At 46.1% G+C, this 230,686-nt stretch carries 222 protein-coding genes, 2 tRNA genes and 2 other annotated features (1 of these 226 cut by a window edge); of the genes, 41 read left to right on the top strand and 183 right to left on the bottom strand.

Annotation, left to right across the window (positions count from 1 at the left end; translation table 11 throughout):
* The first annotated feature begins 149 nt into the window (after positions 1-149).
* From AC0VYQ_RS05040 to AC0VYQ_RS05015, 6 genes are all read left to right on the top strand, one after another.
* Complete coding sequence (locus tag AC0VYQ_RS05040) at positions 150-1,031, top strand: DUF1002 domain-containing protein (RefSeq protein ID WP_475404365.1); 882 nt, start codon at positions 150-152, stop codon at positions 1,029-1,031.
* 281 nt (positions 1,032-1,312) lie between these two features.
* A complete protein-coding gene (gene abc-f, locus AC0VYQ_RS05035) occupies positions 1,313-3,169 on the top strand; it encodes a ribosomal protection-like ABC-F family protein (protein WP_475404364.1) in 1,857 nt (618 codons plus the stop codon).
* 225 nt (positions 3,170-3,394) lie between these two features.
* Positions 3,395-4,864 carry an alanine/glycine:cation symporter family protein gene (locus tag AC0VYQ_RS05030; RefSeq protein WP_029333096.1) on the top strand — a complete coding sequence of 490 codons (1,470 nt, stop codon included), beginning with the start codon at positions 3,395-3,397 and terminating at the stop codon, positions 4,862-4,864.
* Between the two features lie 128 nt (positions 4,865-4,992).
* On the top strand, positions 4,993-5,880 hold the full coding sequence (locus tag AC0VYQ_RS05025) for a diacylglycerol/lipid kinase family protein (RefSeq protein ID WP_475404363.1): 888 nt from the start codon (positions 4,993-4,995) through the stop codon (positions 5,878-5,880).
* 276 nt (positions 5,881-6,156) lie between these two features.
* Positions 6,157-6,879 (top strand): M23 family metallopeptidase, encoded by a 723-nt coding sequence (locus tag AC0VYQ_RS05020; protein ID WP_159172680.1) that lies wholly within the window; start codon positions 6,157-6,159, stop codon positions 6,877-6,879.
* 137 nt (positions 6,880-7,016) lie between these two features.
* Positions 7,017-9,008, top strand: coding sequence for a penicillin-binding transpeptidase domain-containing protein (locus tag AC0VYQ_RS05015; protein ID WP_475404362.1), 1,992 nt, complete (start codon positions 7,017-7,019; stop codon positions 9,006-9,008).
* A gap of 160 nt (positions 9,009-9,168) precedes the next feature.
* Here the strand turns inward: AC0VYQ_RS05015 and trpA are convergent, their stop codons facing one another.
* The 15 genes from trpA to AC0VYQ_RS04940 form a co-directional block, all read right to left on the bottom strand.
* Complete coding sequence (trpA, locus tag AC0VYQ_RS05010) at positions 9,169-9,948, bottom strand: tryptophan synthase subunit alpha (RefSeq protein WP_475404361.1); 780 nt, start codon at positions 9,946-9,948, stop codon at positions 9,169-9,171.
* The gene (gene trpB, locus AC0VYQ_RS05005; RefSeq protein WP_475404360.1) at positions 9,948-11,144 is read right to left on the bottom strand and encodes a tryptophan synthase subunit beta; all 1,197 of its coding nucleotides are present in this window, start codon (positions 11,142-11,144) and stop codon (positions 9,948-9,950) included. The genes trpA and trpB overlap by 1 nt, the downstream gene beginning before the upstream one ends.
* Before the next feature lie 5 nt (positions 11,145-11,149).
* Entirely contained in the window at positions 11,150-11,719 is a 570-nt protein-coding gene (locus AC0VYQ_RS05000; RefSeq protein ID WP_475404359.1) for a phosphoribosylanthranilate isomerase, read from the bottom strand.
* Positions 11,706-12,482, bottom strand: coding sequence for an indole-3-glycerol phosphate synthase TrpC (gene trpC / locus AC0VYQ_RS04995; RefSeq protein ID WP_475404358.1), 777 nt, complete (start codon positions 12,480-12,482; stop codon positions 11,706-11,708). Before trpC ends, AC0VYQ_RS05000 begins: the two co-directional genes overlap by 14 nt.
* Positions 12,479-13,498, bottom strand: coding sequence for an anthranilate phosphoribosyltransferase (gene trpD, locus AC0VYQ_RS04990; RefSeq protein WP_088836628.1), 1,020 nt, complete (start codon positions 13,496-13,498; stop codon positions 12,479-12,481). The genes trpC and trpD overlap by 4 nt, the downstream gene beginning before the upstream one ends.
* A 6-nt stretch (positions 13,499-13,504) precedes the next feature.
* The gene (locus AC0VYQ_RS04985) at positions 13,505-14,071 is read right to left on the bottom strand and encodes an anthranilate synthase component II (protein WP_475404357.1); all 567 of its coding nucleotides are present in this window, start codon (positions 14,069-14,071) and stop codon (positions 13,505-13,507) included.
* A complete protein-coding gene (gene trpE, locus AC0VYQ_RS04980) occupies positions 14,068-15,462 on the bottom strand; it encodes an anthranilate synthase component I (protein ID WP_475404356.1) in 1,395 nt (464 codons plus the stop codon). The genes AC0VYQ_RS04985 and trpE overlap by 4 nt, the downstream gene beginning before the upstream one ends.
* 51 nt (positions 15,463-15,513) lie before the next feature.
* Positions 15,514-15,760 (bottom strand) — a binding site (T-box leader).
* 51 nt (positions 15,761-15,811) lie between these two features.
* Positions 15,812-16,045 (bottom strand) — a binding site (T-box leader).
* Between the two features lie 50 nt (positions 16,046-16,095).
* Complete coding sequence (locus AC0VYQ_RS04975; RefSeq protein ID WP_475404355.1) at positions 16,096-17,370, bottom strand: dihydrolipoamide acetyltransferase family protein; 1,275 nt, start codon at positions 17,368-17,370, stop codon at positions 16,096-16,098.
* Between the two features lie 13 nt (positions 17,371-17,383).
* Positions 17,384-18,367: an alpha-ketoacid dehydrogenase subunit beta gene (locus AC0VYQ_RS04970; RefSeq protein WP_088836623.1), complete on the bottom strand. Its 984-nt coding sequence runs from the start codon at positions 18,365-18,367 to the stop codon at positions 17,384-17,386.
* Positions 18,364-19,377, bottom strand: coding sequence for a thiamine pyrophosphate-dependent dehydrogenase E1 component subunit alpha (locus tag AC0VYQ_RS04965; RefSeq protein WP_029333083.1), 1,014 nt, complete (start codon positions 19,375-19,377; stop codon positions 18,364-18,366). Before AC0VYQ_RS04965 ends, AC0VYQ_RS04970 begins: the two co-directional genes overlap by 4 nt.
* A 13-nt stretch (positions 19,378-19,390) precedes the next feature.
* Positions 19,391-20,812 (bottom strand): dihydrolipoyl dehydrogenase, encoded by a 1,422-nt coding sequence (gene lpdA, locus AC0VYQ_RS04960; protein WP_214801013.1) that lies wholly within the window; start codon positions 20,810-20,812, stop codon positions 19,391-19,393.
* Positions 20,782-21,885, bottom strand: coding sequence for a butyrate kinase (gene buk, locus AC0VYQ_RS04955; RefSeq protein ID WP_475404354.1), 1,104 nt, complete (start codon positions 21,883-21,885; stop codon positions 20,782-20,784). The genes lpdA and buk overlap by 31 nt, the downstream gene beginning before the upstream one ends.
* Before the next feature lie 13 nt (positions 21,886-21,898).
* Complete coding sequence (locus AC0VYQ_RS04950) at positions 21,899-23,023, bottom strand: Leu/Phe/Val dehydrogenase (protein WP_088836620.1); 1,125 nt, start codon at positions 23,021-23,023, stop codon at positions 21,899-21,901.
* Positions 23,024-23,036: 13 nt separating this feature from the next.
* A complete protein-coding gene (gene yqiS, locus AC0VYQ_RS04945; protein WP_475404353.1) occupies positions 23,037-23,957 on the bottom strand; it encodes a phosphate butyryltransferase in 921 nt (306 codons plus the stop codon).
* 145 nt (positions 23,958-24,102) lie between these two features.
* The gene (locus tag AC0VYQ_RS04940) at positions 24,103-25,758 is read right to left on the bottom strand and encodes a sigma-54 interaction domain-containing protein (RefSeq protein WP_088836618.1); all 1,656 of its coding nucleotides are present in this window, start codon (positions 25,756-25,758) and stop codon (positions 24,103-24,105) included.
* A 121-nt stretch (positions 25,759-25,879) separates the two neighbouring features.
* Between AC0VYQ_RS04940 and AC0VYQ_RS04935 the strand changes: the two genes are divergently transcribed.
* Entirely contained in the window at positions 25,880-26,134 is a 255-nt protein-coding gene (locus AC0VYQ_RS04935) for a DUF2627 family protein (RefSeq protein WP_029333078.1), read from the top strand.
* A gap of 781 nt (positions 26,135-26,915) precedes the next feature.
* Here AC0VYQ_RS04935 and spo0A read toward each other — a convergent pair.
* The 15 genes from spo0A to aroQ all read right to left on the bottom strand — a co-directional run bounded on the left by spo0A (position 26,916) and on the right by aroQ (position 40,690).
* Positions 26,916-27,629 carry a sporulation transcription factor Spo0A gene (gene spo0A, locus AC0VYQ_RS04930; protein WP_214893056.1) on the bottom strand — a complete coding sequence of 238 codons (714 nt, stop codon included), beginning with the start codon at positions 27,627-27,629 and terminating at the stop codon, positions 26,916-26,918.
* A gap of 3 nt (positions 27,630-27,632) precedes the next feature.
* Positions 27,633-29,339, bottom strand: a complete 1,707-nt coding sequence (recN, locus tag AC0VYQ_RS04925) for a DNA repair protein RecN (protein ID WP_214810742.1) — start codon at positions 29,337-29,339, stop codon at positions 27,633-27,635.
* A 12-nt stretch (positions 29,340-29,351) separates the two neighbouring features.
* Positions 29,352-29,801 carry a transcriptional regulator AhrC/ArgR gene (ahrC, locus tag AC0VYQ_RS04920; protein ID WP_088836615.1) on the bottom strand — a complete coding sequence of 150 codons (450 nt, stop codon included), beginning with the start codon at positions 29,799-29,801 and terminating at the stop codon, positions 29,352-29,354.
* Positions 29,802-29,943: 142 nt separating this feature from the next.
* Positions 29,944-30,750: a TlyA family RNA methyltransferase gene (locus tag AC0VYQ_RS04915; RefSeq protein WP_088836614.1), complete on the bottom strand. Its 807-nt coding sequence runs from the start codon at positions 30,748-30,750 to the stop codon at positions 29,944-29,946.
* A gap of 6 nt (positions 30,751-30,756) precedes the next feature.
* The gene (gene dxs, locus AC0VYQ_RS04910; protein WP_159172691.1) at positions 30,757-32,643 is read right to left on the bottom strand and encodes a 1-deoxy-D-xylulose-5-phosphate synthase; all 1,887 of its coding nucleotides are present in this window, start codon (positions 32,641-32,643) and stop codon (positions 30,757-30,759) included.
* Positions 32,644-32,762: 119 nt separating this feature from the next.
* Positions 32,763-33,632: a polyprenyl synthetase family protein gene (locus AC0VYQ_RS04905; RefSeq protein ID WP_475404352.1), complete on the bottom strand. Its 870-nt coding sequence runs from the start codon at positions 33,630-33,632 to the stop codon at positions 32,763-32,765.
* On the bottom strand, positions 33,629-33,850 hold the full coding sequence (locus AC0VYQ_RS04900) for an exodeoxyribonuclease VII small subunit (RefSeq protein WP_029333071.1): 222 nt from the start codon (positions 33,848-33,850) through the stop codon (positions 33,629-33,631). Before AC0VYQ_RS04900 ends, AC0VYQ_RS04905 begins: the two co-directional genes overlap by 4 nt.
* Before the next feature lies 1 nt (position 33,851).
* Positions 33,852-35,171 carry an exodeoxyribonuclease VII large subunit gene (xseA, locus tag AC0VYQ_RS04895; RefSeq protein WP_475404351.1) on the bottom strand — a complete coding sequence of 440 codons (1,320 nt, stop codon included), beginning with the start codon at positions 35,169-35,171 and terminating at the stop codon, positions 33,852-33,854.
* On the bottom strand, positions 35,168-36,001 hold the full coding sequence (folD, locus tag AC0VYQ_RS04890) for a bifunctional methylenetetrahydrofolate dehydrogenase/methenyltetrahydrofolate cyclohydrolase FolD (RefSeq protein WP_088836611.1): 834 nt from the start codon (positions 35,999-36,001) through the stop codon (positions 35,168-35,170). Before folD ends, xseA begins: the two co-directional genes overlap by 4 nt.
* Before the next feature lie 65 nt (positions 36,002-36,066).
* Positions 36,067-36,468, bottom strand: coding sequence for a transcription antitermination factor NusB (gene nusB, locus AC0VYQ_RS04885; protein WP_239456902.1), 402 nt, complete (start codon positions 36,466-36,468; stop codon positions 36,067-36,069).
* 121 nt (positions 36,469-36,589) lie between these two features.
* Positions 36,590-37,942 carry an acetyl-CoA carboxylase biotin carboxylase subunit gene (accC, locus tag AC0VYQ_RS04880; RefSeq protein WP_475404350.1) on the bottom strand — a complete coding sequence of 451 codons (1,353 nt, stop codon included), beginning with the start codon at positions 37,940-37,942 and terminating at the stop codon, positions 36,590-36,592.
* Positions 37,943-37,956: 14 nt separating this feature from the next.
* Positions 37,957-38,418, bottom strand: coding sequence for an acetyl-CoA carboxylase biotin carboxyl carrier protein (accB, locus tag AC0VYQ_RS04875; RefSeq protein ID WP_088836609.1), 462 nt, complete (start codon positions 38,416-38,418; stop codon positions 37,957-37,959).
* 167 nt (positions 38,419-38,585) lie between these two features.
* A complete protein-coding gene (efp, locus tag AC0VYQ_RS04870) occupies positions 38,586-39,152 on the bottom strand; it encodes an elongation factor P (protein WP_088836608.1) in 567 nt (188 codons plus the stop codon).
* 28 nt (positions 39,153-39,180) lie between these two features.
* Complete coding sequence (locus AC0VYQ_RS04865) at positions 39,181-40,245, bottom strand: M24 family metallopeptidase (protein WP_029333064.1); 1,065 nt, start codon at positions 40,243-40,245, stop codon at positions 39,181-39,183.
* A gap of 19 nt (positions 40,246-40,264) precedes the next feature.
* On the bottom strand, positions 40,265-40,690 hold the full coding sequence (aroQ, locus tag AC0VYQ_RS04860) for a type II 3-dehydroquinate dehydratase (RefSeq protein ID WP_088836607.1): 426 nt from the start codon (positions 40,688-40,690) through the stop codon (positions 40,265-40,267).
* Between the two features lie 156 nt (positions 40,691-40,846).
* Between aroQ and AC0VYQ_RS04855 the strand changes: the two genes are divergently transcribed.
* Both AC0VYQ_RS04855 and AC0VYQ_RS04850 read left to right on the top strand, forming a co-directional pair.
* Positions 40,847-41,779: a DUF1385 domain-containing protein gene (locus AC0VYQ_RS04855; RefSeq protein ID WP_088836606.1), complete on the top strand. Its 933-nt coding sequence runs from the start codon at positions 40,847-40,849 to the stop codon at positions 41,777-41,779.
* A gap of 20 nt (positions 41,780-41,799) precedes the next feature.
* Positions 41,800-42,207, top strand: a complete 408-nt coding sequence (locus AC0VYQ_RS04850; protein WP_088836605.1) for an SA1362 family protein — start codon at positions 41,800-41,802, stop codon at positions 42,205-42,207.
* Between the two features lie 79 nt (positions 42,208-42,286).
* Here AC0VYQ_RS04850 and hpt read toward each other — a convergent pair whose 3' ends face one another.
* From hpt to AC0VYQ_RS04835, 3 genes are all read right to left on the bottom strand, one after another.
* Positions 42,287-42,814, bottom strand: a complete 528-nt coding sequence (hpt, locus tag AC0VYQ_RS04845; protein ID WP_088838449.1) for a hypoxanthine phosphoribosyltransferase — start codon at positions 42,812-42,814, stop codon at positions 42,287-42,289.
* Positions 42,815-42,959: 145 nt separating this feature from the next.
* Positions 42,960-43,382 carry a transcriptional regulator MntR gene (mntR, locus tag AC0VYQ_RS04840; protein WP_029333059.1) on the bottom strand — a complete coding sequence of 141 codons (423 nt, stop codon included), beginning with the start codon at positions 43,380-43,382 and terminating at the stop codon, positions 42,960-42,962.
* 24 nt (positions 43,383-43,406) lie between these two features.
* Positions 43,407-44,237, bottom strand: a complete 831-nt coding sequence (locus AC0VYQ_RS04835) for a lipoate--protein ligase family protein (RefSeq protein WP_029333058.1) — start codon at positions 44,235-44,237, stop codon at positions 43,407-43,409.
* Between the two features lie 138 nt (positions 44,238-44,375).
* On the opposite strand from AC0VYQ_RS04835, the gene AC0VYQ_RS04830 reads away from it, so the two are divergent.
* Entirely contained in the window at positions 44,376-44,756 is a 381-nt protein-coding gene (locus AC0VYQ_RS04830) for a rhodanese-like domain-containing protein (RefSeq protein WP_029333057.1), read from the top strand.
* A 239-nt stretch (positions 44,757-44,995) separates the two neighbouring features.
* Here AC0VYQ_RS04830 and gcvPB read toward each other — a convergent pair whose 3' ends face one another.
* From gcvPB to AC0VYQ_RS04765, 13 genes are all read right to left on the bottom strand, one after another.
* Positions 44,996-46,474 carry an aminomethyl-transferring glycine dehydrogenase subunit GcvPB gene (gene gcvPB, locus AC0VYQ_RS04825; RefSeq protein ID WP_475404349.1) on the bottom strand — a complete coding sequence of 493 codons (1,479 nt, stop codon included), beginning with the start codon at positions 46,472-46,474 and terminating at the stop codon, positions 44,996-44,998.
* A complete protein-coding gene (gene gcvPA, locus AC0VYQ_RS04820; RefSeq protein ID WP_475404348.1) occupies positions 46,467-47,813 on the bottom strand; it encodes an aminomethyl-transferring glycine dehydrogenase subunit GcvPA in 1,347 nt (448 codons plus the stop codon). Before gcvPA ends, gcvPB begins: the two co-directional genes overlap by 8 nt.
* Before the next feature lie 13 nt (positions 47,814-47,826).
* Complete coding sequence (gene gcvT, locus AC0VYQ_RS04815) at positions 47,827-48,909, bottom strand: glycine cleavage system aminomethyltransferase GcvT (RefSeq protein WP_475404347.1); 1,083 nt, start codon at positions 48,907-48,909, stop codon at positions 47,827-47,829.
* Positions 48,910-49,091: 182 nt separating this feature from the next.
* The gene (locus AC0VYQ_RS04810) at positions 49,092-49,406 is read right to left on the bottom strand and encodes a hypothetical protein (RefSeq protein WP_214805183.1); all 315 of its coding nucleotides are present in this window, start codon (positions 49,404-49,406) and stop codon (positions 49,092-49,094) included.
* On the bottom strand, positions 49,403-49,888 hold the full coding sequence (locus AC0VYQ_RS04805) for a shikimate kinase (protein WP_088836600.1): 486 nt from the start codon (positions 49,886-49,888) through the stop codon (positions 49,403-49,405). The genes AC0VYQ_RS04810 and AC0VYQ_RS04805 overlap by 4 nt, the downstream gene beginning before the upstream one ends.
* Positions 49,881-50,114, bottom strand: a complete 234-nt coding sequence (locus tag AC0VYQ_RS04800; protein WP_239456854.1) for a hypothetical protein — start codon at positions 50,112-50,114, stop codon at positions 49,881-49,883. The genes AC0VYQ_RS04805 and AC0VYQ_RS04800 overlap by 8 nt, the downstream gene beginning before the upstream one ends.
* A 35-nt stretch (positions 50,115-50,149) precedes the next feature.
* On the bottom strand, positions 50,150-50,581 hold the full coding sequence (locus tag AC0VYQ_RS04795) for a hypothetical protein (protein ID WP_475404763.1): 432 nt from the start codon (positions 50,579-50,581) through the stop codon (positions 50,150-50,152).
* Positions 50,466-50,822: a prepilin-type N-terminal cleavage/methylation domain-containing protein gene (locus AC0VYQ_RS04790; protein WP_214765389.1), complete on the bottom strand. Its 357-nt coding sequence runs from the start codon at positions 50,820-50,822 to the stop codon at positions 50,466-50,468. The genes AC0VYQ_RS04795 and AC0VYQ_RS04790 overlap by 116 nt, the downstream gene beginning before the upstream one ends.
* A 6-nt stretch (positions 50,823-50,828) precedes the next feature.
* Positions 50,829-51,290: a prepilin-type cleavage/methylation domain-containing protein gene (locus tag AC0VYQ_RS04785; RefSeq protein WP_239456852.1), complete on the bottom strand. Its 462-nt coding sequence runs from the start codon at positions 51,288-51,290 to the stop codon at positions 50,829-50,831.
* Complete coding sequence (locus tag AC0VYQ_RS04780) at positions 51,259-51,570, bottom strand: competence type IV pilus major pilin ComGC (RefSeq protein WP_088836598.1); 312 nt, start codon at positions 51,568-51,570, stop codon at positions 51,259-51,261. Before AC0VYQ_RS04780 ends, AC0VYQ_RS04785 begins: the two co-directional genes overlap by 32 nt.
* Before the next feature lie 20 nt (positions 51,571-51,590).
* Positions 51,591-52,529, bottom strand: a complete 939-nt coding sequence (locus AC0VYQ_RS04775) for a type II secretion system F family protein (RefSeq protein WP_251132126.1) — start codon at positions 52,527-52,529, stop codon at positions 51,591-51,593.
* 17 nt (positions 52,530-52,546) lie between these two features.
* On the bottom strand, positions 52,547-53,392 hold the full coding sequence (locus AC0VYQ_RS04770; RefSeq protein WP_475404346.1) for an ATPase, T2SS/T4P/T4SS family: 846 nt from the start codon (positions 53,390-53,392) through the stop codon (positions 52,547-52,549).
* Positions 53,393-53,449: 57 nt separating this feature from the next.
* Entirely contained in the window at positions 53,450-53,836 is a 387-nt protein-coding gene (locus AC0VYQ_RS04765) for a Spx/MgsR family RNA polymerase-binding regulatory protein (RefSeq protein WP_029332995.1), read from the bottom strand.
* A gap of 225 nt (positions 53,837-54,061) precedes the next feature.
* Between AC0VYQ_RS04765 and AC0VYQ_RS04760 the strand changes: the two genes are divergently transcribed.
* Positions 54,062-54,325: a DUF2626 family protein gene (locus AC0VYQ_RS04760; protein WP_012369782.1), complete on the top strand. Its 264-nt coding sequence runs from the start codon at positions 54,062-54,064 to the stop codon at positions 54,323-54,325.
* Positions 54,326-54,378: 53 nt separating this feature from the next.
* Here AC0VYQ_RS04760 and AC0VYQ_RS04755 read toward each other — a convergent pair whose 3' ends face one another.
* Positions 54,379-54,996, bottom strand: coding sequence for an MBL fold metallo-hydrolase (locus AC0VYQ_RS04755; protein ID WP_088836596.1), 618 nt, complete (start codon positions 54,994-54,996; stop codon positions 54,379-54,381).
* 167 nt (positions 54,997-55,163) lie between these two features.
* On the opposite strand from AC0VYQ_RS04755, the gene AC0VYQ_RS04750 reads away from it, so the two are divergent.
* Positions 55,164-55,343, top strand: coding sequence for a DUF2759 domain-containing protein (locus AC0VYQ_RS04750; protein WP_029332993.1), 180 nt, complete (start codon positions 55,164-55,166; stop codon positions 55,341-55,343).
* 155 nt (positions 55,344-55,498) lie between these two features.
* Here AC0VYQ_RS04750 and AC0VYQ_RS04745 read toward each other — a convergent pair whose 3' ends face one another.
* The 24 genes from AC0VYQ_RS04745 to AC0VYQ_RS04630 all read right to left on the bottom strand — a co-directional run bounded on the left by AC0VYQ_RS04745 (position 55,499) and on the right by AC0VYQ_RS04630 (position 79,449).
* Entirely contained in the window at positions 55,499-57,424 is a 1,926-nt protein-coding gene (locus AC0VYQ_RS04745) for an LTA synthase family protein (RefSeq protein ID WP_475404345.1), read from the bottom strand.
* A gap of 216 nt (positions 57,425-57,640) precedes the next feature.
* Positions 57,641-58,597, bottom strand: coding sequence for an ROK family glucokinase (locus AC0VYQ_RS04740; RefSeq protein ID WP_475404344.1), 957 nt, complete (start codon positions 58,595-58,597; stop codon positions 57,641-57,643).
* An 84-nt stretch (positions 58,598-58,681) separates the two neighbouring features.
* Positions 58,682-58,879 carry a YqgQ family protein gene (locus AC0VYQ_RS04735; RefSeq protein ID WP_214765394.1) on the bottom strand — a complete coding sequence of 66 codons (198 nt, stop codon included), beginning with the start codon at positions 58,877-58,879 and terminating at the stop codon, positions 58,682-58,684.
* A complete protein-coding gene (locus AC0VYQ_RS04730; protein WP_475404343.1) occupies positions 58,863-59,900 on the bottom strand; it encodes a M42 family metallopeptidase in 1,038 nt (345 codons plus the stop codon). The genes AC0VYQ_RS04735 and AC0VYQ_RS04730 overlap by 17 nt, the downstream gene beginning before the upstream one ends.
* Positions 59,901-60,103: 203 nt before the next feature.
* Positions 60,104-60,613, bottom strand: a complete 510-nt coding sequence (locus AC0VYQ_RS04725; RefSeq protein ID WP_088836593.1) for a GNAT family N-acetyltransferase — start codon at positions 60,611-60,613, stop codon at positions 60,104-60,106.
* Between the two features lie 198 nt (positions 60,614-60,811).
* Positions 60,812-61,765, bottom strand: a complete 954-nt coding sequence (locus AC0VYQ_RS04720) for an L-lactate dehydrogenase (protein ID WP_029332987.1) — start codon at positions 61,763-61,765, stop codon at positions 60,812-60,814.
* A 163-nt stretch (positions 61,766-61,928) separates the two neighbouring features.
* On the bottom strand, positions 61,929-62,711 hold the full coding sequence (locus tag AC0VYQ_RS04715; RefSeq protein WP_088836591.1) for a DUF92 domain-containing protein: 783 nt from the start codon (positions 62,709-62,711) through the stop codon (positions 61,929-61,931).
* Positions 62,702-63,250, bottom strand: coding sequence for a 5-formyltetrahydrofolate cyclo-ligase (locus AC0VYQ_RS04710; protein ID WP_475404342.1), 549 nt, complete (start codon positions 63,248-63,250; stop codon positions 62,702-62,704). Before AC0VYQ_RS04710 ends, AC0VYQ_RS04715 begins: the two co-directional genes overlap by 10 nt.
* 58 nt (positions 63,251-63,308) lie before the next feature.
* Entirely contained in the window at positions 63,309-63,458 is a 150-nt protein-coding gene (rpmG, locus tag AC0VYQ_RS04705; protein WP_012369771.1) for a 50S ribosomal protein L33, read from the bottom strand.
* Positions 63,459-63,562: 104 nt separating this feature from the next.
* Positions 63,563-65,746, bottom strand: coding sequence for a glycoside hydrolase family 57 protein (locus AC0VYQ_RS04700; protein WP_475404341.1), 2,184 nt, complete (start codon positions 65,744-65,746; stop codon positions 63,563-63,565).
* A 35-nt stretch (positions 65,747-65,781) separates the two neighbouring features.
* A complete protein-coding gene (locus AC0VYQ_RS04695) occupies positions 65,782-66,504 on the bottom strand; it encodes a DUF4912 domain-containing protein (protein ID WP_475404340.1) in 723 nt (240 codons plus the stop codon).
* A 108-nt stretch (positions 66,505-66,612) separates the two neighbouring features.
* Entirely contained in the window at positions 66,613-67,275 is a 663-nt protein-coding gene (gene phoU, locus AC0VYQ_RS04690; protein ID WP_088836587.1) for a phosphate signaling complex protein PhoU, read from the bottom strand.
* 16 nt (positions 67,276-67,291) lie between these two features.
* Positions 67,292-68,068 (bottom strand): phosphate ABC transporter ATP-binding protein PstB, encoded by a 777-nt coding sequence (gene pstB, locus AC0VYQ_RS04685; RefSeq protein ID WP_239456901.1) that lies wholly within the window; start codon positions 68,066-68,068, stop codon positions 67,292-67,294.
* A gap of 94 nt (positions 68,069-68,162) precedes the next feature.
* Entirely contained in the window at positions 68,163-69,071 is a 909-nt protein-coding gene (pstA, locus tag AC0VYQ_RS04680; protein WP_088836585.1) for a phosphate ABC transporter permease PstA, read from the bottom strand.
* Between the two features lies 1 nt (position 69,072).
* Positions 69,073-70,014 carry a phosphate ABC transporter permease subunit PstC gene (gene pstC / locus AC0VYQ_RS04675; protein ID WP_475404339.1) on the bottom strand — a complete coding sequence of 314 codons (942 nt, stop codon included), beginning with the start codon at positions 70,012-70,014 and terminating at the stop codon, positions 69,073-69,075.
* 95 nt (positions 70,015-70,109) lie between these two features.
* Positions 70,110-71,054, bottom strand: a complete 945-nt coding sequence (locus AC0VYQ_RS04670; RefSeq protein WP_475404338.1) for a PstS family phosphate ABC transporter substrate-binding protein — start codon at positions 71,052-71,054, stop codon at positions 70,110-70,112.
* 223 nt (positions 71,055-71,277) lie between these two features.
* Positions 71,278-73,350, bottom strand: a complete 2,073-nt coding sequence (locus AC0VYQ_RS04665; RefSeq protein ID WP_214765401.1) for a peptidoglycan D,D-transpeptidase FtsI family protein — start codon at positions 73,348-73,350, stop codon at positions 71,278-71,280.
* Positions 73,351-73,559: 209 nt separating this feature from the next.
* Positions 73,560-74,651 carry an IS200/IS605 family element RNA-guided endonuclease TnpB gene (gene tnpB, locus AC0VYQ_RS04660; protein ID WP_475404337.1) on the bottom strand — a complete coding sequence of 364 codons (1,092 nt, stop codon included), beginning with the start codon at positions 74,649-74,651 and terminating at the stop codon, positions 73,560-73,562.
* A gap of 5 nt (positions 74,652-74,656) precedes the next feature.
* Positions 74,657-75,055 carry an IS200/IS605 family transposase gene (gene tnpA / locus AC0VYQ_RS04655; RefSeq protein WP_475404336.1) on the bottom strand — a complete coding sequence of 133 codons (399 nt, stop codon included), beginning with the start codon at positions 75,053-75,055 and terminating at the stop codon, positions 74,657-74,659.
* Between the two features lie 194 nt (positions 75,056-75,249).
* A complete protein-coding gene (locus AC0VYQ_RS04650; RefSeq protein WP_088836581.1) occupies positions 75,250-75,858 on the bottom strand; it encodes a superoxide dismutase in 609 nt (202 codons plus the stop codon).
* Positions 75,859-75,951: 93 nt separating this feature from the next.
* Positions 75,952-77,412, bottom strand: coding sequence for an alpha-amylase (locus AC0VYQ_RS04645; RefSeq protein ID WP_475404335.1), 1,461 nt, complete (start codon positions 77,410-77,412; stop codon positions 75,952-75,954).
* 115 nt (positions 77,413-77,527) lie between these two features.
* Positions 77,528-77,601 (bottom strand) — tRNA-Ile (locus AC0VYQ_RS04640).
* A 12-nt stretch (positions 77,602-77,613) separates the two neighbouring features.
* Positions 77,614-77,687: transfer RNA gene (locus AC0VYQ_RS04635), tRNA-Met, on the bottom strand.
* Between the two features lie 121 nt (positions 77,688-77,808).
* Positions 77,809-79,449: a Na/Pi cotransporter family protein gene (locus AC0VYQ_RS04630; RefSeq protein WP_475404334.1), complete on the bottom strand. Its 1,641-nt coding sequence runs from the start codon at positions 79,447-79,449 to the stop codon at positions 77,809-77,811.
* Between the two features lie 224 nt (positions 79,450-79,673).
* Between AC0VYQ_RS04630 and AC0VYQ_RS04625 the strand changes: the two genes are divergently transcribed.
* The 4 genes from AC0VYQ_RS04625 (at position 79,674) to AC0VYQ_RS04610 (ending at position 83,317) form a co-directional block, all read left to right on the top strand.
* Positions 79,674-80,147, top strand: coding sequence for a hypothetical protein (locus AC0VYQ_RS04625; protein WP_475404333.1), 474 nt, complete (start codon positions 79,674-79,676; stop codon positions 80,145-80,147).
* 185 nt (positions 80,148-80,332) lie between these two features.
* Positions 80,333-81,442, top strand: a complete 1,110-nt coding sequence (ispG, locus tag AC0VYQ_RS04620) for a flavodoxin-dependent (E)-4-hydroxy-3-methylbut-2-enyl-diphosphate synthase (protein WP_029332972.1) — start codon at positions 80,333-80,335, stop codon at positions 81,440-81,442.
* A 93-nt stretch (positions 81,443-81,535) separates the two neighbouring features.
* On the top strand, positions 81,536-82,114 hold the full coding sequence (locus tag AC0VYQ_RS04615) for a 5' nucleotidase, NT5C type (RefSeq protein WP_475404332.1): 579 nt from the start codon (positions 81,536-81,538) through the stop codon (positions 82,112-82,114).
* A 126-nt stretch (positions 82,115-82,240) separates the two neighbouring features.
* Positions 82,241-83,317 carry a GGDEF domain-containing protein gene (locus AC0VYQ_RS04610; RefSeq protein WP_475404331.1) on the top strand — a complete coding sequence of 359 codons (1,077 nt, stop codon included), beginning with the start codon at positions 82,241-82,243 and terminating at the stop codon, positions 83,315-83,317.
* Positions 83,318-83,329: 12 nt separating this feature from the next.
* Here the strand turns inward: AC0VYQ_RS04610 and AC0VYQ_RS04605 are convergent, their stop codons facing one another.
* The 5 genes from AC0VYQ_RS04605 to AC0VYQ_RS04585 form a co-directional block, all read right to left on the bottom strand.
* Positions 83,330-85,174, bottom strand: a complete 1,845-nt coding sequence (locus AC0VYQ_RS04605) for an EAL domain-containing protein (RefSeq protein WP_214893025.1) — start codon at positions 85,172-85,174, stop codon at positions 83,330-83,332.
* Between the two features lie 153 nt (positions 85,175-85,327).
* Positions 85,328-86,425, bottom strand: coding sequence for a hypothetical protein (locus AC0VYQ_RS04600; RefSeq protein WP_475404330.1), 1,098 nt, complete (start codon positions 86,423-86,425; stop codon positions 85,328-85,330).
* A gap of 12 nt (positions 86,426-86,437) precedes the next feature.
* Entirely contained in the window at positions 86,438-87,259 is an 822-nt protein-coding gene (locus AC0VYQ_RS04595; protein ID WP_475404329.1) for a hypothetical protein, read from the bottom strand.
* Positions 87,256-87,936 (bottom strand): ATP-binding cassette domain-containing protein, encoded by a 681-nt coding sequence (locus AC0VYQ_RS04590; RefSeq protein ID WP_475404328.1) that lies wholly within the window; start codon positions 87,934-87,936, stop codon positions 87,256-87,258. The genes AC0VYQ_RS04595 and AC0VYQ_RS04590 overlap by 4 nt, the downstream gene beginning before the upstream one ends.
* Complete coding sequence (locus AC0VYQ_RS04585; RefSeq protein ID WP_088836572.1) at positions 87,929-88,315, bottom strand: GntR family transcriptional regulator; 387 nt, start codon at positions 88,313-88,315, stop codon at positions 87,929-87,931. The genes AC0VYQ_RS04590 and AC0VYQ_RS04585 overlap by 8 nt, the downstream gene beginning before the upstream one ends.
* Positions 88,316-88,464: 149 nt before the next feature.
* On the opposite strand from AC0VYQ_RS04585, the gene AC0VYQ_RS04580 reads away from it, so the two are divergent.
* Positions 88,465-88,596, top strand: a complete 132-nt coding sequence (locus tag AC0VYQ_RS04580; RefSeq protein WP_475404327.1) for a hypothetical protein — start codon at positions 88,465-88,467, stop codon at positions 88,594-88,596.
* 162 nt (positions 88,597-88,758) lie between these two features.
* Here the strand turns inward: AC0VYQ_RS04580 and AC0VYQ_RS04575 are convergent, their stop codons facing one another.
* The 4 genes from AC0VYQ_RS04575 to AC0VYQ_RS04560 all read right to left on the bottom strand — a co-directional run bounded on the left by AC0VYQ_RS04575 (position 88,759) and on the right by AC0VYQ_RS04560 (position 92,411).
* Entirely contained in the window at positions 88,759-90,195 is a 1,437-nt protein-coding gene (locus AC0VYQ_RS04575) for an NAD(P)H-hydrate dehydratase (protein ID WP_475404736.1), read from the bottom strand.
* 185 nt (positions 90,196-90,380) lie between these two features.
* Complete coding sequence (locus AC0VYQ_RS04570; protein ID WP_029332963.1) at positions 90,381-90,806, bottom strand: Fur family transcriptional regulator; 426 nt, start codon at positions 90,804-90,806, stop codon at positions 90,381-90,383.
* Positions 90,778-91,647, bottom strand: a complete 870-nt coding sequence (locus AC0VYQ_RS04565; RefSeq protein WP_029332962.1) for a metal ABC transporter permease — start codon at positions 91,645-91,647, stop codon at positions 90,778-90,780. The genes AC0VYQ_RS04570 and AC0VYQ_RS04565 overlap by 29 nt, the downstream gene beginning before the upstream one ends.
* On the bottom strand, positions 91,644-92,411 hold the full coding sequence (locus AC0VYQ_RS04560; RefSeq protein ID WP_088836571.1) for a metal ABC transporter ATP-binding protein: 768 nt from the start codon (positions 92,409-92,411) through the stop codon (positions 91,644-91,646). The genes AC0VYQ_RS04565 and AC0VYQ_RS04560 overlap by 4 nt, the downstream gene beginning before the upstream one ends.
* Positions 92,412-92,628: 217 nt before the next feature.
* On the opposite strand from AC0VYQ_RS04560, the gene AC0VYQ_RS04555 reads away from it, so the two are divergent.
* The 3 genes from AC0VYQ_RS04555 to AC0VYQ_RS04545 all read left to right on the top strand — a co-directional run bounded on the left by AC0VYQ_RS04555 (position 92,629) and on the right by AC0VYQ_RS04545 (position 96,572).
* Positions 92,629-94,167, top strand: a complete 1,539-nt coding sequence (locus AC0VYQ_RS04555; RefSeq protein WP_214765414.1) for a Ppx/GppA phosphatase family protein — start codon at positions 92,629-92,631, stop codon at positions 94,165-94,167.
* Complete coding sequence (locus tag AC0VYQ_RS04550; protein ID WP_088836569.1) at positions 94,164-96,323, top strand: RNA degradosome polyphosphate kinase; 2,160 nt, start codon at positions 94,164-94,166, stop codon at positions 96,321-96,323. The genes AC0VYQ_RS04555 and AC0VYQ_RS04550 overlap by 4 nt, the downstream gene beginning before the upstream one ends.
* A 75-nt stretch (positions 96,324-96,398) precedes the next feature.
* Positions 96,399-96,572 carry a XapX domain-containing protein gene (locus AC0VYQ_RS04545; RefSeq protein ID WP_014969827.1) on the top strand — a complete coding sequence of 58 codons (174 nt, stop codon included), beginning with the start codon at positions 96,399-96,401 and terminating at the stop codon, positions 96,570-96,572.
* An 84-nt stretch (positions 96,573-96,656) separates the two neighbouring features.
* On the opposite strand, the gene AC0VYQ_RS04540 is transcribed toward AC0VYQ_RS04545, so the two are convergent.
* The 9 genes from AC0VYQ_RS04540 to AC0VYQ_RS04500 all read right to left on the bottom strand — a co-directional run bounded on the left by AC0VYQ_RS04540 (position 96,657) and on the right by AC0VYQ_RS04500 (position 106,444).
* A protein-coding gene (locus AC0VYQ_RS04540) for an IS3 family transposase (protein ID WP_475403613.1) occupies positions 96,657-97,984 on the bottom strand; the annotation gives its coding sequence in 2 pieces (ribosomal slippage) (positions 96,657-97,615 and positions 97,615-97,984; 1,329 coding nt in all).
* A gap of 133 nt (positions 97,985-98,117) precedes the next feature.
* Entirely contained in the window at positions 98,118-98,300 is a 183-nt protein-coding gene (locus tag AC0VYQ_RS04535) for a FeoB-associated Cys-rich membrane protein (RefSeq protein ID WP_088836568.1), read from the bottom strand.
* Positions 98,301-98,316: 16 nt separating this feature from the next.
* A complete protein-coding gene (feoB, locus tag AC0VYQ_RS04530; protein ID WP_475404326.1) occupies positions 98,317-100,293 on the bottom strand; it encodes a ferrous iron transport protein B in 1,977 nt (658 codons plus the stop codon).
* Positions 100,290-100,526, bottom strand: coding sequence for a FeoA family protein (locus tag AC0VYQ_RS04525; protein ID WP_029332956.1), 237 nt, complete (start codon positions 100,524-100,526; stop codon positions 100,290-100,292). Before AC0VYQ_RS04525 ends, feoB begins: the two co-directional genes overlap by 4 nt.
* A 128-nt stretch (positions 100,527-100,654) precedes the next feature.
* Positions 100,655-101,269 carry a hypothetical protein gene (locus AC0VYQ_RS04520; RefSeq protein ID WP_475404325.1) on the bottom strand — a complete coding sequence of 205 codons (615 nt, stop codon included), beginning with the start codon at positions 101,267-101,269 and terminating at the stop codon, positions 100,655-100,657.
* Positions 101,270-101,288: 19 nt separating this feature from the next.
* On the bottom strand, positions 101,289-102,188 hold the full coding sequence (locus tag AC0VYQ_RS04515) for a deoxyribonuclease IV (RefSeq protein ID WP_475404324.1): 900 nt from the start codon (positions 102,186-102,188) through the stop codon (positions 101,289-101,291).
* 104 nt (positions 102,189-102,292) lie between these two features.
* On the bottom strand, positions 102,293-103,645 hold the full coding sequence (locus AC0VYQ_RS04510) for a DEAD/DEAH box helicase (protein WP_034801484.1): 1,353 nt from the start codon (positions 103,643-103,645) through the stop codon (positions 102,293-102,295).
* A 68-nt stretch (positions 103,646-103,713) separates the two neighbouring features.
* Positions 103,714-104,667, bottom strand: coding sequence for a sugar ABC transporter substrate-binding protein (locus AC0VYQ_RS04505; protein WP_214807487.1), 954 nt, complete (start codon positions 104,665-104,667; stop codon positions 103,714-103,716).
* A complete protein-coding gene (locus AC0VYQ_RS04500; RefSeq protein WP_475404323.1) occupies positions 104,657-106,444 on the bottom strand; it encodes a two-component system sensor histidine kinase NtrB in 1,788 nt (595 codons plus the stop codon). Before AC0VYQ_RS04500 ends, AC0VYQ_RS04505 begins: the two co-directional genes overlap by 11 nt.
* A 147-nt stretch (positions 106,445-106,591) precedes the next feature.
* Here AC0VYQ_RS04500 and AC0VYQ_RS04495 point away from each other — a divergent pair, with 147 nt between their 5' ends.
* Positions 106,592-107,539, top strand: coding sequence for a 4-hydroxy-3-methylbut-2-enyl diphosphate reductase (locus AC0VYQ_RS04495; RefSeq protein ID WP_029332951.1), 948 nt, complete (start codon positions 106,592-106,594; stop codon positions 107,537-107,539).
* Between the two features lie 491 nt (positions 107,540-108,030).
* Here AC0VYQ_RS04495 and AC0VYQ_RS04490 read toward each other — a convergent pair whose 3' ends face one another.
* The 21 genes from AC0VYQ_RS04490 to rpsU form a co-directional block, all read right to left on the bottom strand.
* On the bottom strand, positions 108,031-109,146 hold the full coding sequence (locus tag AC0VYQ_RS04490; protein WP_475404322.1) for a Nif3-like dinuclear metal center hexameric protein: 1,116 nt from the start codon (positions 109,144-109,146) through the stop codon (positions 108,031-108,033).
* The gene (locus AC0VYQ_RS04485; RefSeq protein WP_475404321.1) at positions 109,146-109,862 is read right to left on the bottom strand and encodes a tRNA (adenine(22)-N(1))-methyltransferase; all 717 of its coding nucleotides are present in this window, start codon (positions 109,860-109,862) and stop codon (positions 109,146-109,148) included. Before AC0VYQ_RS04485 ends, AC0VYQ_RS04490 begins: the two co-directional genes overlap by 1 nt.
* A gap of 144 nt (positions 109,863-110,006) precedes the next feature.
* A complete protein-coding gene (gene cccA / locus AC0VYQ_RS04480; RefSeq protein WP_029332948.1) occupies positions 110,007-110,348 on the bottom strand; it encodes a cytochrome c550 in 342 nt (113 codons plus the stop codon).
* Between the two features lie 155 nt (positions 110,349-110,503).
* Positions 110,504-111,589 (bottom strand): RNA polymerase sigma factor RpoD, encoded by a 1,086-nt coding sequence (gene rpoD / locus AC0VYQ_RS04475; protein ID WP_012369736.1) that lies wholly within the window; start codon positions 111,587-111,589, stop codon positions 110,504-110,506.
* 34 nt (positions 111,590-111,623) lie between these two features.
* On the bottom strand, positions 111,624-113,411 hold the full coding sequence (gene dnaG / locus AC0VYQ_RS04470; RefSeq protein WP_159173848.1) for a DNA primase: 1,788 nt from the start codon (positions 113,409-113,411) through the stop codon (positions 111,624-111,626).
* A 136-nt stretch (positions 113,412-113,547) separates the two neighbouring features.
* On the bottom strand, positions 113,548-114,357 hold the full coding sequence (locus tag AC0VYQ_RS04465; RefSeq protein ID WP_029332946.1) for a pyruvate, water dikinase regulatory protein: 810 nt from the start codon (positions 114,355-114,357) through the stop codon (positions 113,548-113,550).
* A 14-nt stretch (positions 114,358-114,371) separates the two neighbouring features.
* Positions 114,372-115,001 carry a transcriptional regulator CcpN gene (gene ccpN, locus AC0VYQ_RS04460; protein ID WP_029332945.1) on the bottom strand — a complete coding sequence of 210 codons (630 nt, stop codon included), beginning with the start codon at positions 114,999-115,001 and terminating at the stop codon, positions 114,372-114,374.
* A gap of 19 nt (positions 115,002-115,020) precedes the next feature.
* Positions 115,021-117,081, bottom strand: coding sequence for a glycine--tRNA ligase subunit beta (gene glyS, locus AC0VYQ_RS04455; protein WP_214800967.1), 2,061 nt, complete (start codon positions 117,079-117,081; stop codon positions 115,021-115,023).
* Entirely contained in the window at positions 117,074-117,964 is an 891-nt protein-coding gene (gene glyQ, locus AC0VYQ_RS04450; protein ID WP_029332943.1) for a glycine--tRNA ligase subunit alpha, read from the bottom strand. The genes glyS and glyQ overlap by 8 nt, the downstream gene beginning before the upstream one ends.
* 285 nt (positions 117,965-118,249) lie before the next feature.
* Positions 118,250-118,999 carry a DNA repair protein RecO gene (recO, locus tag AC0VYQ_RS04445; protein ID WP_029332942.1) on the bottom strand — a complete coding sequence of 250 codons (750 nt, stop codon included), beginning with the start codon at positions 118,997-118,999 and terminating at the stop codon, positions 118,250-118,252.
* A 3-nt stretch (positions 119,000-119,002) separates the two neighbouring features.
* Positions 119,003-119,911: a GTPase Era gene (gene era, locus AC0VYQ_RS04440; RefSeq protein ID WP_214805155.1), complete on the bottom strand. Its 909-nt coding sequence runs from the start codon at positions 119,909-119,911 to the stop codon at positions 119,003-119,005.
* Positions 119,904-120,302, bottom strand: a complete 399-nt coding sequence (locus AC0VYQ_RS04435) for a cytidine deaminase (protein WP_029332940.1) — start codon at positions 120,300-120,302, stop codon at positions 119,904-119,906. Before AC0VYQ_RS04435 ends, era begins: the two co-directional genes overlap by 8 nt.
* Positions 120,303-120,351: 49 nt before the next feature.
* On the bottom strand, positions 120,352-120,702 hold the full coding sequence (locus tag AC0VYQ_RS04430) for a diacylglycerol kinase family protein (RefSeq protein WP_088836557.1): 351 nt from the start codon (positions 120,700-120,702) through the stop codon (positions 120,352-120,354).
* The gene (gene ybeY, locus AC0VYQ_RS04425; RefSeq protein ID WP_029332938.1) at positions 120,699-121,175 is read right to left on the bottom strand and encodes an rRNA maturation RNase YbeY; all 477 of its coding nucleotides are present in this window, start codon (positions 121,173-121,175) and stop codon (positions 120,699-120,701) included. Before ybeY ends, AC0VYQ_RS04430 begins: the two co-directional genes overlap by 4 nt.
* The gene (locus AC0VYQ_RS04420) at positions 121,172-123,229 is read right to left on the bottom strand and encodes an HD family phosphohydrolase (protein ID WP_214765424.1); all 2,058 of its coding nucleotides are present in this window, start codon (positions 123,227-123,229) and stop codon (positions 121,172-121,174) included. The genes ybeY and AC0VYQ_RS04420 overlap by 4 nt, the downstream gene beginning before the upstream one ends.
* Positions 123,230-123,266: 37 nt before the next feature.
* Positions 123,267-124,229: a PhoH family protein gene (locus tag AC0VYQ_RS04415; protein ID WP_214765426.1), complete on the bottom strand. Its 963-nt coding sequence runs from the start codon at positions 124,227-124,229 to the stop codon at positions 123,267-123,269.
* A gap of 160 nt (positions 124,230-124,389) precedes the next feature.
* The gene (locus tag AC0VYQ_RS04410; RefSeq protein ID WP_214769899.1) at positions 124,390-124,833 is read right to left on the bottom strand and encodes a hypothetical protein; all 444 of its coding nucleotides are present in this window, start codon (positions 124,831-124,833) and stop codon (positions 124,390-124,392) included.
* A gap of 13 nt (positions 124,834-124,846) precedes the next feature.
* Entirely contained in the window at positions 124,847-125,830 is a 984-nt protein-coding gene (gene floA, locus AC0VYQ_RS04405) for a flotillin-like protein FloA (protein ID WP_029332934.1), read from the bottom strand.
* Complete coding sequence (locus tag AC0VYQ_RS04400) at positions 125,827-126,336, bottom strand: NfeD family protein (protein ID WP_475404320.1); 510 nt, start codon at positions 126,334-126,336, stop codon at positions 125,827-125,829. The genes floA and AC0VYQ_RS04400 overlap by 4 nt, the downstream gene beginning before the upstream one ends.
* A gap of 192 nt (positions 126,337-126,528) precedes the next feature.
* A complete protein-coding gene (locus tag AC0VYQ_RS04395) occupies positions 126,529-126,975 on the bottom strand; it encodes a GatB/YqeY domain-containing protein (protein ID WP_029332932.1) in 447 nt (148 codons plus the stop codon).
* A gap of 21 nt (positions 126,976-126,996) precedes the next feature.
* Positions 126,997-127,170, bottom strand: a complete 174-nt coding sequence (rpsU, locus tag AC0VYQ_RS04390) for a 30S ribosomal protein S21 (RefSeq protein ID WP_012369719.1) — start codon at positions 127,168-127,170, stop codon at positions 126,997-126,999.
* A gap of 311 nt (positions 127,171-127,481) precedes the next feature.
* On the opposite strand from rpsU, the gene AC0VYQ_RS04385 reads away from it, so the two are divergent.
* Complete coding sequence (locus tag AC0VYQ_RS04385; RefSeq protein WP_214805153.1) at positions 127,482-128,735, top strand: dicarboxylate/amino acid:cation symporter; 1,254 nt, start codon at positions 127,482-127,484, stop codon at positions 128,733-128,735.
* A 73-nt stretch (positions 128,736-128,808) separates the two neighbouring features.
* Here AC0VYQ_RS04385 and pulA read toward each other — a convergent pair whose 3' ends face one another.
* From pulA to AC0VYQ_RS04320, 13 genes are all read right to left on the bottom strand, one after another.
* The gene (pulA, locus tag AC0VYQ_RS04380; protein ID WP_475404319.1) at positions 128,809-131,721 is read right to left on the bottom strand and encodes a type I pullulanase; all 2,913 of its coding nucleotides are present in this window, start codon (positions 131,719-131,721) and stop codon (positions 128,809-128,811) included.
* Between the two features lie 384 nt (positions 131,722-132,105).
* Positions 132,106-133,029 (bottom strand): LCP family protein, encoded by a 924-nt coding sequence (locus AC0VYQ_RS04375; protein WP_475404318.1) that lies wholly within the window; start codon positions 133,027-133,029, stop codon positions 132,106-132,108.
* A gap of 11 nt (positions 133,030-133,040) precedes the next feature.
* Positions 133,041-134,228, bottom strand: coding sequence for a DHHW family protein (locus AC0VYQ_RS04370; RefSeq protein ID WP_475404317.1), 1,188 nt, complete (start codon positions 134,226-134,228; stop codon positions 133,041-133,043).
* A 16-nt stretch (positions 134,229-134,244) separates the two neighbouring features.
* A complete protein-coding gene (locus tag AC0VYQ_RS04365) occupies positions 134,245-135,633 on the bottom strand; it encodes an MBOAT family O-acyltransferase (RefSeq protein ID WP_475404316.1) in 1,389 nt (462 codons plus the stop codon).
* The gene (locus tag AC0VYQ_RS04360; RefSeq protein WP_214892991.1) at positions 135,623-136,120 is read right to left on the bottom strand and encodes a hypothetical protein; all 498 of its coding nucleotides are present in this window, start codon (positions 136,118-136,120) and stop codon (positions 135,623-135,625) included. Before AC0VYQ_RS04360 ends, AC0VYQ_RS04365 begins: the two co-directional genes overlap by 11 nt.
* Positions 136,117-137,217 carry a non-hydrolyzing UDP-N-acetylglucosamine 2-epimerase gene (gene wecB / locus AC0VYQ_RS04355; RefSeq protein ID WP_475404315.1) on the bottom strand — a complete coding sequence of 367 codons (1,101 nt, stop codon included), beginning with the start codon at positions 137,215-137,217 and terminating at the stop codon, positions 136,117-136,119. The genes AC0VYQ_RS04360 and wecB overlap by 4 nt, the downstream gene beginning before the upstream one ends.
* Positions 137,218-137,240: 23 nt before the next feature.
* A complete protein-coding gene (locus tag AC0VYQ_RS04350; RefSeq protein WP_029332924.1) occupies positions 137,241-138,071 on the bottom strand; it encodes an ABC transporter ATP-binding protein in 831 nt (276 codons plus the stop codon).
* An 11-nt stretch (positions 138,072-138,082) separates the two neighbouring features.
* Positions 138,083-138,883 (bottom strand): ABC transporter permease, encoded by an 801-nt coding sequence (locus AC0VYQ_RS04345; RefSeq protein WP_088836545.1) that lies wholly within the window; start codon positions 138,881-138,883, stop codon positions 138,083-138,085.
* Complete coding sequence (locus AC0VYQ_RS04340; RefSeq protein WP_475404314.1) at positions 138,880-140,172, bottom strand: nucleotide sugar dehydrogenase; 1,293 nt, start codon at positions 140,170-140,172, stop codon at positions 138,880-138,882. The genes AC0VYQ_RS04345 and AC0VYQ_RS04340 overlap by 4 nt, the downstream gene beginning before the upstream one ends.
* Positions 140,173-140,448: 276 nt before the next feature.
* On the bottom strand, positions 140,449-141,708 hold the full coding sequence (locus tag AC0VYQ_RS04335) for a glycosyltransferase (protein ID WP_475404313.1): 1,260 nt from the start codon (positions 141,706-141,708) through the stop codon (positions 140,449-140,451).
* The gene (locus AC0VYQ_RS04330) at positions 141,705-142,910 is read right to left on the bottom strand and encodes a glycosyltransferase family 4 protein (protein ID WP_475404735.1); all 1,206 of its coding nucleotides are present in this window, start codon (positions 142,908-142,910) and stop codon (positions 141,705-141,707) included. The genes AC0VYQ_RS04335 and AC0VYQ_RS04330 overlap by 4 nt, the downstream gene beginning before the upstream one ends.
* Before the next feature lie 8 nt (positions 142,911-142,918).
* Positions 142,919-143,926: a class I SAM-dependent methyltransferase gene (locus AC0VYQ_RS04325; protein ID WP_475404312.1), complete on the bottom strand. Its 1,008-nt coding sequence runs from the start codon at positions 143,924-143,926 to the stop codon at positions 142,919-142,921.
* Entirely contained in the window at positions 143,923-146,568 is a 2,646-nt protein-coding gene (locus tag AC0VYQ_RS04320) for a glycosyltransferase (RefSeq protein WP_475404311.1), read from the bottom strand. Before AC0VYQ_RS04320 ends, AC0VYQ_RS04325 begins: the two co-directional genes overlap by 4 nt.
* 283 nt (positions 146,569-146,851) lie before the next feature.
* On the opposite strand from AC0VYQ_RS04320, the gene AC0VYQ_RS04315 reads away from it, so the two are divergent.
* Positions 146,852-147,013 carry a hypothetical protein gene (locus AC0VYQ_RS04315; RefSeq protein ID WP_167331095.1) on the top strand — a complete coding sequence of 54 codons (162 nt, stop codon included), beginning with the start codon at positions 146,852-146,854 and terminating at the stop codon, positions 147,011-147,013.
* Between the two features lie 102 nt (positions 147,014-147,115).
* Here AC0VYQ_RS04315 and AC0VYQ_RS04310 read toward each other — a convergent pair whose 3' ends face one another.
* Positions 147,116-148,108, bottom strand: coding sequence for an NADP-dependent oxidoreductase (locus tag AC0VYQ_RS04310; RefSeq protein WP_214892973.1), 993 nt, complete (start codon positions 148,106-148,108; stop codon positions 147,116-147,118).
* A 155-nt stretch (positions 148,109-148,263) separates the two neighbouring features.
* Here AC0VYQ_RS04310 and AC0VYQ_RS04305 point away from each other — a divergent pair, with 155 nt between their 5' ends.
* Positions 148,264-149,367, top strand: coding sequence for a PTS sugar transporter subunit IIC (locus AC0VYQ_RS04305; RefSeq protein WP_251137153.1), 1,104 nt, complete (start codon positions 148,264-148,266; stop codon positions 149,365-149,367).
* Positions 149,368-149,421: 54 nt separating this feature from the next.
* Here the strand turns inward: AC0VYQ_RS04305 and AC0VYQ_RS04300 are convergent, their stop codons facing one another.
* From AC0VYQ_RS04300 to AC0VYQ_RS04290, 3 genes are all read right to left on the bottom strand, one after another.
* Positions 149,422-150,048, bottom strand: coding sequence for an HAD family hydrolase (locus AC0VYQ_RS04300; RefSeq protein ID WP_214765444.1), 627 nt, complete (start codon positions 150,046-150,048; stop codon positions 149,422-149,424).
* A gap of 12 nt (positions 150,049-150,060) precedes the next feature.
* Positions 150,061-150,627 (bottom strand): DedA family protein, encoded by a 567-nt coding sequence (locus tag AC0VYQ_RS04295; RefSeq protein ID WP_475404310.1) that lies wholly within the window; start codon positions 150,625-150,627, stop codon positions 150,061-150,063.
* 139 nt (positions 150,628-150,766) lie between these two features.
* Positions 150,767-151,201 carry a YkvA family protein gene (locus tag AC0VYQ_RS04290; RefSeq protein ID WP_088836537.1) on the bottom strand — a complete coding sequence of 145 codons (435 nt, stop codon included), beginning with the start codon at positions 151,199-151,201 and terminating at the stop codon, positions 150,767-150,769.
* Between the two features lie 162 nt (positions 151,202-151,363).
* On the opposite strand from AC0VYQ_RS04290, the gene AC0VYQ_RS04285 reads away from it, so the two are divergent.
* Together AC0VYQ_RS04285 and AC0VYQ_RS04280 are read left to right on the top strand one after the other, a co-directional pair.
* On the top strand, positions 151,364-152,104 hold the full coding sequence (locus AC0VYQ_RS04285; RefSeq protein WP_088836536.1) for an SDR family NAD(P)-dependent oxidoreductase: 741 nt from the start codon (positions 151,364-151,366) through the stop codon (positions 152,102-152,104).
* A gap of 525 nt (positions 152,105-152,629) precedes the next feature.
* Positions 152,630-153,823 (top strand): murein hydrolase activator EnvC family protein, encoded by a 1,194-nt coding sequence (locus AC0VYQ_RS04280; RefSeq protein WP_239456840.1) that lies wholly within the window; start codon positions 152,630-152,632, stop codon positions 153,821-153,823.
* Positions 153,824-153,893: 70 nt separating this feature from the next.
* Here the strand turns inward: AC0VYQ_RS04280 and AC0VYQ_RS04275 are convergent, their stop codons facing one another.
* The 13 genes from AC0VYQ_RS04275 to hrcA all read right to left on the bottom strand — a co-directional run bounded on the left by AC0VYQ_RS04275 (position 153,894) and on the right by hrcA (position 168,198).
* A complete protein-coding gene (locus AC0VYQ_RS04275) occupies positions 153,894-155,543 on the bottom strand; it encodes a methyl-accepting chemotaxis protein (RefSeq protein WP_475404309.1) in 1,650 nt (549 codons plus the stop codon).
* Positions 155,540-156,517 carry a BMP family lipoprotein gene (locus AC0VYQ_RS04270; protein ID WP_088836533.1) on the bottom strand — a complete coding sequence of 326 codons (978 nt, stop codon included), beginning with the start codon at positions 156,515-156,517 and terminating at the stop codon, positions 155,540-155,542. The genes AC0VYQ_RS04275 and AC0VYQ_RS04270 overlap by 4 nt, the downstream gene beginning before the upstream one ends.
* A 151-nt stretch (positions 156,518-156,668) precedes the next feature.
* A complete protein-coding gene (gene deoC, locus AC0VYQ_RS04265; RefSeq protein ID WP_475404308.1) occupies positions 156,669-157,334 on the bottom strand; it encodes a deoxyribose-phosphate aldolase in 666 nt (221 codons plus the stop codon).
* A 77-nt stretch (positions 157,335-157,411) separates the two neighbouring features.
* Complete coding sequence (rarD, locus tag AC0VYQ_RS04260; RefSeq protein ID WP_088836531.1) at positions 157,412-158,296, bottom strand: EamA family transporter RarD; 885 nt, start codon at positions 158,294-158,296, stop codon at positions 157,412-157,414.
* Between the two features lie 22 nt (positions 158,297-158,318).
* Entirely contained in the window at positions 158,319-159,194 is an 876-nt protein-coding gene (gene rarD / locus AC0VYQ_RS04255) for an EamA family transporter RarD (protein ID WP_475404307.1), read from the bottom strand.
* Positions 159,195-159,249: 55 nt separating this feature from the next.
* Complete coding sequence (rluF, locus tag AC0VYQ_RS04250; RefSeq protein WP_088836530.1) at positions 159,250-159,945, bottom strand: 23S rRNA pseudouridine(2604) synthase RluF; 696 nt, start codon at positions 159,943-159,945, stop codon at positions 159,250-159,252.
* Positions 159,946-160,387: 442 nt separating this feature from the next.
* A complete protein-coding gene (gene mtaB, locus AC0VYQ_RS04245) occupies positions 160,388-161,722 on the bottom strand; it encodes a tRNA (N(6)-L-threonylcarbamoyladenosine(37)-C(2))-methylthiotransferase MtaB (RefSeq protein WP_088836529.1) in 1,335 nt (444 codons plus the stop codon).
* Positions 161,723-161,727: 5 nt separating this feature from the next.
* Positions 161,728-162,474 carry a 16S rRNA (uracil(1498)-N(3))-methyltransferase gene (locus tag AC0VYQ_RS04240; RefSeq protein WP_214892970.1) on the bottom strand — a complete coding sequence of 249 codons (747 nt, stop codon included), beginning with the start codon at positions 162,472-162,474 and terminating at the stop codon, positions 161,728-161,730.
* Between the two features lie 4 nt (positions 162,475-162,478).
* Positions 162,479-163,426, bottom strand: a complete 948-nt coding sequence (gene prmA, locus AC0VYQ_RS04235; RefSeq protein WP_029332902.1) for a 50S ribosomal protein L11 methyltransferase — start codon at positions 163,424-163,426, stop codon at positions 162,479-162,481.
* A 24-nt stretch (positions 163,427-163,450) separates the two neighbouring features.
* Positions 163,451-164,560 (bottom strand): molecular chaperone DnaJ, encoded by a 1,110-nt coding sequence (gene dnaJ / locus AC0VYQ_RS04230; protein WP_088836526.1) that lies wholly within the window; start codon positions 164,558-164,560, stop codon positions 163,451-163,453.
* Positions 164,561-164,695: 135 nt separating this feature from the next.
* On the bottom strand, positions 164,696-166,522 hold the full coding sequence (gene dnaK / locus AC0VYQ_RS04225; RefSeq protein WP_088836525.1) for a molecular chaperone DnaK: 1,827 nt from the start codon (positions 166,520-166,522) through the stop codon (positions 164,696-164,698).
* 53 nt (positions 166,523-166,575) lie between these two features.
* Positions 166,576-167,136: a nucleotide exchange factor GrpE gene (gene grpE / locus AC0VYQ_RS04220; RefSeq protein ID WP_029332899.1), complete on the bottom strand. Its 561-nt coding sequence runs from the start codon at positions 167,134-167,136 to the stop codon at positions 166,576-166,578.
* Between the two features lie 24 nt (positions 167,137-167,160).
* Positions 167,161-168,198: a heat-inducible transcriptional repressor HrcA gene (gene hrcA / locus AC0VYQ_RS04215; RefSeq protein ID WP_214847573.1), complete on the bottom strand. Its 1,038-nt coding sequence runs from the start codon at positions 168,196-168,198 to the stop codon at positions 167,161-167,163.
* Between the two features lie 77 nt (positions 168,199-168,275).
* Between hrcA and AC0VYQ_RS04210 the strand changes: the two genes are divergently transcribed.
* Entirely contained in the window at positions 168,276-168,455 is a 180-nt protein-coding gene (locus AC0VYQ_RS04210; protein ID WP_029332897.1) for a hypothetical protein, read from the top strand.
* Positions 168,456-168,568: 113 nt separating this feature from the next.
* Here AC0VYQ_RS04210 and hemW read toward each other — a convergent pair whose 3' ends face one another.
* Positions 168,569-169,714: a radical SAM family heme chaperone HemW gene (gene hemW, locus AC0VYQ_RS04205; protein WP_475404306.1), complete on the bottom strand. Its 1,146-nt coding sequence runs from the start codon at positions 169,712-169,714 to the stop codon at positions 168,569-168,571.
* A 60-nt stretch (positions 169,715-169,774) separates the two neighbouring features.
* Positions 169,775-171,598 (bottom strand): translation elongation factor 4, encoded by a 1,824-nt coding sequence (gene lepA / locus AC0VYQ_RS04200; protein WP_214892963.1) that lies wholly within the window; start codon positions 171,596-171,598, stop codon positions 169,775-169,777.
* A gap of 233 nt (positions 171,599-171,831) precedes the next feature.
* Between lepA and rpsT the strand changes: the two genes are divergently transcribed.
* Positions 171,832-172,092, top strand: coding sequence for a 30S ribosomal protein S20 (rpsT, locus tag AC0VYQ_RS04195; RefSeq protein ID WP_014969761.1), 261 nt, complete (start codon positions 171,832-171,834; stop codon positions 172,090-172,092).
* Positions 172,093-172,227: 135 nt separating this feature from the next.
* On the opposite strand, the gene AC0VYQ_RS04190 is transcribed toward rpsT, so the two are convergent.
* Complete coding sequence (locus AC0VYQ_RS04190; RefSeq protein ID WP_475404305.1) at positions 172,228-172,665, bottom strand: GNAT family N-acetyltransferase; 438 nt, start codon at positions 172,663-172,665, stop codon at positions 172,228-172,230.
* A gap of 15 nt (positions 172,666-172,680) precedes the next feature.
* A complete protein-coding gene (gene holA, locus AC0VYQ_RS04185) occupies positions 172,681-173,682 on the bottom strand; it encodes a DNA polymerase III subunit delta (protein ID WP_214765458.1) in 1,002 nt (333 codons plus the stop codon).
* 100 nt (positions 173,683-173,782) lie between these two features.
* Here holA and AC0VYQ_RS04180 point away from each other — a divergent pair, with 100 nt between their 5' ends.
* Positions 173,783-173,944, top strand: coding sequence for a YqzM family protein (locus AC0VYQ_RS04180; RefSeq protein WP_029332892.1), 162 nt, complete (start codon positions 173,783-173,785; stop codon positions 173,942-173,944).
* 35 nt (positions 173,945-173,979) lie between these two features.
* Here AC0VYQ_RS04180 and AC0VYQ_RS04175 read toward each other — a convergent pair whose 3' ends face one another.
* The 14 genes from AC0VYQ_RS04175 to AC0VYQ_RS04110 all read right to left on the bottom strand — a co-directional run bounded on the left by AC0VYQ_RS04175 (position 173,980) and on the right by AC0VYQ_RS04110 (position 184,896).
* Complete coding sequence (locus tag AC0VYQ_RS04175) at positions 173,980-176,142, bottom strand: DNA internalization-related competence protein ComEC/Rec2 (protein WP_475404304.1); 2,163 nt, start codon at positions 176,140-176,142, stop codon at positions 173,980-173,982.
* Positions 176,142-176,756 (bottom strand): helix-hairpin-helix domain-containing protein, encoded by a 615-nt coding sequence (locus AC0VYQ_RS04170; protein WP_475404303.1) that lies wholly within the window; start codon positions 176,754-176,756, stop codon positions 176,142-176,144. The genes AC0VYQ_RS04175 and AC0VYQ_RS04170 overlap by 1 nt, the downstream gene beginning before the upstream one ends.
* 203 nt (positions 176,757-176,959) lie before the next feature.
* The gene (locus AC0VYQ_RS04165; protein WP_214765464.1) at positions 176,960-177,688 is read right to left on the bottom strand and encodes a class I SAM-dependent DNA methyltransferase; all 729 of its coding nucleotides are present in this window, start codon (positions 177,686-177,688) and stop codon (positions 176,960-176,962) included.
* Positions 177,688-178,035: a ribosome silencing factor gene (gene rsfS / locus AC0VYQ_RS04160; RefSeq protein WP_029332888.1), complete on the bottom strand. Its 348-nt coding sequence runs from the start codon at positions 178,033-178,035 to the stop codon at positions 177,688-177,690. The genes AC0VYQ_RS04165 and rsfS overlap by 1 nt, the downstream gene beginning before the upstream one ends.
* Positions 178,032-178,607, bottom strand: a complete 576-nt coding sequence (gene yqeK / locus AC0VYQ_RS04155; RefSeq protein WP_475404302.1) for a bis(5'-nucleosyl)-tetraphosphatase (symmetrical) YqeK — start codon at positions 178,605-178,607, stop codon at positions 178,032-178,034. Before yqeK ends, rsfS begins: the two co-directional genes overlap by 4 nt.
* Positions 178,597-179,166: a nicotinate-nucleotide adenylyltransferase gene (locus AC0VYQ_RS04150; RefSeq protein WP_475404301.1), complete on the bottom strand. Its 570-nt coding sequence runs from the start codon at positions 179,164-179,166 to the stop codon at positions 178,597-178,599. Before AC0VYQ_RS04150 ends, yqeK begins: the two co-directional genes overlap by 11 nt.
* Complete coding sequence (gene yhbY / locus AC0VYQ_RS04145) at positions 179,163-179,456, bottom strand: ribosome assembly RNA-binding protein YhbY (protein WP_088836513.1); 294 nt, start codon at positions 179,454-179,456, stop codon at positions 179,163-179,165. Before yhbY ends, AC0VYQ_RS04150 begins: the two co-directional genes overlap by 4 nt.
* A 1-nt stretch (position 179,457) precedes the next feature.
* Positions 179,458-180,243: a shikimate dehydrogenase gene (aroE, locus tag AC0VYQ_RS04140; RefSeq protein ID WP_475404300.1), complete on the bottom strand. Its 786-nt coding sequence runs from the start codon at positions 180,241-180,243 to the stop codon at positions 179,458-179,460.
* Positions 180,243-181,352, bottom strand: a complete 1,110-nt coding sequence (gene yqeH / locus AC0VYQ_RS04135; protein ID WP_029332883.1) for a ribosome biogenesis GTPase YqeH — start codon at positions 181,350-181,352, stop codon at positions 180,243-180,245. The genes aroE and yqeH overlap by 1 nt, the downstream gene beginning before the upstream one ends.
* 141 nt (positions 181,353-181,493) lie before the next feature.
* Positions 181,494-182,078: a YqeG family HAD IIIA-type phosphatase gene (locus AC0VYQ_RS04130; protein ID WP_029332882.1), complete on the bottom strand. Its 585-nt coding sequence runs from the start codon at positions 182,076-182,078 to the stop codon at positions 181,494-181,496.
* Between the two features lie 143 nt (positions 182,079-182,221).
* The gene (locus AC0VYQ_RS04125) at positions 182,222-183,001 is read right to left on the bottom strand and encodes a phosphatidylserine decarboxylase (RefSeq protein WP_475404299.1); all 780 of its coding nucleotides are present in this window, start codon (positions 182,999-183,001) and stop codon (positions 182,222-182,224) included.
* Complete coding sequence (locus tag AC0VYQ_RS04120; protein WP_475404298.1) at positions 182,994-183,485, bottom strand: thioredoxin family protein; 492 nt, start codon at positions 183,483-183,485, stop codon at positions 182,994-182,996. The genes AC0VYQ_RS04125 and AC0VYQ_RS04120 overlap by 8 nt, the downstream gene beginning before the upstream one ends.
* 13 nt (positions 183,486-183,498) lie before the next feature.
* On the bottom strand, positions 183,499-184,632 hold the full coding sequence (iadA, locus tag AC0VYQ_RS04115) for a beta-aspartyl-peptidase (RefSeq protein WP_475404297.1): 1,134 nt from the start codon (positions 184,630-184,632) through the stop codon (positions 183,499-183,501).
* A 69-nt stretch (positions 184,633-184,701) separates the two neighbouring features.
* Positions 184,702-184,896 carry a YjzD family protein gene (locus tag AC0VYQ_RS04110; RefSeq protein WP_012369663.1) on the bottom strand — a complete coding sequence of 65 codons (195 nt, stop codon included), beginning with the start codon at positions 184,894-184,896 and terminating at the stop codon, positions 184,702-184,704.
* A gap of 196 nt (positions 184,897-185,092) precedes the next feature.
* Here AC0VYQ_RS04110 and AC0VYQ_RS04105 point away from each other — a divergent pair, with 196 nt between their 5' ends.
* A complete protein-coding gene (locus AC0VYQ_RS04105; protein ID WP_475404296.1) occupies positions 185,093-185,902 on the top strand; it encodes a Cof-type HAD-IIB family hydrolase in 810 nt (269 codons plus the stop codon).
* Between the two features lie 63 nt (positions 185,903-185,965).
* Here the strand turns inward: AC0VYQ_RS04105 and AC0VYQ_RS04100 are convergent, their stop codons facing one another.
* The 7 genes from AC0VYQ_RS04100 to AC0VYQ_RS04070 all read right to left on the bottom strand — a co-directional run bounded on the left by AC0VYQ_RS04100 (position 185,966) and on the right by AC0VYQ_RS04070 (position 195,797).
* Complete coding sequence (locus tag AC0VYQ_RS04100) at positions 185,966-186,817, bottom strand: YitT family protein (protein ID WP_029332877.1); 852 nt, start codon at positions 186,815-186,817, stop codon at positions 185,966-185,968.
* Between the two features lie 236 nt (positions 186,818-187,053).
* Positions 187,054-189,354: a glycoside hydrolase family 65 protein gene (locus AC0VYQ_RS04095; protein ID WP_475404295.1), complete on the bottom strand. Its 2,301-nt coding sequence runs from the start codon at positions 189,352-189,354 to the stop codon at positions 187,054-187,056.
* 253 nt (positions 189,355-189,607) lie between these two features.
* Positions 189,608-190,639: a LacI family DNA-binding transcriptional regulator gene (locus AC0VYQ_RS04090; RefSeq protein ID WP_029332875.1), complete on the bottom strand. Its 1,032-nt coding sequence runs from the start codon at positions 190,637-190,639 to the stop codon at positions 189,608-189,610.
* Between the two features lie 34 nt (positions 190,640-190,673).
* Positions 190,674-192,203 carry an alpha-amylase family glycosyl hydrolase gene (locus AC0VYQ_RS04085; RefSeq protein ID WP_475404294.1) on the bottom strand — a complete coding sequence of 510 codons (1,530 nt, stop codon included), beginning with the start codon at positions 192,201-192,203 and terminating at the stop codon, positions 190,674-190,676.
* A gap of 19 nt (positions 192,204-192,222) precedes the next feature.
* On the bottom strand, positions 192,223-193,056 hold the full coding sequence (locus tag AC0VYQ_RS04080) for a sugar ABC transporter permease (RefSeq protein WP_029332873.1): 834 nt from the start codon (positions 193,054-193,056) through the stop codon (positions 192,223-192,225).
* Positions 193,056-194,411 (bottom strand): carbohydrate ABC transporter permease, encoded by a 1,356-nt coding sequence (locus AC0VYQ_RS04075; protein ID WP_088836503.1) that lies wholly within the window; start codon positions 194,409-194,411, stop codon positions 193,056-193,058. The genes AC0VYQ_RS04080 and AC0VYQ_RS04075 overlap by 1 nt, the downstream gene beginning before the upstream one ends.
* Positions 194,412-194,537: 126 nt before the next feature.
* Entirely contained in the window at positions 194,538-195,797 is a 1,260-nt protein-coding gene (locus AC0VYQ_RS04070) for an extracellular solute-binding protein (protein ID WP_475404734.1), read from the bottom strand.
* A 455-nt stretch (positions 195,798-196,252) separates the two neighbouring features.
* Here AC0VYQ_RS04070 and AC0VYQ_RS04065 point away from each other — a divergent pair, with 455 nt between their 5' ends.
* Both AC0VYQ_RS04065 and AC0VYQ_RS04060 read left to right on the top strand, forming a co-directional pair.
* Entirely contained in the window at positions 196,253-198,040 is a 1,788-nt protein-coding gene (locus AC0VYQ_RS04065; RefSeq protein ID WP_475404293.1) for a glycoside hydrolase family 13 protein, read from the top strand.
* A gap of 303 nt (positions 198,041-198,343) precedes the next feature.
* Positions 198,344-199,495 carry a cation:proton antiporter gene (locus AC0VYQ_RS04060; RefSeq protein WP_088836500.1) on the top strand — a complete coding sequence of 384 codons (1,152 nt, stop codon included), beginning with the start codon at positions 198,344-198,346 and terminating at the stop codon, positions 199,493-199,495.
* Positions 199,496-199,566: 71 nt separating this feature from the next.
* On the opposite strand, the gene AC0VYQ_RS04055 is transcribed toward AC0VYQ_RS04060, so the two are convergent.
* Positions 199,567-200,340, bottom strand: a complete 774-nt coding sequence (locus AC0VYQ_RS04055) for an enoyl-CoA hydratase/isomerase family protein (protein WP_214765482.1) — start codon at positions 200,338-200,340, stop codon at positions 199,567-199,569.
* A 198-nt stretch (positions 200,341-200,538) separates the two neighbouring features.
* On the opposite strand from AC0VYQ_RS04055, the gene AC0VYQ_RS04050 reads away from it, so the two are divergent.
* The 7 genes from AC0VYQ_RS04050 (at position 200,539) to AC0VYQ_RS04020 (ending at position 207,220) form a co-directional block, all read left to right on the top strand.
* Positions 200,539-201,921: an MATE family efflux transporter gene (locus tag AC0VYQ_RS04050; RefSeq protein WP_088836498.1), complete on the top strand. Its 1,383-nt coding sequence runs from the start codon at positions 200,539-200,541 to the stop codon at positions 201,919-201,921.
* Positions 201,881-202,348, top strand: a complete 468-nt coding sequence (ybaK, locus tag AC0VYQ_RS04045) for a Cys-tRNA(Pro) deacylase (protein ID WP_475404292.1) — start codon at positions 201,881-201,883, stop codon at positions 202,346-202,348. The genes AC0VYQ_RS04050 and ybaK overlap by 41 nt, the downstream gene beginning before the upstream one ends.
* 20 nt (positions 202,349-202,368) lie before the next feature.
* On the top strand, positions 202,369-203,106 hold the full coding sequence (gene pssA / locus AC0VYQ_RS04040) for a CDP-diacylglycerol--serine O-phosphatidyltransferase (protein ID WP_200872399.1): 738 nt from the start codon (positions 202,369-202,371) through the stop codon (positions 203,104-203,106).
* Positions 203,107-203,235: 129 nt separating this feature from the next.
* Entirely contained in the window at positions 203,236-203,991 is a 756-nt protein-coding gene (locus tag AC0VYQ_RS04035) for a carotenoid biosynthesis protein (protein ID WP_029332864.1), read from the top strand.
* Complete coding sequence (locus AC0VYQ_RS04030; protein WP_214810697.1) at positions 203,960-204,658, top strand: lysophospholipid acyltransferase family protein; 699 nt, start codon at positions 203,960-203,962, stop codon at positions 204,656-204,658. The genes AC0VYQ_RS04035 and AC0VYQ_RS04030 overlap by 32 nt, the downstream gene beginning before the upstream one ends.
* Positions 204,655-205,731 (top strand): glycosyltransferase family 2 protein, encoded by a 1,077-nt coding sequence (locus AC0VYQ_RS04025; protein ID WP_475404291.1) that lies wholly within the window; start codon positions 204,655-204,657, stop codon positions 205,729-205,731. Before AC0VYQ_RS04030 ends, AC0VYQ_RS04025 begins: the two co-directional genes overlap by 4 nt.
* Before the next feature lie 16 nt (positions 205,732-205,747).
* On the top strand, positions 205,748-207,220 hold the full coding sequence (locus tag AC0VYQ_RS04020; RefSeq protein ID WP_214892935.1) for a phytoene desaturase family protein: 1,473 nt from the start codon (positions 205,748-205,750) through the stop codon (positions 207,218-207,220).
* Positions 207,221-207,653: 433 nt separating this feature from the next.
* Here the strand turns inward: AC0VYQ_RS04020 and AC0VYQ_RS04015 are convergent, their stop codons facing one another.
* The 9 genes from AC0VYQ_RS04015 to addB all read right to left on the bottom strand — a co-directional run bounded on the left by AC0VYQ_RS04015 (position 207,654) and on the right by addB (position 223,414).
* Positions 207,654-208,481 (bottom strand): phytoene/squalene synthase family protein, encoded by an 828-nt coding sequence (locus AC0VYQ_RS04015; RefSeq protein ID WP_088836492.1) that lies wholly within the window; start codon positions 208,479-208,481, stop codon positions 207,654-207,656.
* Positions 208,447-209,919, bottom strand: coding sequence for a phytoene desaturase family protein (locus AC0VYQ_RS04010; RefSeq protein ID WP_214892930.1), 1,473 nt, complete (start codon positions 209,917-209,919; stop codon positions 208,447-208,449). The genes AC0VYQ_RS04015 and AC0VYQ_RS04010 overlap by 35 nt, the downstream gene beginning before the upstream one ends.
* The gene (locus AC0VYQ_RS04005) at positions 209,916-211,406 is read right to left on the bottom strand and encodes a phytoene desaturase family protein (RefSeq protein WP_029332858.1); all 1,491 of its coding nucleotides are present in this window, start codon (positions 211,404-211,406) and stop codon (positions 209,916-209,918) included. The genes AC0VYQ_RS04010 and AC0VYQ_RS04005 overlap by 4 nt, the downstream gene beginning before the upstream one ends.
* A gap of 106 nt (positions 211,407-211,512) precedes the next feature.
* Positions 211,513-212,511: a class I SAM-dependent methyltransferase gene (locus AC0VYQ_RS04000; RefSeq protein WP_029332857.1), complete on the bottom strand. Its 999-nt coding sequence runs from the start codon at positions 212,509-212,511 to the stop codon at positions 211,513-211,515.
* Positions 212,512-212,742: 231 nt separating this feature from the next.
* Positions 212,743-213,123 (bottom strand): DUF1516 family protein, encoded by a 381-nt coding sequence (locus AC0VYQ_RS03995; protein ID WP_088836487.1) that lies wholly within the window; start codon positions 213,121-213,123, stop codon positions 212,743-212,745.
* Between the two features lie 88 nt (positions 213,124-213,211).
* Positions 213,212-215,752: a HAMP domain-containing sensor histidine kinase gene (locus tag AC0VYQ_RS03990; RefSeq protein WP_475404290.1), complete on the bottom strand. Its 2,541-nt coding sequence runs from the start codon at positions 215,750-215,752 to the stop codon at positions 213,212-213,214.
* Positions 215,733-216,110: a response regulator gene (locus AC0VYQ_RS03985; protein ID WP_029332854.1), complete on the bottom strand. Its 378-nt coding sequence runs from the start codon at positions 216,108-216,110 to the stop codon at positions 215,733-215,735. The genes AC0VYQ_RS03990 and AC0VYQ_RS03985 overlap by 20 nt, the downstream gene beginning before the upstream one ends.
* Positions 216,111-216,428: 318 nt before the next feature.
* Positions 216,429-219,980, bottom strand: a complete 3,552-nt coding sequence (addA, locus tag AC0VYQ_RS03980) for a helicase-exonuclease AddAB subunit AddA (protein ID WP_475404289.1) — start codon at positions 219,978-219,980, stop codon at positions 216,429-216,431.
* Positions 219,977-223,414, bottom strand: a complete 3,438-nt coding sequence (gene addB, locus AC0VYQ_RS03975) for a helicase-exonuclease AddAB subunit AddB (RefSeq protein WP_475404288.1) — start codon at positions 223,412-223,414, stop codon at positions 219,977-219,979. The genes addA and addB overlap by 4 nt, the downstream gene beginning before the upstream one ends.
* A 138-nt stretch (positions 223,415-223,552) precedes the next feature.
* On the opposite strand from addB, the gene AC0VYQ_RS03970 reads away from it, so the two are divergent.
* On the top strand, positions 223,553-223,933 hold the full coding sequence (locus tag AC0VYQ_RS03970) for a truncated hemoglobin (RefSeq protein WP_088836484.1): 381 nt from the start codon (positions 223,553-223,555) through the stop codon (positions 223,931-223,933).
* A gap of 59 nt (positions 223,934-223,992) precedes the next feature.
* A complete protein-coding gene (locus AC0VYQ_RS03965) occupies positions 223,993-224,331 on the top strand; it encodes a hypothetical protein (protein WP_029332850.1) in 339 nt (112 codons plus the stop codon).
* A 72-nt stretch (positions 224,332-224,403) separates the two neighbouring features.
* On the opposite strand, the gene AC0VYQ_RS03960 is transcribed toward AC0VYQ_RS03965, so the two are convergent.
* From AC0VYQ_RS03960 to AC0VYQ_RS03925, 8 genes are all read right to left on the bottom strand, one after another.
* On the bottom strand, positions 224,404-224,814 hold the full coding sequence (locus AC0VYQ_RS03960) for a hypothetical protein (protein WP_475404287.1): 411 nt from the start codon (positions 224,812-224,814) through the stop codon (positions 224,404-224,406).
* Between the two features lie 120 nt (positions 224,815-224,934).
* Positions 224,935-225,408, bottom strand: coding sequence for a competence protein ComK (locus tag AC0VYQ_RS03955; RefSeq protein ID WP_034801199.1), 474 nt, complete (start codon positions 225,406-225,408; stop codon positions 224,935-224,937).
* Between the two features lie 110 nt (positions 225,409-225,518).
* On the bottom strand, positions 225,519-226,886 hold the full coding sequence (locus AC0VYQ_RS03950) for a HAMP domain-containing sensor histidine kinase (protein WP_251137151.1): 1,368 nt from the start codon (positions 226,884-226,886) through the stop codon (positions 225,519-225,521).
* A gap of 11 nt (positions 226,887-226,897) precedes the next feature.
* On the bottom strand, positions 226,898-227,563 hold the full coding sequence (locus AC0VYQ_RS03945; protein ID WP_088836482.1) for a response regulator transcription factor: 666 nt from the start codon (positions 227,561-227,563) through the stop codon (positions 226,898-226,900).
* 131 nt (positions 227,564-227,694) lie between these two features.
* Positions 227,695-227,850 carry a hypothetical protein gene (locus tag AC0VYQ_RS03940; protein WP_167331094.1) on the bottom strand — a complete coding sequence of 52 codons (156 nt, stop codon included), beginning with the start codon at positions 227,848-227,850 and terminating at the stop codon, positions 227,695-227,697.
* 101 nt (positions 227,851-227,951) lie between these two features.
* On the bottom strand, positions 227,952-228,383 hold the full coding sequence (locus AC0VYQ_RS03935) for a methylglyoxal synthase (protein WP_088836481.1): 432 nt from the start codon (positions 228,381-228,383) through the stop codon (positions 227,952-227,954).
* Between the two features lie 121 nt (positions 228,384-228,504).
* Entirely contained in the window at positions 228,505-230,049 is a 1,545-nt protein-coding gene (locus tag AC0VYQ_RS03930) for a fatty acid--CoA ligase family protein (protein ID WP_214845846.1), read from the bottom strand.
* A gap of 125 nt (positions 230,050-230,174) precedes the next feature.
* Positions 230,175-230,686: the 3' portion of an SDR family oxidoreductase gene (locus AC0VYQ_RS03925; RefSeq protein ID WP_159172707.1), read on the bottom strand. Its footprint extends 376 nt past the window's final position; only the last 512 of its 888 coding nucleotides appear in the window; its start codon lies off the right edge, out of view; it ends in the stop codon at positions 230,175-230,177.

Below are 230,686 nucleotides of genomic sequence, written 5' to 3'. Positions count from 1 at the left end.
TGATCAGGATTTTAAATGAAATGTAGTATAGGATTAGGGACACGAGGTGGGCGGTTCATTCCGCCTCAAGACCGATTCCGTTCTGAAACCCGTCACTTACAATGAAATTAGCACCTGATACTATCTACTATACTCGGAGGATTTATACTATGAATAAAGCAACAAAAATCATGACAACGACGCTTTTAGCGACAAGTTTACTTCTACCGACTGCTGCTTCAGCAGAGCAAGTCGTCGATAAAACGATCATCACGCTTGGTGAATCGCTCGGGGCAAAGGATAAAGCCTGGGTACTCGCCCGATTGAATGCGCCGGAAGGCATTACGCCCGTCATCGCCACGACAGCAGATGAAGAAAAATATTTAGGTAAGAACGTTCCCCAGTCCCAGCTCGGCGGCAACATGTACTCTTCCGCAAAAATCGAACTCGCTGAAAAAGGCGACGGTTTATCTGTCGCGACCGAAAACATTACCTGGGTAACAAAAGACATGTACTTGAACGCGCTCGTCACTGCAGGCGTAACGGACGCCGACATCACAATCACTTCCCCTTATAAAGTCACCGGGACCTCTGCTTTGACGGGGATCATGAAAGCATACGATCAAACGTCGGCTGAGACCGGCATTAAATTGACGGATGAACGAAAAGATTTAGCCCAACAAGAGTTATCGGTCACTTCCGATGTCGGAAAAACGGTCGGGACGGACAAAGTCGCCGAACTGATGAATGAAATCAAAGCAGAGATCGCCAAACAAAAGCCGGAAACCAAAGTCGATATCGAGAATGTCATCATCCAAGTCATTCAAAATAACAACATCCAGTTGTCGGACGCCCAAATGGACCGGTTGACGTCATTGTTCAGTCAAATGGAGAAAGCTGACTTGAACTGGGGACAAATCGAGACCGGATTAAAGGGTGCCGGGCAAGATATCCACGCGTTCGCGACCTCCGAAGAAACGAAAGGATTTTTTGCAAAACTGTTTGACGGCTTAAGTAAGTTCTTTAACTCGATTTCCGGACTGTTCAAGTAACTGAAAACGATTTCATTTTCAGTTCAAAACATGGTAAACTAACTTTATCGAAACGAAAAGGTGGTGTAAAAGATGGGTTTTGCTGCGTGTAAGCATTGGTTGATGGAACAACTTTATCTGTTGCGCGCGATTTTTCATGAAATGGCGTTCTAAAGGACGAGTCTGCCCTTTTCTTAGGAACATCCATCTGAAAAATAAAGCAAAGCGCACCTTTTACGGTAAACGGAGAGCGCTATTTGCGTTCTCCGTTTTTTGATGCGCATGAAAGGAAGTTACTGATCATGATTTGCGACATCCAACACCTGACAAAACAATTTGGGGGAGCATCCGTCTTAACCGATGTCTCGCTCTATCTTAAACAAGCTGACCGCATCGGATTGATCGGTCGAAACGGAACCGGAAAAACAACGTTACTGCGTTTAATCGCGCAACTCGAAACACCGGACAGCGGAACCCTTTATCTCAAAAAAGGACTTTCCATCGGTTATTTGGCTCAAATTCCACAGTTCGCAGAAGAATTGACGGGCCTTGATGTTCTCTGGACCGCATTTGCCCAAATCGTCGCCTTACGGACGACGATGCATCAGCTTGAACAACAAATGGCAAGTGCTGACCACCTGGACGATGTGCTGAATGAGTATACGCGTGTGACCGAACAATTCGAACAACAGGACGGTTACCTGCTCGATTCGAAAATCCAGCGCATGATTAACGGACTCCATCTCGATGCCTTGCTGACACGTCCCTTTTCTCAATTAAGTGGTGGCGAACAAACCAAAATCTGTCTCGGTCGGATGCTGCTAACGGAACCCGACTTGTTGATTCTTGACGAGCCGACGAATCACCTCGACCTCGCAGCAATCGAATGGCTCGAACAATTTTTAAACAGCTATCCGGGCGCAGTCATCATCGTCTCACATGATCGCGTGTTCCTCGACGCGAGTGTCAATTTGATTGCTGAACTTGAAGATGGCGAATTGACGATGTACCCCGGGAATTACTCGGCGTACATCGTCGCGAAGGAACACCTGCTCCTCGAACAGTTCCACGCCTACACGGAACAACAAAAGAAAATCAAACAAATGAAGGATGCGATTCGGCGTTTGCGCCAATGGGCAAATGAAGCATCTCCTCCGAGCGAAAAACTGTTCCGAAAAGCAAAAGCGATGGAACGGGCACTCGAACGAATTGAGCGACTCAAACGGCCACTTCTGGAAAAAGCGGCTCCTGACATCAAATTTTCGTCGCAAGGGCAAATCAGTCAAGTCGTATACCGCCTGACGGATGTCGAGCTTTCCGTCGCCGGCCGGAAGTTGTTCGAGTCGCTCGATTTCGAAGCCGCGGCGCGTGACCGGATTGGTATCGTCGGTGCGAACGGGAGTGGGAAAACAACGTTATTACGTGTCTTACTCGGACAACTCGAGCCGACGAACGGACGTGTCACGCGTGGTCCGTCAAATCGTGTCGGATTTTTATCGCAACACGTCGATATGCCGGGTGAAGAGCGACTGATCGATTACTTCCGTTCACACGTTTCGACAGATGAAGGAACAGCCCGCTCCCTGTTAGCCCGTTTCCTCTTTTTCGGTCCACGTGTCTTCTTACCGATTGCTGCGTTAAGTGGTGGAGAAAAGATGCGCTTAATGCTCGCGATTCTTGTCCACTCGCCGCTCAATGTCCTGATTCTTGACGAACCGACGAATCACCTCGACATTGAATCCCGCGAGGCGCTTGAAGAAGCACTCGAGCACTTTGATGGAACGCTGATCGCCGTATCGCATGACCGCTATTTCTTGAACCGACTCTTTTCGAAAACCTATTGGCTAGATGACACGACAGAAATGTTTTCTGGCCCTTACCAATATGCTGCCGAAAAACGACATGCCCGGTCATCCGTCGAATCAACGATACCCACGCCCAGCGCTGCCCGGACGCCGGTAGCCGGGAAACATCCGGCTTTAAATGCAGGCGAACTCGAACAGCAGATTCAACAGCTAGAGGATGAGGTGACATTACTCGATACATCACTCGCGGCGACACATGATTATGAAGTCCTCACGACATTATTCTCAGAACGAGAACAGCTCGTCAGTCAAATTGATGACTTCTATGAAAAATTGTTGGCAGTCGATCACTAATCAAAAAACGCATCATTCCACCACCGCTCGCTTCATTAAGTGCGGTGGTTTTTTAAATTAAAAATGCTTTGATGACGATCTGTTTTTCTGAACCCGAAAAAATATATTTTAAACATTTTAAAAGAAAGTTTCGAAAAAAGGCTTGCAAGATGTCTGAAAATTCGTATAATTCAACTTATAGCTATTATCAGTTTTTAGCAAAAACACTTTGGGAGGAACTATCACATGGATGCATTTCAACAAGCTGTACAATCGGGCGTCGATTTCGCCAACAACATCTTATGGTCTTATATCTTAATCGCCGCTTTAATCGGAGTCGGGATCTACTTCACCATCAAAACGAAGTTCATCCAATTCCGTTACTTGAAAGAGATGTTCCGTGTCACACTCGATAAAAATGAAAAGACAACAGATGATGAAGGTCAGAGTATTACATCCCTTCAATCATTCTTCATCGGTGCCGCGACTCGAATCGGTACAGGGAACTTGGCCGGTGTTACGATCGCCGTTACACTTGGTGGACCCGGAGCGGTCTTCTGGATGTGGATGGTCGCCCTCCTCGGTGGAGCAACAGCCCTTATTGAAAGTACGCTTGCTCAAGTGTATAAAGTACGTGATACAGGCAATAACGCTTACCGCGGTGGTCCTGCTTACTACATCGCAAAAGGATTGAACAACCGCGTCCTTGGAATCATTTTTGCAATCTTAATCGCCGTCACATTTGGTCTTATTTTTAACTCGGTTCAATCGAACACGATTGCCGCTGCTTTTGACAACGCCTTTGGAATCGACAAAATGATCGTCGGTGGTATCTTAGTCGTTCTTACAGGTCTCGTCATCTTCGGTGGTGTCCACCGTGTCGCGAAAGTTTCAGCAATCGTTGTACCAATCATGGCGTCACTCTACTTGATTGCTGCCATCTTTGTTGTCATCACGAACATCACTGAACTTCCAGGGGTTTTCGCAATGATCTTCAAGAGCGCATTCGGTATCGACCAGGCTGTTGGTGGATCTGTCGGTGCTGCGATCTCGCTCGGTGTTAAACGTGGTCTCTTCTCGAACGAAGCCGGTATGGGTTCTGCTCCGAACGCTGCTGCTGCCGCTGAAGTTTCTCACCCAGCAAAACAAGGATTCTTACAAACACTTGGTGTTTTCCTCGATACGTTGATCGTCTGTACAGCAACAGCGACAATCATCTTACTCAGTGACAGCTACGCTGCCGGTAATGGTGAAGGTATCGCCATGTTACAAAATGCGCTTTCTGAGCAACTCGGTGCCGTCGCACCAGCCTTTATCGCAATCAGTGTCTTCTTGTTCGCTTTCAGTTCAATTGTCGGTAGCTACTACTACGGTGAAACGAACATTGAATTCATCAAGAAAAGTAAATCAACTGTCTTTGGCTTCCGAATTGCTACGATGGCATTCGTCTTCATCGGATCGCTCCTCAGCCTCGGAATGGTTTGGAGTTTCGCCGACCTCTTCATGGCCGGTATGACATTAATCAACTTAACAGCCATCTCGCTCTTAGGTGGAGTCGCAATCAAAGTCATCAATGACTACCAGAACCAACGTAAGCAAGGTCTTGATCCTGTCTTCTCTGCTAAAGCATTAGGTATCGAAAATACCGAATGTTGGGACGATGAAGAAGAAGCGCGTCCAGCTGCTGGTGAAGCACCACCTGTCGCACGACGTTAAACATTTCTTTTCTACTAAAAACTTTGGAGGCGCGTGTAATCGCCTCCAAGGTTTTTTTGCTGCGCTAGGATTATCTTGGTCGTGAGTTGGGAAAATAGGAACAGAGAGTCACTAAGGAGGAATTGAATGTGTCGAAGGCCATGTTAATTATTAATCCCTCATCCGGGAAAGAATTAGGTAAAAAATACGCAGAATTTGCAGAAGGTACACTCGCTCAGCGCTTTGCGACGGTCGATGTCCGGTTTACAGAAAAAGAACTCGACGCAACAGAATTTGCACGTACTGCTTCGACTGAGCAGTATGACGCCGTCATCGCGATGGGCGGAGACGGTACCGTGAATGAAGTCATCACGGGAATCGCAGAACAGGAACACCGTCCGACGCTCGGTATCGTTCCGTTCGGGACAGTGAATGATTTAGCACGTGCACTTCACATCCCGACTGATCCGCGTGATGCGATCAGCATCCTCGAGGATGCTCCGATTCGTCCTTTTGACATCGGTAAGTACGGCTCGCATTACTTCATGAACGTGATCGCTGTCGGTCTGATTGCCGATGCCGTCGAAGAAGTGAGTGTTGAACAGAAGACATCGCTCGGTTCTATCGCATATTTCATTGAAGGATTAAAAGCCTTCAAGGATCATAGTCCCTACCCGCTCCAGTTAACAGCCAAAGAAAAATCTTTCGACGGCGAAACACCGTTACTTATCGTTTCGTTGACGAATTCCGTCGGCGGTTTCGAATCATTTGCGCAAGAGGCGCGTGTCGATGACGGATTACTTCATGTTTTTCTTGTAAAACAACTTGGTATTTTAGACGCTTTACAAGCGCTACCTAAACTATTGAAAGGTGATTTATCTGAAGCAGATCAAGTCGAGTACTTTACAACGAAGGAAGTCAAAATTGAATCTTCGGAAACACTTCCGATTAATGCTGATGGCGATACGGCAGGCAAACTTCCGATTACGGTCCAAGTTCTTGGTCAGCACTTAAACGTCATCGCTCCCACGTCCTAAGTACTATACTTTATGAATATAAGCCCACCAAGCTGCATAGAATCGGTGGGCTTTTTAGTATGGACAAAATAAACCAAAAATGACCATTACAATATATGTTATAGAGTGATAACTTTGAAACAAAACTGAAATATTTCCCCTTTATTTCCGATGCTATAATCATTCTATCAAGAAAACATTTTCTACCTTAACTACATAGAACCTTCACCTTACAATATTGAAAGACTTAGTTTTACTGACGTCCGTCGCCTTTTCCCAATTAGGAGGAACTCACATATGAAGCGTATGTTAACAACAATGACAATGACAGCACTAATGGTTTCAGGCTTCGCTACGACAGGCATCGAAAAAGTCGAAGCAGCAACTACATATAAAGTAAAAGTAATGGCTGACGGTCTCCGTGTTCGAACGGGTCCTTCGACTGCCTATAAAGCAGTCGGAACCGTCAATAAAGGAAAAACATACAAGTACCTCGGTGTATCCGGATCATGGACGAAAATTTCATACTCAGGTTCTTCCCGTTATGTCGCTTCCAAGTATGTCAAAAAGTATAAAGTCACAACAACGACGGCAACAAAAGCATCGAGTAGCTTTTCGCGACCGACAAGTGGTCCAATCACACAAGGATACGGTGCAGCGAGCGGTGTTTACGGTTATACGTTCCATAACGGAATCGATATCGGCGCTGCAACAGGAACTCCCGTCTATGCTTCTGCTGCCGGTAAAGTCATCACGTCTCGTAATTACGGTGCTTATGGCAATTACGTTATGATGACGCACACAATCAATGGACTTGCTTACACGACGGTCTACGCTCACTTGAACAGTCGCTCGGTATATGCCGGTCAAACGATTGCAAAAGGAGCAAAAATCGGGACGGTCGGTGCAACCGGAAATGCCTTCGGCGCCCACCTTCACTTTGAACTACACCGTGGTTCATACGTCTACAGTGCGTCATCTGCTGCAAGCAGTATCAATCCATTAAACTACTTCAATTAACTCAACCACCACTGACTTAAATTCGTCAGTGGTTTTTTTGTGCCTTACGTTTCTCGTGCGTCAAGGATGTCTTAGATGAAAGTTAGACAAAACAATGGTACGGTGATTAAATAAATGCTTTTAAGGAGGGATTCACCTTGAAATCACGCTCACTTTTGTTTGCCGCAACAAGTGCTGCGAGCATCGGAATTCTTGTCGGGTGTCAAGATCAGCCGACAGCAGAAGAACGACTCGCTTCCTATTCAAAGCTTTGGGAAAAACAAGACTATGACAAGATGTATGCGGATTATGTCAGTCAAACGACACAAAAAGAGTACGGTGAAAGTCAGTTCATCGAACGAACGAAAAAATTGAACGATACGCTTGAAATCAAAAATATTTCCATTACTCCGGGAAAAGCACCCGACACAGATGATGAGAAGAAACAACTATTGCCTGTCACCGTCAAATTCGATACGGTCGCAGGACCTGTATCGTTCAAGAAAAAGGTCCCACTCGTCTACGAGACAAACAAAGATACAGACAATTGGTACGTCGACTGGGATCCTTCCTTCCTGTTCGAAGACTTTGAACAAGCGGATCAAATCAAATTGAACACGCTTACCGCAAAACGCGGTGATTTAATTGACCGGAATGAAAAATCGCTCGCGACGACCGGTCAAGGCTTTGAAGTCGGCGTGACGGCCGGTCAGCTTGATGCTGCTGCCAAGAAAAAACTTGCTACGCTCCTCGACCGGTCGACGGCTTCGATTGACGACGCCCTATCGGCATCTTGGGTCAAAGACGGTCAGTTCGTTCCGTTAAAAACATTTGATCCGTCTGACGAAGCAACCGTTAAGCGCTTGACGGCACTTAAAGGGGTCAGCGTCAAGGAAACAGAAGTGCGGACTTACCCATACGGTGAAGCGACGTCCCATTTAATCGGCTATGTTGGATCGGCGACCGCTGAAAACGTCGAACAATCGAACAATAAAATCCAAGCTGGTGAACAGGTTGGTAAACGCGGACTTGAACAGGTTTTCGATGATGAACTTCGTGGCCAGTCCGGAACGAGCATCGAAATCGTGAAGTCGAACCAGGACGAACCGGTAACCGTCGCCGAGACGAAGGTCAAAGACGGGAAAGACATTACGCTGACGATCGATGGTGCGCTCCAACAATCGACGTACGAGACGATGAACGGTGAACCGGGTGTCGCAACTGCACTTGACCCAAGGACCGGTGAAACACGGACCCTCGTGAGCTCACCCGGTTTTGATCCAAGTGAGTTCACACTCGGCATCTCGCAAGACCGACTCGATACATTGACGAATGATCAAGATCAACCGTTACTCAATCGTTTTACGAGTGCCTTTGCACCCGGATCCACACAAAAGCCGTTGACGGCTTCCATCGGTCTAAACGCCGGGAAGTTAAATCCGGATAAAGCCTATTCGATTGACGGCTTAAAGTGGAAAAAAGACGGTTTCAACGTCACCCGCATCCACGAGACACCTGATCCCGTCGATTTACACAATGCGTTAGTCTACTCGGATAATATTTATTTCGCGCAATCGACACTTGAAGTAGGTGCTGACACCTTTACGAATGGACTGGAGGCACTCGGTTACGGTGAAAAAATTCCGTTCGCCTATCCGATGCGGGCTTCACAGATTTCAAACGACGGGACCATTTCATCCGACGGTCAATTAATGGATACATCGTACGGACAAGGTCAGATGTTGACGAACATCGTCCACCTCGCTTCGATGTACGAAATCTTTTTGACGGACGGAATCATCTATCAGCCGACGTTACGGGCGGATGAAAAAACGAAACAGATCTGGAAACAGGATTTAATCTCTAAGAACGACGCCTCGATGATCCGGAAAGACTTGTATGATGTCGTCCATGCCGGATATGACTTACCTGCCGACATACAGGAAGTCGCCGTTGCCGGTAAGACAGGTACAGCTGAACTCAAGCAGGCGGGAGAAACGAAGGGGAAGGAAAATGGCTTTTTCGTCGGTTATGACAACGATGACCCGACGTTACTCGTCGCGATGATGATTGAATCGGTCGAGCAGGAAGACCGGGGCAGCCCCTATGTCTCCGGTCTCGTCGCCGAAGTCTTGAAAGAGGCCAAGTAAGACGATTGGTCAAGGGTGCGATTTCAGCTGATGTTTGCTGCAGGGTCGCCCGTCACCGCTTTTTACGAAGAAACGTAAAATGGCCGATGATTCCGTAAAAAGTGGAATCATCGGCCATTTGATTGATGTGGGTCTGACGGATGAGTCAGATCTTTTTTAGTCAGACGTGAAGATCGGGTAACCGGGCTGCCATCAATTGCTCAATCGCCGATCTATCTTCTTGTTGTAACAATTCAACGATTTTACTACCGACGATGACACCTGCGACCGAAGCGCCTAACTGTTTGACGTGTGCCGGCGTACTGATTCCAAAGCCGGCGAGGACCGGAACGGGACTTAGTTCCGCGACATTTGCGAGATGGGCTTCGAGCGACTCACCGAACGTCGTCTGTCCCCCTGTCGTCCCATTGACGGTGACAGCGTAAAGGAAGCCTTCACTTTGATTCGCGATTTTTTGAATCCGTTCGATCGGACTCGTCAATGAAACAAGTTGGACGAGGGCGATGTCTTGTTTATCATGCTTCGCAAAAAACTGCGCACTCTGTTCGAGTGGTAAGTCCGGAATGATTAAGCCGTCGACACCGACTTCGCGACATGTCGCAAGAAATACATCGATGCCGAAGCGGAAAATCGGATTCAAGTAGGTCATGACGACGATCGGGACCGTCGTTTCTTGACGTGCGACCCGAATCGCTTCGAGGACGTCGTGTAAGCTGACTTCGTGTGCCAGCGCCCGAAGACCGGCTTCTTGAATGACCGGACCATCCGCGACAGGGTCCGAGAACGGGACACCGACTTCGATCGCGGTCGCCCCACTCCGTTCGAGAAATGCCAAAATGTCTGGCAGACGGTCGATTCCACCGTCACCTCCCATGACATACGGAATAAATGCTTTTTCACCACGGTCATTGACTGTTCGGATTGCTTGTTCTAATCGCATCACGCTTCCCCCTTTAAGGCCGATCTGACCGTCATGACATCTTTATCACCGCGGCCGGATAAACAGATGACGAGAATCTCGTCTTCCGACATGTCTTTCGCAAGCTTCGTCGCATGGGCGACGGCATGTGCCGTTTCGAGCGCTGGAATGATGCCTTCTTTTTGGCATAACAACTGGAGCGCATCGAGTGCTTCTTGATCCGTGACGGCTTCATACTGGACACGGCCAATGTCTTTTAAGAGACTATGTTCCGGTCCGACGCCTGGATAATCGAGCCCTGCTGAAATCGAATGGGCTTCCGTGACTTGACCGTGCGCATCCTGTAGCAAGTACATCATCGACCCGTGTAAGACACCGACTTCCCCTTTCGTCATCGTCGCTGCGTGTTTGTCCGTCTCAATTCCGTCTCCCGCTGCTTCAATTCCGTACAGCGCAACCGTTTCATCATCGATGAACGGATGGAACATACCAATCGCGTTACTCCCGCCACCGACACAAGCGACGATCGCATGCGGCAACACACCTTCTTTTTCAAGGATTTGCGCCCGTGTCTCTTTCCCGATGACGGATTGGAAGTCACGGACAAGTTCCGGGAACGGATGTGGTCCGAGAACCGATCCCATCAAATAGTGTGTATCCTCAACATGTTTGACCCAGTAACGTAACGCTTCATTAACGGCATCCTTCAGGGTCCGACTGCCCTGTGTGACCGGGATGACCTTCGCCCCAAGCAGTTCCATCCGGAAGACGTTCAATTCTTGACGCCGGACATCCTCTTCCCCCATGAAGATGACACATTCTAAATCAAGTAAGGCACAGACGGTCGCCGTCGCAACACCGTGTTGTCCGGCACCGGTCTCGGCGACGATTTTTCGTTTTCCCATCCGCTCTGCGAGTAGAGCTTGTCCAATCGTATTATTGATTTTATGAGCGCCCGTATGGTTCAGGTCTTCCCGTTTCAAGTAAATCTTTGCGCCACCGATTTCCCGCGTCAAGTGTTCCGCGAAGTAGAGTGGCGTCTCACGCCCGACGTAATTTTTTAAGAGATCGTTCATCCGTTCATAAAACGCCGGATCCTCTTTGACTTCGGCATAGGCCTGTTCCAGTTCAAGGACGGCTTGCATCAATGTTTCCGGAATGTAGCGCCCACCATAAACCCCATACTGACCAAGTGCATCTGGTTGTGAATAACCCATCGTGCTCATCTCCCCTTTACGGCATGTGCGAATGCCAGCATTTTTTGTTGATCTTTTTGAAACTCCGTTTCGATTCCGCTCGAGACATCAACTGCGAACGGTTGATAGCGCGCGATCGCTGCTGCGACGTTCGATGGTGTCAAACCACCTGCGACGAACATCGGTCGTGTACTTGTTAAATCCGTCGACCAATCGAACGGTTGTCCGCTTCCAGCTTGTGGCGCGTCATAGAGAATGTAATCAGCCTCCGTATCGATTAAAGTGGCGCCCGCGACGAGTGCCTGAATGATCGGAACTTTCGTTTGTGTACGAATCGCTTCGTCCACCATACCGTGAATTTGAATCAAATCCAGTCCCACCGTTTCAATCGCCGCTTCGACTTCTTGTAAGGTCGGCGAGACGAACACACCGACGACTTGGACCGTTGCCGGAACCAATTGCCGCAATTCGGCGGCCTGTTCAAGCGTGACCTGACGTTTACTCGGCGCGAACACGAAACCGATGTAGTCGGCGAGTCGGCTCGCGACCACCACATCATCGGCGCGCCGTAACCCGCAAAATTTAATGCGTGTCATAGACCGGTCCGTTGACTGCTTGAATGAAGGCGGCGGGATCCTCTGCGCGCATCAGCGTTTCACCGACTAAAATGCCGTCTGCCCCGTCCTGATGAAGCTGACGTGCCTGCTCGACCGTCTGAATCCCGCTTTCACTGATATACCGGACACCCGGACGCTTCGCCTGCAACAGCCGTGTCGATGTCGCTAAGTCGACAGCGAACTTTTTTAAGTTCCGGTTGTTGATGCCGATGATCCGTGCACCGAGCTGTTCTGCTTGCTTCAGTTCCGCTTCATCATGGACTTCCACCAAAACTTCGAGACCGTTTGCGTAGGCATAGTGATACAAGTCTTCCAGTGTCGCTTCGTCAAGTGCCGCGACGATCAATAGGATTAAGCTCGCTCCATGCGCTTTCGCAAGGTCGATTTGAATCCGGTCAATCATAAAATCTTTACAGAGGATGGGCACATCGACCGCATTTGCGACCGCCTCAAGATCCGCCATGCTTCCTTTGAAATACGTCGTATCCGTCAAAACCGAGATGACCGTTGCCCCGCTCGCTGCATACCGTTTTGCTTGAGCGACAGGGTCGACGTCGAGCGAGATGTCACCTTTTGAAGGAGACGCCCGTTTGATTTCCGCGATGACCGACAAGTCGTCTTGGCCGAGTCGTTCGTGAATCGAACGGCGTAACGGTGACCGTTCGATCTGCTTGACTCCCGACACCTTGAGTTCAGCTACTTCACGTTTTTTCGTTTCAATGATGCGGTCTAAAATATTCATCCGATTGCCTCCTGTCGTTTCGTCTGTTGCAATTGTCGCAGTTTTTCTCGTGCTTGTCCGGAATCGATACTGACGATCGCACAATCGATTCCTTCCCGAATCGTTTTGACCCGTCCTTCCGCGAACAGGGCGATGCCGGCGTTGAGTAAGACCGTATCTCGGTAGGGTCCCGCTTCCCCGTCAAGGACACGTAGTAAGATGTCGGCATTTTCTTGTGCCGACCCGCCACGGATCGCTTCGAGTGGGGCGACGGTCAATCCGACTTCTTCCGGGTGAAGACTGAAGCGAATCAGTTCTCCGTCGTCGAGTAACACAAGTTGGTTCGTTCCCGCGAGAGACGCTTCATCCATTCCATTCGCTCCGTGTAAGACGATTGCCCGTTTGCGTCCGAGACGGTGTAACGTCAACGCCATCGTCTCGAGTAAATCTTCCCGGTAAATCCCGAGCAATTGTGTTTTTAAAGAGACCGGGTTCGTTAACGGACCAATCAAGTTGAAGATCGTCGGGATCCGTAAATCGCTCCGGACCTTCATGATTTGTTTGACACGCGGGTGCATCCGCTGAGCGAATAAGAACGCAATCCCGTTTTCTTCGAGTCGGTTTGCGAGTTGCTCGGGTGTTTCATCCAGTTTAACACCTAATGCCTCGAGGACATCGGCACTGCCCGTTTTACTCGAGATACTCCGGTTACCGTGCTTGGCGACTTTCGAGCCTGCACCTGCGAGAACGAAGGCGGCTGTCGTACTGATGTTGAATGACTGTGAGCCATCGCCACCCGTCCCGCAGTTGTCGATGAAGTCCGTTCCTGTGACCGGAATGTCGAGTGCGACTTCCCGCATGATTGAGGCAAGTCCCGCCAGTTCATCCGCTGTTTCTCCTTTTGCTTTTAAGGCGACGAGAAATGCTGCGATTTCGCTATCGGTCACGTTCGGTTCAAACAGTTGTCGTGCTGCTTGTTGCATCTCTTCGTATCGTAAATGCTTCGCAGCTGCTAGTTTCGTTAATATCTCTTTCATGTCTTGTCACTCCCCTGTCAGTTCAATGAATCGTTTGACGATTTGTTTTCCGTCGATCGTTCCGACCGACTCTGGGTGAAACTGAATCCCGTATGTCGGGTGTTCGATATGTTCAAATGCCATGATCGTCCCGTCTACTGTTTCCGCCGTAATGCGTAACACGTCGGGTGTCGTCTCGCGGTCAACGATCAGTGAATGATACCGCATGACTTCGAATTGTTCTGCGAGTCCCTTAAATAAGTTCCCGTTCTGTCGAATCATCGATGTCTTGCCGTGCATGATGTCCGTTGCCTGGACGACTTGTCCCCCGAAGGCTTGTCCGATTGCTTGGTGACCGAGACAGACGCCGAGGATTGGAATCGAACCGGACAGTTGTTTGATGACATCTAGACAAATCCCGGCATCATTCGGATTGCCCGGCCCCGGCGATAAAATGATTCCGTCCGGTTGCAAGTCTTGAATGCCTTCGATCGTCATCGCATCGTTACGGACGACTTGCACGGCGGTATGTTCCGCCGCATATTGATACAAGTTATAGGTAAAGGAATCATAGTTATCAATCAATAAAATCATTTCCAAACCTCCAGTAACGACTTCGCTTTATGCAATGTCTCTTCATATTCGAGCGTTGGGTCCGAGTCATAGACGATTCCGGCACCAGCTTGGACATATGCCGTACCGTCCTTGATGACCATCGTCCGAATTGCGAGTGCAAAATCAAGATTTCCACTGACATCGAAGTAACCGACGGCGCCCGCATACACTTCCCGCTTCAGCGTTTCATACTGTTCAATCAATTGCATCGCTCGAATTTTCGGTGCCCCGGAGACCGTTCCAGCGGGTAAACAAGAAATCAAGGCATCAGCTCCTGTCTGCCCGTTCGCTAACGTCCCTTCGACGACGGATACAAGATGCATCACGTTTTTGAAACGTTCGATTTCCATGTAGCGCGATACATTAATGCTTCCGACCTGACAGACCTTGCCGAGATCATTGCGTCCAAGATCGACGAGCATCCGATGTTCGGCCCGTTCCTTCTCGTCTGCAACGAGCTCAGCTGCCAACCGTTCGTCTTCTTGTTTCGTTTGTCCTCTGCGCCGTGTCCCAGCAATCGGATTCGTCGTCACGCGGCGTCCCTTGACCTGAACGAGACTTTCCGGCGATGCCCCAAGGACAATCAACTCGCCGAGGTCGATATAAAAGAGATACGGACTCGGGTTGTCTTGCCGTAACTTCCGATAAAAGTGGAACGGATCACCCGCGAAGGTCGCATCGAGTCGTTGCGATAACACCAGTTGGAAGACGTCTCCTTTTCGAATATGTTGTTTCGCTTGTTCCACGAGCTGGATAAAATCTTCCTTCTCCATCTGCGGCTGATATGAAATATTTTCAAGGGGACGTTCCAGTAAGGTTTGCTCCCCGGTCCGTTCGAGTTGTTGCTTTCTTTGCTCCAACCGCTCCATCATCTCACTGCGGTCCATCACACCACCGAGTGACGTATGGACTAAGTGGACGCGATGTTCAAGATGATCATATAAAATGATTTCATCATAGACGGCGAGTAACGCATCCGGTAGGTTCCGATCGACCTTTGGCATCACTCCGATGTTTTCATAGGCGCGAATCGTATCATAGCCGACGTAACCGATCGCCCCACTTAAAAAGGGTAAGTCCTGTTCACTTGTTGGTCGTGTGATGTAGTGTTGTAGTAAATGGACCGGATCGCCGATCGTCGTAACCGATTCGTCCGTCTTTAAATCATGCCGCGTGACTCGATTCCCCTCTGCCCGTAGCAGAGCGACCGGGTCGACCCCGATGATTGAGTAACGTGCATTCCCGGACTGGGTCGAACTTTCGAGTAAACATTTTCGTTCCCCATCAATCCGTCGAAAAATCGAAATCGGTGTCAGCTCGTCCCCGTTCATCTCAAGTCGTTCGATTACTAATTCTTCTGTCTGAATCATCCTGATTTCGCCTCCTAGTATAAAAAAAGTCCTCCATGTAGCAATTGCTACATGGAGGACGATTAACTCGCGGTGCCACCTCGATTGGAACGGTTGTTGCGTTCCCACTTTTCCGGTGCTTCCTCATTTCAAGGACACCGTAGCCTGCGATAACGGGGGCTTCCGTCATGACCTACTGTAAATTCAGCCATGCTCTCATGAGACCATTCATTAAACCTCCCTGTGCCGAAGTCCCACCCTTCTCCGGCTCTCTGAAACAGTGATGTGTTTAACTACTTAACTCATTCATCGATTTTTTTATGTTGTTGTATACGAAAAGGGTCTTCCTGTCCTTCATGTGATGATTCACATGAAGGACGGGAAAACCCGCGGTACCACCTTCGTTGACTATACAATAGTCCCCTCGAACGAACCGGCGCACCTGATTCGTCGTCCTCGATAACGGGAGGTCACCGTCAGAGCCTACTTCAAGTTCGGTCTGATGCTCAAAAGCCCATTCACCTGTTTCCCGATACTGATTCGCACCACCCATCAGCTCTCTTCAATCGTTTCACGGGCTACTCTTCTTCATCGTAGCGTTGTGTTGTTCAATTGTTTATTATATTACGTCGCTTCGACCGACCTGTCAACTATTTAGTATAAAGCGAGTTGATCCGGGTCGATCGATTCGAGCGCCTGCTTGACCGTCTGCAGGAATTGACCGGCCACTAACCCGTCAAGTACACGGTGATCGATCGACATACATAAGTTCACCATGTCACGTGCTGCGAACATCCCGTTGACCCAAACCGGGCGCTTGACGATTGATTCGACTGATAAAATCGCCGCTTGCGGGAAGTTCAAGATTGGTGCCGATTGAATCGAACCGAATGAACCTGTGTTATTGACGGTAAACGTACCACCTTGCATCTCGCTTGACGATAACTTGCCGGCCTGTGCTCGTTTACCGAAGTCATCGATCGCCCGAGCGAGTCCTTTAATACTCAATTCATCCGCATGTTTGACGACCGGGACAAATAACGCTTCTTGCGTCGCGACGGCGAGTGATAAGTTGATCGCCCGTTTTTGAATGATTTTATCGCCTGCCCACTGTGAGTTCATGATCGGGTGTTTCTTCAGTCCTTCGACTGTCGCTTTCATGAAGAACGGTAAGAACGTCAATTTGACGCCTTCTTGTTTGAAGAACTGATCTTTATGACGATTCCGTGCTTCGACCAAATTCGTCACGTCGACTTCAACCATCAACCAGGCGTGAGGTGCTTCCTGTTTCGAGCGCACCATGTTACTGGCGATCGCTTGACGGACACCCGCCGTCGGAATTTCAATATCGCCGTCTTCCGTCGTACTCATCGTCGGTTTTGGCGCAGACTTCGGTGCCGGTGCCTCGACTGCCGCTTTCGCCGGCGTCGGTACGGTCTCAATCGTCGGGGCCTCGACAACATCCGGCTGATTGACTTGACCGGATTCAACGAGCTTCAGCAAATCTTTGCGTGTAATCCGGCCGCCCGCTCCCGTCCCGTTGACGTGATCGAGATTAATGCCGTGTTCTGCTGATAACTTCAGCACAGCTGGTGAATAGCGTTTTTTCATCGACTGATCCGTTTCCGTCATCTGCTCTTTTACAGCCGGGATTTCTTCTTCAGTCGCTGCGACTTCCGTCGATCCACCACTGACTTGTAACGTGACGATTGCTTCCCCGACTTGGAGCGTGTCCCCTTCTTCAGCAAGCAGCTTGTCGATGACACCATCAAACGACGATGGTACTTCGGCTGTCACTTTATCGGTGATGACTTCAGCAATCGGATCATACTTTTTGACGGTATCTCCTGGTTTGACGAGCCATAACGAAATCGTTCCTTCCGTCACGCTCTCACCAAGTTGTGGCATCGTTAATGTTTCTGTCTTCATTGACGGGTCCCCCTCAGTACGCGTAGAGCGTCCGGATTTTATCTTCGATTTTTTCGCTTGAGATGTTGAAGAACTTCTCCATCGTCGGTGCGTATGGCATCGCCGGTACATCGGGGCCGCACAACCGTTCGACTGGTGCATCCAAATCGAACAAAGCTTCTTCCGCGATGATTGCCGAGACTTCACTCATGACACTGCCTTCTTTATTGTCTTCCGTCACGAGCAAGACTTTACCCGTTTTTTGTGCCGCTGCGACGACTGCCGCCCGGTCGATCGGATAGACGGTCCGAAGATCAAGGATATGGACGTCGATGCCGTCTTTTTCAAGACGTGCTGCTGCGTCAAGCGCCATTTGGACACAAAGTCCGTATGAGATGACGGTGACGTCTTCTCCGTCCCGTTTGACATCAGCTTTCCCGATTTCAACCGTGTAGTCTTCTTCCGGAACTTCACCTTTTAACAACCGATATCCCCGTTTATGTTCAAAGAACAGCACAGGATCATTCGAGCGAATCGCTGCCTTCAATAACCCTTTGGCATCGTATGGGTTTGACGGAATGACGATTTTTAGACCCGGCGTCGAATTGAACATCGCTTCGACTGATTGCGAATGGTACAACGCACCATGAATTCCGCCACCAAAGGGTGCGCGGATGACGATTGGACAAATCCAGTCGTTGTTCGAACGGTACCGGATTTTTGCCGCTTCACTGACGATTTGGTTGACGGCCGGCATGATGAAGTCGGCGAACTGCATCTCAGCAATCGGACGCATACCATACATGGCGGCTCCAATCCCGACACCCGCAATCGCACTCTCAGCAAGTGGTGCATCGATGACACGTTCTTCCCCGAACTGCTCGAGCAATCCTTGTGTCGCCCGGAATACTCCACCACGGACACCGACGTCTTCTCCTAAGATAAAGACAGAATCATCCCGTTCCATTTCTTCTTTAATCGCGCTATTGATGGCTTCAATTAAACTTAATGTCGTCATTTCGTTTCCTCCTCGTCGTACACGTAACGAAGTGCGTTTTCCGGTAAGTCATACGCCGCTGCTTCTGCATAAGCCGTCGCTTCTTCGACTTCACGTTCGAGCGTCGTCTCGATTTCTGTCGCTGACTCCTCCGTCAAGACACCCATATCAATCAATTTCGCCCGGAAAATCTTGATGCCGTCGCGTGTTTTCAGTTCTGCCAGTTCTTCTGCCGAACGATACGATTTATCATCATCGTCTGACGAGTGAGGGACAAGGCGTTCAACTTCGACTTCGATCAACGTCGGACCTTCCCCACGAATGCCACGGTCACGTGCTTCCTTGACTGCTTTATAGACGGCGAGTGGATCAATCCCGTCAATCGTCACACCCGGCATGCCATAGCCGATTGCGCGGTCTGCGACATGTTTCGCTGACAATTGTTTCGAGAGTGGTGTTGAAATCGCATATTTATTGTTCTCACAGAAGAGAATGACCGGTAATTTATGAATCCCGGCAAAGTTTGCCCCTTCATGGAAATCCCCTTGGTTCGATGATCCTTCACCAAACGAAACGTACGCGACAAGTGGTTCCTTACGCATCTTCGCAGCCAGGGCGATCCCGACCGCATGCGGGACTTGTGTCGTGACAGGGCTTGATCCCGTGACGATGTTTAAAGCACGTGAGCCGTAGTGTCCCGGCATTTGACGTCCACCTGAGTTCGGATCTTCCGCTTTCGCGAACGCAGACAACATGATGTCACGCGATGTTTGACCGAAATGAAGGACGACCCCTAAATCACGGTAGTACGGTAAAATATAATCCGTTCCTTTTTCGAGTGCGAATGCCGCCCCGACTTGCGCCGCCTCTTGCCCTTGGCAAGAAACGAGGAACGGAATCTTACCGGCCCGGTTCAATTTCCACATCCGCTCATCGATTTTTCGTGCCCGTACCATCGTCTCAAACATCTGGATTGCATCCTGCTCCGTCAGTCCGAGCTCAACGAGTTCTTTAAATTCTATTTTTTCCATCTGTTATTCCTCCTTATGCGTGAACCGCTAATCCGTCAACTGCTAATGCTGCTTCACCGAATGCTTCTGACAGGGCCGGGTGCGGGTGAACGAGCTGCCCGACTTCCCATGCCGTCGCATTCAAGACAAGCGCCAGCCCGCCTTCGCTAATCAGTTCCGTCGCTTTTGGTCCGACGATATGGACGCCGACTAAATCGTCCGTTTTGGCATCAGAGACCAGCTTGATGAATCCGGCGGCTTCGCCTTCGATGCGTGCCTTACCGAGTCCGTTAAACGAAAACATCCCCGTTTTGACGTCCATTCCGGCATTTTTTGCTTCAGCTTCCGTCAGCCCGACCGAAGCTGCTTCCGGTACACTGTAGATACAGCGCGGGACAAACGCGTAGTTGAGCGGCGTCGTCGATCCATTGACGATTGCTTCGACCGCTTTTGCGCCTTCAGCGGATGCAACGTGTGCCAGTTGCAGACGTCCGATGACATCGCCAATCGCATAGATATGATTGTCTTTCGTTCGGAAATCATCATCGACTTGAATAAACCCGTTTTCGACGACGATGTTCGTGTTCTCAAGCCCGATCCCTTCGACGTTCGCCATCCGTCCGATTGCGACAAGTAACTTGTCCGCCGCAAGCGTCGTGATGTCACCATTTCGATCGACGTCGATCGTCACACCGGACTCCGTCATCTTGAAGCTGTCACTTTGCGCAGCCGCGCTCGTCAAAATCTTGACCCCGCGTTTTTTCAACTGACGGGCGACTTCACGGCTGACCGCCTGATCTTCAGTTGGTAAAATCCGGTCGCTGAACTCGACGACCGTGACATTGACATCAAAGTCCGTCAACATTGAGGCCCACTCGATTCCGATGACCCCCCCGCCGATGATGACGATCGAGTCAGGTAACGCATTCATGTCGAGTGCTTCATCCGAACTGAGGACATATTCGGAATCAAACGACAGACCGGCTAGCGGACGCGGACGTGATCCTGTCGCGACAATCAATTGGCGCGGTAAAATCAATTCCCCTTCCCCTTCTTCCGGTTCGACACTGATTGTCCCCGGCATCGGTGAAAAGATGCTTGGTCCAAGAATCGATCCCCGACCATGGAAGACTTCGATTTTGCCTTTTTTCATCAAATGTTGAATCCCGGATTCCAGTCCATCGATGATGTCTTGTTTCCGTTGTTTGACCTGTTCGAATCGTAAAAACGACTCCGGTACGTCGACGCCATATGTAGCGGCGTGTTTGACTGTCTGATAGACCGCTGCTGATTTCAAGAGTGCCTTTGAAGGGATACAGCCACGGTGTAAACAGGTTCCCCCGAGTTTTCCTTGTTCTACGATTGCAACCGTCTTGCCGGCTTGTGCAGCGCGAATTGCTGCGACATAACCACCCGGTCCGCCACCTAAGACAACGACGTCGAATTCTCTAGCCATGTTGGTTCGCCTCCATATTCCTTAACTTCTTCTTCTCCACGTAAAACGCGTATTACACCTTCCGCAAGTGCACGTAACTCATCTTCACCCGGAATCCGGATCACTTGTCCGAGGTGTGCGATGCGTTCTTCGATTGCACTCGTCAACCGGTCACTGTATGCTAAGCCACCCGTTAAAATGATGGCATCGATTTGACCATATAAGACTGCACTTTGGGCAGCAATTTCTTTTGCAATCCGGTAAGCCATCGCGTCGTACAGTAAGGCAGCCTTCTCGTCCCCGGCATCGATTCGACGTTCAATTTCGATTGCGTCAAATGTCCCTAGGTGCGCGACAAGTCCGCCTGACCCTACGACCAGACGCTTCATTTCCTCGAGTTTATACTTGGTACTATAACATAGTTCTACTAGTTGACCAACAGGAAGGGACCCGCTTCGTTCCGGCGAAAATGACCCTTCCCCGTCAAGACCATTATTGACATCGATGACCCGTCCGTCGAGATGTGCACCGACGGTAATCCCGCCTCCCATGTGTGCGACGATCAGACGCATTTCCTCATACGGCATCTCCGCTTGTTTCGCATATCGTTTCGCGACTGCTTTTTGATTCAAGGCATGAAAAATGCTTTTGCGTTCAAGTTCAGGTAATCCCGTAAGTCGGGCAATCGGCTCAAGTTCGTCTACAACGACCGGGTCGACGATGAACGATGGGATGGATAATGTCCGGGCGATTTCGTCTGCTAATAGACCTCCAAGATTCGATGCATGGACGCCAAAAATACCACTCAACAAATCTTCACGCATTTCCTGGTTGACGGCATACGTCCCACTGACGAGCGGACGAAGCAGGCCACCGCGCCCGACAACCGCCGTAAGCGCTTTCAATTCAATCTTTTCTTGTGCCAATACATCCAACACCACTTGACGCCGTATTTCCAGCTGAACGTGAAGCGGTCCTCCGACCGCTTCAGCTGGGTGGCGTAACGTCTTCGCAAACAACTGCTCCGTTCCTTCGAAGATTCCAATCTTCGTCGAAGTCGAACCTGGATTGATCGTTAAAATACGTTCGCTCATCTGAATCCTCCTCTTATCCGCGTGACCCTAAGATATTTTTATCACGACGTAAGAATTGACTGCGTGCACTGCGCATCGTCGCAATCCGCTCTTCTGCCATTTTTTCAGCTGCACGATACGTCGGCAAGTGGTCACGTTTTGAAATCTCGATGACTTTTGCAACAGCGTCATACACAAGTTCAACTTTTTTCATTGCCCGGTCACGGTTGTATCCATCCAGTTCGTCCGCGACGTTGATGACACCACCTGCATTGATGACGAAGTCTGGTGCGTACAGAATACCGCGTTCTTCGAGCATGTCACCGTGGCGATCTTCTTTCAGCTGGTTGTTTGCCGCACCGGCGATGACTTTGACTTTCAGTTGAGGAATCGTTTCGTCGTTCAATGTTGCCCCAAGCGCACATGGTGCGAAGATATCGGCGTCAACGCTGTAAATTTCATCTGGTCCGACAATTAAAGCACCGAATGCTTCTTCCGCACGACGTAAGGCATCTTGATTGATGTCCGTGACGATTAATTTTGCACCTTCTTCATGGAGATGGCGGCAAAGATTGAATGCCACGTTCCCGACACCTTGGATGGCAATGGTTTTTCCGCCAAGCGAATCTGTTCCGTAGACTTCTTTGGCTGCCGCTTTCATCCCGCGGTAAACACCGTACGCTGTGACCGGTGACGGGTTTCCGCTTGAACCGAAGGCTGGACTGACACCTGTCACGAAATCTGTTTCCATATGAATATAATCCATGTCAGCAACGGTCGTATTGACGTCCTCTGCTGTGATGTAACGCCCGTTCAATGATTGAACATAACGGCCGAACGCACGGAATAATGCTTCTGATTTTTGAGTTTTTGCATCACCGATGATGACGGCTTTCCCGCCACCGAGGTTGAGGCCCGCTGCTGCATTTTTATACGTCATCCCTTTTGATAAACGAAGAGCATCAACTAATGCTTCTTCGTCAGATGCATAGTTCCACATACGAAGACCGCCAAGTGCAGGGCCGAGCGTCGTATCGTGGATGGCGATGATGGCTTTTAACCCCGAAACTTTATCATGACAGAACACGACTTGTTCATAATCTTCCATTTCCATTGTTTCAAAGATACTAAAGCGTGTTTCTACATTTGTTTCAACCATTTTAAGTTCCTCCTCAGATTGTTTGTTTGATTTTTTTCGTTTGTTGCGCATTAAGTAAAGCAAAGGCTAATGAATAGAGTTTCGCTTCTGCCGTATCTGCCCGACTTGTCAATACGACGGGTGCTTTCGCTCCAACTAAAATGGCTGCGACTGAAGCATGTGCAAAATACATCAGTGATTTATAAATGACGTTCCCGACTTCAATTTGTGGCACGACAAGAAGATCTGCTGCCCCCGCAACGTCACCTGTCAGTCCTTTTTGTTTGGCTGCGTCTAGATTGACGGCGTTATCAAGCGCGAGTGGTCCATCGACAAGGCAATCCTTGATTTGACCGCGGCGGTTCATCTGTGTCAATAAGGCGGCGTCGATCGTCGCCTGCATTGTCGGATTAACGACCTCGACTGCTGCGAGGACGGCTACTTTCGGAAGTGTATAGCCGATTGCGCGAAGTGCCGATACCCCGTTTTCAATGATGTGGACCTTATCTTCAAGCGTCGGTGCGATATGAATCGCGGCATCCGTCAAACCAATTGCCGATTCGCGACCTGGTACTTCAAACAATGCGACATGAGATAAGACGTTCCCCGAACGTAATCCCATCTCTTTGTTCAGAACGGCTTTCATGAACGTTGCTGTCGGAACAAGTCCTTTCATCAAGACGCTCGCATCCCCTTTACGTACAGCGTAAGCTGCACGTTCTGCTGCCTCTTGAGCAGTCGCAGTGTGTGTGATCACAAATTGCGACTCTGACAATCCACGCGCATGGATCATCTGTTGAATCCGGGTCGCATCCCCAAATAAATGAAAGCGAGCTAAATCATGTTCAATCGCAAGTGCGACGGCATCCATGACTTCTTCGTCATCCGCGGAAGCAATCGCAACGATTGAATCCTCAAGCTGAGCAGCTTGTTTTAGCATTTGATCAAACTTCACTTTGTTTCCCCCTAACCTGTCACTCAATAAATCTATTAGCAATTTTCATGCCAATATGAAAACGCTCTCTTTTTGGCATGAACCCCTTCTTAATTTTGCATTTAATTGCATTCAATGCAATATGTTGCACGCAAAAAATTGCAAATTATTGATAAATATTAAATCGCTCCACTTTATAATACAAAGCACGCAAGGAAATGCCGAGTTGTTTAGCGGCTTCTGTTTTATTGCCATCAAAAGCCTCGAGAGCTTCGCGAATCAAACGTTCCTCGACATAAGACATCTCGTCAGACAGATGCTTAATTTCTTTTTTAGGACGTTCAACTTGTTTTTTAGCGACCGGATGATCGAGCTGGAGGTGGCCTTTTCGTAAAACATCTTCCGTCTTGTCCGTAAAGATCAACGCACGACCGATGACATTCTCAAGCTCACGGACATTTCCTTTCCACTCCTGCTTTCGAATCACTTCCAGTGCATCTTCCGAAATCCGGGCGACGGACCGGCCATAACTTTGATTTAACTTCCGTAGCAAGTGCGTTGATAGCGGCAAAAGATCATCCGGGCGTTCACGCAAGGCTGGTATGTGAATCGGAAGGCGATTGATCCGGTAGTAAAGATCTTCGCGAAACTCACCGGTAATGATTTTTTGCTCCAGGTTCGCATTTGTCGCTGCAATGATTCTTACATCGACCGGTACCGATTTCGTCCCACCGACGCGAACGACTTCATTTTCTTGTAAGACCCGTAATAACTTCACTTGTACATCGAGCGGCAGTTCTCCAATTTCATCAAGAAAAAGTGATCCGCCATGCGCCTCTTCAAAATAACCACGCTTTCCACCACGGCGCGCTCCCGAGAACGCTCCTTCTTCATAACCAAACAGCTCACTCTCTAACAGACTAGGAGCGATTGCTGCACAGTTAACACGGACAAGCTGTTCGTATCGCCGCTCACTCGCAGCGTGAATCGCATGCGCAAACAATTCTTTGCCTGTTCCTGACTCTCCCCGAATCAAGACATTAACCGGCATCGTTGCAGCAAGCTTTGCTTGATCGACGACGAAACGCATCGCTTCACTTTCAGCGATGATATCGTCAAACGTATATTTCGCCTCGAGTGTCCGAATTTTTTGACGCGCCGCCTTCAATTCTTTCGCGAGCGCCTTCATTTCAGAAATATCACGAATGACACCAACCGACCCCCGAACTTGCCCATCCACGACGACCGGTTCCGCATTGACGATGATATCACGTCGATCGTGTCCAATCTTCATCCGCGCATCACGAACACTTTCACCCGTCTCAAGGACGCGCAGGTGAACCGATTCCTGCATCCCGATGTCAGCGCTTGCTGGTTTACCGATGACGTCCTGTCCACTGTACCCCGTCATTCGTGTATAGGCCGGATTGATTAACATCGTTTGACCGTCTTGATCGGCAACCGAAATTGCCTCACTTGTACAATGAATGATGGCTTCAAGCATTCGTTCTTTTTCCGTCAGCCGTTCAATCAGAACGCGTACGAATTCCCCCGGCAGAACGGCTGCTTCGGGAAAGAATTGAATCAACTGTTCGAATACGCCACGTTTTCCCGTCGCATCGATGATGAAGTCGACCGTCGTTCCTTCAAAGGCAGTCCAAGATGTCTCGACACGAATTTCTCCGCGTCTTGCCAGCTGAAGACCTGGTGCTTGTTCATTTGAATCAACGACTCCGATGACCGTCAAGAGCGGTGAACGTTGGAAGGCATGTAGCACTTCCGTCCCGCCTTGTCCGGCACCGACAATCAGAAGATGATGCATCGTTATTCCCCCTTTGAAACTGCTTACATCTTTATCCTACCTATAATAAAACAAGAGGGCAAACCCGATTCGCAGTCTTACCTGATTTTTGATACAATACGCTTGGAAAGGGGTCACTTCTATGCGAATCATCGGACTACTAACTTTATTGATTCCTGGCATCATTGGAGCCATCGGAATCAAACTTATGCGTGACAGTGTCTTTTTAATTGCCCAGTTCCCGTTTGCATACCTTGGGGACTCGGCCTATGTATATGTTTTACAGGGGGTTGTCGGACTCGCCTTAGCGATGGGTGGGATTGGTTTTGTCGCAGGGTATGTTTTTTATCGTGATAAGAAACGTGGAAAAGTCTCCGAACGGTATCAAAAAAAGTGAACACAGAAAAAGGTCCCCATCTCTTGAACTCATTTCAAGCGCGGGACCTTTTACTCATATAAAGTTGGATTCACGTACGGATGAACTCCTCTCATAGTAGAACTATTCGTGTACTTCAATACCATAGGTTGTCCTCTTAATGAAGAGGTTGAAAGAAATCAGATCTGGCTATCGAGCGATCGATAGAATGGTGATACTACTCCATTATCTGACTGTACTTGGACCTAGGTGAAGCTTAATGTCATCCGCTTCGAGCAGTAACACTTTCGGTTGCTAACAATCACTGCTAGACAACACTCCTTTTCACGAACTGTACTTGTATTTCGGACATTTACGTTACCTTCCACTTTCCCCTTGCTTTGAAATCATGGAAGTCCCTATCACTTCGAGATTCTCATCTAGAAATGATACGAAAGGTCTTGATAAAACATCTATCAAGAGAATGTTGTCCATCATTCTTGAGCTATTTACAGGTAGCGTCCTGAGATGAGGCTTGTGGAATGGGTTCTCCGGAAACCGATTCGACTCGACGTTCATCTGACGTCTTTCCAAATGATTTGGTACCTTTATTATAACAAACATTTCAGTTTATGCAATGTTTTTTTATTGAATATTCTAATAAATATAAATAATTTCTTTTATTACTTCGTCACTCGCGCCTCTCACATCTCCCCCTCTTCGTTCTCACGGACGAGCTATCAGCTTTACAAGGCACTTTCTAGCAAAAATCATTTTGATTCACAGTAAAGACCACTCGATCTCACGGATCGAGTGGTCAATTTCAAGACGGTTTCATATAATTTGAGACGTACGAGATGAACTCGGAATTTTTCGGACTCTTTTCTTGTTCAATCCGACCTGTGAACAGGGTATGTTCACTCATCCCTTCTTTCCAGGCCGATTTAATTGCATGACGCATCGCACGCTCGACACGAGATGACGTCGTCACGTGGTTGCGTGCAATCGTCGGATATAACTCTTTTGTGATTAATCCGAGCAGTTCTTCACGTTCTAAAACGAGTCCAACCGCATCTTTTAAGTAGGTGAATCCCTTAATATGCGGCGCAATCCCGACTTCTCGTAAAACGGTCGCTATTTTCGAATCCATCGTTTCCGGTTGAATCGTTGGATTATTGTTCGTCACGAGGCGAATTTTGTTGACTAACTGATTCATGCTGAACGGTTTCAGCAAGAAATAAGCAGCACCTAACGTCACTGCCTGTTGTGATACCTCATCTTTACCGAAGGCACTCAACATGATGACAGCCGGATTATTTTTTTGTTTCATCAATTCTTCGAGGACCCCTAATCCATCCAGGTGCGGCATGATGATGTCTAGCAACAACACATCGGTCTCGACTTCTTTTAATTTCTCAAGACACTTCTCCCCATCATATGCGACACATACGACTTCCATATCCTCTTGAGTAGCGAGATGCTGGCGAATCAATTCGACCATCTCTCGGTTGTCATCTGCGATCCCGACTCTAATCAATCCTTACACCCCATTTTTAAGCGATTCCTTCATACTCATTGCTTGGTCCATCAATTCTTCCGCATGACGAAGCGTCAAGTCCGTCATATGTGTTCCGGAAATCATCCGTCCAAGCTCATTTCCACGGTCTGCTTCCGTCAAGACGTTGACCTGTGTCGTCGTCCGGTCCGTCTCTTCGACTTTACGAATGTAGAGATGCTGATCCGCCATCGAGGCGACTTGCGGCAAGTGTGTAATACAGAGCACTTGTCCTTCAATCGATAGACGATAGATTTTCTCCGCCATTGCTTGCGCGACCCGTCCCGATACCCCCGTATCGACTTCATCAAAAATAATTGATGCGACGCCGAGCGAACGCGAGAAGATTGACTTGAGTCCGAGCATGATCCGCGATAGCTCCCCTCCGGAAGCGACTTTCCCGAGCGATTTAAACGGTTCACCCGCATTGGTCATGATATAAAATTCAATTTGATCGATTCCATTTTTTCGTAAGGCCGGCGTTTTTCCATCTTGCATGAACCGAATTTCGAACCGTGCTTTTTCCATGTAGAGTTCACGCAGTTCTAAATGAATCGCCTCGCCAAGCAACTGTGCCGCTTTTCGGCGTGCCTTCGATAGCTTATTGCCAATCTCAAACAGCTCACTTTCAAGCAACTCGACTTCTGCCTTTAGCTTTTCAATGCGTTCATCACGATTCGTCATCGTATCAAGCTCAATCCCAATTTTTTCACCATAGGCGATGACTTCCTCGATTGTCGCACCATATTTCCGCTTCAGCTGTTGGAAAACAGATAAGCGCTGTTCAATTTCGTCTAACCGGTTCGAATCGAACTCTAATGTCTCAAGTTGATCACGAATCGCGTACCCGACTTCTTCAAGACCGTAAAAAGCGCTCGCGATGGCATCACTTTGATTCGCGAACTGATCATCGATGCTCGATGCTTGTTGCAGCTCCCGCATCGCATCCCCAACTGAATCAATCCCGCGCATTTCATCATGAAGCGCATCGTAGGCGGCTTTTAACGAATCGTGCAACTTTTCGAAGTTCGCGAGTCGGTTCCGTTCACTCAACAGTTCATCTTCTTCTCCTTGACGAAGGTTCGCACTCGTGATTTCTTCTGTCTGAAATGATAATAAATCAATCCGTTGTGCAAGTTCCTGCTCACTCTGTGCCAGTGATTGTAATGCCATCCGTTTTTCCTCGTACAGCCCGAACTTTTTTTGATACTCGTGCAGACGCGAGGAAATCGTCTCATGACCAAAATCATCAAGAATCGATTGGTGGTACGTATTTTCCATCAAGTGTTGGTGTTCATGTTGACCATGAAGATCCACGAGCACACGACCGAACTCACGTAAAATCGTCAGCGTGACGAGCTTATTATTGACACGACAAACACTTTTACCAGAAGCAAATAAGTCTCGGCGTAAAATGATGGATCCATCTTCGACGTCGATGCCATATTCTTCAGCTAATGTGTAGACCATATGCCCGTCCTCAATCATGAACAGTCCTTCGAGTTCCGCCTTATCTTCGCCATAACGAACAAATTCAGCAGAACCCCGCCCGCCAATCAATAAACCGATTGCATCGAGGACGATGGATTTACCAGCACCCGTTTCTCCAGTCAAGACAGTCATTCCTTTTTTGAAATGAATCTGCAGCTGGTCAATGATCGCGAATTGTTTGATCGATAATTCAGCTAACATCTTGTCAACTCCTTAAAGCATCCCTAAAATTCGTTCCGTCACTTCTTTTGCTGTATCTTCACTTCGAGCAATCATTAAAATCGTATCATCGCCACAAACCGTCCCGAGCAGTTCCGACCAGCCTAAGTGATCGAGTAGGACACCGATTGCATTGGCGTTACCCGGTAAGACATGCATGACAATCAAATTTTGAGCAAAATCAATCGAAATAAAGCTATCACCTAGTAAACGGCGTAATTTCCCTAATGGATTAAAACGCTGATCGGCAGGCAAACTATACTTATAACGGCCATCGTTTAACGGCACCTTTACAAGATGTAGCTCCTTAATGTCTCGTGATACAGTCGCTTGCGTCACTTTGTATCCAGCATTCCGAAGTTCTTCGACCAATTCATCTTGAGTCTCGATTTCAGATTGCGTAATGATTTCCCGAATCTTAATCAACCGTTGCCCCTTTGTCATCCTTGCACCTCGCTATATTCTTCGCTGTTACTATTGTAATCCAATAAATCATGAAAAGTCCACGTTTGCCATTTTTCGTACAGGTCGAAAAAAGAAGCAGACTCCAACATGACGAAGTCTGCTTCCATGATAGTTTTATTTTTTACAACGCTTGATGTGCCAGACGAACCGTATCCGCTGGGTCAACGATTGTTTCCATGCCGGGTGTTGTCAGCTGCGCATGTAAGAGAAACTCGATATTTCCTTCACCACCTGTAATCGGTGAAAAATCAAGTTGCTTCACATGGAACCCTTCACGAATGAAGAATTCGACCATCTCCTCAAGAACGCGTCCGTGAACACGTTCATCCCGAACGATTCCTTTTTTCCCGACATCGTCCCGTCCCGCTTCAAACTGTGGTTTGACGAGGGCAATGACGTCGCCCTCCTCAGCTAAAATCGTTTTCAGTGGTGGAATGATGAGACGAAGTGAAATAAAGGAGACATCGATTGTCGCGAAACTTGGTTGAACAGGAAACATGTCTCGTGTCGCATGACGGAAATTCGTTTTCTCCATCGCCGTCACACGAGGATCTGACCGAAGTTTCCAATCGAGTTGATTTGATCCAACATCGAGGGCGTACATATGTGCCGCACCATTTTGAAGGGCACAGTCCGTAAAACCACCTGTTGATGAACCGATATCGAGCCCTGTCCGGTCCGTCACGTCGATGTCAAAGACCTCAAGTGCCTTCTCCATCTTAAAACCACCGCGCCCGACGTATGGCATCACTTGTCCTTTAACGGCCAAGTCGATGTCGGACTTCACTTTTTCTCCTGCCTTCTCTAATCGTTCCGTTCCACTGAAGACGAGCCCGGCCATGATCGTCCGCTTCGCTTTTTCACGTGTTTCGCATAAACCGCGCTCGACGAGTAACACGTCGAGGCGGATTTTTTTAACATTTTCCATTAATCGTTACACACTCTGTTTCTTTCCTTGATTGACAAAAGCACGTACTTCTTCCGCGATTTGTCCAGGTAATAATCCGATTTCTTCAAGTAGCTCATTGACGCCACCGTGCTCGATATACCAATCTGGAATACCGAATCGTTTGACGCGCGGGAACGCTTCCTGCTCATTCGCATGTTCAAGAACTGCAGAACCGAAGCCGCCTTTTAAGACTGCTTCCTCCAGCGTGACGAGTGGAATACCTTCCGCATACAGTGCCTCCAACATCTTTCCGTCGAGTGGCTTGATTGTCCGCGCATTGATGACACGAACAGACAGTTCTCCCTCGAGCAGATCTGCGATTTTCAACGCATCTTGGACTTGTGGTCCGAATGCCATGATTGCAACATCCGTTCCTTCACGTTCGACTTCCCATGTATCGAGCGAAATTTCGTGTAACGTCTCATCCATCGTTACACCGATTCCTTCCCCTCTTGGGAAACGGACAGCAATTGGTCCTTCATACTTCACAGCCGAATAAAGTAAATGTTGCAGTTCGTTCTCGTCTTTCGCCATGACGATCCGGATATTCGGAACGTGGCGCATGAACGCGATATCGAAGACGCCTTGGTGTGTTTCTCCGTCTGCTCCGACAAGACCTGACCGGTCAATCGTAAACGTCACGTCAAGATTTTGACGCGCGACATCGTGGACAAGTTGATCGTAAGCTCGCTGGAAGAAGGTCGAATAAATGGAAACGACGGGTTTCATCCCTTGCGTCGCTTGACCCGCCGCGAACGTGACGGCATGTTGTTCCGCAATCCCGACATCAAACATTCGGTTTGGGAACTCCTTCTCAAAGCAATCGAGTTTTGAACCGACGCTCATTGCCGGTGTAATCAATGTTAATTTTTCATCATCTCGTGCCATCTTCGTCAACGTATTCGCGACCGTGAATGAATAACTCGGCGCTTTCGATTTACCTTTGATGACTTCACCAGACTCCATCTTGTATGGTCCGAGACCGTGCCAGGTTCCAACTCCATCATATTCAGCTGGGCGATACCCTTTTCCTTTTTTCGTGATGACATGAAGCAGGACAGGACCTTGCTCTTTTTTGACGTAATTCAACTGTTCAATCAAATCCGTCAAGTCATGTCCATCGACTGGACCGTAGTAGTTAAAACCGAGTTCTTCAAAGAACATTCCTGGAACAAGTGCTCCTTTGACGGCTTCTTTTAGTTTTTCACTACCTTTTTCAAGACTTCCACCAATCAGCGGGATTTTCTTGATTAATGTCTCAAGTTCATCTTGCGCATAACGGACTTTACGTGAAGAACGAATACGACCTAACATCTGATGCATCGCACCGACGTTCGGTGCAATCGACATCTCGTTATCATTAAGGATGACGATGACATTTTGTTGTTCCGCACCGATGTGGTTTAAAGCTTCAAGTGCCATTCCACCAGTCAATGCACCATCTCCGATGATCGCAATCGCGCGGTCGTCATTTCCTTTTAACTCGTTTGAGACGGCAATACCCATCGCTGCCGACAACGAGGTCGAACTATGCCCAGTTTCCCAGACGTCATGAATGCTTTCATTTCGTTTCGGGAATCCGCATAATCCTTTGTGTTTGCGTAACGTATCAAACTGTCCCGCACGTCCCGTCAAGATTTTATGCACGTATGCCTGGTGACCGACATCCCAAACAAATTTATCGTTCGGACTATCAAATTCTCGGTGAAGTGCTAATGTCAATTCGACGACACCTAGATTCGGTGCTAAGTGACCACCCGTCGTAGCCAATTCTTCAATCAAAAAGCGTCGGATGTCGCCTGCGAACACATCGAGTTCTGAGACTGACATACGCTTTAAAAATGACGGATCCTGTATTTCTGTCAACTTCATACCTTACCGCCTCTTTTCCTTACATTCTTATATCGTTTGTACCCTACATTGTACTAGAACAATCTAACGAACGCCACATAACTGGCACATAAAAAAGACGACGCCAGGCGTCGTCGATCTCAATGGTCACGCTTGACGACGAAGTCGAGCAAGTCCTTAAGTGTCGTCGCTTCGACCGATAACGCATCAATCGCTTCCTCAGCAGCTTGTACTTGTGCCGCAAGAGCCGTCTTCGCACCCTCTAGACCAAGTAGTTTCGGATAGGTCGCTTTGTCGTTTCCTTCGTCACTCCCGACCGGCTTACCAATCTTTTCAGCATCTCCCGTTACATCTAAAATATCATCTTGAATTTGGAAGGCGATTCCAAGATGACGTCCGTAACGTTGTAAGTGGACTACATCATCTTCATTTGCTCCAGCAAGGATTCCTCCTGCCTCAACAGCAAACACGAGTAATGCCCCCGTCTTGCGCCGATGAATTGATTCAAGAGCCTCGACATCATCAATGCCACCACGTTCACCGAGCATATCGTCAAGCTGTCCACCGACCATCCCGGCCGCTCCAGCTGCCATGGCGAGACGCTCGAGCAACTGAACCTTGATGTCTGCCGACGCGTCCGTCTCGAGTAAACAGGTAAAGGCATTCGTCAACAACGCATCGCCTGCTAAAATCGCTGTTGCTTCGTCAAACTCGATATGGTTCGTCTTACGCCCACGACGCATGTCATCATCGTCCATTGCTGGTAAATCGTCATGGATTAAAGAATATGTATGAATCATCTCAAGCGCTGCTGCCGTCGCGTCCCCTGTTGTCCGCGAGACACCGTATGCATCAAGGACAGCATAAATCAACGCCGGGCGGACACGCTTTCCTCCAGCATCGAGTGAATAGCGCATCGAAGCACGTAATTGTTCTGGTGCATCGAGTCGGGTCATAAATGATTCGAGCGCACGCTCGACTTGAGTTTTCCATTCCATCAAGGCAATCATTGTGCTCCCCCTTTTTCACGTAACGTTCCATCTTGTTCCAAGATTAAATCGAGTTTCTTTTCAGCTGTCGATAGTTTCCCCTGGCAAAGAGCAGTCAGTTTTACACCTTCCTCATACAACGTCATCGCTTGCTCAAGTGGGGCTTCCCCTTCTTCAAGCAATTCGACGATTTCTTCTAAGCGTTCTAACGCCGCTTCAAATGATTGTTCAGTGTCCATCTCACTCATCCTCTCGTTTCGCTAGAATACTTCCGTCATGAAACTGAATCCGGAAGGCGTCATCCGTCACTTGTTTTACCGATCGAACGACCTCTCCGTTTTGTTCGACATACGTATAACCACGTAATAAGACACGGGTCGGACTAACCGAGTCAAGGCGTGCCACCATTTGGTGCAATCGCTCATGCTTCATCTTCATGTACAGGCGAATCCGTTCCAACTGTTTACGCATCCGCTCAACTTCACGCGACTGCTCTTCAAGACGCTCCCGAACCGGAATCCGTGCTAAACGGTTCGATAGGTTCAACACGCCTTGCTGTTTCGTTAAAATGAGTTGTTTTCCGATCCGATTCAAGTTCATATCGGCCCGGTCAAGGCGCTCCTGTTTTAATCCAAGCAAAACGCGGGGAGACTTTAATCCATAACTCATTGCAAGCCGGGTCACTTGTTCCCGTCGGCTCTTGACGAAATAGTCATAGTTTCGTGTCAAACGTCGCTTCAGTTCACCAACTCGTTTTTCCAGTTCGGCCGCCTCTGGTGTTACGAGTTCGGCTGCAGCAGTCGGTGTCGCTGCCCGGACATCCGCGACGAAATCACTGATGGTAAAGTCCGTTTCATGACCGACTGCAGAAACAATCGGGATCTGCGACTCATAAATCGCCGTCACGACGTTCATTTCATTGAACGCCCAAAGTTCTTCGATCGAGCCGCCACCGCGACCAATGATTAACACGTCACACGCCTGACGCGCATTCATCTGTTCGATGGCACGAGTAATTTGCGGTGCCGCCTCTTTCCCTTGAACGAGCACTGGGGCGAAGACGATTGCCGCTTGCGGATACCGTCTCCGTAGTGTCGTCGCGATATCGTGAAGTGCCGCACCTTTTGGTGATGTGATGATTCCGACACGTTGCGGAAATGCTGGGAGCACTTTTTTTAACGCTGGATCGAACCACCCACGTTCTTCGAGTTGTTCTTTCAAGCGGACGAAAGCTTCATACAGGGCGCCGACGCCATCTTCCGTCATCCGCTCGACGTAGAGTTGCATCTCACCGGAAGCGAGATACACGGATAACCGCGCCGTCATGACGACACGCATCCCGTCTTTGATCGGTGATTTCAGGCGACTTGCGTCACGTGCGAACATGACCGCCTTCATCCGTGACTGGTCGTCCTTCAACGTAAAATAAAGGTGACCGGAAGAGTGTCGTTTAAAGTTCGACACTTCTCCCACCACCTGCACTTGCTGTAACAGCGAATCACTTTCAAGTTCACGTTTCACATACCCAACGAGCTCGGAAACTTGAAGTGGGTCATTCATCGTGCTGCCTCGATTGTATTATGGAGCAACATCGTGATCGTCATCGGACCGACACCGCCAGGAACGGGTGTGATCATCGAGGCGACCTCTTTGACCGAATCAAATTCGACGTCCCCGACCAGTTTACCGTCAACACGGTTGACACCGACATCGATGACGACAGCATCCGGCTTGACCATATCTGCCGTAATCAATTTTGGAACACCAACAGCGACAATCAAGATATCCGCTTGACGCGTCATCTCAGAAAGGTTTGCCGTCTTCGAGTGGCAGTAGCTGACTGTCGCGGATTCATTTAAAAATAACATCCCGACCGGTTTGCCGACGATTTGACTCCGACCGACGACGACGACGTGGCTGCCTTGGATCGGAACATTCATTTCTTTGACGAGGTGCAGAATTCCATTTGGGGTACATGGTAAGAACGTTGGTTCACCAATCATCATTTTCCCGACTGAGACCGGATGGAACCCATCGACGTCTTTGTCCGGTGAAATAGCGAAGATGACTTTACTCTCGTCGATTTGTTCCGGCAGCGGCAGTTGAACGAGAATTCCGTGGACACTCGCGTCTGCGTTTAGTCGTTCAATCAACTGGAGTAACTCCGATTCTGATGTTTCTGCCGGTAAACGAATCAAATCCGACTCCATGCCAATTTCTTGTGCCGCTTTTTCTTTCCCGCGGACATACGATTGGCTTGCTGGGTCTTCACCGATTAATACAACGGTCAATTTCGGTTGAATACGTTGTTCTTTCAGACGTGCGACTTCTTCTTTCAGCTTCAAACGATACGATTTTGCGATTTCTTTCCCATCGATTACTACTGCCATGATTTGTCCACTCCCCCAAAAAATTCGTTTCACTCTGCACCTTGAAAAAGGTTATCTTTATCTACTTATGAATTTTCTTTGACTGCTTGTTGTGCGACCTTACCAAGCACACCATTGACGATTTTCGTTGCTTCTTCGTCTGCGAACGCTTTTGTTAATTCGATTGCTTCGTTGATTGTAACGCGGATTGGAATTTTCGGTTCGAACATCAATTCATAGACGGCAAGACGAAGAATCGTCCGTTCGATGTTACCAAGACGCTCAAATGACCAGTTGACGAGCGCTGCCCGTAAATGTTGATCAATCTCATCCTTGTTCGTCTCTACACCAACTACTAATTGCTCTACAAATGTATCATATTCTTTGCCTTCTACTGCGAATTCAATGGCCTCTTGTGCAGACAAGTCAGAAAGTTCCATTTGGAACAAAGATTGTACTGCGAGTTCGCGTGCCATGTGTCGTTTCATCATGATTTCACGTGCTCCTTTTTTTGTCGTTCTCAATCAATTAGTTTAGCACATTCCCCTTTTAAAAAACATAGTGAACGCCAAAAAGACGGGAGTAAAATCCATCGACTCCCGTCATCGTTCATTTTACGATTGCTGCTTTTAACTCACGTTCCGCAAACTTCGTCGTGAAGGTTCCCCGGCGGAATACAGGATGCTGTAAGACCTTTTGATGGAACGGAATTGTCGTTTTGACACCCTCAATCCAAAATTCAGCCAAAGCACGCTCCATTTTCGCACAAGCTTCCTCGCGCGTCTCTGCATGGACAATCAATTTCGCAACCATCGAGTCATAGTACGGAGGAATCATGTAACCTGGATAAACGGCACTATCGATTCGGACACCCATACCACCTGGCGCGACGTATTGTGTGACGCGACCCGCATGTGGTCGGAAATCGTGATCTGGATCTTCTGCGTTAATCCGGCACTCGATTGAATGCCCACGGAACTCGATATCCTCTTGTTGAACTGCTAACGGGTGGTCGAGCGCGACTTGAAGTTGTGCTTGAACAAGATCAAATCCTGTAATCATTTCTGTCACCGGATGCTCGACTTGAATCCGAGTATTCATTTCCATAAAGAAAAATTCTTCTGTTTCTTCGACAAAAATGAATTCGATTGTTCCGGCACCCGTATAGTTGATGGCTTTTGCCGCTTTGACAGCTGCTTCTCCCATTTTCAACCGTGTCGCTTCGCTGACGGCTGGCGAAGGAGCTTCTTCAATCAGCTTCTGCATCCGCCGTTGCACCGTACAATCTCGTTCTCCGAGGTGAATGACGTTCCCGTGTCGATCGGCAAGCACTTGGACTTCGACGTGACGGAATTCTTCGATGAAACGCTCTAAATAAACATCGCTGTTGCCAAATGCTTGTTTTGCCTCGCGACGTGTTTCTTCCAGTCCATCAATCAGTTCTTGTTTTGTCCGGGCAACACGAATCCCGCGCCCTCCGCCACCTGCCGTCGCTTTAATGATGACCGGATAACCGATTTCTTCAGCGAGACCAATTGCTTCTTGATCCGTCACCGTTCCGTCAGAGCCCGGCACGACCGGGACACCACATTCAATCATCGTTTTTTTCGCGACATCTTTAATGCCCATCTGGCGAATCGCTTGCGACGTCGGACCGACGAATTGAATACCACATGCTTCACACATCTCCGCGAAGTCAACGTTTTCAGCCAGGAATCCGTATCCCGGGTGAATCATCGTTACGTTTCGATTTGTCGCAACGGCGAGAATATTCGTCACATTCAAATAAGAAGACGTCGAACTGACATCGCCGATGCAATATGCTTCGTCTGCCATTCGGACATGAAGTGCTTCTCGATCCGCTGTCGAATAGACAGCAACCGTCTGGATCCCAAGTTCCTTAGCCGCACGAATAATCCGAACGGCGATTTCTCCACGGTTCGCGATTAGTAGTTTTTCCATTCCCATCACCCCGCTCAAGGACGAATCCGGAAGAGTGGCTGACCAAATTCAACAAGGTCTCCATCTGCGACGAGAATTTCGACGACAGTTCCGGCAATTTCCGAATTTAAGTTATTGAATAGTTTCATCGCTTCTAAAATGCAGACGACTTGACCCACTTCGATTTGATCGCCGACTTTGACGAAAGCAGGTTTTTCAGGATTTGCACGTGAATAAAACGTACCGACCATTAGCGCGTTAATTGTGACCGTATCATCCTTCTCTTCCATGACTTCAGGTACAACGGCCGGCTTTTGTGCCGTTTCCACTACTTTTTGCTGGACAGGTGCTGCCGCGACCGCGTCGTGCTGAGATACTACGACACCGTCCCCTTGTTTTTTAAGCTTTAATTTATACGTGTCTGTTTCTAGAGAAAGTTCATTTACGTTTGATTGATCAAGCATTTCTAACACTTGTTTCAACTGATCGATTTTCATCTTCTTTCCATCCCCCATCTAAACATTCATTCTTAATATTATACCAGGTGCTAATGCCTACTCAAATATTAAGTTTAACTGGTCATACCAGAGGATGCAAGTGCCGGCGAGTGAAAAAATACCCCTTGACTCGGAAACGAGTACGAAGGGGCATTGGCATATCTGTATTATCCGTTGTAGCGTCCTGTGAAATCACCTGTCCGCGTATCAACTGTTACTTTTTCTCCTGCTTCGATGAAAAGCGGCACATGGATGATGTGACCCGTCTCAACTGTCGCATTTTTCTTGACGTTAGAAGCTGTATCGCCTTTGACGCCTGGCTCTGCTTCAACAATCGTCATAACGATCGTGTTCGGAAGTTCGAGTCCGAGGATTTCGCCGTTGTAGACTGCGATTTGAACTTCCATGTTCTCAAGGAGATATGGAAGTGCTGCTTCAACTTGTGCTGTCGTCAATTCAAGCTGCTCATACGACTCCGTGTCCATGAAGACATACGTTTCACCCATTGGGTAGAGGTATTGCATTTTGTTACGCTCGATGTGGGCACGTTCGACGCGCTCGCCACCACGGAATGTCATCTCTTGGATGTTCCCGTTACGGATGTTACGCATTTTTGTCCGCACGAATGCTGCACCTTTACCAGGTTTTACGTGTTGGAACTCAAGGACTTGCCAAATCATTCCGTCTGAAGTTTTAATCGTCAAGCCTGTTTTTAAATCGTTTACTGATACCATACTGGTTCCTCCTAAATGTTCATCTTACTTAGAGTGTAATGAGTTCTTTCGATGAAGACGAAAGAATTTCGCGCCCTGATTCGGTAATCAAGACATCATCCTCAATTCGGCATCCACCAACTTGTGGCACATAGATTCCTGGTTCGACTGTCACGATCATCCCTGGTTCGAGCTTCGTTTCCGAACGGAACGAAAGTCCCGGTCCTTCATGCACCTCAAGACCAATGCCGTGACCAGTCGAGTGACCGAAGTATTCGCCATAACCAGCTTCTTTGATGATGTCACGTGTTAACGCGTCTGCTTCGATTCCAGTAATCCCTGGACGAAGTCCGTCTACACCCGCAAGTTGTGCTTGTAAGACCGTATCGTAGATTTTTTGTAACTCGGAATTAATTGGACCGACCGCAATCGTTCGCGTAATGTCAGAGACGTAACCGTTCAACAATGCACCAAAGTCGAGTGTTACGAGCTCACCCGTTTCAATCACTTTTTGGCTCGCGACACCATGCGGTAACGCTGAGCGGTAACCAGATGCGACAATCGTATCGAATGAAGACGACGTCGCTCCATGCTTACGCATGAAGAATTCGAGTTCGTTCGACACTTCGAGTTCTGTTTTCCCCGGCTGGATGTACGTCAAAATGTGTTCAAAGGTAGCGTCTGCTAGTTTTACCGCTTCCTTAACCATCTTAATCTCTGATGAATCCTTAATCAAGCGTAGGTTTTCGACGATTCCGGTCGTTGGAATCAGTTCGATTGCAGAAGCTTCATCATATGCTTCGAATAAACCAAGTGTCATCGTATCTTTTTCGACCCCAACCGCTCGCACGCGTGCGCCTGCGATGAGTTCACCCATCGTCGCCGGAATCGACCGATCGATTTGAACGATTTCCATTCCTTTGACTTGATCAGCAGCTTGCTCCGTATAGCGGAAATCCGTCACGAAATAAGCATGTTCTGCCGTAACGAGACACGCGCCACTTGAACCGGTGAATCCTGAAATGTAGCGAATATTTTCTGCCTTCGTCACGATAAGTCCTGGTAAGTCACGTTCTTTTAAAGCGGATTGTAATGCTTCAATACGATGTTGCATGTCTGTTTCCCCCTTTAAGTTATGTAGCGTCCGGATGAAGTAACGCTTCAGTAGCGAGTATATACCCCGTCATCCCAAGTCCACTGATGACACCACGACAGACCGGTGCGATGAGTGAGCGATGTCGAAACTCTTCTCGCGCATGAACATTCGATAGGTGCACTTCGATTGTCGGCACTTCAATCGCTGCGATCGCGTCACGTAAGGCGATACTCGTATGTGTGTATGCAGCTGCATTCAACACAATGCCATCATACCCCCGCGCTGCATGTAGAGAATCAATCAACGTTCCTTCATGGTTCGATTGTTCAAACGTAAACTCAACTTCCGGAAAACGTTCCATCATCAACGTTTCTAAATCATTCAACGTCTTTGCACCGTATGTTTCCGGCTCACGCGTTCCAAGTAAATTCAAATTCGGTCCATTTAAAACCAATACGCGCACATCATCACCTCCATTCGTCCTTCTGATTGTATCATAAGACGTTTTCCGTCTCCTAAAGATTCACCCGTCATCAAGCAGTCCCCCATAGTTTTTTTGAATAGAATCTAGTAAACTGACGATACACGATATTTTATTTGAGATAGGATGCGTTTAAATATGAAAACCGCAAAAGCTCCCGTCGGTGGACAAGCCATCGTCGAAGGCGTAATGTTCCAAAATGCGACACATGCTGTTTCTGCAATTCGTCGAAATGATGCGACGATTGAGACATTTGAACAGAAAAAGCCGATTCGTCCACGGATTGCGATTGGTAAACGAATCCCGCTTCTCCGCGGACTGTTCGCTCTTGTCGAATCATCTGCGAATGGAGCAAGCCACATGAACTTCGCAAGTGATCGTTACGGCGTTAATCCCGGAGAGGAAGAACCCGAAGAAACGAATCAAGGACAATTGACAAAATGGCTCGGCGTCGCTTTACTTGGTGTTTTATCATTCTTTTTCGGAAAGTTACTGTTTACGCTGTTGCCGGCATTCTTAGCCTCACTATTCAGTTCTTTCCCAGCATTATCCGGCCACTTCGTCCAAAACGTCATCGAGGCGTTGATTAAGCTGACCCTACTGTTTGGATATTTGTACTTGATTTCATTGACACCACTCGTCAAACGATTGTTTCAATACCACGGGGCGGAACATAAAGTCATCAATTGTGTCGAATCCGGTCATCCACTGACCGTCGAAAACGTCAGAAGAAGCAGCCGCCTCCATTATCGTTGCGGTTCAAGCTTCCTGATCTTCACAGTCATCGTCGGTTTCTTCGTTTATTTAATCGTCCCGACCGATCCATTATGGGTTCGACTCGCCTTCCGAATCGCTTTACTTCCCGTTGTCATCGGTCTGTCTTTTGAAGTTCTTCAATTAACAAATAAAGCCCAAAATATCAAGGGATTACGTGTCATCGCCTTGCCAGGCCTATGGTTACAGTACTTGACGACAAAAGAACCAGACGATTCACAGATTGAGGTTGCGATTTATGCGTTTGAAGCACTCGAAAAACAGGAAGATAACATACATGAGAATGCACTGGGTTAATCGATAACAGGGGTGATAATATGATTAGACAACGGATCGGCTCTACATTCGCACTTATCGTGTTACTGTTTGCTTTCGTCGGTTTTGGATATAAGCTTATCAATGATCCTGGCGGTCTGTTTTCACAATTACTGTTCGTTGCAGTTGTGGCGGGAATCATTTTCTTGATCTTTAAGTTCATGACGCGCAATAGCGGTGCTGCAAGCGGCGGAAACGCACAATATCGAAAATCAGTCGCGCAATCGAAAAAATTGCACGGTAAACGAGATCAAGGTCCGCGTCGAACAGACTTTAAGAAAAAACAAATCAAAACGGCGACGAAATCTTCGACTTCGAACAAAGTACGCCCACTTCGCGATCGGTCGAAAGGTCCTAATTTGACCGTCATCGAAGGTAAAAAAGGCAAAAAGAAAAAACGTGCTTTTTAATATTAAAAAGAGAGAGCTGCTAAAACGCAGCCCCCTTCTATCGTTCGACCGTCAGCGACTCGTGTCTGCTGACGGTTTTTTATTCTGTCTCGACCCAACCAATGTACGGCAAATTGCGATACTCTTCTGCACAATCAATGCCATAGCCGACGACGAAGTAATCCGGAATCTCAAATCCAACATAATCTGCCGTCAACTCGACTTCACGACGCGCAGGTTTATCAAGTAACGTACAAATCTTCAAAACACCGGGTTTATGCAATTTCATATGCTCGCACAAAAAGCTCAGTGTATGTCCCGTATCAATAATGTCCTCGACAACAACAACATACTTCCCTTCGACATCCAGGTCTAAATCTTTTTTCAATTGAACGCGTCCAGAAGAGACCGTCTTCGCACCATATGATGAACAGGCAACGGTATCGATTTGAACACTTCCTTTAATTTGCCGCATCAAGTCCGCTGCAAAAACCATCGACCCTTTCAACACGACGACAAGGACAATTTGACGCCCGGCCGCATCCCGTTCAATCTCGATTGCGAGTTCACTCACTTTTTTAGCTAAATCAGTTTCTGAAACCAATTTTTCTTTGATGACGATTTCCATAGTATCCGGGTGAATTTCCACCCGTCACCCCCTTCGGTCATTTTCATCGTCAGTATAGCATAATCCGTTCAACTCACGTACTTTTTTATTATTTTATAACCAAATGTTCGTTTATAAGGCGTTTAACGTAAAAAAACAAGCCCACTCAGTCTTCTGGGTGTGCTTGTTGATAATTATGAAGTTCTTCCTGTAAAGCTGGGCGTTCAGCGAAAAATTGAATCATCCCATTGATTTTATCAAGTGCTTCGATACTCAAGTGATGTTCAATTCCCTCGACATCTTTATAGATTAGTGACTCTTCTACGCCGACAAGGCGCAAGAAATCTTCTAACAGCGCATGCCGTTCGACAAGTCGTTTCCCAATCTTTCTACCTTTTGCAGTCAACATGAGACCGCGATACTTTTCGTAGACGAGGTACTCTTCACGGTCTAACTTTTGCACCATCTTCGTTACAGAAGAAGGGTGTACTCCTAATAGTTCTGCGATATCCGATACACGGGCATACCCTTTTTCTTCGATCAAGATATAAATTTGCTCTAAATAATCTTCCATACTCGGAGTCGGCACGACATCACCTTCCAATCTTTCGCTTTAACGTTTCCAGTTCCATTCATCACTACGATACTTCTCGGCTAACTGTTCAATTTCCTGCCATTGCCGCTCATTGAATTCAAGCGGAACGAATTCCAATTGAAGCGCATCCTCAAAACCACGTGTAAACGCATCACGAACTTCCTCGAATGACACTTTCCGGCCCGCGAGTTCATTTAAGGCAACCGCTTTCCCTGCAAAGCGTGACTTCATCCGTTGACGCATCGTTTCATCTTCATAAAGGAAGCAGTCAAACAATTCACCTTCATCAACCGATAGAGGCACTGATCCATGCTGAAGCACAACGCCTTGATGACGAACTTGAGCACTCCCCGCGACTTTCCGTTTTCCGACTGCCAATTCATAGTAAGAGGCTGCATCAAAACAAACGGCCGATTTCGGCTTTCGTAACTCTTCCTTTTCTTCTTCCGTCATCGGAACTGAAAATTCAACGGGAATACCGAGGTGATGATAGCCTTTCCGGATTCCTTCCGTCAACAGGCGATAACTTTCGATTACAGTTCGTGGTAGTCCTTCTGTCGCCTCTTGAATGACGACACTATATGTGAGTTCATCCGCATGTAAAACCGCTCGACCACCAGTCATCCGTCGAACGATTGGGATACCGAGTTCTTCAATTCGCTTTCGATCGATATCACGTGTCGCACGCTGGAAATGACCGACACTGAGTCCGCGTGGTTCCCATGAGTAAAAACGAAGCGTAGGCGCAATCTCTCCTCGCCCGACAAAAGCAATCAATGCTTCATCAATTGCCATGTTCATTGCCGGCTCTAATGCTTCGGTCGTCAATACTTGCCATTTCTTTACCAAGCGAACACCCCCAAAACGTTTCCGTATAAGTGTATCAGACCCTTTCTATCCTGCGCAACGACGAGTCGATTGCCGAAATCGATTTCGTTTACTATAATGATAGAGATGTTATATGAACGAAGGGGTTGGAAGTTGAATATGGAAACAGGCACAATCATCACAATCGTCTTATGGGTGGCATTGATTGCTTATGTCGTCTGGCGTTTCATGCCAGTCAAAGGCATCACAAAACTCTCGCAAGAGGAATTCCGCGCGAACTACCGTAAGGCACAAATCGTCGACGTCCGGGAAACACAAGAATTTAAAGGCGGTCATATCGTTGGCGCGCGTAACATTCCGGTTAGCCAAATGAAGATGCGTTCGAAAGAGCTTCGTAAAGATATGCCGATCTACTTGTATTGCCAAGGCAGCATGCGCTCTTCACAAGCAGCTAAAGTCTTGAAAAAAGCCGGCTACACGAACTTGTACCAGCTTAAAGGCGGTTTCAAACAGTGGACTGGAAAAGTCAAACGTAGCTAATTCACTATTCAAGCGAAAAACCCTTCCTACGCCTCAGGCTCAGGAAGGGTTTTTCGCTTGTCGACTCATTGACGAGACGCTCTGATTAAAGAGGTCGTGAACGACAAAAATAGGCATAGAAATGACCGATGATCCAGTAAAAATGGAATCATCGGTCATTTAATTAATGTCGACTGGAAACGTCCGTCATAGGAATCGATCTTAGTCTGACTTACGAGTCAGTTCGTTTTCAGTAACCGTTATGCATGGACTTCCTGTTTCGGCTCATAACGCAACACCGGTTTACGCGCTGCCAACGTCTCGTCCATCCGTTTGACGACCGTCGTATGCGGTGCGTTCAGGACGACATCTGGCGTTTCTTCGACTTCACGTGCTATTTGAAGCATCGCGTCACAGAACGCATCGAGTGTTTCTTTCGATTCCGTTTCCGTCGGCTCAATCATGATACACTCTTCGACATTCAACGGGAAATAGATTGTCGGTGGATGGTAACCGAAATCAAGCAGTCGTTTTGCGATATCAAGCGTCCGCACGCCAAGTGCCTTTTGGCGACGACCCGACAAGACGAACTCATGTTTACAATAGACATCATACGGTGCGTCATATGCTCCTTTGAGGCGTGCTAACATATAGTTTGCGTTCAAGACAGCTTCTTTCGAGACACGGGCGAGACCTTCTCCGCCCATCGTCCGAATGTAGCTGTAGGCGCGGACATTAATCCCGAAGTTTCCGTAGAATGGTTTGACACGTCCGATTGCCTCTTTGCGATCATAATCAAGGATGAATCCTTCGTCTGTTTTTGCGACGATCGGTTTCGGTAAATAAGGGATTAAGTCTTGTTTGACACCGACCGGACCTGAACCAGGACCACCACCACCGTGAGGGCCGGTAAACGTTTTGTGGAGGTTCAAGTGAACAACATCGAAGCCCATATCGCCGGGACGTGCAATCCCCATGATGGCATTCGAGTTTGCTCCATCGTAATACAATTTCCCGCCTGCTTCATGGACTGCTTTTGCGATCTCGACGATATCCGATTCAAACAATCCGAGCGTGTTCGGGTTCGTCAACATTAAAGCCGCTGTATCGTCTCCCACTTTGCTCTTTAAGTCTTCTAAGTCAACAAGACCTCGTTCATCTGACAAGACCGTCACGGTATCAAATCCTGCGACAGACGCCGATGCCGGGTTCGTGCCGTGTGCCGAGTCTGGAACGAGTACTTTCGTCCGTTTGAAGTCGCCGCGCGCATGATGATAGGCTTTGATCAACATCAATCCAGTCCACTCTCCGTGTGCCCCTGCTGCTGGTTGAAGCGTCACTTCATCCATTCCCGTGATGACTGCTAACTTTTCTTGTAAGTCATACATCAAACCGAGCGCTCCTTGAATGCTCTCAACCGGTTGAAGCGGATGAATGTGGGCAAACCCGGGAAGTCGTGCCATATCTTCATTGATTTTAGGATTGTATTTCATCGTGCATGAACCGAGCGGATAGAACCCGGAATCCACACCGTGGTTTCGGTTTGAAAGTGCCGTGTAGTGACGGACAAGATCCAGTTCCGAAACTTCCGGTAACGCGACATCTTCTTTTCGTACAAAAGAAGATGGCAACATGTCTTCGATTGCTTCTTCTTCGACCGTCGCGAGTGGTAACGCATATGCGACACGACCGGGTTTTGAGATTTCAAAAATCAATGTTTGTTCACTTGATTTATGCATGAGTTAATCCCCCTAACGCTGACACGAATTGATCGAGCTCTTCTTTCGTCCGTAATTCTGTTGCACAGACAAGCATTTCACGACTTCTTTTTGCGTCGTATGTGCCGAGCGGCAATCCACCGATAATTCCCGCTTTAAGCAATTGACGACTTGCTTCTTCCACATCGATTGGTAATTCGACGACGAATTCATTAAAGCTTGGTCCATCATCGACGATGCGGAAGCCGGCTGCTTTCAATGATTTTTTCAAGGCATGTGCCGTTTGCAAGTTGCGGACCGCTAAATCACGAATCCCTTGTTTTCCGAACGCGCTCATCGCGATCGATGCCGCCAATGCGTTCAACGCTTGGTTGGAACAAATATTTGATGTCGCTTTATCACGACGAATGTGCTGTTCGCGAGCTTGGAGCGTCAAGACGAAACCGCGTTTGCCATCCTCATCTACTGTCTGACCGACGAGACGACCCGGAATTTTACGCATTAAGGCTTTTGTCGTCGTGAAGTAGCCACACGTCGGTCCACCAAAACTTTGGGGAATCCCGAACGGTTGGCAATCGCCAATCGTAATATCCGCACCGAGTTTCCCAGGTGCTTCAAGCAGTCCGAGGGCAAGCGGATTGGCCGAGACGATAAATAAACCGCCTTTTGCATGTGTTGCATCTGCTAACGCTTGTAAATCTTCGACGCGTCCATAAAAGTTCGGGTATTGGACGATGACACATGCGATATCATCAAGTCCGTCTAATTGTTCGATTGCCGTCTCGCCGTCCCGTAACGCAAGCGTCTCGACATCGAGCCCCGGCCCTTTCGCATACGTCCGAACAACATCATGTGCTTCCGGATGAACCCCATCCGACAAGACGATCGTCTTTTTCTTTTTATGGGCACAGGCAAGCATTGCCGCTTCCGCTAGTGCTGTAATGCCGTCGTACATCGATGAGTTCGCGACATCCATTCCTGTCAATTCACAAATCATCGTCTGAAACTCGAAAATCGCTTGCAGTTCCCCTTGTGAGATTTCAGGTTGATAGGGTGTATACGCCGTATAGAATTCTGAACGCAACAACATATGATTGACGACAGCCGGTGCATAGTGATCATAAATGCCTGCACCGAGGAACGATGGATATTGCTTCGTATTCATATTTTGGTCAGCAAGCTTCGAGAGTGTCCGAATCAAATCTGTTTCCGGTAGCGGAATCCCGACTTCTTCTAACGTCCCTTGGTCGCGGACAGCGGCCGGAATATCTGCTAGTAAATCTTCAATCGAATTTGCACCAATCGTCTGTAACATCTCTTTTTCATCTTCTTGCGTCATCGGTAAATAACGAAAATCCATCTATAAGTCCCCCTTAGTTGGCTCGACGATAAAACGGTGTGTTCACACGTTTTGCGGCTAGTTTCTTTCCACGTACTTCCACTTCGAACTGGTCCTCTGTCGCATATTCTGCTGGCACGAGCGCCAAGGCAATGGCTTTACCGATTGTCGGCGGCAACGTCCCTGTCGTCACAAAACCAACAGTCTCTCCATTCAGTAAAACCGGAGCATCCTGACGGACAATCCCTTTATCGACGAGTTCAAGTCCAATCAAACGGCGTGGTGCGCCTTGTTCTTTTTGTTGTGCGAGCACATCTGACCCGATGAATTTTTTCGCTTGTGGTTTGACGGCAAACCCCATCCCTGCTTCGATCGGTGAAATCGTCGCCGATAACTCATGACCATAGAGTGGTAAACACGCTTCAAAACGTAAAGTATCACGCGCGCCAAGACCACATGGAACGACACCTGCTTCAAGTAGTGTCTTAAAGACATGTTCTGCATCTGCTGCCGGCATATATAACTCGAATCCATCTTCTCCCGTATAACCACTGCGCGAAACTAACATGTCGATGCCTGCCACTTTCCCGTAAACGAACCGGAAAAATTTAATTTCATTTAATGCGAGCCCCGTCATCGCCGACAGGACTTCTTCTGCTTTAGGACCTTGGACGGCAATCTGCCCATACGCATCCGATTGGTTTTCAAGTAACACGTTTCCTTCTAGATACGAACGAAGATGCGCTTCATCTTTCTCGATATTCGAGGCGTTGACGACTAGTAAATATTTTTCCTCTTCCAGTCGATATACAAGCAAGTCATCTACCGTCCCACCATCTTCTTGACATAAAACATTGTATTGAGCCTGTCCAATGGCGATCTTAGAGATATCATTCGACAGCGTCTTTTGAAGAAACGCTAATGCTTCAGGACCTGTCACTAACAATTCTCCCATATGAGATACATCGAACATCCCTACTTGTTCACGTACTGCAATGTGTTCTTCCTTGATTGATGAAAACAGAACCGGCATTTCAAACCCTGCAAAATCGACCATTTTCCCCATCGGTGCGATCGTTTCAAACAATGGCGTTCTCTTCAATGTCGTCTGACTCATACATATCCCCCTATTTACGAACATTTTATGTTCCTTTTCTCTTTAATGTTCAACTTTCATTTACATTCTATCAACTTCAAACCTATTTTTCTAGGTTTATTCGGAAATTGAACAAAACTAAAGAGAGAAAGGACGAAGTCCCTTCTCTCCTATTGTTTCACATTCGCTCAATGAAAGCCATTTCAAAATTGCTTGAGTCCAGCTGTATGTTGAACTTCTGTTGAAAGTCGTTGCCCTTCAACCATTAGTTGACGCGCCCCTTGCTCAACACGCTTCCCTTCACTCACAAGATGATCGACATTTCCTTTAATTTGATCAATCCGATTCGTCGTATGGTCGACGCCTGCCTGCAACGTTTGCTGACGGATCGTAAATCGCTCCAACAACTGTTTTACAAGCCGTAAGTCTTGTGAAATCTTCTTTTTATAAAGCACAAATCCATAAGCAACTAAGCCGAGGACCGCTACTACAATGATTCCAAGGTTAATCCAAATCATGACTTTTCCTCCAATACCGATTCTATTTCTGCCGTTAGCTCCCGAATCGATTTCATTCCCTCTAAACGAAGATCCGCACCGTCTGCATAGATAGGACGTCTGCGCATATACAAAGACTTCACAGTCTCGTACTTCCCTACTAAGGGACGATTTCGGTCCGACTCAATTCGTCTCCAAATCGAATCGAATGGTGTATCAATCCAGATTACCGTACCCGTTTCCTTCATCCATGTACGATTTTCGGGTCGTTCAATGATTCCACCACCCGTGATGACAATTTGAGATTGACTGTTTCGTAACAATTCGCTTTCGCGCGCTCGAAACCCTGCCTCACCATGTGCTGCAAAAAAATCAGCAATTGATTGACCATACTCTTGAACAAAACGTTCATCCAGTTCATCTACGTCATATCGTTCGCTTAACTTCCGACCAATCGCTGTTTTACCAGTTCCCATAAAGCCAATTACATAAACCTTATCCATCCGAAACGACCGCCTCGATTCTTTGTCCATTATCTAAGATTGCTTCCATTTTAAAGCCTTTATCCGTTCGGATACAAGTAACTCGTCCAATCGGATAACGGATCGTCTCATCTTGGCGACAGTCATGTGATGCCGCTCTGACAAGGGACTCGAGTTGAAGCGCCTCTTGCTCTAGCTTATACTGTTTGATGGTCTCATCCATCCGCATACAACCTAGTAGCATCATGGCACCAATTCCTATCAGAATCAATAAGGTTTGAATCAGGATGAACCCGGTTTCTTGCAGGCGTAAGTTCGAGACCGCTGATTGAGTTCGATTACGATTCGGGCACCGTCTTCTTTGATTCGATAATGCGTCACGTCGTGGGCATACGTCAGTTCGCCTCCAAACTCTTTTTTGAGCCGTATTTGATTTTGTACACGAACGAGCCGCCATTTAATCGGCTCCTCTCCTGGATCGACATCCCGCCCCCTCAGCTCTTCTCCTACTAATCCACACTCAATGCTGCGCCACATCAATCGTTCGACGGTATGAAAAAACAGTTCCTCTTCCATCCATTCTGTTTGGTTGGAGTTGCTAACGAGTTGTGTCATCGTCAATAATCCAAGGAGTAATAGAGGACTCAACCAAAGGACCATTGAAATTTCGAGGAGGGTCGTTCCGGATTCGGCTCGCAAGGCATAACGTTTCAAGACACCACTTCCCTTCCTCGATACGATACCCCATTGAATCACCCGCCACTTGCTTCGATGCCATCTCGTCCAAGCGCCGTGTCTCAACAATTAACTGTGTTTTTTGTTTTTCGAAATTCAAGTAAGGATCAATCGCTAATACTAAGAACAAACTGATGGCGACAAGTGAAAGTGTCACTTCAAGGAGAGTGAATCCACGCTCTTCCTCCGAGCAAACAACTCTTTTTACCTTTGACCGCATGCCATTTCACCTCATTTGTTGAATCAACATTTGATAATTTCCGAGGAGGAATTTTATTTCATATTCTTGTTTTGCTGAACGGCAGTACCAGGTCGAGGCATAGGTCGAATGATAACTTTTAAAGTAAATCACTCGCCCGGTCGTCGGGATGATACAACTATGACCAGGTTGAAACGTTCTCTGCCACAGGATTCGATCGTTCACCATGATAAAATATCCCGTTCCATCTGCACGCCATCGAAATTGAATGGTATTTTGATTATCCGTTTTGGAGTATTGCAGTAACCGTAACGTCTGAAAATCTTGCCGCATCATCGCAATGTCTTGTTCGAGTAAATAAATTGCCGGGCGCCGATCAATAACAGTCGGCAATAACAATAAGCACAGCAGACCTGTAATCATTAAGACTCCACTCATTTCAATCAATGTAAACCCGTCACTTCGTAAGTTCGCCTGTTTTTGAATCATAGGTATACGTCTCCTGATCGCAGAGCAGTTCATTTGGTTTTTCAGCAGTACCACGGTTAATCGTCTGCAATGTTTCCGGATATTTTTTTTCTTTCGCATAATAAAGGTTGACCTCGGAACGAATGACACGGATGTTCGCTTCACAACTAACACCTTTCGCTTGATCTTTCCCGCTCGTCATCGTCGGAATTAATACGAGCAGCAATAGCGAAATAATTAATAAGACAGCAGCCATTTCAAGTAAAGTGAATCCACGTTCGTTTTTCAAGAATCGTCTCATAATCAAAACTCCTTCTTTCTTCAAAATGGAAGTTGTTGAATCGCCAGTTGGATCGGGTAGTACAAAATAAAAAATAAGCTGCCTGTCATGATCGTCAAGCCTCCATACAAGACCGGTTCAATCAACAGCAGTTTTTTCTCTAACTCTTCTTCAATCGATTCATGCAACAAACTGGCTTGTGCTAGCAATAATGGACCTAAGTCACCACTTTCTCGAGCAAGGTGAACGAGCCCAACGGTTTCAACATCAATGATTTGTTCTTGTAAGATGGCTTCAGATAACGAGGTGCCCGCTTGTTGATGTTGGTGAAGCATCGCGTACATTTGTTGTTTCTTTCCCGTCTGCCCCTGTTCAAGCGAGCGGAAAGCCTCTTCTAACGAGAAACCTGCGTCAATAAAGGAACCAATCTCAATCGTAAACAAGTAACTGTAATACAACTGAAGGAGTTTCTGAATGATTTTAAACTGTAATAGCCGTTTGACCGGAATCAGACGAAAGGTGAGAAGGAGGATTGAAAGTAACAGAATCGGAGTCGCTGCAAGGACGTACTTGGCTGAAGGATGTAAAATCAAGACTAAAAAGCGCGGAAGACTTTCTGGACTCGACATCTCGAGTAGGGAAGGAAACACGTAGAGGGCATAAAACATGAAAAGTAACATCAAGCTTGAGGCGAGGACGAGTGGATACCGCGCCATTTTCCAAAATTTCTTTTTCATTTGATTTTCTAACTCCAGCAAGCGAATGACCTGTTGTAAAATCATCAAGGGGCGTTCCGTTTGATCACCCACCTGAAGCAGGCGTTGGAGCGAAGGGGACAAGGCGAGTGGTTCTAATGCGATGGATAACGGATTTCCGCTCTCTAACCGACGTTTGATTTCTTCAATGACCGGCAGAAGGATCGGCTCTTCGAATCGTTGTAAGATTTCTAACGTTTCTTTCGTCGAAATGCCTTTTGACAATAGTCGATGAAATCGGTTTAAAAAGCGACATTTGCTGTTCGTGTTAAGTTTTCTACTGTACAGTGGACATGCCCCTCCTCCCGGTAAAGATGAATGATTTTTTTACAGACCGCTAACTCCTCCCCTGAAATCCCTAGTGATTTTAAGCGTAACAACACTTCATTGACTGTTCCGGCATGTAAAGTAAATACGACGACGTGCCCACTAAGAGCAGCATTGATCGAGAGTCGTGCCGCTTCAGCAGTTCGAACTTCCCCAAAAGCAATCCAATCCGGGTCTGCCCGAAGAATTTCCTCAAAACAACGTGTCGCGTCAAAACCGGCCTTTTCATTTAACTCAAGCTGTAAGACACCAGGAACCGTACATTCGACGGGGTCCTCGACAGAGATGATCCGCTTGCCTTTCATCGATGCCATCAAGGAATATAGCATCGTCGTCTTACCTGCCCCCGTCGTCCCAGAAATGATGATACAACCGTGACTTTGTTGTTGAAGCCATTCTAAATCTTCAATCGGATCGAGAAGCGTCGATGCAATCTCACTCGAGACAACCGCCCGATAGAAGCGCCATGACATCGCGTCCCCGTGACGACTTGGTAAAATCGAGACCCGCATCCCGCTTTGGTCAACCGGATAGACACCACTTTGCGGAATCCGTTCATTTTGTTCTTTCAAGTTGGATTCATACCGAATATGACTAACGATTGAACTGTATTGACTAAAAGGGATTGCTTCTTGTTCCTTTAATCCGTCGGCCGTCCTACAAATGACACGCGCCATTTGTTCATCTGGAACAAAATGCACATCGGTGACACCACCTTTTGCAAATCGCTGAATCAATTGACTGACAAGTTCTCTCAACATGACACCTCCTTACTTAAAAAAGTACAAAAAAAAAGAAGCCCGAACAACTCGGCTTCTTTAAGATACTTGGGCGATTAAGCGTGCTTTGCGCTTCGCTAGTGTTTCAAGACCTGGTTTATCATACCCGATTACGAGTTGTTTGCCATCAGTAATGATTGGACGACGTAACAGTTTCGGATTATCGCTCATCAATCGGAGTAGTTCGCTTAATTTCATATCCTCTACATCAATCCCAAGATCTTTGAAAGCTTGGCTGCGTGTTGCGAGTAAACTTTCGATGCCGTCTGTCGATAATTTCAACAATTCCATCAATTCGTCCACTGTCGGAGCATTTCTGAACAGATGGCGTTCTTCTACATCAACATGTTCCTCTTTTAACCATGATTTCGTTTTACGACAAGATGTACAGCTCGGATACGTGAAAAATATCAACTCATTTGCCATTGTTGCTCCTCCTCTCAAAATATGCGCTTCTCATTACAGAAACTATACCACGGTTTTTTTGCTTTGTACACCTTTTGTACAACTATTGTACAACTTTTTATTAAACTTCATCTTTTGTTCACAGTTATTCCTCAACAAACACTAGAACATGATGGACGGATGATTGTTTGCTTGGTAAAATAAGTACGTATATTGACTATCTGTCGGATTTAGGGGGTTATATGAATGGGGAGAATGTACCGCGTACTCGGATTTTGGACTGGAATCATTGCAGTCATGGCATTTATCGGCGCACTCGGCGGCGACGCGAGCTCAAGTGAGCATACGGATTCATTTTTAGTTATGGGCTTTGTCTTCTTGGCACAAACTGTCTTCTTTGCAGCATTAGGCTATCTTCGCCTAACTGAAAAAACGTATGTCTACATCTTTGCAGCTTACTTAACAGTATTCTTTATCGTCTTCACGTATTGGTCCAACTTCCAGATGTAAAATAAAAAAACGCCTTCTCTTCAATCGAAGAGAAGGCGTTTTTTTACACGTAATCAAAAGAACGGGTTGTTCTTAACTTCTTGACGCAATGTTGTCGTCGGACCATGTCCAGGGTAAAACGTCGTGTCATGCGGCAACTCAGCGATGATTCGATCAATCGAGCGCATCAACGTGTCTTGGTCGCCACCATGTAAGTCCGTCCGACCAACACTCTGCTTAAACAACAAATCACCGGCAAAGGCAACTCGCTCATTTTTGAAGTAGAACGTAACGCTACCAGGCGAATGCCCAGGCGTTTCGAGAACATGCATGTTAAAACTACCGATTGAGAGTGGTCCAGGCTCTAACCGATGCTCAGCCGGTTTGACTTTGACCGGCGGCACACCAAACTTAGACGATCCATTTAAATCGGGATTCGCCAACCATTTTGCTTCTTTTTGATGAAGATAGACTGGAGCCGATGTGAATCGTCTCAACATGTCAACGCCACCGATGTGATCAAAATGAGCGTGTGTTAAGAGGATTGCTTCGACTTGCGCGTTCCGCTGTTCGATTTCGTCAAAGAAACGCATATCTTCCGTTCCCGGATCAATGACGAGACATTTCCCATCTCGAAAAAGAAGGTATCCGTTTTCCGAGGCGATACCTGAAGTAATACTTACGATTTCCATATGATCAGACTCCTTTTAAACATCATTCTTTTCTACTATACACGAAATTGTCGAAAGTTCCCTCTTCCCCCTCTCGACTTTAGGCGGATAGTCAGCTAAACTAAAAAGTGAGATTTAAGTGAAATCTTCGTGAACTTCATAACGTGATTTTTAAGGGGGAGTACGTCATGCATTTGGATCAACCAATCGGTTGGCTTTTCTTCATCGTAGCACTCGTCGGTGTTTGGGCCGTCGTCCGTTCACTTAAGAAACGCCAAATGTTTCCACTCGTATTTGCTGGACTGACTGTTGTACTATTCGGCTGGTTCGGTATTGCGACGCTGATTTTCGGTGGAATCCCATCGTAATCGTTGGATAAACATTAAAAAGGTGAGCTTTCTCGTCGAGAAGGCTCACCTTTTTTTGTCGTCATAAGTCTTGCGAAACGAATCATGCGAACAAAAGAAAGCCGAAATCCCTTAAGACGTAGAGGGATTTCGGCTATTTTAGTGTTTATCACGACTTATTTAGACTTTTGTAAGAAACGTAGCAAGTCACCGTAAATGACTTTGTCCGACAGACCGAGTTCTTTTTCTGACTGCTTGACTGCCTCTTTACAGATGGCTCCATTTTCTTCATCCGTCACTTCTTCACCTGTTTTCCGGTCATAACACGTTTCTTGTGTATAAACGGTTTTATCGGTGATGATAGACCCATCACGGAACAAGGCGTAATCTTTATGTTCTTTTGAGAACAAATCTGTTCCGAATAAGACTTCATCCTTAAAGTCTTTTCCTAATAGGTGGAGCAACGTTGGTTTCATGTCGATTTGACTCGCCACTTCTTCGTGCTTCACACCTTTAGTTTGTCCTGGTAAGTGAATGACGAACGGAACACGTTGCAACTGAGCGACGTCATATGCCGTCAACTCATCTTTTTCGAGGAGTTCCGCCATCGCCGCGTTATGGTTCGTCGAGATTCCGTAATGGTCACCATACAACATGAAGATTGTATCGTCCCATGTACCATCCTCTTTCAGACCATCGATGAACTTACCGAGTGCCATGTCTTGGTATGCGAGGGCTTGGACATAATGATTCAATGTCGTCGAGCTCGTCTCAAGCGGCGGGACAAGTTCATCTTCCGGTTTCGGCATTTCGAACGGATAGTGGTTCGTCAATGTGATGAACTTCGAATAAAATGGACGTGGAAGATCTTTCAACATTGGTAACGACTGTTCAAAGAACTTGTCGTCGAGTAAACCCCACTCCGTTAAATCATCCGGGTTACCGAGATCATAATCGGTCTCCGAGAAGAAACGATCGACACCAAAACTATTGTAGACGATGTCACGATTCCAGAATGATTTATTGTTCGCATGGAACACGGCAGAATAATAGCCGTCTTCTTTTAACATCTCTGGTGTTGCCCGGAATTCATTTTCCCCATTCGTAAAGAACGCAGAACCACGACCAAGTGGATAGATTGAATTCTCTAAGATGAATTCAGCATCCGATGTTTTCCCTTGTCCCGTATTATGGTAGAAGTTATCCCATGAATGTGACTCTTTAATTAATTTGTTTAAGTTCGGTGTGATTTCTTGACCATTCGGCGCTTTCAGACCAACCGCAAATGATTGGGCTGATTCGAATGACATCACGATGACGTTTTTACCTTCGTACTTACCGAACATGACCGGGTTCGGCTCAGCATACTTCGACGCGACGAAGTTTTGAACTTCCGACAATTCAGAACTGTCCGCAAGAGCTTTTTGTGCTGATGTTTTTGATTGAATCAACGCGTCATACATATGGAAGTTAAACGTTCCAATATTTTTGACGAGTAACTCGCGGTCAAATGCCCGTGTCAATAGTTCCGGACGTTCTGTTTCAGCAAGTGCCAAGTTTCCAAGGAAGACAGCAGTTGCTGCGACGAACGCTAAAATCGCGCGTCCTCGTGACGCGACATTTTTAGACATGTCCATTCTCCGTAAGAAGAATGGAAGAATCAATAGATCGCCGACAATCAATAAGTCTGCCCATGTCAACAATGATGTAAGCGATGCTGAGACCGTCTCAGCATTTGATGTTTGGAACAAGACCGGTAACGTCAAGTAGTCATTGAAGAAGCGGAAGAAAATGATGTCCGCATAAAGAACGAGCGTCGCCAGGACGAGTATTCCGTAGATGAACCATTTTTGAACGTTACCACGGAAGAAGAAACTAAATCCAAACATGAAGAGCGCCGAACTGATTGGATTAATCAGTAAGATGAATGCCTGTGCTGAATTCGTAATCGGAACATCGAAAAACAGCGTGTATGCCACATACGTTTTTAGCCAAATCAATAATGTCGCAATCCAAAAAAGTTTATGTTCTGTGTAGGTGCTTTTCACACCTTGGCCTACCTTTAGTCGCATGCGTGACCAAATGCCAGAGTCTTGCTGCATAAAAACCTGCCTCCTAATATACGTGTGTTCTTGACCTGGAACTTTTACACGTCAATCCATATTCTATTTATACCCGTATCACGTGAAAATTTTACGCTTACTTTTACAAAAATGCAACCTGAACAAAGCAGATACTTAACAATCACATACTTTCCTTACGTTTGTAAACAAAAAAAAGATTCGCAAAAGCGAACCTTTTTCTGAAATTTAATGAAATCATTTTTTCAAGAACATTTGTTTCGCAAGCCATGCACAACCGATGACACCTGCGTCATTCTCAAGTTCAGCAATTTTGAAAGTCGTCGACTCAAACACACGCGGTAACGCGAAGCGTTCAAATTGTTTTTTGAGCGGTACCATCAAAGCATCCCCTGCTTTTGAAACCCCGCCACCGATAACGATCATTTCCGGATTGATGCTGTTCGCGAGATTCGAGATTGCTAATCCGAGATGGAACGTCACTTCCTCGACGACTTCCGTCGCAATCCGGTCGCCCTTCGTATAGGCATCGAAGACATCCTTCGCCGTCACGGCTTGAATATCGTTCAGGACCGTTTGCTGTCCTTTTCGTTTTTCGAGCCCGAGACGTGCCACACCGGTCGCAGAGGCGATCGTTTCAAGACATCCTTTTCGTCCACAACCGCACAGGACGCCGCCTTCTGCTAACATCGTGATATGCCCGATTTCTCCTGCCATCCCGACTGTCCCGTGAACGATTTGACCGTTCGTAATCAATCCACCACCGACGCCTGTCCCGAGTGTCACAGCAAGTAACTCCGTCGCTCCACTACCGGCACCTTTCCACATCTCACCAATTGCCGCTGCATTCGCATCATTTTCAATAACAGCCGGTAAACCCGTCAATCGTTCAAATTCACCAATCAACTCAAAGTTATTCCAACCGATGTTGACGGCACGTTCGACGACACCGGTATTAAAGTCGATGAAGCCTGGTGCACCGATTCCGGCACCAACGAAGTCTTCCGGACGTTTATTACTCTCTTTACATTTCTCAAAAAAAGATGTCGCGATGTCGCCTGGAATCTGTTCCCCATCATTCAGGATAACCGTCTCGATCTCCCATTTTTCAACGATGATCCCTTGTAAATCAAGAATTGCCATCTTGACTGTCGTTCCACCAATATCAATCCCGAGTAACCATTTCATCTTCATAGCTCCCTTATTCGTAAATGATTTCATCTCTATTAGTTTAGCTGAACGGCAATCTTGTGCAAAGGGTTGCACAAGATTTTTTTCTTACGAATGTCGTGATTTTTTCAATTCATGTGCCAAAATCACTTTCGCTGAATCATATTGCTTTTTTTCTAACACACCGGCTTGTTCAAGCTCATCGAGTTCGAGCATCATCATTGCTATATCCGACTCGCGATCGCCTAAATAGACAATCGTCCCGTACGTTTTCAATAACTGTTGCACATCATAAAGTGTTTTCATCATTCATTTTCTCCTTCACGAACACATTCAGTAAATCATACGTCGCTTGAAGTGACGCTTCATGCGTCCGTTCATACGAGTGACTCGATTCGATTCCTGGACCAAGCAGTCCATGACGGACGTCGTGCCCCGCACTGACGGCTGCTGAAGCGTCAGAACTGTAATAGGGATAGATATCGATTTTATACGGAATCGAATGGCTTTGAGCAAGACGTGTGAACTGATGACGTAATGCAAGGTCATACGGTCCTGAGCTGTCTTTCGCACAGATTGATACCGTATATTCATCCGAGTGTTGTCCTTCTCCTAATGCGCCCATATCGACAGCGATGTATTCTGCGACGTCTTCAGAAAAACCGGCATTCCCACCAAATCCGACTTCTTCATAATTTGAAATCAGAATTTGCGTCGTATGCGGTAATGTCTCGTTTTTCCATTCCTTGATCAGTTCGAGCAACAGGGCGACGGATGCTTTATCGTCCAGATGACGTGATTTGACGAAGCCTGTTTCGGTATGAATAAATCGCGGATCAAACGTCACGATGTCACCGACTTCAATCCCTGCTACCCGTGTCTCTTCTGCCGTCGTTGACCGGATATCGAGTCTCACTTCGATGTTCGTCGCATTTCGCTCTTCCGTGTTCGTCACGCGTGACGTATGGACGCTTGAGTGATGGAACAAAATCGTTCCTGAGATCGTCTGTCCGTCCATTTTATGGACGAGACAATTTTCACCTTCGATTGCCGTCCACGCATAACCGCCAAGTTGAGATAACGTCAGTCGCCCCGTCGGCAAAATCTCTTTGACCATCGCCCCGAGCGTATCGACGTGTGCTGTCAACAAACGAATCCGTGAAGACTGTCCGGGCAACGTAGCGAGCAATGCTCCCTTTTCTAACTTTTTATACGTGATTCCTTCTGCTTTAAATCGATTTTCTACATATGTAAGAGCATGCGCGGTAAATCCAGTCGGACTTGGGATTTCTACTAATTCACGAATCGTCTCAATCACAGCTTTCATCTTGTTCGCTCCTCGTTTGACGTCCTTTTTAAGAAAGGACGGCTTATTTTAATGAAATCGTTTCTTTCTTATGATACCAAATATCTCTCTCCAGTCGAAAAAGAATGCACACTCAAAAAAAGCGACCGCCTGCTATGAAAAAAAGCCATAGCAACAGTTGCGCTACGACTTTCATCCTTTAAATGACTTCTTAACTCTTTCATTTAGACGTATTTTTTCATCCAAATGTCATCTCGATACGTCCCATCCTCTAGTTTGACCGAATCAGGGTCTTCTGCATATACTTCGAAACCAAGTGATTCATAGAGTTTTTGAGCAGCTTCATTTCCTGACAAGACGGCTAGAATGACTTGTTCGACTTCCGGAATTTGTTTCGCCTCTTCAATCAAGGCCTCCATTAGGGCGCGACCCGTGCCCCCACGATAATCCGGTGAGATATAGACACCAGAAATCATCGCCTTATGTGATTCCCGTGACAGTTCGTACGGTTTGACCTGACCAAATCCAAACAATGTATCTTCATCGAATATCCCGATCCAAACTTCATCAGACTCTGGATCTCCTTCTAGCCCCTCTTGAACTTCTTCGAGTGGCGTTTGTTGCTCATCGTCAAAAGAATGACCAAATGCATCCGGATGATTTTTTAGACCTTCGAGGCGTAAGCGCCAATACTGTTCTGCATCTTCCTTTGTTAACGTTCGAAATGTATACATGACTATCGTTTCTCCCCTTTGTGAGTTTTCTAATGTTTCTTAAGACATGAAAAACTCTTCTATCCCTAACATAACCTTTTTCTAGTAAAATAAAACCTAGTTTTCAGATTTTTTATCGCGTCCTTTTTTTAATCAAAAAATCGTACCCACTGAAACTCCGTTTGCCCGAGTTCAGTGGGTACGATTGACGCTTCCGATTTAACGTAAGACAGGTTCCATCGTTTGACGTAAAACTTCCGCCGAATGATGGAATTTTTTTAATTCCTCATCCGTCAGTGACACCTCGATGACTTCGCGCACACCTTGTCGGTTAATCACGGCAGGTACACCGATATGAATACCAGAAATTCCGTACTGTCCGTCAACGTGCGCTCCTACAGTCAACAAACAGTTCTCGTTCCCGAGAATCGCACGGACGATCCGAACGAGACCAAGTCCAATCGCATAGTATGTTGCACCTTTTCGTTCAATGATATGATAGGCTGCATCGCGTACATTGATATAGATTTGGTCTAAATCTTTTTGAGAATAACGATCGTCTTCTGCAAGCAGTTCATCAATCGTTTTTCCATAGATTCTTGAGTTGCTCCAGGCAGCGAATTCCGTGTCGCCATGCTCACCTAAAATATAGGCGTGGGCGTTTCGTGAATCGATATTAAAGTATTCTCCTAACATTTGGCGCAAGCGTGCCGTATCGAGTACCGTTCCTGATCCGAAGACGCGTGACTTTGGTAAACCAGAATATTTCCATGCTAAATGTGCCATGATGTCAACGGGATTTGATGCGACGACGATGATGCCGTCAAATCCTGATTCCATGATTTGGCGCATCATTTCTTTCATGATTAAAGCATTTTTCGCAACGAGGTCAAGTCGTGTCTCACCCGGTTTTTGTGGTGCACCGGCCGTGATCACGATGACTTCGGCATCTTTACAATCCCCGTAATCCCCTGCCCATATTCGCATCGGCGAAGAACTAAATGGCGTCCCGTGATTTAAATCCATCGCTTCCCCTTCAGCTTTTGCTTTATTCACATCAATGATGACAAGTTCTTCACAAAGTCCAGCTGTCGTCATTTGATACGCAAAACTTGATCCTACTGCCCCCGCACCAATTAACGCAACGCGTGTAACTTTAGCATGTAATTCCATCCGATATGTCCACCCTTCCAAACAAATTAAAAGTTTGTTAACTATCTCACAATTATATTGTAACATCTTTCACAAACTATTAAAGACTGTGTAAACGGTCACATTTTGTCTAATTTGTGTCAACAATATCCTAACATAAGGAAGTCAGGTACTTCACCTTCCATTACCACAATCGATACAACATGAAACCAATCAGCCCCGCTAGCGTACTGGACAAATAATTAACGGCGTCATTCCCTAGCCACTTCCACCCTCGGACATATTGTGTCGTAGTACCATGATGGATTTTTTTCTCGGTTTCTTTGCCACAAATCTGACAACGATACTTTCGTTGGACGGTAGCGCCTAACACCGTATCGAGAATACTGCCAAGGACACCTCCGGCCGCGACGATCAACCATTGCTTTACGGACAAATCGAATAGAATGTCACCCGCTGTCGCGATAAATAATGCACCGATGATTGTCGCGAGTGTCCCGAGTAAAGATACCCCGCCGCTCGTTCCTCGTAAGACCGGTTTAAACGTCCGGATTGAAATCGGTTCTTTTTTAGAAAGCGGACCAATCTCGGATGCCCATGTATCTGCATTCGAAGCAGCAATGACAATCAAGAAAACTAATAAAAAATCAAATTCATTTGTCAGTACAACGCCTATCGAAGCAAGCATAGCGGTTCCACCGTTGGCAAGTACTTGCCAACCATCTCGTGCACCATCCTTCTCGACGATTTGATCGACGGACTGCTTGCGTGCCTTACCGAGTTTTGATAACAGGCTAGAGCTACCGAAGAATAACAGTAACAGGACTAATCCTTCGGAATCGAGCGCATAGACGACCGTGCTGCCGACAAGTATCGTCAAGAATGCACCGCTTTTCGTTAATAATCCGAATTGATAGCCAGCATATCCGAGGGCTAAGCAGATGAATAGAAGAACAGTTAATGACATTGAATGACCTCATCTTCAGTGACAATTGTATCAACCGGGCGATCAAATGATTCTACTTCGAATCGTTCCACGACTTGAACGGCAAATGCAATCGAAAGCGTCGGACCTGAAAAATCAATCAACGCACGATCATAAAACCCACCGCCCCATCCTAAACGATAGCCATTACGCATATAGGCACGACCCGGTACGATACAAAGATCAATCGTCGGCAATGCAATTTCAAAAGCAGTTGCATCCGGTTCAAAAATCCCCATCGAATTCTCAATCAGTCGACTGCTTGACGAATGTTCAAAAAATCTCATTTCTTGACCGATGACCTTCGGAATGACGACACGTTTTCCATCCGCCCATGCTTGTTGAATGACTCGTTCCGTTGAACATTCGTTTCGAAACGAGAGGGTCAACGCAATTGACGTCGCATTCATCCATTCTGGCAATACAAATAACTGCTCTGCAATTCGTCGTTCCCGCTCCTGCCGGTTTTCCAACCGGTTCAGTCGCTCCGCGATTACCCGTCGCACCGCTTTTTTATTCATATAGTATTCCCCCATTCACAAAAAAAGCCATCACACAAGGTGACGGCTTCCATCTCAATTATTTTACTTCACGGTGAAGTGTGTGCTTACGGAGACGTGGGTTGTATTTCTTCAACTCAAGACGCTCTGGGTTGTTACGCTTGTTCTTTTTAGTGATATAAGTACGGTCACCAGTTTCAGTGCAAGCCAAAGTAATTTTAACGCGCATGGGATTCCCTCCTATCTAGCTCTCAATGTATCAAGTGTTTTTGCTTTACATAAGGTTAAGCATACTCAAGTATCGTACCAAGAAAGGAACGGAATTGCAACTGTTCATCCGTTCTTTTTCTGAATCGCCAATTGTTCGTATGGTTTTTCAAGGTTCACTTGGAATTCAAGCGGTTTTTGAGCAACATGATAATCATTTTCGATTCCTTGTCTCGCTTCTTCACGTTCTAAATAAATCAATTGTGAATGACGAAGTGCTTCGCCCTCTAATCGTTTAATCGCAACAACTAAACCACCGCTACTCGCTGGAGAACGTTCACTCTCAAGATTGTACACATTGCTGACAAGCGGCAACTGGTTGATCTCAGCAAACGATTGAGCAGCCGACGCCGTCTCCATCGTAAAGTTATGGACAAGGCGGAATTCTACGATTTTATGCAGGGCTTGCGCTTGACGCAACACGGCAAGATTTAATCCGGCCAACTGATTGTAAGTCTGAACGAGCGGTAGACCCGTCATGCGGACGCCGTAAATATGAACGCCATCTTCAAATCGATAAGCCGTCTCATTTTCTGTAATGACATAGACATTTTCTCCCGCTCCTGCCAATCGCTTCGCAAACTCAGCAATTGGTCGGTTCGAATCTTGGTAATCTTTTGCGACGAGTAAAATCGCGGCATCGTTCCATGACGTTTCACGTTGCACCGCAACATAGTAGTCATGCGTCGTCAAATAGACGTCTGGTTCAATATCTTCATCTGCTAGGAAAGGATATTCGGCATAACGCGTTTCAAGCCAGTCGGTCGTTAATTCTCCAGCGTCAAGTAACCGCTCCGTTTCTTCAAATCGCTTAATATGTTCACGGAATCGATTCGCCGCATATTGTGCCGTCGTCTGTCCATCGAGAATGAACGGCCAGTCGCTCGAAACCGCGAGCAAGTATTCACGAATCAATTGACGTTTTGCTTTGACCGTCAAACCATCTTGATGACGATTACGCGCCATGACACCGGCTAATCGTTTTTCAAGTTGATGCAAGTGACGAATCATCCAGTCGTTCCGTTCATTGATCCACACATCCGCATACCCTTTCCGGCCCCAGGTCCCCATTGCGACGTGCACCGTCTCGATGTCGCCAAAATGACGCTCAAGGAACATTGTAGGTGAAATCGATTCGACCCCAACATCTTCAAGTCGTTCCATGGCTTTACCGAGGAAGTCCGGTCCCTCAAACCACCAATGACCAAATAATTCCGCGTCAAATGGTGCTGTGACAAGAAACGGCGGGAAGTCTTGTCCACTGTGCTGGTCAAGATGCTCCGCCAATGCTTCCGCAAAGTCAGCTGCATGCTCATCCGTTTGTTTCCAAGCCCAGTCGCGGACATAAAAAGCCTTTTGATCGGACTCTCCTGTAACACGATGTAATTTTAAGCCCGTATCGTAGCGGAGTCCTTCAGGATGCATGAATTCTGCAATTTGGTCCCACTCCCGATCATAGGCAAGATCGCGGTAAAATTCACGATAGTTCGGGTGTCCCGGATAACCAATGACAGAACTCCAAATGCGTCCAGAAATGATTTGATCGCGCGGAAACAGTGCAACACCATGTGGCGAATAGACCGGTGCGCCGATGCCGTGTTTCGGAGCAGGATCAGCGTTTAAGATGGAATGTTCGTCTACGAATGTATAACGAATCCCCTCTTCGTACATGATTTTATCAAGACCTGGTGTATAGGCACATTCCGGCATCCATAGCCCCGTCGGACGGAATCCATAATGACGTTCGAAACAGTTTAATCCAGTTTGAATCTCTGACCGGGCAGCTTGCTCTGATAACATGTGCGGACTGAAACCATGCGTTGCCGTACAGGTCATCAATTCAAGGTAACCTGCTTCTTTATAATGACGGAAGGCATGGTTTAAATCGCGACCCCAATGTTCGAATGTATTTTTTAAGTCACGGTACCGTTCTTTATAGAAAAGCAGGGCATCCCGTTCTTCCGCCACTAAATCGCGGTCAAGTTCTTGATCAATTAAGCGTAATGTATCATCTAAATGCTCTACATAACGTTCTTGAATCAATGAATCCGCAAGCATTTCAATGACGGGTGGAGAAATACTAATCGTCCATCCGAGCGGGCGCTCCAGACGATCAATTTCCCATAATAACGGAATATACGTTTCTGAAATCGCTTCGTACATCCAACGCTCTTCTAGACGATGAGCTTCCTGATGACGAATATAAGGTAAATGGGCATGTAAAACGAGTGAAAAATAGCCTTTGCGCATGTTTTCTCTTCCTCTCCTTCTTTCTATCTTTTAGCTCAACGAATTCGGTCGAAATAAGAATACGGTCGTAAAACTTCTACCCATTCCGGTTGCTCGACTTCTCCATTTTGCCAACGAGCGACGACTTCAGCGAATCGCCCTTCAACGACAGGTTCGTCACGCGGCGTCTCGACCGGCTTCGAACGTAGTACCGGAACAAAGTCACCATCAATCGTTTGAATTCCCCATTCGATGATGTATGTAGTGTTTGGGGATAACGGACGAACGAACCAAGAGTTCGTCATTTCCGGCAGTTCAAATTGATACGTCCGGTTCGCTTCACCTTTTTCATACTCGACTAACGTCACATCAATGATTCGAAGTTCTTTACGGAATGAATCGAACGCTGCATGGTAATGCGTCTCTAACATTTTACGAGATAACTCCGAGAGCTCCCAGTACACGTACAATGCCGTCGGCGATTGAACGATGGCATGCATGATGTCATCTTCATAGTGCGTCGCCATCCCGAATGCATCCCGTTCAAGCGATGGTATGGCGATGACAGCAGGAACGATTTCATTCGCAGCCACTTTCATCGATGGAGTGGCTTTCTGTTGTTTTTTAGGGGCTGCTGTTTTTTTGTCCGTTGGTTCTGAAAGTGATTTTCGGTACTTACTCCACGCATATTTCACTTTCCCTTCCGTCGACTCTAATTTCTCAGCGATTTGTTTTATCGTCAGTCCTTGTTCTTTTAATTTTATGATTTTATCAAGCATTACCTATCACCTCTTTATCTTTATTCACTTCTTTCCTATTCTACAAACTTGTTTCAAATTCCTTTACGAAAAAAAGTAGGTCGAGGATTTTCCTCGTACCTACTCAAGTCAGTTATTTAAGTCGTAGTGTTTCCCTTTTTCAAGATAGATGAGGTGCTCCCCGACGTTCGTCAAATGGTCTCCCATCCGTTCGATGTAGCGACAGATGTTCGTAAACTGCATGATTTCATCGACAACAATCGGTTGCAATGACATATGGCGCATGTATTGGCGAAGCGCTTTATATGTCGTCTCATCAATGATGTTGTCGAGATCGGATAACGCTTTTGCTTTTTCGATATCGCCATCGCGATAGGCGACGATGGCTGTTTCCGTCATATCAAGCAATGTTTCAAACGCTTCTTTTAGAAGCGAGATGTCGATGACATAAGGGAATGTTTCGACACGTAAAACCGCTTTCGAGATGTTTCCGGCATAATCGGCAATCCGCTCTAAGTCTGTTGCGATTTTCATCGCTGTCACGAGTCGACGTAAATCCGTTGCCACTGGTTGTTGTTTCGCAATCAAAAGAATCGCATCATCATTGATTTCAAGTTCCAGCGCATCGAGTTCGTTATCATTTTCAATCACTGTACGCGCGATGTCGAGATCGTATTTTTCAAGTGCTTCTGCTGTCGTCGCAATCTGTTGCATCGTCTTGCGGGCAAGAAGAAAGACTTTTTGATCGAGTACTGCTAGATTTTCTCCAAAAATCGTACGGTGAGCTGCCATTGAAAGTTCCTCCTAATTATCCGAATCGTCCTGAAATATAATCCTCTGTCCGCTTATCACTCGGATTCGAGAAGATACGATCCGTTTGATCAAACTCCACTACTTCTCCGTTCAAGAAGAATGCCGTCTTATCTGAGACACGTGCTGCCTGTTGCATATTATGCGTCACGATGATGATCGAGTACTCTTTTTTCAACTCCTGGACGAGTTCCTCGACTTTGAGTGTCGAAATCGGGTCGAGTGCTGAAGTTGGCTCATCCATTAAGATGACATCCGGTTCGATTGCAAGGCACCGCGCGATACAAAGACGTTGTTGTTGCCCACCTGATAATCCGTAGGCATTTTCATTCAGACGATCTTTGACTTCATCCCAAATCGCCGCACCTCGCAAGCTACGTTCCACGATTTCATCTAAAATCTTTTTGTTTTTGACACCGTGGACACGTGGTCCGTACGCGATGTTATCGTAAATCGATTTCGGGAACGGGTTCGGTTGCTGAAAAACCATTCCGACGGACGTCCGTAATTCTTCCACTTCATATTCTTTATCGAAGATGTTCCGGCCGTTATATTCGATGACACCGTTCGTCCGTACGATTGGCACGAGCTCGACCATCCGGTTCAAGGTTTTGATGAATGTCGATTTCCCGCACCCAGACGGTCCGATGATTGCCGTGACTTCGTTTTGTTTAATATCTAAGTTGACATCTTTTAAGGCGTGGTCATCGCCGTACCATAAGTTTAAATTGTCGACACGGTATACACTGTCTTGCGCAGCTACTGGTTGATTCATAGTTGTTGCCCCTTCTTTCTCGGCTGTTTTTGTCGTCAGCTTCGTATCCATCATCTGTGTTCCTCCTTAAAAACGATTCAGCACACTCCTACGATTAATAACGTTTAGAAAAACGATTTCGAATCCAGATTGCAAGTGAGTTCATTGTCAATAAAATCACCATCAAGACAATGATTCCTGCTGCAGCAAGACCTTGGAAATCAGCTTGCGGACGGCTTGTCCAGTTATAAATTTGAATTGGCAACGCCGTAAACTCTGAAAAGATCCCTTCTGGTGCACGGGCGATGAAGATGGCTGCTCCGACCATGATAAGCGGTGCTGTTTCACCGATTGCACGTGAGACAGCTAAGATGATTCCCGTAATGACACCTGGAAGTGACGCCGGTAAAACGACTTTGAACGTCGTCTGCCATTTCGAGGCACCAAGTGCAAGTGAAGCATGACGCATCGCTTGCGGCACGGAACGAATCGCCTCTTGCGACGATACGATGACGACCGGTAAGCTCATTAACGCGAGCGTCAACGCTCCAGCGATCAATGTTGAACCGAAGCCCATATTCCGGACAAAGAATGTTAAACCGAGCAAACCGAAAACGATTGAAGGTACGCCTGCCAAGTTCGAGATGTTGACTTCGATGAACGATGTCATCCGCCCTTTTTTCGCGTATTCCTCTAAATAAATCGCAGCTCCGACACCCATGATGAAAATCATTGGAACGATTAAAAGCATTAAGAAAATCGTACCCATCAGTGCAGGATAGATTCCAGCGCGTTCTGGACGTCGTGATGGGCCATTCTGAAGGAAATCAAGCGATAACCATGCAGCACCATCACGGAGTACGCCGACAAGAAGAATACCAAGAACTACGAGACCAAATAGGAGACCAATCAAGAAAATCACTTTCGTCACATTGTTGACGACAAGACGCTGACTGATTGATTTTTTTACTGCAACTGGATCAATGAACTTTTTTTGTACAGGTTGTTTTTCTGGTAAGGCCATCTTAATACTCCTCTCTGAAACGACGCGTAATCCAGTTCGCGAGGAGGTTCATCACAAGTGTAAAGACGAACAACAGCGTACCGACAGCGTAGATACTATAATATTCAACGGTTCCATATCCCGCATCACCAAGCGCGACTTGAACGATATAAGCTGTCATCGTTTGGACAGGTTCAAGCGGATTGACGGTTGCAGTAGGATTTGATCCCCCGGCAATCGTCACAATCATTGTTTCACCAATCGCACGAGATATCCCTAGGACGATCGACGCGATGATACCTGAAAGTGCTGCCGGAACTACGACTTTTAAAGCCACTTCAAGGCGTGTCGAACCAAGTGCGAGCGCACCGTCACGGATTTTTTTCGGGACAGAACTCATCGCATCCTCAGAAATCGAGGCAATCATCGGGATGATCATGATTCCGACGACAATCCCTGGGCTGAGTGCGTTGTAAATCGCAAGACCGGGAATTAACTTTACGAGTAGAGGTGTGACGAACGTCAACGCGAAGAAACCGAAGACGATTGTCGGGACACCTGCTAAGACTTCAAGAATTGGTTTTAACACACGACGTGCGCGCTCTGACGCATACTCACTTAAATAAATAGCAGATGTGAGTCCGATCGGCACGGCAACTAGCATCGCAATCACGGTAATCTCAAGTGTTCCGACGACGAGCGGCCAGATTCCGTACTCTGGAACCGAGTTCAACGGGTACCAGCTCGTACTACCGAAAAATTCTTTGATTGAGACGACTTCAAAGAAATGTTCCGTTTCGATGACTAACGTGAGAATGATGCCAATGGTCGTAACGACCGAAGCAAACGCACATAAAAATAAGATGATTGGCATAATTCGTTCCATGATGTTTTTCATACTGAATTTTTGTTTTCGGTTCTGTTGAATCAGCTCGCGAACCGAGTTTTTTGATGATGAATTCATCCTTCTTCGCTCCCTACTTCATCATTCCTACATAAGAACGGGACTTAAAAAGGGAGAGATTCCCCCCTTTTTAAGTCACCCTCCTATTCGGATGTTTATTTCATTGCATCTTCGATTGCTTTTGCATTTTCGTCATAACGCTCTTGCTTCATTTTGACGTAACCGACTTCTTCCGCTAAATCACCGGCATTTTCATTCGTAAATTTCACGAAGTCAGCGACTTGTTTTTTATCAGTGAGTGATTTGTTGTTTACATACGTGTAGATTTCACGTGATAACGGATATGAAAGATCGTTGATTGTTTCTGGTGTTGGATCAACAGCATCTTTTCCTTCAGCCGATAACGGTACTTCTTTTAACTTATCTTTGTTTTCAGCATAGTACGCATAACCAAAGTAGCCGATTGCGCCTTTTGTTCCTTCGACACCTTTAACGAGGACGTTATCATCTTCAGAAAGTTGGACGTCTTTACGCATATCTTTTTCATCCATTACTTCCTCATTGAAGTAATCGAATGTACCTGAGTCTTTACCAGGGCTGAAGAATTTGATTGGTTCTGCTGGGTAAGATGAATCGACATCTTTCCATGTTTTGACGTTCGGATCCTGCCACATTTTATTGAGCTGGTCAATCGTCAATTCCTTGACCCATGTGTTTTCTTTACTTACTGCAACTGTTAATCCGTCAAGCGCTAGTGCCATTCGTGTATATTCAATTCCATTTTTTTCTGCTTCTGCTGCTTCTTCTTCTTTGATTTCACGTGAAGCGTTCGAAAGGTCTGTTTCACCGACGACGAAACGTTTGAATCCGCCACCTGTCCCTGATACACCGACCGTTACGTTTACATCTGGCTGTTCAATCGAATATTCTTCTCCGACTGCTTCCATGATTGGGAAAACTGTTGACGATCCATCAATCGCAATCTTTCCTGAAAGATCCGACGAAATTGAAGAGCTTCCTTTGTCATTTCCGCATGCTGCACCGACTACTGCGATTGAAGCTACTGTTGTGATAAGTGCTGTTTTTTTCATCCAAGACATGATTAAATTTCCTCCTCGAAGTATGTCGCTTATACCAATACGACTTTTTATCCGTTTCCCTTACAAGACTTATAATACGGATGAACTATTAAAACGAAATGAATCCAACGTAAAAGAATTGTAAAGGCTTGTTTTTTGCAGTTTACAATTCAAAATACATTATAAAAAAAGGTCAATCCAAATAAAAAAACGAAGATGAGTTTCCTCACCTTCGCTCTTCTAGTTAATTTGGCTTAGTCTGCCACGGAATATCTTTTACGTTGAAGTACGCCTTCACTAAATCATGACCAATTTTCGAGTTGACCGTTTCCTGCTCCATATATGGAAGGAATACGGCCCATGCGATCTCTGGATTATCGTATGGTGCCCAACCGACAAGGTTCGAGTTTAATGAACGAACCGGCTGACCACTGCTGTCACGTAACGCAATCCCGTCTTCACCATATACGCTTACCTGTGCCGTACCTGTCTTAGCCGCCGCATCGATTCCTGTCAGCGCAATTACTTTAGAAGTCCCGCGCTCTCCTTTGACGACTCGATGCAATCCTTCGCGGACGTGATCAATGTTGTCTTGGCTGACTTCGATTCGGTTCAAGTAATTTGTTTCGAAGCTATACTCGACTTGTTTTGTTTCTTCTTCAATTGAATTCGATGCGAGCACTTCTTTTAAAAAATGCGGTTGAACACGATAACCGCCGTTCGCGAGTGTTGAGATATACTGCGCGACTTGTAACGGAGTGAACGCGTCATATTGCCCGATGACACGGTCCATCAAGAGCGTGACGCGGTCCGGTGTCCCTTGCACACCTTTCGCTTCGTACGGTAAATCAATCCCAGTCGTCACGCCGAGCCCGAACTGGCTGTAATAGTTTTGCATGATGGCTGCAGCAGCATCGACGCTCGCCCCTGCAATCCCATTACTCGGATAATTTGCCATCCGCATTGCGATGTTGAACATATATACGTTTGACGAGCGTTCGAGCGCCGTCAAATCTGTAATCGGCCCCATGTTGACGTAAGAAGCCTTCTTCGTCCCACCGATTGTAATCGGCGCATCATTGATGACTTCATTTTGACGAATGACGCCTTCTTCGAGTCCCATTGCAACCGTCGCCCCTTTAATCGTCGATCCGATTTGGAGTGAGGTCAGAACATTATTGATTGCGACGTCACTGAATTTATTCGTCGCCGTATCGAGTTTTTGTCCCGACATCGCTAAAACTTCACCCGTTTGCGGGTTCATCACGACCGCATAACCTTCTTTAAGATAGCCGCTTCCCATACCACGACCCATCTTGATCGCTTGTTGGAGGATTTGATCGACCTGTTTGTTGTATTCCGCGTCAACCGTCAGAACGAGGTCTTTTCCAGACTCTCCTTCTTCACGGTTCGGCTCACCGACTGGTTCGCCGTTAAACGTCTCATACACATCATATGCCGGTTTACCGCGCAGTAAATCTTCATATTGTTGTTCTAAAAACGATGTTCCGACCCGATCGTTCAAACTGTACCCTTTTGCCTTGTATTCCGCTTGTTGCTCAGCAGGAATCTTCGAGTACTTTCCGAAAATGTTCCGGAGCGTTCCTTCATATGGATAAGATCGTTCATAGAACGGTTCCACAGAAACACCTTTCAGGTCTTCGAGATTTTCGTCAATGATCGCCATCTCTTTTGCCGTCGCACCAAGCTTGACGAGTTGTGGATCAAGCGCATACCCGACTTCCATATTGTGTTTGATTGCGACGATTTCCATTGTTTTATCATCATAATCAATATCTTTCTCTGTAATTGTATCGAGCATGACTTGATTCTCTTCAGCAATCGATAACTTTTTTCGTTCTTCCAATGTCGGATACTTTTCTTTCATGACAGCATCAAAACGACGTTTCGACTCTTCTGTATTGGTCGCGATCCAGTAATCTTTTAAGTCACGTTCCGTTACCTTCCAATCATCTTTCGGTAAATTGATGATGGCAGCGAGACGTGAAGCTGTTTCAATCCGCTCATCGACCTTTGTATTTTGCGAGCGTCGGTAGACAATTGAATATTTTGAAATCGTATCGACGAGCAATCGTCCATCGCGGTCATAAATTTTCCCGCGTGGTACTTCATACTTTGAAGCGATCATCTCTGTTTTTTGAACTTCTCGTGAGATTTTTTCACCATTGACAATTTGGACGACACCAAGTCGGAAAATCAAAATCGCAAATAATAAAAAAACAACAAAGAACATTAAATTTAATCGAAGCGGCAAGTGGTTACGCCGTCTTCCTCTTACCGTGATTCGTTTCGCCATGGCGTACTCCCCTATCGTTCAAAAAGTCATCTTTGTTCATTATATAGAAGGAAACAATCCATAACAACCTATCCCATCATTTTCCGCAGTGAACTACTCACCACTTATTTGCTTCGCAAACTGAAGTGGGAGCTTCTTGGGAAGATCGTACTTTTACTAGCTACGGTTATTTACCAAGCTCATCGGGTGGTTCCCACCCTGAAGGGTTTTCAGTCTGCCAACATCAACAAGTTGATACTCGCATTAATATCTCTGTCATGATGAGCGCCGCAAGTACACGTCCATTCGCGTACATCGATCGTTTTCTTCTCACCTTTTACTCCACAAGAAGAACAGATTTGAGTAGAGGCGTACCATTGATCCGCTTTGATAAGTGTTCGGCCATAGAATTTGCATTTGTATTCTAACTGTCGGACGAACTCATACCAACTGACATCTGCAATCGATTTGGCGATCTTAGGGTTCTTCATCATGTTCTTCGACTTTAGTGTCTCGACGACGATGACTTGGTTTTCGTCAACGATCCGTTTCGACAGCTTATGAAGAAAATCTTTACGTTGATTTGCAATCTTTTCATGCTTCTTCGCGAGGATCATCCTCGCCTTCTCTCGGTTCTGACTCCCGATTTTCTTGCGGGACAAGGCGCGTTGCGCCTTCTTTATCTTCTCTTCGAACTTTCGAAGAAAACGAAGATTGTCAACTTTCTCAGAAACACGCTCATCGTTTGTCATGATGGCGAAGTGCTCCAAACCAAGGTCGATTCCTACTTTATTCTTGGCTGGAACCCATTGCTCTTCGGCTTGATCGACAAGGATGGAGATCAAGAATTTCCGGGTCTTCGTCATCGAGACCGTCGCGGACTTGATCACACCATCGAACGGACGATGTTGTTTCAACTTCACAAAACCGATTTTAGGAAGTTTCACCTTACGATCTTCGATGCGGATGCTCCCCTTCAGATTGTTTGTCGTGTAAGAGGCACGGTCGTTGTGCTTCGACTTGAACTTCGGAAATCCGACAGACTGATCTCGAAAAAAGTTGTGATACGCCTTGTTTAAGTCCATCTGAGCGTTCGCAAGAGAAAGACTGTCGACTTCTTTGAGGAAAGGGAATTCGGGCTTGTACTTCGCTGGGGTTGGGAGCTTCTGCTTCACGTCAGGGTTGAGCTTCGAATCTTCATACAATCGGATACGTTCTTCGAGCATCTTATTGTAGACGAAACGGACACAACCGAACGTCTTCACGAAATATTCTTGTTGGGGTTTCGTCGGATAGAGTCGAAACTTGTACGCCTTCAGCAAAGCAATCACTCCTTTCCTTGTTTTTCAATATAGTGTCTGATGACGTCGATCGTCGCACCACCGGTCGTCACCAGACAGTAACTTCGAGACCAAAACATGTCTTTCCATAATCGTTTCTTGACGTGCGGAAAGTCTCGTTTGATCAGTCGGCTGCTTGCGCTCTTGTAGGCGTTCAGAAACTTTGACATTTCCGTGTTCGGGTGTGCTTTGAACAGCACATGGATATGATCGCCGTCATGATTCCACTCGTTCAGCGTGATATGATACGACGCGCCGATTCGTTCGAACGTCTGTCTCGCGAACTCCGAGATGGCGTCATCGATCACTTTGCGTCTGTATTTCACGACTAGGACAAGATGATAATTCAGAAGAAAGACTGAATGTTTATTTGTGTCCATTTTCATTGATATATCAGTCCTTTTGATTAGTTATACTGATTGTATCAAACGATTGAAGTCTTGCCAAGACGGGCGATTCATCTCCCACCTACGCCGGGCTTCGCCCCGAGACGCTTAGAGGTGGGAGAATTCTCGCTAAATTTAGTTAAAAAAGAACCGTGCCCTCTTACCGAGGACACGGTTCTAGCATTTAAAAACGATTATTTTGCGTCAGCGTAAAGCTTGGCAACGTGATCCCAATCAATGACATTGAAGAATGCATTGATGTAATCCGGACGACGGTTTTGGTAGTTCAGGTAGTATGCATGCTCCCAAACATCAAGTCCGAGGATTGGCGTTTTACCTTCCATGACTGGTGTATCTTGGTTCGGTGTCGAAACGACAGCAAGTTTGCCACCTTCGACGATGAGCCATGCCCAACCAGATCCAAAGCGTGTTGTAGCTGCTTTAGCGAAAGCATCTTTGAATGCATCGAATGAACCGAATGCTTCATCGATTGCTGAAGCGAGTTCGCCTGATGGTGCAGCACCGTCGTTCTTTTTAAGCAATTTCCAGAAGAATGAGTGGTTCCAATGACCGCCACCGTTGTTACGAACTGCTGTTTGAATGTCAGCAGGAAGCGCATCAAGGTTTTGAAGCAACTCTTCTAATGATTTCCCTTCGTGTTCCGAGCCTTCGAGCGCCGCGTTGACGTTCGTGACGTAAGCATTATGGTGTTTCGAGTGGTGAATCTCCATCGTACGAGCATCGATATGTGGCTCAAGCGCATCATAAGCGTAGCCGAGTTCTGGTAATTCAAATTTTGACATTTTCATGTCCCCCTTTATCCTATTTTCGGAACTTCAATACCTTTTAAGACTAGCAAAAATGACGGGTATAACGCAAGTAATGACCCTTACATTTTATTGTTCATCGCGTGGTGCGAATACAGAGACACCACCACCCGGAACAGGGAAAACACCAAATCCTTCTTCATCGATGACGACAGGCTCATCTTGGTGATTTGTGTAATCGAACCATTCTTCACCAGCACGATCTTCTCCGACGAACATCCGTTTTTCACACATGTCTGCATTTGACAATAGTACGGCACAACCCGAGTTCGGGAACTCTTCGACTCCGTGACGGACCCAACCGACACAGTGTGGATCATCGAGATAATCTTCTTGTTTCCCGTATGCTTTATGGTAGCGGGCGTACAGCAATGCATCGATCATCTCTTTTTTTCCTTCGACTGGATGTGGTCCTTGTACACCGTAATAATCGCCGTAAAAGACACACGGATAACCGTCTTTACGAAGGAGAACGGATGCGTAAGCATGTTGTTTAAACCAATCATCGACCCACGACTCAAGCGATTCGCCTGGTTGCGAATCATGGTTGTCAACGAATGTAACAGCATTCGTCGGGTGCGACTCAACAAGTGTATCTGCGAAGAGCATCGTCAAATCAAATTTTTTCCCCTGTTCTGATGCTTCGTGGAATTTATAATGAAGCGGAACATCGAACAAATCAATTGTATAGTCGACGCTATCTAAGAAGTGACGACAATCATCTAAGTCAGATTTCCAAAATTCACCGACCATATAAAAATCTTCTGGATTTTCACCCATCATTGATTTCGCGAATTCATTGACGAATTCGTAATTGATATGCTTGATTGCATCGAGTCGGAATCCTTGGCAATCGAGTGTATCTTTGAACCAGTGCCCCCAGTCGATCATTTCCTTGCGAACTTCAGGATGATTGTAATCGATGTTCGCAAACATCAAGTAATCGTAGTTCCCGAATTCGCTATCGACTTGGTCATTCCAGTCTTTATTTTTTCCGGAGATTTTGAAGACGCCGGTTCTTTCTTCTCGCGCATCAAAATCCGTTCCGTTAAAGAACTCATGATTCCAAACAAAATCAGAATACTTCCCGTCACGTCCCGGGAAAGTGAATTTTGTCCAGGCATCGATTTCGAATTCTTCTGAAATTTCTTTCGACCGATCTTCCGGATGTACTTCAACGACATTGATCGTCTCCAGTTCATCTGCTGCCGCCTTATGGTTCATGACGACATCGGCATAAACGGCAATTTCATTTTCATGTGCCACTTGAATTGCTTCAAGTAGTTCGTCTTTCGTCCCGTATTTCGTCCGAACCGTTCCTTTTTGATCGAACTCACCTAAATCATAAACATCGTATATCCCATACCCTGTGTCTTCATCTGATTGCCCCTTAGAAGCTGGTGGAATCCAAACAGATGTGATGCCTGCAGCACGAAGCTCCGGCGCTCTCTCTTTTAAACGTTGCCAATGCTTCCCATCATTTTCTACATGCCACTCGAAAAACTGCATCATTGTATGGTTACGTTCCATCTCTCTTCGCTCTCCCTCAATTACTATAGTATGAATATTATTACAATATCTTTAATATTCCCCAAGCGAACAAAAATAAACGCACACCCCTAAACAGGAGTGTGCGTTTCTTAAATGGACCCTGCAGGACTCGAACCTGCGACCGGACGGTTATGAGCCGTCAGCTCTAACCAGCTGAGCTAAGGGTCCTTAAGTAAATAGTAGCGGCGGAGGGAGTCGAACCCACGACCTCACGGGTATGAACCGTACGCTCTAGCCAGCTGAGCTACACCGCCATAATGAATTAAAACAACTACAATTAGATTAATGGAAAGCATCTAAAATGTCAATAAATTATTTCACGAAAATAAAGAGGGACTTCTTTACAGAAGTCCCTCCCGCTTATATTCATTTCATTCAAGCCGTTCCCGAACGTTGTTCGAGTACTAAATCTGTAATATTGACGGCGTGATCGCCAATCCGTTCGAGATTCGATAACAGATCAACAAAAATCATACCCGCTTGACCTGTACACTCCCCGGCATTGACGCGTAAGACGTGGTGTTTACGGAATGAACGCTCGAGTGAATCGAGTTTTCCTTCTAATTCAAGGACTTGGCGTGCTAACGAAACATCATCACGTTCAACTGCTTTGATTGCCGTATCGACGATTTTTTGTGTTAGAACGTACATTTCATCCAACTCTTTTTTCGCTTTTAGCGTAAATTCAATCCGGTTGACGATTTGGAAGTCAACGAGTTCGATTACGTTTTCGACATGATCACCAATCCGTTCGAAGTCATTGACCGCATGCATTAAGAGCGAATGGTCATTCGATTCACGTTCAGAAAGATCGTTCGCCGCCACTTTGACAAGGTAGTTCGTGACTTCCGTGTTCAAATGGTTGATTGCATATTCAATCTGACCAGCGTCAGAAACATCTTTTTTATCATGGGATTGCGTGTAGCGATGTGCTTTACCGAGTGCTTCTTTCGAGAACTCACCCATCCGTAAGACTTCCATTTTTGCTTGGTTAAGCGCAAGTGAAGACGATTGATTCAAGATGTTTTGATCCAAATGACGTGGTTTTGAATCGACTGTCGTGTCTGTTCCCGGAACGACCTTTTTAACAAGCCATGCGATTTGTGCGATGAACCAACATTGAATCAATGTGTTGACGACATTGAACGTACCGTGTGCAAAGGCAATTTGCATTTTCGGTTCAAGATTGAGTACACCTGTGATCCAAGCGATGAACGTCGAGAACAAAGGTAAGGCGACTAAGAAAATAATCGTACCGACGATATTGAAGATGACGTGTGCTGCTGCTGTCCGTTTTGCGGCAATCGATGCACCGAGTGCTGCGAGTACTGCCGTGATCGTTGTTCCGATATTATCCCCGAATAAAATCGGGAGGGCTGCTTTGATATCAATCATGCCACCAGAGTATAGCTCCTGCAAAATACCAATCGTCGCAGAGGACGACTGGACAAGGAACGTAAAGACCGTCCCGACGAACACACCGAGTAACGGATTGTCTGACATCGAAATCGTCAGTTCACGGAACCACTCACTTGATTGAAGTGGTTTCATGCCGTCACCCATCAATGTCAAACCATAGAACAAGGCACCGAAACCGAAGAAGATTTGTCCGATGTATTGAATCCGTTCTTTATTGAAGAAGAAAATGAGAAACGCACCAAGCGCGATTGCAGGAAGGGCTGCTTCCTTGACGTTAAAGCCGATGATGAAGGCCGTAATCGTCGTTCCGATATTCGCCCCCATGACGACACCGATTGCTTGACGTAAATTCATCAGACCCGCGCTGACGAGTCCAACGACGATAACGGTCGTACCTGACGATGATTGAATCAAGACCGTGACGACAATACCGGCAAGAATTCCGAGTAACGGGTTCGATGTGTATTTGTCTAAAATGTAACGAAGTCGGTCCCCTGCTGTTTTTTGGAGCCCATCTCCCATATACTTAATACCGAATAGGAAAATACCGAGTCCACCAATAAAAGTGAAAATCATTTCCTGCAAATCATAATTCATCGTTTCATCTCCTCATATCTAAAAAAGTGGGATTGATTTTTTGTTAAGATTTTATTGTTTCAACCTCTCCTATTATGTAAAGGTCCGTTGAACTTGTAAATAGTTTTATCAACATTTGAATGTTAAGGTTTTATTAACCTGTACCAAAACAGATAAAACCCTTTATTACAAGCGTTCTTACGCTCACTACACCACTGTTATGAAACAGAGAAAAGAGTGTTATCATGGTTTTTTTAAGACAATTTATTAATTATTTACAAACCACCTTAGTTCCAAACCGATCTTTTTTAAAGACTCGCCTTGCCGATGTCTCCCTTTATTTTTGTGGATTAGCGTGGATTTCATTTTGGACGACAGTCATCGATAGTATATTTATCATCAAAACGGTTCCATTCATCGTCTGGTTTATGCTCCATTTCATTTTCGTCGCCATCGCGCTTTTACTGTTTCTTCTATTGATGTCGTATTTGAATCGGTGGTTGATCGCCTGGTTACTACCGAGACCGTGGGCGTACCGCCAAGTCTTTCCTTATACGGTCGCAGCCAACCTATGGAGTTTTCCAGTCGGTGTCCTGTGTTATCAGCTTGGATTGAAAGGACTTGGCGTGACCATCATCTTCGCCGGTCACTTTCTGTACTCATTATTTCCGGTTTATTTGGCTCGCACCCGAAAAAAAACTGCTGTTCGAAAAGGTTGATGCTCAACTTGCTTTAATGCCCGATTCCTCCGTCTACCGACGGATTGACACCCCTTTCTATCTATTAAAGAATTGTAAATGTTCGAATTTCGTTCTTGTTTCTCGATTTTTAGGGAATAGTTCGATATGATAGAGAAGGTAAACTTACACAATATGGCGCTATGCCACAAAAGGAGATTTTCGATATGCCGAAAATGGTCCATCGCTCTAAGACTCGTCCCGTTCGTGTTGGGGACCTTGTCATTGGTGGAAATAATGAAGTCATCATTCAAAGTATGACAACAACAAAAACACACGACGTCGAAGCGACTGTCGCTGAAATCTTACGACTTGAAGAAGCCGGATGCCAAATCGTCCGCGTTGCTTGTCCAGAAGAACGTGACGCACTTGCGCTCGCTGAAATCAAAAGCCGAATCAACATTCCGCTTGTCGTCGACATTCATTTCAACTATAAACTTGCGCTCATGGCAATCGAAGCAGGCGTCGACAAAATCCGGATCAACCCGGGTAACATCGGTCGTCGCGAAAAAGTTGAAGCGGTCGTCACAGCTGCAAAAGCTAAAAATATTCCAATCCGGATTGGTGTCAACGCTGGTTCACTCGAGAAACACATTCTTGAGAAATACGGATACCCAACAGCACGTGGTATGGTCGAAAGTGCCTTACACCACATTAAGATTCTTGAAGACCTTGACTTCCATGACATCATTGTTTCGCTTAAAGCATCTGACGTTCAGCTTGCGCTTGAAGCTTATCAGTTAGCATCTGAATCATTTGACTACCCACTTCATGTCGGTATTACAGAATCAGGTCCTTTACGTACTGGTTCATTAAAATCCGCTGCTGGTCTTGGTGCGATTCTTTCACGCGGTATCGGGAACACGGTCCGTGTCTCACTATCAGCTGATCCGGTCGAAGAAGTGAAAGTCGCAAAAGAAGTCTTGAAATCATTTGGTCTCGCAGCAAACGCAGCAACATTGATTTCTTGCCCAACATGCGGTCGGATTGAAATCGACTTGATGGCGATTGCGGCAGAAATCGAGGATTATATCGATAAGATTCAAGTCAACATCAAAGTTGCTGTACTCGGCTGTGCCGTCAACGGTCCTGGTGAAGCACGTGAAGCGGATATCGGAATTGCCGGAGCACGTAACGAAGGGCTTCTGTTCCGCCACGGAGAAATTATCCGTAAAGTACCTGAAGCGACGATGGTCGAAGAATTGAAAAAAGAAATCGATGCAATCGTTCTTGAAAAAGAAGCTGAAAAAGAAGCGGCGAAAGCCAACCAAGTTTAATTGTTGAAGAGCCCTCTTTTTAATTGAAGAGGGTTCTTTTCATATCCGTTTTTCGACTATGTTATACTAATGACAGAAATTTAAGGAACGCAGGTGATCCAATTGAAAATCGGCATCGATATCGATGGGACGATTACGCACCCGTCTTCATGTTTTAACTATATGAACAAGTATTTAGGAACTTCGATTGACTTCGAAATGGCATCCGAATATGAATTGCATACGTATACGGATATGGGACAAATCGAGTTTTGGGAATTCATGGTCAAGTCTGGTCATGAGCTCGGTATTTATCGAGAATCTACGCCTCAGGCATTTGTCCAAAAACATTTATGGGAATTACGTCAACATTTTGAATTGCACTACGTAACTGCACGCTCAGAAATCGTTCGACCGGTTACGGAAGAATGGATTGCGCGCCATGAGTTACCACTCGACTCGCTCATCATGACCGGGTCGCATGACAAGGTTCAAGTTGTACGTGATCTATCACTCGATTTATTCATGGAGGATCGATTAGAGAATGCGTTACAAATTGCGGAAGATACGTCAATTCCAGTTATTTTGTTCGATGCTCCTTACAATCGAAAAGCACTTCCAGAGAACATCATTCGTGTTTCTTCTTGGGATGAAGCCGTTCAAACGATTTATAAATTCGCTCCAATCCGTTAAAAAACAGCCTTATCCGGCTGTTTTTTTCCATTTTTTATACATAATCCGTCTACGTTATCGTACAATTATCATGAATTCGTTACGTTTTGTCTCGAGTCATCTTCTATTAGCTGAAAGGATTTTTTTATGTTATCGACGTTGAATATTTTTTTCACGAACATATGCATTATATTTTTAATACTATCTGTCACATTTTATTTGATGCGAAATCGACTCCCGATCCAGTATGACTCCAAGCGTTCAACGCGCTTGTATTTTGGTTTAGCAAATGGTTTAACCGGTATTTTACTGATGCATAACTCCATCTCAATCAATGGATCATTGATTGATTTACGACTGCTGCCGCTCGCTCTATCCGCTCTATACGGGGGGCCAGTCAGCATTGTGACGACAGGAATTATTTTACTGCTGTATCGTGTCCTCATCAGCGGGGGTGAATCCGTTAGTGCCTTACAAAATTCTCTAGTGATGCTGACCGGATTTACCGTGCTTATCATCCTCTGTGCTCAACTCATCAAACATAAAGGGCGACTCTTCACTGTTATTGTGACGATAGGCTCTACCTTAGTTCTCTTACGCATGTTGCTCGGCCCTTCACATCCTCATGCATGGCAGACGATTTTTTTGCCTTATTTCTTAATCACAATTGGCGCCTCGATTCTTTTTTATCATCTTTCACATATGTTACAAGGACACTTCGTTCTTTACGCGTACCAGTCCTATTTGGCTTCGACCGATGAACTGACGCGCCTCGCGAACCGTCACGTTATCATGGAAAAAGTACAGGCTCTTGTAGAAGCGAAGGCACCTTGGGGTGTGATCATCTTCGATCTTGACCACTTTAAGGCAGTCAATGATCAATATGGTCATGCTGTCGGAGATGCTGTATTACGCCATTTCTCCGTTTTACTCACACAGGAGTGCCCGGATAGTATCACGGTCGGCCGCTATGGTGGCGAAGAGTTTATCGTCGTCATTCCGAATACATTTACGGTTTCACCGACGCGACTCGCAAGACAACTCGTTCAATCCGTCACCGATACACCGTTCGTCATGCAAGACCACGCCTTGACGATTACTGTTTCTGCCGGTGTCGCCTACGCGAAAAATCAGGCAGCCGGAATCGTTTTTAAACAAGCGGACACCGCGCTCTATGCTGCAAAAGACAACGGCCGTAACCAGTTCATGTTATACGATAAATAAGGAAGCATGGACTTAATCCATCGCTTCCTTATTTTTGCTTTCTAATAAAAGAATGATATCTGTTAGCGAAACTGGTTTTGCAAAAAAGTAACCTTGAAAAAGATGAATCCCAATATCTTTCGCAATTTGAACTTCTTCTCCTGTCTCTACCCCTTCGACGATACACTCGACATTCATCGAACGTGTCAATTGGAAAATCGATTCAAGGATGGACTGGCGTTTTGCTGATTCTTCAATTTGTTCAATGAACTGTTTCGGTATTTTTAATTGGCGCAAAGGTAACAATCGTTCCAATACATGGTAAGAAGCATGACCTGTTCCAAAGTCATCTAACGACACTGGAAAATCAAGTGTTTTTATCCGCCGTAATGCCCGAAGAATCGGCTGGCTCTCAAAATCGAGCGACTGACTTTCCGTAATCTCGATTTTGATTTGTTGCGGTTTAAGCGAATACTTAAGTAGCATCCGTTCAATAAAGGGCATGAACGATTCGTTCGTCAATTGGCGTGGTGACACATTCACTGATACCGTAAAATTCTCTGGCACAAGACCGATCAATCGTTTTCTTGTCTTACAGCCTTCTTCAAAAATCCATTCGCCTAGACGAATGATTAAGTCACTTTTTTCAGCAATCGGGATGAAGACGGATGGTTGATTCGCTTTAGACAACTCCGTTTTCCAGCGAACGAGTGCTTCAAGTCCAACAAAGGTCTGTTGATTCGAATCGTACTGTAGCTGATAGACTAAATAAAAATCTCGATTGACTTCAGCAAGTGATAAGGCGCGCGCAGCTTCGACACGTAATGTTTGTTCACAGCGCCATGTTTGATCGATACACATGACTTTTTTATCATTTTGAACGGATTCTTGTAGCGCAGAATTCACTTGTTGAACTCGTTTCATCCAACTTTTTTGCAACGTATCGCCGTCATCAATTACGATATACAGATTGACATAAATTTGATGGAGGTCTATCTGATAGGGCGCAGACATTTTTTGACTAAGTAACTCCATCTCATCATGACAGGAAACACCTTCAGGTTTTTCCATGACGACAGCAAGCGTCCCTCCTTCAATCCGCACAAGTGCTAAGTAAGGTGGAAGTAATGATTGGAGTCGTTCGATACATTCAAACAAGACACGAGCTTGTATGTCTTCTCCAAAATAGCGTGCCAATTCATAATAATTCTCAAGGTGAATACCGATGAGCAGTAAATGTTGACGGTTAGCATCATCAAAAAAATCTTCTAATCCACGCATATTCAATAATTCTGTTTGCGGATCACGTTTTGCGGCCTCATCAAGTTGATTAGCAAGCGAGTGCAATTGACTTAAATTTCGTATGTGTAAATGATTGATGATTAGCGCAATGCAAATTCCAATCGTAATCATCCCGAGCCGTGCGACATGATCTGAAGAGTCGATTTCCACCATAGTCGCCGTTGTATTCAACATGATAAACAGATTCGTCGCTAGTACGACGACAATCGTATACCACATCACAATCCGGTTGTACGAGATCAAGGCAATCATTAAAAATAAAAAACAACTTGCCCAAGCTGTGACGGCAGCATATGGTAACAAATTAATCGAGATGATCGGCACAATCAGTAACATGATGGAGAGGAGATGCGATTGATATTTTGACGCGATATGACTTCGACTAATGATAAACGTCGTTATCCCGATCACTAAAAGCAGTATGATGATCGTTGATCGATTAAGATACGCATTTTGTAATACATCATCCGTCGTCCCTAAAAAAATCAAAGCTCCTGCTGTCATCATGAACAACGCAAAATTTCCCATCCAGTGTTGTTGTGCGATAGTGGTATCAGTCGTCGTGCTAAGCGGCATACGTCTCCTCCTTTCATTTCCGATTGTCATTGAGGTAGTCATTTTTTTATTCGACATCGCTTGATGATACTCCTGTCTTACGTTATGTGTCAATTTTTTACTTAAAAAGACATGTTCTTCTGTTTTTACACAGCTGAACATGTCTGATTTGATTTAATATCCAAAAAAGCTGGTGATGATGGCGCTTGACTTCACTTGATTTTTATCGCGAATCTGTCCGACATAGATGACGTCCCCTGACAAGATATCGACGACACGAATTTGATAATCAGACGCGTTCATCTTCGAGACGAAATAAAACTGGTTGTCTGCAAATGCTTCATCAATCGATCCCATCTTTTTCTCCACCGCTTCAAGCTTGATCGCATCCGTTGTCACTTGCTTCGTTGCAGTGTCATAGACGGTCCATTGCAGTTCGTTTGTTTCTTCATTTTCATTATAAGCGATCAATCGTTCCCCATTGCCCATCGCAATGAAGGATTGATTCGTTTTATTTAACTTCTCGATTGGTCGGACGTGTTTCCCGTCATCTTCAAGATACGTTTCCTGAATTTCCTGCTCGTTATTTTCATCCATGAATTGTTGTACATAGATGACGCGATCCGGCCCGGCCGTTAAGTAGTTTCTGAATTCGTTCTTTTTGATTGCCGGTGAAGCGAGCGGCACCGGCTTAATTTTTTTCTGTTGATAGTCTACTTGCATCAATTGATTGGTCTCGTGATTTTTTCTGTACGCATCGACTTGGATATAAAGTGTCTTGTCCATCCGGTCGATGACGCGTACGCTGCCTGTGCCATACCCCGTCTTGACGGCAGACGGAAACGGGAGTGTCATTTCCGTCAGCCGTTTCGTCTGTTTATCCCACATCTTTAATTCCAGTTCTTTTTCAGCCGTACGGATGCCGTACAGGTAGTCGTCATCTTCACTGAGCGTTTCATCCGCCCGTAAAAAATCCTTGGCGTCTGTTTTTAGAATCGGGTTAAACTCTCTGTTCCCAAGTATTCCTTCAAGATAATTGTCGTTATTTTTTTTGACTGTCCCATCCAACGATACATCGGAATAGACGTTTTTACCTTTCGCTGTCGACTGCAGAATCAGATGCAGTTTCGCAAGGTTCGTCCCCTTTACGTCTCCTTCTATGTGCTTGACGGTGTAGTCCGCCGTTTGAATCGTTGCCGTGTAACCATAATAACTCGTCAGACTCACTAGACAGATAACGAGTAACACCACTAAGTATTGAAAGCTTCGCATCATGTTCCCCCCTTAAACGGATAGTTTGTTTTGGACTAAGCGAATGCTTCTAAAACCGATATAGAAGAAGCCGATCGATAATAAGACAAGATACAACGTCATGTATTCTACTCTTAACAATAAACCGGACAGTGGACCTTCCATGATATAGATTGTGAGCCCGAACGGCAGGATTAAAATCATCGCTTCGGCTATCAGCTGGATCATCGCCCGTGATTTTCGGAACGACCGCTCAATCAGGACGATGAAAAACAACAGATTGATGACGGCACAGGACATCATCAATAAGATGAAGACATCCTCGATATTCATCGAATAAAACACTTGCAGCAGACTCCCATCTTTAATCAGACCGGTCGGTAATTTATGTGATTCTGGTAACAACCAATCAAACAGACCGTAACTTGCGACAACCGTCAGCCACTGCAAACCGATTAAACTCACCGTCACGAGCAGGACCGTCGTCAGCTTCGCAAAGTAGATTGACACCCGACTGCCCGGTAAAAGTAATAGTCGATAGATATGTTTTGACTCGCCAATCCATTCACGGTACCAAATTTGCAAGGCGAGTACTAAGATATATGCGACACCAATCATCATGATGTAATCAAAAATCGAGGTCGCTGCCGCAAAAGAAAATGTTCCATACGAATTGACTGCTTCGAGTTCCGAGGCTTGGTTCATCCGCATGAACGTCTCGATGCTTCGTTCGTATAACATCGTCTTGACGACGACTGACAGTAGTTCAAGCACGATTAATGCACCGACTACGATTAAATACAATTTACTGCTCCGTTTGATTTCTTCATTCGTTAACATCAAATACTTTTTCATCGCTGATACACCTCCCGCATCCGGTCTTGGACGGATTTCCCGTGAATTTCCCGCATTTCTTCCGTATTGTGTTCATCAATGATTTGTCCGTCCTGTAAAAAAATCACACGGTCAATCAAATGCTCGACTTCGACGATTTCATGCGTCGTCATCAAGATGCCGCGCCCTTCCATATAATGACTCGAAAAAATCCAGGCAATCTGTTCTTTCGTAAACAAATCAATCCCGGCAAACGGTTCGTCCAGCAACAGATACGGCCGATCGAGGGCAAAACCGAGTAATAAATTGACCTTTGCCTGATTTCCTTTTGAGAGCTCATTAATTTTATCCGTCGACAGCAGTTTGAACGTCGCCATCAATTCATCTGCCGTCTGCTCGTTCCAGTCCGGATAATAATCGTTCATGTATGTAAGCGCATCCCCGATGGTCATATAGCTCGGCATCGTCTGGACGTCCGGCACAAAAGCGATTTTTTCACGCGACGTCGTCCCGTCGACGATGATACTGCCGGCGTCCATCGGAATCAGACCGACGATGCCTTTAAGAATCGTCGATTTCCCTTCCCCGTTTAAACCGATTAAACACGTTAACGTATCCGGTTTGACAGAAAACGATACACCGTTCAAAACGGGACGTTTTCGTCCAAAGCGTTTTTTTAGACCATGTACCTCAAGCATCGATTTTCCCCCGTTCTTTCGTTTCGTATAGGTGTTCGATCTTCATGACGACTTCATCAAGCGGGACTTGAATCGCCTGGATTGAATGCACAAACTGTTCGACTGCTTCATTTAACAATTCCGCCCGGACCTTCGAGACAACTTCCGGATCCATCGTAATTTTACTCGGGACATTTCGTTCAGTCGTAATCAAGTGTTGTTCCTCCATTTCCTTATATGCTTTTTGAGCGGTGTTCGGATTGATTCCTAGTTGAGCAGCGATTTCGCGTCGTGAAGGAATCTCCTGACCACGTTTCAACTCTTCCGTCGCGATTCGTTCTTTAAACCACCGGATGACTTGTAGGTAGACAGGACTCCGTTGATCGAATTGCATCGGCATGTTGCCACCTCCATCGTTATACTGTATTAAAACACTAATACACCTTATGACTGTATGATACTTGTAATACAGTCGTAGGTCAATAAAAAAAATCACTTCTTTTTCGAAGTGATTTTAGGGTGTAAACAAACTTGAGGAGTCGGATGGGCATGAAGGCATGTCGCGCTTCCCTGTCTTCACTCGTCTTCAAAGCGGCAATCTTCCGCGCCGCTTCGCTTCACTGCAGGGTCGCGGAATGTTGCCTTTCGCTTTGGAAGCGGTTCAGACGGTACGCGCTCTAAATCTTTGCATGACTTGTCTTTCACTGCGTCACAGTTTGAAAGGCTTCGTTTTCATTGACTCCTACGGGAAAAGTACGTTTTTGTCCGTCTCGCCCGAAGAACGCAACGAAAAAGATAGACGCTTTTATCTCCCACTATCACTTTGTCTACGCTAAGAAAAGGTTAGATTCGTCGTGCCAATTCATCAATCAAATCCGTCGCAACGATACTACTTGGATGGATGCGTTGTTCGATCCGCTTAGAAGCCCGTGCATACCAAGCGACTCCCATGGCGATTAAATGCTCAACCGATCCTTGATCGTGGTAGTCACGTTGGGCGAGCAGACTGGTTATCAAGCCAAATAGCGTATCGCCGCTGCCGCCTTTTGCAAGTCCACTCGATGCCCCGGAAATGACGTATCCTCCCCCGTCCGGTTTAGCGACCAAAATGACATGCGATTTCAAAACAACCGTCACTTGATGGAGCATCGCATAGTCCGACGCTGCTTCAAATAAATCATCTTGAATGTCTGCGACCGCTTTGTTCGTCATTCGGGCAAACTCACCGATATGTGGGGTTACAACGATTGGGGCTCGCCGTTCTGGATACTCTTCGCGAATCAGTGCCGCCGCATCGAGGACAACGGGAATATCTTTAGTAAAAGCCAGTTCAATCCAGTCCGCTACTTTATCCGAAGTCAGTCCCGGTCCGATTCCGACAGCCGTCACTTGATCAAGCATCGCTTGAATCGTTTCCGTCGTCTGATTGAGCACCATCGCTTCCGGCGCGTTGATTAATAATCCAATTTTTGCTGAATCGACTGTTGCGACCTGTAACTTTCCGACACCGGTTCGTAAAGCCGCCCGCGCCGCGAGTTGAATCGAACCCGGCATTGTCTCGCTTCCGCCAATCAAAAGTGCCGTGCCATAGGTCCCTTTATGTCCATCGTGTTGCCGTTCAAACAAACTGTCGATCGGTTCCTCGAACAGTTCCCATTCCGCTGCGTTCGGTAATCCGATATCGACGAGCTCGACATCTCCATAAAACGGTGCGGTCTTCAGTAAAAAGGCGGACCGTTTATAGGCGTGGAGGCAAAACGTCTGCATCGCTTGAACCGCTTCCAAAGAAAAATCGGTTGCCGCATCAGACGGTACTCCGCTTGGCACATCGATCGCATAAACGATTGCTCCTTGCTGACGCTGTTCTTTCACCATGTCAAAGGTTTTTTCCGTCACCTCATTGATTCGTTTCGGATCAAACCCTGTTCCGAAGAGCGCATCGATAATCACATCATATTGTCCACAAGGTGGCTCTGCGACGACACCAAATTTTTCAGCATACGTTTCATGGAGCCGTGCCGTCTCCGTCTTGGTTGGACCAAGCGGAGCTTGGACCGTCACGTCATAGTCGTCTCGAATCAGCTCACGGGCGATGACGTATCCATCCCCTCCATTGTTGCCTGTCCCACAAATGATTAAAATTCGGTCCGTCTTGGTATGCCGTTGCTTCATCTCGGCCGCGACATGTTGCCCGGCCCGTTCCATCAGCACTTCGACCGGCAGCCCCGACGTCCGTGCCCATTCATCAATTTGTCTTGCTTCATTTGCATCATAGATCATTCCAATCACCTCTGTTCGTCCTATTCCCGTTTTCCACCGAACTATGCAACAAAGGCAGTCGATCCTGAAACCAAAAAAGGGATTGCCCACTTAAGTATGGCAATCCCTTTTTCTTGATTGTTTTGTTCAAAATCAACTTGTTCCCCTTCATCCTCATATGATCCTCTAGAAGAAGTTATTCTGAGTCAGACAGATTGGCAATCGGCACACCGACCATAGATTTCAAACTTATGATCTTCAACCTCAAAACCAGACGCTTTGATTGGTGACATTAATTCCATCGGGCACACGTTCAGCGTTTGCGTCTTTCCACAAGCGCGACAAATTAAATGATGATGATGTTGTCCCGACTGACAAGCAGCACGATATTTCATTTCACCGTCAAGTTCCGTCGTTTCTAAAATATTGATTTCCGCAAAGTCGTTTAAGTTACGGTAAATCGTATCGTAACTTAGCGACGGATGAGAGGTCCGTAATTCTTCCGCGATTTCTCGAGCACTGACATACCGGTTCGCTTCAAAGAGATACGCCAGTAAATCAAGCCGCTTCGGCGTTGCTTTAAATCCGGAAGCTTTCATTTGTTCACGCGCTTGTTCGATCTGTTTCTGCATGCGTTTTTCCTCCAATCCAAAACCGTTCCACTAACATCACGATGATGAGTTCAGCAACAGCAAGCATGACAATCATTCCGCCAGGTGCTAAATCGAATTGATAGGCAAGAATCAACCCGGCGACCGTCGCGACTTCACCAAAGATGATCGCAAACAAAATCGTCGTCTTGAAACTTTTTGCAAAACGAAGCGCCGCTGCGACGGGTAATGTGATTAAACTAGAGACGAGTAAAATGCCGACGACGCGCATACTGATTGCAATGACGAGCGCTACGACAATCATAAATAAGATATGCACAAGACGTAAACGAATACCCGAGACACGCGCCTGTTCTTCATCAAAGGATAAAAAAAGTAATTCCTTATAAAAAGCGATGACGAACAAGATAACGATTCCCGTCACGATTAAAATGGTATAGACATCCGTCAATGTGACAGCCGAGACCGTTCCGAACAAAAAGGACACTAAGTCCATTGAAAATCCATTCGCCAAGCTGATAAAAATTGCCCCAAGTCCCATCCCAGTTGCCATGATGATCGGAATCGCAAGTTCTTGAAAATGTTTATATTTCGCGCGCAACCAGTCAATCGTCAACGCCGCGATGACGGCCGTCACAATCCCTAAGTAAAGAGGGTTCAAACCAGATAAACTTGCGACCATCCCTGAAATCAACAGACTGAGTGCAATTCCAGCAAGTGTGACGTGAGACAAGGCATCGGCGATGAGACTCATCCGGCGTACGACGACGAACGACCCAATCAACGGGGCCGTAAACCCAATCAAGACTGCTGCGACGAGTGCGTACTGTAAAAATTTTAATGTCATAAAGGCTTCAATCACTGGACGCCCTCCCCTTCATGGATAAGCACGCGTCCCGGTACCGGGTAAAGCGAACGAATCGTCTGCTCATCAAGTTCCCAGTATTCCTTAATACCACAGTTGCAACCAAGACGTCCGTCCACGAGATGAATGACGTCCGTGACGAGCTTACTGACAAAATGAATATCATGGGTGACGAGGACAAACGTCCGCTTCTTATCACGTCGTAGTTCTTCTAAAATTTCATAAAATTCTTTGACATACCGCTGGTCGACACCGACTGTCGGTTCATCGAGAATCATCAAGTCCGGATCATTGACGAGTGCACGCGCGATAAAGACGCGTTGTTGTTGCCCCCCCGATAAATCACCGACCTTCGAGTCGCGCCGCTCCCACATGCCGACTGTCTCAAGCGCCGTTTTCACTTTTTCACGATCTTGTTTCGTTACACGGCGAAATAACCCTTTTTTCGCGTACAGCCCCATTTCGACGACTTCAGCGACCGTCACAGGAAAACCGGAGTTAAACGAAGCCGCCTTTTGCGAGACATAACTGATCCGCCACCAGTCATTGAAATTCGACTGATTTTGTCCGAACAGGCGAATCGATCCTTTCGGGTTCAACAGCCCAAGCATACATTTAATTAACGTCGACTTCCCGGATCCATTTTCGCCAACGATGGCGAGAAATTGTCCTTGCTCAACTGTGAATGACACATTGTTCAATACACGGCGATCCGGGTAATCGTACGTTACTTGATTAATCTCAATAATCGGTTCATTCATTTGTCTTCACTCCTTCCGTTTTTTAAAACGGAATAATTACGTCTTATCAACTTTTCCATTATAGCCCCGCTCCCTGACTGACGCAACTGATGTAACTTTTTTAAACGTTATCGTTTTTTCAGTTAGTCACAAGGTACAATAAAGAAAGATACACTCCCGTTTCTCACCGTATCGTTTCGGGAACAGTTTACTATATGTGAAAGGAGTCGGGATATCTTTGAAAAACGAATTAGCAGTCATCGACATCGGATCGAACTCGATCCGTTACGTCATCTTCCACCCAATCGATTCAGGTCGCTACATCGAAAAAATTAACGTGAAGGTGGTCGCTCGACTATCCGCTCATATCGATCAAGACGGAGCACTCGATCAAGCGGGCATCGACATCTTATCTGACACACTCCAACGGTTTCATGAAATCGGTTTGACGCATAACGTCGAAGAAACGTTCTGCGTCGCGACAGCTGCCATTCGAAATGCCACGAATCGCCAGGAAATCGTTGAGACCGTTGACCAGACGACTCCATTTTCGATGCGTATCCTATCCGACGAGCAAGAAGCCTACTATGGCTATTTCGCCATCATTAACTCGACCTTCTTGACAGATGGTTATTCCGTCGATATCGGCGGCGGTTCGATGGAAGTGACGTTGATCGAAAATCGCGAGATGGTCGCCTATCACAGTTTTCCGTTCGGAGCCGTCACGTTGACACGCCAGTTCATCTCCGGTGAGACGATGACCTCAAGTGAACAAAAGAAATTGATTAAATTCTTAAAAGAGCAGTTCGCTGAAATTCCTTGGCTTAAAGAAAAAAAATTGCCGTTGATCGGTGTTGGTGGTTCTGCCCGAAACTTCGTCCGCATCCATCAGTCGACTCTCGATTATCCACTTCACGGGATCCATCAATATCAAGTCCGGACAAAAGAACTCGGAAAACTCGTTGACGAGCTTGAAGACAAGTCACCAAAACACCTTGGGAAAATTGAAGGGTTATCAAAAGATCGAGTCGATATCTTCCTACCTGCCCTGATTGCGATTCACGAACTCGCGTTACATATCGAGGCCGACCAATTCGTGATGAGTAACTATGGTTTGCGCGAAGGACTCGTCTATGAGTACGACTTACACGAAGGTAACCAACGCCGTGTTGAAAACGTCCGCGAAGAAAGTCTGTTTCAACTCGAAAGTGATTATAAAGTCAATCGCGACCGGATGAATTACCTCGGCACGCTCGCTAAATCACTATATCGTCAACTCGTCTCACTCGACATCATTCCGGAACGCGCCGCCGATTTACGATTACTTGATTCAGCGAGTCGTCTGCTTTACTGCGGACAGTATATCAATCCAGATACGCGGTCGAACCAGACCTTTTATTTATTGACGAATACGGACTTGAAAGGCATGACGCATAAAGATCGGCTTGCGCTCGCGCTCGTCAGCTCTTATTCATCGTCAAAACGGATGCAACAACTCTTGAAACCATTTAAAGATTGGTTTTCCGATAAATCAATCGAGCGGTTCGATTTGCTTGGATCACTTCTTAAGCTTGCCGATGCACTCGACGTGACGGAGCGTCGCGCCGTCGACAGTGTCGAACTGCACATTGAAAACGAAGCCCTGCTCCTGACGCTCGATACGGGTGATCATGATTATGGATTTGAAGTCGAAAAAGCCGAAAAACAAAAAAAACATCTCGAACGCGTCATCGACCAGTCGATTGAACTGCAAACGAAAGGAAGTCTTACTTCATGAAATTCGATTCTCCAGACTACTTTAATAATCGCGAAATCAGTTGGCTCCAGTTTAATGAACGTGTGCTCGGAGAAGTCTTAGATACACGAAATCCGTTGATGGAACGATTGAAGTTTTTAGGGATTTTCAGCTCCAACCTGGACGAATTTTATATGGTACGTGTCGGTGGATTAAAGGATGAGGTCCTGGCCGGGTTCAACAAGCCGGAAAACAAACAGCAGTTGACGCCGAAGCAGCAACTGCGCGCAATCGCCGCGAAAACTAAAGAGCTCGTCGAACAGCAATATGAGGCATTCAAGGAAATTAGTACTGCTTTAAAGAAAGAGTCGATTTTCTTTTTAAAGCACGAGGAATTAAACGAAGTTCAGTCCGAATATGTGAAAGCGTTTTTCCGTGATCAAGTTTTCCCTGTACTGACGCCGGTCGCAGTCGATGCCTATCGCCCCTTTCCGATGTTATCATCGAAGTCGCTCAATATCGCGACTGCACTCGAAGCAGAGGATGGTTCAAAGCGGAACTTAGCGCTCGTCCAAGTCCCTGCCGTCTTACCGCGTTTCGTCGATTTACCGGTCGACGATGAAGAGACGACGGCCGTCATCTTACTCGAAGATGTCATTATCTCCTTCATCGATTCGCTCTTTAAAGGTTATCGTGTCCTGTCTGCGATGCCATTTCGCATCACGCGAAATGCCGACCTCCCGTTTCATGAAGAAGGGACACATGACATTTTAAAACTGATTGAAAAGGAATTAAAAAAACGCCGGTGGGGGGTAGGGATTCGTCTCGAGATTCAAAAAAATGCCATCAATACAGAACTACTCAACATGTTGCGCGACGTGCTCGACTTACAAGATCGCGATATTTTCGCCGTCGACGGTCCAATCGATTTAACGTTCGCTTTCGCCTTTTATAGTCAAATCGGTGTCGAGTACGACCACTTGATTTATCAAACGATCATGCCAGTCGAACCACCTGCGCTCGAACAATCGAAAAACTTATTCGATCAGATTTTACAACGCGATTATTTGTTACATCACCCGTACCATACGTTCGATCCAATCGTCCGTCTGATTGGTCAGGCAGCTAATGATCCGAACGTACTCGCAATCAAACAAACGCTTTACCGTGTCTCAGGGGACTCCCCTATCATTAAAGCTTTAAAGACAGCCGTCGAAAATGGGAAACAGGTTACTGTTCTCGTCGAGCTGAAAGCCCGGTTTGACGAAGCGAAGAACATCGAGTGGGCAAAACAACTTGAAAAAGTCGGTGCTCACGTCATCTATGGGTATAGTGACTTAAAGACGCACTCAAAGATCACCTTGATCGTCCGCCTTCAAGAAGGACGAATTCAACGCTTCGTCCATCTCGGGACGGGGAATTATAACGATTCAACGGCGAAACTCTATACCGACATCGGTCTATTGACCGTCCGCGAACAATTAGCGGAAGATGCGACAAACTTCTTCAACTGGTTATCCGGATACGGGGAACAGCCGAAATGGAATGCAATCCACACGTCCCCTAATTCGATGCTTGAAAAATTCTTATCATTGATTGATGACGAAATCAAATTTCATAAAAAACATGGCAACGGTCGAATCGTCGCGAAGATGAACAGTTTGACGGAAAAAGAAATCATCACGAAGCTCTATCAAGCATCACGTGCCGGCGTCCGCATCGAACTGATTGTCCGTGGCGTCTGTTGTCTCCGTCCACAAATCAAAGGTGTTTCAGAAAACATCAGAGTCACGTCTGTCGTCGATCGATACTTGGAGCACTCACGAATCTTTTATTTCCACCATAACGGAGAAGAACTGATTTACTGTTCGAGTGCCGACTGGATGACACGAAATATGCGCAAACGCATTGAAATCTTATTCCCGATCATCGATGAAGATCATAAAGAGTATTTGAAGGATTGCCTCGCGATGACACTGGCGGACAATATCAAAGCACGGGAACAAGGGGCGGATGGAGAATACGCTTACGTCACGCGTGGTAAACAAGCATGTGAATCGCAAATCTTGATTCAACATTATACGAACGACAAATTAAAATCAAAACCATCATTCGAAAACCCACTCGAACACAAATGGATTGCCATTGAACGAAAGGAAGATAAAATCTCGTTCGAGCCACAATCACCTCAAAAATAAATGTTGTTTAACGTCAGACATCTTCATATAATGAAAGTGTAAGCGTTTTTTTATATGAAGAAAGGACTGGAACTCATGCTACAACAAATTTTATTATCACTACTTGCCGGCATCATTTGTGGTGTCGTCTTTACCGCTCTTAAATTACCAATCCCGGCACCACCTGTCTTCCCCGCAATCGTCGGAATTTTTGGTGTCTTCCTCGGAATGAAAGTATTTCTATTCGTTGCCGATCGTTGGCCGTTTTAATGAAACAAAAAAACGTTCGCCTCATCCCTTTTTTTGAACTGAGCCCTAGAGTTTGGACAGTTTAATAAAAGCACCCTTAACGTATTAAGCTGCTATGAGATGGCTTCGGTATTGTACCGGAGTCATCTTTTGTAGTTTCCATTGTCTTCGTTCGCTATTGTAATAATCAATGTAAGCATCGACCATGGCACAGACCTCATCGAGGTCAGATGCTAATTTATAATCGACATAATCTTTCAAGTGCCCAAAGAACGATTCCATCGGGGCATTATCTAGGCAGTTTCCTCTACGAGACATGGATTGAAGCATTCCCATCTCACGGATGCGTGTTTGATAAGCAGGATGCGTATAATGGAATCCTTGATCGGAATGTATCATGGCTTCCGGGTGTATATTCCCTTGAAGTCGTTCTGCGAGTTTATTCGTTGTATGAAGGACTAGTTCCATATGGAGGCTTGTAGATAGATGATGTGCCATAATTTCACGTGTAGCGACATCCTTCACACAAGAGAGATAAACAGTTTGGCCAGATCCAATACGGAGATAAGTGATGTCTGTGACGAATACCTTACCAGGCTCATCTTGATCGAAACGACGGTTCAAGTGGTTCGGTACAGTCTTATGTTCATATGTCGCTTTAGCGATTTTACGATAAGCGTTCTGCCTACGGATTTTCGTCACGATTCCAAACTTCCTCATGATACGCAAAATACGTTTATGATTCATCGGTCCACCAATAAGATCAAGCATCTCCATGTAAAGACCACGATAGCCGATTTTTCCCTTGTGACGATCATGAACACGTTTTAGAAGTAGGTAGTCCGCATAGTCGCGTTCTTCCCGAAGGGAAACACTATCCGTACGTGCGAGCCAGGCGTAATAACCACTGCGGCTCACTTCAGCGAGCGTACATAGATCCGTCACGAATCGGCCCGATGATTGTTTCCGTAAGACAATATTGATTGCCTGATAGCGCTCAGATGCGGTTAGTTTCGATACTTCGCCTCTCTTTCGAGAGCGTCGAGCTTTTTTAGTAATTCGTTCTCCGTTGTGAGGTACTTGATTCGTGCTTCAGCTTTCGCAAGGCGTCGTTCGACGGAATCATCTTTTTTCGGTCGACCTCCAAGATTTGATTTTCCACGTCTCTCATTCAAGAGTCCTTCTTCTCCATAAATACGATAGGTCTTCCGCCATCGTTTCAACGCTTCGTTCGTTGTTCGCTTACCGATCATGTCCAGGTCAAAGCCGCTTTCCTCAAAGATTTGTATCGGTCGCTTACCAGCTAAATTCTCACGTACAGCGTGAATCTTAAATTCTCCTTTATATTGAATCGTACGATCTGATACCGAGGCTACGTGAAGATTCGCTTCAAGTTGTCTGATTTGATCTGGATTGAAGGTACGTCTGTTCATGAATAATTCTCCCGTCTAAATTGAATAGGTACAGTATATCGATATCTTTAAACACAAAAAACCCCGAATGGGGTCTTTTATCAAGTGTCCATCATTCAGGGTTCAGTTCATTTAGGACGAGACGAACGTTTTTTTATTTCTTCAATGCTTCGGCGATGACATGATCCCAGTTCACATCATCACAAGCTGTTTTACACGTTGGTTCTACTTCACACGTCGCACATTTTCCCTTTTTCGCCTTTTTCGTAAAACGAACTAAAGAATAACCTGCGTATCCAAAGATTATCAATCCAATCAAAATATCGACAAGATGCATGTAATTCCCTCCAAGCTTATGAAAAACCGAGTAGTAGCCCTGTTTGATAAATGACGAAGGAGACACCATAGGCGACGAACAATCCATAGAGACTTGCAACCCACGTCAGCTTCGCGCTTCCGACTTCACGTCGAATGACGGCGACGGTCGCAAGACACGGAACATACAGTAATACGAATGCCATGAAACTATAGGCACTGAGTGGCGTGAACTGCCCTGACAACTGACGACCGAGTTCTGATTCATTGACGGCATAGATGATTGCCATCGTCGAAACAACGACTTCCTTCGCCAAAAATCCGGTAATTAAGGCAGCACCTGCCTGCCATGTCCCAAAGCCGATTGGAACGAGGAGCATTGCAATCACTCCACCAATCATCGCGAGAAAACTATCATTCATATTGACATCGAATCCAGCTGGTCCCGTATAAGCGAGCAACCAAATGACGACTGATCCCCCAAAGATGAACGTACCGGCTTTTCGAACAAATCCTTTTCCTTTTTGCCATGTACTCCGCCATAACGTCAACCATTGCGGTACCCGGTATGGTGGTTGTTCGACCATGAAGAGACTTGTCGCATCTTCGGCCGCTAGGATTTTTGAAAATACTTTTGCCGCAATCAGCGCAAGTACGATTCCTAAAATATAAAGTGATAAGACAATCAATGCTTGATTACTCGCAAAAAAGCTACCGGCGAATACGGCATAAATCGGCAGTCGGGCTGAACAAGACATGAACGGTGAGATGAAAATCGTCACCAGTCGTTCCCGCTCTTCTTCGACCGAACGTGCTGCCATGATACCAGAAACGTTACAGCCGAAGCCGATGATCATCGGAATAAAACTTTTCCCGTTCAAGCCAACCATTTGCATGAAACGGTCCATGACGATCGCGACGCGGGCCATGTACCCTGAATCTTCGAGAAACGAGATGAAGAAAAACAAGACGAAGATTTGCGGGACAAACACTAATACACCACCGACCCCTGCAATGACGCCATCAATTAATAAATCTTGAATGAATCCAGATGCCCCGATTGCACTTAGTATCCATACAACACCTGCTGAGAGCGGTCCTTCGATGAAGGCCGATAAGAGGTCCGATAACGGAGAGCCGACCCAATTAAACGTGATATGAAATAATCCATACAATACGGCGAAAAAGATTGGTAACCCGAAAATCGGATGCGTAACGACTGCATCAATCCGGTCGGTCCACGATTTTTGATCCGTCTTCTCCTCGACGACAGCACTCGCTCGCATCGCGATTGCCCAGTTTCGGCGACACTCTGTAATGTGGGCATGAATGAAACGACCGAGTTGAGCTTCGAGTTGTTTTCGAATTTCGATAATTGAAGACGAACGTCGCTCCAGGTGTTCGACGAAAACACGATTCCCAGCCAAGTATTGAACAGCCATCCAGCGTTCGTTCAATTGCAGCGTTGCTTGTTCCATAATTTCTGTAATCGCCTGTTCCGTTGCCTCTCCGTAGTCAATATGCAGTGGAGTAACGGCTTCTGTCTTGAGTGATGTTAATAAGACATCACAGCCGTCTCCAGTCCGAGCGACAATCGGAAATACTTCTACCCCAAGTGCCGTCGCGAGTGCCCTCGCATCAATCTGTGTTCCCCGATTAGTCGCGACGTCAATCATATTCAATCCAATTTGAAGTGGTTTTCCAATCTCAAGCAGCTGTGCCGTCAATTGCAAGTTCCGCTCTAACTGCGATGCATCGATGATATTAATCATAGCGTCGAATTGTTCTTCCATTAAAAAACGGGCGACGACCGCTTCATCGGCCGATAACGGGTCCAAATCGTAGACGCCGGGCAAATCGACTAGCTGTCCCCGCCCACCGTGTAATTTCCCGATTTTTTTATCAACCGTTACCCCCGACCAGTTGCCGACATGGGCATATGATCCGGTCAAGCGGTTAAATAATGACGTCTTCCCCGTGTTCGGGTTACCGAGTAAAGCAATCCGTTGCGTCATGGTGAATACACCTCAATCTTTTTTGCATCGCTGCGCCGAATCGCAATCATTTGATGATGATCTCTTTGTTCTATTGTCAAAGGACCTTGAAAGCTCGCCCGCCTCTTGACGACGACTGGACAGCCTTCATAAAAACCAAGCGCGAGTAAGCGTCTTCGTAATCGATCCTCGATTTTATTTAAGTTGGTCATAACAACGGGTTTGTTGATTGGAATCGTTGCTAAATCAATCATTATGGTTCCCCCATCTGATACATTTTTCATTGATAACAATTATCATTGTTGATTATAACACGTTTTTCTATAATAAAAAAAAGCTGGTAGTGATTCGATGTGTGAACATCTTGTCACTATCAACTTTCTTACGGTTCATCTGAGGTTGCCGCAACATCGATTAAGGAATCAGATCTTTGATGAGCTAAACGATGGCATGAAGGACAGAGCGTCAGAAACTGATTGTTTTCCTGATGCCACTCTAAAATGGACTGGTTTTTTTGTCCACAATGTTCGCAAGCTTCCGCTAACTGACCGATATGATTCCGCTCATGAAATTTCTCCTGCCTGCGTTGCTTCGCTTCCTCAATCGTCGTAACGTCGGTTTCGAAATACCCGTACTGCCACGCTTCGACCAAGCGTTGACGAACACCCACCTGAACCATCCCCGATTCAACCTTCAAATCTGTCAGTGGTGTGCCAAGTAACGGATGATGTAAGTCGACGCTAATTAAATCAAGACACGCGTATGTCCGCTCGACTCCGTCTGCCTCTACTCGCCAGTGAGGATCAGATGGGCGTGTCGTATATTCACTGAACAACGTTTCTGCATAAGCGATTATCCCCATTTTTGTCGCTAAAAAAACTTCTTCACCCGCTTCTAAATCTGCTGGTAAATAAAAGGGTTCCTTCGTTTCATAATAATGAACGACCGCCTGCCGTAAAGCAAAATCTGATTCATCAACGACTAGTAGATGGCACACGTCCTTACACCTCTCTCGTTTAAATGGATGTTCCGATGAGCGGTAATCGCCACTCTGCATCAAAATTCCCTGACCGCAACATCGCGATTTCTTCTTTATAGGGTGCCACTTTCTTTTTCGGATCAAGCCCGATATACGGTGTCTCTAAAATTTTTGGTAAATGAGCAAGCGCTTGATGATGGACGATCCGATGTAATGTGTCAAATCCAATTTCACCAAAACCGATGTTTTCATGACGGTCTTTTTTCGCACCACGGACGTTTTTCGAGTCATTAACGTGGATGACACCAAGGCGATCGAGACCGACGATCCGGTCAAACCGTTCGAGTACCCCGTCTAAATCGTGGACGATGTCATATCCTGCATCATGGACGTGACACGTATCGAGGCAAATCGACAAGCGGTCGTTGTGTGTGACCCCATCAATGATTTGTGCCAATTCTTCAAACGTCTTCCCGATTTCAGACCCTTTCCCTGCCATCGTTTCGAGTGCGATTTTTACTTTTTCATTTCCAGATAAGACTTCGTTCAATCCTTCGATGATTCGTTTAATTCCGATATCCTCACCGGCACCGACATGGGCACCAGGGTGTAAGACGATATGTTGCGCCTTTTCAAGTGCTTCCGCGCGTCGAATTTCTTCTGCCAAGAATGATACGGCTAATTCAAAGGTTTCCGGTTTCGTCGTATTGCCAAGATTGATGATGTAAGGGGCATGGACGACAATCTCTTCAATCCCATTTGCCTCCATGTGCAATAATCCTTCTGCAATCCGTAATTCCTCGATCGGTTTTCTTCGTGTATTTTGAGGTGCTCCTGTATACACCATCATCGTTGTCGCGCCATATGACGCCGCTTCCTCACTTGCACCAAGTAACATCTTTTTCCCCGATAAGGAGACGTGTGAACCAATTTTCATCCTGTATTCCACCTTTCGCTCTACTTACAGTGTACCAAACGTCGGAAAAAAAACAAAAAATCCCTAGGACGAGAAGCTTCTTCTCATCCGTAGGGAAACGTGACTTATTTTGATTTACTCGCATTCGCCTTACGTTCTGCACGTCCGACGCCACGCTGTTCTTTAATCCGCTCACGTTTTGCTGTTTCTTTTAACTTATACTGGTGTTTCTTTTTATAGCCAGGTTTGACGCGTTTTTTCGCTTTAGCCGCTTCACCTGATAAACGGCTATGTGCCGTTTTCGAGACAGCCGTCTTCATGTGTGGTTTCGCACGACGACGCTCTTTGACTTCGCTGACTTGACCACTCTTGACATCGACATTGATGAATTCGATGCCACGGTCTTCAAGACGGTTGATTGAACCATTCTCATGATCTTCAAACAACGTGTACGCAAGTCCTTCTTGGTCGACTCGACCCGTCCGTCCGACACGGTGCACGTAGAAATCAAGATCTTTCGGAATCCCGTGGTTGATGACATGTGAGACACCCGAAATATCGATGCCGCGTGCTGCTAAATCCGTTACGATAACGTATTGGAATTTCGCTTCATTAATTTCTTTGATTGCTTGTTTCCGGCGTCGTGCGGGTAGGTCACCGTGAAGTGAACCGACATTTAAGCCTGCTTCAAGGAACGATGCTTCAAGTTCAATCGCTTCTGTTTTCGTGTTTGTAAAGACGAGACAGATATACGGATTGAGTGCTTTCGCTAATTTCAACGCTAAGTCTGAACGATCACGGTGCTTGACGGGAACCGTATGGTGGACGATTTTTTTCGCCGTCTGTTGTTTTGGATCAACATGTGCATAACGTGGGTTGTTCATATACTTCTTGAGAAACGGTTGAAGTTTCTCAGGAATCGTCGCTGAGAAGACCATCATCTGAAGTTTCTCAGGAAGTGCTTGAGCAATCCGGTCCACTTCTGGTAAGAATCCCATGTCAAGCATCTGATCGGCTTCATCGATGACATAGTTTTTGACGAAGTGCGGTTTTAACGCTTGCTCTTTAAAGAGGTCTAAAATGCGACCTGGCGTCCCGATGACGATTTGTGGTGAAACTTTGACGCGCCCGATTTGACGTTCACGATCCATCCCACCTGTGATGAGGCTCGTTTTGATATAGTCTGGGTTCTTCACGAGAATTGATTTTAATTCTTCGTGGATTTGCCATGCTAATTCACGTGTCGGTGCAACGATGATTGCTTGCATTTCTTGTAATTCTGGATTGATGTTTTGAACCATCGGTAAGAGGAATGACAAGGTCTTCCCTGTTCCAGTTTGTGATTGACCAATGATATCGCGACCCTTAAGGGCAGCCGGAATAATCCGTGATTGAATATCCGTTGGTTTTTTAATACGTGCGTCTTCGAGTGCTTCGACGACGAACGGGTGCAAATCAAAATGGGTAAATCCATTCATCTTCGTCACCTTCCTTTCTCCTGCTTAAACAACTAAAAGTGATTGTGTCACTTTTATCATCTATTTACTTAGTTCAACATGGGTATGGGTCTACTACCGTCATACAGATAAGAATACGTATAGAAACGATCTGGAATTTTTTTATTTTTCGTATGAAGCTTCAACGCGCTGAAGGCGACTTGCATCATCTCTTCAGCGGACTGGACAACCGTCGCATCCATCGATTTCATGTCAACAGCTTCTAATATAGCACGATTCCCGTCGATTCCGACAACTATTTTTCCGGAAATGTCTGCTTTTTTCAAGGCTTCGAGCACACCTAACGCAATATCGTCATTGTGACAGTAGACCGCATCGAATTCCGTACCGGACTCGATGATCCGACGCATGACGCGTTCTGATGTCACCGGATCATAGTCACCACTTGCTGAATTGACAATCGATATCCCGGGTTCTGTCACGATTCCTTTAACGAATCCGGTATGCCGTTCATTCGTCGTGTGTATGTTCGTCGTCCCCGTAATTTCAACGACTTTTCCTGTTGCAGTTCCATTTCGTCTAATCAGTTCGTTTTTGACATATGAAGCAAGTTGTTCACCAATCATCTGATTGTTCGACGTCACCGAGCTGACAACTGCATCAGATCGAATCAATCGGTCAATCGCAAAAACGGGAATCCCATTTTTTTCTGCTTCTTCTAATGCGCTCGTAATATAAACATCGTCAAACGTCGTGATAAATATCGCGTCGACCTTCAATTTGATGAATTCACGAATTTGCTCTCGTTCACTGATGCGGGAGTTATGTGACGTCGCCACGACGGCTTCATACTTATTTGCTTTTGCCTCGGCTTTAAACGCTGTAATCAACCGTTGGGCGAATTCATGTTTATCGTTAACGATCGTAAAGGCGACAACGTCACGGTCAGGATTTTCCTCCTGACCTACGAACAGATTTGAAATCAGCAGGATTGAGGCCGTCCAAACAAAGAGGACGAGCAACCATGACTTATTAAACTTCATCCTGGTCTCCTCCTCGCGGTAAATGAATTTGGACTGTCGTACCGACACCAACCTTGCTGTCGAACTCAATTTTTCCATTATGCTCACGAACGATGCGACTTGACATATAGAGACCTAAACCATTGCCATCCGCTTTTGATGTCTTAAAAGCTTGCCCAATCGTTTCGAGTTGGGGTTCTGTCATGCCGACACCATTATCTTGAACAATGAAGACGAATTGATTCGTGTAGACGTGTAGATGCAAATGACAAATCCCATCTGCACCACGCGACTGCACTGCTTGTAAGGCATTACGAACACAGTTCGACAAGATTTGTGACAAACCGTTTTCAGAGGCATAGAGATTCGGCATATGCGCCGGCGTATAAATTTTACAATCTGCTGCTTCTGCGTATGTCTCGGCGTGTAAACGCGCTTCTGCTTCCATGATGAATTTAAATTTTTTCATGAATTCGTTCATGTCAATCATCGACATCTTTAATACCTCGCCGCCACCTTTAGAGAGATCGAGCATCGTCTCAATCATTGCATTGGCACGATCTAATTCTGATAAGGCTAACGCCAACATTTCCGGACTATTGTTCTCTTGCTCCGTCAAAAGTTGGAGCGTCATTTTGACTGGCGTCAATGGATTGCGGATTTCATGCGCGATTCCTGCCGCGAGCTGACCGAGCGAGGCTAATTTTTCTTGGTGTAACATCGCTTGTTGTTGACTCAATTGTTCGACTCGCGCGTTTTCCATCCGCTGGGCATACTCATTGTAAGCAGACACTAATGTTTTTACTTCGTTCGACCCCGATCGTTCCAATTCAATCGGTTGTGGCGTCGTGCTTTTTTCGATTTTTTGTACGAGCTCGAGTAAGGGTGCTGTCAGTTGACGTGACATGAGGTACCCGACGATTAGACTGAGGACGAGCGTCAACGCTGCGATGACAAGATATTGTTGCCGTGTCGTATACACGGGTTCGTAAAAGACACTCCGGGGTGTCCGAACAAGAATTTTCCAATCCGTTACTTTTAAATCACGTGCAAAATAATACATGTCTTTGTTCGTACTGAAGATATCGTATGGTTCTACCGTTTGAAATGCCCGGTCGACGACACTTTGAGTCAAGACACGTTCTTTGTCGGTCACGAGGTTTCGCGAAGTCGCGAGTGGCTCTCCTTTACTGTTAAAAAGATAGGCCATCGTTTCGTCGTCGAACGATTCGAGTGAATTTCGAAAGACAAGTGAATTCATCAGACTTAATCCACCACCAAAAATTCCAACCCGTTCACTGCCGTTACGAACCGGAATATACATATACGTGAGATAATCCGACTGTAACGGATATCGTTTACTCATATGAAAGTCTGTACTCGTCAAGGCCTGAAGAAAATCATCATCTTCTAGAATCTTTGAATTTCGGATGCGTCGATCTTCACTAGAAAACCATGTGAATTTTTTAGTCTTTAAATCATAGTAGAAGAAACTCTTAAAACCCGTATCGATATCGAGTAAGTTCGTTTCGCGAACGACTCGTTCTAATTCATTCATATTGTCGACATTCAATTGCAGACCCATGATTTCTTCATGTAAATTCCCGATACTATCACGGAGTGCGTTGCTCGAGACCTCAACACTGTTTTCACTTTGTTTTTCCGTTTGCTGTTCAACCCGTGAAATCGTCACACGGTCAGCTGTGAAAGCAAGTGCCGCGATGACCAGACAAATTAGAATGAACAAAACAGCGGTGATTTGAAAGAAATAAGACCGCATCATCTTTTTTGTCTCCAACGTATTGCCTCCTTCTCCATGATTTTTACAACTCAATTAGTATATCATGTTATCACTCTTGAATAGACTCCTCTATTTTCAATCATCTGCAATCAATGGTACACTCTAACTAATCATTCTTTCTACGCTAAAGGAGAATCAACACTTATGTTAGTAAAAAAAATCAGCCCTCGTGGTTATTGTTATGGTGTCGTTGACGCGATGAAGTTAGCGCAACAAGCCGCAATGAATGAAAACTTGCCACGACCTATCCATATTCTCGGTATGATCGTCCATAATGCTCACGTTACACATGAATTTGAACGAATGGGTGTTTTGACAGTTGATGGTCCTGATCGTCTTGAAGCACTCGAAACCATTAAAGAAGGAACGGTCATCTTTACAGCGCACGGAATTTCACCTGCCGTCTATGCGCGCGCTGCCGAAAAAAAATTAACAGTCGTCGATGCGACATGTCCTGATGTCACGCGCACACATGATTTAATCCGGACTGTCGTCGCTGATGACTATGAAGTCATCTACGTCGGAAAACACGGACACCCGGAACCAGAAGGTGCAGTTGGCGTCGCTCCGGAACATGTCCATTTGATTGAAAAAGTCGAAGACATCGAAGCATTGCCTGCCCACTTATCAACCAAAAAAATCATCGTCACGAATCAAACGACGATGAGCCAATGGGATGTCCAGGCCTTAATGGAACATGTCCGTAAAAAGTACCCGCACGTCGAAGTCCATAATGAAATTTGTAACGCGACGCAAGTCCGTCAAGAAGCTGTCGCCGATCAAGCGGGCGATTGTGATCTTGTGATCGTCGTCGGCGATCCGCGTTCGAACAACTCGAATCGTTTGGCACAAGTTTCATTTGATATCGCAGGTACCCCAGCTCATCGTATCGGTGATTTGACTGAACTTGATTTAACATGGCTCGAAGGGGTGAATCAAGTCGGTGTCACTTCAGGTGCTTCTACACCAACACCAATCACGAAAAAAGTCATCGATTTCTTACAGCAGTATGACCCAGCTGATATCAGCACACATGATAAAACACCATTCCTCGAATTGCGTCGGATTTTACCAAAAGTAAAAATCTTGTAATAGACATTTAAAAACCGTACGGAACCTTAAGGTTCCGTACGGTTTTTTAGACTGTAGACAAACTCTTATGAAGAACTAAAATTTTATAGCGAGATGTTATCAGTTCGCGCTTCCCTGTCGTCTCGCCTCGTCTTCAAAGCGGCAATGTTCCGCGCCGCTACAGCAAAGCTGCAGGGTCGCGACCGATTGCTTTTCGCGGTTCTAAAGCGATTCAAGACGGATATCGCTTTAAACCGTCTGCATGCCTGGATTTCCGTCACGGTATTACCTAAAAAGCGTCATGTTTCGTTGACTCCTACGGGAAAAGTGCGTTTTCAACGCACTTTCAGAGGCAGGCAAGATACTGCTCGTTGGTCGTGAGGACCAAGGAGCAATGGCTTGCGCCTCGCCCGAGGAAAGCAACGAAAAAAGACGCTTTTATCTTCCGATATCACTTTGTCTACACGCAAAAAACCGTACTGCACTTTAAAGTGCAGTACGGTTTTTTGCGTTCATAAAAATTTGAATGGATTCGTATTTGTCGTCGAGACGACCAATTCGACGTCACGGATTTTTCGTTCCTCAAAACGTTTCTTCAGCTCATTGACGACGCCTTGTTTCATGACTGACTCGACGTGATGTCCAGGATCGACGACTGCTAAGCCGAGCGCCATTGCATCATGGGCGACGTGGAAGTACAGATCGCCCGTCACGAGGACATCTGCCCCGGCAAACGCCGCTGTTGAAACATGTTTATTGCCGTCTCCACCGAGTACGGCGACTTTTTTTATGAGGCGGTCCGATTCTCCCACAAAACGCAGGTTTTCAACACCGAACACATCACGGACATGTTCTGCGAACTGACGTAACGACACTGGTCGTTCGAGGTAACCGATTCTGCCAAGCCCTAACGGCTCAACTGTCCGCTCCTGGCGCATGATATCATAAGCGACTTCTTCATAAGGGTGCGCTTTTTTCATCGCACGAATCACTTGTTTTTGATTCAGTTCCGTAACGATCGTCTCAATTCGGACTTCAGAAACTCGTTCGACTTGTCCGACATTGCCAATGTAAGGTACTGTCCCAGTCTCAGGTTTAAATTGTCCAGTCCCTACACTATGGAACTGACAGGCGCTGTAAGCACCGATTTGTCCCGCTCCTGCCTTCGTAAGCGCTTCTGATACCTGTTGTACGGCTTCTTGCGGAACGAAGACAACAAGCTTATAGACCGCGTTTTCAAATGTAGGTGACAAAACCGTTGTGTCGGTCAGTCCGATGGCTTCTGCCATCAAATCATTAACACCGCCTTGCGTTACGTCGAGATTCGTATGTGCCGCGTAAACGGCAATCTTATGTTCGATACACTTCATGACGATTCTTCCAGTCGCCGATTGATCGTTGACTTGCGCTAATTTACTAAAAATCGGCGGGTGATGGGCAATGATTAAATCGATGCCTTTTTCAATTGCTTCATCGACGACCGACTCCAAGACGTCAAGCGTCACCATGACACGCTTCACGTCTTTATTCAGCGTACCGATTTGTAGACCGATTGGATCCCCCGGCATCGCAAATTTTTTCGGTGAAAATGCTTCGAACTGTTCGATAATGAATTGACCGTTCGCCATCAGCTCGTCACCTCTTCCATTTTTTCAATCAAGCGGCGGATCTTCGTAATCTTCTCTTTCAAAACGTCGGAGTCATTTCCTTGCTGCATCTGCTCTAAAATATATTGCCGTTTCTCTTTTTCCGTCTGCCACTTCTCGATGAAGGCAGGTGCTTTTTCTCGCATGAGTTGCGGTCCAAATAACAATTCCCACTTCCGGATGTCCGCGTCCTCTGCGTAAATCATTTCTTCTCCTTTTTCTGCAACGAGAATCTCGTAAATCTTTCCATTCTCTTTAACGATGGCTTCCGATAGTAACGCATATCCATGTTCAAGTAACCATTTTCGAACATCGATAGCATCGACGTTCGGTTGAAGAATCAAGCGTTCTTCGCCCGATAAATGCGCCTTCCCTTCCTCTAAAATCGTTGCGATGAGCGTTCCACCCATGCCGGCAATCGTCACAGCCGTTACTTCTCCTGGAGTGAGAACCGTCAAACCACTCCCGAGACGTACTTCAATCTGTTCGTCTAATTGAACAAGCGCGACTTGCCCTTGTGCCGCTTCCATCGGCCCCACATTGACTTCTCCTGCGATGGCACGTTCGACTAAGCCTTGTTGGATACAATAACACGGGACGAATGCGTGATCGGAACCAATATCCGCGAGGACTGCTCCTTGTGGAATATATGAGACTACTTTTGTTAATCGTTGATCTAATGTGACGTGTGTTTGCAATGTATGTCATCCTTCCTCTTTCTAATCCATCTCTTTTTAAAATAGCTGACTTAGCCTAAAAAAGAAATACCGTGCTGTATGGCTTTTCCCAAATTCGCACAAGAAAAAAACACCTATCTCGGAGAAGAGACAGATGTTTTTGACTTATTTCTTTTCTGCAAGCCATTTCGCTAAAACAGTGGCTTCTTCGTCGTTAGCAAGACCCCCAGGCATTTGCCCTTTACCATTCATAGCGATGTCTTTGATTTCTTCTTCTTTCAGCTTCGCACCGACTTTAGTTAAGTTCGGACCTGCTCCGCCTTCGAGATTGCCGCCGTGACATCCTGTACATCCTTTTGATGCAAATAGATCTTCTGGCTTCATTTCAGCTGTTGATGGACCCTTTTCAGCTTCTTTCGCCTGATCTACGCCAAAGTATGACAATGAAATCATGGCAATGATTGCGATGATCGCAATCGCTGCGAACGGTACTAATGGATTACGCATTTGGATTTCCCCCCATATTCTATACCCAACCAAGTTGGTGACTGAATGGTATTCCCCGTTACTATTCTACTGTAAAAAAAACAGAGAAGGAAGAAAAAAACAAAACTTTTTCTTCCTTCTCACCAAATTTTCATATTTTCTTCACACTTTTAAAATCAATCCAAGAAGTCTTTCAGACGTTTTGAACGACTCGGGTGGCGAAGTTTACGTAAAGCTTTCGCTTCAATTTGACGAATCCGCTCACGCGTAACACCAAATACTTTACCGACTTCTTCAAGCGTCCGTGTCCGACCATCATCAAGACCAAAACGAAGACGTAACACGTTTTCTTCCCGGTCCGTCAATGTATCGAGGACATCTTCAAGTTGTTCTTTCAATAATTCATACGCAGCTGCGTCTTGCGGCGCCGTTGCGTCTTGATCTTCAATGAAATCACCGAGATGCGAATCGTCCTCTTCCCCGATTGGTGTTTCGAGTGACACCGGTTCTTGAGCGATTTTTAAAATCTCACGTACTTTCTCAGGTGTGATTTCCATCTCTTTTGAAATTTCTTCAGGCGTCGGTTCACGTCCTAAGTCTTGTAGGAGCTGACGTTGAACACGAATCAATTTATTGATCGTCTCGACCATATGAACCGGAATCCGGATTGTACGTGCTTGGTCAGCAATCGCGCGGGTGATTGCCTGACGAATCCACCATGTTGCGTAGGTCGAGAATTTGTATCCTTTTGTATAATCGAATTTCTCGACCGCTTTAATTAATCCCATGTTTCCTTCTTGAATCAAGTCGAGGAACAACATACCACGTCCGACGTAACGTTTTGCAATCGAGACGACAAGACGTAAGTTCGCTTCAGCAAGACGCTTTTTCGCTTCTTCATCGTTTTGTTCAATTCGTTTTGCAAGTTCGACTTCGTCCTCTGCATTCAAGAGATCGACACGACCGATTTCTTTCAGGTACATCCGGACAGGGTCATTGATTTTAACACCTGGTGGGACAGAGAGATCGTTTAAATCCGCCTCTTCTTTATCGTCACCCGTACCATCGTTGTTTACTTTGATACCTTCAGTCTCTAACAATTGAAGAAACTCTTCAAATTGTTGCGCATCCATCGATTCAAATGAGCTGAGCTTATCTTCGATTTTTTGATGCGATAGTTCCCCATTTTTATGTCCGAGCGCGATTAGTTCATCCTTCGCGAGACGGAGTATTTCTGCTTCTGATCTTGCTTTTTCTGCCATCGAACCATACACTCCTTCCACATCATGCAACAGGTCATCGATCTTTTAAGCGTCGTTTCCGTTCGATGATTGCCTGCATTAGTTCCGCTTGAGCACGGATATCTGTTTGTTGATTCAAACGTGACTTCTCTTCATCGAGTGTCCGTCGTTGTCGTTCATTTTGAACGGCGCGTATATAATGACTCAACAAATCCGGATCGTACTCCGGCATGAGCATAAACTCTAAATCGGCGACGATTCGTTGAAGCGATGCATCTTGTAACATCGTCAAGAAGCGGTCCGGATTTGCCGGAGCACCTGCTCCATAAAACTCATATAATTTACCGGCGATCAGCTGATGCGCCGGATCATTAAAATCGACTCCGAGTTGATCTCGGACTTCCATTCCAACCTCCTCTGACCGAATCATGTAAGCAAGTAAAAAACGTTCTGCCCGCTTCCAGTTCGTAAATGTTCGGTCTTGAGGTGCTGCGACGTTCGTTTGTCGTTCGACGCGACGTTCCTGCTTTACTTTAGGTGCTTGTAACGGTTTCACTTGTGACAATAACGATTCTTTCGATAACTGGAATTCTTCCGCTAGCTTACCAAGATAAATATCTCGAAGCAGAGGATTCGTTGTCCGATTAATCTCCTCAAGCATAGTTTCAATATATCGAACGCGTTCTCCTTCTAATCGCAAGTTTTTTCCTTGACGAAAATAAAAAGATTTGAATTCAAGACTTGAAACCCGTTCTTGTTCCACTAGACGAATAAATGTTTCTTCGGAATGAGTTCCGATGTACGAATCCGGATCTTCTTCATCCGGTAGCCGAATGACGGAACAATCTACCGCAACATCTTCAAGAAGACGTAATGCTTTAATCGTCGCTGCCCGACCGGCTTTGTCTCCGTCATAGCAAATAATGACTTCATCGACGATCCGTCCAAGATTTTGTGCATGGACAGGAGTTAAGGCCGTTCCTAAAGAGGCTACGGTATAGGATATACCCGCTTGAGCGACTCGTACAACATCTAAATTGCCTTCTACGAGCACAACTTGTTTATTTTTACGCATCGCGCCCCGTGCTTGTGCAAAACCGAACAGTAATTCACTTTTATTGAAGAGCGGTGTCTCTGCCGTATTGACGTACTTCGGGTCTCTTCCATCAATGGAACGTCCACTGAATCCAACAACCGTGCCATCACGATCTGAAATCGGAAAGACGACCCTGCCGTTAAATCGATCGCGATAATCGCCATCTCTACCTACAGAAATCAATCCAGCTTCCACCATTTCATCCAAGTCAAAATTACGCCGGGTCAAGGAGTCGACTGTAAAACGTTCTTGGTCTGGAGCATAGCCGAGTTTAAATTCACGCATCGCCGATTCGCCAATTCCCCGTTTTTCAAGATATTCACGACCGGCGTCACCAGCGGCTGTCTGTAACATGACTTCATGGTACAAATCAGCAACGATTCGATGCGCTTCACGCATCCGGTATTTCTTTTCTTGATCTGGTGTCGATTCAGTCTGATCAGATCGCTCGAACTCCGGTAATGTCACGTCCGTTCGATCAGCGAGTTTCGAGACGGCTTCCGGAAAACTCATCCCTTCCGTTTCCATGACGAAGGTGATGGCGTTTCCGCCCGCTCCACAACCAAAACAATAATACATTCCTTTATCAGGCGAGACCGAAAAAGAGGGGGATTTTTCTGAATGGAATGGACATAACCCTGAATACCGATTCCCTTGTTTTTTTAATTCTACACGTTCAGAGATTAGTTCAACGATATCCGTCGCTTGGCGAACCTGATCGACCAGTTCATCCGGAATTCTTTTCAATCGTCCCACCTCCTCTTCTCAACTCTTATATATATACCCGCAATGAAACGGAACGAATACTCGTTCCGTTTCATTGGAAAAATTGCATCATCTCATTTATCAGCTAGACTAGTATACTACGCAAGTACTTTCTTGACTAGTCATGCGCCTTTCCTGAAATTCCCGTCAAAATCAAGTTCGCTGTTTCTTCAACTGCCTTATTTGTCACATCGATGATTTGACAGCCAATCCGCTCATACAATTTTTTCGCATAATCAAGTTCACGATTGATGCGATCGATTTGTGCGTAGGCAGCTTCCGGTTTCAAACCAAGCGAACGTAACCGTTCCATCCGGATATCAATCAACTTCTCAGGAGAAATCAATAATCCGAAACACTTTTCTTTCGGAATATCAAAAAGTTCTTCTGGTGGTACAGATTCCGGAACGAGAGGAACATTCGCAACTTTGTACCGTTTCAAAGCAAGGTATTGTGAGAGAGGAGTCTTCGACGTTCGTGAGACACCAATCAAGACGATATCAGCCCGTTTAATTCCACGTGGATCCCGACCGTCATCATACTTCACAGCGAATTCGACCGCTTCGATTTTCCGGAAGTATTCCTCATCCAAACGATAAATTAGCCCTGGCTCTTCTTTCGGTTGCATCCCGAGTCGATCTTCCATCGTATCAAGCAACGGTCCAAGTAAGTCGATTGCTTCGACTTCGTGGGCCTTCGCCGTCTCCGCAAGCAAACGACGGTGCTTCGCATGGACGATCGTATAAACAATCGTCGCCCGCTCTTCTTTCGCATGCAAAACGAGATCATAAATCACTTGATCGTCATCGACGAATGGGATCCGGACTGTTTCAATCGCCCGCTCCGGAAATTGAATCGCTGCTGCACGAACAACAAGTTCACACGTTTCACCCACTGAATCACTGACTACATAAATACGTTGTCTCATCTGTGAGCCTCCTCTTAAATTTCTTCATCTCTTGCTAACGCGACCAGTACTTTCGTCATGTTCGTCTTCGTCATCCGTCCGACGACTTTCAGGATGCCATCACTGTTTTCAACGACAGGCATCGAGTCGATTTGTTTTTCGATCAACTTCATCCCGGCCCCGATCAATGTTTCCGTTTTCTCACATACTGTCAAGTTCGGCATCCGCGTCATAATGATATTAACGGGCAATGAATCGAGTTCTTGGTTCCCGATTGCAGCTCGTAAAAAGTCTTTTCGTGATAAGACACCAACGAGTGCATGATCATTGCCAACGACGAAGAGCGAACCGACATCTTCTAAGAATAAGTGAACGATTGCGTCGTAAACGGTCATACTCTCATGAATCACCTTGGCAGAAGACATGAACTCGCCGACTGTCAACGTGTCGAGTTTCTCATGAAGCATCGAGGCGTTCTTTTTACCAACATACATATACCCGACGCGCGGACGCGCTTCGAGCATTCCTGTCATCGTCAAAATCGAGAGATCTGGTCGTAATGTCGCCCGCGTCAAGGAGAGCTCGGACGCAATTTGCTCTCCTGTGATCGGACCATTTTCTTTGACGATTTGGAGTATCTTTTTCTGCCGTTCATTTAACTTCATCGGCTCATCCGTCCTTTGTTTACACTAAAGTGAGTGCATTGAATCGTGCGACCGCTTGAATCGCGTCCGCGAAACGTTTCATTTCGCTTAAACGGTTCGATCGAATCGCATCGTCTTCTGCCATGATCATTGTCCCATCAAAATAGGCTGTAATGGCTGGAACCGTTGATTCAAGTGCGCCCATCGCTGTTTCGAAATCAGATTGCTCTACTGCCGCTGCGACTTGTGGAATGACCTGTTCGATTCGTTCATGTAAAGTACGTTCCGCTTCATTTTCAAAGAGCTCCGGATTGATAGTAACGACCGTTTCCGCTTTTTTCGAGATGTTGAGTACACGGCTCAACTGTTCGACTGTTTTCTTGAATGTGTCCCGTTGCGTCGCCGCTTCAAGCATTGCTGCTCGTTTTTCATTCGCTCCAACCGTCATATCAAGTTGAAGTGCTGCTTCAACGACGTCATGACGATACCCTTTTTCCGATAAACGGAACTTGAGGCGTTGACTGAAGAATTCTTGCATCGCCACTTTTACTGATTCTGCATCTGTCTGATAAAGACCTGCTTTAATTTGAGCTGTCACTACAAAATCAATCAGTTCAACGAGTGTCATTTGGATATTGCGATCCGCTAAGACTTGGACGATTCCCTGAGCCTGGCGGCGTAACGCATAAGGATCGGCAGAACCGCTTGGAATCATACCAACACCGAAGAAGCCAGCGACGCTGTCCAACTTATCGACGACGGCAAGTAGCGTCCCGGTTGGTGTCGCCGGACTTTCATCCCCAGCGAAGCGTGGCATGTAGTGCTCGCGGATCGCCGCTGCGACTTCCTTGTCTTCTTGTTTCATGTTTGCATAACGCTCGCCCATCAAACCTTGGAGCTCCGTGAACTCATAGACCATCTGACTGACGAGATCGAATTTATAGATATGACCGGCACGATCGACTTTCGTTCTGTCGGCTGAGAAGCGGTCTGCAAGCGCAAGCGCCATCTCACGTACGCGGCGAACTTTTTCACCCGTCGTTCCAAGTTTTTCATGGAAGACGATTTTGTCGAGACGGGCTGCTTGTGCGTCGATATCCGCTTTCTTATCTTCTTCGTAGAAGAATTGCGCATCGGCAAGACGGGCACGAATGACTTTTTCATTTCCGCGGGCGACGTTCTCGATGTGTTGCGCGTTCCCGTTACGCACCGTCACGAAATAATGCAGTAACGTACCATTACGTTTTACAGGGAAGTAGCGTTGGTGCTCTTTCATCGTCGTGATTAAGACTTCTTCCGGCAATTCAAGGTACGCTTCGTCAAACGCACCGAATAAGGCAGTTGGATATTCGACGAGGTTCGTGACTTCTTCAAGCAGTGACGCATCGATCGGTACTTCGAATTGTTCTGATTGTGCTAGTGCTTCGATTTGTTCTTCAATCATTTGGCGGCGTGCTGCATAACTGACGATGACATGCTCACCAGCCAATGCTTCGACATACGCATTCGGACGTAAAATCGTGATGTCTTGACCAAGGAAACGATGGCCACGTGACGTCCGTCCTGTTTCGACTGATGCGACTTCGAACGGAATGACTTGATCGTCAAGTAAGGCAATCAACCAACGGATCGGACGCATGTAACGGAGCGGTTGTGTACTCCAGCGCATGTTTTTCGGGAAGTTCATCGCCTCGATCACTTGTTTTAGCCCCGTCAATAACGTCGCTGTTTCTTGTCCTGCTTCCTTACGCGTCGCATAGATGTATTCGACTCCTTTTTCTTCACCAAGGAATAGATCATCTGTCGTCAATCCTTTTCCACGAGCAAATCCTTCCGCCGCTTTCGTCCAGTTCCCGTCCGCATCTTGCGCGATTCGTTTAGCTGGTCCTTTTAACGTTTCTTCCAAATCCGTTTGGCGTTCCGCGATTCCTTTAACGAGAACAGCGAGACGGCGCGGTGTTGAAAAGGCTTCGACTGTATCAAATGTAATCCGTGCTTCTGTCAAAAATGTCGTTACACGTTCCTTCAGTTGTGTTTCAGACTGCAAGACGAAGCGTGCCGGCATTTCTTCGAGACCGATTTCAAGTAATAATTCATGCATGTGATTCACCAGCTTTCGATTTAATCAATGGGAAACCTAAACGTTCCCGCTCTTCGATGAAACTTTGAGCACAACGGCGCGACATGTTCCGGACACGGTGGATGAATCCTGTTCGTTCCGTGACGGAAATCGCTCCTTTTGCATCGAGCAAATTAAAGGTATGTGAGCATTTTAAGATGTAGTCATACGCCGGGAACACAAGGTTTTCGTCGAGCGCCCGGTTCGCTTCTTTTTCATACTGATCAAACAATGTGAACAATAAATCAACATCTGATGTCTCGAACGTATATTTGGAATGTTCGAATTCTGGTTGATAGAAGATATCGCCATAGCGGAACCCGTCCGTCCAGACTAAGTCAAAGACACTTTCGACATCTTGAATATACGACGCGAGACGCTCGATACCATACGTGATTTCCACTGCAATCGGATTACACTCAATTCCACCAACTTGCTGGAAATATGTGAATTGCGTGATTTCCATCCCGTTCAACCAGACTTCCCAACCAAGACCTGCTGCACCAAACGTCGGGTTTTCCCAGTTGTCTTCGACAAAACGAATGTCGTGTTCAAGCGGATTGATGCCGAGGAGTTCTAGACTTTGTAAGTAGAGTTCCTGAATGTTGTCAGGAGACGGTTTCATGATGACTTGGAATTGATGATGTTGATACAACCGGTTCGGGTTTTCCCCGTATCGTCCGTCAGCCGGGCGACGTGACGGCTCTGTATAACAAACGTTCCACGGTTCTGGTCCTAAGCTCCGTAAGAATGTCATCGGGTTCATCGTCCCGGCACCTTTTTCTACATCATATGCTTGCATCGTCAAACAACCTTGTTCCGCCCAAAATTTCTGTAACGTCAAAATCATGTCTTGTACTGTCATTTTCAAGAGATCCACCTCCAAAATTTATAAGGAAACACAAAAACGTCCCTATGTACAACATGGTTGTACATAGGGACGAGACAAGCCCGCGGTTCCACCCTACTTGCATGCGTAGCATGCCACTCTTTTACGGGAACACTCAAAAATGCCGTTCACACCCGTTTCATATCCAGCTCACACTATCCTGGAATCGCTTGAATGAAGAGGAGGTGCTACTCCTTTTTCTCATCGTGTTCGTTTAGTTAGTTCTTCCGCACTTATTCTACCGAACGTACGCGTAGTCTGTCAATCATTCTCAAGGTTGAGCAATTGATCGAGAACGCGCTTCGATCGTAACCGAAGTCCACTATAACGTTCCATGTAGGCATCCATGATTTGACGCAGTAATCGTTTCGTTTCCGGCTTGACCGTGACCGTCCCGATCCGTGAAAAATCATAGACGGAAAAGACATAGAGCATCTTTGCAACTGACTCCTGCAAGAATACGGCATACTCATCTTCATGACGATGGCGCTTACAGAGCAGTCCGCCATGGTTCAGCGAAAAGGCGAAAGGTGCTTCCGTACTCCCGCAAATCGTACAGCCGTTTAAGTGCGGAGCGATACCAAGATGACGCAACAAGCGTAGTTCAACAATGAACGATACGACATCCGGATCAAGTCCTTCGTCCATCGCCTCCAGTCCGTCGACGAATAAATCATAGAGCGTCGGATAGGCGACGCGTTCGTCAAGTGCCTTATCCGCAAGTTCGAGCAGGTACATTGCATATGACATCAAGAGGACATCTTGCCGGATATGTGAATACCCGGTGATGACATCCGCTGATTTTAATTGACCGAGTCCACGTGACCTCGGGTAGACATAGACCGCCCGAATAAACGGCTGACTTGCTGCATTAAACCGGCTACCCGGTTTCTTCGCACCACGAGCCATGACGGCGAGCTTTCCGTATTCACGCGTCAGCAACGTGATGATTTTATTCGATTCACCATACACGACCGTTCGTAATACGAGCCCTTCCGCCTTATCAATCATCGCTTAATACTCATCGTCGCGGAAGCCGAGTTCGCGCAATTGTCCGGCTTTGTTACGCCAGTCTTTTTGAACTTTGACCCATAGGTTCAAATAGACTTTCGTTCCGAGAAGCATTTCGATGTCCGTCCGTGCTTCAGACCCGATTTCCTTGAGGAGTGCCCCACGTTTCCCGATGATGATGCCTTTTTGCGAATCACGTTCGATTAAAATCGTCGCGTGGACGTCGACCATATTGCCGTCCTCACGTGTTTTGATTTGATCAATCGCAACTGCGATCGAATGTGGTACTTCGTCTCGTGTTTTTTGTAAGACTTTTTCGCGAATCATTTCCGAGATAATAAAGCGTTCCGGATGATCCGTTACTTGATCGGCTGGATAATACATCGGTCCTTCTGGTAAAAGTTTCGCAATCTCACCGAGGAGCGGTTCAACATTATTACCTTGAAGAGCAGAAATCGGCACGACCGCTGCAAACTCTAATTCGTCTTTATACGACTCAATGATTGGCGGAATGTCATTCGGATGAATCAAGTCGACCTTGTTCATGACGAGAATGATTGGCGTATCAAGGCCTTTCAACTTCTCGATGATGAAGTCGTCGCCTTTTCCTTTTGGCTCCGTCACGTTGATCATGAAGAGAATCGCATCGACTTCACGCAAAGCGTTTGTCGCAACTTTCATCATGAAGTCACCGAGCTTATGCTTTGGTTTATGAATTCCTGGCGTATCGATGAAGACCGTCTGCACATCATCCGTTGTGTAAACACCTTGAATCTTGTTTCGTGTCGTCTGTGGCTTATCTGACATGATTGCAATTTTTTGACCGATGACACGGTTCAAAAACGTCGATTTCCCGACATTCGGACGACCGATGATCGAGACGAATCCCGATTTAAATCCTTCTTTAAACATTGAGATCTCCCTTCGTGAACGCACCTGGTAACAATGCGCCAACGGTTGTTTCTGTGACATCACCTGTTAAGTTCGTCAAATAGATTGGCATATCTGCATCACACATTTCGAACAGGACTTGGCGGCATTGTCCGCATGGTGCTACTGGACCTTCCGTGTCTGCTACGACAGCCATCGCTGCATATTCACGTGCATCTTGTGCCCATGCTGAGAAGACGGCTGTCCGCTCTGCACAGTTGCAGAGACCGTAAGCGGCGTTTTCGATGTTACACCCGTGGAAGACTTGTCCGTCTTTTGTTAAGAGAGCAGCTCCGACTTGGAACTTCGAATATGGAACGTACGCTTTTTCGCGTGCAATTTTAGCTTGTTCGAGTAATTGTTCTGTTTTCATGTCATTTTTCCCCTTTTAGCAACTTTGTTGGCCAAAAAAGGCCGGATTCTTATTGTACCAAATATGGGACGAAGATGCATAGTGCAATCACAATTGATGTAAGCGCCAACACTAAAACTGCACCGCTCGCGATGTCTTTTGCCGCCTTGGCTAACGGATGCCACTCTTTCGTCACTAAATCGACCGTTCTTTCAAAAGCTGTATTCAGCATTTCCGCACCTAGAACGGTACCGATCGTTAAAAATAAGATGGCACGTTCAACGGACGAAAGTGGGAAATAAAATGCTGCAATCGTGACGACTAGTCCGAGAACAAAATGAACTTTCATATGTCGTTCTTCTCGAACGGCTTGTCGGATGCCCGCTAGCGCATGGACAAACGGAACCCACCAGGACTTCACAACTCGCCTCGATACAACTCGAAGTGATGTAGAATTTCCTCCTGACGTTTTGTCATGACTTCTTCATCTGCCTTTTCGATGTGGTCATACCCTAACAGATGTAAAAAACCATGGACGGCTAGAAAACCAAGTTCCCGCTCAAACCGATTTCCATATTCAGCCGCTTGTTCCCGACACCGTTCGACGGAAATGATTAAATCACCCAGTACAACGGGTTCGTCTTCTAGTAATTGAAAGTCAATTTCATCTTCTCCGAGCTCATCCATCGCAAACGAAATGACGTCCGTCGCTTGATCTTTCCCACGCCAGTCGCGATTGATTTCTCTGATTTCTTCATTCGTCACGAATGTGACGGACAGCTCACTATTGACTTCGACTTCTTCTTGTTTCGCAGTATAAATAAGAATCGATTCGACTAAGCGCTGCTGTTCCTCGCTCAATAAGTTTCCCTCGTCTGTCATATAAGTATTCATTTCGTTTCCTCTTTCTTTAATTCAGGATATTCAATCCGTTCGTGGAACAATCCCGAAAGCGTATGACACGCACTTTCCCCGACACGATAAATGTCACGCGTCGTAATGTCACATTCCGCGAATTGATCGTCGAGCATCTTCTCTCGAATAATTTTCGAGACAAGATCACGAATCCCCTCTTCAGTCGGAGACTTCATCGAGCGGACAGCTGCTTCAATCGAATCGACGATCATGATGACTGCCGCTTCTCGTGTCTGTGGTTTCGGTCCACTGTAACGGAATTCCGCTTCGTTGACTTCACCTTGCTCCGTTGCTTTTACATAGAAGTAGCGGAGTAACGACGTACCGTGGTGTTCTTGGCAAATCGCGACGATTGCCCCCGGGATTTTTGCTTCTTGTAAGAGTTCTACTCCATCATCCGTATGCGCTAAAATAACACGCGCCGACTCGATTGGTGTCAATCGATCGTGCGGATTACGGCCATGTTGATTTTCGATGAAATAAAGCGGACGGCGGGTTTTCCCAAGGTCATGATAATAAGCACCAACTCGCGCAAGTAACCCATCTGCCCCGATTGCTTCACATGCCGTTTCAGCTAAGTTCGCGACCATCATACTATGATGATACGTTCCTGGTGCTTCGACCAGTAATTTCTTTAATAACGGATGTGTAGGATTTAACAGTTCTAATAACCGTGTCGGAGCCAAGATTCCGAAAGTCATTTCTAAAAATGGTAACAAACCAATCGCGAAGATAGCACTCAATACGCCGCTCGCGATCGCAAACGCCGTTAACGTTAGCGTTTCCTGAAGTTCAAGTTGCCCACTGCGCATCAATAAGAAGGTAAAGAAGACAACGATGTTCGCAGCAGAAATCATTAAACTACTCAAGAAAATCCGTCGTCGTGACAAACTCGATTGTAAAAAGAAGGTTGCGACGAGTCCGCCCACCACTAAGTAAATCGCAATGTTAAAACTAAAGTTTTGGTTCGTGCTATAGAAAAATGTGCCGGCAAGCGCCATAAAGAGTGTGCTGGACAAGGCGATTCGTTCATTCAGCAAATTTCGTAAAACGAGTGCCGCGAATGCCGTCGGTGTCAACAAGTACAGTACAGGATTGATATCCTCTGCCAAAAACGCCATTCCGTATGTCACGACAAGTTGCAAAATCACGACAAGATAGACAAGACCGAACAAACGTACTTTACCCATCTTCGCGTATCGAAGATTTGAACGAGCGATGAATCCATATAACAGCAACGTCATTAAACCACTCAAAAGTAACGTTCCTAACAATGGTTTGAACGACTTCCGGTCAGAGATCAATCCGACAAGCTTAAGCTGACGGTATTCATCTTGCGAAATCACTTCACCACGCTTAACGATAACCTCCCCTTCAGAAATGATGACAGGTTCGACTTTATCGCTCGTTTGATTTCGTAATTGCTCCGTCTTCTCAGGGTCATACACGTAGTTCGTGACAATCAATTGATCGGTCAATGCCTTACTGACCGCTTTTAATGAAAAAGATAATGGTGTTCGGTCGATGTCGAGCCGTGCATTCTCACGCGCTTCTGCTAACTCTCCGTCTTCAGAAGAAATTCGCTGTTTCATTGCTTCTTCAATCGCCGTAATCACCGCGTCACGCGTCGTGCTCCGAACGGACGAAGAAGACGTCGCAAGCAAACGCAATTCATCATCTTTCAATAAATCAGCCGCCTCTGTATTTCGAAGCCGCTGCTTAATCCGTCCGATGTCTTCTGCCTTCGTTATACCTTTTAAGCTCGCAAAGAGTTGTTCCACCTTATCAATTTGTTGCGATGCATATTCTTTTTTGACCGTATACTGACTGTCAATCGCAGCTACGGTATTTTCTTTAATCTGTCTGGTCGCTTCACGGTCTTCGATGGTCAAAGGAGATCGGATATCTTCTTCCGCGATAGAGAAGGCTTCTGCCGCCAAAGCTTCCGGACGAACGGACACATACATCATCGTTGACACGATGATGTAAAATCCAATCGTCAGCAAGCTGATCCACAGTCCTATTTTCCGCATGTCTTAGTCCCCTTCCCCTTACTTTCATGGTTGAGTTTCAGCCGATTTCTTGGCTGTACGCATCAATGATTTTTCGGACAAGTGGATGACGAACGACATCAGCAGAACTGAAGTGTTCAAAATGAATGCCTCGAACATCACCTAACAAATTCAAGGCTTCTTGCAATCCAGAGGCTTTTCCCCGAGGCAAGTCGACTTGCGTCAAATCTCCTGTAACAATCATTTTCGAATGAAATCCGAGTCGCGTCAAAAACATCTTCATTTGTTCTTTTGTCGTATTTTGAGCTTCATCCAAGATGACGAAGGCATGTTCGAGCGTTCGTCCACGCATGTAGGCAAGTGGAGCAATTTCAATCACACCGCGCTCTAATAAGCGCGCAGTATGTTCGACACCTAACACATCATGGAGCGCATCGTATAACGGACGAAGGTAAGGATCGACTTTTTCTTTTAAGTCCCCCGGTAAGAAACCTAGACTTTCACCAGCTTCAACAGCAGGACGTGTAAGGACAAGCCGTTTCACATGCCCCTCTTTCAGGGCTTTCGCCGCCATGACGACAGCTAAATACGTTTTCCCTGTCCCAGCAGGTCCGATTCCGAACGTTAAATCGTATTTTTCAATCCCGCGTACATAACGTGCTTGACCTAGTGTTTTTGCACGTAATGGTTTTCCTTTATGATTCGTATGAACGACGGTGTCATATAATTCAAGTAATTCATCGACTCGATTTTGTCGTGCCAATTGAATTGCACTTGTTGCGTCACGCTCCGTTAAAACTGCCCCACGATTCACGAGCTGTGTGAGAACGCCGATGACTTGCGTCGCCAGTCTAATCGAGTCCTCCATTTCTGCTTGAACAATCAATTCATCACCTCGATGAACGAGCTGAACATCAAGTTCTGCCTCCATTGTTTTAAGCACCGCATCATTTGGTCCAACGAATGCTTGCGTCTGATCTGAATTCGAGAATGCGAATGGAATTCTTTCATTAAATATCACGTTATGATTGGCCTCCTAATGATGGACAACAGTATGTCATCGCCACAAATCTATTCTCTTCTACTTTAGCATTTCCTAATAATAGATGGAAAGAAAAACCCATCTTGTTGAAACACCTAAAAAGGTCAGCTCCCCTTAAAATTAGGAAGCTGACCTGTTCTTATGAATGGGGTGTTTTCGTTTTACGTTTTGAAACGGGTGGACCGAGGACTTCGCTCCAGATGATGGCACGACGTGCTTCTTCTTGCGTCGTTTGCATCCCTGTTTTCTTGACCGCTTTCGTCCCGATTGCTCCTTCGGCGATTGACCCCTTGATTTCTCCGATATTCGTACTCGTTTTAGAAACCAGCTGACGATCCGTATGCCGTTGCATGTCCGTTCGACGATCTTCTAACAGCGGACGTTGCTGTTTCTTTTTTACAGCCGGCGGTGCATCATCATTCGTCATCGCTTCCGCCTGCCCCACCATGTTCTTCACATAATCCCCAAACTCTTTTGATGGCGTCCTTGTCGGTTGGTTAGCTTTACTTTTATCTGCCGCTTTAGAAATGACAGAGATGACGCCAAATGCCACCATTAGACCGACCCAGATTAAACTTCCCATCCTACATCATCCTTTATTGTGAGTCATTCGGCGAAGACTGACCACCAATTGCCTGGCGCATCTTCGTATCTGCTGTCACGTTGAGGTAATTCGCATAATCCATCACGCTGAAGTTTCCGTCACGAAGCGCTTCCGAAATCGCAAGCGGGACTTCCGCTTCGGCTGCAACAACTTTCGCACGCATTTCTTCGACACGTGATTTCATTTCTTGTTCGCTCGCAATCGCCATCGCACGACGCTCTTCCGCTTTCGCTTGGGCGATGTTTTTATCCGCTTCCGCTTGATCCGTTTGAAGAACAGCACCGATATTTTTCCCGATATCGATGTCCGCGATATCGATCGATAGAATTTCGAACGCCGTACCGGAATCAAGGCCTTTCGCAAGAACCGTTCGTGAAATCATTTCCGGATTTTCAAGCACTTCTTTTTGATCGTGACACGAACCGATTGTCGAAATGACACCTTCTCCGACACGGGCGATGACTGTTTCTTCACCCGCACCACCGACAAGACGGTCAATGTTAGCCCGGACTGTGATTCTTGCTTTTGCTTTTACTTCAATCCCGTTCATCGCAACACCTGCGATGAATGGTGTTTCGATGACTTTTGGGTTAACTGACATCTGTACTGCTTCAAGCACGTTTCGTCCTGCCAAATCAATCGCGGCCGCACGTTCGAAACTAAGTTCGATGTTTGCACGATGCGCGGCAATCAACGCATTGACAACACGGTCGACGTTACCACCGGCAAGAAAATGACTTTCAAGTTGGTTCGTATTCAAGTTTAAGCCAGCTTTGACGGCTTTAATTAACGGATTGACGATTTTAGATGGTGTGACGCGACGTAAACGCATTCCAACGAGTGTGAAAATCGAGACGCGGACGCCGGCCGCCAAAGAACTAATCCACAGTGGGATTGGAACGAGCGTAAAGAAAATTGCGAGGAAGATTAAGACTCCTCCGGATATGAGTAGGACCGTTAACAGTTCAGGTGTCATGTGATTGACTCCTCCTTCGTAGTTTGGACTCGAACGACGACGCGTCCGTGTGTCACTTCTTTGACGATAATTCGCTCACCAGAGCCGATAAAATTCCCTTCAGTCACTGCATCGATCCGATTCCCATCGATTTCAATCGTTCCAGCAGGTCGTAAATGCGTCAAACTGATACCTTCCTTGCCATTGAGTTGAACTTTCTCTTCATGTGACAAATATCCTTTTTCCGACGATGTCGAATCCGTCAAAATCAAACCTCTCCATAACAATGACTGGTTGGATTTGATTCTTCGGTATGCCCAGTATCCTGCCGCCAGCGACAAAAATACGGATAGACCTATCGCAAGGCCGACTTGACCGACCGTCGCACCCGCCATGATCAGGCTCGCGAGGACAGCACCGATACCCACAACTCCAAAGATACCGAATCCTGTGACGAATATTTCGATCAGCAACATGACGACACCGACCAAGAAGACCGCTAAAATCATCCCTAAGCTAAAAGACATTACTCCGTTCACCCCTTTTTATCAGAATCAGACGCTTCTCCCCTTCTGAAACACATTTCTTTGTTACTCTTATTATATACGCTTTCACCCATTAAAAGGTTTCACAACTCTTTTAATTTCTAATTATTCCGATAATATGTGTCAAAAAAACAAATAAAAAAAAGGTATCCCGAGGGATACCTTCAAAATTGATCAATTTAATTGTTGTTTAACAAGTCGATTAATCAAAGCACCGTCCGCCTTGCCCTTAAGCTGCGGCATGACGACACCCATTACTTTCCCCATATCAGAAGGAGCAGAGGCACCCGTCTGTGCAATAGCTGCGTCAACGATTTCCTGAACTTCTTCTTGAGAAAGTTGTTTTGGCATATAAGCTTCGAGCACGATAATCTCTGCTTGAATCTTCTCGACGAGGTCGTGACGATCAGCGCTTTCGAATTCTCGGAGGGAGTCGTTGCGCTGTTTCATCTCACGTGAGAGTATAGTTAGCTCTTCCTCATCAGTTAATTCTTGCTTACCGAGTTTAATCGCTTCATTTTGCAGGGACGACTTCACCATCCGAATCGTCGTCAGACGATCTTTCTCACGCGAACGCATGGCTTCCTTCATATCCGCTGTCAAACGCTCTTGAAGACTCATGAGGATACACCCTCTCTAACGTTAGAACTTCTTACGCTTACGCGCAGCCTCCGATTTAAGCTTACGTTTTACACTTGGCTTTTCGTAGTGTTTACGTTTACGAACTTCAGCAAGCGTACCATCTTTTGAAACACCACGTTTGAAGCGACGAAGTGCGTCTTCAAGTGATTCATTTTTACGTACACGAGTTTCCACTAGTTTTCCCTCCCTCCGATATTACCGACTAAAGGAAACGTGTCAGACACGTCATATAACATTATAGTAGGAATGTACAGAATGGTCAATAGTTGATTGACATGTTCTCATTACATCCTTGATATGTTCCTTTTTGTTCCTTTCTATAGTCTCATGTCGTCCCATTATTTACAACAGATTCATCTGTTTTACCTAAAAAAACGTGGCACTTTTTGTAAGCGTTTTCTTAAAATCGTTAAAATGTTTTGTCAAAACAGTGAATGATGTGTCAAAATATAAACAGTTATCTGAAAAAGGAGTTGGTATTATTTATGAAAGAAGCAAAACGAGTCATCTGGGGTCTTCTCATCGGTATCGCCTTAGGACTTGTCCTAGCCGCTCTACCTGACAAGACGATTTACGAAAAATTAAATATGTATGCCTTACAACCAATCGGGACGATTTTCTTGAACCTGATTAAAATGCTTGTTGTTCCAATCGTCTTCTTCTCAATTTCCCTCGGTGTCATGGGTCTCGGGAACCCAAAAGAATTGGGTCGTGTCGGCGGAAAAGCCATCGGGTTTTTCTTATCGACGACAGCAGTTGCGATCATCATCGCACTTGGTCTTGCCTTATTAATCAAACCGGGCGAACGTGGTACTTTCCAGACTGAAGGACTCTCAAAGGCAACTGGTGAGATTCCTGATACAAGTATCATCAATACGATCGTCGGGATGTTCCCGACAAACCCGATCACGGCGATGGCGGAAGGTAACATGCTCCAAATCATCGTCTTCAGTGTGTTCGTCGGGTTCGGAATTACGTTCTTAGGTAAGAAAGCAGCAACGCTTCGTTCGTTCATCGAACAAGGCAATGACTTGATGACGTACTTAATCACACTCGTCATGAAAATGGCGCCGCTCGGAGCTTTCGCCTTGATCGCTTCAGCCGTTGGTTCATTAGGTCTTAAATCATTAGAAGCAATGTTCGCGTATATGTCGATCGTCGTCTTATCATTAATCGTCCATTCATTATTCACATATGGTTCTGCCGTCTCTTTGATCGGGAAGATGAATCCGATCTTCTTCTTCAAGAAGTTTGCACCCGTCATGATGTTCGCCTTCTCGACATCTTCGTCGAACGCAACACTTCCGGTCGCGATGCAAACGGCGCAACGTGAACTTAAAGTACCACGGTCTGTCTCAAGTTTCGTTCAACCGCTTGGTGCGACGATCAACATGGACGGAACAGCAATCATGCAAGGGGTCGCGACCGTCTTCATCGCGCAAGTCTATAATGTCGATTTAACACCAGGACAACTCGCGACGGTCGTCTTGACTGCCGTCCTCGCGTCGGTCGGAACAGCTGGTGTGCCTGGAGTCGGCCTCGTCATGCTGACGATGGTCCTCCAGTCGGTCAACCTTCCCGTCGAAGGAATCGCCTTAATCATCGGGGTCGATCGTCTACTCGACATGATGCGGACTGCCGTCAACGTCACTGGTGACGCTGCTTGTGCCGTCATCGTAGCAAAATCGGAAGAAGGTAACTTAAAAGATAAGGAAGTCGAAGACGAGCGCTACGCGTAAGTTTTCCGCTTGATGAAAAAAGGTCGTCCCTACCGTGAATCACTCATGGTAGGGACGACCTTTTTGTATCTTGTTATTTTTTTAGAACAAATGAACTGAGTGGATCTACCGTGATGCTGCCTGAAACATTTCGAAGTGTTTTCGTCCCTGCTGTTTTACCATCGACGATCAACTTCCACTTTCCTTTCGGAAGCGTCAGCTTGACCGCAGCGCGTTTTGCGTTATGGACAACGAACAACTCTGCTTTTTGATGTGGTGCATCTTCTGAAAGTTGATACGCGACGACTTGCTCCATCGTATCGACAAACGTCAAATACCGTCTGATGTCTTTCGCTGATCCGAGGTGAAGTGCCGGATTTGCTTTCCGGACTTCAATCAAGCCCTTCATGTAATCGACGTCTTGTTGACGATCCATCTTCCGTTTCCAGTCGAGCTGGTTGACGGAGTCCGGTGATTTATACGAATTATGGTCGCCGCCCTTCGTCCGCATGAAATCCTGACCGGCATGAATGAACGTCGTCCCTTGTGACGTCAACAGGATGCTTGACGCCAGGCGGTGCATTTTCGTTTTCGTCGCATCCGTATCGTTCGGGTTCGTTAAGTTCAACTTGTCCCATAACGTATGGTTATCGTGTGCTTCGACATACGTGATGGTTTGATTCGGCTCTGCTGCGAATCCTGTGATGTCTTTGTTGTAAGCAATCTCACCGACGATTCCGCGTTTGATGCGTGTTTCAAGACCCGTTTTACCGTTAATGAATCCTGCATCCGTATCTTCAAAGACACTTCCTTTAAGCGCATCACGCAAGTTATCGTTGAAGTGAGCGACGCCCGGCATTTGTTTCGCATTTGTCTGATTCGCTTTTTCTGTTTCAGGAAGTGGTGTGTTCAAGCTCCATCCTTCGCCGAAAACAAGAATTGATGCATCAATTTTTTGCGTCGTTTTTTTGACGGCATTCATCGTCTTGACGTCGTGAATCCCCATCAAATCAAACCGGAAACCGTCCCAGTGGTACTCTTTTGCCCAGTATCCGACGGAGTCAACGATCAACTTATGCATCATCTGGCGTTCTGACGCTGTATCATTCCCGACACCCGTCCCGTTCGCTAAATCGCCACCCTCTGTGTAACGGTAATAGTAACCTGGGACGATTTTATCGAGGTTCGATGCTTTGGCGTCGAACATATGGTTGTAGACGACATCCATGACGGCACGTAGCCCGTTGTCATGAAGACCTTGAATCATCTGTTTCATCTCTTTAATTCTGACTTTCGGGTCATATGGATTCGTCGCATATGAACCTTCTGGTGCATTGTAGTTTTTCGGGTCATATCCCCAGTTGTATGATTTTAGCGGATTCGTCTCATCGACGGAAGCCGTATTGAAGTCGTAGACTGGGATGAACTGAACATGTGTGATGCCAAGTTCTTTGAGATGATCAAGTCCTGTCTTCGTCTTCGTTTTCTTGCCATCTTTCATTAAACGTGTTCCACGTTCAACTACTCCGAGGTACTTCCCTTTTTGCTTAATTCCTGAATCATAGCCTGAACCGGTCACATCAAACATCGACAAATCACGGACGTGGGTTTCATAGATGATGGCATCTGTCGCTTGTTTAAGCGGCATCTTTGATTTCGTCCAGCGTTTCGGATCCGTCTCCTTTAAATCAACGACAACACCTTGATCTCCATTGACAGCAACAGCTGTCGCATATGGATCGACGGCACGCGTCGTATCTTTTGCATGTTTCACTTCATATGTGTAGCCTGTCCCGTCGAGGTCACCTTTTACAGTGACGGTAAAGACGCCACGATCACCACGTTTCATCTCGATTTCTTGTGTGATGTCTTTTGTTGTTGCTGCTGCTTGTTTTGGTAACTTGTATAACTCGAGTTCGACCGTTTGAGCGGTTGGTGCCCACAAACGGAACGTCGTTTTTGATTTTTTATACGTCACACCTAACTTACCGTCATAGGCATACTTTTGATCAAAGGCATCAGAACGTAAGACCTGTCCTGCTTCAAGCACGCCTTCACCGAAGACAGGATGTGTCACAGTCACGATCTTTGCTAAATCGATGTCGGACGAAACCGTTACTTCAAGTGTCTTCGCGTCAAGTTGTGTGACGACCGGATTGACGAGTCCCGTGAACGAAAATTGTCCGATATCGTCTGCTGAGACGGGCGCGTTCGTTTTGAGCGTCAGCTTCTTAAAGTCATCTGCGAGGAAACTCGTAATCTTAGGTGTCCGGTCAATTTCCGGTTTTCCGTAGTAGATTGTTTGATCCCCTTCAATTAACCAGATGTCTTTTGCTCCGGCATAGAAGAAACGATCCGCCCCGTCTTTTTCGGACCAGCCTTCGATATGCGGAATGATCCCGACGAGTCGTTGTTTAGTTGGGTTTGCAAGCGATACGGTTGCGACGGCACCAAACTCATCTTGTTGATTAAATTCAAACCGTTGACCATCCGCCGCGTTCGGCCATGCCCAAACGCCGTATTTTTCATAATCGTTGTCATAACGGTAATAATGGACGTTTGTTTTGATTGATTCGACGTCAGCCCCGCCTGTCGGATTGACCGGTGAGACGTCTTTACTTCCAGACGCAATCCACACTTCCGCGACACCATCTTTAATCATATCTTTCGTGATGAAACGGTCATTTTCAGAACCGACATCTTTATTCCAGTTATCATCACGGACGATGAGGCCGATTTTTTCAGGTTGGTCGACTGGGAATTCATAAGCGGCAATCTTTCCGTACGCATCTTCTCCGTTAAAGGCGTGCGCCTTGTTCGGGAAGTAATCCGGTCCATTCGCCCAGAGCCAGAGATTCCAATCTTTTTCCGACGTTTTATCTTCTTTGTAGTGAATGATGACGAGCGTCGACTTTCCTTTTTCGAGCGCTAATCCGTTCACTGGGAGTAAACTGAAAATTAGTGCAAACGTTAGCACAACTGCACAGACTGATTTCCATCGATTCATGTTCCATCCTCCTTGAATGTATGTAATCGTTTTCATTTCCATTTTCCACACGAATTCCCATACTGTCAAAGTATATTTTAGTTAACTAAAGAAAATAAGCCTTTCGGACCAGAACAAAAAAGGGCTGACTCATAAGTCAGTCCAAAATCAATCCTATATCGATCAAATGCTTATGAAACTTAAAAAGCCTGCATGGGTAGGCTGTTCTGTCACATTTCCCTGTCTCGACTCGTCTTCAAAGCGGCAACCTTACGCGCCGCTTCGCTTCGCTGCAGGGTCGCGTAAAGTTGCTTTTCGCTTTGGAAGCGATTCAAGATGGAAGACGCTTTTAATTCTCGCCACTTTGTCTACAAAATGAAGAAAACGACAACTCCACAGTCTATGTTATCCCTTCATCAATGCTTCGAGTGCTTGTTTCGTTTCCCGCATCGACGCATCCGAGGCGAAGAAATACCAAATGCCGTCACTTGCGATATACCCTTCGCCGTCGATTTTCAAGGATTGTAAGTGTTTGAAACCGGTTTGATTCTCTTGTGCCAGTTGGGTCGCTTCAGAAAACGTAATGTTCGTACTGAAATTATCCTCTAAGACCTGACTGAGTTGTTCGAGCTTCGTTAAAATGTTCGGACCTGCCAGCTTCATTCCGACAGACTCAAGAACTTGCCGTTGCCGGATTTGCCGTCCCATATCCCCGAGCGGATCCTGTTTCCGCATCCGGGCGTAACCGCTCGCTTCGAGACCGTCCAGTTCAATCTGTCCTTTCTTGTACTCTTTTTGGAGCCGACGGTCGTTCCAACTAAAGGCAGACGGATTATCAACCGTCACACCATCAACGGCGTCAACGAGTTCAATCAGTCCATCCATGTTGATTTTAGCGTAATACGGAATCTCGACGTCAAACGTTTTTTCGACCGTCTGAAGCGTCTCTTCGACACCGCCATAGGCATACGTATGATTGATTTTTGTCGTCTGTCCATCTGCTAACGTGACTTGCATATCGCGCGGAATCGAAAGTGAACTCGCTTGTTTCGTTTTCGGATTAAACGATAACAACATGATTGCATCGGCCCGCCCTGGATCATTTTTCCGTTCATCGACACCAATCAACAACACATGGACAGGTTGCATGACTTCAAGTGGTAATTTTTGCTCACCTTTTAGTGGAGTAATCAATGCATCAGCTGTTCGTTGGAGCTTTAAAAATGCGTATCCGGTCGTCGCACTCGCAATCAAGACGACTAGTAACAAAAGCACACTCGCGACTCGCAAGAACGGATTCGGTCGCTTTTTCTTCATCCGTGATTCCATCATTAACCTCCTCACAGTTTCTGTTGATACGTCTTCATCAGACCGGTGATATTCGAGTTATGCAAGAAGAGTACACCGTCGACTTGTTGTTGTTTTGCGAATTCTGACACATCAAATGTTGCATTGACATACCGGATATCAACGACTTCGAGATTCGCACTTCGGGCGAGAAACGGCAGGACAGGATTCGCAAAGGAATCCTTCAGGACAAGCAGTTTTGGTCCCTTTACGTCCGACTGCATCGACATGATGCCATGGTTGCCCCGTAAAAAGACTTCATACCGGTCGGCATAATCACCTGCTTCCTTGATATAGCTTTCATCGATGACCGGTTGCTGGCACGTGTTGTCGTAGCACACATCAATCCCGTCGAACTGGCTTCCATCGTAATAGGCAAGTGTATCGCCGGTCGTCGCATAGGCGAGGGTCGTTTTCCGGGCAAGTGACCCATAGTACTCGTGCCCGGATACTTTCCGGGCGTTTGACGCGATGGGTACTTCTTTAATCGATACCTTGTCCGCTTGCAACTGACGAACGATTTGCTGATAGGCAAAATACGCCCCGTCAATGTTCCAGTGATGATCCGTTTTAAAGTAATCGGACAGCTTCAACTGGTCGAGCGAAATGTTCGTCATCCCTGCCTGATCAAACCCTTCTACCATCTTTTTGTACCGGACTGTCGCGTTCGACGCGACATAGTCGGGTAAAATCCCGTTCTTCTCAGCGACGACCGTCTTTGAAGGAGCAAGTGCCATGTAGACAGGTCGATCAACGACTTTGACAAATTTCTTAAAACCGTCCGGAATCGGTGTCACCTGTGCCTGACTCGACTCAATCATGTAGTCATTCGGGGCCGTATAAATGTCATTTCGAAACGGTTGGCGTAAGACGTTTTTTGACAAGCGGGTTTGTGTTTCGACGAGTGTTCCCCGAAGCAACAATTGATCGGTAAAATACTTTTCGAGTTCTCCCATGTATGCCCCACTGACGACTGTTGCTGTCGTTGGTGGCGTCAATTTTGCGAGCGAACGATTTTCAAGTTGTGACATGACACGGTCCTGTTTCAAGACCGTCCCAAGACCAACCATCGTCAGGATGACCATGAAACTGACTGCCGTCGCCGCCATCATCAGTCGTTCGAACGAGTACTTCTTTCGTGGCCGCTGGTCCTTGTCTGGTCTGAGTGGCGCATGTGCCATGCTGATTCCTCCTTACTTAAAAACGGAAATAAATGAACGGATTGAAGGTACTCGCGACGAGGGCAGATGTCGCAAGAAACAGTAACAACATCGCATAGCCATACTGAATCGTCTGTCCGACTTTCCCGAGCCGTTCGACGATCCACTGACCCAGTATTTTTGGTAGCGGTGTCGCAGCAAACGCGGCAAGCAATAAGATGACGCCATTTTGGACGAGCTGGTAACTTGCACGTTCATCCCACACTTCTGTCGGGATAAACATCGCACGCAAGTACTCGAGTGCGTCCGGAAATGTCGTTGCACGGAAAAAGACCCAGCCGACTAACACAAGAACGAGTGTCCAAATCGTCGAAATGACGGGAACACGACGTAAAATTTTCCCGAGAAAGGCCTTCTCGAGCATGATCCATATCCCGTAGTAAGCACCCCAAGCAACGAACGTCCAACTTGCACCATGCCAAAGGCCCGTCAGCATCCAGACGACTGCAAGATTTCGATACTGTTTGAGCGGTGAGACACGATTGCCGCCAAGCGGGATATAGACGTAATCACGGAACCATGAGCCGAGTGAGATATGCCAACGTCGCCAAAACTCCGAGACGGACTTCGCGATGTAGGGATAGTTGAAGTTTTCCAAAAAATGAAATCCGAACATCAGTCCGAGTCCAATCGCCATGTCGTTATATCCTGAAAAATCAAAGTAAATTTGTAGCGCATAGGCGATGATGCCGATCCATGCCAGACCCATCGACAAATCATTCATCTTGAAGACGGCATCTGCCACTTGCCCGCAGCCGTTCGCTAAAATCAATTTTTTCGACAACCCGATAATAAAGCGGCGGACACCAAGTGCGAAATCAGGTAAGGTCTCTTGCCGATCGTTGATTTCATTTGCGACCGTCTCGTAGCGGACGATTGGCCCGGCAATCAATTGCGGAAATAACGCGATATACAAAGCTAAATCAAGCGGGTTTTTTTGGACTTTCCCCGCTTCCCGGTAGACATCGATGACATAACTCATCGCCTGAAACGTAAAGAAGGAAATCCCGATTGGTAACACGACTTCCGGAACAAACAGTTCCACCTGAAACGTTTGATTCAAAGACGCCATGAAAAAGCCACTGTACTTGAACCACCCGAGTAAAGCGAGGTTCGTGATGACCATACTCGCCATGACAGGTTTGATGCCGACACGGTGCCGGTACGTATCGACCATCAGGGCAAACAAGTAGTTGATCAGGATACTCGCGAGCATCAGTAAAACGAACTTCGGTTCTCCCCAAGCGTAAAAGAAAAGGCTCGCTACAAGGAGCCAGCCGTTACGAAAAAATCGTGGCATTAGATGATAGACAAGCAGAACAACCGGTAAGAAGACAAATAAGAAAATCGTCGAACTAAACAGCATAGTGAGGATCCTCCTGTTTCAGTTGAATACGTTCAGCGATCTTCAACTCGGTCAGTTGGATCCGGACGTCACCTGCTACGAGAAATTTAAAGGCAATTTTAAAATACTGTGCCCCTTTGATCCGCTCCAGTTGAATCTGAAGATCGGTTGCCCCGTCGAGCATGACGAACTCCGACTCCGACCCCATGCGTTTTTTATTTCCGTATTGCATCTTAAAGAGTTGGATTTGACAAGGAACATCGGTTTCAAAACGACACGTCACATGAATGATTTCCGCCTGTCCGAAAGCGGCATCTTGGCGATAGAGCTTTGACGGCGGATACTGGAAACCTTGATCAAACAATTGGATATACAATTTATCCGCATCCGTCGCCGCCTGGAAATCGAACAACACACCAACCGCTTCGTCTTCTAACAGAATCTTTTCTTGACTTCCCTGCGGAAAAAAATGATAACTTGCTAAATGAAACTTACGTGCTGTTCTCATACCGGGACCTCGCTCATGATCGCGTCAACGATACGTTCCGCCGCATGACCGTCACCGTAAGGATTGGCGGCCTGTGCCATCCCCCGATACATTTCTTCATCCGTCAACAAACGGTGACTCATCTCAAAAATACGTTCCGGATCTGTCCCGACAAGTTTCAATGTCCCGGCTGCAACACCTTCCGGACGTTCTGTCGTCTCGCGTAAGACAAGTACCGGTACACCGAGCGATGGCGCCTCTTCTTGGATGCCACCGGAGTCTGTCAAAATAAACGTTGCCCGGGCCGCTAAGTTATGAAAGTCAAACACATCGAGTGGATCAATCAAGTGAATCCGCGGATGGTGTTTCAATTGTTCCGCCGCTTCGAGCACGATCGGGTTCGGATGGACGGGGTAGACGATTTCAATATCCACATGCGTCTCTGCCAACCGTTCGATGGCATCGAAGATTTGTGCCAACTGGAGGTGATTTTCGCGCCGGTGGACGGTCAGTAAAATTAACTTGCGTCCGCTCGCCTCTAAGTCCGTTAAGACTGGGTGCGTATAGTCGGACGAGACGGTTGTCTTGAGCGCATCGATGACGGTGTTTCCCGTCACGATGATCGGTGTCTGTTTATGCTCGCGTCGGAGATTTTCCGCTGCTTGATCTGTCGGCGCAAAATGAAAATCAGCCAGTACTCCCGTCAATTGACGATTCATCTCTTCCGGGAATGGTGCATATTTTTGGTAGGTCCGTAATCCCGCCTCGACATGTCCGACCGGAATTTGTTGGTAAAAAGCAGCGAGCGAAGCAGCGAACGTCGTTGTCGTATCCCCATGGACTAACACGAGATCGGGTTGCTCCTTTTCGAGGACACGACGCATCGCATTCAAAATCCGTGCCGTCATTTCTTCGAGTGTTTGCCGTGGACGCATCAAATCTAAATCGTGATCGGGAACAATCTGGAACAACTCCAAGACTTGATCAAGCATCTCACGATGTTGCGCCGTAACGACGACGATCGGCTCGACACCTTCGCGCGCCTCAAGTGCTTTGACGACGGGCGCCATTTTAATCGCTTCCGGTCTCGTTCCAAATACAAGCATGACTTTTTTCATCCGTTCCATCCCCTATCCCTTATTCATGATGACAATTCAATCGTCTCGCCACGGACGGACCGTTCGATTTCATCACTTCGTCCTGTCCGTTTTTTTGCCACGTAATGGGCAACTTGCTTTTTCGATAACTGTTTATGCCAGTAAAGATACTTGTTGTACTCCGCCATCGTCTCATTGGTTGGTCCGAACATCCGGACTTCGCCGTATTCGAGCCATAAGACTTTTGAACAAAAACTTTTGACCTGACTGAGCGAATGACTGATGAAGAAAATCGTCTTCCCTTGATCACGAAATTCACGCATCTTATCCAAACATTTTTCCGTAAACGTCTGATCGCCGACCGATAAGGCTTCGTCGATAATCAAGATATCTGGATTGATGTTGATGGAAATCGCAAATCCTAAGCGGGCCCGCATCCCGCTCGAATACGTTTTGACGGGCTGGTCGATGAATTCCCCGATGTCGGCGAACTCTAAAATGTCTGGAGTGATCATTCGGATTTGTGTTTTGTTCAGTCCCATCATCAAACCCTTGAGCTCGATATTGTCGCGCCCCGTCAACTGATTGTTCAATCCGCTCGAGATGGCGATCAAAGCGGACTTACCACGCAACGTCACCTGCCCGTACGTCGGAGGCGTGACGTTCGCAAGGAGATGTGACAACGTCGATTTCCCGCTTCCGTTGATGCCGACGACACCAACGATTTCACCTTGTTCGACTGAAAACGATACATTCTTTAAGGCATAGAACGGCTTTCCGCTCATCTTGCCAAATAAAACCTCTTTTAACTTATCGATCGGACGCGAATACAAGACGTATCGCTTCGAGACATTTTCAAACACGACATGACTCATCTTCGTTCCTCCTACACATAATCAATGAAATAACGACGGAATCGGATATGGACGGTTGCACCTGTCATTAAAATCACTGCGGTAATGCTCCAAAAATAACAGCCGTACCAAAGATGCTCCATCAAATAGCCCGTTCCGATTAACGCTGAACGATACCCTTCGATCAAATAGACGAGTGGATTGATCATCAACAACGTCTTAAAGATGGAATGATCGGGTGGGACCCACATGATCGGCGTCAAATACATCAACATCCGCATGCCTGATGTGACCATGTTTTGGACATCCCGGACCATCGTCGCGAGCGCCGACAACAGGAGCGAGACCGCATATAAGAAAATGATTCCTGCCGGTATGATGTACAACAGTTCGAACGTATGCCATCCCGGAAAATAACTAAAGGCAGCTCCAAGAATGATTGTCAGGAGGACCATCGCAATGTGTCGGTAAAACTGTGCCAAAATGACATAGGCCGGAATCGTACTTAACGGGAAATGCATCTTCGAGACGAGCGCGACCCGTCCATAGATGGAACGGGACCCGCTTGGAATCGTACTTCCGATAAAGAACCAGGCAATCAATCCACTGACTAACCATAAGACAAACGGAATCCCGTCAACCGGGTGTCCACCTCGAATGCCAAAACCAAAGACAACCCAGTAGACACCGATTTGCAACAACGGCGTCATGATTTCCCAAAACCAGCCGAGGTATTGCATGCTGTATTGGCTTTTTGTCTCATAGAGTGAAAGACGTACGATCAGGTAAAGATGATCTTTCAACTCATTGAGAACAGTACGGACGCTCTTCATATCGCTTCAGCGTCTACTTTCATCGTGTTATGTGTATGCAAGTTACCGAAGTTAAGGACCATGATGTCTTCAAGCTCTCCGACGACGCCTTTCGTATCGAATAAGACTGGTGTCCGCATTTGGTTTTTCAGACGACGTGAATCAAATGCCTTGAATTCATCGTGATCGACGAGGACAAGGGCAAGATCGGCTCCTTGGATTGCTTCAATCTCGTCGACTAATGTGAAGCGTGACGAAATCGAGCGTTCGACGTGCGGGTCACAGACTGCGACATCGAGTCCACGATCTAGTAATTGTTCGATGACTTCGACTGCCGGACTTTCCCGCATATCATCAACGTTTCCTTTATACGTGACACCGAAGACAGCAATTTTCGGACGGACACGGTTGGCGACGAGGCGTTCTGCTTGATCCGCAACGAAACGGGGCATTTTGACATTCGTATCACGCGCCGTATGGATGATTCGTGCAAGCGACGGCGCCTTCGCGACGATGAAGTACGGATCGACGGCAAGACAATGTCCTCCGACACCCGGTCCCGGATGATGCAAGTTAACGCGTGGGTGCATGTTTGCCATCTCAATGACATCGAGGACGTTAATTTTAAGTTGGTGACACACTTGTGTTAATTCGTTCGCAAGTGCGATGTTGACGTCACGGAATGTATTTTCCATCAACTTTGACATCTCTGCCGTCTTCGCATCCGTCTGGACGATTTCCCCCTGGACGAAAGTCCGGTAGACAGCGGCCCCGGCCTCGGCACACGCTTCCGTCAGTCCCCCAACAATCCGGTTGTTATGAATCAATTCATGAAGAATTTGTCCCGGTAAAACCCGTTCCGGACAATGGACGACGAACACGTCTTCGCCAATCTTAAAGCCCGCTTCTTCAATCAATGGTCGTACATGGTCATCCATCGTCCGTGGTGCGATTGTTGATTCGACGATGACGACGTTCCCTTTTTCTAAGTGTGGCAGCAAATTGCGTACTGCTGAAATGACATATTTCAAGTCACATGATTTGTACGTATCGTCAAGGTTCGGCGTCGGAACGGCAACCAGAAAGACATCAGCTTGTTCCGGCGTTAATGTCGCACGGAACGTACCGTTCGCGACAACTCGTTTGATGACGTCTTCTAAGCCTGGTTCTTCAATATGGATATCTCCTGCATTCAACATTTGAACGATTCGCGGGTCGATATCGACACCGACTACTTCTGTGCCGTGATCTGCGAACATCGCAGAAGAAGGTAATCCAATATATCCAAGTCCGATTGTACAAAGTTTCATTTTGTCATTCCTCCATCTAGTGTGTAGTTCACGTCAAACCTTGCATCGAACATGACGTGGCTGTAACTAGACCATACCGACAATTCCTAGTGTTTCCAATGGTTCTAACCATCTCTTAAACCATTCTTCACAGACCTTACATTCGCCGTATTTTCTGTACTTTACGTAAAGGTTGTAAAGAATCGACGAACACGTTGACGAACCTTGTATGATACCGACCATATCCACATCAAACGCTCTCCATTTGTGTGGTTTCACTTGGTATTTGCTGTAACTTCAACTGACTTCAGGTGATGTTCCCGCTGAAACAGCCGCATATACCGCTAAGAGATGTTGTTTTTCCTCGTCCCAGTTGTACCGTCTTCTCGCCTCTTCCGCTCGGCTTTTCATCTGATTACGTAACGAATCATTCGCTATCAAGCGATTGACGGCTTGCGCAATCGATTCCGGCGACTCGACATCGACAATCAAACCGACCTGTTCCGTTTCGACGACCCGGCGAATTTCTGGTAAGTCTGCCGCGACGACCGGGACAAGTGCTGCCATATATTCGAATAATTTATTCGATGAGGCTGAATAATGGTTAAAGCAGACGTTTTGCAGGACTTGGAACCCAATCGTCGCTGCCGCTGTATAACTCGGCAACTGATCAAGTGGTACTTTATCGATGAAATAAATCCGGTCACGCGCTGAAGATTCCGCGGCTAAGCGTTGCAAATGTGTTTTGATTTTACCATCGCCAACAAATAATAAAGTTCCGTTCGTCACGGATGGCATCGCCTCAATCAATCGTTCCAGTCCGCGCCCTTCTTGAATCCCGCCTTGATAAAGCAAAATCGGTTCCGCACGGTCGAGACCTAGTTCTGTGTGCAGTGAACGTGCCGCAGGGATCGTTTCCTGATAAAACGGATAATTATGAAGAACCGTCGGCCGGCTTCCGTACAGTTGCTGGTGATAATCCGCTCTTGTATCATTTTCGACCATCGTCCAATTAACGAAACGCAACAGGATACGCTCAAGGATGCCTTGTCCCTTCCCGTATCCTGTCCGGTCGGTTTGCACTTCGTGTGAATCATAGACGACTTTTGCCTGACGTTTTGCTAAAATCGCTTGCGGTAACGTATTTAAATCATTGGCGTGCATGACATCGTATTGACGCTGTCTTGCGGCACGCGTCATCCGGATGATGCCAAAGCTGTTATAGAGCGCATATCGTAAAAAGCGGCTTTTTTGTAACAGATAGAGCACGAGCAAGACGGGAATCAACCACGGCATCAGTACCAACACTCCGATAGCCGCGACTAGCGTCATTGGTGACCGCTTCCGAAAACGCGACAGCACACCGGCGAGTGGTGGTGTGCGATCAATCCGAAGAATCCGGAAACCTGCTGGATGCTGTTCGATTTTCGGTAACGTTCCGTCATTTAAACAATACAAGTCGACCTGATACGCAGCATCAGCAAGGGCGGTACATTCCCTTAACACACGGGCATCGTTCGTAAAAGTGTTCCAAACAAACATTCCGACACGTTTCATCCCTTCACCTCCACTGTCTGTTGACAAGTTTGACGAATCGCTTCAAACAGTCGCTCTTCATTTTGTTCCCAGTCAAAATGTGTTTGGACGTAGGAGACGCCAGAGCGTCCCATCAATGCCCGTTCTTCCGGATTGTTTGCGAGATGACGAATCTGCCGGACGATCTCGTCCCGGCTGCGGTCACGCGATACGACACCAGCACCCGATGCTTCAATCACTTTTGCGGCATGTCCGGAAACAGCGCCGACGATGGCACATCCCATCGCCATATAATCGATGATTTTCCCTGGTGTGACCGTGTCGAATGCCGTGCTCTCGACGAGCGTCGCAAAGGCGATGTCACTTTTAGCGAGCTGTTTCAATGCGTCCCAACGCGGCATCGCGTTCATGAAGTGGATGTTCGTCAGTTTCCGCTCTGCAATCAACTTCTCGAATTTTTCCTTATGGTATCCGTAACCAACGACATGGAATTCAATGTTTCTGTCGACCATCAACCGTTCCGCCACATCAAGTAATAAAAAGACATCTTGTGCCAGTCCGATGTTTCCCGTGTAGACAACGCGGACTTGTTCCGAGACATGACGCCGTTTAATCAACCACTCATTTTCTTCAATCGAATTCGGAATGTAGTGAATACGCGATGCGTCAATCCCCTTCTGTTCGATATAGGACCGAAACCCTTCGCTGTTGATGACGATTTGATCCGCTTGATGATACATCCATTTTTCAAGCCAGTACAATGGTCTCAATAACAGGCGTGATTTCGTGATGCCGACACCGACGAGTGATTCCGGCCATAAATCACGGACATCTAAAATTAGCGGTGCCTGTTTGACATGTTTCGCGACGACACCGACCAGTCCCATAAAAATCGAAGGTGTTGTCGCATAGATATATTCGTACTGTTTTGGATCTTGCCGCACTTCTTTGACCGCTAAGAAAAACTGTTCGATGAAGAGGTGGAGTCGTTTCCACAAATTAGTCGTCGCCCGGACATCGCGTGGTTGAATCCGTGTGATGTGCGCGGCGTCAAGCGTCGGTTCGTCCCAAAACATCGCATCCGTATAGAGTTCCGCCGTCGGATAAAGCGGCTCTGACGTCAAGACATGGACGTCACTGCCCCGTTGTTCCATCCGTTTAAAAATATTTTTCATCCGATTCGCAGCACTTCCGATTTCCGGATAGAAGTTTTGACAAATCATCAACACGTTCATCGACGCCTTGCCTGTCTTCGTGATAGTTTTCGTCTGAGCTTCCAGTAACGGACGATGACTTTTCCTAATTTTGAATTTGCGAGTGACCGGTATTTTGATTTCCATGCTTCATTCGCCTCCAGCACTTCCATGTTCGAAACGAGTGCCTCCTCGTAACGTTTGAGCACTAACGTATATTGGTGCGCAAGTTGTTCCAGCTGTTGATTCATCTCGCTTACTTGGTGTTCCAGTTTCATCTGTTCATTCGATTGTTCCACCATCCGCAATTCAATTTCCGCTACGTGTTGCACTTTTTGTTCCAGCCGCTTGTTGACTTGTTTTAGACGGATGACTTCCGCTAGGTGCATCCGCTCGACAGTCTCAAACGAATCTTCGAGCCAGTCGACTTCTTCTGCAGACAACATCCGGACCGGTTGTACATCTTCCTGAACGACAAGCGTCACGCCAAGCCACTTATCCAACCGTTCGATTTTTTCAATCGTGCCATAAGGTGTTACTTGTTCGACAAGTCGTTTCAAATAATAAGTCCGCTTATGATCGGCATAATCATTAACGCCGAACGGAACGGTCACGACAAGACGTCCACCTGGTTTGACGAGTGTATATGCCTGCTGAATCACCCGTTCCGGTTCACCGATGTGCTCGAGTACTTCTGTCATCAAAACCGTATCGAATTGCCGGTTTGCTGAAAAAGACATGATGTTCGCTTCACTGAACATGACGACGGACTGGACAGATGCCGCTTCTTCTTTTAATGCAGACGTTGCTTCAGCGATTGCTTCCGGAGAGACGTCGATTCCTGTGACATGTTTCCCTTCGCGTCCGAGTAAAATCGGGACGAGTCCCCCTGAGCACCCGACATCAAGGATGTCTTCTCCCTTCGCCTCACGTATTATCCAGTGGATGCGCGCCCGGACCTTTTTTCCGAACGCGATCCCTAACTGGTCATAATAGGCGGCACGAACTTGATCCTTTGGTCGTTTCATTCCTGCTGTGCCCGTCATGCCGTGACCTCCTCTAATAACAATTCTTGAATCGCATCCGTCTTACCCGCATCCGCTAATTCGACGAACTGCCGGACTAACGGTGCCGTTAGTTGAATCGGTTCATAAAACCCGACAATCGTCCGTAATAAGGCAACACTTGGTCCAAAGTCCTTATCGCTGCATTGGCGCAGCTTGACCAAATACCAGTGTTCGAAGAAATGCTCAAAACGTTTCGTCTTGTATTGGTCGAGCACACCATATTTTGCAAACTTTTCTGCTCGTGCCCGTTCACGGAGGACACTACGTTCGAAGAAGCGGACCGTCAACGAGTTGACCGTCGACCCGGCGACTGCCGCGTAATAATAATGCACGACGCGGTTCACAAGCAGAACACGCTCCGCCCGTAACATCATTTCTTGGAAAAATAACGAGTCTTGACCGACGGCTCCGACGACCTGTTCCAGCTGATGTTTGATGAGGAAGTCGCGCTTGACGACCAACGCTTGAATGCTTTGCACTGCAAAACGATGTTCAAGCAGATAGGCACGGGGGTCTTCACAAACGGTTCGTCCCTTTTTCCGAATCGTCGGCAAGGCGATGATACTCGTCTTCTCGGCCAGCTTCTTCATATGACCGACGGCAAAATCCAGCTCCCGGTCATTGTCAAGTTCATTCAACAACTCCGCATAACGGTCACTGAGCACTTCATTGTCCGGATCCAAAAAGGCCACTCGGTCGGCACGCGCCAGTTCGACGCCTTTGTTACGAGGACGTGATGCACTTCCGCTCCCGCCTGTTTCAAAGAAGTAAGTCGTCACGTTCCCGTGTCGCCGTCCAATCCGTTCGACGGCTTGAACCGTCTGACGGTCCGTCGACCCGTCGTCGACGAGAACGATTTCAGTCTCCTCAAATCGATCCATCCGCTTTAAACTCGCAAAACACTTATACATCAAATGAGGGCCGTTGTTGTAAATCGGCACGACAACTGTCAAGACCGGCGCAAGGAGCGGCTCCGTTTGATACTGTTCATTCCATTCGAAGCGATCCAGCATGAGCGTCCGTCCGGATAACGTTCCGCTGACAAACTGTTCAAACGGGACATGCTCCCGCCAGACCATCGCTCCGGTATCTGCGCCTGATGTCTCAAAGACTTCATACGCGGCTTGTCCGCTGAGCGATTTTCGGACGATATCGGCATCGGCAAACTTAAAGCCGTTGCGTAAATCTTCGAGGTAATATTCCCCGTACGATTCGCCGCCGTCGAGCAGGGCAACAAGATCGGCTTGTCCATATTCCGTTTCCGTCAACTCGGACAGGTGACAAATAGCATCGGCTTCAATCGATTGATTGGCAATCTGCTGTTCAAGTGCCGGTGTCGGATTGCGTAAGACGACGAGCAGGCGACGCGCCGGTTGCGGTTGATTGAGTTTCAGCATCCGCGCCAATTGATCGACCCGGTCAAACACCGTGTGACTCGACATGACGGAACGAATTCCTTCAGCACGCAATCGCTCAATGTCTTCTTCAGATGTCCGTTCGACGATTGCTTTGATTTCCTGTTGATCGTGAACTGTAAATACGTTTGGAAACAGATTGTTGACGGCGATACTATAATTCGAAATGATTAGATTCCCAAGTGCCTGCGATTCAAAAATCCGGCGCGCACACATCGTTTTACTGTATTTGATGCTATTGAGATTCAACACCCAGTCGTAACATTTGCTCACCTGCTGAAGCGCATCATACGGAATCGCAGGGGCAACCCGTTTGACGTACCGGTCCGGGAAATGATAGTCCGGTAAGCCGAGGTGATAGTTGCGGTCGACGATATCGAGCTGATGCGATGAGCTCATCACCCCATCGAACAGCACTTCCGTATCCTTGACACGTTCTGGATACTTCGCCATCCAGCTCCCGGCGAACAAGACATGATTTTTCCGGCTTCGGGTTGCGCCAAGCGGATTATGGATCAGCGGATTCACACCGAACGAGACCGCTTCAATCCGGTCATGACCACAAAGCACTTGATATTCCGGAAGCATCGCTTCGTCTGACGTCAGCACATAATCGGCTTGTTTTGCCAGCTCACTGAAACGATCGAAGTTACTCGGGTCTTCCGTCGACTGGAAGACGACCGGAATCCCTTGTTGTTTCACCTCTCGCATCATCTGGAGGAGTAATGTTCTTTTTTTCGATTTCGGTGTCGCGACCCCTTTCCAGTCATCCCCTTGCAAGCCTTTCCATGACGTGATGACTAAAAAGAGATCGATTTTACGACTAAAGACATCCTCAAACGTGTCTGCATTCACATAATGGAGATGGAACGCATCTTGATAATAGGCATGCATGAACTCGGAACAGACGACAGCTACTTCAAGCGGTCGCGGCTCATAGTAACGTGACTGACTCCGAAGCGGAATCGATTGGTAGTCGATCGTATCGAGTAATTGTTGATTACTCTCTTCTTGATAGCGCTTCGTTTTTGTTTCAACCGGCTTGTTTGACGGACGAATCGTCTTAGCCGTTCCCAACGATCCTAACTGTTGTAATGTCTCGAACGCAGTCGAACTCGCTGCTGGTTCCGTCTTCAATCGCTGTTGTTCAGCACGGACCCAACTTAGCTGTTGCGTTACTTTTCTTTTCCACTGTTGTCCATTCACGTTCAAAACACCCTTCCTGCTTGATCTCTTTTCAGTCTACGAGAGCAGTTCAAAGGGCACTTAAATCCCTTGCAAGGTTTTTGTAAAGAGTTGATGAATGTTTTCCAGTATTTCCTTACATTCCAGTTGAGAAGATGACTGATTCGCATGGACTGTAGTTTGTTCGTGACTTACTTTTAAACAAATAGGCAATAAAATATGATGCGCACTTCGTTAGTTTCAGAATCAGATAGACGGGTAAATCTTAAGAAGATTCGAAAAAGAGAAAGGAATGAATTCTACCATGAATGAAAAAAAAGAGAATTTACCAAATGAACAGGCAGACGTCGGTCTTCATCCAGATCCTGAACCGGCTGAAACATCAGACCCCGGCATCAAGCCTGCTGAGACACAACACCCCGATCCAGATTTGGAAGAATTGAAAGACGATCAAAAAAAATCATGACCGACGTTACACGTCGTACCTAAAAAAAAAGCGTCGGACGATTCAATTACGAATCGTCCGACGCTTTTTAGATAGTACGTTTTTACATACGAAGTCTACACTTTACAGTTTCACGAGTAACTTTCCTGTGTTCGAACCATCGAACAGACCCAGGAATGCATCCGGAACATTTTCGAACCCTTCAAAAATCGTTTCTTCATATTTCAATTCACCGGCACTGACCCATTTCCCTAACTGTTCTGCCGCTTCCTTGAAACGTTTTCCATAATCCCCGACTAAGAAGCCTTGCATCCGCGCCCGTGAAGCAATCAATTTTGATTGTACACGAGGTCCGATGTTCTCTTTTTCATTGTATCCAGAAATCGCGCCGCAGACCGGAATGCGAGCAAACGGATTCAAACGGTCGATGACCGCGTCCCCAATCTCGCCTCCGACATTTTCAAAGTAGACGTCCACTCCACTCGGACACGTGCGGTCAAGTGCTTCGCCGACGTTTTCCGTTTTGTAGTTAATGACTTCATCAAAACCAAGTTGCTCTTTTAGGTAGGTCGTCTTTTCATCGCTTCCCGCGATTCCAACGACACGAGCACCTTTGATTTTGGCGATTTGACCGACGATTGATCCGACAGCCCCGGCCGCAGCCGACACGACAACCGTTTCACCTGGCTGCGGGTTACCAATGTCAAGTAAACCGAAGTAAGCAGTCATCCCTGTCATACCGAGTACGCCAAGCGCTGTCGATACAGGTGCGAGCGACGCATCAATTTTCCGAACAGTTTTTGCATCGACAACAAGTTTCGTTGCCCAGTCGAGCATTCCGACGACGATATCCCCTTCTTTGAGAGCATCACTACGTGACTCGATGACTTTCGCGACGACACCTCCCTGAACCGGTGCGTCCAGTTCAAATGGTTGCGAGTATGAACGTGCATCATTCATCCGCCCGCGCATGTATGGATCAACTGAAATGTAGAGTGTCTCGAGTAAGACTTGTCCCGCGTCTGGTGCGTTTAGTTCGATTGATTCATACCGAAACGTTTCACGTGTCGGACGTCCTTCAGGTCTTTCTGCTAAAACGATTTGTTGTTCTGCCATTTCATTCATCCTCTCTAATATCTTTTACTCTTTTACTCTATCAGTCCTTTTCACGGAGTGCGAACAGAATGCACTCATCAATTCACAGAAAATTCCTATTTCTTCTTGACGTGTTCTTTCCTATCGCGTAAGATAAAAAACAATTCATAGCTTTTATGCTGTTATGCACAAAAGCATTACATAAGGAGTGTATTCCCATCGAATCTTCTACAACACGAATCAATCGTCAGTTCGGTATCCATGTACTGAACGGACTCAGTATCGGAATTTTAGTTGCATTAATCCCAGGTGCTCTGCTCGGCGAACTCGCCAAAGCATTATTACCTTACTTCGCGCCCGCTCAACACATCATCGACTCGACTACGATTGCGATGCGCTTGCTACCGATGGTCATCGGTGTTGCCGTCGCCATGCAATTCAAGACGACTCCGATCGAAACCGCCTCGATTGGTCTAGCGACCGTCGTCGGTTCAGGTGTCGCAACACGGACGGAAACAGCCGGTTTTTTATTCGTCGGTACGGGTGATGTCATCAACGCAGGTGTAACAGCTGCCATCGCAACCGCACTTGTCTTATGGATTGGAAATCGTTTTAAAACCTACACTGTTCTCGTCATGCCGACGTTGATCATTGTCGGTGCAGGTGGGATCGGCGTCCTTACATATCCGTTCGTCACTAAAATCACTGCGGCGATCGGTCAAATGATCACTCAGTTCACTGTTCTGCAACCAATCTTGATGGGCGTCCTGTTAGCGGTCACGTTTTCTGTTTTGATTGTCTCTCCCCTATCGACCGTCGGGATTGCGACAGCCATCAGCCTCTCCGGCATTGCAGCAGGCGCTGCGAACCTCGGTGTCTGTGCAGCTGGATTCGGTCTTGCAATCGCAGGCTGGAAGGCAAATTCTCGCGGAACGTCGATTGCGCATTTTTTAGGATCACCGAAAATTCAGATGGCAAACTTCATTCGAAATCCCATCATGATCGTTCCCGTCATGTGTAGTGCCGCTGTTCTCGGCGGGTTAGCCGGGATTTTAGGGATTCAAGGAACACCGTTTAGCGCCGGCTTCGGTATGTCCGGGTTGATCGGTCCAATCAATGCTTTGCATTTGATGGCAGGTGGATGGACATGGGCAAATGGACTGCTCGTCTTCGGATTATTCATTTTACTCCCGATTGTCCTCTGCTTATCCTTCCATCAGTTATTCCGTCGCTTCCGCCCCTGGACGAACCATGAAGACTACCGACTCGATTTTGAATAATTAAAAGAAGCGGATTGCCGGTACCGGCAATCCGCTTCTTTTAATTATCATACTTTAAACAAACTTTAAGACATCTAACGGTTGTTCAAGCTGGTGGTCTGCGAGTTCCCATTCATCCATCGTCCCGAAACCGAACCGGCAAATCGCAACCGGCATGTCTGCAATTCGTGCTGCTTCGATATCAGACGACCGGTCACCGACCATCAAGTACTCGACGTCTCCAAACTCTGCTCGATGTGCCGCTAAAATATCAGCTTTTTGTTTTCCGTTCACTGAACCTAAACATTTCGGACTCGTGAAAAACGGTCGGATGGCTTGACTGTCGAGGACAAGATTCATGTAGTGGACCCCGCAATTGCTTGCCGTCGAGACAATATGTCCTTGTTCCGTCAAGGTGCGGAGTAAATCCCGGACTCCTTCAAACAACACCTCTTGATCCTTCATTGTCTGTTCTAAATGATGATGACGCTTTTGGCGAATCAACCGAATGTCTTCTTCTGACGCATCCGGAATCGCCTTTTCCCAAAACGCACTTCCCGCCAGTCCGTAACTTGCCCGAACGCGGTCTTTTGATGGCTTTTCAAGATGCGGCATGTCTGCCATCGCAAGATGAATCGCCTCTGTCATCTGATTTGTCGAGTCGATCAATGTCCCATCAATATCAAATAAAATAACTGCCATGAAAACACTCCTCTATTTTTTTAGCATTCTCTTTTTTCTAACATATAGGTAAACCCCGAGAAGAAGCAATAGCCCGACAATCCACGGAGTATACTGGTGAAAATCATGATGTCGTCCATTCATACCATGCCCGAGCTTTTTTCCACCCCAGATGAAAAACGAGGACCACACAAAAAAGGACACCGTCGTTGCGATTGTGAACGTCAAACGAGACACACCTGTCAGACCTGCTCCAACCGCAAAACCCATTCGCCACATCGGTGACAGGAGTAAAATAAATCGTCCGCGCGTCTCCATTTGCTGTTGAAATTGAACCATTCTCGTTTCAGAAATCCGAAACAATTTAAAAACGCGTCCAAGTAGCCGCTCACTTCCGAGTTGACCGATCGTAAAGAAGATGTTCTGGCTGACGACGAAACTGAAGACGGCGACAAGTAACATCAAGACAATATTTGATTGTGCCGTATGCACCAAGTAACCCGCATAGGCGAGCGGAACTTCACTTGGTAAAAACGGAAACATTAATGTCACCATAATCCCTAGATAACCATAGGACTCCATCCATGCATGCCAGGCCATCACATACCTCCTCTTCTCCGTTCGTTTCCTCTTCTTAGTGTAACGAACTTTACGAGTAGCGTACAGAAAACAACTTTTTTCCATTATAAAAGCCTGACACTGAATCAATCAGTGTCAGGCTCAACAATCTGTCTATGTTTCAGTAGGCATCTTCACTTTGGATAGGTTGCGTTCGTGCTTTTTGTTGCTCATCCTGCCAATCACTATATCGCGTCAACTCTTCAAAAATCGTTTTCGTGACGAACAGAATAATCGCGACATCATCTGCGAACCCAAAACCAAGAATAAAATCTGGAATCAAGTCGATTGGTGAAACCAGATAAATCAACGCACCGATTACTTTTAGAATTGTTGTCCGGCGGATATTTCGGTATTCTCCTGATTGATACGAACGTACCATATCAATGAATAAGCGAACCGGCGAAAAGACAAGTGACAGACTTGAATTTTTTTGAATTGAATTGTTCGCTCGTTTTAAAATCGATTTTGTTTTTTTCGGACGATCGATATAGTCCTTTGCTTCTTCCGCATATTGATCTTGTTGTTGTTTTAATTTCTCATTCGATAAATCCATCCGTAAATCCCCCATTCGACGATTTAATGTCTTTAACGTTAATACTATTCCCTCTACACTTGATTGATAATCCTCAACCGTACTTGAAACGTTAGGTTTTAATCAATCCGATTCAGGCTATTCCATTTAGAAGGAAAGTTGCAAAGAAGAGGAGTGAAAGACATGGATTTAGTCAATCAAACGGTCATTATTACTGGTGCTGCAAACGGGATTGGTGCAACGCTTGCTAAAACATATGCAAATGAAGGTGCCGTCGTCATTTTAGCAGATATTGATCAAATGACGGGTGAAGTCATTGCTCAAGAAATCGAAGAAGCTGGTGGAACGGCTTACTTTTACCGGTTGGATGTTCAAGACGAACATGATGTCAACTTACTCATTGAAAAAGCATTAGAACATACAGGTAAAATCGACATCATCATCAATAACGCCGGCATCATCATTCGAAAACCCCTTCTTGAACTCACGCTCGAAGAATGGGACCGCGTCAACCATACGAACTTACGCAGTATCTTTTTGACAACAAAGGCAGCTGCACCACATCTAAAACACGGTGGTCGAATCGTTAACTTGGCTTCGACTCGTGCCTATATGTCGGAGCCTGATACAGAATCGTATGCCGCAACAAAAGGTGGAATCGTCGCTTTGACACATGCTCTTGCCGTTTCGTTAGGTCCCAAAGGCGTTCTCGTCAATGCGATCGCACCAGGGTGGATTGAGACCGGGAATTATCATGAACTTTCCCCGGAGGATCATTCGCAACACCCGTCTGGACGCGTCGGTAAGCCAGAAGATGTCGCTCGTGCCGCCCTGTTCTTAACGAACCCCGAAAATGATTTCTTGACGGGAGAGACACTTGTCCTTGATGGTGGGATGACGCGAAAAATGATTTATGAAGAATGAGTACCGATCGACTGATTGAAAACCATGCGACTACAAGGGTGGGAGTTATTGCATTCTCCCCTCTTGTTTCACATGACTCCTTCAGGAAAAAGTCCCAACGTATCTTGTCTTGCCGAGCAAAGCGCTTAAAAAAGTAATTCCTTTTTTTGTGTCTGACCATTTAGTCCAAAACTAATTTAAATAACCGAATCATTCATATATCAAACCACTTTTTAATAATGAATATAAAATATTACAAAAACATATCAATGGTCTTTTATTGAATTTTATCTTTCTATCTCGTCTACCATTCCTTTTTTACCGCTTTATACCAGTCTTTTCATTGTCTTCTTTACGATACTTATCAATTATTTTCATAAAAAGTACATCCTTTCTATCATTATTTTCCTTATTATTTTAAATAAACTGTAACGTCCCTCCGTAAAAATTGTTGTTAGAGTAGTACAAGTATCACTCAACAACAAGGAAGGACTGATCGATTCACTTATGAAAAAATCTTTCATGCACTCAATGGGAATTTCCCTGATGACACTCACACTTCTCACAACACCATTCGTTACATCCGTAGGTGCTGCGACTTCATATAAAGACAAACAACAACAAAACGAACAAAAACAATCAAAACAAAAAGAAGCACTCGACGAAAACAATCAACAATTATCGAAAGCCCAAGAGAAAGTTTACGCGATTGACCAACAAATCAATGGATTGACGCTTCAAGTCGTCGAAAATGAACAAAAGATTGATCAAAACGAACGTCAGTTAACGAAACTTAAACAAAAGATTACAGCTTTACAGAAGAAAATCAAAAAACAAGAAAAAATGCTCGGCGATCGGCTGGCAGTTCGACAAGCTAAATCTGATAAAGATCCATTGCTCGAAGCTGTCTTCGGTGCAGAAGACATTGGTGATATGATCAGTCGCTTCAACGCATTCAATACGATTGCCGAAAGTGATGCTTCATTATTAAAAGATTACGAAACGAGTAAACAAGAGTTGGCAGAAGCAAAACAAGAACTTGAAGATACACGTACCGCACTCATCCATGACCGGAAAGTTCTAAAAAAGAAGCAACACGAGTTGAATGCTGAAAAGGACAAACGAACAGCCTTATTAAAACGCTTGAAGAAACAAAAGCGTTCAATCGAATCAAACATCTTAAGTCTAAAAGAGGCCGCTGCTCAACTTAAGGCACAAGAAGCGGCAGCCAAAGCCGCTGCTCTCGCAGCTAAAAAACAAGCAGCCGCGCAATCGGCGCAACCTGCTTCAATCAGTAAAGCAAGTACGAAAGTTATCTCAAATGCAACCGGAAAATTCATCAAACCTGCGAACGGTTCCATTTCACAAGGTATGGGTGCCGCGAGCGGAAATAATGGCTATGCTTATCATAACGGGACCGATTTCGCTGGACCGGTCAATTCTGCAATCGTCGCATCAGCTGCTGGAACTGTCATTCAAGCAAGCTCCGGTGGTCCGTATGGTAATCATGTCTATATCGCACACAACATCGGTGGTAAGACATATACGACTGTTTATGCGCATATGAATGCCTTGACAGTTAAACAAGGACAACAAGTCAAGCAAGGCCAACAAATCGGAAAACTCGGTAGTACAGGGAATTCAACCGGTCCCCATCTTCACTTCGAGATTCATGAAGGTGGCTACCAATATAATGCGAACGGACGGACAAACGAACTAAACCCAGAAAGTTTCTTTTAAAATGAATAAGCCCCAACACGTCGATTGATGTGTCGGGGCTTATTTTTTATATTGAGAACATGAGAGGTCATTAAATTTTAAATTGATTTGTTTGTTGATCAAGTGATGTTGTTGTCGTCTCGAGCTCTAACATCAATTGATGAATTTGCTCGAACGAAGCTTGTTGATCACGCATCGAAGCTGCGACCTCTTGATTCCCTGCCGCTAACTCTTCCATTACGCCACTAACCGAACTGACCTGATTGACGACATCATTCGCTTGTTCTTTCGAGCGGACAAGCTGTGATGTCACGTAATTGAGCGTTTCAGTGACATCGGCTACATTTTTCCGCGTCTCTTCGAATGCCGATTTGACTTGAGCAAAGTTTGCGACCTGATTCTCTTGTTCTTTTTCAGAACGCAACAATGCTTCTTGCAAGACAGCACCATCTTGGCGAATCGAACGTACGAGTGAGAAGATTGATCGTGTCGCTTTGTGCGTCTCGTCCGCAAGTTTTTTCACTTCGCTTGCGACGACGGCAAAGCCACGTCCTGCTTCTCCGGCTCTTGCCGCTTCAATCGCTGCATTCAAGGATAAGAGGTTTGTCTGCGCCGAGACACCTGAAACAAGTTCTGCCATTTTTTCGATTTGTTGTGTCTGTTCAAGGAAACCTTCTAGCTGACGTCCAAGTTCGCGGTTTTGAACCGTCGACGCAGCGAGTGAGGCTGTTTGTTCTTCCATGACCGAAGCACTCTGCCCCATCGTCGTGTCTGCGACTTGACCTTGGCTTAATGCAAGCTGAGCCCGACGTTCACTTTGGTCGAATGAGGAGCTCATGTCTGTAATCGTACTGACCGTCGTCTGTAAATCATCCGATACTGTCTGTGTTCCGCTCGCCATCTCATTGATCGCATGCGTCATGTTACCAGACACTTCGACGATGTTCGCATTTTCAGACGTTGCCTGTTCACTCATTTGACTGATTGTATTCGAAGTATGACTAATCGTCCCAATCACACCATGTAACGTTTGTTGCATTTGCGCAATCGCTGACTCGAGACGACCGATTTCATCTGCTCGTCCTGACGTCTCCAGTTGCTCCGATAAATCACCAGCCGAAATTTGCTCCGCTGTTTTAACGACACGGCTGATTGGACGCGTAATGCTCCGTGCGAAATACCAATTATATAGTGCTAACGCAATCAATAAAACAAACGTTGCGATTAACACAGTCCGTGTCAAATTGACGGTCTGGTCCTTCGCTTCTTGTTGCAGTACATCATAAAACTCACCGTTTTTTGTATGTAGTGTATACAAATCACTTAGTACACCCTCGATTCGGGCAGCATATGATCGGATTTCAATCGGGTTACGCCCCTCGACCAAATCATTTCGTTCAGCTGATAACGCAGTATATTTTGCTTCCGCCCGGTCCATTTCCGTTTTAAATGCATCAATTAAATACGTTTTTTCAAGCAACTGTAGCGCCTTCTCGTTCTTTTGACTTAAAGCGAGTACTTGCTCGACTTGACTGTCAGACGGTTGAGTTGCAAGACGGTTCCATGCTGCTTGTTCGTACAGTAGTTTTGTTTCAAGTTCCGAGATTTCGACAAGCTGTTTTCCATAATCTTCGTTGTACGATTGAATTTGCCGGAGTTCAACCAACGTCCATCCCATCAAGGCAACGACACTGATGATCGTCACGAGTGTCGAAATTAAAAAGCGTGTCCGTAACGTCATTGTACGTCAACCTTCCCTTCTAATACATCTTGTTTCAGTTGCTCAAGTTGCTTTAAATCTTTCTCTGAAAACGTTACATTTCGAATCGGGGCTAGTTGAATCGCACCTTCTTTGACACCGAGCACAATTTGACCCGACTGTAACCCTTTTTCTTTTACCGTATCGCCAATCGTCGTGATCGCGAGATCGACTTGTTTTAACATCGAGGTCATGACGGCGTCAGGCGCAATTGCCGTCTGATCACTATCGACACCAATCGCTTTATTGCCTTTTGCTTGCGCTGCTTCGAGGACACCACTGCCCGTCAAACCAGCTGCGGCAAATAACACATCTGCTTGTTGTTTCATTTGATCGTTCGCAATCGTCCGTCCTTTTTCGGGTGCTGCAAAGTCTTCTGCATAATCGACTAAAACTTTGATATCCGGATTGACGGCTTTTGCTCCTGCCGTGTATCCTTTTTCAAACTTCTCGATTAAAGGCGACTTCATTCCTCCAACAAACCCAATCGTCTCATTTTCCGATTGAAGCGCAGCAGCAGCTCCTGCAAGATAACTGCCTTCATCTTCTTTAAATGTAACCGATAAAACATTTGGTAGTTCTGATACGGCATCAATCAACGCAAATTGTTGCAATGGATAACGTTTCGCGACTTCTTCTAATTCCGCTTGTCCCATAAAACCTAATCCGACGACGACGGTCGGCTTCTCTTTTGCCAACGTATCAAACGCCACTTTATATGTTTTCGTTTCCCCTAGTTCACGATAATCAATGAACCAATCTTCTTTTTCACGTAGTAAGGCCATCCCACTCATCGCGGCATCACTAAACGATTGATCACCAAGACCGACATCTGATAAGACAACCGCCATTTTTTGACGTTCCTTCACTGCTTGATCTGGATCGTCGATGATACTTCCACAACCTGCTAAACTGATCGTCGTCGCAAGCATTGCTAGTTTCCAGTGTTTCAACATCTCTACACTTCCTTCCAACGTTCTACATCTGATTATCGGAAGTGATGTCTGACTTCTTAATAGCTAGATTAAATTCAGAATTTTCCTGACAACAAAAAACACGCCCCTCCTAACATAGGAAAGACGTGTCTGATGATGTATTTATTGCGAATTAATAATCGCTGTCTGAAGAACCGCCTGTTACGATGGCGATACCAGCAGATGCACCGATACGTGATGCACCAGCATCGATCATCGCTTTAGCGCCTTCTAAGTCACGAACGCCACCTGAAGCTTTCACACCGATGTCAGGTCCCACTGTTTCACGCATGAGGCGAATGTCTTCAACCGTTGCACCACCAGTTGAGAAACCAGTTGATGTTTTAACGAAGTTCGCTCCAGCTTTGACTGAAAGTTCAGCAGCTGTTTTGATTTCTTCTTTTGTTAAGAGGCAGTTTTCAAAAATGACTTTAACGAGCGTACCATTCGCCGCTTCGACTACTGCACGGATATCACGTTCTACGAGTTCCACGTCACCGTCTTTTAGTGCGCCGATGTTAAGAACCATGTCGATTTCAGTTGCACCGTTTTTGATCGCATCTTTCGTTTCGAAAGCTTTGACTTCTGGTGTGTTCGCACCAAGTGGGAAACCGATTACTGTACAAACTTTAACGTCGTCGTCAGACTTTAAAAGTTCTGCTGCAAGTGCGACATACGTCGGGTTGACACAGACGCTAGCAAATTTGTACTCGAGTGCTTCCTTACAAAGTGTTTCGATTTGGGCGCGTGATGTTTCCGGCTTGAGTGCCGTGTGGTCGATCATAGCTGCTAAGTTCATGATTAGTTTTCCTCCTTAAGGATATCCCTTATACTCTTTTTCTATTCTATCACGCAAGAGGTCAGACTTCTATCTTTTTACGCTACTTTCCGCAGTTGTTTTTTTCGAATCAATAAACTGTTTAACGTAAAGACGAGCGCAGCCGACCAAATAAATGTAAACGCGACCAAGTGTGTACGTGTAAAGGGTTCATCATACAAGAGAACACCGATGGCAAGTGATAGCGTCGGAGCAACAAACTGTAGAAAACCGACGACTGTATATGGGATCCGTTGGGCACCAAAACCGAATAAAAGTAACGGTACGGCCGTGATTACACCTGTCAACAATAATCCTGCCGTGACGAACGGTGTGTGCGAGAAGGTCGACGTTCCTTGTACACCAAGATAACTGATAAAAAGGAGTGCGAGCGGTAGCGGTGCGAGCGTTTCGAGTGTCAGGCTGACCGTCGCTTCGAGCGGACGTTGTTTCTTGACGACACCATAAAAGCCGAAACTAAATGCGAGCGCAAGCGAAATCCAAGGGAACTCGCCATAACCGATTGTTAAAATCAAGACACCTATCGTCGCGAGCAAAATTGCAATCCATTCAATCCGTGACAGTTTCTCTTTAAAGAAGAACACCCCGAACACGATGCTGACGAGCGGATTGATGTAGTAGCCAAGCGAGGCTTCGACGATGAAATTATGGTTGACTGCCCAGATGTAGATAAACCAATTCATACTAATGATGATTCCGTTCAAGAAAAACAATCTTCGCGTCCGTTGATTTTTAAACGCCGTCGTCAATTTAGGTAATGCTTTTTGGAAATACAATAACAGTAATAAAAACAAAAACGACCAGACAATCCGATTGGCGAGTATTGCCTCGCTTGAGACGCTAGCTAACAGCTTCCAATAAATCGGAAGTAATCCCCAAATGACATATGCTCCTAATGTGGCAAACAGGCCAGGTTTATTCATCGTTCCATTCCTCTTTTCTGAATTACGAGACCTTTTTCATCTTCATTCGTCCTGCCGATAAACCACTGATCGTAAACAGTGCGACGGCAATCCAGATGAACAGGAAGGCCACGAAGTGAATCGATGTAAACACATCATTAAACAAAAAGACACCGAGTACTAACGTCAACGTCGGTGCGATGTACTGCAAGATACCGACATATACAAATGGAATCTTCGGCATACCGTACCCAAACAGCATCAACTGAACAGCTGTCGCAACACCAAGCATGATGATGGCAATCAAGGCTCCGGTCGGTAAAGCGAGCGGATTCGCTCCCGTCATACCAAGCGTCAACAACGCGAACGGTAATGTCACTAACGTCTCTAGGAATAACCCTGATAACGGTTCTGCCGCTGCCTTTTTCTTTAACACACCATAAAAAGCAAACGAAACAGCAAGCGAAAAAGCAATGATTGGAAACTTCCCGTAGCCGAATGTCAAAATCAAGACACCGATGATGGCACTGATGATGGCAATCAATTGGGTCCGGTTCAAACGTTCTTGGAAAAATAACAACCCAAACAATACGCTGACGAGCGGATTGATGTAATAGCCGAGCGACGATTCGACGATGTACCCTTCACCGATTGCATAGAGATAGAGCGTCCAATTCCCACCGAGGACAAGACCAGCAGCTAAAACGGTCAGACGTTGTTTTTTATTCCGCCATAATCGACCGACTTGCGTAAATTTGCCGGACAAACGTAATAATAGTGTGACGAAGATGAACGCACTGATGATGCGAATCGACACGACCGTCCATGCCGGAACAGTGTCTGCAAATAATTTGTAAATCGGTAACAACCCGCCAATCACGTATGCGACGAACGTCGCGCTCATTCCCCGTTTATCCACAATGAACCTCCTTATGTATACAAGTAAAGCCGCCATCATCATGGCGACTTTTTCGTTATTCCTGATCGAGCGTCGTAAATAAGGTTTTCATTTCTGACTCCGTCAAGTCACGCCATTCACCAATCGGTAAATCACCTAACTCAATATTCATGATACGGACCCGTTGCAACCGTTTGACGCGGTAACCAAATTCTTTACACATGCGACGAATCTGACGGTTCAGCCCTTGCGTCAAGACGATTCGGAATGTCCGTGACTCGAGTTGTTCGACGATACATTCTTTCGTTGTCGTTCCAAGGATATCGACGCCGCTCGCCATTCCTTCGATGAACGTCTCTGTGATCGGGGCATCAACCGTTACGATATATTCTTTATCGTGATTATTCTCTGCCCGTAAAATCCGGTTGACGATGTCTCCATCGTTCGTCAAAATGATCAGTCCATCTGAGTCTTTGTCTAAGCGCCCGATCGGGAAAATCCGTTTCGGATGATTGACGAAATCGATGATATTTCCTTCGATGTCGAGTTCGGTCGTACATGTGATGCCGACCGGTTTGTTCAAAATCAAGTACTCAAGCGTCGGTTTTGTTTGGAGCGGCTGTCCATCGATTTCAACGGCATCCGTCGCTTCCGCTTGTGAGCCGAGTTCGGCAACGACACCGTTGATTGTGACGCGACCGGCATCGACCAATTTATCCGCTGCTCGTCTTGAGCAGTATCCTGTTTCACTGATGAATTTATTAATTCGCATAGATTGTCCTCTTTCTCTTGTTAGAATCTTTCCTCAGTGTAGCGTATCCGTTACTTGAAAACAAAATAATTTATTTTGTTCAGCGTGTTATGAAGCGTGAACATGCGATATCGAGAGTCAATCCGTTCGTGCTCCCCTGTCTCTCACCTCGTCTTCAAAGCGGCAGGGTCGCGACCGATTGTATTTTGCGGTTCTAAGGCGATTCAAGACGGAGTGCACTCTAAACCGTCTGCATGCCCGGATTTCCGTCACGGTATTCCCTAAAAAGCGTCACGTTTCGTTGACTCCTGCGGGAAAAGTACATTTCCAACGCACGTTCAGAGGAAGGAAAGACCGAGGAAAGCAACAAAAAAGACGCTTGATTTCCCGATCGTACGTCGTGTAAGACTTCGTCTACTCGCTAAAAAAGTTCGTCTCCCTGAAGCAGGAAGACGAACTCATTTCAGATCGCTTGTTCTTTTAATGTCTCCATGATGCGGACGAATTGTCCGTCATTCATTGGATAGCCGGCTTTATTGATTTTGACGCGCACGAGTTGACCAATCAAAGATTCGTCTCCCTCGATCGCGACACGTAAGTAATTGTCCGTGTAACCGACGAGACGACCGCCTGCTTCTTCCGAAAACTCTTCCGGAATGATTTCAAGCAGTTCCCCTTCGTATTTTGAAGCATATTCTTTTGCGAGTTGATCCGATAAAGCGATCAAACGCGCAACACGCTGTTCTTTCATCGACTCTTCCACTTGATCGTCCATCATCGCAGCTGGTGTCCCTGTCCGTTTCGAGTAAGGGAAGACATGCAGCTCACTGAACTTATGATCATTGATGAAGTTGAACGTCTCCATGAACTCTTCTTCCGTCTCACCCGGGAAACCGACGATGACATCTGACGTGATGGCACAGTCCGGTAACACTTCTTTCAGACGCGTGATCCGTTCCCCGAACTCCGCCATCGTGTACTTACGACGCATCCGCCGTAAAACGGTATCCGATGCTGACTGAATCGGGACATGCAAGTGTCGGACGACGATTGGCGAATCCTTTAAGACGTCTAACACTTCATCCGTGATTTGACTCGCTTCGATCGAAGAAATCCGAAGGCGTTCAAGACCTGTGACGGACTCGAGTGCTTTGAGTAACTTCGCTAAGTTATAGTCTTTCAAATCTTCACCGTAGCCACCCGTATGAATCCCCGTCAAGACGATTTCTTTGTAACCGGCATCAACGAGCTGTTGTGCTTGCTTTAAGACATCTTCCGGTTGACGAGAACGCATCAACCCACGTGCCCATGGAATGATGCAGAAGGTACAAAAATTATTGCAGCCTTCTTGAATCTTCAGCGAAGCACGTGTCCGGTCCGTAAACGCTGGAACGTCCAGTTCTTCGTAGACTTTTGCCTTCATGATGTTCCCGACTGCATTAATCGGCATCCGTTCTTCGCGGAACTGTTCGATGTACCCAATCATCTTGTGGCGGTCTTGTGTCCCGACGACGACGTCAACCCCTGGAATCGCCATGATTTCAGCAGGCGATGTCTGTGCATAACAACCCGTTACACAGATGACACTGTCTGGATTTTGACGAATCGCCCGTCGAATGACTTGACGACTTTTTTTATCACCCGTATTCGTAACGGTACATGTATTGACGACGTAGACGTCTGCATGATCTGCAAAATCGACACGCGCGTAACCTGCATCTTTAAACAGCTGCCAGACGGCCTCTGTCTCATAATGATTGACTTTACAGCCAAGCGTTTGAAAGGCAACAGTAGCCATTTCGTTCACCCTTTCAGTTCAAAATGATACGATACGGCGGATAGGACATACAGCGGCGCCGTTTCCGTCCTTAAAATCCGTCGTCCGAGTGATGCCGGTAAGAAGCCGGCATCGGTCAACCGTGTTACCTCCGTCTCCGTCAGTCCACCTTCAGGACCAATCACGACGAGGAGTGAATCCCCTGCTTGTAGTCGCGCCAGAGTCGAGGCAAAAGCCGTAGCTTCGCCTTCTTTCGCTGATTCTTCGTATGCGACTAAACATGCCGTATATTGCGGTGCTTCTTGTAGGACTTCATCATACGTCACATAGTCAACTTGCGGCAAGTGAGCACGGTAGGATTGCTCGGCTGCTTCTTTGATGATTTTTTCAAGACGCTCGATTTTTTTCGGGACCTTTTTCGCATCCCATTTCGAGACCGAACGGGCGGATTCAAAAATGAGTAGTTGATTCATCCCGAGTTCGGTCGCTTTTTGAGCGACAAGCTCGATTTTATCACCTTTCGGCAAGGCGTAAGCAAGCGTCACCCGAATCGGTAATTCTGTATCGATTGGTAACGACTCGACAATCCGTGCGACGGCCTGTTGTTTGTCGAGTTCTTCGAGCGCACAACGAAATAGGCCGGTTCCATCAAGGACCAAGATTTCATCCCCGACATCCATTCGCATGACGTTTTTCATATGATGGGCGTCATCCTTTTGCAAGGTAAACCGTTCTCCCGAGCGAGCTGTCTGCTCTACAAAGTATCGTTGCATCGGCTCAGGCCTCGCGTTTCGCGATGATTGCGACCCAGTCTTCCAGTTTTGTTGTTTCAACAATCGTAAAACCAGCCTCGGTCATCGCCTCGACCACCATGTCTTTCTTCTGACTGATGATGCCTGAGGCAATGAAATGCCCGCCTGGTAGTGTCAGCTCGTAGGCATCGTTCACAAACAATAAGATGACCTCAGCTAAGATGTTTGCGACAATCAATTCGACAGGCTCATTTAATGCTTTCATCAAGTCACCTTGACGGACTGTGATCCGGTCACTGACTTGATTGAGTGCCACGTTATCTGTCGCTGATTTAACTGCGACTTCATCTAAATCAAGCGCGAATACATCTTTTGCTCCCAGTTTCGCAGCGGCGATCGCGAGGACACCAGAACCCGTCCCGACATCGACGACGCGGTCTTGCTCTTGCAAGTAGTTTTCAATCGCTTGAATACATAGAACTGTCGTCGGATGCGTTCCTGTCCCAAACGCCATACCCGGGTCAAGTTCGATGATTTTTTCATCCGGTTGTGGTGTATAGTCTTCCCACATCGGAACGACCGTCAAGTGACGGCTGATCTTAACTGGCTTATAAAACTGTTTCCACGAATGGGCCCAATCTTCTTCATCGACTTGTGTGAGCGTGACAGTACCTGAACCGATCGTCAGTCCGAACTGCGTCAGCATCTGGATATCACGTTCGATTCCTTTAATCATATCCGTCAAATCGCTACTTTCCGCAAGATAAGCTTTGACGAGGACACCTGTATCCGGATATTCGTCTCGTTTTTTCTCATCCCAAATTTCACCGAAGTTGTCTTCACGATGCGACATCATCTCGAAATCTTCGACATCCTCGATGACGACACCACTCGCTCCTGCTTCATGTAAAATATTCGAGACTGCTTCGACTGCTTCTTGTGTCGTATGGACACAAACTTCTGACCATTTCATTTCCTGTCACGCTCCTTTAGCGAATCACCCTTTAAAGAATGTTTTAATGCGGCCAAAGACACCTTCATGCTGCTCTTCGACACCTTTTTCATCACTGATTTCGTTGAATTCACGTAAGATTTCTTTTTGACGATCTGTCAAATGTTTCGGTGTGATGAGGACGACGTTGACATACTGGTCACCATGATGACCTGAACGAACGTTAGGCATCCCTTTACCACGAAGGCGGAACCGTGATCCAGTTTGTGTACCGGCAGGAATCTTTAAGCTAACTTTTCCATGAACGGTCGGCACTTCGATTTCATCCCCGAGTGTCGCTTGGGCGAATGTCAGCGGCATGTCCATGACGATATGATCGTCAACCCGCTCGAACAATTCGTGTTCCCGGACACGGACGACGACGTAGAGGTCACCGAACGGTCCGCCGTTGACGCCTGCTTCCCCTTTACCAGCCAGACGAATTTGTTGTCCATTGTCGATCCCTGCTGGAATTTTGACACGAACGTCTTTATTTTTACGAACCCGTCCTGCACCACGACATGTTTCACATGGTTCTTTGACGATTTGTCCACGTCCGTGACATGTCGAACATGTTGTTTGGTTGACGACACGACCGAACATCGTGTTTTGTTCGACGTTGATGTGACCTGATCCAGCACAACGTTTACATGTTTCCGGGTGCGTCCCTGGTTTTGCACCTGATCCATGACACGTTTCGCAATCTTCCTCGATTGGAATCGTGATGACTTTCTCAACACCCGAGAATGCCTCCATGAAATCAATTTCTTCTACGTACTGGAGATCTTGTCCTTTACGCGGTGCATTCGGATCTTGACGGCGTCCACCACCACCAAAGAACATGTCAAAGATGTCCCCGAATCCTTCTGCGCCACCGAATCCTGCACCACCTTGCGATGGATCTTGGTGACCGTACTGATCGTAACGTGCTCGTTTATTGTCGTCAGACAAAATTTCGTACGCTTCCGAAATCTCTTTGAATTTTGCATCGGCATCTGATTCTTTATTGACATCCGGATGGTACGTCCGGGCGAGTTTCCGATAAGCTCGTTTGATTTCTGCTGCTGAGGCGTCGCGTGCAACACCTAACACTTCATAATAATCGCGTTTTTCCACGTTCAGTCTCCCTCTCTTTGGCTCCGATTCACTTCATACTGTTTGATTTTACCGAACTTCGTGCGACATGGAAAGAGCCAAAGCGCGGATCACGCTTTGGCTCTCTCTAGCGCCCGAAAAATCGGTCGATTCGAATTATTTGTTATCTTTATCGTCTACTTCTTCAAATTCTGCGTCCATGACGTTGTCGTCTTGTCCGTCAGCTTGTGCGCCTTCAGCGCCAGCTTGTTGTTGAGCCATGTTTTCGTAGACTTTTTGTGTGAGTTCTTGAACGACTGTTGATAATTCATCTTTCGCCGTACGAATCGCTTCGATGTCTTCTCCAGCAAGAGCCGTTGTTACTTTTTCTTTTGCAGCTTCTGCTTTTTCTTTATCGGCAGCATCGATTTGTTCGCCGAGGTCTTTGATTGCTTTATCTGTCGCGAAGACGAGTTGATCGGCTTCGTTACGAAGTTCAACTTCTTCTTTACGTTTGTTGTCTGCATCTGCGTTCGCTTCAGCATCTTTGACCATTTGGTCGATGTCCGCTTCAGTCAAGCCGCTTGATGATTGGATTGTGATCGATTGTTCTTTGTTTGTACCGAGGTCTTTCGCCGATACGTTAACGATTCCGTTTGCATCGATGTCGAATTTAACTTCGATTTGCGGCACGCCGCGTTGTGCTGGTGGAATGTCTGTCAACTGGAAACGACCAAGCGTTTTGTTATCTGTTGCCATCGGACGTTCCCCTTGAAGGACGTGGATGTCTACTGCCGGCTGGTTATCAGCTGCTGTAGAGAAAACTTGTGATTTCGATGTCGGGATCGTCGTGTTACGATCGATCAACTTCGTCATCACGCTACCCATTGTTTCGATTCCGAGTGAGAGTGGTGTTACGTCAAGAAGAACAACGTCTTTGACGTCACCAGTCAATACGCCACCTTGAACTGCTGCACCGAGGGCAACAACTTCGTCCGGGTTAACGCCTTTGAATGATTCTTTACCTGTGAAGTCTTGAACTGCTTTTTGGACTGCAGGAATTCGTGTTGATCCCCCGACAAGAATGATTTTATCGATTTTATCTGGTGACATACCAGCGTCGCTAAGGGCACGACGCGTTGGTTCCATCGTCCGTTCGACGAGGTCAGCAGTCAAATCGTCGAATTTCGCACGTGATAACGTCATTTCAAGGTGAAGTGGACCTGCTGCGCCAGCCGTGATGAACGGAAGGCTGATTTGTGTCGAAGAAACACCTGAAAGGTCTTTCTTCGCTTTTTCAGCAGCATCTTTCAAACGTTGAAGTGCCATTTTATCTTGTGCTAAGTCGATACCATTGTCTTTTTTGAATTCTGCAACAAGATGATCGATGATTTTTTGGTCAAAGTCATCTCCACCAAGACGGCTGTCACCGGCTGTTGAAACAACTTCAAAAACACCATCACCAAGTTCAAGGATTGAAACGTCGAATGTACCGCCACCTAAGTCATAGATGAGGATTGTGTGGTCTTCGCCTTTTTCAAGTCCGTATGCAAGTGCTGCTGCAGTCGGCTCGTTGATGATCCGTTTCACGTCAAGACCAGCGATTGTACCCGCGTCTTTTGTTGCTTGGCGTTCTGCATCGTTGAAGTAAGCAGGAACTGTGATGACCGCTTCCGTTACTTTTTCACCGAGGTAATCTTCAGCTTGCGCTTTCAATTTTTGAAGGATGATTGCTGATACTTCTTGTGGCGTGTAATCTTTTCCTTCAACTTCAACTTTATAGTCTGTACCCATGTGACGTTTGATCGACATGATTGTATTCGGGTTCGTGATTGCTTGACGTTTCGCGACTTCCCCAACTTGACGCTCTCCGTTTTTAAAAGCGACGACAGATGGTGTCGTACGGTTACCTTCTGCGTTTGCGATAACGACTGGCTCTCCGCCTTCCATTACTGCTACACATGAGTTCGTTGTACCTAAGTCAATACCAATGATTTTTGCCATGATAAATTCCTCACCTTCGATTAGTTAATTGTTGTGTTTCGGATGATTCGAGATTACTCTGCGACTTTGACCATGCTTGGACGAATCACGCGGTCATGTAACTTATACCCTTTTTGGAATTCAGCCGTTACGATGCCCGACTCGAATTCGTCACTTGCTTCCTGAACGACTGCCTGATGCAGATTCGGGTCAAAAGCTTCGCCGACCGCTGGAATTTCAACGACACCTTCGTTTTGAAGGGTTTCGGCTAACTGACGCTTGACCATTTCGACACCCGCTAAGACTGACTTTGTTTCTTCGTTGTCAGACTCAATCTGGAGTGCGCGATCAAGGTTATCGACGAGTGGGAGTAACTTCTCGACGATTGATTGTGATGAATACTTCGCACGATTTTCCGCTTCAATCCGGTTACGGCGCTTGAAGTTATCAAAATCGGCACGCAACCGTAATTCTGATGCTTTTGCTTCAGCAAGTTGTGCTTCAAAATTCGGTGTCGCTTCTTCTTCGACGAGGTCCGCTTGCACGAGTTCCTCTTCTGTTACTTCAACTGTTTCTGCTTGTTGCTCGGTTGTTTCTTCATTACTGAGGTTTTGATTCTGCTCTTTTTCTTCCACTCTGAATCGAGCCCCTTTCTATATTCAATCCAAGCTGTTCTTACGCAGCTCGGTTTGGAATGCTTGCAAAAGATGAATGATCGAATTGATGCCTCGATTATAATCCATCCGTTTTGGACCAATCAGCGCAAGTGTCCCGAGCGAAACGCCATCAACGGAGTAATGGGCACGGATCACGCTACAATCCTTCAGGGCATCGACATTGTTCTCGCTTCCGATCGTAATCAAGATTTGATTATCGAGATTCGGACTCAAGAAATCAAACAATGCTTCCTGCTGTTCAATCAATTCTAAGACAGGTCTTAGTTTGGCGACGTCTTGAAATTCCGGCTGGTCGAACATGTTTGCTTTCCCACCCAGATAAATCAAGGGGCGCTCATCCTGTTGATCCATCAGAACGATATCGAGTGCTTTCGAAAGTAACGACGTCTGTTCCGAATGTTCGGAACGAAAACGTCTGATTTCTTCCAGCAAACGAAGACGAAGATTGCTCAGTGGCGTTCCTCGTAACGTCTGATTCAGACGTTCCATCAGCCGACTCGCTGCCTCACGTGAGAGAGCTTCCGCTAACTGAAGTGTCTTATGCTCAACATGACCTGTCTCCGTTACGAGAACGATTACGACGCGTCCTTCTGCTAACGGGATTAATTCTAAATGGTGGAGCCGTTGTCCTTCTTCTTTAGGACCTAATACAAGTGTCGTGTAATGCGTCAATTCGCTCAACAAGTCCGCCGTATGTCTGATCAAGCGATCATTTTCATTCACGGAATGGGCAAATAATGATTTTAATGCTTTTGCCTCTTGCGGTGAGATGCTTTCCGGACGAATCAGATGATCGACATAAAATCGATATCCAAGCTCAGATGGAATTCGTCCCGCAGAAGTATGCGGTTTTTCAATCAATCCCATCTCTTCGAGGTCCGCCATCTCATTTCGAATGGTCGCGGAACTGAACGTCACGTCGTCTCGTTTCGAGAGCGTCCGTGAGCCGACGGGTTGAGCGGTTTTGATATAATCATCGACGATTGCACGCAAAATCAACAATTGACGATCCGTCAGCACCTTCTTCACCACCTTATTTTGTTAGCACTCACTTTTAACGAGTGCTAATTACATCTTTACTATAAGGAATAGTGGAAATGATGTCAACAGATTTGCTGAACCCTTTGAACAGTTTCCCATTATACGATACAGTGAAACAAATGACGAAAAGGATGATTGAGATGCTTGAGATGTTTGCGATGGCCGGTGTGTTCGTTTGGTTGTTCATTGCCATCATCGGAACGACTGCTTATTTCGCAAGAAAATCTAAAAAATAGACGAGTACGAGGAAAATAACGAGAAAAGACGCTTTTATCTCCCAATAGCACGTTGTCTGTACGCAAAAAACCAATCCCGCTACTGTGGATTGGTTTTTTTTGTCATCCTGAAATCATTCAACTTCCGCTTCACCGATGAACTCGGCGAATACTTCATTCGCAAGCGGGACACCCGCCTCCGTTAATCGCAAGTGTGTATCCGTCCGTTCGACTAATCCGCGCGGCAACAACTTCGTGATTGTTTTACCAAAAGCAGCATCTAACGCTATACCATACTTTTGCTCAAAGTGTTCGATTGACACCCCTTGTTTCATCCGAAGTCCGAGGAACATCTCTTCTTCCATTCGCTCGACATGTGTCAACGGTGTCTCGTTGCGGACCGGTAAACCTTCCGCCTTGATGTAATGCGGAATCGGTGCGATGTTCGCGCGACGTGTTTGATCGATGTAACTGTGCGATCCTGCGCCGAAACCGTAATACTCATCATTTTCCCAGTAGACACGGTTATGCCGACTTTCTTTTCCCGGTAACGAGAAGTTCGAGATTTCGTATTGTTTCAAACCACCTGCTTCAATCGTCTCAATCATCAAACGGTACATCTCTGCTTCAAGATCTTGTGTCGGTAATGGAAGTTTCCCTTTTCGCTCTTGAATCGCAAATACGGTATGGGGCTCAAGAATTAACGAGTATGACGAAATATGGGTGATCGGTAAACGAAGAGCGCGCTCGACATCATATTTAACTTGCTCAAGCGTTTGATTCGGTAAGCCGAACATCAAATCGACGGAAATGTTATCAAACCGTTTAGCGGCTTCGTCAAGCGTCTCTGCAACTTTCGCTTCCCGGTGCGTCCGACCGATCCGTTCAAGCAATCCGTCATCAAACGACTGGACACCGAAACTGACACGGTTGACACCACCTGCTTTCATGATATCGAGTTTTTCGGGCGAGACGCCATCCGGATTCGATTCGACCGTGTATTCAAGCGTCGCATCCGTCAATGGCAAGAGGTGTTTACTGATGATGTCCATCAGACGTTGCATCTGTTGTTCATTTAACGCAGTCGGTGTTCCGCCACCAATGAAAATCGTTTCGAGTCGGTCGGTCGGGTATTGTTGTAGTGTCAGTTCGATTTCACGTTCTAACGCATCTAAATATTCCGCAACCGGTTGATTTTTTAAAAATACTTTATTGAAATCACAGTAGTAACAGATATGTTCACAAAACGGAATGTGGACATATGCGGCGCGTGGAGTCATTTCGCCTCATCCTTTCTATATAAACAAGAAAAAGGGTGCGTTAGACGCCCCCTTTTGACTTTAATCTTCATCCATCGACAGAACCGACATGAAGGCTTCTTGAGGTACCTCTACCGAGCCTACCATCTTCATACGCTTCTTACCTTCTTTTTGCTTCTCGAGCAATTTACGTTTCCGTGAGATATCCCCACCATAACATTTTGCGAGAACGTTTTTCCGAAGGGCTTTAATCGTCGAACGCGCAACGATTTTTGTCCCGACCGCAGCTTGAATCGGCACTTCGAATTGCATCCGTGGAATCAATTCTTTTAATTTATCAACGATGACTTTCCCACGTTCGTACGCGAAATCACGGTGAACGATGAAACTCAGGGCATCGACGTTTTCGTTATTCAATAAGATATCCATCTTCACAAGGCGTGATTGTTGGTAGCCAATCAACTCGTAATCCAGTGAAGCATATCCTTTTGTACTCGATTTTAATTGATCGAAGAAATCATAAACGATTTCCGAAAGCGGTAACTCATACGTGATTTTAACACGTGTCGTATCGATGTATTCCATGTCGATGAACGTCCCGCGTTTCTTTTGACAAAGCTCCATAATCGCCCCGACATAGTCGTTCGGCGTCATGACAGCTGCCTTGACGAAAGGTTCTTCGATGAACTCGACCTTTTGTTGATCGGGCATCTTCGACGGGTTGTCGACATGCAAGACTTCGCCGGACGTCGTCGTCACGTTGTAGATAACCGACGGTGCTGTCGTGATCATATCGATGTTGAACTCACGTTCGATTCGCTCTTGAATGATTTCCATGTGCAACATACCTAGGAATCCACAGCGGAAACCGAATCCAAGTGCTTGCGATGTCTCCGGCTCGAACTCGAGTGCCGCATCACTTAACTGGAGACGCTCAAGTGCTTCACGTAAATCATTGTAACGGGCGGCGTCGATTGGGTAGAGTCCACAATACACCATCGGATTCATTTTCCGGTAACCCGGTAACGCTTCGATTGCCGGTTGTTTCGCGAGTGTAATCGTATCCCCTACTCGGACGTCTCCAACGGTCTTAATCGACGCTGACAATGTACCAACATCTCCGACCGTTAATTCTTGTTGACGGAGTGGTTTTGGTGTCGAAACGGCAAGTTCTAAGACTTCGAAATCTTTACCGGTCGACATCATGCGAATTTTATCACCGACTTTGACCGTTCCGTTGACGATTCGGATTGATGCGACAACGCCACGGTACGGATCATAGAACGAATCAAAGATTAACGCTTCGAGCGGTGCCGATGGATCACCGGTTGGTGCAGGCACTTTTTCGACGATTTGTTCAAGAATCTCTTCAATTCCGATTCCTGCTTTTGCTGACGTCGGAACCGCTTCAGATGCATCGAGTCCGATGACATCTTCGATTTCTTGACGAACACGTTCGACATCCGCCGATGGCAAGTCAATTTTATTGATGATCGGTAAAATTTCAAGATCGTTATCTAACGCCAAGTAGACGTTCGCGAGTGTCTGCGCTTCAATCCCTTGCGCCGCATCGACTACGAGAACAGCACCTTCACATGCTGCGAGTGAACGCGAAACTTCATAAGTAAAGTCGACGTGTCCAGGTGTGTCGATCAGATGGAGGATATATTCCTCACCATCTTTTGCTGTATACTTCAATTGGACGGCATTCAACTTGATCGTGATTCCACGTTCCCGCTCGAGATCCATGGCATCAAGCGTTTGGTCTTTCATTTCACGTGACGTCAAAGCGCCTGTTCTTTCTAGAATACGGTCAGCGAGCGTCGATTTCCCGTGGTCGATATGGGCGATAATCGAGAAGTTGCGAATGCTCTTCTGCCGTTTTAAACGGTCTGCATTATTCATGTTTATAGTCACCTTACCTTATATTCAAACGTACATACGCTTCATTATAACAAAAATCAGACGAGCTGTACCATCCCGTTTTGTTTTACCGAAAAACAAAAATCCAAAGAAACCCTAGAGCTGTTATTGCTTTTAAGAAAAACGTTTGCTACAATTGTGTTTGTTCTGTTGAACGATAAATGCAGATATGCGAATATAAATCTCGAATGAGTTTTCTTGGAGGTGAATCATCCATGGCTAACATTAAATCAGCAATCAAGCGTGTTAAAACAGCTGAAAAACGCCGCGTCGCTAACGTACAACGTAAATCGTCAATGCGTTCAGCTATCAAAGCAGTCGAAACTTTCGCTACTGAAGGTAACAAAGAGCAAGCGCTCGTAGCTTTCAACACAGCGTCTAAGAAAATCGACAAAGCTGCTGCTAAAGGTCTTATCCACAGCAACAAAGCTGGTCGTGACAAATCACGTCTCGCTAAACTCGTAAACGCACTTTAATTCTTTCCGAAGAATACGGTGATTGATCGCCACTAGGGGCTTCCCCGGTGGCGATTTTTTTGTGCTTAAAAAAGAGACCGACTCTAAAAGAATGCTTCCTTCCGAGTCAGTCTCAGTTGATTTGAATACTTCGTTTCAATACGTCAATCGATCGACCATCACGTGATGCGGACCAATTCCTTCGATTTCAAATTGCTCACTCGCAATCTTCATTCCAAATCGTTCGTAAAACGGAACTGCGACTAGCCGGGCATTACACCACCAACCAGTAACTTGCCGTTCCTTTAAGATTCGTCGTGCTTCTTCAAGCAATGCAATCCCGTATCCTTCACCACGTACATCCGGACTCGTCGCCATTCCCCGCAATTGATATGTCAATTCGGGCGCCGTATCATATGACCGTTTTGCAAATGAGCCGATCGCGACAATTTTACCGTCCTTGACGCCTCCGAGGTGAAACGTATCTGTCGCCAAGTCGTCCGGATACGTGCACGCCTCAATCGGTTGATGCGGACGTAAGACGCCATGACGAAGTGGAATCACTTCTGTTGCTTGAATCATTCGAATTTCCATTAGTTCGTCAGCTCCTCACAAAGTCGCTAGTCGGACGATTAGTGAATCAAACAATATTCGTTTATCACCACGCCCCGTCTTCATCCCTTCATCAGTCGTCGTGATGGCGATTAACGCTTGTTCGAGTTGGGCGAACGTAAATCGTTTCCCGGACTGCAATGCTAATTTAATCGCATATGGATGCGCCCCGACCTTTGAAGCAATTTGTCGTTCACCATAACCTTGTTCCGCCAGGCGCTTAGACAGTAACATCATTCGGTACTGACGTGCCATCAAACCGAGCAGCGCTAATATTTCCTGACCTTGCTTTTCTAAGTCACGAATCAGGCGAATCGCAGGCTCAAGTTGACGTTTCATTAAGTAATCCGTCAATTGAAAGACATTGTCTTCAAGTGTCCGCGGTACTAACAAATCAACATCCGCCAATTCGATCGTCGGATGATCGCCTGCATAAAGCATCAGCTTATCGAGCTCATGCGCTAGCGTTCCCCACATTTCTCCTGTCAAAAAGATTAACCGTTCAATTGCCGGTCGCTCCATCCGGTATCCTTTGTCATTAACAGTATCCATCGTAAAGCGGAATAATTCTTCCGAAGTCGGCTTTTTTGCTTCGAGGACCGTCGCACGATCTTTCAACCGCTTGACGATTTTTTTTCGTTCATCCAGTTTCTCCGCTTCGACAATTAAAACGACGACTGCATAATCTGCCGGTTGTAAGACATATTCCGCTAATCGATCAACGTTATGCGTTTTTTTATCTTTCGCGCCCGTCAGAAAAGTCGCTGGTTTTGCAACCACGACACGGTAATCACTTAAAAAAGGAACTGTTTCCGCCTCATCTAACACGGCATCGAGAGGCTGATCGTTTAAATCGATCTTCATGTAGTCAAATCGTTCGCCATCTGGTAATGCCGCCTTCACGATTTCACGTTCCCACTCCTCTAAAAGATGACGCTCCGTCCCATATAATAAATAAAGGTTAGCCAACTTTCCGTTGACAAGCCAAGGTGTTTTCATCATTCCCACCACATTTCACAGTTTGTTCTTAACTTCATCATAGATAATCCTCTTTTATTCCGCTATACTAGAAGCGGAATCTATTAAGGGGGAATGCAGCATGGCACATTCAGTACGCCCACCAAGTGAAAATGCGTTTGAAAACGATATTCAATCAAAACGTAATGACGCGCTTGACTCAGCCGTCGGTTTTGGCGCTTCATTTGGTTTCTTCGCCGTTTTATTCATCATTGGCGTTTTAATCAAATTCTTAAGTCTATAATCACTAAAACAGCAACCTTGGGGGGTTGCTGTTTTTTATTTTATCATAGCTTCACAGCCTGCTGAAGAACAAGTTATCATCCCGTCCCTGTCCGTCCGCCAAATCGTCCGCTGATTTCCGATGCGATCTAACGCTTCTTCATGCGGGTGACCATAGCGATTATTCCGTCCCGCGGAGATGATGACTGTTTCTGGATTCGTTTGTTGCAACAAGTCGAGTCCCGTCGACGTCTTCGAGCCATGATGACCCGCTTTCAAAATATCGATTGGTCCAAGGTTCCAACCTTCTTCTTGTTCAATGCTTGCGTCACCCGTCAACAAAACCCGTTTTCCTGCAACGTCCGCAAGCAACACGATGGAACGGTCATTCTCCTCTGCTTCTGATTCGTCAGGTGCAACAACAGTAAGCCAAGGTCGTATCTCTCGCCCTCCCTTGACGAACTCCACTTTGGTCCCTGTCGCTTCAATCTGCTCCAGCAAACGATGTCGCTTTTCATCCTGATTATCGTATCTTCCGAAATAAATCGTATCGACACGGATTTTCTCTAATAACCCGATGACACCTCCAATATGATCATTGTCAGCATGAGTCAAGATGAGTCCGTCGATTACCGTCTCCGCGCGCGTATGAAGAAAAGGCGCAACGATTTGACTACCAGGGTCGAACGGACGTAACGTGGGACGTTGTGATAACGTAAACGCCCCGCCTGTGTCGATAACGAACGTTTCTCCATCCTTCTCGATTACCGTACTATCGCCTTGACCGACGTCGAGAAATGTCACCTGTTCTTCCGTCCTTAAATCCATCGATACACTTCCAAGAAGGAGAGCACAGACGGGAAGAAGATGCCCCCACCACTTTTGTTCCGCTACATACCATCCGATTAAGACGACGACTATAACGAGCAAAAAGAGTGGTAACGACAATAAGTGGACAGCAACGGTCGGAACGGGAAGCTGCTCCGCTTGTGCGAGGGCAAGATCAAGTACACCAACTGCTCGCTCGTGGAGCGTCATGAATGTATCCGTGACTGGGAAGAACAAGAGTAAGCCTACTAGAAAGGAAAGCGGAAGGATGACCCATTCGATCCAGGCTCCAATGACGAGGTTCAACAGAGGCGACCATGGCGAAACTTCCGTTTGTTCCGCCATTTGCAAGACTAGGCTCGTTAAGATTTGCGCCCAGACACTAATTAACAACCAGTTCCAAGGACGTTTTACTTTTTGCCAAATCTTACGCGACAATAATAAAAAGATCGTTAGTCCGACAGTCAACTGAAAGCCGATATCATAAAGACTCGTATAGGAATAAGCGAGTTGCGCTGCTGCAACATAGGCAACCACGAGGAGCGGGTCTGTCCGTCGTCCGAGACGCTGATAGAGCAGCAAGATGAACGCGACGCAGACTGCACGCGTGACCGGCGCACTCCATTCCGTCAGCCAGCCATATAACGGTAATAAGACAAGGACAAATTCCGCTCTTCGTTCACGCGTCAATCGGCACTTTTTCAAAATCCATAATATCGTAAAAATCAAAAAGGCGATATGTGAACCTGAAATGACGATTGCGTGTAACAATCCAAACTTCTTGAAGCGATCAAGCGTCAACTGATCCATCAATCGGTCCTCACCTAGCACAAGCGCTTCGATATACAAGGCTTGTTTCGCTGGAAGTCGTTCAATCCGGTCCATCCATGCTTGGCGCATCCTGCGTCCCTGCGCGTCAAATCCAGGTGTATCGGTACATGATCCCCATTCTTTCACTTCGAATTTTCCTGCTAATCGTTCTGTACGCATCCAGCGCGCCTCGTCAAAGCCGCCACGATTGACACGCGGTAAAACCATCTTTTCCGTCAGTTCGACTTGACACCGTCTTCCAATTCGCTCGTAATCGAGATCCTGATGTTCATCTAGCGTCGCCGAAACAATCAACTCCTGTTGATTCGCAGTCGCCAGGTACCGAATCCGATCTCCATTTTGCTTCGCATCCAAAATATCAATTGTCTGAATCGGTGTCGCATCATCGAAATCTTGTCCGTACACGATGAACACTACGACCAACAGACTCATCAAGACAAGGCGTGTCGAAGTAAAAGACCAGCTTTTAATGGTCAAAACGAGACAAATCACACCTACGAGCCAAAGTGACTCTTTGATTGCAATCAATACAATTATGAAAAATAACGGGAATAACGGCATCAGTAAACAATCAAATAGGCTCTCAATGTTTCAAGCGTCTTGTCACCAAATCCTTTGACCTCTCCTAAGTCTTCATAACGCGCGAACCCGCCCTTTTCTTCACGATAGGCTAAAATCGCGCTCGCTTTAGCTGGACCGATTCCAGGGATTTCAAGTAACTGTTGCTCCGTCGCAGCATTCAAGTCGAGCAGACCAGCCGGCACATCTGCTTGTGGTACTTCTTCTTTCGGTTGTGTAAGTTTCACTTTTTCTTTTGTCGGAACAATGACTTCCTGACCGTCAATCAATCGTGCCGCGAGATTCATTTCTGTCACATCAGCAGCTTGTGTCAACTCCGCACGAACGACTGCGTCTTTAATCCGGTCGCCTAACTTAAAGGAATAGGGTCCCGGTCGCTTGACTGCCCCTTTCACATCAACCATGATTTTTTTGTTTAAGAGGGTCTGCTCCGTGGACCCTTGATCTTCTGCTTTGGCGTCTTGCTCATGCTTAACGATTGCTGGTTTGTCGACGAGCGCTTCTTTCGAACACGATGGTAACGGGACGAACAGTACGATTATCAGTAACACGACAACAACAACACTCGCGATTTGTTGAATCCGGGGAATAGTCATCGGTCTCCCTCCTCTTGCCTCGACTTTACCAGGCTCGAGTCGTCACGTAGCTTTGAGTAATTCGTTTTTCTCGTGGTGTTAACTGACAAATCAATTCCTCAAGAAATCTTTTTCATGTAAATCGTTTATTTTTCTTTAACATACAGCACAAAATACAGCACAAAAAACCGCTGCGAAAGTTTCCTTTTGCAACGGTCCATCCATTATATTTTTTCAGCTACAAAGAAAATTCGTTCGGCCGTCGGTGTTGGTGCATCACTCGTGAAATCACCTGTTACGGCGAGCGTCCGGAATCCGGCTTCACGAAGCCACGTCACGTATTGTTCCGGCGGATACGTCCGTTGATGATGTGTCTCGTCAACACGGTCGTAACGTCCATCTTCGTCTTCGATGAAGAACGTCAATTCGTGGACGACGGACAGTGGTGCTTCTCCGGGATCGGCAAACCAAATATAAGAACTTTGTTCGGCGTGTGTCGCATATGTTTTCCCGTTAAAGAGTGTTTCCATCTTATGCGGGGAATGCACATCAAACAACAACTTCCCACCTTCTTTTAACGTCCGTGCCGCATGTTCGAACGTCTGTTGCACATCCGCTTCTGTCTTCAGGTAGTTGAGCGAGTCACACAAAATCGTCAGCGCATCGACTGGAGCAGGCAATTCGATTTCGCGCATGTCTTGACACCAAAAATCGATTTTTTGCTGTTGTTCCATCGCTTTTTCTTGTGCAATTTCAAGCATCTCTTCCGATAGATCGATACCTGTCACGCGGTAATGCTCAGCGAGTAACAACGTCGCCGTTCCTGTCCCACAACCGACGTCAGCAATCGTACTGTTTGCTTCGACGTATTGCGATACCCAGGCGACCCATTCGTCGTAGGGAACATCTTGCATCAACTCGTCATAGACGTATGCAAACTGTTCGTACGCCATCAGTCGATCTCGACTTCTACTTTAGGTGCGTCTGACCAGAGTTTTTCAAGGTTGTAGTAGTCACGGTCATCACGGTGGAAGACATGGACAACAACATTTTCAAGATCTGCGAGTACCCAACGCGCTGCGTCAAGTCCTTCGAGACGTTTGATCGGAAGTTCATTTTTATGCGCAACTTCTTTCACTTCACGTGCGATCGCTTGAACTTGCTTTTCTGATCCACCTTCACAAATCACGAAATAATCTGCGATTGGTGAGATGTTTTTCATATCTAAAACGATGATATCTTCTGCCCGTTTATCATCAATTGCATTTACGATTAATTTTAATTCTTGTTCGACTGTCATAGGACGGTCCCCTTTCGTTTAGCCGTGACGAACGCATTATACGTTTCAATCGTCAACGGAAAAATCACTGTTTGTTTGTTACATAAAAATTGGATGGTATGCGCAAGCGTCGCGATGACGGCGTCCGTTAAATCGGCGTCTGCAATTTCACGTAATGTTTCAACGCCTGGATACGTACGATTCGGCTCAATCGCATCGGCGACGAAAATCACTTGATCGAGCAACGGCATATCCGGAGCACCGGTCGTATGATTCGCGATTGCTTGGTAAATCACCGTATCCTCGATACCGAGTTCACGTTTGACGAGTTCTGCGCCGATTGGCGCGTGCAAGAGCTCATCGTCATAATCGAGCAACTCGAGCTGTCCGAGTTCGCGAGCGAGCGTCCGCATTTCTTCGGTGTCCCGATACTTCGCATAATCGTGCAGCATCGCAGCGAACGCTGCCGTCTCCTCGTCGACACCGTTTCGCCGCGCGAGTTGACGAGCTGTTTCAACAACTCCAAGCGTATGCACATAACGCTTATGCGGGAGTGTTCGTTTAATGATATCGTCTGCTTCTTCAAGTAACATACAATTCCCACTCCTCGATTAGTTGTCGGACAGCTTCAGGAACAAGGTAACGGATACTTTTACCGCGGGCGACACGTTTTCGAATGTCCGTCGAAGACACTTCGAGCGACGGTAAGTCGACTGCTGTCACCTGCGCACCTGCCGGAATCAAATAACGACTGCCTGGACGTGCGACCGCCCCGAATTGAACCGTTTCAAACAGGCGGTCTGCTTGATACCATGTATCAAGGCTCGCAAGCGAGTCAGCCCCGAGTAGAAACACGAACTCGTCTGTCGGATACCGTTTTTTCAATTCGAGAACCGTCTCAAGCGTATACGATTTTTCCTGACGCTCGAACTCAATCGTCGAGACGGAAAACGCATCGTTTGCCTGGACAGCGGCTTCAACGAGCTTCAACCGTTGCGCAGCACTCGTCACGTTCGCCGCTTTATGCGGAGGAACGTTCGCAGGTAAAAACCAGACCGCATCAAGACGCAGTTGTTCCTTTGCTTGTTCCGCTATCAATAAATGACCGATGTGGGGCGGGTCAAACGTTCCGCCCATCAAACCAATCTTCATCGTGGTAATTGTAACGTTTTATTCTCTTTCGATTCTTTGTAGAGAACAACAACTTTACCGATGACTTGAACGAGTTCAGCATTTGTTCCATCGACGAGTTCAGCCGCTACGTCTTTTGGTGTGTCGGCACAGTTCTGCAAAACTTGGACTTTCAATAATTCACGTTTTTCGAGTGCATCGATCAAATCCGCACACATCGCTTCTCCAACGCCATTTTTCCCCACTTGGAAAATCGGGCTTAAATCATGTGCTGTCGCACGTAAAAATCGTTTTTGTTTACCTGTTAACATATCAATATTCCTCCAATTGCTTTCGAATCACCTGCTCACCAAGCGTAAGATCAGGTGCATGACCGGTGAAGCGTTCAAATGCTTCAGCCGCTTGTAAAACGAACATCGGGACGCCGTCTAGTGTCGTGAGTCCTCGAGCCGAGGCATCACGTAGTAGTTGCGTCAGAGTCGGTCGATAAATAATATCACAAATCAGTGCCGTCGTCTCGGTCAATACGATTGGTGTCGCTTCGATGCGTGGCATCATACCGACCGATGTCGTATTGATGATTGTGTCATACGGCGTTAAATCTGGTGACTCCGACCAGTCGATTGCCTGCGCCTGAAATTCAGCGGCAAGCGCGCGCGCGCGTTGATTCGTCCGGTTCATGATTGTGACAGTCCCGTCGAGCGCTGCGACGATTCCTCGCGCCGCCCCGCCCGCGCCAATCACAAGAATGTTTTCTGACGATTGTCTTGCGGACAAGGCACGAACGAATCCCGTACCGTCCGTATTCGCACCGACCAGTTCCGTCCCGTCAAAATAGACCGTATTGACCGCCCCTGCTTTTTCAGCAGAAGGCTCGAGTCGATCGAGAAACGGGATGATTGCCGTCTTATAGGGAATCGTGACATTAATCCCGTCGAGCTCGCGCATCCGTAATTGCCGAACGACCTGCTCTAAATCGTCTGCTTCGACATCTATCATACTATAACAGCCGAAAAGCCCAGCCGCTTCCAGCCATGCCTCGTGCAGCACGGGTGAAAGTGAATGGGCAATCGGATGACCGATGACAGCGAAACGCATCAGACGAGCGCCTCACGTAAGGAAACAGCAACACCTTTAGGCGCGTAGGCAGCTACTCGTCCACCTTTTCCGTGAACTGCAACCCAACCGAGTCCACTGAAGACGATATCTGTTTTCATATTGTCACGTAAGCTGAACTCATGACGAACGAGCGGTGGTAACATCTCAAGCGTTTTTTCATTCGGAGGCGATAATAACTCTCCATTATGATTTGCATAAAGATCGTCCGCCTTATCTAACTTCGTCCGGTGAACTTTGAGTTCATTTGACATATAGATGACGAATGAACGTTTGTTCCCTTCCATGTAGTCAAGGCGTGCTAAACCACCAAAGAATAACGTTTGTTGCGGGTGGATTTGGAAGACTTGTGGTTTGATTTCTTTTTTCGGCGTAATCAATTTCAAGTCGCGCGCGTCGACATAGTGCGCCATCTGATGATGATTGATGATTCCTGGCGTGTCGTACAGGTTACAGTTATCGTCTAGCGGAATGTCGATCAAATCGAGTGTCGTTCCTGGGAAGTGACTGACGGTGATGACGGCCTCTTCTTCTTCACCAAAACGTTTAATGACTTGGTTGATGAGCGTTGATTTCCCAACGTTCGTACAGCCGACGACGTAAACGTCGCGCCCTTTACGATAGTAGTCAATCTTCTCGGCTAATTCATCGACGCCATGCCCTTTTTTCGCACTAATCAAGTGAACATCTACCGGACGTAAGCCCAGTTCCTTTGATGTTTGGCGCATCCAGTTCATCAAACGATTCGGATTAAGTGATTTCGGCAACAAATCTGCCTTATTCCCGACAAGCAGGACATCATTTTTTCCGACGAAGCGGTGTAATCCTGGTAACCAACTTCCGTTGAAATCAAAAATATCAACGATTTTAACGACGAGTGCATCTTTTTGACCGATTCCGTCTAAAATTTTGACAAAATCATCGTCCGTCAATGCAACGTCTTGAATTTGGTTGTAGTGTTTCAGTTTAAAACAACGTTGGCAAATGACCATTTCACGGTCAAGTGCAGATTTAGGCGCATAACCTGGTGCTTTCGGATCCTCTGTTTGAATCTCGACACCACAGCCGGCGCAATGAATTTCTTCGTTCATATGTGTGTTGAGCCGCATCGGGAACTTTCCCTTCTCTATTCAACGTAGCACCCTGCACGCTACTCCAAGAGCGTAACTTCCGACCTATTGCCGTACATGTTGCGACTACTGCCTATCCTTTCATCTACCGGTATGACAGGGTCATTGTTGCTTATCTTGACGCAGTGACTCGACCTGCCGCTTTTCCGTTTCAGGCTCTTCTTTGACACGTTGCGTCAATTTATAGATGCCTTTACGTTTCATGCGACGGAAGACGAGACGTTCCATCAAGCGATTGAATTTAGTGACGACACCGTCTGTTTTAACGACGGGTTGGACGTGAATGACTTCGATGCCTACGGAATTTGCTCCTAGCACATCAGTAAACAGCTGATCCCCAAGAAATACAACTTCTTTTGCATGGTAACCGAATTCCGTTAATGCTCGTTTGAAACCGATTGGTAATGGTTTTCGGGCAGGTGCAATATAGTGAAGTCCGAGTGGATCCGCGAACTTTTTGACACGATCGCCGTTATTATTCGAGACGATGATGACGTCAAATCCGTATTGATTATTCACCATATCCAGCCATGACACCAATTCGTCTGGAGCATCGGCAATATCCCATGCAACAAGCGTGTTATCAAGATCCGTCAAAATTGCTTTGACACCGTTTCGTTTTAACATCTCTAAATCGATATCATAAATGGATGCGACGAAATGTTTCGGATAAAGTCGTTTGAACAAGAATAAAACCTCCAGATAATGGTCTAGCTCTATAGTTAAGTTTAAGAAACAGTTATGTTCTTATCGTTCGATTATAGCACAATCAATGGCGTAGAGCGATGCACAAAAGAAAACGCCCTTTCACTTGAAGGGCGCTTTTGCTTTCATGAATTCCAAATACCAAGTGCTTGTCCCATCAAGACAGGACCAGTTACATCATCTTCTAAATCAAGCGCACCTTTTGGAGCAATTAAAACGACCGTCGAACCGAATGAAAAATACCCGAACTCGTCGCCACGACGAATGTCACGTGCATGATTCGTTTGGACGATCGTGTTAACGTTCAACGCTCCGACCATGACGTGTTCAAGCGCATGTGCACCTTGGACGATTCGCGTCACCCGTCGATAGTTTCGTGTCAGCGGTCGCGTTCCGTAAGCCAATCCAAGATCATTGACCGGTGCAGAATCCCGCCCGAGCGTATAACTCGTCCGAACTGTCCCATCGATTGGAACATGAACGCGATGATAATTTTGTGGGCTGAGATAAAAAATCAGGACACGGCCACCGACGTACGTTGCCGCTTCATGGTGTGAACCAATCAATTCCGCGACTGAATACGTTTGTCCTTTGACCGTGAAGCGACTCTCTTCCGTCAAGTCGTCGACGACAGATAAAACACCGTCGCACGGACTGACGAATGCGTGCTCAGCTTGCGTAATCGGTCGGACTTCTTCTTTTAAGTGACGGACGAACAACTCATGTAGAGTCGGGTACGCGTCGACCGGCTGACTCGCTTCGTGCATCTGTAGGTCATACAACTTAATGAATGGTTTAATCAACGGTCGACTCCACTCGCTCATCGCAAAGCGCCGCAATTGACGTGCGACGAACGGGCGTCCATTTAATTCGAATAGATTTTTAAAAAACCATTTTTTAATCATTTAAATCACCCGATGATTCTTCTTTAGAATCTTCAACATTTTTACCCGCGAAAAATTCCTTGTAGCTATCTTCTGTCTGTTCACCTGCGACACGGCTTACTTCCTTACCATCTTTGAAGTGAACGACGGTTGGTGTTCCTTCGATACCGAATGTATCCCACGCCGACTGTTCGACAGCAAGATCAATCTGTTCAAACGGAATATCCTGTTGCTCGCCGAGCGGTACTAAGTACGGTTTTACTTTTTCACAGTGGACACAACCCGTCTGGTAGAAATACGTATAGAACTCGTCACCTGACTTTAATTTTTCAGCGACTTGACTCGCTGTTAGATTTCCATCTTTCGTTGCTGAATCTTCATTATCCATGAAGAGTAGTAATGTCGCTCCCAGTATGACGATCAATGCGATGACACCCGCCGTAATCCAGTTCGCTTTTGATTGCGACTTTTTCGACGGCTTCACGCGCGTAGACTTTTTCGACAAATCGATCCCTCCATCATTTTGGCATTAGCCATTTTTTCTGAATCATTATAGCATGACCACCCGCTAGAATCGTATCGATTTCAAAAGCGTCACTAATCAGTAACAGGTCGGCACGTTCACCCGGTTTGATTGTCCCTCCGGAAATCCCATAAGCTTCGGCAACGTTTCGTGTGACCGTCTGAATGGCGTCCGTAAACGCAACCCCATGATGAACCGCTTCCTCGACCGCTTGCAACATCGAGGTCGGCTTTCCTGACTCCATACGTAGAAGTTTCCCTGCCGCATCGAACGCTGGTAAACTCGCACCGGCGTCACTCGACATCGTGATTTGCCGTAAGGGAATCCCGGCTTCAAGTGCCCGTTTCAGCGCAAGTCCAGCCGGCACCTCGCCTTCTTCGATGAAGGCTTTTGTCGTACAGGTCGTAAAATCAATCCGTCCACCTTGTTTCGCCCAAGCAAGACCGGCTTCAAAAATCCGTTCACTTCGATTGATATGTGTCGGTAAAAATTGTTCAATCGGTACATCCGACGTTCTTACTACTTCTTCGAGGAGATGTAACGCTTGTTTTCCGTCTCCAATATGGACGTTCATCGTTCCATTGACCCCTTTGACCATCCCGGCGATACGCGCTTCAGCTGCGAGTCGTGTCAGCTCCTGAACGGTCGGTTGGGTCGAACGGTGGTCATTGATTGCAATCTCCCCGAGTCCGATGACTTCATTGATGAGAATAATATCACGACCAATCGTATCCGTAATCGAAACGGGTGGGACAGCATAGCTGCCCGTCAACAGAAAAGGCCGGATTCCGTGTCGTGCAAACCCGCGGACGTGTGCCAGTAAATCAATCCCGGTCCGGGTCCAACCATCCGTGCCAAGTAATCCGACGACCGTCGTCACACCACCCGTCAAGAAATCACTGGCGACTAACGGAGCCGTCCGAGAAGCAAATCCGCCTTCCCCACCTCCGCCAATCGGATGAACATGGCCATCGATCAATCCTGGAACGAGTCGCTTCCCCGTCCCGTCAATCGTTTGTTCAAGCAATTCCTGATCGATATTATATGTCCCGATTCCTAGAATCGTTCCACCTCCGACAAGTACATCCGTCGGGATCTCGTTAACAAGTGCTTGTTTAATTAAAATCAAGCCTCTTCCCCCTCACTATAAACGATAAAAAGCGAGCATATCGCCCAGTGACGATACCTCGCTTTCAAGTTATTCTGCCTTTGTCCCTTGACCAAGACCAAGATCTTCGTTGACTGCATCAAGTGCGAAGACAACAAGTGACGTCACGACTGACATCGCTGTCGCAAATCCAAAGTTATACGTAACTGCATCGACCGCTGATACGATGAACACAGCTGTGTTCACGAGTAAGAACGACCAAAAGAATGTAACGAGAAAACGCATTCTTTCCCCTCCATTTCCATAACTTACTTTTATTAGTCCTACGTCTCGTAGTATATCATTTTTTAAATCATCCGACAGCTTTAATCGGATTTTTTTAAGCGTTTTCCTTTTTGTTCAAAACAGTCACTTCCCTGTTTTCTACCGGTCCATATGCTAAAGTAATGAGGAAAGAATCTAAAGCGAAGTTGGTGAATGTATGAAACGTCATCTTATTGCCGTCGACCTCGACGGTACACTCTTAAAAGACGACAAGACGATCAGTCCTGCAAATATTGCCGCACTGCACAAAGCGCGTGAAAATGGTCATGAAGTCGTCATCGCGACAGGTCGTCCGTTTCGCCACGCGAAGCGCTACTATGAAGAACTTGGTTTAACGACACCAATCGTTAATTTCAATGGAGGTTTCGTTCATCATCCGAATGATCCTCACTTTCAAGTCAGTCATCATCCGATTCCGTTAAAAACCGTGCAACATATTCTCGAGTCCGTTGCTGATACGAAAACACAAAACATCGTCTGTGAAGTGACCGATCATGTCTATTTCCAACGTGATCCGGTCGGGATTTACGAATTTTATACAGACCATGCCCTGTCCGTGACGACTGGTGATTTGCGGAGGCTGCTCCAACATGAACCGACCTCCCTGTTGATTCATGCCAAGGGTGAACACGTTAACGAAATCCGGTCGGAGCTGTCAGACATTCATGCCGAGACCGTCTTGAACCGTCAGTGGATCAAGCCCGAGTATATGGTCGAAGTCATGCGTAAAGGAACGAGCAAAGCGATTGGTCTTGAGCAAATCGCACGACATCTCGGAATTGAACAGAAACAAATCGTTGCTTTCGGTGACGAAGAAAACGATTTAGAAATGATTGAGTATGCGGGGCACGGTGTCGCGATGGGCAATGCGATCGGACCACTCAAATTACTTGCGAACGGGACGACAAAACGAAATGAAGACGATGGCATCGCCTATTACTTGAAGCATGTCCTCGGACTCGCCTGATGATAAAAAAACGCATCCCCTTGACCGACAAATGTCGTTACTCAAGAAGATGCGTTTTTTGTTCTATCCTTTTCGGAAGTAACCAACGACTGAATCGGTTGGTACGACATTGATAAAGACGGTTTCATCCGCGTCACGGCAAATCCGTTCGATATCCCGCAGTTCATGTCGTTCGATGACCATCATCAGCGTCGATTTTTCGGCCCGTGAATACGTTCCGATCGACGGCATCTGTGTGATTCCGCGAATGATATGTTGGTGCAGTGCCATCGTGATATCATCGGCATGGTTCGTGATGATGAAGATTGTCAGGCGCTGATTGCTTGTATGAATCTCATCGACCACTTTCGACGTCACGTAGATAAAGACAATCGTATAGAGTGCTGTCGACCAACCGAACAATGCGCCGGCAAGGATGGCAATCAAAAAATTCAAAACGAATAAATAAAGACCGACACTTCGGTCCGAGAACCGGGCAAAAATCAAGGCGACGATATCGAAGCCACCGGTCGACGCACCGAATTTAATCGTGATTCCTGTTCCAATCGCAAGCAAGACACCACCAAAGACTGCGTTTAATGTTTGGTCACCCGGAATGACAGCATATTGTGGAATCAAACCGATAAAGATCGTTGTCGCTAAAACAGAAATCAGCGTAATGATCGTAAAGCTACGACCGAGCATAATCCACGCCAAAATGATCAATGGAATATTGAGGGCTAAAAACCAAACGTTCTCACCGAACGCAAATGCCGTGTCCTGTAAAACCTGAGTCAGGATTTGGGCAAGCCCCGTAAATCCTGTCGAATAAACGCCACTTGGAATCAAGAACCAGTTCATTGCGACCGCAATGACGAACCCGCCAATCGAAGCGACCATTACCTTTAAAATATTTTCCTTCACAACTGCTGTCACACCTCGTTCTCCTCTCCTGCTTGAACTATCTTGGAACACTTTAGCACATAACAAATGACAGCGGATAGTCAAGAATGCGAAAGAAATTGATTTCTTTTTTCGGTAGCGCTTTCATGTGTCAGCACGATGACTAAACGAAAATGACAAAGAAACCGGACGATTTTTCGAGATTCAACAAGAATTTCGAAAATCGTCCGGTTTCGTTTTAAGCCTATGGATCCGATTCGTCCTAACGTTTAGACCGTCATCGAAGACGGAACCGTGACGCTACCTTCAGCTGGTACGTCAATGACTTGATTATGGAGTTTCAACGAGAATGCTTCACCTGCAGATTGCTCGATTGAGATTTCATTTTGTTTGACGTGAATATGGATATGGTGGCCGCGCCACTGCATCCGGAACGAATAACTCGTCCAGCCTTGCGGTAACATCGGATTGAAGGATAATACTCCTTCTTGAACACGGAGTCCGGCAAAACCATGCACGATCGACATCCATGATCCGACCATCGACGTGATGTGGAGACCGTCTTCCGTATCATTGTTGTAGTTATCCAGATCAAGGCGCGCAGAACGTTGATACAATTCAACCGCCTTTTCTTCATATCCGACTTCAGCGGCAATAATGGAATAGATACAAGGTGAGAGCGACGATTCATGCACCGTACGCGGTTCATAGAAATCGAAGTTCGCTTTCTTTTGTTCGATCGAGAAACGATCCGTCAAGAAGTAAAGTCCTTGCAGGACGTCCGCTTGTTTAATGAAGACCGACCGGAGAACACGGTCCCACGACCAGTTCTGATTGAGCGGCAGGTGTTTCGGATCAAGATCAGCCACCATGATTTGTTCTTTATCCATGAAACCGTCTTGTTGCATGAAAACTGCCGGCTCCGTCTCATCTTTTGGATAATACATTTTTTGATCGATGCCGGCCCACTGCGCAAGCTCTTCGTCCGTCAATGCTAATTGATGCATCAATTCGGCTAGACGATCCGGCTCGTTGTCCGCTAAATGACGATGGACGGTTTGCGCGTATTCAAGGCACCATGCTGCCATCAAGTTCGTGTACCAGTTATTGTTGACGTTATTTTCATATTCATTCGGTCCTGTCACACCAAGGATCATGTAGACGTCTTTTTGCGGGACATAGTTGACACGGCTCGCCCAGTACCGCGCAATTTCGACAAGGACTTCAAACCCGTATTGTCCGAGGTATGACGTATCCCCTGTGTAGTTCGTATAGTTATAAATCGCATGCGCAATCGCGCCGTTCCGGTAAATTTCTTCATGGGTGATTTCCCACTCGTTGTGACACTCTTCCCCGTTCATCGTGACCATCGGATAGAGTGCACCTTTCATACCGACGTTCTTGTCCGCATTCTCTTTTGCTTGCGGCAACTGATTGTGACGGTATTTCAGCAAGTTCCACGCGACGTCAGGTTTGGATGTCGCAAGGTAGAAGTTGAGACAATAAGCTTCCGTATCCCAGTAGGTCGCGCCACCGTATTTTTCACCAGTGAATCCTTTCGGTCCGATGTTCAGACGTGAATCTTCTCCAGTATAGGTTTGGAACATATGGAAGATGTTGAAGCGAATCCCTTGTTGCGCTTCGACGTCCCCTTCGATTTTAACGTCTGCTTCTTCCCAGTGCTTCAACCAAGCGGCCTCATGCTGTGCGAGGACGGCATCGAATCCCAGTTCGAACGCTTCATTGACACGCTTCATTGCTTGCTCCAGTAAATCTTCGACTTCATAATCACGGTTCGTCACGAGGGCGACTACTTTTTCAACTGTCGCTGCTTCACCCGATTCGACTTGTTTCGTAAAGCGGTTCGCCACATATTGTGATGTGCCTTCAACGACTTCACACACCGCTCCTTCCACGTCTGTAATCATCGCCGCCGTTACATGCCAATCGAGTTTTTTTGTTTTCGACGTGACATATCCGAAACGTTCTTCCGTTCCATGTTCGACCGGGAGCCAGAATTTTTCATCATAGTTCGAATCCTCGTTCTCGACGTCCGCATCAAGATACGACTCGATGATGATTTCCGCTTCAAAGTTGATTGGTGTGACCGTATAACGGAGTGCTGCGATTTCCTTTGTCACGATTGAGAAGAATCGTGTCGATTCAATCTTCGTCTCTTCGACACCATTCTTCAGCAACATCGTTCGTGTCAAAACACCGTGTTGCATGTCGAGTTCACGCTTAAAATCGACGACTTCCCACTCGTTCAAATCGACATTCTTACCATTGATCGAAACACGTACACCCATGATGTTGACTGCGTTCAATACCTTTGCGAAGTACTCGGGATAGCCATTTTTCCACCAGCCGACACGTGTTTTATCCGGATAATAGACACCTGCCACATACATCCCTTGGTGTGTATCTCCTGAGTAATCTTCTTCAAAATTTCCACGCATCCCCATATGTCCATTCCCAATCGAAGTCATCGATTCGGCGAGACGGTTATCCTCGGGATGAAATCCCTGTTCTATGATTTTCCACTCATTCACATCAAATAATCGTTTCATCAGTAGTCGCTCCTTTTATCATTGCCGATTTCGAACGCTTTCAGCGTCATTTGTAAGCGTTTCAATATTTCTGTACATTCTTTATTTTACACATAAAACACACTAATGCAATCGTTTGCACGAAAATAAATTTCTTTTTGTGAAACCGTTCCCAATAACTTACTTTCCACTTTGGTTTCCTACTAGTTTTTGTTCACAGCACAAAAAAACTTCATCTCGATCCCCGTTCCGGGCGAGATGAAGTCACTGGTTTTCATTCGTTTTTCGAACCCCCGCAAGATTGACGAACGACGAGGTAATGCGGGACGATAACACGTTTACCATACGGCGTCGCATCTTCATTGATTTGTTCAATCAAACAATTCGTCGCCTCAAACCCTAGACCAAAGATATTGATTTCGACCGATGTCAATGGCGGACTCGAAAACTCAGCGATGAACAGGTTATTGAAACTGACGACCGCCATTTGGTCCGGGACACTAATCCCCATCTCATTCAACGTACTCATGACGCCGAGCGCCATCATATCATCACTGACGACGACGGCAGTCGGCGGATGATCGAGTGACATCAATCGTTTAACGGCGTCAGCCCCACCAGTCGTCATGAAGGGTGCACTGACGATATAGTTATCTTCGACCGGAAGACCCTCTTCCATTAAAGCCGTTTTATACCCACCGACGCGTTCTTGCGTGACCGCTAAGTCTTGTGACCCGCCAACGAAGGCAATACATTCATGTCCGAGCTGATGCAAATACTTCGTCACTTCACGACCGGCAAGGTAATTATCCGTATCGACATACGTGACTTGCGATGAGTCACTGAACGGTTTCCCGACGACGACGAAGGGAAACTTCGATTCTTGAAGAAATTGTACGACTTTATCATCGGTTCTTGAATATAAAACGACAACTCCGTCGACGCGACGGCCCTGAACCATCGAGACGACGCCCTCATATACTTCTTCTTCCGACACGCCTGTCGTCATATAAAGCGAGTACCCGTTTTGATGCGCTTTCGTACTGATTCCACGGATGACTTCTGAAAAGAATGGGTTTTGAAGTGTTTTCGTCGCTGCGCTCGGCATGACGAGACCAATTGCTTGCGTCGTCCGGTTCGCTAAACTCCGAGCATGGACGTTCGGATAATAACCGAGATCTTCCATTGCTTGTCGAACACGTTCTTTTGTTTTTTGACTGATTCGCGGACTATTCGCGATGACACGTGAGACCGTCGATGGTGCGACGTTCGCTTCCCTAGCGACGTCTTTAATTGTGACTTGCATCCCCTTCACCTCATCATTTCCCTACAAATGTATTTTATTGTTTTTCGTTCGAACGATTGACGCGTCTCCGATGGACCAAGAGAAGAATCAACGCAAGGATTGGGGCAATCGATCCAATCGCAACAAGTGACCACCAGTTCACTTGAGAATCTTCTAAGATATATCCATTCGCACTACTGCCATCCAATGTAATTTCATAGGCATCTCCATCTTGTCGGACGAGATCGGAAAATAATAATCCTCGCAGACGTTGATCATCACCGATTTCAGAAGCTTTAATCCGCATCGTCGTTTTCTTCTCTCCTAGATTGATTGCGTAAATCGCCGTCTGATTTTTTGATTCTCGAGCGTATACTGCCATATGATCCGTCTTTCCTAACAAGCGTTGCTTCCCTGTCGCGAACGCTGGGTAGTCTTGACGCATCTGATTCAACGTTTTTACATACTCCTGCATCTTTTCATTTTTATCAAACTCCATCATCATCCGGTTCCCCGGATCTTCACCACCCGGCATGGCGACTTCCGTTCCTTGATAGACGACCGGCATACCTGGAGCAGCATATAGGGCGAATAACGCGAGGCGTAATTGGCGTTCTTCATCTGAAGTTCCACCGATTTTCGCTTCTGTAATGAATCGTTTCAAATCATGATTATCAATGAATGTCGCGAGCGACATCGCTTTCGGATTAAATGTGATATCTCGATTATAAACTGAATCGAGTTCTTCCGCTGAACCATTTTTGCGGGCAAATTGATCTTTTATCCCGTAATAGAAAGGAAAGTTCGTCACGGAATCAAATCCAAGCTCTGAATAGGTCGCAATCTTTCGCGGATCACCATCGAATACCTCTCCGAGTAAAAATAAGTCCGGATGTTTTTCTTTGACGGCCGGAATGAATTCCTTCCAAAATGCCGGCGGAACATGACGGACTGTATCGAGACGATACCCATCGATTCCTGTCTCATCGACCCAGTAATTCGCGACGTCAACCAAATAATCGACGACTTCTGGATTTTCAGTATTGAAATCTGGCAAATCAAATAACCAGTTGTTTTCGACTTCGACTTGATTGTTCCAATTCATAATCGGTTGTTCTTCATGGAACCAATCCGGCTTTTCTTCGACAAGCGGATGATTTGGTCCGAGATGATTGACAACTAAATCAAGAACAACTTTGATGTCACGCTCATGTGCCTCATCGACGAGTTGCTTGAACTCGTCTTTCGTTCCGAAATGGGGATCGATTTTATAATAATCCTCCGTCCAGTAGCCATGATAGCCATTCGGTCGATTCTTAAAGATTGGTGTCAACCAGATTGACGTGAATCCTTCATCTTTTATGTAATCAAGGCGTTTCGTCACCCCTGCCAAATCACCACCATGATAAGCTTTCGGATCGTCCTTGTTCACATCGATATCATTACTCGTTTTCCCGTTCTCAAACCGGTCGACCATAATAAAATACATTCGTTCCTTTTCCCAATTTGCTGCTTCACTCGTCTGCGGAAAAAGTCCGAAAGACAAGAGAAGCGGCAAGAAGAGAAGCATCACGCCTCGTCTCATGCCGCTAATTCCTCCTTTATTACCCTTTCGTTCCACCTGCCGTCAATCCAGATACGAAGTAGCGCTGGAAGGCGAAGAACAGAAGGACGATTGGGACTGCAGATAAAACGGCACCTGCCGCAAACAACGTGAAGTTGTTATCGAATTGCTCAGAAACCATGTTGTATAATCCGACCGCAAGCGTCTGTTTCTCCGGCGAACGGAGAACGAGTGACGCCAGGATGAAATCATTGAACGGTGCCATGAAATTGAACAAAGCGATGACAGCAACCATTGGTTTAGCAAGCGGAAGGATGATTTGCCAGAAAATCCGAAGATGACCTGCCCCATCCATTCGTGCCGCTTCATCTAGCTCTTTTGGTATTGTATCAAAATATCCTTTGGCGAGATACGTATTCATCGGAATCGCTCCACCAGAGTATAAAAGAATCAACGCAAGATGTGTATCGAACAAATCGAGCATGTTGAGCAACACATAAATCGCGATGATGGCAACGAATTGCGGGACCATCTGCAAGACGAGGAACAAAATCAACGAATTTTTTCGTCCGACGAACCGGTAACGTGAAAAGATATAGCCCGTTAACGTGATCAATGCGACCGAGACGACCATCGTGATGACAGCAATCTTGATTGTATTGAGATACCACATGCCGTAATCCGTTTGTGTCGCATCGAACAGATCGAAGTAATGGATGAGTGTCGGATTACTCGGGAAGATGTCCGAAGTAATGCTTTTCCCCGGGTTGAGCGAAGTCCCGACAACCCAAAGCAGTGGATAGACAATAATAATCGAGGCGATCGTCAAAATGAGGTATGACAACGCCATATTGATTCGGTTTTGTTTTCTCATTAGATCATATCCTCATCTTTGAATGATTTTGAACGTTTAAACTGAATGACGGCAATCGTCATGATGAAGAACGACAGTACGAGTGTAATTGCTGCTGCGAAACCATACTGTGGATTCGAACCGAGCGATAGCTTATAGATCCAGGAGATTAAGATATCGGTTCCACCCGCAGATTGCCCCGGTACAGCCGGTCCACCATTGTTAAAGAGATAGATGATGTTGAAGTTATTGAAGTTAAACGTGTATTGCGTAATTAAGATTGGAGCTGTCGCGAATAAAATCATCGGTAACGTGATCAAACGGAATTTTTCACCTGAAGTCGCCCCGTCAATCGTCGCTGCTTCATATAGATCTTCCGGAATCGACTGTAAGATTCCTGTCGTGAGCGTCATGATGTACGGGAATCCGAGCCACCACTGAATCCCGATCAGTGCGAGACGTGTGTACGTCGGGTCAGTCATCCACTCGACACCACCGCCTATTCCGATCGCCGGGAGCAACGTCGTGTTAAAGACGCCAAATGTTTCATTGAACATTGAACGGAAAATCAAAATCGTGATAAAAGCCGGTACCGCCCACGATAAAATCAAAATTGAACGGAAGAATCGTTTCCCTTTAAGACCTTTTTGGTTCAAGAGAACAGCCAGACCAATTCCGATTGCGATGACACCTGTCGTCGAAGCAACTGTCCAAACGAGCGTCCAACCTAACACACTGATGAACGTATCACGGAAAATATCGACCGTGAAAATGTTTAAGAAGTTTTGAATGCCAATCCAGTCGACGAGCTTGGCTGGTGGCGAGTTATTGAATTTATAGTTCGTAAAAGCAATCAAGAATGTAAAAATCAACGGTAAAACGACTGTGAAGACGAGTAGTACCAACGATGGAATCAGCATGGCATACGGGAACCCGTTATCACGGAAATTCCGTAGCTGCATCTTCAATGAAGGTACTTCTACATTTAAATCACGTAGTTTACCGATTCGATACGCATCGATAAAGTTCCAGACGTAAATGGCGATACCAAACACAAGTAAAATCAACGCGATGATTCCCTCGACCATTAAGAAAATCGAGTGATCTCCCCTTACGCCTGCTACCTCACCGAGTGTAATCAGACCCCAGATCGCACCGCGATCCCCTGGTCCATTCCCGGCTCCTTTAAAAAACAAATCAAAATTGACTAAAAAATATGACAGGACGACGATAAAGAATATCGCCCCTTTTAAAAATTGTTTATTATACAGTTGCCCTAAACCTGGGACGATTGAAATCAACGAAGCAATTTTGCGGTGATTCGTTTGTAGTTCTGGTGTCGGGTCCGTTTGTTTCGGTGTCGTAATGGCAGCCATCGTCTGTTCTCCTTTCCAAAGGTCATGTCTGACCTCAGGCTTCTCTTCCAACCATAAAGATGAGGGGGAATCAATGATCCCCCTCTCTTTAATTCTTTTTTAGTGATTCAATTGGGAAACGACGACTTATTGATTGTTCGCTTCGATTTGTTGCTTGATTTGTTTGACAGCGTCATCTGCTGATTTTTGAGCATCTTGCTTGTCTGTTGCAACAAGTTGAAGTGCTGCTGCCATTGGTTCCCAAACTTGTCCCATCTCGGCGATGTTCGGCATTGGCACACCGTCTTTAGACTGAGCGAAGACTGCAGCTGCAACTTCGTTATCTTTAATCGATGCATCTTCTTGGAGTGAAGTGACTGGTGGAATCTCGTTGTATTTCTCAAACATCGCTTTTGCGTTTTCTTCACCTGTTAGTGTAGAAAGGAATTTCTCTGCCCATTCTTGGTTTTCAGAATATGCAGAAACCGCATACGTTTTAACTCCTACGAATGTTTTAATCGGCTCACCGTTCGGAAGCTTCGGAAGTGCCGATGCTCCTAAGTTAATGCCTTTTTCTTTATAGCTTGCGACTGCCCATGGTCCGTTCATGACAGCGACTGCTTTCTTGTCACCGAACAATTGATCCATTGCTTGACCACCGCCACCGCCAATCAAACCTTTCGGGAAGAGACCTTCTTTGTACCATTTGCCGATGTAGTCCATTCCTTCGACAGCACCAGCATTGTTCAAGCCGATGTCTGCAGGATCAAGTTTTCCACCGTTATCTTTAAAGACATATCCACCGTACCCAGCAATTGGACCGTGTGCGAAGTAGAAGTTATCCCAAAGTGCGAGGAAACCATACTTGCCGTCTTTTTTCTGTTCCGTTGATACTTTGTAGAGATCATCCATTGAAGCTGGTGCTTCTTTTAACTCATCTTTGTTGAAAAGGAGAATCGGTGTTTCAACAGCTTTTGGATAGCCGTACACTTTACCATCAAACGTGACAGCAGATTTTGCAGTATCGATGAATGGCTCAAGTGCTTTTTCACCGTCTTTAAGTTCAGTGATCAATCCTTGGTCAACGACTGTTCCGATTTGGTCGTGTGGAAGAAGAATGATATCAGGTCCTTTTCCAGCAGGTCCGTCAAGTGCAACTTTTTTCTGTTGATCTGTCATTTTGACTTCTTTAACTTCAACTTTTACGCCTTCTTTTTCTTCAAACGCTTTTGCCGCTGCTTTTGTTGTTTCGGCTTTTTCAGTATCTTCCCAAATAACGATTTTATCTGGTTTGCCACCATCGCCTGATGTATTCGATGAAGAGTCTGAATCTGTTCCGCCACCACATGCTGCGAGAGCACCGATTGCCATTACCGATACTGAAAGACCTGCTACAAGTTTTTTCATTTCCATGATTGAAAATTCCTCCCCAAGTTAACGTACGAATGATAAGTTCTAATGCACAACGTTTGCATAAAGGCACAACCATTTTCTCATGATAACAACTGAGTAGTTGTAAGCGTTTTATGAAAACGTTTGCATCACCTTTACATTTTTATTATACAATCTAAATCCCTTTTGACAAGTCCTTTTTATTAATTATTTTCCTACATTTTAAAAACATTCTAAAAAAGTATTTAATCGAATGGACTTCCCGAAAATTTTTATTCACCAAAAAAGAAAACGTTTACATTTAATTTAATTGCGCACTTTAGTGCAATCGATTGCATTAAATCATAAAATTATCTTTTGGAATTCTCGTTTTCACCAATTCTAATTGACTTTAAGAAAGCGCTTTACTATTCTTAGTTCGAGGACCATTATATTAGAGTGCAATCGATTGCACTAGAGGAGTGACCATTATGCTCAAAGAAGCCGTATTCCATCGCGCCATGTCTCCGTTCGTCTATAAGTACGACGAAAACACGATTCATATCCGTCTCCAAACTAAGAAAAATGATGTTGAGCATGTCGAACTGATTTGGGGAGACCCGTATGATTGGCATACTGAAAATCCCGATGATACGGACTGGAACTTCGATCCATCGAAAACAAATCATTGGAACACATTCGAAACACCAATGAAAAGAAGTGGTTCAGACGAATTATATGATTACTGGTTTATTGATGTTATCCCTCCATTCCGTCGTCTTCGCTATGGTTTCCGGTTACACGATGGGCAAACAACACAAGTTTTCACTGAACGTGGTTGGTTCAATGAAAAACCACTTGATGATACCGGTTACTACTTCTGTGTCCCTTACTTAAATAAAATCGATGTCTTCACGTCACCTGCTTGGGTCAAAGATACGGTCTGGTACCAAATTTTCCCGGATCGTTTTGCGAATGGTGATCCATCGAACGACCCTACCGGTACAATGCCTTGGAATAGTACAGAACCGACGACAACGAATCTGTTCGGTGGGGATTTCCAAGGGGTGATTGATCACATCGACTACTTGGTTGAGCTTGGTATTACGGGCATTTATTTCTGTCCTATCTTTAAAGCGAAATCAAATCATAAATACGATACAATTGACTATCTCGAAATCGATCCACAGTTCGGAACAAAAGAAAAATTCAAAGAGATGGTCGACCTTCTACATGAAAATGGCATTCGTATCATGCTCGACGCCGTCTTCAATCATGCCGGGTTCCACCACGAAGCCTTCGCTGATATCCGTGAACACGGTAGCAACTCGTCTTACCGTGATTGGTTCCACCTCCGCGACTTCCCACTCGTCACGGAACCGATGCCGAACTATGATACGTTCGCCTTTGTGCCTGAGATGCCGAAATTCAATACAGAAAATGCTGAAGTAAAAGCATACCTTCTTCACGTCGCCCGCTACTGGGTCGAGGAATTCGGAATCGACGGTTGGCGATTAGATGTAGCGAATGAGGTCGACCACGCTTTTTGGCGTGATTTCCGTCGGGTCGTCAAAGAAGCAAATCCTGAAACGTATATACTTGGAGAAATTTGGCACGATTCGCAAGAGTGGTTACTCGGTGATCAATTTGATGCCGTCATGAACTATCCGTTTACGAACGCAGCGTTAAACTTCTTTGCCCTTGATAAAACGAAGGCGACGGCGTATGCCAATGAAATGTCACACGTTCTCTTCTCGAATACGATGAACGTCAACGAAGTGACATTTAACTTAATCGGCTCACATGATACACCGCGCGCCTTGACGCGTGCCGGCCATGACAAAAATAAGATGCGTCTCCTCTTACTATCGATGTTGACGTTTTCCGGTAGTCCCGTCATCTATTATGGCGATGAAATCGGACTCGATGGGGATCAAGATCCGGGTTGCCGTAAATGTATGCCATGGGACGAAGAAGAACAGGACTTAAACCTTTTGATGTATACAAAACATTTACTTCAACTGCGGCAACAGCATAAGACTCTTGCGAATAACGGACACATTTCATTCGTTCATGCGGATGACGAGACGAATTCGATCGTCATGCGTCGAACGAGCGAAGATGGAACTTACTACATCTACTTCAACAACTCGAATCAGCAAGTAACACTTCCCGCACCAGCGGCAGGACAAGGCATGGATTTGTTCTCGAATTCACCACTTCCTTCTTTAGAAGTAACACTTCCACCTTATGCAGGAACAATCGTCCAAGTCCTTTAATCAATACGGTATCTGTCTCGTTTCGAGATGGATGCCGTATTTTGACGTGTCGACAAAATAATATTGGACTCGTCCTTTTCGTTACTTTTCTCGGACAAAGCGCAAGCTGTTGCTTCTTAATCCCATTCTTACCTGTTTCTAGCTATGCGGGGACAAGTACTGTCACGGGCAAGTACGGGAAGGAAGAAACAAAATCAGCGAGTTTTCCCGCTTACTTCATTTTCTGTCCCCTGAAGCTCATCTAATAGTTATTTTGATGCTTTTCTAGGGTAAAGGAAAACATAAAAGGAGGACGTGCTCGCTATGGAATTATTTTTTTATGCCGGTCTTATTCTCATCGGCTTATTTGCAATCAGTTATTTGAGTGAACGTTTCCACCTTCCGAGTATCCTCGCTTTCATTTTAATCGGGATTGCCATCGGGCTTTATTACGATGCACCTGAAGAATTGAAGTTAGGCGGTGAAGCGGGAATCATCGTTTTATTTTTTTTGCTGGGACTTAAATTTTCAATTGCTGACTTGCTCAGTCAACTACGCCACGTGTGGAAAGCCGGATTAATTGATGTTGCGTTATCTTTTGGTGGAACATTCCTCCTGACGCTTGCGTTTGGCTTTTCCATTCCTGAAGCCTTTTTAATCGGCTGCGTTTTATATGCGACGAGTTCTTCGATTTCTGCCCGTTTGCTCGATCGTGAGCCAGACAAACACAAGGACGTTAATCGCTTTGTCTTATCGTTACTTATTTTTGAAGATTTGATTGCCCCGCTTCTCTTGACGACGGCACCGTTTATACTTGGTACAGAACCTTTTACATTTGCCAAAGTAGGGTCCATTTTCGCGGGTTTTCTCTTTCTGTTCAGTGCTTTAATCTTACTAACCGTCTTTATTCGCAGAAAAGAACGGATCATTGGTTCCTTGTACCGGCATCCTGACGCCGGAATTGGAATCATCGGCTTGATTTTAACTTTTTCAGGTGTCGGTATCATGTTCGGTTTATCAGAAGTACTCGGTGCTTTCATCGTCGGGATTTTGTTGACGGAACTAAAGGAAACACGCTACTTGAAGCGGCTCGTCACACCTTTTCAAGATTTACTACTCCCTCTCTTTTTCATTGCATTCGGGATGTCGTTTGAATTGACGGAAGGACTGCCTTTAGACTGGTTCTTTTTGGCACTCGTCATCTGGGGGCTGTTATCTAAATTTTTGGTCGGATTCTTCGGTGGTCGTTCATTCGGGCTGTCAAACTACCATGCCATCGAATCCGGTTTTTGCTTAGGACCACGCGGAGAATTTTCGATTCTTTTTATTACACTCGCTAGCGGCGCCTTCATCACGCTGACGGGGTTATATATTTTCGTCTCCGCTTTTCTAGGAATTTTACTATTTCGTCTCTCGAGTAGGTTAACCGATCAAACACATGCTACGGCCCAAAAAATCAAACAAAAAATGCGCTAAAACAAGCAGGACCATTTCCGATTACAACGGAAGTGGTTCTGCTTGTTTCACTGATATTAAAATAAATCGTTTTAACGTCCGGTAAAAACAGGCGGTTTTTTTTCAAGAAATGCTTGAACCGCACGTTGATGGTCTTCCGTTTTACCGGCACGTGATTGGTAGATAATTTCCTGTGCCAACATATCATCGAGCGTCGACTCGAAACTTGCTGATTGAAGTTGTTTAATATACGCAATTACTTTTGTCGGTCGCGCTGCGAGCTGCTGAGCAAAATCCATTACTTCCTCTTCAAACCGGTCAGCTGCGACCGCTTTTGTCACGAGTTGAAACTCGACTGCTTGCTTCCCTGTTATCGTATCACCAAGCAGCGCTAATTCGAGTGCTTTCGCCGAACCGATTAAACGCGGTAAGAAGTATGGTGCTCCAGCATCCGGGACGAGACCGATGTTAATGAAGCCGAGTGACAATTTTGCATCTTCCTGAACAATCCGGAAGTCACATGCGAGTGTCAACGACAGTCCTGCTCCTGCTGCCACACCATTGATTGCTGCGATGATCGGCTTTTTCGATCCGGCTAATGCACGGACAACGGGATGATAATAGCTTTTCAAATAATCGCCATGGTCCATTCCTGGTGAGACCGTCTTTAAATCTTGACCGGCACAAAAGCCGCGTCCTTTTCCAGTCAATACGATGACGCGGACTGCTTCATCTTGATTGGCTTCCTCGATTGAATCTGCTAATTCATTTAAAAGTGTTGATGTTAAGGCATTTAATCGTTCCGGACGAGCTAACGTCACCGTTGCTACGCTCGATGCTACCGTGTACTCTACTTCAGAATTCATCACATTCCCCTACCTTTCAAAAGTGAACAACGATTCATTATGATGTATTCGTGATGTTTTATGAAAATCCTTTTAAATCCCCATTTTTTTTATGAAAGCTTTGTTTTTCACTTTCATTATGAAAATTGAAGGCGTATAGTTTCCAAAAGATACAGTAAGACAAAATGTTTTAAGGACTTAAAAGGGGAATTTAATTTTATGAAAACTGTAAAACAACCAACATTATTCCAAATCACTTGGCCATTATTCATCGAAATCGCGTTGCATATGAGTTTAGGGATCATCGCGACATTAATCTTAAGTTACTACTCTGACAGTGCAGCAGCCGCTGTCGGTGTCTCGAACCAGGTTTTGAACATCTTTATTATTTTATTTAATATCACATCCGTCGGAGCGACAATCATCATCGGTCAGTACCTAGGTGCAAAACGTGTCCAAGATGCACGTCAAACCGCCCGCTCTGCCTTCTCGATTAATCTTTACATCGGATTAATCATATCTGTACTCGTCGCCCTAACCGGGAAACAATTATTAGGTTTCTTCTCATTAGAAGGACAAACATTAGTTTACGGCGAAACATTCATAAAGATTGTTGGCTTATTCCTATTTTTAGAAGCCATTTCGTTAACACTCGGAGCAATCCTCCGGAGTCATGGTTTCACAAAAAATGCAATGTACGTCACTCTTTTGATGAACTTCGTCAGTGCCTTCGGTAACGTCATCGCCGTACTCGGTCTGTTCGGTATTCCGGTACTCGGCGTCGCAGGTGTCGCGTGGTCGATCGTCATCGCACGTGCTTTCGCCGTCACACTTTTATTCTTTGTCGTTTACCGTAAATTATCACTACGTTTTCGTTTAAAAGATTTAATTCAAATCAACCGTCAAGACATTAAGAGCATCATGAACATCGGAATTCCATCAGCCGGAGAAGGAATTTCTTATCAGTTTTCACAGCTCATCATCACTGGTTTCATCGCAACAATTGGCGAAGCTGCCTTGTCTGCACGCGTTTACGTCTCAAACATCACAATGCTCTGCTTCTTGTTCAGTCTCGCAATTGCCCAAGGAACACAATTGTTAGTCGCCCGCCAAGTTGGAGCACAACAATTTGAACAGGCACATGCACGTGGCATCAAGACATTAAAAATCGCTGTCTTCGCAAGTTTCGTATCAGCCGTCGCAATCGCAGCGTTCGGGACATCCATCATGTCACTCTTTACATCGAGCCCTGAAATCATTGCCATCGGTATTCCGTTGCTCTGGGCAAGTGTCATCCTCGAACCAGGACGCGCGCTGAATATCGTCTTGATGGGAACGTTGAAATCAGCAGGAGACGTCCGCTTCCCGGTCACAATCGGTGTCCTATCGATGTGGGGAATCGCTGTCGTTGTCAGTTATGTACTCGGACTTCAGTTCGGTCTCGGACTTCTCGGTATCTGGATTGCCTTCTCAGCCGACGAATGGTTCCGTGGTATCTTTGCACTGAAACGCTGGAACGGTCGTAAGTGGGTTCAATATTCCCTCACTAAAGGAGAATCTCATGAGCAAAACGAACGCAGAAAGGCTACTGAAGCAGTCTAACGTTTCCTTTGAATCTATTTCTTATCCGGTCGACTTGAGCGATTTGTCCGCTCAAGCCGTCTCTGAAAAAATTAAATTCCCGCTTTCATCGGTTTTTAAAACATTAGTTTTAGAGGACGATCAAAAAAACTACTTGTTCTCTGTCATCTCTGGCGAAGAAGAGGTTAACTTGAAGGCGGTCGCTCGGGCATCTGGTGCGAAGAAAGTGGCATTGGTTCCAATGAAGGCATTAGAAAGTCTGACAGGATACGTCCGTGGCGGTGTTTCTCCAATCGGAGCTAAAAAAGCTTTTCCCGTCTTCCTGTCCGACCGTGCCATCGGTCAACCGTTCATCATCATCTCAGCTGGTAAACGGGGACAGCAAATCAAATTGTCTCCGGATGATTTATTGGAATTTACTAGTGGGGTTCTCTATCGAAACCGCTGATACGAAAAGCTAGATATGATATGATGAGTAGTATCGAAGAAGTGGCAGGAGGAATCATTTTGTGGAAAGAACGTGTTCGTAACTCAATCCCGAATCTCTTTACATTCGGGAATTTATATTGTGGTTTTCTCGCAATCGTCATGGCGGCGCGGGGAGATTTTCAAAATGCCACACTGTTGATTGTCATCGCCATGATGTTGGATAGTTTAGATGGTCGGATTGCACGGATGCTCGGTGTCGCTGGCGATTTTGGGAAAGAACTTGATTCGCTCGCCGATGTCGTCACATTCGGTGTCGCCCCCGCAATGATGGCATATTACACTTATTTTTACGACTTTGGTGAAATCGGCTTACTCGTTGCCGCTTTGTTCCCTTTATTCGGAGCATTTCGCTTGGCACGATTCAACCTTTCAGCAACAAATGTCGCGTCCACCTACTTCTCAGGTGTACCGATTACGGCAGCAGGTGGGATTTTAGCTGTCGTCACGCTGTTTAGTGGACGAATGAATGATTTAATGGTTCCGCTCGCCTTTACGGGACTTGCCTTCTTGATGGTCAGTCGCGTCAAGATTCCGAGTTTCAAAGATATTCCAGTGCCGCGCCATACATTCGTCATCACGTTCACGTTACTCTATGTCACGTATGTCATGATTGCCCGGAGTAACGAATGGTCGACGTTTTGGTTTATTGCCGTCCCCCTTTATATTGCCTTTTTACTCTTTTCATTCGTCAAACGAAAAAAACAAAAGCAACATTAAACGCTTTACTGCTGAACAGACCGTCTTTTGACGGTCTGTTTTTTGATCTGCCCCTCCATGCTCGCTCGAGTCAGATGGATATGGGTATACTAGTGACATCATGCTAATGAATGGAGGTTTACATACGTCATGGCCATATTTCAGCGCCGCCTTTGGTTATTCTTTACAGTTTGGTTCGTCATCGGGCTCATTTTAGTCGGATTTTCATTATTACCCCCTTGGCTCGAATGGGCAAATGCCGTTTTTTTGTTCGCTTCTGGTCTGTATGCCGCTTGTTACTTATGGGATGTCTTACCGAAAGGACGCTTCATTATTCCTTTTATTTTCTTTGGGTCCATTTTAATCGAATCAATTGGTGTCCACACCGGATGGCCATTCGGGACCTATCGGTATGAATCGGACTTCGGTGTTCAGTTACTCGGTGTTCCAATCACGATCGGTGCAGCTTGGTTGTCCGTTATGGGGGCAAGTCTTGCATTCTCGAAGCGTTTTCCGTTTCGTTACAACACCCTGATCCTCGTCCCCTTGTTTGCTGTTTGGCTCGACTTGGCCATTGATCCGGTCTCAGCGAACGTCAAATCGTATTGGCTTTGGCAAGATGGGGGTCTGTACTATGATATCCCAACACAAAACTTTATCGGTTGGTACGGAACAGCACTTGTTTTCGCTCTTTTGATGGCACGATTTGAACAAAAGCCAACGTTCACCGAGCTCGAACGAAACAATCAGTACTTATTTTTGATGCTTCATGGTTTATTTGGACTGACTGCTGGTGTCGCAGGCCTTTATGGTGTGACGATAATCAGTAGCCTAGCATTGCTTGTTTACTGGCTGACGAAAGGAGGAGCACTACATGCAAAAGGCGCAAAAAAACAAATTAGCTGAACAAGCCTTTCATCTGTACTTGAAAGAGCAGCTCATCCGCAAACAGTTCCATCGAATATTGTATCGCCCTGATGATTTACCGGTACCTGGTTTGATGCTTGCAACACATGGTTCGTGGTGGGACGGGATGATCTTATTTCATCTCGATCAATCCGTACTCCATCAAAACCCGTACGTCATGATTGATGAACATGGCTTAAAGCGCTTCCCTTTCTTTTCACGACTCGGTGCCTTTTCCATCAACCGGGACTCCTTAAAGGATGTAAAGATGAGCCTCAACTACGCAAAGGAACGTTTGCAGGAAGGCAGTAGTGTTTGGATGTTCCCGCAAGGCGAAGAACGCCATCAAGAAGAACGACCGCTTCAACTCGCGAGCGGCGCGACTTATCTTGCTAAAGCAGCCCGGTCTGTCTCCATTTTTTCATTTTATTATTCGTTCAGTCATGAACAACAACCGGATGTCTACATCCGAACACGCCAAATCGAAATACCACCTGGTCGTACTTCAAACCAGACTGAATTTCTAACAGCAGCAATGACTCGCTTATATGATGATGTCCGGCTTGATGCGATGTCAGAGAATGTCGAGGCTTATCAAGTGTTGACACAGCGAACAGACCCGCTTCCTGTTAAAACGGAGCGTTGGCTAAAGGCGGTTCGACGATGAGCATGATTTTATTCATATTCTCGCTCCTTGTCTGCCTCTATACGTTCATTAACTTGATGTTTCTCCCTAAACTCGCTGCACCCGTTTCTCCACCGAGTCTCGCAATTTGTATCCCCTTGCGGAACGAGGAACGAAATGTCGTGAAGTTGCTTGATTCGCTCAAACGCGCACTCGGACCGAATATGCATGTCTATCTTTATGAAGATCGCTCAACGGATGAGACACGTAACCTACTGTTGCAACAGACACATCAGGATGACCGCTTTACAATCATTGACGGAATCGAACTCCCCTCAGATTGGGCGGGAAAGGTTCATGCTTGCCATCAACTATCACTTGTCGCAAAGGAAGACTATCTGTTATTTCTTGACGCAGACATTACATTGATGCCGGATACGATTCCTCGACTATATGCGACGATGCGACAGGAAAAAGCTAGCTTTTTATCTGGTTTTCCGTCATTTCCTGTACCAACGTTTTTAGGCAAGTGTTTGATTCCGATGCAACATGTCTTAATTTCGCAACATCTCCCGCTTGCTTTTCGCAAGGTAAAGCACCCTGCTTTTGCCGCTGCGAACGGGATGGTCGTACTCGTTGAACGTGCATCTTATTTACACGTCGGGGGACATCAAGCGATTCAAACGGCACTCGTCGATGATTTAGAGCTCTGTCGGACGTTTAAGCAACACGGTCATACGACGACACTCGTTCATGTCGCCCCTTATGTCAGTTGTGACATGTATGCTACGAACGGTGAAGTATGGCAGGGATTTCTCAAAAATGTCTTTCGGGGAATGAACGACTCCTACTTCGTCGGCAGTTACTTCCTGTTGTTCTATCTCGTACAGTTTTCTTTACTACCAGCTGCCCTCCTCTTTCCGTCTTGGGAGACGATTGGTGGACTTGCTCTCTTGTTGCTCGCACGATACAGGATTGATCGGATGGCGCGGATTCGCCATGTTTGGTTGTTGCACCCGTTCGCAACCGGTCTTTATGTCCTCTTACTTGCAACGGCGATGATTCGAAGAGCTCGGAAACGGGAAATCACTTGGAAAGGTCGGTCCTATTCTTAAGGAGGAATTGTTCATTATGAAACATGTCGCTATCATCGGAGCCGGTTTAGGTGGTTTAAGTGCCGCTATTTCACTCGCTTCAAAAGGATTTAAAGTTACTGTCGTTGAACGAAATGATCATATTGGTGGAAAATTGATGCCGCTGATCACGGAAGGACACCGGTTTGATTTCGGTCCAAATACCATCACGATGCCTGAAGTCTTTCAATCTGTCATCCGGGAGTCGGGAGCAGATCCCGATGATTACTTCCAGTTCGAAAAATTAGCACGCCATACCGCCAATCACTTTCCTGACGGGCGGACCTTAACTTTTACGCATGGTCGAGAAGCAATGCGGACGGAAATCGATCGTTTTACGAACGGACAATTAGCAAAAAATGATATCACAGGCTATCAAGAAGAGGCCGCCGAATTATTCCGAATCGCTAAACAGCAATTTTTTATCAATATCGATTCATATTTCAATTTCTCTTTACTACGAGATATGGTCAAAGTTCACCCGTTCAAAACGATCCATTCGCTGCACAAGAGCTATTTCAAGGATCCTCAACTGATTCAGGCACTCGATCGTTACGCGACGTATATTGGTAGTAGTCCTTTTCAGGCGCCCGCGACATTTGCTTTAATCGCTCATCTCGAACTGAATGACGGCGTCTACTTTACTCGTGGCGGAAATACGGCAATCGCAGAAGGGTTCGCACGCCGGGCGCAAGAGATGGGCGTCGTTTTCCGCTTAGGCGAGGAAGTCACACAAATCGAAGTTACGGATGGACTTGCGACAGAAATCGAACTGAACCATGTCGATTACTTACCTGTCGACTTCGTCGTGATGAATGGTGATCTATTGACGCAATACCCGCGTCTCGTTTCGGAAACGATTCGACCCGATTTTAAAAACCCGACACCCAGTCAAATGGAACCTTCGATTTCGGCCTATGTTCGTTGTATCGGGCTCACGCGACGAATTGAAGGGCTTGCCCATCATAACGTCTTCTTCTCATCGGATTATGAAGCAGAATTTCGTGCCCTTTTTAAAGAACACCGTTACGCGGAAGAACCGACCATCTACATTTCGAATTCTTCCGTTACGGCACCTGAGATGGGCGAAGCTGGGGACAACCTCTTTATACTTGTCAACGCACCCGCGACGAACGAAGGCAACGTCATCGACTTCGACACATATGATCACTTGATTAATCAACGGCTGAAACAGTTCGGAATCGATATCGAATCGGACGTCGTCTTCGAACAACGCATCACACCGACCGATATCGAACAAAAATTTTCTGCGTATCATGGGTCTCTTTATGGACTATCTTCGAATGGTACACGCAATGCGTTCATGCGCCCAAGCAACCGTTCAAAAAATGTTCACAATTTGTTTTTCGCGGGAGGATCGACCCATCCTGGTGGCGGTAGTCCAATGGTGACGCTTTCAGGAAAACTGGCAAGTGAACGAATCGTGTCAAGTGCTGCCCAATCCCTGTGAACGTTATGTGAATTGCAAATCGATTACTTGTACGGACAACTAAGATTTGATACGATTACTTCGAGTTCAAGAGGTAGTGATTGACCCCACATCCTCAATCAAGCGCAAGGTGACTTCCCCGAGTCAAGAGCGTTTAGGAACTTAACACACTTGCAGCGGTTATTTGATTCATCGTTTAAGACCCACTTAAACGAAGTAGTTCTACGTTTGAACTGTCAGCATGATTTACGACGTTCCCCCTTAGATCGTCTCATCCTGATTGGTTCACAGGCAGCTCGTTGAAATACAGTTCATCCCCGTGAATTGTTGACCTGCCTTGTTAGCAACTGCTCAACTGTTTCAAAAATCGCTCAGAAACGTCTTAGACTCCCCGGTCTAGACGAAACATAAAAAAAGACCTTGGTCCCCGCCAAGGTCTTTTTTTTATGAACTTTTAAATCGTTGCGAGTAACTTCATCTTTTGCCAGCGGCTCACGTACGCCCGCTTCGTAAAAACATCATATTGGTTATCGCGTGCCGCATCCAAAATACCACGATAAAGCAATGCTGCCACTTTTAAGGCCCGTCGGCTTTCTTTTGGATAACGCTCGAACGAAGGACTTGCTGCATCATAGAGATGCTCTGCGCGTAGAGCTAATGCCTCCCAAAGACCTACGAAGTCCCCAGACGGCGTTCCTGCGAGCAAAGAATGTGGCGTGACGTCGTATTCATCCATCCATTCTTTCGGCAAATAGATTCGGCCACGCTTTGCATCTTCACCGACGTCCCGTAAAATATTCGTTAATTGCATCGCGATGCCTAACTCAATCGCAGATTGACGGAGTTCCGGTTGACCCGGTGCTAAAATCGGCAGCAGCATCAAGCCGACCGTACTCGCAACATAATAACTGTATTGTTCTGTTTCTTCGAGTGACTGATATCGATTTTTTTCGATGTCCCAACGCATTCCTTCCGCCAGCTCCAGGAAGGGCGTCTCATCCATTTCATACCGTTCAAAGACATCCGTCAATGCAATCCAAAGCGGCTTTTTTATAGGGTATCCTGAACGGAACAAACGAAATTCTTCTAAAAAGGCTTCCAAACTTTCTTTAGGTGTGTCGGATTCATCAACGGCATCATCTAAAAAACGACAGAATGTATAAATGGCATAAACGGCTAATCGATCTTGTTTTGGTAATAACGAAAATGCTTTATAAAAGGTTTTTGATCCGTTCTGAATCGTTTCTTCACACGTTGCGTATGCCTGCGTCACTGTATTCATTTTTCCACCTCATCTCTTGTTCCATACGATTGACAAGTAATGTCGCTCCCATCATGACGATCGGAACGCCTCCACATGGATGGACGGATGCACCTACTGCATATAATCGTTCAATATCAGGATAAGGACGCGCCTGCGTTTTCAAGGCTGCTGATTGGCGAATCGTCGGTGCGATACCAAAGCTTCCGCCTTCATACAATCCAAACTCTTTTGCGTCTTGCGGTGTTCGGATTTGCATCTCTTCGATTTGATTACGGAATCCTGGATGATGATTCTCAATTTTCGTTAAGATGGTTTCAATAAAACCGTGTTGCTCGAACTTCTCCCGATTAAAATTCCGCGGAGAAGGAACTAACGCATAGACGACACTATCCTCACGATCCGTTAGCGAATCGTCAACCTTGCTCGGATTAAACAAATAGACAGCCGGATGTTCTGGTAGTTCATCTTGATGGAAAATCGAGTTCATCAACGGTTCTAGGTCATTCGGCATCAAAAAACGATGAACCGGCAGATTGACTTTTCCTCGCATTTTAAAATACAAGAGTAACGTTCCGCCAGAAGGCGTATAAGCTTTCGGTTTTTTCCCTTCGACAAGGTATTCCATCAATGGAAACTCACCGTTTAAGACAACGTTATCATAATGATATTCTGCATCACCCACCACGATACCTGTCGCTTGCCCGTCCTGAATCGTGACACGTTCGACGGACTGATTGAATTCAAAACGAACACCGCGTTCAACCAATACTTCATACATGCGCTCAGCTAAAGAGAAATAGCCGCCCTTGACGTACCAGACACCTTCTGCTTGCTCACGATATGGAATCAAACCGTAAATCGAGGGAGTCGTGTAAGGATTTCCACCGATGTAAAATGTCGGAAAACTGTATGCCATTCGCAAGTATTTATTTTTAAAATAGCGCTTCAAATGATCATGCGCTGTCTCAAGTGCATGCATCTTTACTAATGGTTTCAACATGCCTGGCTGTAACAATTCAGATTTACGGAAATAACTCCGCTCTAAAAATTTCGATACGCTGATGTCATAATCCTTTGATTTTTGATGCATAAATTCAGAAAAGCCACGGCCTTCTCCAAACTGTCGCTCAATCGCAACTGCCTGATCGACGACATCTCCGAGTTTCGTCACGACCGTCCCATCATCAAAATGTAAATCGTACAGGGGATCGATTCGTAACAATTCGACTCCATCGAGTCCTGCTTCCGCTAATTGTTCCTGTAATTTTCCAGGCATCAAGACAATCGTCGGTCCTTGATCAATCCGACCGCCTGACTCAAAGTCGACAGAAGCGAGTCGACCGCCGACCCGCCCTTCCTTTTCGTAGATTGTAATATCAATCTCTGGATAGCGTTTCGTCAATAAGAGCGCCGCATGCAGTGTCCCGACGCCCGCACCTACAAATCCAATCTTCATTTCGTCACACCTACTTCACCCGTCAACAAATCTGCAGTAATACGAGCGGACTCAAAAATCGTCGGAAGACCACTACCTGGGTGTGTCCCGCCTCCAACTAGATAGACATGATCTAATTCTTCAAACCGATTGTGTGGTCTAAAATACATCATCTGCGTCAATTGATGTCCTAAGTTAAAAGTTGCTCCTTGATGGACCCCCATCGCTTCCCAATCGTCAGGTGTGAACATCTCTTCGACTTCAATTGCAGCTTCCACACCTTTATAAGGAGAACGCTCTTCTAGTGCGTCGAGGACTTTCCGGCGTAACTTTGGTCCTTCAACTGCCCAATCAAGATCCGAGTAGTTATTCGGGACTGGGACGAGCACATATAGAGATGACTTGCCTTCAGGAGCAAGCGTCGTGTCAATGATTGACGGGTTTTGGACGTAGAACGAAAAGTCTTCTGATAATTCAAGAGTCTGCGTCATCTCACGGACATTTTTTTCATAGTCTTCCGCAAAATAAATCGTATGATGCGGAGCGTCAAACCGTTTATCGACACCTAAATACAACATGAATGTCGAACATGAGAATTTTTTACGATCGATTTTCGGACGGGACCATTTTTTGAGAACGCCTTCCGGTACGAGATGATTCATCGCATGAGCGAAATCCGCACCTACGACTACATCGTCATATAACACATGTTCTCCCGATTCTAGAATAACACCGGTTGCTTCTTTTCCATCTAAAATCAATTGATCGACTCCAGCATTCAGATGAACTTTCCCGCCTAAGTCCTCAATTGCTTGTTTCATCGCTTCTGGGATACGGTTCATTCCGCCAATCGGATGATGAACGCCGTAAGCATGTTCCATGTAAGATAGAATTGAAAAGCCGCCTGGACATTCCCAAGCTGACATACCAAGGTATTTTGCTTGGAACGTAAACGAATACTTTAATTCTTCACTTGTAAAGTAATCCGACAATACGTCATATAACGAGCGTCCTAACGATAGCCGAGGTAACGCCGTCAACACACGTGGCGATAAATAATCCGTCAATCGATCATGCTTCGTTTGGAGGATAGGCATCAACTTCCCTAGTTTCAATGCTTGTTCCGCCATAAAGCGATCATAACCTTCTCCATTACCTGGGAACTGGTCTTCAATTGCTTGCTTCATCCGGTCTCGGTCCGTCGTCATCGTGAACTGATCCTTCCCTCCATTGAAATAGAGTGTATACATCGGATCCAATGCCTTCAGTTCCAAATAATCGTGTAAATTCAATCCGATGCTCGTAAATAGATTTTCTAAAATATGGGGCATATTTAAGAAGGTCGGTCCTCGATCAAATTGATAATCACCAACTTGCACACGTGATGTCCGTCCACCTACGACTGCTTGTTTCTCGTACACAGTCACATCTACTCCTCGCCCTGCTAATAACATGGCGCAGGCGAGTCCTCCGGGTCCTGCTCCAATAACGGCTACACGCTGCTTCACACGAATCTCTCCTTTTTCTCTCTGGTCGTTTTAACTATTATACTAATCACATACTATGCCCACAAATCTAAAGTGCCTTCAAACTGTAAAAACGCCAAGCTTCCGATTAGGAAGTGGCGTTTGCAGTGACGATATACCAAGCTCCTTCTTTCAAAAATGGTGTGATCGATACATTTTCAAAACCGGCTGCATGTAATTGTTCAGTCAATTCTTTTTTTCCAGGAAGCGGATATAAATTTTCGTGTAACGTCATGAAGGCGTTAAAGGCAGCTGAGAACGGCGCCCCGTATTCACTATCCCGAAGTGGTGTGACAAGAATAACTGTTCCATCGTCCTTGACGAAGCGACGGACACCTTCGAGGAGACGGAGTCGCTCTTCCTTCGGAAAATAGTAAAGAATGTTGTTCATCATGACACCATCGTATGTTTCCGTTACTTCAAAGGTTTTAATATCTCCGACAACAAAATCAATTTCTCCTGTCGTATCGCGTCGCTTCGCTTCAGCGATGACAGACTCTTCGATATCAATTCCAGCCAAACGGAGTTCCGGTAAGGCTTCATGGATTTTTCGTAAGTATCCTCCGTACGCACATCCGATATCAAGTAAGGACGTGACGTTTTCATTTCGAATGATATGACGTACTGCCGGAAAAGCAACCGTTTCGACAAGTGCGGACGTCTCAGCAACAATGTCTCCGTGTTCCTCTCCATTAAAGGTCTTCTGTTGACCATCTTCTAAAAATTGCGGATAGGAAAATAAAGCCGGCAAATGAAGTTCCATCAGTTCTGATAACATGAAGCCGATACTACGGTCATCTGCTTTCGAAAGTTCTGGAAGGACGTGCCGTGTTGCCGTATACCGTAAATCTTTCTTTTTGAGGTGTCCGACTGCCAGACCAACCTCGAACCAACGCGATAACGCCTCTGTTGTGAGCGGTTGCTTCAGTCGTATTTGCGCTTCTGCTTGTGTTGCACCAGCACCTAAGACATCGAACAACCCATATTTATACCCAATATATCCATGCCATAATGGTAAAACCGGTTCCGCTCGTTTCATCCATTTTCTCGCCCGAAAAACCTTTGTCCATTCTTTCAACTGTGCCACAAGCGTTCCCCTCTCTACCACGTAATACATCCCTTTTCCCAAATAACAACAACTTGTAAACAAAAAAAACGCATTAAACTTTTGCTTCAGACTGTAAACAAAGTGCTATCGGGAGATAACAGCATTCTTTTCGATGTTTTCCTCGATCGAGGCGGGAAAACGCAAAATAAAAAGAGTCGACCATCGCTGTGCCGGAACACAATGATGGTCGACTCTCAACCGGACAGTGAATTAGAAGAACTCCATACCGAATGGTAACGAGTATCCTAAGAAAATCGTCACGAGTATGAGCACCGCAAATCCGAGCAAGAACCCAGAATACGATTTTCCTTTTTTCAGTCGAACTAATGTCAATTCACCCAAGATGAGTGACAATAAACCACCGGTGATTTTTGCATGGTATAAACCGTCCGGATTTTCAGACATCCCCATAATTTGGATATACAGATACAATCCTGTCGCAAACGTTAACACCAATAAGAGGCGAAAGGCCATATGGATTCCTTTAGCTGCAGGCTTCCCCTTCTTATACATTGAAAAGGCGACAAAGAACGCAACGAGTAGTAACACCCATAGTAAAACATGGGTATGAACAAAAGCAGTGATTGGCATGATGATTTCCCCCTTTTTCTAGTTCCTATTTCATGGTAGCTGATTTCCCCTGCTAGATATAGGGTTATTTTCGTAACATATCATTTATTCAAGAAATCGTCACACGTTCTACCAGTAATGGAAGTTTAACCATGAACGCACTTCCATGTTTTTCGATGGACTCGACTTGAATTTCTCCGCCGTGACCCGTGACGATTTCTTTACAGATCGCGAGTCCAAGTCCAGTCCCGCCAATTTTACGGCTATCTGAATTATCGACACGATAAAACTTCTCGAATAAGTGGTTGAGTGCTGCCGCTGGAATACCAATCCCTTGATCACGGACCTCGAACAAGACATGTTGTTCTTCAATCGACAGTGTCACGTCAATGTTTCCACCGAACGGTGAATATTTGACGGCATTGTTCAATAGGTTATTCATCAACTGTTTCATCTTTTCTTCATCTGCTTCTATGAGCGGAAGTGCCTCACTCATCGCCCGGAAAGAAATCGTGTGCTTTTTCGTCGATGCTGCATAAAATTGTGTCGTCTCTTCGAGGAGTAGACGCAAATCAAGCGGCTCTTTTTTATACGACTGTGTCCCCGATTCCATCCGTTGTACGTCAAGAAAATCATTGACGAGATTGGCAAGGCGCTCTGTCTCGGAGTGAATCGTCTGCAAATACTTATCTTGACGGGTCGTATCGATATCTCGATTCAACATCAACTCCGTAAATCCATAGATGGACGATAGCGGTGTCCGTAATTCATGCGAAACCGTCGAAACAAGCTCCGACTTCAGTCGATCCATTTCCGTCTCTTTCGTCACGTCACGCAAGACGAGCATCGTCCCTTTGTGAACACCAAGGATTTCAATCGACTCGACATAAAATTGAATGAAGACCGTTTGTTGTCGGATTGAGAATTGAAGACTTTCTGTCGGGACATCTCCTTCTAGAACGGCTTCAACGTACTGTGAAAATGTCGCTTGGTCATCGACGATGGAATGAATTGCTTCTAGGCAGAAATCAAGTGTCTCGACTTCTTCGTTCGCTCCATAGCGCAACTCTGGAAATAGATCATACAATGGCTGATTGACGAAGACCTCTTCTTTACCGGGTTCGATGTAAATGACCGCTTCACGGATCGAATCGAGAATACGTTCAGTTTTCGTTTTCTCTTTGTTCATCTCATCAAATAACCGCATCCGTAATAGGGAGAGTGACAATTGACGTGAGAACGACATGACATCCCGCATTTGTTCATTTGTAAATTGGTCGCGGTAACGAACGAGATAGATGAAAGCAATCACTTCATCCGATGACGGATCTAAAATCGGTACTGCTGTCTCATACATATAGTACGGGTAGGGCAACGGGTGATTACTCGATACTTGTTTAGACGAATGGACTGCTTTTTTCAAAGTATCTGCTCGCTTCAACAATGAGAAATCGCTACCTAGCAATTGTTCCGTCAATTGCTCCGTCATACCATGCGTGACGACAGAATAACTTTGTCCTTCATCAACGAAAACGAGGGCACCGATTTCTGAACCTGTAATCGCTACAAGTTTTTCGATAATTTCCGGATAGGCTGTCAATGCTTCCCGAGCCGCCAGCGTCTCTGTTAAATCATTTCGGTATTGAAGATGCTGTTCATTTCGCATCGTCAGTTCTAACGCTTCTTCTAGTTCTTGCTGTTGGGCTTGCAGTTCTTCTTGTTGTGCTTGCAGTTCTTCTTGTTGCGCTTGCAGTTCTTCGTTTTTTGCAAGTAAGTGTTGTTTATTTTCTGAGATTGAACTGGCCATTTGATTGAATGACAAAGCTAGGATTCCGATTTCGTCTTTTCGTTTTGGGACTTGAATGTTCGAAATGTCTTCTCCATTTGCAAGGCGCTGACTATTTTTAACGAGTCCTAAAAGCTCAGAGGTGATTCTTCGAATGAACGGGTAGATAAAGAAAATCAACACAGCAATGACGACGATGATATTCGACAACCAAATCAGTTGTGTCGTTCGAATCTCTTGTCCTAACTGCTGGCTCGTTCTCTCTGCCCACTCATCAAGAAATTCACGGTATCCTCCAAGTGCCAACTCACTTTTATCGATTTCCGAGAGGACATCGATATTGCCTGCGTCATCTAATGAAATTTTTCCATCCGCGACAAGTTCTTTCCCTAATGGAAGATTTGTTAAAGTCGTCCCGCGAAGAAAAGTCTCTGTGACGTCCCCATCTTTTTTACCTTTTACATAGGACTGCACAAGCGGCAAAACCGAATCGAAGTAATAGCTATACAATTCGCGTGAAGATGTCGCATAGACTTTTCCTTGCTCATAAATCGCATTTTTTTCGAACCACCGTGTTTGACGATCAATCGTTGTTTGTTGCGCAGCGATTTTTTCATATAAGGTGGCATCCCCCATTAACGCATAACCACGCATATTAAACTGAAGGTCTTGCCACTCTTCCCATAGTGCACCGGCCCGGGCGCTACGATCCCTGATATCTTCAAGCTTCGCGCGGGTATCTTGTAACCTTGTGTCCGTATAGTTGTAGACGACCAAAGAAGAAATCATCAGCGTAGCTAAAACGACATAAAAGGAAGCCATCAATTGGCGTCCGATTTTTCGATTAATCCACTTGATGATCACTCAATATTCCTCCTACGACATCAATCAACTCTAACGGACTGAAGGGCTTCGAGAAAAAGTAATTCGCCCCGATCTCTTCAGCACGCTCACGGTCCGATTGTTGACTTTTCGCCGTTAACATCATAATTTTTAATTGTTGCTTATCTGGGTGACGTCGTACTTTTTCGATAACTTCAATCCCTGTCATTCCAGGCATCATGTAATCAAGTAATACAAGATCATAATGCTGACTCATGATTTTTTGGTAGGCTTCGTCGCCATCCGTCGCTTCATCGATCGTATACCCTTCATCTTCTAACGTATCAAGGACCAACATCCGTAATACGTCTTCGTCCTCTGCTAATAAAATACGTGCCATCTATAATTCCTCCTAAATGTATCCACTTATCTTAATCCATACCTTATTCATTCTACACAGTTCCTTCACAATAGGAAATGGAAATCACTCGGGTGACTTTTGTTTTTCACACGTCTCTAAACAAAAAAACGTAAAAGCTCGCACTAGTCACTCTAGTAAAAACAATTCCAACACTTATCAAGACTAAAATGCAGGTATTGGGTGCTGTCAGGAGCACTCGTGTCCCAACACATTAGTATTAGCGAAAGACCCCTATTTCTAGAGGTCTCGTGTAGACAAAGTACAATTAGTAGATAACAGTTTTTTTCGTTTACCTAGTCAGTCAATTTCAATCACCTGTTGCAACGAAAATGCATAAATCAATTTCTGCGAAATTGAAATATTTAAAATCGACTCCAGCGCTTCTTGGTATAAATTCAACTGTGTTGCATACCGTTCGCGTAAAATTTGGGCTGGGTTTTGATCAGCACCCATTTCAAAGACTTGGTCCGATTTATAGTCGAGAAGAATATAGTCCTCCCCGTCTCGAATTAAACAATCGACAATCCCTTGCATGACTGCTTGATCAACGGGACCATGCCAATCCGTACGAAAACGTGAGGCATCGATTTTGTACGTGAAAGGAAGTTCACGATAGACGTCTCCCGTCCGTAAACGATCCTCAAATAATCGTCCGATGCTTGACGCCAGGAACGTCTCGAGCTGATTTTGTGCATCACGCATCGTCAAAGCTTCTTGTTCTGAGATTCGTTCACCTGTCTCCCACTTCGTGATTTGTTCAGCAAGCGGCAAATCCGCTTCATAAAGTTGCATCGCTAAGTGTAAGACAGTCCCGCGTTCTGCTCCCGTCAAGACCGGGCCTAAGAACTGTGGAGTCCGGTAATACGTCGCCTGGCGTTCTGTCGCTTCAAACGCTGCCCGCTCCAGTTGTTCGGTCCGTTTGAGTTCAGTCACGGTTTGCTTCGCTGCCGTTTCCGTTGCGATTTGATGCGGATAACGGTATGAAAAACTTTCTTCAATCCGTGCTTTAAATGCTTGATTTTCAGGTCGGTCGATTTTTTCGAGTTGACGAACATGTTCCAACTGTTCAATCATCGTCGAAATTTCTTGGTATGGCGCAATTTCGTTCAATTCCATGATCCGGAATGCCCATTGTTGCTCTCCTTCTTGTAACATAAAGTTTCGAAGTACAGCTGGTGCTACCCAGTCTGCATACGTTTTCGCATTACGACGATCGATTTCCGGCAACAATAATTCGTCAGGTGGAGCAGCTTGCCATTTTAACAACTGTTCATCTAATCCCTTGATTGAACCGACTAATATCAACTTTTCTTTTGCTCGGGTCATCGCGACATAAAGAACCCGCATTTCTTCTGCTTTCATTTCACGATCCATCTCACGGCGAATGACCTCTTTTAACAATGTACCTGACCGCAAGCGTTTGATTGGATCAATCGCGTCAAGCGCAATCCCATACGTTTTGTGTAATTGAATGGCTTGGATTTGATCTTGTTTATTAAATTGTTTGCCAAGTTGACTGACGATCGTCACCGGAAACTCGAGCCCTTTCGATTGATGAATCGTCATGACGCGAATGACATCTTCGTCTTCTCCTAGTGAACGAGCTTCGGAAAAGTCTTCGCCACGCTCAATTAAACGATTTATCAGTCGTAGGAAACGATACAACCCCCGATATCCTGCTCCTTCATACTGTTTTGCACGTTCATATAACGCATTCAAATTCGCTTGACGACTTCGTCCTCCTGCAAGGCATCCGACGTATTCGAAATACCCGGTTTGGTCAAACAGTGAGCGAATGAGTGCGGCAAGTGACTTCCCACGGGCTTCTGTCCGCCATTGGTTGACACGTTGTAACGCTTCATCGACTCGAATCCCGAGTGGTGTCGCTTCGCCTGCGACATGGACGGCAGCCTCATAAAAACTCGTATCCTTCGATTTTGCACGAATCCGTCCTAAATCGCGATCGGTCAGACCAAAAATCGGCGACCGGAGTAAACTCGCGAATGGAATGTCCTGTAACGGATTATCAATCGTTTTTAATAATGCCATCATGATTTGAATTTCCGTTGCTTGGAAGTAACCGCCGGTCGTGTCCGCGTATACCGGTAGCTCATATTGTTCAAACACTTCAACGAGCGCTTGAACACGTTTCCCACGTGAACGAACGAGCACGACGATGTCCCGATATTCACATTTGCGAAAACGTTTTTGTTTGGCATCGAACACGAGGTACGGGTTATCCTCATTGACCATCTCGATGATTCGGGTTGCGATGGCACGCGCCTCTAATTCTTCCTTATTTTCATCTTGTTGATCGATTAGTATCAACTCGGGTTCGACTTGTTCTGATTCAAAGTAACCAAGATTCCCGAGCCGTAGATAGGCTGCGTCGTCATAATCGATCTCACCGACGGCGGCATCCATCACTTGTCTGAAAATATGATTCGTCCCATCAAGGACTTCAAGACGACTCCGGAAATTTTTCGTCAAATCGATTCGTGTCCCATAATCTGTTTGCCGGAATCGCTTGAACTTATCCAGAAAAAGTCCCGGCTCAGCATGACGGAATTTATAAATCGATTGTTTAACATCGCCAACCATAAAAAGATTCCCTGTTTGTTCGTCTGATTGGGAGACTAACGTCAAGATACGTTCTTGCACTTCGTTCGTATCTTGGTATTCATCGACGAGCACTTCGACGAAGCGTTCTTGAAGCAAGCGGGCGACATCGGTCGGTGCCCCGTCTTCTTCTAAAACGGCTAAAGCAAAATGTTCCAAATCGGAAAAATCGACAAGCCCCCGTTCTTGTTTGGCTTCGAGATAGGCTTCAGCAAACTTTCGGACAAGTGTCACGATCATCTCGACATGTCCAAGTTGCGACCGAAGATCTTCGAGGTAGTCGACACCCTCTTTTTGAACGAATAGCTCCTGACGCTTTTTCAAATCACTGACGAGACGCGTCCGTTCCGTTTGAAATGTTTTAATCGCCTCATCCCCACGCGGACTTTTCCAGCGTCCGAACTCGACAGCTTGGAATGCCAGTGCGACCGTCGTCCAACGGTCAGTCGCCGGATTAATGCGGCGTAACGGTTCAATGTCACGCAATAGGAGCTCCGCCATTTCTGTATAGCCGGACTGATGCAAACGATAGGAGAGCTCAAGGTAACGTTCTAAAATCGGTGCGATTTTTTGCCATTCTAATTCAAGGAGTCGTGTCAGCAACGAAGATTCATCGGGATCAACCGGCTGGTCGTATTGTGCAAGCAGATGCTCGTAAAAACCGTCTGGATCTGGTAGCGAACGCGAAAACCGGTACAAGTTTGAAATCAGAAAGAGCATTGCCTGATCGTCCCGATCTGAAGTATAACTATCAATCAATTCATAAAATGCCGGATTGGCGGCAGCGTAAAACTCTTCAAAGACCGATTCCAGTACATCATCTTGTAACAACAATAATTCGGCTTCATCCGCAATTCGAAAAGCCGGATCCAGTCCGATTCGATAATAGTTTTCCCGTAAGATTGATAAGCAGAAGGAATGGATCGTCGTGATTTGTGCCCGGTTCATCATCTGACGCTGCTTCTTCAAATAGATATCGTCTGGGGCTTCTTTGATTTTCGCTTCGATCGCCTCGATGACACGCGTTTTCATTTCTTTTGCGGCAGCGTTTGTAAACGTCGCGACTAAAATCCGGTCTGCTGTCAGTGGATCTTCCTGATCGATGACGCGTTGCGTCAACCGTTCAACGAGTACGGCGGTCTTCCCTGAACCGGCTGCTGCCGAAACGAGAATGTGTCCTCCGCGCGCATCGATTGCTTGTTGTTGTTCATCCGTCCAATTGACGCTCATTCCTCTTCCTCCTTCAGTCGGTCCAATACTTCTTTTTCAGATAAAGGGTCCAGTTGACGATAACTGTTCCCGAGCGATTCGTCGAATTGACAGACCGAACGGTATTCGCAAAACGTACACGGTGTTCGCTCTTGATAGTCGAACGGATCGATGGCGATATCTCCCGCGTACATCTCGGCACTGCTTGTTTTCAATTCGTCCCAGGCATGATCCATCAACGCGTTCAGTTCCGCTTCTTTGACGACCCCTTTCGTATGTGATTTATGCAGCCCTGTCTTCGTAAACGTCACTTTGACGAGTGGCGATTTTTTCCGTTCATCAAACGCGATTTGATCCATCGCCCGTAACACATCATCATTTTCGACAATCACACCTTGCATCTGGTAGGATTCGAGCAATAAACGATTCCGTTCTTCTTCAGCCGCCGACAAATCACTTCGTAACATCGGATTTTTGACATGGAAGTACAGGGCGCCTGCTGGTTTCGCTTGTTGATTAAATAAGACTTCTGATTGTTCGACGACCGTTTTTAAATAGAGCAACATCTGAATCGCAAGACCATAATAAATTTCAGCAAAATCAAGCGCTCGGGCACTCGACTTGTAATCGACAATCCGGACGTACAATTGGTCACCAATCGTCGCTTGGTCGACTCGATCAATTCGACCAGTGAATTCGATTTCCGTTCCATCCGGCAGTGTAAACCGTAACGGCGGGAACATCGCGTTCCCAAAGCTGATTTCAAATAAATCAGGTTCGAAGTCAGACCGTTCTGCTTGTTTGACGAGCATCTTCGCCGTTTGTTCGACGACATCCGTTAATTTTTTCTGAATGTATCCGAACCGATTCGAACTCATCAAAATAGCATTTTGAATGTCTGGTGTCACTTTTTCCACGGCATTTTTCGCAAGTTCTGTGCACGATGCATCATCTAAATCACGCCATTTTCTGCCGGACTCCTTGATGTTGACGGACAAATCATTTAACGCGCCATGAAATAGATTTCCAATGTCGGGTGCCTCGAATTTATACAGTTTTCGTTCCTTCAAACGTAACCCATACCGTGCGAAGTGCTTATAGGAACACGCATTATATGTCTCAAATCTAGAGACACTCGCCTTGATGCTGTCACCGTAAAGGGAACGTGCTAAGTCGTCTGGAAGTTCATCTGCTCGGTTTTGATAAAATAACGCATCGACGAGTAACGCCATTCGTTCTCGTCCTTGACCATTCTCGAGCAATGCATTGTAGACATCAAACCATGACGATTGAATCGGATACCGGCGCTGTAAACGGCGTAACTCGATTGCCGTCGCAGCCGCCGCTCGGTCGGGATCAGTTACGAAATCGAATTGATCATTTGGTGCATGCTCTCCTGCTTCTGCGAAGTGTGTTTTGACAGGACGGTCTTGCAGTAATTGGTACTTGATTTGTTTCACGATGGAGGCTGGTTGTAATGCCTTCCCGTCCTCATCAACGAGGGCATAACTGATGTACAATGCCTCGCTCGGTGCCGTCACTCCGTGGTACAGGTAGTATAATTCGTCATCAAAGACATCCAGTGACGCTTTACCGACCGGAACTCCATGATTATGAAGGAAATCATGATCTCCTTCCGACAGTAGTTTCGACTGGTCTTCGACGAACGGAATCATACCATCATTCGCGCCGAGTAAAAATGCGACTTTTACTCGTTGTAAACGCCCCCGGACATAATCCGTCGCGATGACTTGATCGAGCGATGGCGGGACGAGTGAGAAGCGCAGACTCTCAAGTCCGGTTTCGACCATTTGTACGAATAAGTCTGTCGACAGTTCCGTCTCAGGAGCTGCCGCTTCAAGTTGTTCAAGTAAATGTAAGACCGCTTCATATACTTGATCATGTTCCCGGGCATGACTGAGCTCATTGCGCTCGAGCGCCTCTTGTTTCCAACTGAACAGCCGATCTGTCAACTGGTGTTCTTCAAGGAACTGATAAAGTGAACGCGTATGTTCACTCATTGTTTTTGATTTCTTCAACCGGTCTTGTAACGGGGTAATCGCATCGACGACGAATTGACGCATCCGGTTTAACTCATCCTCTTCTTCGAGTTCCTCCGCCGTCAGACTGACCTCATCCGTTAAGCGTCGTTTCAATTGCCACGGCTTTTGCCACATCGTGCCTTTAATGCCACGTTCTAAGACAAATGTCTCTAATCGATCAAGCGCGAGCCGTTGGTCATCTGCCGGGAGTGGCATCAATTCCGTTTTCAGCAAACGAAAGACTGCTTCTTCACGGTAACCGGCGACGACGAGCTCTAAAGCAGACTGAATCAATTCAACAATCGGATGATGAATCATCGTTTCCCGCTTATCAAGGAAATACGGAATATCATAGAGCTGAAACGCACGTTCTAAATGATCCGCATACGGTTCAAGATGTCGTACGATAAAAGCAATTTCATTGAACCGGTAACCATGCTCGCGCACGAGTTGGATTGCCTGGCGGACAGCGGCTTCCGTTTCAACTTGGCGATTGACGGCAGCTGTCACCGTGACCCCGTCCACTTCATGATCGACAGGAGGATAGGCAGGACTCATCAATGATTGTTCTAATGTTTGTAGTCCTTCCGACTTGAACTTAATCGTCCGTTCATAATGGACCTCTTCATGCTCGAGCTGTCGGTCTTGCATCTGTTCGAGCAATTGCATATAACAACGTTGGGAGACCCCAAACTCCGTCTGTTTCGCATAGGGATCGCTCACATCGATTGTAAAGCTGATATGCACTTCTTTTGCTAGTTCCATCAATTTAAGCAACACCTGTTGTTCCTGTAACGAAAACTCATAGAAACCATCAATAAAGAACTGTGTATTACCAAGACCTGCTGTCGGTAACAAGTCGAGTAACGTTGTATAGTAATCATCTGCATGAAGCGCTTTATCCACGATGCGTTCTGAGAACCGCTCATAAATCAGAGCTAAATCATTTAGTTTCGGCGAGCGTTCCGGAGAAAGTCCGCTAATTTGACGTAACATGTCTGGAGCGACGAGCGAACGTTTGAACGTAGCGATCAGTTCATCAAGCCCCTTGTAAAACCCGGGCATATTCTTTGTCCGTTTGAAAATCTTTAACTCATTTTCAACTTCTTCGACGACTTGACGTAATAACAACTGTGTCCCTGTCTCGTCTAAAAACGGAATCGCCTGATTGCCATGATCCCGCATGATATGAAAAGCAAAGCGCCGCAAACTCATGACTTCCATCCGTACTAATCCAGATAGGCGGGCATCCGTCGCAATTCGACGTTCCATCTCAAATGACATTTGATCGGGGACGATAAAATAAATCGGCTCTCCAAGTGGTCGCTCCTCGAGCTCATTGATTACAGTCTCTATTAATTTTGTGGTTTTTCCGGTTCCGGCACGACCGAGGTGCATATGATTCATGGTCATCAGTTCCTCCCTTAGCTCGTTTTTGTATACGTCATTATCTCATAAAACACGAACAAACGTCCGTTTTTGAAGCTATATTTTTCTACTTATTTTTGCTACACTGAAGCCAATTAAAATTAGTTAGACAGGAGGAATACCATGCTATATGATGACATCGGAAAACAACCGATGCTTGAACAGCTAGTCGCTCGCTTTTATCAACTTGTTTATGCCGACCCCATACTTCGTCCGATTTTTCCTGATGATCGTCAACGTGTCGAGCAGGCGCAAGTTATTTTTTTGACACACTTAACAGGTGGTCCACGCCAATATGAGTTAGATGATTCGCGGACGAATTTAGCGATGATTCACCGACTCTTACCAATTGAACAGCAACACGCCTTTCGCTGGATGGAGTTGATGGAAGTGGCCATCTATGAGACACTTTCCAATCGAGCTGTAGCTGAACGTTTGATGGAGCGCTTACGAATTGGTGCATTAAACGTCTTACGGATTTGTGAGGCTCATCAGGAACCGTGAGGGATTTTTCTTTCTCATCTGTCCATTTCCATGTAAAATGAAAGATGGAGGCGATAATTATGACTGAAGAACAAGATAAGAAACCTGATTTAGTGAAATCGGCACTCGAACAAGCAGAGGCGAAAACTGCAGAGGAACCGGTTGAAGAAGAAAAGTCTGACGAGCAAAAGAAACTCGAACATATTAAAGGACTCGTCACATTAGAGCGCGGTTCTGATTACTTCCGTGTCGTCTTTTATGATGACCACAAGCATTTGATTTTCAAGGAACTCGATTATGATCGTGTCGAATTCGTTGGTCGCTTCTATAATGATAGTTTTGACGCGACGAATTTGAAACAGCTCGAAGAAATTGCAGAGAAAGCACTCTCAACTTCGATTCGAAAACGTTTCCTTTAAGATAGGTTATGTATAGAGAAAGCCGCGTCCCTGGATTAAATGAGGGACGCGGCTTTTTTCTTATACGCTTGTTTATTCACTCTCGGGAGTGTTTCTTTTTTTGCGACGAAGTACATATGCGATTACCCCTCCGGCAACGGCAAGCCCTGTCGCCGCTAAAACGGGAATCAATACTTTCTTCGAAGATAATTTTTGCTTCACTTGCTCTAAGCGAGATTCTGTTACTTCTTTTTGCGCAATCGATGTGCGGCGGTTAATCGTCATATGTTTTGATGCATCTGTGACGACTACTCGCTTTGTCACCCAACGTCGATTTCCTGCCTCGTCGACAATGAGTTGGCGTGTTCGCTTAATATCTTTAATTCGTTTGCCGGGCGTGTTTTCTGGACGAACGATCCGTGAACTAATAAAACGGCGTCCTCCATTAACACCGAAGCCCGGCTGTAATTTTCTACGGTTTAACCATTCATATGATTCATTCATCGTGTAGCGACCAGATCGGTCGCTTCACCTCCCCTTCAATGCGCATTCAGTTTCTACTCAAGTTCATTTCGCTCTCATTGGTAACGTTTCCTGTTAGAGTGTTCCACTTTTCTGCACTTGTTAAACGTGTTCATGTCCCGTCCCCTGGAAGCGTCGTTGCATTTCGTAAGCTAATTCTAGGGTTTTAATCCGCTGTCGTTCAATACTATAGGCAGATGCGGCGGTATCAATCCGCTGTCCTGTTTGAAACTCGACTTGCACCTTTCCGCCACTCTTTTTAACGGTCTTCATTTGTTTAAAGTTAATCCAGATGCACTCCGCCTTTTCTTTAGCTGTCGTCGGAAAGAAGATGGTTTGTGCTTGCCAATCAATTAAAACCGGCGTTTTTCGGTTTGGTCCTAAGATATGTCGTGCTGCTTCAATTCTTCCTCGCATCGAAGAACCAAAATACAAACATGATTCTTCAATCAGTTTGATCGGATGTCCTTCGAGCACAAGTTCCGACCGTTCTTTAATAAGTAGTGTTTGCGGTTCCCCGTATTGACCGTACTGAGGAATAAGAGCTAACGTTTCTTCCGTGATGTTATGTGGCATCCTGCTATCTCCCTTCTTCTATTACTTTGTTTATATCAAAGAACCCACCTGTACGCCCTCGACTGTTCGATATTTCCCAATATAAAAAACGAGATATCGCTATCTCGTTTTTAAAGTTCTTTCGTTGATTGGTCAATCTCTGGCTTAAAATGACGTGGGAATTTGAAAATCACACGAACTTTATCTTTTCCATTTCCCACTGCTTGGTTCTCGATTGAAACTTCCCCATCATGACGCTCAACGATACGTTTTACGATATAAAGACCTAGACCAAATTTACCTTCTTTACCACGTGAAAATTGATGAAAAAGTGGTGATGATGAATCGAGTGGCGGACCGTCGTTTTCAATCTCGATTTGAGCTATCTCTTCGGTCCCGGATAAACGAATATCAATCGATGTCTCGGCATATCGCATCGCATTATCAATTACATTTTCAAGTGCAACCCGTAATTGTTCTCCTTCGCCAAGTACAAGACCGGCTTCCCCTGTAATCGTCCACGTGAGCGGCTTTGTACTCGAGAAACGACTTTGTAATAAATGAACCATTCGGTCTAAATCAATCGTATCCCATGTAGAACGATCTAATTCAAAGTAATCCAATTTCGTCACGTAAAGCAAGGCAGCGACTTTCTTTTCTAACCGCTCGGCCTCTTCCTCAATTACCGAGACCGAACCCGTCAAATCACCATCCGGATAAATCCCGTCAGAAATGGACTGTGCATAACTGCGAATGACCATGATTGGTGTCTTCAGGTCATGTGAAATATTTTGTAGCAACGCTTTTTGTGCTTTATCCTGCTTTTCTAAATCGACGCGCATGGCATTGACCGATCGTGCCAAACGACCAATTTCATCTCCGCGATCAAGAGGAAGTGGCGTATTCCACTGTTGCGCTGCAATTTTTCCGACTGCACCTTCAATTTCAATCAATGGTTGCGTCAAGCGACGTGCTAACCAAAAAGCGATGAACAATGTCAAGATACTCACAATTACGACGACCCAGCCAATTTTTGAAAACAATTGCGTAATCAGTTCTTGACGATAGGCATCCCAGACATAAGAGACACGATAATACGTCTCCCCTTCCGATTCTATCTTGAGAATGCTGTAATAGACGTCTTCTTTATCAAGTTGTGTCGTATATTTTTCCGTTTCTGCTTTTTGATTGATCGCATCACGATACATCTGATCAATCAATTGTTGCGGGGCTCCCCCATAATAGAGTTTCCCATTTTTCGAAAGCAACAAAATATTAACGGAACGCGACTCCTGTTTTCGACGATCAAATTCTATTGGATTGTCCTGCAACATGTCGATGACAGAAGCATCTTTTGAAAAGAAGACTTCACTGTTTTCTAATGTCGAATAGACCTGTTCATCAATAAAGTTTCCAATCGATGACCGCATGACGACAAGGATAACGATCGAGAGCGTTGCGATGACGAGTAGAAACATCGCCCAAATCTGAAATCCCAAACTCCGATTCTTCATGCAGACACCAACCGGTAGCCAATCCCATAAATCGTCTCTAGTTCAAGTTTGGATAATTTTTTCCGGACTCGTCGAACTAAATCATCGACGACACGATCGGAACCAAAGTAATCATCACCCCAGACACTGACAAGAATCTGTTCACGGGACATTGGCGTCCCGATTTGTGTCGCGAATAAAATCAACAAATCATACTCTTTTGAGGTCAAATCAATTTCTTGACCATTTTCTTCGATGACTCGTTTTTCAGGATAGATTGTATAATCGCCATACTGAATCACTCCTGTTTTTGGTGTCGCATAGGCGCGCGCTAAGATTTTTTTGACACGAATGACAAGTTCTCTTGGCAAAAACGGTTTCGCGATGTAATCATCCGAGCCCATTTCTAAGCCGATGATTTTGTCGATATCTTCGTCTCGGGCAGAGATGAAAATAACAGGTGTCGTCTCATCATGTGCCTTGATCCGTTTAATCAACTGAAATCCGTCCATATCCGGTAACATAATATCGAGCACCCATAAATCAGGCTTTTCAATAATCGCTGAAGCTGCCGCTTCCCCAGAGGTGAACGATTTCACTTGCCATCCTTCTTGTTCTAAATATTTTACGAGCACGCGGTTCAGATTCACTTCATCATCCACTAAATAAATCGTATGCATCACTGTCACTCCTGACTAAGTCCTTTTTTTGTAGTGTATCAAAGGAATTCCGCACAATTATGTGAGAACACTCCAAATGTGAAAAAAACGCCCTCTTTTATCCAAAAAGAGGCGCGTTTAGTCAGTAACACTATTTATTTTACGAGGCGCAACGATGGGTAGGTTGCACGTTCTACGTTCGTTTTAACATCTGTCGCAATATGACGACGTTCCGTCTTTACAATATGTGCTAAGAAGGTTGCTCCTCCACCGAGTAAGACCGTGACACCTGTCATTAAAATGATTTCCATTGTTTTCGCCGCCCTTTTCTATCGCAATTGATAATCAGTATCATCTTCAATACGACTATAACACGATGAAACGAAAATGAGAAGCGTTCTCAAGCAGTTTGTTACGAAGAAAATTTATCTTGTTCCTCTTCCCGTCGCTTTTGAATAATTTCACGCCATTTAAAATCACCTTGTTCAAGCCCATTAATTAAAATCTCAGCCGTCCCGACATTTGTCGCTAACGGCAAGTCATAGACATCACATAAGCGAATCAAGGCCGATACATCCGGTTCATGAGGCTGTGCCGTCAACGGATCACGTAAAAAGATCACGATGTCAATTTCCCCTCGAGCAACCATCGCGCCAATTTCTTGATCGCCACCAAGTGGTCCAGATTTACAGCGGTGTACGTCGAGCGCCGTCGCTTCGACGATCCGCTTCCCTGTCGTCCCCGTGGCGTACAATTGATTCTTTGCTAAATAGTCCTGGTAGGCCCGGGCAAACATGATCATCTCATCTTTTTTCTCGTCATGTGCAATCAATGCTATGTTCATTTTATCGTCCTCCTCTCTAGAGTATATGCACTCAAACGCGCCTTCAAAAACCTCTCATTTTCATGAATAGACTAAAAAACCGACGATGTTCACGCTTGAACGTCGTCGGTTAAGAAGGATGTCATGAATTGGATGGTTGTTTTTTCAACACGGTCCGTAAAATTTTTCCGGTCGTATTGCGTGGCAATTGATCAATGAATTCGAGACGTGTCGGACACTTGTATTTCGCGAGTGAAATCGCACAAAAATCGAGAAGTTCTGCTTCTGTGACGCTATCTTTTAACACGATAAATGCCTTGACGGCTTCTCCCATCTCTTCATCTGGTACACCGATCACGGCAGCTTCGACGACCCCTGGATGTTTATAGAGCACTTCTTCGACTTCACGTGGATAGACATTGTAACCACCAACGATAATCATATCTTTTTTCCGATCGACGATATAAAAATAACCGTCCTCGTCTCTTCTCGCGAGATCTCCCGTATATAACCAGCCGTCGCGTAGCGTCGCTTGTGTCTCTTCCGGCATCTTATAATAGCCCGTCATGACATTCGGTCCACGGACAATTAACTCTCCGACTTGACCATCCGGTAATTCTTGTCCGAGTTCGTCTACAATTTTATTTTCGACATCGATGATTGACGGACCGATCGACCCCGGCTTTTGGATTCCATTTAACGGATTGAAGCACGTGACGGGTGAGGCTTCTGATAGGCCGTATCCTTCTAGTATGTGACAGTTGAACGTCTTTTCAAATGATTCAAGTAAAGGAACCGGTAAACTCGCTCCACCGGAAACGAATAATCGGCTCGACGCAAAGTAATCTGCAAAATGCGGGTGGGCTTGAACCGTCTGAAGAAGGAAATTATACATTGTCGGTACGCCGGCAAAAATCGTAACTTGCTCTTTTTTCGCCAGTTCAAACGTTTCTTGGGGTGAAAAACGTGGTGCAATGATGATTGATGCTCCGTGTGCTAACGAAGCGTTAACGACGACCGTCAAGCAAAAGACATGGAACATCGGTAACACAGCGAGCGTCCGGTCGCGCTCTGACACATTTAAGTATTCACCAATCGATTGTGCATTTGATGTTAAGTTACGGTGTGAGAGCATGGCGCCTTTCGGTTTCCCTGTTGTTCCACTCGTATACAAAATGACTGCCGTATCATCGAGTTCATTCATCACGTCTTTGACCGGATGTTCGATGGAAAGCCAGTCTTCTAACGTCGTAAATTCAACATTCCCGATTTTTTCGCTTGGGCCAATTACTCCGTTAAACGGCACCGATACGACAACGGATAAGTTCGGTAAATGAACTAACCGTGCTTTTGCTGCTTCGACGAGCGGAGCAATCCCAAGAATTCCTTTAACGTCCCCATTCATCAAAATGTACCCGATTTCATCCGGTGTATATGTTGGGTTGATTGGAATCGCAATCGCCCCTTGCTTCATGATGGCATAATACCCAACTAAAAACGCTGGACTGTTCCCAAGTATCAATGCAACATGATCCCCTTTGCGAATCCCGTTCGCTTCTAATGCCCCTGCTGCCCGGTGGAACTTCTCGACAAACTCATGATAACTGACTTTCGTGTCTTCGAAGACGTAGGCGACTGCATCCGGACTTCTCCGGGCGGTCTCCTCTACAGAATGAATCAATCCCATCATCATTAACTTCCCCCTTCAAATGAACAACCATTCATTTTTTACGCAAAAAAAATCCATACATAACGCTTGCGTTAGTATGGATAGTATATCATTTTATGGAAACGTTTTCACGTTCTTTATCATTATCCGTTGACGATGACGCCACCATTGAGATGAAGCACTTGTCCTGTCATATAGCTCGAATCGTTACATGCTAAGAACACGTACGCGGATGCCATTTCTGCCGGTTGGCCCGGTCGATCCATCGGTGTATTTTTACCGAATGTTTTTACCGATTCATCGGGGAACGTCTCTGTGATCAACGGTGTCCAAATCGGACCTGGTGCGACAGCATTGACACGAACCCCTTGTTTTGCGAGATTCATGGATAAACTTCGCGTGAAGCTGACGATCGCCCCTTTTGTTGAAGAATAATCAATCAGAAGGGCATTGCCTTCATATGCTGTTGATGATGTTGTATTGATGATGGCAGATCCTTGCTTGAGGTGTGGTAAAGCAGCACGTGCAAGACGCATCATTCCAAAAATATTTGTTTTGAATGTCTTCTCCAGCGACTTGTCTTCAATATCGAGAAGCGAGTCTTCTGGTTTTTGCATACTCGCATTATTGACGACAATATCGAGGCGGCCAAATT

The organism is Exiguobacterium sp. QJM3NY_9, from assembly GCF_056173545.1.
This window is presented reverse-complemented; position numbering and strand designations above follow the sequence as displayed.

What these genes read in the sequence shown, in the direction of transcription:
- trpB (WP_475404360.1), bottom strand. Translation starts at nt 11,144, where the DNA reads ATGGGTTATTCACAACCAGATGCACTTGGTCAGTATGGGGTTTATGGT.
- AC0VYQ_RS05000 (WP_475404359.1), bottom strand. Translation starts at nt 11,719, where the DNA reads ATGACACGCATTAAATTTTGCGGGTTACGGCGCGCCGATGATGTGGTG.
- AC0VYQ_RS04765 (WP_029332995.1), bottom strand. Translation starts at nt 53,836, where the DNA reads ATGGCAAATGAGTTGATATTTTTCACGTATCCGAGCTGTACATCTTGT.
- abc-f (WP_475404364.1), top strand. Translation starts at nt 1,313, where the DNA reads ATGATTTGCGACATCCAACACCTGACAAAACAATTTGGGGGAGCATCC.
- yhbY (WP_088836513.1), bottom strand. Translation starts at nt 179,456, where the DNA reads ATGTTAACAGGTAAACAAAAACGATTTTTACGTGCGACAGCACATGAT.
- AC0VYQ_RS04915 (WP_088836614.1), bottom strand. Translation starts at nt 30,750, where the DNA reads ATGGAAAATGTTAAAAAAATCCGCCTCGACGTGTTACTCGTCGAGCGC.
- AC0VYQ_RS03960 (WP_475404287.1), bottom strand. Translation starts at nt 224,814, where the DNA reads ATGAATGAATCATATGAATGGTTAAACCGTAGAAAATTACAGCCGGGC.
- AC0VYQ_RS04285 (WP_088836536.1), top strand. Translation starts at nt 151,364, where the DNA reads ATGGATTTAGTCAATCAAACGGTCATTATTACTGGTGCTGCAAACGGG.
- AC0VYQ_RS04345 (WP_088836545.1), bottom strand. Translation starts at nt 138,883, where the DNA reads ATGAAGAGCGTCCGTACTGTTCTCAATGAGTTGAAAGATCATCTTTAC.
- AC0VYQ_RS04035 (WP_029332864.1), top strand. Translation starts at nt 203,236, where the DNA reads ATGGCCATATTTCAGCGCCGCCTTTGGTTATTCTTTACAGTTTGGTTC.
- wecB (WP_475404315.1), bottom strand. Translation starts at nt 137,217, where the DNA reads ATGAAAAAAGTCATGCTTGTATTTGGAACGAGACCGGAAGCGATTAAA.
- AC0VYQ_RS03955 (WP_034801199.1), bottom strand. Translation starts at nt 225,408, where the DNA reads ATGCCACATAACATCACGGAAGAAACGTTAGCTCTTATTCCTCAGTAC.
- gcvT (WP_475404347.1), bottom strand. Translation starts at nt 48,909, where the DNA reads ATGAGTCAGACGACATTGAAGAGAACGCCATTGTTTGAAACGATCGCA.
- AC0VYQ_RS04065 (WP_475404293.1), top strand. Translation starts at nt 196,253, where the DNA reads ATGCTCAAAGAAGCCGTATTCCATCGCGCCATGTCTCCGTTCGTCTAT.
- AC0VYQ_RS04740 (WP_475404344.1), bottom strand. Translation starts at nt 58,597, where the DNA reads ATGAAGATGAAATGGTTACTCGGGATTGATATTGGTGGAACGACAGTC.
- AC0VYQ_RS04850 (WP_088836605.1), top strand. Translation starts at nt 41,800, where the DNA reads ATGATTAGACAACGGATCGGCTCTACATTCGCACTTATCGTGTTACTG.
- recN (WP_214810742.1), bottom strand. Translation starts at nt 29,339, where the DNA reads ATGTTAGCTGAATTATCGATCAAACAATTCGCGATCATTGACCAGCTG.
- AC0VYQ_RS04365 (WP_475404316.1), bottom strand. Translation starts at nt 135,633, where the DNA reads ATGCTGTTTAGTTCGACGATTTTCTTATTTGTCTTCTTACCGGTTGTT.
- AC0VYQ_RS04060 (WP_088836500.1), top strand. Translation starts at nt 198,344, where the DNA reads ATGGAATTATTTTTTTATGCCGGTCTTATTCTCATCGGCTTATTTGCA.
- AC0VYQ_RS04755 (WP_088836596.1), bottom strand. Translation starts at nt 54,996, where the DNA reads ATGGAAATCGTAAGTATTACTTCAGGTATCGCCTCGGAAAACGGATAC.
- AC0VYQ_RS04400 (WP_475404320.1), bottom strand. Translation starts at nt 126,336, where the DNA reads ATGTCTTTTAGCTTAGGGATGATTTTAGCGGTCTTCTTGGTCGGTGTC.
- addA (WP_475404289.1), bottom strand. Translation starts at nt 219,980, where the DNA reads ATGAGCGTCAATTGGACGGATGAACAACAACAAGCAATCGATGCGCGC.
- AC0VYQ_RS04590 (WP_475404328.1), bottom strand. Translation starts at nt 87,936, where the DNA reads ATGCTTGAGGTACATGGTCTAAAAAAACGCTTTGGACGAAAACGTCCC.
- AC0VYQ_RS04750 (WP_029332993.1), top strand. Translation starts at nt 55,164, where the DNA reads ATGCATTTGGATCAACCAATCGGTTGGCTTTTCTTCATCGTAGCACTC.
- folD (WP_088836611.1), bottom strand. Translation starts at nt 36,001, where the DNA reads ATGGCAGTAGTAATCGATGGGAAAGAAATCGCAAAATCGTATCGTTTG.
- AC0VYQ_RS04865 (WP_029333064.1), bottom strand. Translation starts at nt 40,245, where the DNA reads ATGCAACATCGTATTGAAGCATTACAATCCGCTTTAAAAGAACGTGAC.
- pssA (WP_200872399.1), top strand. Translation starts at nt 202,369, where the DNA reads ATGATGAGTAGTATCGAAGAAGTGGCAGGAGGAATCATTTTGTGGAAA.
- AC0VYQ_RS04385 (WP_214805153.1), top strand. Translation starts at nt 127,482, where the DNA reads ATGAAAGAAGCAAAACGAGTCATCTGGGGTCTTCTCATCGGTATCGCC.
- AC0VYQ_RS05030 (WP_029333096.1), top strand. Translation starts at nt 3,395, where the DNA reads ATGGATGCATTTCAACAAGCTGTACAATCGGGCGTCGATTTCGCCAAC.
- AC0VYQ_RS04375 (WP_475404318.1), bottom strand. Translation starts at nt 133,029, where the DNA reads ATGGAATCACGGATGAAGAAAAAGCGACCGAATCCGTTCTTGCGAGTC.
- AC0VYQ_RS04800 (WP_239456854.1), bottom strand. Translation starts at nt 50,114, where the DNA reads ATGATGCTACTAGGTTGTATGCGGATGGATGAGACCATCAAACAGTAT.
- AC0VYQ_RS04650 (WP_088836581.1), bottom strand. Translation starts at nt 75,858, where the DNA reads ATGTCAAAATTTGAATTACCAGAACTCGGCTACGCTTATGATGCGCTT.
- AC0VYQ_RS04315 (WP_167331095.1), top strand. Translation starts at nt 146,852, where the DNA reads ATGAATGAAAAAAAAGAGAATTTACCAAATGAACAGGCAGACGTCGGT.
- AC0VYQ_RS04855 (WP_088836606.1), top strand. Translation starts at nt 40,847, where the DNA reads ATGAAAACCGCAAAAGCTCCCGTCGGTGGACAAGCCATCGTCGAAGGC.
- rpoD (WP_012369736.1), bottom strand. Translation starts at nt 111,589, where the DNA reads ATGGCAGAAAAAGCAAGATCAGAAGCAGAAATACTCCGTCTCGCGAAG.
- AC0VYQ_RS04305 (WP_251137153.1), top strand. Translation starts at nt 148,264, where the DNA reads ATGCTGTTATGCACAAAAGCATTACATAAGGAGTGTATTCCCATCGAA.
- AC0VYQ_RS04105 (WP_475404296.1), top strand. Translation starts at nt 185,093, where the DNA reads ATGAAACGTCATCTTATTGCCGTCGACCTCGACGGTACACTCTTAAAA.
- AC0VYQ_RS04670 (WP_475404338.1), bottom strand. Translation starts at nt 71,054, where the DNA reads ATGTCTTGGATGAAAAAAACAGCACTTATCACAACAGTAGCTTCAATC.
- AC0VYQ_RS04725 (WP_088836593.1), bottom strand. Translation starts at nt 60,613, where the DNA reads ATGTATACATTTCGAACGTTAACAAAGGAAGATGCAGAACAGTATTGG.
- AC0VYQ_RS04580 (WP_475404327.1), top strand. Translation starts at nt 88,465, where the DNA reads ATGAAGGCATGTCGCGCTTCCCTGTCTTCACTCGTCTTCAAAGCGGCA.
- AC0VYQ_RS03985 (WP_029332854.1), bottom strand. Translation starts at nt 216,110, where the DNA reads ATGGCACGTATTTTATTAGCAGAGGACGAAGACGTATTACGGATGTTG.
- AC0VYQ_RS04665 (WP_214765401.1), bottom strand. Translation starts at nt 73,350, where the DNA reads ATGGCGAAACGAATCACGGTAAGAGGAAGACGGCGTAACCACTTGCCG.
- AC0VYQ_RS04975 (WP_475404355.1), bottom strand. Translation starts at nt 17,370, where the DNA reads ATGAAGACAGAAACATTAACGATGCCACAACTTGGTGAGAGCGTGACG.
- AC0VYQ_RS03935 (WP_088836481.1), bottom strand. Translation starts at nt 228,383, where the DNA reads ATGAACATAGCATTGATTGCACATGACGAGAAAAAAGATGAGATGATC.
- ahrC (WP_088836615.1), bottom strand. Translation starts at nt 29,801, where the DNA reads ATGACAAAGGGGCAACGGTTGATTAAGATTCGGGAAATCATTACGCAA.
- AC0VYQ_RS04605 (WP_214893025.1), bottom strand. Translation starts at nt 85,174, where the DNA reads ATGCCGCTTAGCACGACGACTGATACCACTATCGCACAACAACACTGG.
- AC0VYQ_RS04985 (WP_475404357.1), bottom strand. Translation starts at nt 14,071, where the DNA reads ATGATTTTATTGATTGATAACTATGATTCCTTTACCTATAACTTGTAT.
- AC0VYQ_RS04395 (WP_029332932.1), bottom strand. Translation starts at nt 126,975, where the DNA reads ATGAGTCTTCAAGAGCGTTTGACAGCGGATATGAAGGAAGCCATGCGT.
- AC0VYQ_RS04545 (WP_014969827.1), top strand. Translation starts at nt 96,399, where the DNA reads ATGCTACAACAAATTTTATTATCACTACTTGCCGGCATCATTTGTGGT.
- buk (WP_475404354.1), bottom strand. Translation starts at nt 21,885, where the DNA reads ATGAGCGAACGTATTTTAACGATCAATCCAGGTTCGACTTCGACGAAG.
- holA (WP_214765458.1), bottom strand. Translation starts at nt 173,682, where the DNA reads ATGAAAACACCTTGGCTTGTCAACGGAAAGTTGGCTAACCTTTATTTA.
- AC0VYQ_RS04595 (WP_475404329.1), bottom strand. Translation starts at nt 87,259, where the DNA reads ATGAAAAAGTATTTGATGTTAACGAATGAAGAAATCAAACGGAGCAGT.
- AC0VYQ_RS04745 (WP_475404345.1), bottom strand. Translation starts at nt 57,424, where the DNA reads ATGCAGCAAGACTCTGGCATTTGGTCACGCATGCGACTAAAGGTAGGC.
- AC0VYQ_RS04270 (WP_088836533.1), bottom strand. Translation starts at nt 156,517, where the DNA reads ATGTTGAAACACTGGAAACTAGCAATGCTTGCGACGACGATCAGTTTA.
- AC0VYQ_RS04720 (WP_029332987.1), bottom strand. Translation starts at nt 61,765, where the DNA reads ATGGAATTACATGCTAAAGTTACACGCGTTGCGTTAATTGGTGCGGGG.
- AC0VYQ_RS04175 (WP_475404304.1), bottom strand. Translation starts at nt 176,142, where the DNA reads ATGCCGTTATTCCCGTTATTTTTCATAATTGTATTGATTGCAATCAAA.
- trpC (WP_475404358.1), bottom strand. Translation starts at nt 12,482, where the DNA reads ATGAATATTTTAGACCGCATCATTGAAACGAAAAAACGTGAAGTAGCT.
- AC0VYQ_RS03930 (WP_214845846.1), bottom strand. Translation starts at nt 230,049, where the DNA reads ATGGGATTGATTCATTCTGTAGAGGAGACCGCCCGGAGAAGTCCGGAT.
- glyQ (WP_029332943.1), bottom strand. Translation starts at nt 117,964, where the DNA reads ATGACAGTACAAGACATGATTTTGACGTTACAGAAATTTTGGGCGGAA.
- rsfS (WP_029332888.1), bottom strand. Translation starts at nt 178,035, where the DNA reads ATGACAGTCGAACAAGAATTAAAATTAATCGTAAATGCAATTGATGAT.
- yqeH (WP_029332883.1), bottom strand. Translation starts at nt 181,352, where the DNA reads ATGAACGAAGAAATTCATTGCGCCGGCTGTGGTGTCGAGATTCAAACA.
- AC0VYQ_RS04495 (WP_029332951.1), top strand. Translation starts at nt 106,592, where the DNA reads ATGTTAGTAAAAAAAATCAGCCCTCGTGGTTATTGTTATGGTGTCGTT.
- AC0VYQ_RS04585 (WP_088836572.1), bottom strand. Translation starts at nt 88,315, where the DNA reads ATGCCGATGCAATTCGATCAACGGAGTCCTGTCTACCTACAAGTCATC.
- AC0VYQ_RS04780 (WP_088836598.1), bottom strand. Translation starts at nt 51,570, where the DNA reads ATGAGACGATTCTTGAAAAACGAACGTGGATTCACTTTACTTGAAATG.
- AC0VYQ_RS04025 (WP_475404291.1), top strand. Translation starts at nt 204,655, where the DNA reads ATGAGCATGATTTTATTCATATTCTCGCTCCTTGTCTGCCTCTATACG.
- AC0VYQ_RS04370 (WP_475404317.1), bottom strand. Translation starts at nt 134,228, where the DNA reads ATGGCACATGCGCCACTCAGACCAGACAAGGACCAGCGGCCACGAAAG.
- AC0VYQ_RS04335 (WP_475404313.1), bottom strand. Translation starts at nt 141,708, where the DNA reads ATGAAACGTGTCGGAATGTTTGTTTGGAACACTTTTACGAACGATGCC.
- AC0VYQ_RS04350 (WP_029332924.1), bottom strand. Translation starts at nt 138,071, where the DNA reads ATGAGTCATGTCGTGTTTGAAAATGTCTCGAAGCGATACGTCTTGTAT.
- AC0VYQ_RS04075 (WP_088836503.1), bottom strand. Translation starts at nt 194,411, where the DNA reads ATGGCTGCCATTACGACACCGAAACAAACGGACCCGACACCAGAACTA.
- era (WP_214805155.1), bottom strand. Translation starts at nt 119,911, where the DNA reads ATGTTTAAAGAAGGATTTAAATCGGGATTCGTCTCGATCATCGGTCGT.
- cccA (WP_029332948.1), bottom strand. Translation starts at nt 110,348, where the DNA reads ATGCGTAATCCATTAGTACCGTTCGCAGCGATTGCGATCATCGCAATC.
- AC0VYQ_RS04905 (WP_475404352.1), bottom strand. Translation starts at nt 33,632, where the DNA reads ATGATTGCCTTGATGGAATGGAAAACTCAAGTCGAGCGTGCGCTCGAA.
- lpdA (WP_214801013.1), bottom strand. Translation starts at nt 20,812, where the DNA reads ATGGCTAGAGAATTCGACGTCGTTGTCTTAGGTGGCGGACCGGGTGGT.
- AC0VYQ_RS04830 (WP_029333057.1), top strand. Translation starts at nt 44,376, where the DNA reads ATGGAAACAGGCACAATCATCACAATCGTCTTATGGGTGGCATTGATT.
- prmA (WP_029332902.1), bottom strand. Translation starts at nt 163,426, where the DNA reads ATGAAATGGTCAGAAGTTTGTGTCCATACGACACAAGAAGCAGTCGAA.
- glyS (WP_214800967.1), bottom strand. Translation starts at nt 117,081, where the DNA reads ATGCATGAATTATTACTTGAAATCGGTCTCGAAGAAATGCCGGCACGC.
- ccpN (WP_029332945.1), bottom strand. Translation starts at nt 115,001, where the DNA reads ATGAAGTTAAATGAACGGCAGAAAAAGATACTCCAAATCGTCAAAGAA.
- pstC (WP_475404339.1), bottom strand. Translation starts at nt 70,014, where the DNA reads ATGAATTCATCATCAAAAAACTCGGTTCGCGAGCTGATTCAACAGAAC.
- phoU (WP_088836587.1), bottom strand. Translation starts at nt 67,275, where the DNA reads ATGGCAGCTCACCGTACGATTTTTGGAGAAAATCTAGCAGTACTCGAT.
- AC0VYQ_RS04710 (WP_475404342.1), bottom strand. Translation starts at nt 63,250, where the DNA reads ATGAATAAAAAAGCGGTGCGACGGGTAATCGCGGAGCGACTGAACCGG.
- AC0VYQ_RS04970 (WP_088836623.1), bottom strand. Translation starts at nt 18,367, where the DNA reads ATGACGACATTAAGTTTAATTGAAGCCATCAATAGCGCGATTAAAGAA.
- hpt (WP_088838449.1), bottom strand. Translation starts at nt 42,814, where the DNA reads ATGGAAATCGTCATCAAAGAAAAATTGGTTTCAGAAACTGATTTAGCT.
- AC0VYQ_RS04070 (WP_475404734.1), bottom strand. Translation starts at nt 195,797, where the DNA reads ATGAAAAAACTTGTAGCAGGTCTTTCAGTATCGGTAATGGCAATCGGT.
- rpsT (WP_014969761.1), top strand. Translation starts at nt 171,832, where the DNA reads ATGGCTAACATTAAATCAGCAATCAAGCGTGTTAAAACAGCTGAAAAA.
- AC0VYQ_RS04275 (WP_475404309.1), bottom strand. Translation starts at nt 155,543, where the DNA reads ATGACGTTACGGACACGCTTTTTAATTTCGACACTCGTGACGATCATC.
- yqeK (WP_475404302.1), bottom strand. Translation starts at nt 178,607, where the DNA reads ATGTTACTTGAAGAAGCAGACGATATCATTAAACGAACACTCCCGCAT.
- AC0VYQ_RS04935 (WP_029333078.1), top strand. Translation starts at nt 25,880, where the DNA reads ATGCGAATCATCGGACTACTAACTTTATTGATTCCTGGCATCATTGGA.
- AC0VYQ_RS04210 (WP_029332897.1), top strand. Translation starts at nt 168,276, where the DNA reads ATGATGTCAACAGATTTGCTGAACCCTTTGAACAGTTTCCCATTATAC.
- AC0VYQ_RS04410 (WP_214769899.1), bottom strand. Translation starts at nt 124,833, where the DNA reads ATGGGAAGTTTAATCTGGGTCGGTCTAATGGTGGCATTTGGCGTCATC.
- AC0VYQ_RS04940 (WP_088836618.1), bottom strand. Translation starts at nt 25,758, where the DNA reads ATGCATCATCTTCTGATTGTCGGTGCCGGACAAGGCGGGACGGAAGTG.
- AC0VYQ_RS04020 (WP_214892935.1), top strand. Translation starts at nt 205,748, where the DNA reads ATGAAACATGTCGCTATCATCGGAGCCGGTTTAGGTGGTTTAAGTGCC.
- trpA (WP_475404361.1), bottom strand. Translation starts at nt 9,948, where the DNA reads ATGCGATTAGAACAAGCAATCCGAACAGTCAATGACCGTGGTGAAAAA.
- AC0VYQ_RS04575 (WP_475404736.1), bottom strand. Translation starts at nt 90,195, where the DNA reads ATGATCTATGATGCAAATGAAGCAAGACAAATTGATGAATGGGCACGG.
- AC0VYQ_RS04600 (WP_475404330.1), bottom strand. Translation starts at nt 86,425, where the DNA reads ATGCGAAGCTTTCAATACTTAGTGGTGTTACTCGTTATCTGTCTAGTG.
- AC0VYQ_RS04310 (WP_214892973.1), bottom strand. Translation starts at nt 148,108, where the DNA reads ATGGCAGAACAACAAATCGTTTTAGCAGAAAGACCTGAAGGACGTCCG.
- AC0VYQ_RS04170 (WP_475404303.1), bottom strand. Translation starts at nt 176,756, where the DNA reads ATGACTATTCCCCGGATTCAACAAATCGCGAGTGTTGTTGTTGTCGTG.
- AC0VYQ_RS04810 (WP_214805183.1), bottom strand. Translation starts at nt 49,406, where the DNA reads ATGATTTGGATTAACCTTGGAATCATTGTAGTAGCGGTCCTCGGCTTA.
- AC0VYQ_RS04090 (WP_029332875.1), bottom strand. Translation starts at nt 190,639, where the DNA reads ATGCAAGTCACAATTAAAGACGTCGCTAGGGAAGCGAACGTCGCACCA.
- AC0VYQ_RS04240 (WP_214892970.1), bottom strand. Translation starts at nt 162,474, where the DNA reads ATGCAACGATACTTTGTAGAGCAGACAGCTCGCTCGGGAGAACGGTTT.
- AC0VYQ_RS04785 (WP_239456852.1), bottom strand. Translation starts at nt 51,290, where the DNA reads ATGATTCAAAAACAGGCGAACTTACGAAGTGACGGGTTTACATTGATT.
- AC0VYQ_RS04360 (WP_214892991.1), bottom strand. Translation starts at nt 136,120, where the DNA reads ATGAGAACAGCACGTAAGTTTCATTTAGCAAGTTATCATTTTTTTCCG.
- hemW (WP_475404306.1), bottom strand. Translation starts at nt 169,714, where the DNA reads ATGACTCCACGCGCCGCATATGTCCACATTCCGTTTTGTGAACATATC.
- trpE (WP_475404356.1), bottom strand. Translation starts at nt 15,462, where the DNA reads ATGATTCAGACAGAAGAATTAGTAATCGAACGACTTGAGATGAACGGG.
- dnaK (WP_088836525.1), bottom strand. Translation starts at nt 166,522, where the DNA reads ATGGCAAAAATCATTGGTATTGACTTAGGTACAACGAACTCATGTGTA.
- rluF (WP_088836530.1), bottom strand. Translation starts at nt 159,945, where the DNA reads ATGCGAATTAATAAATTCATCAGTGAAACAGGATACTGCTCAAGACGA.
- efp (WP_088836608.1), bottom strand. Translation starts at nt 39,152, where the DNA reads ATGGTATCAGTAAACGATTTAAAAACAGGCTTGACGATTAAAACTTCA.
- AC0VYQ_RS04095 (WP_475404295.1), bottom strand. Translation starts at nt 189,354, where the DNA reads ATGAAACGATTATTTGATGTGAATGAGTGGAAAATCATAGAACAGGGA.
- AC0VYQ_RS04125 (WP_475404299.1), bottom strand. Translation starts at nt 183,001, where the DNA reads ATGATTAAAAAATGGTTTTTTAAAAATCTATTCGAATTAAATGGACGC.
- AC0VYQ_RS04290 (WP_088836537.1), bottom strand. Translation starts at nt 151,201, where the DNA reads ATGGATTTATCGAATGAGAAATTAAAACAACAACAAGATCAATATGCG.
- gcvPA (WP_475404348.1), bottom strand. Translation starts at nt 47,813, where the DNA reads ATGGATTTTCGTTATTTACCGATGACGCAAGAAGATGAAAAAGAGATG.
- AC0VYQ_RS04505 (WP_214807487.1), bottom strand. Translation starts at nt 104,667, where the DNA reads ATGAAGTTTAATAAGTCATGGTTGCTCGTCCTCTTTGTTTGGACGGCC.
- AC0VYQ_RS04965 (WP_029333083.1), bottom strand. Translation starts at nt 19,377, where the DNA reads ATGGAAAAAATAGAATTTAAAGAACTCGTTGAGCTCGGACTGACGGAG.
- AC0VYQ_RS04805 (WP_088836600.1), bottom strand. Translation starts at nt 49,888, where the DNA reads ATGGATAAGGTTTATGTAATTGGCTTTATGGGAACTGGTAAAACAGCG.
- mtaB (WP_088836529.1), bottom strand. Translation starts at nt 161,722, where the DNA reads ATGGCTACTGTTGCCTTTCAAACGCTTGGCTGTAAAGTCAATCATTAT.
- AC0VYQ_RS04525 (WP_029332956.1), bottom strand. Translation starts at nt 100,526, where the DNA reads ATGATTGATTTAGCAACGATTCCAATCAACAAACCCGTTGTTATGACC.
- AC0VYQ_RS04645 (WP_475404335.1), bottom strand. Translation starts at nt 77,412, where the DNA reads ATGGAACGTAACCATACAATGATGCAGTTTTTCGAGTGGCATGTAGAA.
- lepA (WP_214892963.1), bottom strand. Translation starts at nt 171,598, where the DNA reads ATGAATAATGCAGACCGTTTAAAACGGCAGAAGAGCATTCGCAACTTC.
- AC0VYQ_RS04950 (WP_088836620.1), bottom strand. Translation starts at nt 23,023, where the DNA reads ATGGTTGAAACAAATGTAGAAACACGCTTTAGTATCTTTGAAACAATG.
- AC0VYQ_RS04535 (WP_088836568.1), bottom strand. Translation starts at nt 98,300, where the DNA reads ATGCATCTTGTCGATATTTTGATTGGATTGATAATCTTTGGATACGCA.
- recO (WP_029332942.1), bottom strand. Translation starts at nt 118,999, where the DNA reads ATGATTGATAAGGCGGAAGGGCTCGTATTACGAACGGTCGTGTATGGT.
- aroE (WP_475404300.1), bottom strand. Translation starts at nt 180,243, where the DNA reads ATGCGTTTCGCTGTCATCGGTCATCCGATTGCCCATTCACTTTCACCC.
- AC0VYQ_RS04420 (WP_214765424.1), bottom strand. Translation starts at nt 123,229, where the DNA reads ATGCGGAAAATAGGACTGTGGATCAGCTTGCTGACGATTGGATTTTAC.
- AC0VYQ_RS04010 (WP_214892930.1), bottom strand. Translation starts at nt 209,919, where the DNA reads ATGAAGATTGGATTTGTAGGTGCGGGCGTCGGGACACTGCATGCGGCG.
- AC0VYQ_RS03995 (WP_088836487.1), bottom strand. Translation starts at nt 213,123, where the DNA reads ATGCCAATCACTGCTTTTGTTCATACCCATGTTTTACTATGGGTGTTA.
- AC0VYQ_RS04700 (WP_475404341.1), bottom strand. Translation starts at nt 65,746, where the DNA reads ATGCGCAAAGGCTATTTTTCACTCGTTTTACATGCCCATTTACCTTAT.
- AC0VYQ_RS03940 (WP_167331094.1), bottom strand. Translation starts at nt 227,850, where the DNA reads ATGGAAATCATTTTAATGACAGGTGTCACGGTCTTACTCGGTGGAGGA.
- trpD (WP_088836628.1), bottom strand. Translation starts at nt 13,498, where the DNA reads ATGAAAGAGATATTAACGAAACTAGCAGCTGCGAAGCATTTACGATAC.
- AC0VYQ_RS04325 (WP_475404312.1), bottom strand. Translation starts at nt 143,926, where the DNA reads ATGACGGGCACAGCAGGAATGAAACGACCAAAGGATCAAGTTCGTGCC.
- AC0VYQ_RS04695 (WP_475404340.1), bottom strand. Translation starts at nt 66,504, where the DNA reads ATGCTTGATAAAATCATAAAATTAAAAGAACAAGGACTGACGATAAAA.
- AC0VYQ_RS04055 (WP_214765482.1), bottom strand. Translation starts at nt 200,340, where the DNA reads ATGAATTCTGAAGTAGAGTACACGGTAGCATCGAGCGTAGCAACGGTG.
- rpmG (WP_012369771.1), bottom strand. Translation starts at nt 63,458, where the DNA reads ATGCGCGTTAAAATTACTTTGGCTTGCACTGAAACTGGTGACCGTACT.
- AC0VYQ_RS04085 (WP_475404294.1), bottom strand. Translation starts at nt 192,203, where the DNA reads ATGAGACGAGGCGTGATGCTTCTCTTCTTGCCGCTTCTCTTGTCTTTC.
- AC0VYQ_RS04165 (WP_214765464.1), bottom strand. Translation starts at nt 177,688, where the DNA reads ATGGCGTACGAACAGTTTGCATACGTCTATGACGAGTTGATGCAAGAT.
- accC (WP_475404350.1), bottom strand. Translation starts at nt 37,942, where the DNA reads ATGGAAAAACTACTAATCGCGAACCGTGGAGAAATCGCCGTTCGGATT.
- AC0VYQ_RS04330 (WP_475404735.1), bottom strand. Translation starts at nt 142,910, where the DNA reads ATGATTTGTCAAAACTTCTATCCGGAAATCGGAAGTGCTGCGAATCGG.
- AC0VYQ_RS04340 (WP_475404314.1), bottom strand. Translation starts at nt 140,172, where the DNA reads ATGAAACTTTGTACAATCGGACTTGGATATATTGGATTACCTTCTTCT.
- AC0VYQ_RS04560 (WP_088836571.1), bottom strand. Translation starts at nt 92,411, where the DNA reads ATGAATGAACCGATTATTGAGATTAATCAAGTAACGTACGATTACCCG.
- AC0VYQ_RS04770 (WP_475404346.1), bottom strand. Translation starts at nt 53,392, where the DNA reads ATGTTGAGAGAACTTGTCAGTCAATTGATTCAGCGATTTGCAAAAGGT.
- AC0VYQ_RS04435 (WP_029332940.1), bottom strand. Translation starts at nt 120,302, where the DNA reads ATGAAAACAGAACAATTACTCGAACAAGCTAAAATTGCACGCGAAAAA.
- AC0VYQ_RS04015 (WP_088836492.1), bottom strand. Translation starts at nt 208,481, where the DNA reads ATGAATACAGTGACGCAGGCATACGCAACGTGTGAAGAAACGATTCAG.
- AC0VYQ_RS03965 (WP_029332850.1), top strand. Translation starts at nt 223,993, where the DNA reads ATGACTGAAGAACAAGATAAGAAACCTGATTTAGTGAAATCGGCACTC.
- ybaK (WP_475404292.1), top strand. Translation starts at nt 201,881, where the DNA reads ATGAGCAAAACGAACGCAGAAAGGCTACTGAAGCAGTCTAACGTTTCC.
- rarD (WP_088836531.1), bottom strand. Translation starts at nt 158,296, where the DNA reads ATGAATAAACCTGGCCTGTTTGCCACATTAGGAGCATATGTCATTTGG.
- AC0VYQ_RS04790 (WP_214765389.1), bottom strand. Translation starts at nt 50,822, where the DNA reads ATGCGGTCAAAGGTAAAAAGAGTTGTTTGCTCGGAGGAAGAGCGTGGA.
- AC0VYQ_RS03970 (WP_088836484.1), top strand. Translation starts at nt 223,553, where the DNA reads ATGCTATATGATGACATCGGAAAACAACCGATGCTTGAACAGCTAGTC.
- AC0VYQ_RS04515 (WP_475404324.1), bottom strand. Translation starts at nt 102,188, where the DNA reads ATGAAAATTGGTTCACACGTCTCCTTATCGGGGAAAAAGATGTTACTT.
- AC0VYQ_RS04150 (WP_475404301.1), bottom strand. Translation starts at nt 179,166, where the DNA reads ATGAAGATTGGTTTGATGGGCGGAACGTTTGACCCGCCCCACATCGGT.
- AC0VYQ_RS04050 (WP_088836498.1), top strand. Translation starts at nt 200,539, where the DNA reads ATGAAAACTGTAAAACAACCAACATTATTCCAAATCACTTGGCCATTA.
- AC0VYQ_RS04280 (WP_239456840.1), top strand. Translation starts at nt 152,630, where the DNA reads ATGACACTCACACTTCTCACAACACCATTCGTTACATCCGTAGGTGCT.
- AC0VYQ_RS05040 (WP_475404365.1), top strand. Translation starts at nt 150, where the DNA reads ATGAATAAAGCAACAAAAATCATGACAACGACGCTTTTAGCGACAAGT.
- pulA (WP_475404319.1), bottom strand. Translation starts at nt 131,721, where the DNA reads ATGAATCGATGGAAATCAGTCTGTGCAGTTGTGCTAACGTTTGCACTA.
- ispG (WP_029332972.1), top strand. Translation starts at nt 80,333, where the DNA reads ATGCCGAAAATGGTCCATCGCTCTAAGACTCGTCCCGTTCGTGTTGGG.
- AC0VYQ_RS05020 (WP_159172680.1), top strand. Translation starts at nt 6,157, where the DNA reads ATGAAGCGTATGTTAACAACAATGACAATGACAGCACTAATGGTTTCA.
- AC0VYQ_RS04550 (WP_088836569.1), top strand. Translation starts at nt 94,164, where the DNA reads ATGAAATTCGATTCTCCAGACTACTTTAATAATCGCGAAATCAGTTGG.
- AC0VYQ_RS04300 (WP_214765444.1), bottom strand. Translation starts at nt 150,048, where the DNA reads ATGGCAGTTATTTTATTTGATATTGATGGGACATTGATCGACTCGACA.
- AC0VYQ_RS04110 (WP_012369663.1), bottom strand. Translation starts at nt 184,896, where the DNA reads ATGCGTTTTCTCGTTACATTCTTTTGGTCGTTCTTACTCGTGAACACA.
- addB (WP_475404288.1), bottom strand. Translation starts at nt 223,414, where the DNA reads ATGACCATGAATCATATGCACCTCGGTCGTGCCGGAACCGGAAAAACC.
- pstA (WP_088836585.1), bottom strand. Translation starts at nt 69,071, where the DNA reads ATGGCCTTACCAGAAAAACAACCTGTACAAAAAAAGTTCATTGATCCA.
- feoB (WP_475404326.1), bottom strand. Translation starts at nt 100,293, where the DNA reads ATGACGCAACGGATTGCTTTACTCGGTAACCCGAACACGGGGAAGACG.
- dxs (WP_159172691.1), bottom strand. Translation starts at nt 32,643, where the DNA reads ATGAAGTTGACAGAAATACAGGATCCGTCATTTTTAAAGCGTATGTCA.
- deoC (WP_475404308.1), bottom strand. Translation starts at nt 157,334, where the DNA reads ATGAACTTAGCAGCTATGATCGACCACACGGCACTCAAGCCGGAAACA.
- nusB (WP_239456902.1), bottom strand. Translation starts at nt 36,468, where the DNA reads ATGAAACGACACATGGCACGCGAACTCGCAGTACAATCTTTGTTCCAA.
- AC0VYQ_RS04490 (WP_475404322.1), bottom strand. Translation starts at nt 109,146, where the DNA reads ATGGCGAACGGTCAATTCATTATCGAACAGTTCGAAGCATTTTCACCG.
- pstB (WP_239456901.1), bottom strand. Translation starts at nt 68,068, where the DNA reads ATGAATCAACCAGTAGCTGCGCAAGACAGTGTATACCGTGTCGACAAT.
- AC0VYQ_RS04190 (WP_475404305.1), bottom strand. Translation starts at nt 172,665, where the DNA reads ATGGAAATTCGAATGATTCAAGCAACAGAAGTGATTCCACTTCGTCAT.
- AC0VYQ_RS04180 (WP_029332892.1), top strand. Translation starts at nt 173,783, where the DNA reads ATGGCACATTCAGTACGCCCACCAAGTGAAAATGCGTTTGAAAACGAT.
- AC0VYQ_RS04730 (WP_475404343.1), bottom strand. Translation starts at nt 59,900, where the DNA reads ATGAAAGCTGTGATTGAGACGATTCGTGAATTAGTAGAAATCCCAAGT.
- AC0VYQ_RS04570 (WP_029332963.1), bottom strand. Translation starts at nt 90,806, where the DNA reads ATGCAGAAACAGATCGAACAAGCGCGTGAACAAATGAAAGCTTCCGGA.
- AC0VYQ_RS04510 (WP_034801484.1), bottom strand. Translation starts at nt 103,645, where the DNA reads ATGAATGGATTTACCCATTTTGATTTGCACCCGTTCGTCGTCGAAGCA.
- AC0VYQ_RS04080 (WP_029332873.1), bottom strand. Translation starts at nt 193,056, where the DNA reads ATGAGAAAACAAAACCGAATCAATATGGCGTTGTCATACCTCATTTTG.
- ybeY (WP_029332938.1), bottom strand. Translation starts at nt 121,175, where the DNA reads ATGAATACTTATATGACAGACGAGGGAAACTTATTGAGCGAGGAACAG.
- AC0VYQ_RS04735 (WP_214765394.1), bottom strand. Translation starts at nt 58,879, where the DNA reads ATGAAAACACTTTATGATGTGCAACAGTTATTGAAAACGTACGGGACG.
- AC0VYQ_RS04610 (WP_475404331.1), top strand. Translation starts at nt 82,241, where the DNA reads ATGTTATCGACGTTGAATATTTTTTTCACGAACATATGCATTATATTT.
- gcvPB (WP_475404349.1), bottom strand. Translation starts at nt 46,474, where the DNA reads ATGCATAAATCAAGTGAACAAACATTGATTTTTGAAATCTCAAAACCC.
- AC0VYQ_RS04715 (WP_088836591.1), bottom strand. Translation starts at nt 62,711, where the DNA reads ATGTCATTAACTGTTCTTCTATTCATCTGCTTAGCCCTCGGATATGCT.
- AC0VYQ_RS04760 (WP_012369782.1), top strand. Translation starts at nt 54,062, where the DNA reads ATGGGGAGAATGTACCGCGTACTCGGATTTTGGACTGGAATCATTGCA.
- floA (WP_029332934.1), bottom strand. Translation starts at nt 125,830, where the DNA reads ATGACACCTGAACTGTTAACGGTCCTACTCATATCCGGAGGAGTCTTA.
- accB (WP_088836609.1), bottom strand. Translation starts at nt 38,418, where the DNA reads ATGAAAATCGATCAGTTGAAACAAGTGTTAGAAATGCTTGATCAATCA.
- AC0VYQ_RS04465 (WP_029332946.1), bottom strand. Translation starts at nt 114,357, where the DNA reads ATGAGACAACGTATTTATGTAGTCAGTGATTCAGTGGGTGAAACGTGT.
- tnpA (WP_475404336.1), bottom strand. Translation starts at nt 75,055, where the DNA reads ATGAAAATGGACACAAATAAACATTCAGTCTTTCTTCTGAATTATCAT.
- xseA (WP_475404351.1), bottom strand. Translation starts at nt 35,171, where the DNA reads ATGAATGACCCACTTCAAGTTTCCGAGCTCGTTGGGTATGTGAAACGT.
- AC0VYQ_RS04625 (WP_475404333.1), top strand. Translation starts at nt 79,674, where the DNA reads ATGGTTTTTTTAAGACAATTTATTAATTATTTACAAACCACCTTAGTT.
- AC0VYQ_RS04030 (WP_214810697.1), top strand. Translation starts at nt 203,960, where the DNA reads ATGCAAAAGGCGCAAAAAAACAAATTAGCTGAACAAGCCTTTCATCTG.
- AC0VYQ_RS04295 (WP_475404310.1), bottom strand. Translation starts at nt 150,627, where the DNA reads ATGGCCTGGCATGCATGGATGGAGTCCTATGGTTATCTAGGGATTATG.
- AC0VYQ_RS04630 (WP_475404334.1), bottom strand. Translation starts at nt 79,449, where the DNA reads ATGAATTATGATTTGCAGGAAATGATTTTCACTTTTATTGGTGGACTC.
- AC0VYQ_RS04900 (WP_029333071.1), bottom strand. Translation starts at nt 33,850, where the DNA reads ATGGACACTGAACAATCATTTGAAGCGGCGTTAGAACGCTTAGAAGAA.